Annotated in this window: 212 protein-coding genes, 1 tRNA gene and 1 riboswitch (1 of these 214 running past the window's edge); of the genes, 112 read left to right on the top strand and 101 right to left on the bottom strand. The window is 61.5% G+C overall.

Features of this window, described 5'->3' with window-relative positions; all coding sequences use genetic code 11:
• Positions 1–30: 30 nt before the first annotated feature.
• A complete protein-coding gene (locus CQ002_RS03445; RefSeq protein ID WP_010206940.1) occupies positions 31–369 on the top strand; it encodes a histidine triad nucleotide-binding protein in 339 nt (112 codons plus the stop codon).
• A 119-nt stretch (positions 370–488) separates the two neighbouring features.
• Positions 489–1,136 carry a 2-polyprenyl-3-methyl-6-methoxy-1,4-benzoquinone monooxygenase gene (coq7, locus tag CQ002_RS03440; RefSeq protein ID WP_034109609.1) on the top strand — a complete coding sequence of 216 codons (648 nt, stop codon included), beginning with the start codon at positions 489–491 and terminating at the stop codon, positions 1,134–1,136.
• 72 nt (positions 1,137–1,208) lie between these two features.
• Here the strand turns inward: coq7 and CQ002_RS03435 are convergent, their stop codons facing one another.
• Positions 1,209–1,631, bottom strand: coding sequence for an OsmC family protein (locus CQ002_RS03435; protein ID WP_005792019.1), 423 nt, complete (start codon positions 1,629–1,631; stop codon positions 1,209–1,211).
• Between the two features lie 245 nt (positions 1,632–1,876).
• Between CQ002_RS03435 and crp the strand changes: the two genes are divergently transcribed.
• Positions 1,877–2,521, top strand: a complete 645-nt coding sequence (gene crp / locus CQ002_RS03430; protein WP_034109612.1) for a cAMP-activated global transcriptional regulator CRP — start codon at positions 1,877–1,879, stop codon at positions 2,519–2,521.
• Here the strand turns inward: crp and CQ002_RS03425 are convergent.
• The 14 genes from CQ002_RS03425 to CQ002_RS03360 all read right to left on the bottom strand — a co-directional run bounded on the left by CQ002_RS03425 (position 2,518) and on the right by CQ002_RS03360 (position 17,618).
• The gene (locus tag CQ002_RS03425; protein WP_098467456.1) at positions 2,518–3,213 is read right to left on the bottom strand and encodes a lipoate--protein ligase family protein; all 696 of its coding nucleotides are present in this window, start codon (positions 3,211–3,213) and stop codon (positions 2,518–2,520) included. The two genes, crp and CQ002_RS03425, sit on opposite strands and share 4 nt — an antisense overlap.
• A 153-nt stretch (positions 3,214–3,366) precedes the next feature.
• A complete protein-coding gene (gene trpC, locus CQ002_RS03420; RefSeq protein ID WP_034109617.1) occupies positions 3,367–4,203 on the bottom strand; it encodes an indole-3-glycerol phosphate synthase TrpC in 837 nt (278 codons plus the stop codon).
• Entirely contained in the window at positions 4,200–5,249 is a 1,050-nt protein-coding gene (trpD, locus tag CQ002_RS03415) for an anthranilate phosphoribosyltransferase (RefSeq protein WP_010206948.1), read from the bottom strand. The genes trpC and trpD overlap by 4 nt, the downstream gene beginning before the upstream one ends.
• A 9-nt stretch (positions 5,250–5,258) precedes the next feature.
• Positions 5,259–5,852 (bottom strand): aminodeoxychorismate/anthranilate synthase component II, encoded by a 594-nt coding sequence (locus CQ002_RS03410; protein WP_034109621.1) that lies wholly within the window; start codon positions 5,850–5,852, stop codon positions 5,259–5,261.
• A 9-nt stretch (positions 5,853–5,861) separates the two neighbouring features.
• Positions 5,862–7,343 (bottom strand): anthranilate synthase component I, encoded by a 1,482-nt coding sequence (gene trpE, locus CQ002_RS03405; protein WP_069078400.1) that lies wholly within the window; start codon positions 7,341–7,343, stop codon positions 5,862–5,864.
• A gap of 70 nt (positions 7,344–7,413) precedes the next feature.
• Complete coding sequence (locus CQ002_RS03400) at positions 7,414–8,232, bottom strand: phosphoglycolate phosphatase (protein ID WP_034109625.1); 819 nt, start codon at positions 8,230–8,232, stop codon at positions 7,414–7,416.
• A complete protein-coding gene (gene rpe, locus CQ002_RS03395; protein ID WP_105162955.1) occupies positions 8,229–8,903 on the bottom strand; it encodes a ribulose-phosphate 3-epimerase in 675 nt (224 codons plus the stop codon). The genes CQ002_RS03400 and rpe overlap by 4 nt, the downstream gene beginning before the upstream one ends.
• An 84-nt stretch (positions 8,904–8,987) precedes the next feature.
• On the bottom strand, positions 8,988–10,136 hold the full coding sequence (locus CQ002_RS03390; protein WP_034109627.1) for an iron-containing alcohol dehydrogenase: 1,149 nt from the start codon (positions 10,134–10,136) through the stop codon (positions 8,988–8,990).
• A gap of 196 nt (positions 10,137–10,332) precedes the next feature.
• Positions 10,333–11,157, bottom strand: coding sequence for an ABC transporter permease (locus CQ002_RS03385; protein ID WP_017739612.1), 825 nt, complete (start codon positions 11,155–11,157; stop codon positions 10,333–10,335).
• 12 nt (positions 11,158–11,169) lie between these two features.
• The gene (locus tag CQ002_RS03380) at positions 11,170–12,402 is read right to left on the bottom strand and encodes an ABC transporter permease (RefSeq protein ID WP_034109630.1); all 1,233 of its coding nucleotides are present in this window, start codon (positions 12,400–12,402) and stop codon (positions 11,170–11,172) included.
• Between the two features lie 133 nt (positions 12,403–12,535).
• On the bottom strand, positions 12,536–13,576 hold the full coding sequence (locus tag CQ002_RS03375; protein WP_034109632.1) for an ABC transporter substrate-binding protein: 1,041 nt from the start codon (positions 13,574–13,576) through the stop codon (positions 12,536–12,538).
• Positions 13,577–13,619: 43 nt separating this feature from the next.
• Positions 13,620–14,732 (bottom strand): ABC transporter ATP-binding protein, encoded by a 1,113-nt coding sequence (locus CQ002_RS03370; RefSeq protein WP_034109634.1) that lies wholly within the window; start codon positions 14,730–14,732, stop codon positions 13,620–13,622.
• Between the two features lie 243 nt (positions 14,733–14,975).
• On the bottom strand, positions 14,976–15,605 hold the full coding sequence (locus CQ002_RS03365; protein WP_016977885.1) for a response regulator transcription factor: 630 nt from the start codon (positions 15,603–15,605) through the stop codon (positions 14,976–14,978).
• 18 nt (positions 15,606–15,623) lie between these two features.
• Complete coding sequence (locus CQ002_RS03360) at positions 15,624–17,618, bottom strand: histidine kinase (protein WP_105162956.1); 1,995 nt, start codon at positions 17,616–17,618, stop codon at positions 15,624–15,626.
• Between the two features lie 77 nt (positions 17,619–17,695).
• Between CQ002_RS03360 and CQ002_RS03355 the strand changes: the two genes are divergently transcribed.
• The gene (locus CQ002_RS03355; RefSeq protein WP_105162957.1) at positions 17,696–18,670 is read left to right on the top strand and encodes an alpha/beta hydrolase family protein; all 975 of its coding nucleotides are present in this window, start codon (positions 17,696–17,698) and stop codon (positions 18,668–18,670) included.
• 34 nt (positions 18,671–18,704) lie between these two features.
• Here the strand turns inward: CQ002_RS03355 and CQ002_RS03350 are convergent, their stop codons facing one another.
• From CQ002_RS03350 to CQ002_RS03340, 3 genes are read right to left on the bottom strand one after another with little or no spacing between them, the layout of a single operon-like run.
• The gene (locus tag CQ002_RS03350) at positions 18,705–19,472 is read right to left on the bottom strand and encodes a TerB family tellurite resistance protein (protein WP_034109640.1); all 768 of its coding nucleotides are present in this window, start codon (positions 19,470–19,472) and stop codon (positions 18,705–18,707) included.
• Position 19,473: 1 nt separating this feature from the next.
• Entirely contained in the window at positions 19,474–20,148 is a 675-nt protein-coding gene (murU, locus tag CQ002_RS03345) for an N-acetylmuramate alpha-1-phosphate uridylyltransferase MurU (protein ID WP_105162958.1), read from the bottom strand.
• Positions 20,145–21,170: an aminoglycoside phosphotransferase family protein gene (locus tag CQ002_RS03340; RefSeq protein ID WP_105162959.1), complete on the bottom strand. Its 1,026-nt coding sequence runs from the start codon at positions 21,168–21,170 to the stop codon at positions 20,145–20,147. The genes murU and CQ002_RS03340 overlap by 4 nt, the downstream gene beginning before the upstream one ends.
• A gap of 130 nt (positions 21,171–21,300) precedes the next feature.
• Between CQ002_RS03340 and CQ002_RS03335 the strand changes: the two genes are divergently transcribed.
• The 11 genes from CQ002_RS03335 (at position 21,301) to CQ002_RS03285 (ending at position 35,437) form a co-directional block, all read left to right on the top strand.
• Complete coding sequence (locus CQ002_RS03335) at positions 21,301–24,111, top strand: LPS-assembly protein LptD (RefSeq protein ID WP_105162960.1); 2,811 nt, start codon at positions 21,301–21,303, stop codon at positions 24,109–24,111.
• Positions 24,086–25,423 carry a peptidylprolyl isomerase gene (locus CQ002_RS03330; protein ID WP_069078408.1) on the top strand — a complete coding sequence of 446 codons (1,338 nt, stop codon included), beginning with the start codon at positions 24,086–24,088 and terminating at the stop codon, positions 25,421–25,423. Before CQ002_RS03335 ends, CQ002_RS03330 begins: the two co-directional genes overlap by 26 nt.
• Positions 25,420–26,409 (top strand): 4-hydroxythreonine-4-phosphate dehydrogenase PdxA, encoded by a 990-nt coding sequence (pdxA, locus tag CQ002_RS03325; RefSeq protein ID WP_105162961.1) that lies wholly within the window; start codon positions 25,420–25,422, stop codon positions 26,407–26,409. The genes CQ002_RS03330 and pdxA overlap by 4 nt, the downstream gene beginning before the upstream one ends.
• On the top strand, positions 26,406–27,218 hold the full coding sequence (rsmA, locus tag CQ002_RS03320; RefSeq protein ID WP_034109651.1) for a 16S rRNA (adenine(1518)-N(6)/adenine(1519)-N(6))-dimethyltransferase RsmA: 813 nt from the start codon (positions 26,406–26,408) through the stop codon (positions 27,216–27,218). The genes pdxA and rsmA overlap by 4 nt, the downstream gene beginning before the upstream one ends.
• A gap of 178 nt (positions 27,219–27,396) precedes the next feature.
• Entirely contained in the window at positions 27,397–27,777 is a 381-nt protein-coding gene (apaG, locus tag CQ002_RS03315; protein WP_034109652.1) for a Co2+/Mg2+ efflux protein ApaG, read from the top strand.
• Entirely contained in the window at positions 27,777–28,628 is an 852-nt protein-coding gene (locus tag CQ002_RS03310; RefSeq protein WP_105162962.1) for a symmetrical bis(5'-nucleosyl)-tetraphosphatase, read from the top strand. Before apaG ends, CQ002_RS03310 begins: the two co-directional genes overlap by 1 nt.
• Positions 28,629–28,660: 32 nt before the next feature.
• Positions 28,661–28,990: a thiosulfate sulfurtransferase GlpE gene (glpE, locus tag CQ002_RS03305; RefSeq protein ID WP_034109654.1), complete on the top strand. Its 330-nt coding sequence runs from the start codon at positions 28,661–28,663 to the stop codon at positions 28,988–28,990.
• Positions 28,991–29,274: 284 nt separating this feature from the next.
• Positions 29,275–31,197 (top strand): PrkA family serine protein kinase, encoded by a 1,923-nt coding sequence (locus CQ002_RS03300; RefSeq protein WP_034109656.1) that lies wholly within the window; start codon positions 29,275–29,277, stop codon positions 31,195–31,197.
• Between the two features lie 113 nt (positions 31,198–31,310).
• A complete protein-coding gene (locus CQ002_RS03295) occupies positions 31,311–32,582 on the top strand; it encodes a YeaH/YhbH family protein (RefSeq protein WP_034109658.1) in 1,272 nt (423 codons plus the stop codon).
• Positions 32,579–34,144 (top strand): SpoVR family protein, encoded by a 1,566-nt coding sequence (locus CQ002_RS03290; RefSeq protein ID WP_034109660.1) that lies wholly within the window; start codon positions 32,579–32,581, stop codon positions 34,142–34,144. The genes CQ002_RS03295 and CQ002_RS03290 overlap by 4 nt, the downstream gene beginning before the upstream one ends.
• A gap of 63 nt (positions 34,145–34,207) precedes the next feature.
• Positions 34,208–35,437: a multifunctional CCA addition/repair protein gene (locus CQ002_RS03285; protein ID WP_098467463.1), complete on the top strand. Its 1,230-nt coding sequence runs from the start codon at positions 34,208–34,210 to the stop codon at positions 35,435–35,437.
• A gap of 57 nt (positions 35,438–35,494) precedes the next feature.
• Here the strand turns inward: CQ002_RS03285 and folK are convergent, their stop codons facing one another.
• On the bottom strand, positions 35,495–36,013 hold the full coding sequence (folK, locus tag CQ002_RS03280) for a 2-amino-4-hydroxy-6-hydroxymethyldihydropteridine diphosphokinase (protein WP_034109664.1): 519 nt from the start codon (positions 36,011–36,013) through the stop codon (positions 35,495–35,497).
• On the bottom strand, positions 36,004–36,357 hold the full coding sequence (gene folB, locus CQ002_RS03275; RefSeq protein WP_015886183.1) for a dihydroneopterin aldolase: 354 nt from the start codon (positions 36,355–36,357) through the stop codon (positions 36,004–36,006). The genes folK and folB overlap by 10 nt, the downstream gene beginning before the upstream one ends.
• Before the next feature lie 74 nt (positions 36,358–36,431).
• Here folB and plsY point away from each other — a divergent pair, with 74 nt between their 5' ends.
• Positions 36,432–37,001, top strand: a complete 570-nt coding sequence (gene plsY, locus CQ002_RS03270; RefSeq protein ID WP_025857033.1) for a glycerol-3-phosphate 1-O-acyltransferase PlsY — start codon at positions 36,432–36,434, stop codon at positions 36,999–37,001.
• A 33-nt stretch (positions 37,002–37,034) separates the two neighbouring features.
• Here plsY and tsaD read toward each other — a convergent pair whose 3' ends face one another.
• Positions 37,035–38,060: a tRNA (adenosine(37)-N6)-threonylcarbamoyltransferase complex transferase subunit TsaD gene (gene tsaD / locus CQ002_RS03265; RefSeq protein WP_034109665.1), complete on the bottom strand. Its 1,026-nt coding sequence runs from the start codon at positions 38,058–38,060 to the stop codon at positions 37,035–37,037.
• A gap of 202 nt (positions 38,061–38,262) precedes the next feature.
• On the opposite strand from tsaD, the gene rpsU reads away from it, so the two are divergent.
• The 5 genes from rpsU to CQ002_RS03240 all read left to right on the top strand — a co-directional run bounded on the left by rpsU (position 38,263) and on the right by CQ002_RS03240 (position 46,772).
• Complete coding sequence (rpsU, locus tag CQ002_RS03260) at positions 38,263–38,478, top strand: 30S ribosomal protein S21 (RefSeq protein WP_002551877.1); 216 nt, start codon at positions 38,263–38,265, stop codon at positions 38,476–38,478.
• A 444-nt stretch (positions 38,479–38,922) separates the two neighbouring features.
• Entirely contained in the window at positions 38,923–40,896 is a 1,974-nt protein-coding gene (gene dnaG / locus CQ002_RS03255; RefSeq protein ID WP_034109667.1) for a DNA primase, read from the top strand.
• 67 nt (positions 40,897–40,963) lie between these two features.
• Positions 40,964–42,814 (top strand): RNA polymerase sigma factor RpoD, encoded by a 1,851-nt coding sequence (rpoD, locus tag CQ002_RS03250; protein WP_034109669.1) that lies wholly within the window; start codon positions 40,964–40,966, stop codon positions 42,812–42,814.
• A 121-nt stretch (positions 42,815–42,935) separates the two neighbouring features.
• The gene (locus tag CQ002_RS03245; protein WP_105162963.1) at positions 42,936–46,679 is read left to right on the top strand and encodes a bifunctional diguanylate cyclase/phosphodiesterase; all 3,744 of its coding nucleotides are present in this window, start codon (positions 42,936–42,938) and stop codon (positions 46,677–46,679) included.
• Between the two features lie 16 nt (positions 46,680–46,695).
• Positions 46,696–46,772, top strand: a tRNA-Ile gene (locus CQ002_RS03240).
• 45 nt (positions 46,773–46,817) lie between these two features.
• Here CQ002_RS03240 and CQ002_RS03235 read toward each other — a convergent pair.
• Positions 46,818–47,243: a VOC family protein gene (locus CQ002_RS03235; protein WP_034109673.1), complete on the bottom strand. Its 426-nt coding sequence runs from the start codon at positions 47,241–47,243 to the stop codon at positions 46,818–46,820.
• Positions 47,244–47,355: 112 nt separating this feature from the next.
• On the opposite strand from CQ002_RS03235, the gene CQ002_RS03230 reads away from it, so the two are divergent.
• From CQ002_RS03230 to pqqE, 10 genes are all read left to right on the top strand, one after another.
• On the top strand, positions 47,356–48,225 hold the full coding sequence (locus tag CQ002_RS03230) for a LysR family transcriptional regulator (RefSeq protein ID WP_098467467.1): 870 nt from the start codon (positions 47,356–47,358) through the stop codon (positions 48,223–48,225).
• Positions 48,226–48,262: 37 nt separating this feature from the next.
• Positions 48,263–48,709, top strand: coding sequence for an Lrp/AsnC family transcriptional regulator (locus tag CQ002_RS03225; RefSeq protein WP_034109677.1), 447 nt, complete (start codon positions 48,263–48,265; stop codon positions 48,707–48,709).
• 168 nt (positions 48,710–48,877) lie between these two features.
• A complete protein-coding gene (locus CQ002_RS03220; RefSeq protein WP_034110668.1) occupies positions 48,878–50,560 on the top strand; it encodes an NAD(P)/FAD-dependent oxidoreductase in 1,683 nt (560 codons plus the stop codon).
• A 10-nt stretch (positions 50,561–50,570) separates the two neighbouring features.
• Positions 50,571–51,365 (top strand): carbon-nitrogen hydrolase family protein, encoded by a 795-nt coding sequence (locus tag CQ002_RS03215; protein WP_034109679.1) that lies wholly within the window; start codon positions 50,571–50,573, stop codon positions 51,363–51,365.
• Between the two features lie 59 nt (positions 51,366–51,424).
• Positions 51,425–53,773 (top strand): pyrroloquinoline quinone biosynthesis protein PqqF, encoded by a 2,349-nt coding sequence (pqqF, locus tag CQ002_RS03210; RefSeq protein WP_105162964.1) that lies wholly within the window; start codon positions 51,425–51,427, stop codon positions 53,771–53,773.
• Between the two features lie 159 nt (positions 53,774–53,932).
• The gene (gene pqqA, locus CQ002_RS03205) at positions 53,933–54,007 is read left to right on the top strand and encodes a pyrroloquinoline quinone precursor peptide PqqA (protein ID WP_003194766.1); all 75 of its coding nucleotides are present in this window, start codon (positions 53,933–53,935) and stop codon (positions 54,005–54,007) included.
• Between the two features lie 66 nt (positions 54,008–54,073).
• Positions 54,074–54,985: a pyrroloquinoline quinone biosynthesis protein PqqB gene (pqqB, locus tag CQ002_RS03200; protein WP_034109682.1), complete on the top strand. Its 912-nt coding sequence runs from the start codon at positions 54,074–54,076 to the stop codon at positions 54,983–54,985.
• 11 nt (positions 54,986–54,996) lie between these two features.
• The gene (gene pqqC / locus CQ002_RS03195) at positions 54,997–55,749 is read left to right on the top strand and encodes a pyrroloquinoline-quinone synthase PqqC (protein ID WP_034109684.1); all 753 of its coding nucleotides are present in this window, start codon (positions 54,997–54,999) and stop codon (positions 55,747–55,749) included.
• Complete coding sequence (gene pqqD, locus CQ002_RS03190) at positions 55,746–56,021, top strand: pyrroloquinoline quinone biosynthesis peptide chaperone PqqD (protein WP_034109686.1); 276 nt, start codon at positions 55,746–55,748, stop codon at positions 56,019–56,021. The genes pqqC and pqqD overlap by 4 nt, the downstream gene beginning before the upstream one ends.
• On the top strand, positions 56,014–57,144 hold the full coding sequence (pqqE, locus tag CQ002_RS03185; RefSeq protein ID WP_052211157.1) for a pyrroloquinoline quinone biosynthesis protein PqqE: 1,131 nt from the start codon (positions 56,014–56,016) through the stop codon (positions 57,142–57,144). The genes pqqD and pqqE overlap by 8 nt, the downstream gene beginning before the upstream one ends.
• Before the next feature lie 5 nt (positions 57,145–57,149).
• Here the strand turns inward: pqqE and CQ002_RS03180 are convergent, their stop codons facing one another.
• Positions 57,150–57,308 carry a YqaE/Pmp3 family membrane protein gene (locus tag CQ002_RS03180; RefSeq protein WP_003194776.1) on the bottom strand — a complete coding sequence of 53 codons (159 nt, stop codon included), beginning with the start codon at positions 57,306–57,308 and terminating at the stop codon, positions 57,150–57,152.
• A 184-nt stretch (positions 57,309–57,492) separates the two neighbouring features.
• Positions 57,493–58,761, bottom strand: a complete 1,269-nt coding sequence (locus CQ002_RS03175; RefSeq protein WP_105162965.1) for an aspartate aminotransferase family protein — start codon at positions 58,759–58,761, stop codon at positions 57,493–57,495.
• 209 nt (positions 58,762–58,970) lie between these two features.
• Between CQ002_RS03175 and CQ002_RS03170 the strand changes: the two genes are divergently transcribed.
• Positions 58,971–59,870, top strand: a complete 900-nt coding sequence (locus tag CQ002_RS03170) for a LysR family transcriptional regulator (RefSeq protein ID WP_034109691.1) — start codon at positions 58,971–58,973, stop codon at positions 59,868–59,870.
• Between the two features lie 226 nt (positions 59,871–60,096).
• On the opposite strand, the gene CQ002_RS03165 is transcribed toward CQ002_RS03170, so the two are convergent.
• The 10 genes from CQ002_RS03165 to bioB form a co-directional block, all read right to left on the bottom strand.
• Positions 60,097–61,875 carry an acyl-CoA dehydrogenase C-terminal domain-containing protein gene (locus CQ002_RS03165; RefSeq protein WP_105162966.1) on the bottom strand — a complete coding sequence of 593 codons (1,779 nt, stop codon included), beginning with the start codon at positions 61,873–61,875 and terminating at the stop codon, positions 60,097–60,099.
• A 122-nt stretch (positions 61,876–61,997) separates the two neighbouring features.
• Positions 61,998–63,767, bottom strand: coding sequence for an acyl-CoA dehydrogenase C-terminal domain-containing protein (locus CQ002_RS03160; protein WP_105162967.1), 1,770 nt, complete (start codon positions 63,765–63,767; stop codon positions 61,998–62,000).
• A gap of 90 nt (positions 63,768–63,857) precedes the next feature.
• Positions 63,858–65,147: a diguanylate cyclase gene (locus CQ002_RS03155; protein ID WP_069078423.1), complete on the bottom strand. Its 1,290-nt coding sequence runs from the start codon at positions 65,145–65,147 to the stop codon at positions 63,858–63,860.
• 208 nt (positions 65,148–65,355) lie between these two features.
• Positions 65,356–67,161, bottom strand: coding sequence for a phenylacyl-CoA dehydrogenase (locus CQ002_RS03150; protein ID WP_034109700.1), 1,806 nt, complete (start codon positions 67,159–67,161; stop codon positions 65,356–65,358).
• 322 nt (positions 67,162–67,483) lie between these two features.
• Positions 67,484–67,765 (bottom strand): hypothetical protein, encoded by a 282-nt coding sequence (locus CQ002_RS03145; RefSeq protein WP_034109702.1) that lies wholly within the window; start codon positions 67,763–67,765, stop codon positions 67,484–67,486.
• Positions 67,766–67,871: 106 nt separating this feature from the next.
• Positions 67,872–68,552, bottom strand: a complete 681-nt coding sequence (gene bioD / locus CQ002_RS03140; protein WP_098467472.1) for a dethiobiotin synthase — start codon at positions 68,550–68,552, stop codon at positions 67,872–67,874.
• Positions 68,549–69,361 (bottom strand): malonyl-ACP O-methyltransferase BioC, encoded by an 813-nt coding sequence (gene bioC, locus CQ002_RS03135; protein WP_105162968.1) that lies wholly within the window; start codon positions 69,359–69,361, stop codon positions 68,549–68,551. Before bioC ends, bioD begins: the two co-directional genes overlap by 4 nt.
• Positions 69,354–70,085, bottom strand: coding sequence for an alpha/beta fold hydrolase (locus tag CQ002_RS03130; RefSeq protein ID WP_034109707.1), 732 nt, complete (start codon positions 70,083–70,085; stop codon positions 69,354–69,356). The genes bioC and CQ002_RS03130 overlap by 8 nt, the downstream gene beginning before the upstream one ends.
• Positions 70,078–71,259, bottom strand: a complete 1,182-nt coding sequence (gene bioF / locus CQ002_RS03125; protein WP_098467474.1) for an 8-amino-7-oxononanoate synthase — start codon at positions 71,257–71,259, stop codon at positions 70,078–70,080. The genes CQ002_RS03130 and bioF overlap by 8 nt, the downstream gene beginning before the upstream one ends.
• Before the next feature lie 159 nt (positions 71,260–71,418).
• Positions 71,419–72,474 (bottom strand): biotin synthase BioB, encoded by a 1,056-nt coding sequence (gene bioB / locus CQ002_RS03120; RefSeq protein WP_016977842.1) that lies wholly within the window; start codon positions 72,472–72,474, stop codon positions 71,419–71,421.
• Between the two features lie 92 nt (positions 72,475–72,566).
• Between bioB and CQ002_RS03115 the strand changes: the two genes are divergently transcribed.
• From CQ002_RS03115 to rarD, 5 genes are all read left to right on the top strand, one after another.
• A complete protein-coding gene (locus tag CQ002_RS03115; RefSeq protein ID WP_105162969.1) occupies positions 72,567–73,304 on the top strand; it encodes a ComF family protein in 738 nt (245 codons plus the stop codon).
• 58 nt (positions 73,305–73,362) lie between these two features.
• The gene (locus tag CQ002_RS03110; RefSeq protein WP_034109711.1) at positions 73,363–74,127 is read left to right on the top strand and encodes a TOBE domain-containing protein; all 765 of its coding nucleotides are present in this window, start codon (positions 73,363–73,365) and stop codon (positions 74,125–74,127) included.
• Between the two features lie 91 nt (positions 74,128–74,218).
• The gene (locus tag CQ002_RS03105) at positions 74,219–76,117 is read left to right on the top strand and encodes a PhoX family phosphatase (protein ID WP_105162970.1); all 1,899 of its coding nucleotides are present in this window, start codon (positions 74,219–74,221) and stop codon (positions 76,115–76,117) included.
• 171 nt (positions 76,118–76,288) lie between these two features.
• Positions 76,289–77,263, top strand: coding sequence for a serine/threonine protein kinase (locus tag CQ002_RS03100; protein WP_034109715.1), 975 nt, complete (start codon positions 76,289–76,291; stop codon positions 77,261–77,263).
• A 175-nt stretch (positions 77,264–77,438) separates the two neighbouring features.
• On the top strand, positions 77,439–78,323 hold the full coding sequence (gene rarD / locus CQ002_RS03095; RefSeq protein WP_105162971.1) for an EamA family transporter RarD: 885 nt from the start codon (positions 77,439–77,441) through the stop codon (positions 78,321–78,323).
• 223 nt (positions 78,324–78,546) lie between these two features.
• Here the strand turns inward: rarD and CQ002_RS03090 are convergent, their stop codons facing one another.
• A complete protein-coding gene (locus CQ002_RS03090) occupies positions 78,547–79,059 on the bottom strand; it encodes a glycine cleavage system protein R (RefSeq protein WP_105162972.1) in 513 nt (170 codons plus the stop codon).
• A 267-nt stretch (positions 79,060–79,326) separates the two neighbouring features.
• On the opposite strand from CQ002_RS03090, the gene CQ002_RS03085 reads away from it, so the two are divergent.
• A complete protein-coding gene (locus CQ002_RS03085) occupies positions 79,327–81,504 on the top strand; it encodes a malate synthase G (RefSeq protein ID WP_034109721.1) in 2,178 nt (725 codons plus the stop codon).
• Positions 81,505–81,591: 87 nt separating this feature from the next.
• Here CQ002_RS03085 and CQ002_RS03080 read toward each other — a convergent pair whose 3' ends face one another.
• Positions 81,592–82,038, bottom strand: coding sequence for a response regulator (locus CQ002_RS03080; protein ID WP_034109723.1), 447 nt, complete (start codon positions 82,036–82,038; stop codon positions 81,592–81,594).
• Positions 82,039–82,284: 246 nt separating this feature from the next.
• On the opposite strand from CQ002_RS03080, the gene CQ002_RS03075 reads away from it, so the two are divergent.
• The 8 genes from CQ002_RS03075 to CQ002_RS03045 all read left to right on the top strand — a co-directional run bounded on the left by CQ002_RS03075 (position 82,285) and on the right by CQ002_RS03045 (position 91,108).
• Complete coding sequence (locus CQ002_RS03075) at positions 82,285–84,207, top strand: putative nucleotidyltransferase substrate binding domain-containing protein (protein WP_177431148.1); 1,923 nt, start codon at positions 82,285–82,287, stop codon at positions 84,205–84,207.
• On the top strand, positions 84,204–84,911 hold the full coding sequence (locus tag CQ002_RS03070) for a PolC-type DNA polymerase III (protein ID WP_098467479.1): 708 nt from the start codon (positions 84,204–84,206) through the stop codon (positions 84,909–84,911). Before CQ002_RS03075 ends, CQ002_RS03070 begins: the two co-directional genes overlap by 4 nt.
• A 100-nt stretch (positions 84,912–85,011) precedes the next feature.
• Positions 85,012–85,530 (top strand): RNA polymerase sigma factor, encoded by a 519-nt coding sequence (locus CQ002_RS03065; RefSeq protein WP_098467480.1) that lies wholly within the window; start codon positions 85,012–85,014, stop codon positions 85,528–85,530.
• Positions 85,527–86,495 (top strand): FecR domain-containing protein, encoded by a 969-nt coding sequence (locus CQ002_RS03060; protein ID WP_034109730.1) that lies wholly within the window; start codon positions 85,527–85,529, stop codon positions 86,493–86,495. The genes CQ002_RS03065 and CQ002_RS03060 overlap by 4 nt, the downstream gene beginning before the upstream one ends.
• Before the next feature lie 199 nt (positions 86,496–86,694).
• Entirely contained in the window at positions 86,695–89,103 is a 2,409-nt protein-coding gene (locus CQ002_RS03055) for a TonB-dependent siderophore receptor (RefSeq protein WP_034109732.1), read from the top strand.
• 63 nt (positions 89,104–89,166) lie between these two features.
• Positions 89,167–90,270: a PepSY domain-containing protein gene (locus tag CQ002_RS03050; RefSeq protein ID WP_034109734.1), complete on the top strand. Its 1,104-nt coding sequence runs from the start codon at positions 89,167–89,169 to the stop codon at positions 90,268–90,270.
• The gene (locus CQ002_RS28275) at positions 90,267–90,443 is read left to right on the top strand and encodes a DUF4175 domain-containing protein (RefSeq protein WP_146117450.1); all 177 of its coding nucleotides are present in this window, start codon (positions 90,267–90,269) and stop codon (positions 90,441–90,443) included. The genes CQ002_RS03050 and CQ002_RS28275 overlap by 4 nt, the downstream gene beginning before the upstream one ends.
• Before the next feature lie 35 nt (positions 90,444–90,478).
• Complete coding sequence (locus CQ002_RS03045) at positions 90,479–91,108, top strand: glutathione S-transferase family protein (protein WP_034109736.1); 630 nt, start codon at positions 90,479–90,481, stop codon at positions 91,106–91,108.
• A 186-nt stretch (positions 91,109–91,294) separates the two neighbouring features.
• On the opposite strand, the gene creD is transcribed toward CQ002_RS03045, so the two are convergent.
• The 4 genes from creD to CQ002_RS03025 are packed head-to-tail and all read right to left on the bottom strand — an operon-like array spanning position 91,295 to position 95,337.
• Positions 91,295–92,668 carry a cell envelope integrity protein CreD gene (gene creD / locus CQ002_RS03040; protein WP_034109739.1) on the bottom strand — a complete coding sequence of 458 codons (1,374 nt, stop codon included), beginning with the start codon at positions 92,666–92,668 and terminating at the stop codon, positions 91,295–91,297.
• Positions 92,669–92,719: 51 nt separating this feature from the next.
• Positions 92,720–94,159: a two-component system sensor histidine kinase CreC gene (gene creC / locus CQ002_RS03035; protein WP_034109741.1), complete on the bottom strand. Its 1,440-nt coding sequence runs from the start codon at positions 94,157–94,159 to the stop codon at positions 92,720–92,722.
• A complete protein-coding gene (creB, locus tag CQ002_RS03030) occupies positions 94,159–94,827 on the bottom strand; it encodes a two-component system response regulator CreB (RefSeq protein ID WP_034109743.1) in 669 nt (222 codons plus the stop codon). The genes creC and creB overlap by 1 nt, the downstream gene beginning before the upstream one ends.
• A gap of 9 nt (positions 94,828–94,836) precedes the next feature.
• Positions 94,837–95,337 (bottom strand): ATP-dependent zinc protease, encoded by a 501-nt coding sequence (locus tag CQ002_RS03025; RefSeq protein WP_034109745.1) that lies wholly within the window; start codon positions 95,335–95,337, stop codon positions 94,837–94,839.
• Between the two features lie 173 nt (positions 95,338–95,510).
• On the opposite strand from CQ002_RS03025, the gene CQ002_RS03020 reads away from it, so the two are divergent.
• Entirely contained in the window at positions 95,511–96,398 is an 888-nt protein-coding gene (locus CQ002_RS03020; protein ID WP_034109747.1) for an acyltransferase, read from the top strand.
• On the opposite strand, the gene CQ002_RS03015 is transcribed toward CQ002_RS03020, so the two are convergent.
• Positions 96,395–96,967 carry a DUF2780 domain-containing protein gene (locus CQ002_RS03015; RefSeq protein ID WP_069078437.1) on the bottom strand — a complete coding sequence of 191 codons (573 nt, stop codon included), beginning with the start codon at positions 96,965–96,967 and terminating at the stop codon, positions 96,395–96,397. The two genes, CQ002_RS03020 and CQ002_RS03015, sit on opposite strands and share 4 nt — an antisense overlap.
• Before the next feature lie 126 nt (positions 96,968–97,093).
• Here CQ002_RS03015 and CQ002_RS03010 point away from each other — a divergent pair, with 126 nt between their 5' ends.
• The 3 genes from CQ002_RS03010 (at position 97,094) to CQ002_RS03000 (ending at position 98,947) form a co-directional block, all read left to right on the top strand.
• Positions 97,094–97,738 (top strand): sigma-70 family RNA polymerase sigma factor, encoded by a 645-nt coding sequence (locus tag CQ002_RS03010; protein WP_069078438.1) that lies wholly within the window; start codon positions 97,094–97,096, stop codon positions 97,736–97,738.
• Positions 97,735–98,412 (top strand): anti-sigma factor domain-containing protein, encoded by a 678-nt coding sequence (locus tag CQ002_RS03005; protein WP_098467486.1) that lies wholly within the window; start codon positions 97,735–97,737, stop codon positions 98,410–98,412. The genes CQ002_RS03010 and CQ002_RS03005 overlap by 4 nt, the downstream gene beginning before the upstream one ends.
• A 76-nt stretch (positions 98,413–98,488) precedes the next feature.
• Positions 98,489–98,947, top strand: a complete 459-nt coding sequence (locus tag CQ002_RS03000) for an anti-sigma factor domain-containing protein (protein ID WP_034109770.1) — start codon at positions 98,489–98,491, stop codon at positions 98,945–98,947.
• Between the two features lie 125 nt (positions 98,948–99,072).
• Here the strand turns inward: CQ002_RS03000 and fdhA are convergent, their stop codons facing one another.
• The 8 genes from fdhA to CQ002_RS02960 form a co-directional block, all read right to left on the bottom strand.
• A complete protein-coding gene (gene fdhA / locus CQ002_RS02995; RefSeq protein ID WP_025858777.1) occupies positions 99,073–100,272 on the bottom strand; it encodes a formaldehyde dehydrogenase, glutathione-independent in 1,200 nt (399 codons plus the stop codon).
• A 184-nt stretch (positions 100,273–100,456) separates the two neighbouring features.
• Positions 100,457–101,314, bottom strand: coding sequence for a formyltetrahydrofolate deformylase (gene purU, locus CQ002_RS02990; RefSeq protein ID WP_105162974.1), 858 nt, complete (start codon positions 101,312–101,314; stop codon positions 100,457–100,459).
• Between the two features lie 9 nt (positions 101,315–101,323).
• Positions 101,324–101,956, bottom strand: a complete 633-nt coding sequence (locus tag CQ002_RS02985) for a sarcosine oxidase subunit gamma (protein WP_034109775.1) — start codon at positions 101,954–101,956, stop codon at positions 101,324–101,326.
• A gap of 132 nt (positions 101,957–102,088) precedes the next feature.
• Positions 102,089–105,106, bottom strand: coding sequence for a sarcosine oxidase subunit alpha (locus tag CQ002_RS02980; protein WP_069078443.1), 3,018 nt, complete (start codon positions 105,104–105,106; stop codon positions 102,089–102,091).
• Entirely contained in the window at positions 105,103–105,405 is a 303-nt protein-coding gene (locus tag CQ002_RS02975; protein ID WP_034109779.1) for a sarcosine oxidase subunit delta, read from the bottom strand. The genes CQ002_RS02980 and CQ002_RS02975 overlap by 4 nt, the downstream gene beginning before the upstream one ends.
• A 15-nt stretch (positions 105,406–105,420) precedes the next feature.
• Positions 105,421–106,671: a sarcosine oxidase subunit beta gene (locus CQ002_RS02970; protein WP_010207084.1), complete on the bottom strand. Its 1,251-nt coding sequence runs from the start codon at positions 106,669–106,671 to the stop codon at positions 105,421–105,423.
• A 22-nt stretch (positions 106,672–106,693) separates the two neighbouring features.
• On the bottom strand, positions 106,694–107,947 hold the full coding sequence (gene glyA / locus CQ002_RS02965) for a serine hydroxymethyltransferase (protein WP_034109781.1): 1,254 nt from the start codon (positions 107,945–107,947) through the stop codon (positions 106,694–106,696).
• Positions 107,948–108,117: 170 nt separating this feature from the next.
• Positions 108,118–108,846, bottom strand: coding sequence for a TraX family protein (locus CQ002_RS02960; RefSeq protein ID WP_105162975.1), 729 nt, complete (start codon positions 108,844–108,846; stop codon positions 108,118–108,120).
• Between the two features lie 90 nt (positions 108,847–108,936).
• On the opposite strand from CQ002_RS02960, the gene CQ002_RS02955 reads away from it, so the two are divergent.
• Both CQ002_RS02955 and CQ002_RS02950 read left to right on the top strand, forming a co-directional pair.
• Complete coding sequence (locus CQ002_RS02955; protein ID WP_025858783.1) at positions 108,937–109,977, top strand: low specificity L-threonine aldolase; 1,041 nt, start codon at positions 108,937–108,939, stop codon at positions 109,975–109,977.
• A 176-nt stretch (positions 109,978–110,153) separates the two neighbouring features.
• Positions 110,154–110,354, top strand: a complete 201-nt coding sequence (locus tag CQ002_RS02950) for a hypothetical protein (protein ID WP_105162976.1) — start codon at positions 110,154–110,156, stop codon at positions 110,352–110,354.
• Positions 110,355–110,405: 51 nt separating this feature from the next.
• Here the strand turns inward: CQ002_RS02950 and gbcB are convergent, their stop codons facing one another.
• A complete protein-coding gene (gbcB, locus tag CQ002_RS02945) occupies positions 110,406–111,506 on the bottom strand; it encodes a glycine-betaine demethylase subunit GbcB (protein ID WP_034109786.1) in 1,101 nt (366 codons plus the stop codon).
• 281 nt (positions 111,507–111,787) lie between these two features.
• Between gbcB and gbcA the strand changes: the two genes are divergently transcribed.
• Positions 111,788–113,083 (top strand): glycine-betaine demethylase subunit GbcA, encoded by a 1,296-nt coding sequence (gene gbcA / locus CQ002_RS02935; protein WP_034109788.1) that lies wholly within the window; start codon positions 111,788–111,790, stop codon positions 113,081–113,083.
• 777 nt (positions 113,084–113,860) lie between these two features.
• Here the strand turns inward: gbcA and CQ002_RS02930 are convergent.
• The 6 genes from CQ002_RS02930 to CQ002_RS02905 form a co-directional block, all read right to left on the bottom strand.
• Complete coding sequence (locus tag CQ002_RS02930) at positions 113,861–114,631, bottom strand: electron transfer flavoprotein subunit beta (protein ID WP_105162977.1); 771 nt, start codon at positions 114,629–114,631, stop codon at positions 113,861–113,863.
• Positions 114,632–114,641: 10 nt separating this feature from the next.
• A complete protein-coding gene (locus CQ002_RS02925; RefSeq protein WP_105162978.1) occupies positions 114,642–115,862 on the bottom strand; it encodes an electron transfer flavoprotein subunit alpha/FixB family protein in 1,221 nt (406 codons plus the stop codon).
• Positions 115,862–117,817 carry a dimethylglycine demethylation protein DgcB gene (gene dgcB / locus CQ002_RS02920; RefSeq protein WP_105162979.1) on the bottom strand — a complete coding sequence of 652 codons (1,956 nt, stop codon included), beginning with the start codon at positions 117,815–117,817 and terminating at the stop codon, positions 115,862–115,864. Before dgcB ends, CQ002_RS02925 begins: the two co-directional genes overlap by 1 nt.
• Before the next feature lie 184 nt (positions 117,818–118,001).
• Complete coding sequence (dgcA, locus tag CQ002_RS02915; protein WP_105162980.1) at positions 118,002–120,062, bottom strand: dimethylglycine demethylation protein DgcA; 2,061 nt, start codon at positions 120,060–120,062, stop codon at positions 118,002–118,004.
• 15 nt (positions 120,063–120,077) lie between these two features.
• On the bottom strand, positions 120,078–120,608 hold the full coding sequence (locus tag CQ002_RS02910; protein WP_008033249.1) for a DUF5943 domain-containing protein: 531 nt from the start codon (positions 120,606–120,608) through the stop codon (positions 120,078–120,080).
• Between the two features lie 76 nt (positions 120,609–120,684).
• Positions 120,685–121,662 (bottom strand): dipeptidase, encoded by a 978-nt coding sequence (locus CQ002_RS02905; RefSeq protein ID WP_015886257.1) that lies wholly within the window; start codon positions 121,660–121,662, stop codon positions 120,685–120,687.
• Positions 121,663–121,881: 219 nt separating this feature from the next.
• Here CQ002_RS02905 and CQ002_RS02900 point away from each other — a divergent pair, with 219 nt between their 5' ends.
• Positions 121,882–122,283, top strand: a complete 402-nt coding sequence (locus CQ002_RS02900; protein ID WP_034109800.1) for a lysozyme inhibitor LprI family protein — start codon at positions 121,882–121,884, stop codon at positions 122,281–122,283.
• A 41-nt stretch (positions 122,284–122,324) separates the two neighbouring features.
• Complete coding sequence (locus CQ002_RS02895) at positions 122,325–122,741, top strand: DUF3010 family protein (RefSeq protein WP_098467490.1); 417 nt, start codon at positions 122,325–122,327, stop codon at positions 122,739–122,741.
• Between the two features lie 124 nt (positions 122,742–122,865).
• Here the strand turns inward: CQ002_RS02895 and CQ002_RS02890 are convergent, their stop codons facing one another.
• Together CQ002_RS02890 and CQ002_RS02885 are read right to left on the bottom strand one after the other, a co-directional pair.
• Positions 122,866–124,044: an AAA family ATPase gene (locus CQ002_RS02890; protein ID WP_034109804.1), complete on the bottom strand. Its 1,179-nt coding sequence runs from the start codon at positions 124,042–124,044 to the stop codon at positions 122,866–122,868.
• Between the two features lie 68 nt (positions 124,045–124,112).
• Positions 124,113–125,057 (bottom strand): GlxA family transcriptional regulator, encoded by a 945-nt coding sequence (locus CQ002_RS02885; protein WP_034109806.1) that lies wholly within the window; start codon positions 125,055–125,057, stop codon positions 124,113–124,115.
• Positions 125,058–125,264: 207 nt separating this feature from the next.
• Between CQ002_RS02885 and CQ002_RS02880 the strand changes: the two genes are divergently transcribed.
• From CQ002_RS02880 to CQ002_RS02855, 6 genes are all read left to right on the top strand, one after another.
• Positions 125,265–126,209: a choline ABC transporter substrate-binding protein gene (locus CQ002_RS02880; RefSeq protein WP_034109808.1), complete on the top strand. Its 945-nt coding sequence runs from the start codon at positions 125,265–125,267 to the stop codon at positions 126,207–126,209.
• An 88-nt stretch (positions 126,210–126,297) separates the two neighbouring features.
• Positions 126,298–127,185, top strand: a complete 888-nt coding sequence (locus tag CQ002_RS02875) for a 3-keto-5-aminohexanoate cleavage protein (RefSeq protein WP_105162981.1) — start codon at positions 126,298–126,300, stop codon at positions 127,183–127,185.
• Positions 127,186–127,328: 143 nt separating this feature from the next.
• Entirely contained in the window at positions 127,329–128,294 is a 966-nt protein-coding gene (locus tag CQ002_RS02870) for an L-carnitine dehydrogenase (RefSeq protein ID WP_034109811.1), read from the top strand.
• 117 nt (positions 128,295–128,411) lie between these two features.
• Positions 128,412–128,888 carry a thioesterase family protein gene (locus CQ002_RS02865; RefSeq protein ID WP_034109813.1) on the top strand — a complete coding sequence of 159 codons (477 nt, stop codon included), beginning with the start codon at positions 128,412–128,414 and terminating at the stop codon, positions 128,886–128,888.
• A 27-nt stretch (positions 128,889–128,915) separates the two neighbouring features.
• Entirely contained in the window at positions 128,916–130,076 is a 1,161-nt protein-coding gene (locus CQ002_RS02860) for a gamma-butyrobetaine dioxygenase (RefSeq protein ID WP_034109815.1), read from the top strand.
• Between the two features lie 258 nt (positions 130,077–130,334).
• A complete protein-coding gene (locus CQ002_RS02855) occupies positions 130,335–130,598 on the top strand; it encodes a hypothetical protein (protein WP_105162982.1) in 264 nt (87 codons plus the stop codon).
• A 95-nt stretch (positions 130,599–130,693) separates the two neighbouring features.
• On the opposite strand, the gene CQ002_RS02850 is transcribed toward CQ002_RS02855, so the two are convergent.
• Positions 130,694–131,797: a GlxA family transcriptional regulator gene (locus CQ002_RS02850; protein ID WP_005792167.1), complete on the bottom strand. Its 1,104-nt coding sequence runs from the start codon at positions 131,795–131,797 to the stop codon at positions 130,694–130,696.
• A 509-nt stretch (positions 131,798–132,306) separates the two neighbouring features.
• Positions 132,307–133,683 (bottom strand): L-serine ammonia-lyase, encoded by a 1,377-nt coding sequence (locus CQ002_RS02845; RefSeq protein ID WP_034109819.1) that lies wholly within the window; start codon positions 133,681–133,683, stop codon positions 132,307–132,309.
• Between the two features lie 417 nt (positions 133,684–134,100).
• Between CQ002_RS02845 and CQ002_RS02840 the strand changes: the two genes are divergently transcribed.
• The 3 genes from CQ002_RS02840 (at position 134,101) to choV (ending at position 137,139) form a co-directional block, all read left to right on the top strand.
• Positions 134,101–135,048, top strand: a complete 948-nt coding sequence (locus tag CQ002_RS02840) for a choline ABC transporter substrate-binding protein (protein WP_034109821.1) — start codon at positions 134,101–134,103, stop codon at positions 135,046–135,048.
• Between the two features lie 70 nt (positions 135,049–135,118).
• Positions 135,119–135,964: a choline ABC transporter permease subunit gene (gene choW, locus CQ002_RS02835; protein WP_015886271.1), complete on the top strand. Its 846-nt coding sequence runs from the start codon at positions 135,119–135,121 to the stop codon at positions 135,962–135,964.
• Positions 135,961–137,139, top strand: a complete 1,179-nt coding sequence (gene choV, locus CQ002_RS02830) for a choline ABC transporter ATP-binding protein (RefSeq protein ID WP_034109823.1) — start codon at positions 135,961–135,963, stop codon at positions 137,137–137,139. Before choW ends, choV begins: the two co-directional genes overlap by 4 nt.
• A 50-nt stretch (positions 137,140–137,189) precedes the next feature.
• Here the strand turns inward: choV and CQ002_RS02825 are convergent, their stop codons facing one another.
• On the bottom strand, positions 137,190–139,124 hold the full coding sequence (locus tag CQ002_RS02825; RefSeq protein WP_234010493.1) for a BCCT family transporter: 1,935 nt from the start codon (positions 139,122–139,124) through the stop codon (positions 137,190–137,192).
• Positions 139,125–139,515: 391 nt separating this feature from the next.
• Between CQ002_RS02825 and betI the strand changes: the two genes are divergently transcribed.
• The 10 genes from betI (at position 139,516) to yccS (ending at position 154,317) form a co-directional block, all read left to right on the top strand.
• On the top strand, positions 139,516–140,109 hold the full coding sequence (gene betI / locus CQ002_RS02820; RefSeq protein WP_010207128.1) for a transcriptional regulator BetI: 594 nt from the start codon (positions 139,516–139,518) through the stop codon (positions 140,107–140,109).
• 110 nt (positions 140,110–140,219) lie between these two features.
• Positions 140,220–141,692 (top strand): betaine-aldehyde dehydrogenase, encoded by a 1,473-nt coding sequence (gene betB, locus CQ002_RS02815; protein WP_034109827.1) that lies wholly within the window; start codon positions 140,220–140,222, stop codon positions 141,690–141,692.
• 154 nt (positions 141,693–141,846) lie between these two features.
• Positions 141,847–143,550, top strand: a complete 1,704-nt coding sequence (gene betA, locus CQ002_RS02810) for a choline dehydrogenase (RefSeq protein ID WP_034110672.1) — start codon at positions 141,847–141,849, stop codon at positions 143,548–143,550.
• 204 nt (positions 143,551–143,754) lie between these two features.
• Entirely contained in the window at positions 143,755–145,197 is a 1,443-nt protein-coding gene (locus CQ002_RS02805; protein WP_105162983.1) for a TldD/PmbA family protein, read from the top strand.
• On the top strand, positions 145,197–146,513 hold the full coding sequence (locus CQ002_RS02800; RefSeq protein ID WP_105162984.1) for a TldD/PmbA family protein: 1,317 nt from the start codon (positions 145,197–145,199) through the stop codon (positions 146,511–146,513). The genes CQ002_RS02805 and CQ002_RS02800 overlap by 1 nt, the downstream gene beginning before the upstream one ends.
• Positions 146,514–146,733: 220 nt before the next feature.
• Entirely contained in the window at positions 146,734–147,624 is an 891-nt protein-coding gene (locus tag CQ002_RS02795) for an alpha/beta fold hydrolase (RefSeq protein WP_105162985.1), read from the top strand.
• A 36-nt stretch (positions 147,625–147,660) separates the two neighbouring features.
• Positions 147,661–149,088 (top strand): multidrug transporter subunit MdtD, encoded by a 1,428-nt coding sequence (gene mdtD, locus CQ002_RS02790; RefSeq protein ID WP_034109835.1) that lies wholly within the window; start codon positions 147,661–147,663, stop codon positions 149,086–149,088.
• Between the two features lie 198 nt (positions 149,089–149,286).
• Positions 149,287–150,624: an ATP-dependent RNA helicase DbpA gene (gene dbpA, locus CQ002_RS02785; RefSeq protein ID WP_234010495.1), complete on the top strand. Its 1,338-nt coding sequence runs from the start codon at positions 149,287–149,289 to the stop codon at positions 150,622–150,624.
• 102 nt (positions 150,625–150,726) lie between these two features.
• On the top strand, positions 150,727–151,905 hold the full coding sequence (locus CQ002_RS02780) for an NAD(P)/FAD-dependent oxidoreductase (protein ID WP_034109839.1): 1,179 nt from the start codon (positions 150,727–150,729) through the stop codon (positions 151,903–151,905).
• A 228-nt stretch (positions 151,906–152,133) separates the two neighbouring features.
• Entirely contained in the window at positions 152,134–154,317 is a 2,184-nt protein-coding gene (gene yccS / locus CQ002_RS02775; protein WP_034109841.1) for a YccS family putative transporter, read from the top strand.
• A gap of 22 nt (positions 154,318–154,339) precedes the next feature.
• Here yccS and CQ002_RS02770 read toward each other — a convergent pair whose 3' ends face one another.
• Entirely contained in the window at positions 154,340–155,077 is a 738-nt protein-coding gene (locus CQ002_RS02770; RefSeq protein ID WP_034109843.1) for an ABC transporter substrate-binding protein, read from the bottom strand.
• A gap of 201 nt (positions 155,078–155,278) precedes the next feature.
• Between CQ002_RS02770 and CQ002_RS02765 the strand changes: the two genes are divergently transcribed.
• Complete coding sequence (locus tag CQ002_RS02765; protein WP_034109845.1) at positions 155,279–155,731, top strand: GNAT family N-acetyltransferase; 453 nt, start codon at positions 155,279–155,281, stop codon at positions 155,729–155,731.
• Positions 155,732–155,835: 104 nt separating this feature from the next.
• On the opposite strand, the gene CQ002_RS02760 is transcribed toward CQ002_RS02765, so the two are convergent.
• Genes CQ002_RS02760 through CQ002_RS02750 form a run of 3 tightly spaced genes read right to left on the bottom strand, consistent with a single transcriptional unit; the run spans position 155,836 to position 158,800 of the window.
• Positions 155,836–156,132, bottom strand: coding sequence for a helix-turn-helix domain-containing protein (locus CQ002_RS02760; RefSeq protein ID WP_105162986.1), 297 nt, complete (start codon positions 156,130–156,132; stop codon positions 155,836–155,838).
• Between the two features lie 19 nt (positions 156,133–156,151).
• Positions 156,152–156,652, bottom strand: coding sequence for a M48 family metallopeptidase (locus tag CQ002_RS02755; RefSeq protein ID WP_010207148.1), 501 nt, complete (start codon positions 156,650–156,652; stop codon positions 156,152–156,154).
• 42 nt (positions 156,653–156,694) lie between these two features.
• Positions 156,695–158,800, bottom strand: a complete 2,106-nt coding sequence (locus CQ002_RS02750) for a bifunctional diguanylate cyclase/phosphodiesterase (protein WP_105162987.1) — start codon at positions 158,798–158,800, stop codon at positions 156,695–156,697.
• Between the two features lie 311 nt (positions 158,801–159,111).
• On the opposite strand from CQ002_RS02750, the gene CQ002_RS02745 reads away from it, so the two are divergent.
• Positions 159,112–159,777 (top strand): polysaccharide lyase family 7 protein, encoded by a 666-nt coding sequence (locus CQ002_RS02745; RefSeq protein ID WP_034109850.1) that lies wholly within the window; start codon positions 159,112–159,114, stop codon positions 159,775–159,777.
• Positions 159,778–159,837: 60 nt separating this feature from the next.
• On the opposite strand, the gene fba is transcribed toward CQ002_RS02745, so the two are convergent.
• The 6 genes from fba to tkt all read right to left on the bottom strand — a co-directional run bounded on the left by fba (position 159,838) and on the right by tkt (position 166,192).
• Positions 159,838–160,902: a class II fructose-bisphosphate aldolase gene (fba, locus tag CQ002_RS02740; RefSeq protein WP_105162988.1), complete on the bottom strand. Its 1,065-nt coding sequence runs from the start codon at positions 160,900–160,902 to the stop codon at positions 159,838–159,840.
• A 266-nt stretch (positions 160,903–161,168) separates the two neighbouring features.
• The gene (locus tag CQ002_RS02735) at positions 161,169–161,501 is read right to left on the bottom strand and encodes an MliC family protein (RefSeq protein ID WP_034109852.1); all 333 of its coding nucleotides are present in this window, start codon (positions 161,499–161,501) and stop codon (positions 161,169–161,171) included.
• A 61-nt stretch (positions 161,502–161,562) separates the two neighbouring features.
• Positions 161,563–161,790, bottom strand: a complete 228-nt coding sequence (locus CQ002_RS02730; RefSeq protein WP_034109854.1) for a hypothetical protein — start codon at positions 161,788–161,790, stop codon at positions 161,563–161,565.
• A 29-nt stretch (positions 161,791–161,819) separates the two neighbouring features.
• Entirely contained in the window at positions 161,820–162,983 is a 1,164-nt protein-coding gene (locus tag CQ002_RS02725) for a phosphoglycerate kinase (protein WP_105162989.1), read from the bottom strand.
• A gap of 17 nt (positions 162,984–163,000) precedes the next feature.
• On the bottom strand, positions 163,001–164,056 hold the full coding sequence (epd, locus tag CQ002_RS02720) for an erythrose-4-phosphate dehydrogenase (RefSeq protein WP_069078459.1): 1,056 nt from the start codon (positions 164,054–164,056) through the stop codon (positions 163,001–163,003).
• Positions 164,057–164,194: 138 nt separating this feature from the next.
• Positions 164,195–166,192, bottom strand: a complete 1,998-nt coding sequence (gene tkt, locus CQ002_RS02715; RefSeq protein WP_028618256.1) for a transketolase — start codon at positions 166,190–166,192, stop codon at positions 164,195–164,197.
• A 272-nt stretch (positions 166,193–166,464) separates the two neighbouring features.
• Between tkt and CQ002_RS02710 the strand changes: the two genes are divergently transcribed.
• From CQ002_RS02710 to CQ002_RS02690, 5 genes are all read left to right on the top strand, one after another.
• Positions 166,465–167,460 carry a metalloregulator ArsR/SmtB family transcription factor gene (locus tag CQ002_RS02710; protein WP_105162990.1) on the top strand — a complete coding sequence of 332 codons (996 nt, stop codon included), beginning with the start codon at positions 166,465–166,467 and terminating at the stop codon, positions 167,458–167,460.
• A gap of 19 nt (positions 167,461–167,479) precedes the next feature.
• Positions 167,480–168,670 (top strand): methionine adenosyltransferase, encoded by a 1,191-nt coding sequence (metK, locus tag CQ002_RS02705; protein WP_025857661.1) that lies wholly within the window; start codon positions 167,480–167,482, stop codon positions 168,668–168,670.
• Positions 168,671–168,892: 222 nt separating this feature from the next.
• Positions 168,893–169,243 (top strand): hypothetical protein, encoded by a 351-nt coding sequence (locus CQ002_RS02700; protein ID WP_105162991.1) that lies wholly within the window; start codon positions 168,893–168,895, stop codon positions 169,241–169,243.
• Between the two features lie 95 nt (positions 169,244–169,338).
• A complete protein-coding gene (gene ligB / locus CQ002_RS02695) occupies positions 169,339–171,003 on the top strand; it encodes an NAD-dependent DNA ligase LigB (protein ID WP_105162992.1) in 1,665 nt (554 codons plus the stop codon).
• Positions 171,004–171,045: 42 nt separating this feature from the next.
• On the top strand, positions 171,046–171,441 hold the full coding sequence (locus CQ002_RS02690; RefSeq protein ID WP_034109867.1) for a DUF1090 domain-containing protein: 396 nt from the start codon (positions 171,046–171,048) through the stop codon (positions 171,439–171,441).
• Positions 171,442–171,447: 6 nt separating this feature from the next.
• On the opposite strand, the gene CQ002_RS02685 is transcribed toward CQ002_RS02690, so the two are convergent.
• Positions 171,448–171,897 carry a cytochrome c gene (locus CQ002_RS02685; RefSeq protein WP_034109869.1) on the bottom strand — a complete coding sequence of 150 codons (450 nt, stop codon included), beginning with the start codon at positions 171,895–171,897 and terminating at the stop codon, positions 171,448–171,450.
• A gap of 129 nt (positions 171,898–172,026) precedes the next feature.
• Here CQ002_RS02685 and CQ002_RS02680 point away from each other — a divergent pair, with 129 nt between their 5' ends.
• The gene (locus CQ002_RS02680) at positions 172,027–173,211 is read left to right on the top strand and encodes a murein transglycosylase A (protein WP_034109871.1); all 1,185 of its coding nucleotides are present in this window, start codon (positions 172,027–172,029) and stop codon (positions 173,209–173,211) included.
• Between the two features lie 127 nt (positions 173,212–173,338).
• Here CQ002_RS02680 and CQ002_RS02675 read toward each other — a convergent pair whose 3' ends face one another.
• Entirely contained in the window at positions 173,339–173,725 is a 387-nt protein-coding gene (locus CQ002_RS02675) for an MAPEG family protein (RefSeq protein ID WP_010207167.1), read from the bottom strand.
• 204 nt (positions 173,726–173,929) lie between these two features.
• Here CQ002_RS02675 and CQ002_RS02670 point away from each other — a divergent pair, with 204 nt between their 5' ends.
• On the top strand, positions 173,930–175,189 hold the full coding sequence (locus CQ002_RS02670; RefSeq protein ID WP_034109873.1) for a sodium:proton antiporter: 1,260 nt from the start codon (positions 173,930–173,932) through the stop codon (positions 175,187–175,189).
• Here CQ002_RS02670 and CQ002_RS02665 read toward each other — a convergent pair.
• From CQ002_RS02665 to CQ002_RS02655, 3 genes are all read right to left on the bottom strand, one after another.
• Entirely contained in the window at positions 175,183–176,070 is an 888-nt protein-coding gene (locus tag CQ002_RS02665; protein ID WP_069078775.1) for a formate/nitrite transporter family protein, read from the bottom strand. The genes CQ002_RS02670 and CQ002_RS02665 overlap by 7 nt on opposite strands.
• 71 nt (positions 176,071–176,141) lie before the next feature.
• Positions 176,142–178,073: a patatin-like phospholipase family protein gene (locus CQ002_RS02660; protein WP_105162993.1), complete on the bottom strand. Its 1,932-nt coding sequence runs from the start codon at positions 178,071–178,073 to the stop codon at positions 176,142–176,144.
• 99 nt (positions 178,074–178,172) lie between these two features.
• The gene (locus CQ002_RS02655; protein WP_105162994.1) at positions 178,173–178,577 is read right to left on the bottom strand and encodes an acyl-CoA thioesterase; all 405 of its coding nucleotides are present in this window, start codon (positions 178,575–178,577) and stop codon (positions 178,173–178,175) included.
• 191 nt (positions 178,578–178,768) lie between these two features.
• Positions 178,769–178,875, top strand: a riboswitch (S-adenosyl-L-homocysteine riboswitch).
• A 21-nt stretch (positions 178,876–178,896) separates the two neighbouring features.
• Between CQ002_RS02655 and ahcY the strand changes: the two genes are divergently transcribed.
• The 5 genes from ahcY to CQ002_RS02630 all read left to right on the top strand — a co-directional run bounded on the left by ahcY (position 178,897) and on the right by CQ002_RS02630 (position 185,447).
• Complete coding sequence (gene ahcY, locus CQ002_RS02650; protein ID WP_105162995.1) at positions 178,897–180,306, top strand: adenosylhomocysteinase; 1,410 nt, start codon at positions 178,897–178,899, stop codon at positions 180,304–180,306.
• A gap of 171 nt (positions 180,307–180,477) precedes the next feature.
• Complete coding sequence (gene metF, locus CQ002_RS02645; RefSeq protein WP_034109880.1) at positions 180,478–181,323, top strand: methylenetetrahydrofolate reductase [NAD(P)H]; 846 nt, start codon at positions 180,478–180,480, stop codon at positions 181,321–181,323.
• Positions 181,324–181,401: 78 nt separating this feature from the next.
• Positions 181,402–182,484 (top strand): hypothetical protein, encoded by a 1,083-nt coding sequence (locus tag CQ002_RS02640; RefSeq protein ID WP_034109881.1) that lies wholly within the window; start codon positions 181,402–181,404, stop codon positions 182,482–182,484.
• A 63-nt stretch (positions 182,485–182,547) separates the two neighbouring features.
• Positions 182,548–183,339 (top strand): ABC transporter substrate-binding protein, encoded by a 792-nt coding sequence (locus CQ002_RS02635; protein ID WP_105162996.1) that lies wholly within the window; start codon positions 182,548–182,550, stop codon positions 183,337–183,339.
• 221 nt (positions 183,340–183,560) lie between these two features.
• Complete coding sequence (locus tag CQ002_RS02630) at positions 183,561–185,447, top strand: DEAD/DEAH box helicase (RefSeq protein ID WP_034109883.1); 1,887 nt, start codon at positions 183,561–183,563, stop codon at positions 185,445–185,447.
• A gap of 224 nt (positions 185,448–185,671) precedes the next feature.
• Here CQ002_RS02630 and CQ002_RS02625 read toward each other — a convergent pair whose 3' ends face one another.
• Both CQ002_RS02625 and CQ002_RS02620 read right to left on the bottom strand, forming a co-directional pair.
• Positions 185,672–186,250: a YceI family protein gene (locus CQ002_RS02625; RefSeq protein ID WP_034109884.1), complete on the bottom strand. Its 579-nt coding sequence runs from the start codon at positions 186,248–186,250 to the stop codon at positions 185,672–185,674.
• Positions 186,251–186,282: 32 nt separating this feature from the next.
• Positions 186,283–186,834, bottom strand: coding sequence for a cytochrome b (locus CQ002_RS02620; RefSeq protein WP_034109885.1), 552 nt, complete (start codon positions 186,832–186,834; stop codon positions 186,283–186,285).
• A gap of 273 nt (positions 186,835–187,107) precedes the next feature.
• Here CQ002_RS02620 and CQ002_RS02615 point away from each other — a divergent pair, with 273 nt between their 5' ends.
• Both CQ002_RS02615 and CQ002_RS02610 read left to right on the top strand, forming a co-directional pair.
• Positions 187,108–188,514 (top strand): adenosylmethionine--8-amino-7-oxononanoate transaminase, encoded by a 1,407-nt coding sequence (locus CQ002_RS02615; protein WP_034109886.1) that lies wholly within the window; start codon positions 187,108–187,110, stop codon positions 188,512–188,514.
• A gap of 59 nt (positions 188,515–188,573) precedes the next feature.
• Positions 188,574–189,293: a 16S rRNA (uracil(1498)-N(3))-methyltransferase gene (locus CQ002_RS02610; RefSeq protein ID WP_034109887.1), complete on the top strand. Its 720-nt coding sequence runs from the start codon at positions 188,574–188,576 to the stop codon at positions 189,291–189,293.
• A 295-nt stretch (positions 189,294–189,588) separates the two neighbouring features.
• Here CQ002_RS02610 and CQ002_RS02605 read toward each other — a convergent pair whose 3' ends face one another.
• The 3 genes from CQ002_RS02605 to CQ002_RS02595 are packed head-to-tail and all read right to left on the bottom strand — an operon-like array spanning position 189,589 to position 192,117.
• Positions 189,589–190,491: a transporter substrate-binding domain-containing protein gene (locus CQ002_RS02605; RefSeq protein ID WP_034109889.1), complete on the bottom strand. Its 903-nt coding sequence runs from the start codon at positions 190,489–190,491 to the stop codon at positions 189,589–189,591.
• Positions 190,492–190,515: 24 nt separating this feature from the next.
• Entirely contained in the window at positions 190,516–190,866 is a 351-nt protein-coding gene (locus CQ002_RS02600) for a RidA family protein (RefSeq protein ID WP_105162997.1), read from the bottom strand.
• Between the two features lie 9 nt (positions 190,867–190,875).
• Positions 190,876–192,117, bottom strand: coding sequence for a D-amino acid dehydrogenase (locus CQ002_RS02595; protein WP_034109893.1), 1,242 nt, complete (start codon positions 192,115–192,117; stop codon positions 190,876–190,878).
• A 107-nt stretch (positions 192,118–192,224) separates the two neighbouring features.
• Here CQ002_RS02595 and CQ002_RS02590 point away from each other — a divergent pair, with 107 nt between their 5' ends.
• Positions 192,225–193,127: a LysR family transcriptional regulator gene (locus CQ002_RS02590; RefSeq protein ID WP_098467504.1), complete on the top strand. Its 903-nt coding sequence runs from the start codon at positions 192,225–192,227 to the stop codon at positions 193,125–193,127.
• A 52-nt stretch (positions 193,128–193,179) separates the two neighbouring features.
• Here the strand turns inward: CQ002_RS02590 and CQ002_RS02585 are convergent, their stop codons facing one another.
• Complete coding sequence (locus tag CQ002_RS02585) at positions 193,180–193,797, bottom strand: hemolysin III family protein (RefSeq protein ID WP_034109897.1); 618 nt, start codon at positions 193,795–193,797, stop codon at positions 193,180–193,182.
• A gap of 154 nt (positions 193,798–193,951) precedes the next feature.
• Between CQ002_RS02585 and CQ002_RS02580 the strand changes: the two genes are divergently transcribed.
• The 3 genes from CQ002_RS02580 to CQ002_RS02570 are packed head-to-tail and all read left to right on the top strand — an operon-like array spanning position 193,952 to position 196,018.
• Entirely contained in the window at positions 193,952–194,518 is a 567-nt protein-coding gene (locus CQ002_RS02580) for a chromate transporter (protein ID WP_105162998.1), read from the top strand.
• Entirely contained in the window at positions 194,518–195,060 is a 543-nt protein-coding gene (locus CQ002_RS02575; RefSeq protein WP_105162999.1) for a chromate transporter, read from the top strand. Before CQ002_RS02580 ends, CQ002_RS02575 begins: the two co-directional genes overlap by 1 nt.
• 37 nt (positions 195,061–195,097) lie before the next feature.
• The gene (locus CQ002_RS02570; protein ID WP_034109903.1) at positions 195,098–196,018 is read left to right on the top strand and encodes a LysR substrate-binding domain-containing protein; all 921 of its coding nucleotides are present in this window, start codon (positions 195,098–195,100) and stop codon (positions 196,016–196,018) included.
• Positions 196,019–196,063: 45 nt separating this feature from the next.
• Here CQ002_RS02570 and madM read toward each other — a convergent pair whose 3' ends face one another.
• The 11 genes from madM to CQ002_RS02510 form a co-directional block, all read right to left on the bottom strand.
• On the bottom strand, positions 196,064–196,828 hold the full coding sequence (gene madM, locus CQ002_RS02565; protein WP_034109906.1) for a malonate transporter subunit MadM: 765 nt from the start codon (positions 196,826–196,828) through the stop codon (positions 196,064–196,066).
• A gap of 1 nt (position 196,829) precedes the next feature.
• Positions 196,830–197,234, bottom strand: coding sequence for a malonate transporter subunit MadL (madL, locus tag CQ002_RS02560; RefSeq protein ID WP_034109908.1), 405 nt, complete (start codon positions 197,232–197,234; stop codon positions 196,830–196,832).
• A 67-nt stretch (positions 197,235–197,301) separates the two neighbouring features.
• Positions 197,302–198,201, bottom strand: a complete 900-nt coding sequence (mdcH, locus tag CQ002_RS02555; protein ID WP_105163000.1) for a malonate decarboxylase subunit epsilon — start codon at positions 198,199–198,201, stop codon at positions 197,302–197,304.
• Positions 198,198–198,794, bottom strand: a complete 597-nt coding sequence (locus CQ002_RS02550; protein WP_105163001.1) for a malonate decarboxylase holo-ACP synthase — start codon at positions 198,792–198,794, stop codon at positions 198,198–198,200. Before CQ002_RS02550 ends, mdcH begins: the two co-directional genes overlap by 4 nt.
• Positions 198,788–199,558, bottom strand: a complete 771-nt coding sequence (mdcE, locus tag CQ002_RS02545) for a biotin-independent malonate decarboxylase subunit gamma (protein ID WP_034109915.1) — start codon at positions 199,556–199,558, stop codon at positions 198,788–198,790. The genes CQ002_RS02550 and mdcE overlap by 7 nt, the downstream gene beginning before the upstream one ends.
• Entirely contained in the window at positions 199,555–200,397 is an 843-nt protein-coding gene (locus tag CQ002_RS02540) for a biotin-independent malonate decarboxylase subunit beta (RefSeq protein WP_034109918.1), read from the bottom strand. Before CQ002_RS02540 ends, mdcE begins: the two co-directional genes overlap by 4 nt.
• On the bottom strand, positions 200,390–200,689 hold the full coding sequence (locus tag CQ002_RS02535; protein ID WP_105163002.1) for a malonate decarboxylase subunit delta: 300 nt from the start codon (positions 200,687–200,689) through the stop codon (positions 200,390–200,392). Before CQ002_RS02535 ends, CQ002_RS02540 begins: the two co-directional genes overlap by 8 nt.
• A complete protein-coding gene (locus CQ002_RS02530; protein WP_105163003.1) occupies positions 200,689–201,522 on the bottom strand; it encodes a triphosphoribosyl-dephospho-CoA synthase in 834 nt (277 codons plus the stop codon). Before CQ002_RS02530 ends, CQ002_RS02535 begins: the two co-directional genes overlap by 1 nt.
• Entirely contained in the window at positions 201,523–203,193 is a 1,671-nt protein-coding gene (gene mdcA / locus CQ002_RS02525; protein WP_098467509.1) for a malonate decarboxylase subunit alpha, read from the bottom strand.
• Positions 203,194–203,491: 298 nt separating this feature from the next.
• Positions 203,492–203,731 carry a DUF6124 family protein gene (locus CQ002_RS02520; protein ID WP_025857698.1) on the bottom strand — a complete coding sequence of 80 codons (240 nt, stop codon included), beginning with the start codon at positions 203,729–203,731 and terminating at the stop codon, positions 203,492–203,494.
• 726 nt (positions 203,732–204,457) lie between these two features.
• Positions 204,458–204,841: a polymorphic toxin type 44 domain-containing protein gene (locus tag CQ002_RS02510; RefSeq protein WP_080758330.1), complete on the bottom strand. Its 384-nt coding sequence runs from the start codon at positions 204,839–204,841 to the stop codon at positions 204,458–204,460.
• A 295-nt stretch (positions 204,842–205,136) separates the two neighbouring features.
• Here CQ002_RS02510 and CQ002_RS02505 point away from each other — a divergent pair, with 295 nt between their 5' ends.
• Both CQ002_RS02505 and CQ002_RS02500 read left to right on the top strand, forming a co-directional pair.
• A complete protein-coding gene (locus CQ002_RS02505) occupies positions 205,137–205,415 on the top strand; it encodes a type II toxin-antitoxin system RelE/ParE family toxin (RefSeq protein ID WP_034109928.1) in 279 nt (92 codons plus the stop codon).
• Between the two features lie 14 nt (positions 205,416–205,429).
• The gene (locus CQ002_RS02500) at positions 205,430–205,717 is read left to right on the top strand and encodes a HigA family addiction module antitoxin (protein WP_105163004.1); all 288 of its coding nucleotides are present in this window, start codon (positions 205,430–205,432) and stop codon (positions 205,715–205,717) included.
• A 120-nt stretch (positions 205,718–205,837) separates the two neighbouring features.
• Here CQ002_RS02500 and CQ002_RS02495 read toward each other — a convergent pair whose 3' ends face one another.
• The 6 genes from CQ002_RS02495 to pilG all read right to left on the bottom strand — a co-directional run bounded on the left by CQ002_RS02495 (position 205,838) and on the right by pilG (position 215,687).
• The gene (locus CQ002_RS02495) at positions 205,838–206,293 is read right to left on the bottom strand and encodes a chemotaxis protein CheW (RefSeq protein WP_010207210.1); all 456 of its coding nucleotides are present in this window, start codon (positions 206,291–206,293) and stop codon (positions 205,838–205,840) included.
• Positions 206,286–212,105 (bottom strand): Hpt domain-containing protein, encoded by a 5,820-nt coding sequence (locus CQ002_RS02490; RefSeq protein WP_105163005.1) that lies wholly within the window; start codon positions 212,103–212,105, stop codon positions 206,286–206,288. Before CQ002_RS02490 ends, CQ002_RS02495 begins: the two co-directional genes overlap by 8 nt.
• A 177-nt stretch (positions 212,106–212,282) precedes the next feature.
• Complete coding sequence (locus CQ002_RS02485; RefSeq protein WP_105163006.1) at positions 212,283–214,334, bottom strand: methyl-accepting chemotaxis protein; 2,052 nt, start codon at positions 214,332–214,334, stop codon at positions 212,283–212,285.
• A complete protein-coding gene (locus CQ002_RS02480; RefSeq protein ID WP_034109936.1) occupies positions 214,331–214,855 on the bottom strand; it encodes a chemotaxis protein CheW in 525 nt (174 codons plus the stop codon). The genes CQ002_RS02485 and CQ002_RS02480 overlap by 4 nt, the downstream gene beginning before the upstream one ends.
• Before the next feature lie 12 nt (positions 214,856–214,867).
• The gene (pilH, locus tag CQ002_RS02475) at positions 214,868–215,233 is read right to left on the bottom strand and encodes a twitching motility response regulator PilH (RefSeq protein ID WP_014720320.1); all 366 of its coding nucleotides are present in this window, start codon (positions 215,231–215,233) and stop codon (positions 214,868–214,870) included.
• Positions 215,234–215,279: 46 nt separating this feature from the next.
• Positions 215,280–215,687 (bottom strand): twitching motility response regulator PilG, encoded by a 408-nt coding sequence (gene pilG, locus CQ002_RS02470; protein WP_034109939.1) that lies wholly within the window; start codon positions 215,685–215,687, stop codon positions 215,280–215,282.
• Positions 215,688–215,926: 239 nt separating this feature from the next.
• Between pilG and gshB the strand changes: the two genes are divergently transcribed.
• The 7 genes from gshB (at position 215,927) to CQ002_RS02435 (ending at position 221,906) form a co-directional block, all read left to right on the top strand.
• A complete protein-coding gene (gene gshB, locus CQ002_RS02465; RefSeq protein WP_105163007.1) occupies positions 215,927–216,898 on the top strand; it encodes a glutathione synthase in 972 nt (323 codons plus the stop codon).
• A gap of 107 nt (positions 216,899–217,005) precedes the next feature.
• The gene (locus CQ002_RS02460; protein ID WP_034110678.1) at positions 217,006–217,911 is read left to right on the top strand and encodes an energy transducer TonB; all 906 of its coding nucleotides are present in this window, start codon (positions 217,006–217,008) and stop codon (positions 217,909–217,911) included.
• A 112-nt stretch (positions 217,912–218,023) separates the two neighbouring features.
• A complete protein-coding gene (locus CQ002_RS02455; RefSeq protein ID WP_034110680.1) occupies positions 218,024–218,593 on the top strand; it encodes a YqgE/AlgH family protein in 570 nt (189 codons plus the stop codon).
• Entirely contained in the window at positions 218,593–219,030 is a 438-nt protein-coding gene (gene ruvX / locus CQ002_RS02450; RefSeq protein ID WP_005792259.1) for a Holliday junction resolvase RuvX, read from the top strand. Before CQ002_RS02455 ends, ruvX begins: the two co-directional genes overlap by 1 nt.
• A gap of 72 nt (positions 219,031–219,102) precedes the next feature.
• Positions 219,103–219,609, top strand: a complete 507-nt coding sequence (pyrR, locus tag CQ002_RS02445; RefSeq protein WP_069078480.1) for a bifunctional pyr operon transcriptional regulator/uracil phosphoribosyltransferase PyrR — start codon at positions 219,103–219,105, stop codon at positions 219,607–219,609.
• A gap of 24 nt (positions 219,610–219,633) precedes the next feature.
• On the top strand, positions 219,634–220,638 hold the full coding sequence (locus CQ002_RS02440; protein WP_025857712.1) for an aspartate carbamoyltransferase catalytic subunit: 1,005 nt from the start codon (positions 219,634–219,636) through the stop codon (positions 220,636–220,638).
• Positions 220,635–221,906 (top strand): dihydroorotase, encoded by a 1,272-nt coding sequence (locus CQ002_RS02435; RefSeq protein WP_034109942.1) that lies wholly within the window; start codon positions 220,635–220,637, stop codon positions 221,904–221,906. The genes CQ002_RS02440 and CQ002_RS02435 overlap by 4 nt, the downstream gene beginning before the upstream one ends.
• A gap of 90 nt (positions 221,907–221,996) precedes the next feature.
• Here the strand turns inward: CQ002_RS02435 and CQ002_RS02430 are convergent, their stop codons facing one another.
• Positions 221,997–222,407, bottom strand: a complete 411-nt coding sequence (locus CQ002_RS02430; protein WP_164403484.1) for a TM2 domain-containing protein — start codon at positions 222,405–222,407, stop codon at positions 221,997–221,999.
• A gap of 268 nt (positions 222,408–222,675) precedes the next feature.
• Here CQ002_RS02430 and CQ002_RS02425 point away from each other — a divergent pair, with 268 nt between their 5' ends.
• Positions 222,676–223,314 carry a C40 family peptidase gene (locus CQ002_RS02425; protein ID WP_034109945.1) on the top strand — a complete coding sequence of 213 codons (639 nt, stop codon included), beginning with the start codon at positions 222,676–222,678 and terminating at the stop codon, positions 223,312–223,314.
• Between the two features lie 146 nt (positions 223,315–223,460).
• Here CQ002_RS02425 and CQ002_RS02420 read toward each other — a convergent pair whose 3' ends face one another.
• Entirely contained in the window at positions 223,461–224,495 is a 1,035-nt protein-coding gene (locus CQ002_RS02420; protein ID WP_034109947.1) for a type IV pilus twitching motility protein PilT, read from the bottom strand.
• 57 nt (positions 224,496–224,552) lie between these two features.
• Between CQ002_RS02420 and CQ002_RS02415 the strand changes: the two genes are divergently transcribed.
• The 8 genes from CQ002_RS02415 to hemW all read left to right on the top strand — a co-directional run.
• Complete coding sequence (locus CQ002_RS02415) at positions 224,553–225,239, top strand: YggS family pyridoxal phosphate-dependent enzyme (RefSeq protein ID WP_034109949.1); 687 nt, start codon at positions 224,553–224,555, stop codon at positions 225,237–225,239.
• A 33-nt stretch (positions 225,240–225,272) separates the two neighbouring features.
• A complete protein-coding gene (gene proC / locus CQ002_RS02410; protein WP_034109950.1) occupies positions 225,273–226,091 on the top strand; it encodes a pyrroline-5-carboxylate reductase in 819 nt (272 codons plus the stop codon).
• Positions 226,092–226,100: 9 nt separating this feature from the next.
• Positions 226,101–226,691 (top strand): YggT family protein, encoded by a 591-nt coding sequence (locus CQ002_RS02405; RefSeq protein ID WP_034109951.1) that lies wholly within the window; start codon positions 226,101–226,103, stop codon positions 226,689–226,691.
• A 135-nt stretch (positions 226,692–226,826) separates the two neighbouring features.
• Positions 226,827–227,966, top strand: coding sequence for a homoserine O-acetyltransferase (locus tag CQ002_RS02400; protein WP_034109954.1), 1,140 nt, complete (start codon positions 226,827–226,829; stop codon positions 227,964–227,966).
• A gap of 7 nt (positions 227,967–227,973) precedes the next feature.
• Positions 227,974–228,594 (top strand): methionine biosynthesis protein MetW, encoded by a 621-nt coding sequence (gene metW / locus CQ002_RS02395; RefSeq protein ID WP_034109956.1) that lies wholly within the window; start codon positions 227,974–227,976, stop codon positions 228,592–228,594.
• Between the two features lie 21 nt (positions 228,595–228,615).
• Entirely contained in the window at positions 228,616–229,050 is a 435-nt protein-coding gene (locus tag CQ002_RS02390; RefSeq protein WP_015886348.1) for a DUF4426 domain-containing protein, read from the top strand.
• Positions 229,047–229,643, top strand: coding sequence for an RdgB/HAM1 family non-canonical purine NTP pyrophosphatase (gene rdgB / locus CQ002_RS02385; RefSeq protein ID WP_034109959.1), 597 nt, complete (start codon positions 229,047–229,049; stop codon positions 229,641–229,643). Before CQ002_RS02390 ends, rdgB begins: the two co-directional genes overlap by 4 nt.
• On the top strand, positions 229,640–230,177 hold the 5' end (the start) of the coding sequence (gene hemW, locus CQ002_RS02380) for a radical SAM family heme chaperone HemW (RefSeq protein ID WP_034109961.1). It continues 665 nt past the right edge of the window; 538 of the gene's 1,203 nt are visible here — the first part of the coding sequence; its start codon is at positions 229,640–229,642; its stop codon lies beyond the right edge, outside the window. The genes rdgB and hemW overlap by 4 nt, the downstream gene beginning before the upstream one ends.

Here is a 230,177-nt window from a genome sequence, read left to right as displayed (position 1 = left end):
ACCCTGCACATTCATAATGGAGAAACAGCTGTGGATACTCTGTTCACCAAGATCATCAACAGAGAAATACCCGCGGATATCATCTACGAAGATGACCAGGTCCTGGCCTTCAAGGACATCCATCCGGCGGCGCCTGTGCATTTCCTGGTCATTCCGAAGAAACATATCCCCACGCTCAATGACCTGACTGAAGAAGACAAAGCCCTGGCAGGTCATATTTTGTTCACCGCCCAGCGCCTGGCGGTGGAGCAAGGCTGCGAGGAAGGCTTCCGGGTGGTGATGAACTGCAACCCGAAGGGCGGGCAGACCGTTTATCACATCCATATGCATGTGCTGGGTCAGCGCCAGATGAACTGGCCGCCGGGCTGATCCCCCCCAAGGACAAGGGTCACCGCCTCAGGGCTGCGACCCCATGCCCCTGACTCAGTGCAAACGCTTCCCCCTCTCTTGCGGTAAACTGGCCGCCGAGATTCTTCCCGGAGGTCAGCATGACTACCCAACGTCACTACTCGCCGATTGACCGTCTGTTGCTGCAGGCCGACATGGCCATGCGCACACTCCTGCCCTTCAGCGGCCAACCGTATCGCCCCTCGCCTGCCATCGTGCAGCCCGACGCGCAGATGAGCGAGACCGATACTCGCCACGTCGCCGGCCTGATGCGCATCAACCATACCGGCGAAGTCTGTGCCCAGGCGCTGTACCAGGGGCAGGCGCTGACCGCCAAGCTGCCGCAGGTGCGCGCAGCCATGGAACATGCGGCCGAGGAAGAAATCGACCACCTGGCCTGGTGCGAGCAACGCATCCGCCAATTGGGCAGCCACCCCAGCGTACTGAACCCGCTGTTTTACGGTTTGTCGTTTGGAATCGGCGCTGCTGCCGGCTTGATCAGCGACAAAGTCAGCCTGGGGTTTGTCGCGGCGACCGAACACCAAGTGTGCAAGCACCTGGACGAGCATCTGGAGCAACTGCCGGCCGAAGACGAAAAATCCCGGGCCATCCTTGAACAGATGCGTGTTGATGAAGCGCATCACGCAGAAAGCGCACTGGATGCTGGCGGCTTCCGCTTCCCGGCGCCAGTCAGGTTTGGCATGAGTGTGTTGGCGAAGGTCATGACCAAAAGCACCTATAGAATCTAGCCGCATCGAATCCACAGGCAAAAAAAAGGGCGCTATCACAGCGCCCTTTCTTTTTGCCCGTCGATTGAGCGATCAACCCAACTCGATGATTTCGTAGTCGTGGGTGATGGCCACACCCGCCGCGCCGAGCATGATCGACGCCGAGCAGTACTTCTCAGCCGACAACTCAATCGCACGCTTGACCTGGGCTTCTTTGAGCGCCCGCCCCTTCACCACAAAATGCATGTGGATCTTGGTGAATACCTTGGGGTCTTCAGTGGCGCGCTCGGCTTCCAGGAAGGCTTCGCAGCTTTCCACGGCCTGGCGAGACTTTTTCAGGATACTGACCACGTCGAAATTGCTGCAACCGCCCACACCAAGCAGGAGCATTTCCATCGGGCGTACACCCAGGTTACGGCCACCGGCTTCCGGCGGACCGTCCATGACCACAACATGGCCACTGCCCGACTCACCGAGGAACATGGCTTCGCCCGCCCATTGGATGCGTGCCTTCATCGCCCAGACTCCACTGCTAAAAAAGGGTCGCCAGCTTAGCACAGGGCTCGCGTGGGTCAGCGTTTCCGACAAAAGCGATCAATAGCAGGGTTTACGCGGAAATTTGGCTAATCGAGACAGAATGTGTCTGTTAAGCTGGCGCCAAATCGATGGCGTATTGCCACCCTTTATCCATCGTGTATCAATGCCGATACCGATGCGTACAACAACTCCAACTACCTGCGCAGTCTTTTCGGGACACAACCATGGTTGCTCTTACTCCCATACCCAAGATCAAGAATCTCGACAAGCTGTTGATGCATTGCCAGCGCCGTCGCCACCCGGCCAAGCACAACATCATCTGCGCCGGTGAACGCTCCGAAACGCTGTTCTTCATCATCAAGGGCTCGGTCACTATCCTGATCGAGGACGAAGATGGCCGTGAAATGATCATCGCCTACCTGAACACCGGGGATTTCTTTGGGGAACTGGGGCTATTCGAACAAGCCGGCAAGGAACAGGAACGTAGCGCCTGGGTGCGGGCAAAGGTCGAATGTGAAGTGGCCGAGATCAGCTATGCCAAATTCCGCGAACTGGCCCAGCAGGATCCCGACATTCTCTACGCCCTGAGCGGCCAGATTGCCCAACGCCTACGGGACACCACCCGTAAGGTCGGCGACCTGGCATTCTTCGACGTCACCGGTCGCGTCGCCCGCTGCCTTCTGGAATTGTGCAAACAGCCCGATGCCATGACTCACCCCGATGGCATGCAGATCAAAGTCACACGCCAGGAAATCGGGCGCATTGTCGGCTGTTCACGGGAAATGGTCGGTCGTGTGTTAAAAGACCTGGAAGAGCGCAACCTGGTGCACGTCAAAGGCAAGACAATGGTGGTGTTCGGTACCCGTTAACCCGGCAGGAAGCTGGCTAACAGTTGACGATACAAGGTATCCAGCCGGCTGATCGCATCCGGCGCTGGGAATGCCTCGTGCAAGGCGATATGGCTGTCAGCGCGAACCCGCTGGTCGAGACCGCAGGCTTCGTTGAACCGATTGACCGCCGCGATCAACGCCACGCGGTCGTTCTCCAGCAACAAGGCACCGTGCACCAACCCCACCGGACGGCCACCACTTTGGCGCCAACGCTGGGCAGTGCCGACCATCTTGCGACCGTTGAGATTGACATTGTAACGGCCGTCGCAAAACGCCCCATCGATTTCACCGACGGAGGCGTCGCCCCCCAACTCGATCAGCAAATCGCAGATCGGCTGGCATAAACGCTGATAACCGGTTTCGATGCGGCCTTGGTCACCTTCGCTGCGCGGCGGTGCGTAGACCAAGGCGATGTTGACGGTAGCACTCGACTGCGGCACTGGCTCACCACCAGTTTCCCGCAGCAACACCGGCCAACCGGCGTCAGCCGAGACCTGGCTGGCGGCTTCGAACGCCGGCAGGCGGCTCAGGCGGCGCGGCATCACCAAGGCTTGGTCGTTGGGTTGCCAGAACAGCAGGCCGAATTCCTGATCACCGGCGCAGACGGCAGCGAGCAGTTCTTGCTCGGCAGCAAGACCTGCTTCGACAGTCATCGACATTGGCTGGATCATCGAGCACCTATTTATCTGGATAAACACAGAATCAACTGTGGGAGCTGGCTTGCCTGCGATGCAGGCACCTCGGTGTATCTAGGGCACCCAGGTGATGCTATCGCAGGCAAACCAGCTCCCACACACGCCAGCCCTGACATTACCGCGCTTGAGTCAGTCCAGGGTCGAACCGCTGACCGCCACGCCACGCTCCGGGAAGAACAGGCGCTGCAGCTCTGCTCCCGGGTTCTCGGCGCGCATGAAGGTCTCGCCCACCAGGAACGAATACACGCCGCTGATCTCCATCAGTTCCACATCGGCACGGTTGACGATGCCACTCTCGGTAATCACCAGGCGATCACGCGGGATGCGCGGCAGCAGGTCGAGGGTGTTTTCCAGGCTGACTTCGAAGGTGTGCAGGTTGCGGTTGTTCACCCCGACCAGCGGTGTGTCGAGGGTTTTCAGTGCGCGTTCCAGCTCATCACCGTCGTGCACTTCCACCAGCACATCCAGGCCGACGCTTTTGGCGACTGCTGCCAGCTCGGCCATCTTCACGTCGTCCAATGCGGAAACGATCAACAGCACGCAGTCGGCGCCCAAGGCGCGCGCTTCGACGATCTGGTACGGGTCGACCATGAAGTCCTTGCGGATCACAGGCAGCTTGCACGCGGCGCGGGCTTGCTGCAGGAACAGGTCGGAACCCTGGAAGTAGTCGATATCGGTCAGCACGGACAGGCAAGTCGCCCCACCCTTCTCGTAACTGACGGCAATGTCCGAAGGAACGAAGTGTTCGCGAATCACGCCCTTGCTCGGCGAGGCCTTCTTGACCTCGGCGATCACCGCCGGCTGTTTGAGCTTGGCCTGGGCAATCAAGGCATTGGCAAAACCGCGAGGCGCGTCGGCGATCTTGGCCTGGCTTTCCAGCTCCGCCAGGCTGACGCGGGCGCGGCGCTCAGCTACCTCTTCGGCCTTGCGAGCGAGGATCTTTTCCAGAACGGTCGGCACACTCATCCTTCATTCTCCATCTTGAATACCGCGGTGAATGCTCCAAGCTCTTCGAGCTTCTCACGAGCCAGACCGGTGTGCAGTGCATCGTGGGCCAAGGCAACACCTTCCTTAAGACTATAGGCATGGTCCGCCGCGTAAAGTGCCGCGCCCGCATTCAGAACAATCATCTCAGCCGCTTTTTGACCATTCTCGGTCTTGCGACGCCCCAAGGCATCGCGAATCAGTTCCAGTGATGCCGCCGGGCTTTCCACGGCCAGGCCGTGCAGGCTCTGGCTCTTCATGCCCAAGTCTTCCGGCTCGACCCAGTATTCGGTGACCTGGTCATTCTTGAGCTCCGCCACGAAGGTCGGTGCCGCCAGGCTGAATTCGTCCAGGCCATCCTTGGAGTGCACCACCAGCACATGCTTGCTGCCCAGGCGTTGCAGCACTTCGGCCAATGGCCGGCACAGGGCCTGGCTGAACACGCCCACCACTTGGTGTTTCACACCGGCCGGATTCGTAAGCGGGCCGAGCATATTGAACAGCGTGCGCAGGCCGAGGTCCTTGCGCGGGCCGGCGGCGTGCTTCATTGCACCATGATGGGATTGGGCAAACATAAAGCCGATGCCGACGCTGTCAATGCAGCGCGCCACTTGAACCGGCGTCAGGTTCAGGTAGATGCCGGCCGCTTCGAGCAGATCGGCACTGCCGCTTTTGCCAGATACCGCACGGTTACCGTGCTTGGCCACGGTGCAACCCGCCGCCGCGACGACAAAAGAAGAGGCGGTCGAGACGTTGAAAATGTTCGCACCGTCACCGCCGGTGCCGACCACGTCGACCACACCGTCGAGGGTCTTGAGCTCAACCTTGTCCGCCAGCTCGCGCATCACCGATACGGCGCCGACGATCTCGTCGATGCTCTCGCTCTTCATGCGCATGGCCATCATGAACGCGCCGATCTGCGCGTCAGTGCATTGACCGGTCATGATCTCGCGCATCACATCGCTCATTTCAGCGGTGCTCAGGTCCAGGTGGCCGACGATACGGCTCAGGGCAGTCTTGATATCCATGGAAAGTCCTTAGCGCGTGCCGCCGCTCTGCTTGAGAAAGTTGGCGAACAGCTCGTAGCCCTGCTCGGTCAGGATCGACTCGGGATGAAATTGCACCCCTTCGATATTCAGTGTCTTGTGGCGCAGCCCCATGATCTCGTCGACCGAGCCGTCTTCCAGCTGGGTCCAGGCGGTCAGTTCCAGGCATTCCGGCAGGGTTTCGCGCTTGACCACCAGCGAGTGGTAGCGGGTCACCGTCACCGGCAGGTTGAGGCCGTGAAACACGCCCACATCATTATGGAACACCGGGCTGGTCTTGCCGTGCATCACCTGGCGCGCACGCACCACGTCACCGCCAAAGGCCTGGCCGATGGACTGGTGGCCCAGGCACACACCCAGGATCGGCAGCTTGCCGGCGAAATACTGGATCGCTTCCAGGGAAATACCCGCCTCGGTCGGCGTGCACGGGCCTGGAGAAACCACGATGCGCTCCGGGTTCAGGGCAGCGATCTGGGCCACGGTCAGTTCGTCGTTGCGCACCACCTTGACCTCGGCACCGAGCTCTCCCAGGTATTGCACGACGTTGTAGGTAAAGGAATCGTAGTTATCAATCATCAGCAACATGGGGAAACCTCAAGAATTGGGGGTCTGTTCAGCCAGCGCCACGGCGCGAAACATCGCGCGGCGCTTGTTCAGGGTTTCTTCCCATTCGAGGGCCGGCACCGAGTCGGCGACAATCCCGCCACCGGCCTGCACGTGCAGCTCTCCGTCCTTGATCACGGCGGTGCGGATCGCAATGGCCGTGTCCATGTTGCCGTTCCAGGCGAAATAACCCACGGCGCCGCCGTAGACACCGCGCTTGACCGGCTCCAGCTCGTCGATGATTTCCATCGCGCGGATCTTCGGCGCACCCGACAAGGTGCCCGCCGGCAGAATCGCGCGCAGTGCGTCCATCGCGGTCAAGCCGGCTTTCAGCTCGCCGGTGACATTGGACACGATATGCATCACGTTGGAATAACGCTCGATCACCATTTTTTCGGTGAGCTTCACCGAACCGATTTCGGAGACACGCCCGGTGTCGTTACGGCCCAGGTCGATGAGCATCAGGTGCTCGGCGATTTCCTTGTCGTCGCTCAACAGGTCTTCTTCCAGCGCCAGGTCGGCCTCTTCGGTCGCACCCCGCGGGCGAGTACCGGCGATCGGGCGCACGGTGATCAGGTTGTCTTCGACGCGCACGAGTACTTCCGGCGAACTGCCTACCACGTGGAAGTCACCAAAGTTGAAGAAGTACATGTAGGGCGTCGGGTTGAAGCAGCGCAATGCGCGATACAGATCGATCGGCGCGGCCTTGAAGTCGATGGACATGCGTTGCGACGGCACCACCTGCATGCAGTCACCGGCAAGGATGTATTCCTTGATGGTATCGACCGCACGCTCATAGTCATCCTGGGTAAAGCTGGAGCGGAACACCGGGTCGGCCGCAGGCGGACGGCTGAGGTCCAGGCCGCGACGCGGGGTGATTGGCTGGCGCAATTTTTCCAGCAGTGCTTCGAGGTTGGCCCGGCCTTGCTCGAACGCATCGGACTGGGACGGGTCGGCAAGCACGATCGCGTGCATCTTGCCGGCGAGGTTGTCGAATACGACGACCGCATCGGAAACCATCAGCAGAATATCCGGCACACCCAGCGGATCCGGGTTCGGGCATTTGCCCAGGCGCTTTTCCACGTAACGCACGCAGTCGTAACCGAAGTAACCCACCAGGCCGCCGTTGAAGCGCGGCAACCCTGCAATGGTCGGCACGTTGTAGCGCGCCTTGAAGGCTTCGACGAACGCCAGTGGGTCTTCGACATCGTGGCTTTCGATCTCGACGCCATCATGGGTAATGCTCACATGGTGGTCATGTACACGCAGCACTGTGCGGCACGGCAGGCCGATGATCGAGTAACGGCCCCACTTCTCGCCACCCTGTACCGATTCGAGCAGGTAGGAGTTGGGCTCGTCGGCCAGTTTCAGGTAGATCGACAGCGGCGTGTCGAAGTCGGCCAGGGTTTCGCAGGCCAGGGGAATGCGGTTATAGCCGGCAGCGGCCAAACGCAGGAATTCTTCGCGGGTCATCATATGCCTCGTGGCTTGAGGGTCTAACAGTCAGGTATGCAAACGTGCCGCAGAGCGCGGCCAGGATCAGTCAGGCGCGCCAACGCCAGCGGGCCAGGGCCTTGATGACTTTCATCCAGAGTTTGCGGGTGACCACCACGATGGCATTTCCAGAAGGGGACGGATCGGTGTCGGGCAACGTTATCTCAGCGCCAGCTCCCAAGCAACCGGGGATTAACAGGCGCAGGTCATCAATCACCATTGCCGGCGACTCTTCGGCAATCGGCCGACCATGGTTATAACCGTAGCTGAGCGCCACACACTGCACGCCCGCGGCCTTCGCCGCCTGCACATCACTGCGCGAATCGCCGACAAACAACGACTGCGAAGCCGGGATATTGGCCATTTTCATCACGAAGAACAGTGCCGCCGGGTCGGGCTTTTTCTGCGGCAGGGTGTCGCCACCGATGATCCAGCGGAAATAACGGCCGATTTTCATCTGGTCCAACAGCGGCGCGACGAAGCGTTCCGGCTTGTTGGTGATCAGGGCCATTTCCACGCCCTGCTTGCTCAGCCACTTGAGGGTGTCACGCACGCCCGGGTACACCACGGTCAGTTCGTGGTCGCCCTCATAGGCGGCGTTGAACAGTTCCAGGGCGTGTTCGGCCTCGACCTCGTCCACGCCTTCAGCATCGATGTTGTTGGCCAAGGCCCGGCGCACCAGCATCTGCACACCGTTGCCGACCCATTCGCGCACCGAATCGATCCCGGCCGGCTTGCGCCCCAGCTTGAGCAACATTTCATCCACCGCCGCCGCCAGGTCAGGCACCGAGTCGATCAAGGTACCGTCCAGATCGAACATCACCAGCCGTGGCAATTTGCCGGGGAACAGCTGCTCAAAGCCGCTCATGGACGCGCCAGCGCCAGTTCGGCGCGCATCTTGTCGATGACCTCCTGGTAGTCCGGCGCATTGAAGATCGCCGAGCCAGCCACGAAGGTGTCGGCGCCCGCCGCGGCGATTTCGCGGATATTGTTGACGTTGACCCCGCCGTCGATTTCCAGACGGATGTCACGACCCGAGGCATCGATCAGCGCGCGGGCTTCGCGCAGCTTGTTCAGCGTGCCGGGGATGAACTTCTGCCCGCCGAAGCCCGGGTTTACGCTCATCAGCAGGATCATGTCGACCTTGTCCATCACGTACTCCAGCACGCTCAGCGGCGTGGCCGGGTTGAACACCAGGCCCGCCTTGCAGCCGCCTTCGCGGATCAGTTGCAGGGTGCGGTCGACGTGCAGCGAGGCTTCCGGGTGGAAGGTGATATAGGTCGCACCGGCTTCAACGAAGTCGCCGATGATGCGATCCACCGGGCTGACCATCAGGTGCGCATCGATCGGCGCAGTGACGCCGTACTTGCGCAGGGCGGCACAGACCATCGGGCCGATGGTCAGGTTGGGCACGTAGTGGTTGTCCATGACATCGAAGTGTACGAAGTCGGCACCGGCGGCCAACACCTTGTCCACTTCCTCACCCAGGCGGGCGAAGTCGGCGGAGAGAATCGATGGAGCAATGACGAAGGGCTGCATGACGCACCTTTTTTGAGCTAAATCACGATGGCGCGCATTGTATACCTCATGCTTTGTCGCGCGCACCGTGACCTAACTCAACGGTTAGTAAGCCGCCCGATAGATTTTCTCGATATCGGCCGCGCTGAGCTTGCGCGGATTGTTGCGCATCAACCGCTCAATGCCCGCCGCCTCCACCGCCATGCCGGGGATGGCGTCCTCGGGAACCCCAAAACTGTGCAGGCCAGCCGGGATCTCGACGGCGGCACACAGTCGCGTCATCGCCTCCACCGCCTGGTCGGCGGCATCGTTGACGCTCAAGCTGGCGACATTCACGCCCATGGCCTGCGCAATGTCCTGCATGCGCTCCACGCAGGCGAGCTTGTTCCAGTGCATCACATAAGGCAGCAACAGCGCATTGCTCACGCCATGGGCAATATTGAAACGCCCGCCCAGGGGATAGGCCAATGCATGCACCGCGCCGACCCCGGCATTGCCGAACGCCATCCCAGCCATGAGGCTGGCGGTGGCCATGTCGTCGCGGGCCTGCAGGTTGGCTGGGTTGGCGTAGGCCTTGGGCAACGCATTGGCGATCAACTTGATAGCGCCGATAGCCAAGGCGTCGGTGATCGGCGAAGCATTCAGCGACAGGTAGGATTCGATGGCATGCACCAATGCATCGACGCCACTGGCGGCGGTGACGCTGCGCGGGCAGGTCAGGGTCATTTGCGGGCTGATCAACGCCACATCCGGCAGCAGGAAGTCACTGACGATGCCTTTTTTCAGCTGCGCGGCCTTGTCGGAGAGAATCGCCACATTGGTCACCTCCGAACCGGTGCCGGCCGTGGTCGGGATGGCAATCAGCGGCGGCCCCTTGCGCGGCACCTGATCGACGCCGAACAAATCCGCCAGCGCACCGTGATACCCGGCATAGGCGGCAACACTTTTGGCGATATCGATGGCACTGCCGCCGCCCACGCCGATCAAGCCGTCATGCCCGCCCTCACGGTAGACGCGCATGCAGTCTTCGACGATGGCGATTTCCGGATCGGGCAATACGCGGTCGAAGATCTCGTAGGTGCGTTCGCCCAGGTGTTCGAGGGCCAGCGCCACGGTGCCGGACTTGACCAGCGCGGCATCGGTGACGATCAGCGGGTTATCCACATCCAGGCGCGTGAGCTCAGCGGCCAGTTGTTCGATGGCGCCAGCGCCGGTGAGCAGTTTGTGGGCGATCTTGAATGAGGAGGTACTCATGTGCGCGGCCTCTTATCAATGATGGGCTGGCACAAGAGTAGCTGGGGATTTTCGGTTGTGAACTATTCACCCTCTGAATGACACGATCAATGTGGGCGCTGGCTTGCCTGCGATGCGGGCGACTCGGTGTTACAGGCAAACCGAGGTGATGCTATCGCAGGCAAGCCAGCTGCCACAGTTGATCCGGTTCCGACCGTTACACTTGGGCGGTGCGCAGTTTCTCGCTACGGCCTCGCAGCCATTCAAGGGTCAGCAACAGCAACACCGAGAAGGCAATCAACAAGGTCGCTGCCGCCGCGATGGTCGGGCTGAGGTTTTCGCGGATGCCGCTGAACATCTGGCGCGGCAGGGTCGCTTGCTCAGGGCCGGCGAGGAACAGCGTCACCACCACTTCATCGAACGACGTGGCGAATGCAAACAGCGCCCCGGAGATCACCCCCGGTGCAATCAACGGCAAGGTCACCCGACGAAACGCCGTCAGGGGCGAGGCCCCGAGACTGGCAGCCGCGCGCACCAGGTTGTGGTTGAACCCCTGCAACGTGGCCGACACCGTGATGATCACAAAGGGTACGCCCAGCACCGCATGCACCACGATCAACGAGAAAAAACTGTTACCCAGGCCCAGTGGCGCAAAGAACAGGTAACTGGCCACGCCGATGATCACCACCGGCACCACCATCGGCGAGATCACCAATGCCATCACCAGGGCCTTGCCGGGGAAATTGCCGCGGGTCAGGCCGATCGCCGCCAGGGTGCCAAAGACCATGGCCAACACCGTGGCCGCCGGGGCGACGATGATGCTGTTCTTGAGCGCACGCATCCACTCGGCCGAGGCGAAGAAATCCTGGTACCAGTGCAGCGAGAAGCCTTGCAGCGGGTACACCAGGAAACTGCCACTGTTGAACGACAGCGGGATGATCACCAGCACCGGCAGTATCAGAAACAACAGGATCAAGCCGCAGAGGATCCGCAAACTGTAGAACCACACCCGCTCAACGGGCGACATATAAGGGCTCAGCATCGCAAGGTCTCCTCAGCTCAGGCGCAGGCGACTGGCGCCCACCAGCCGGTTGTAGATCAGGTACAGCACCACGGTCGCCAGCAGCAGCAAGCCGCCCAGTGCGGTCGCCATGCCCCAGTTGATGCTGGTGTTGGTGTAGAACGCCACGAAGTAGCTGACCATCTGGTCGTTCGGGCTGCCCAGCAGTGCCGGGGTGATGTAGTAACCAATCGCCAGGATGAACACCAACAGGCAGCCAGCGCCCACACCGGCATAGGTCTGCGGGAAGTACACGCGCCAGAAGCTGGCGAACGGATGGCAGCCCAGGGAAATGGCCGCACGCATATAGGTGGGCGAGATGCCCTTCATCACGCTGTAGATCGGCAGGATCATGAACGGCAGCAGAATGTGCACCATGGAGATGTAGACCCCGGTGCGGTTGAACACCAATTCAAGCGGTTTATCAATCAAGCCCATGCCCATCAGGGCACTGTTGATCAGTCCGCCCGATTGCAGCAACACGATCCACGCGGCCACTCGCACCAGGATTGAGGTCCAGAACGGCAGCAACACCAGGATCATCAGCAGGTTGCTCTTGCGCGCCGGCAGATTGGCCAATAGGTAGGCCAAGGGATAGGCCAGCAGCAGGCAGACAGCCGTGATCACCAGGCCCATCCAGAACGTGCGGGCAAAGATATCCAGGTAGATCGCCTGGTCGGGCGTGGCCGGCGCTACTTCGCCGAGGTCGTCGATACGGTGATCAACGGCCGCCAGCAGGTAGAAGGGTGTCAGGCTGCTGGTATTACGCCGGATCGCCTGCCAGTACGCCGGGTCGCCCCAGCGTTCGTCGAGGCTTTCCAGCGCTTCTTTATAAGAGCCAGGCGCTTCGCTGAACGGCAGCGCCCGCGCGGTTTTGGTCAGCAGGCTGCGGTAGCCGGCCAGTTCCATGTTCAAGCGTTTGGACAGATCGCCCAGCGTCTGGTTTTTGCGCGCCTCGCCCAGATCCTCACTGAGGGCCTGGTACACCGGCTCGCCCGGCAGGCCGCGGCCGTCCCAAGCCGTCACCGCGACCACGGTACGCGGTAACCCGCCCACCACTTCCGGGTTGCCGACGCTCTTGAACAGCAACGCCACGATGGGTACCAGGAACACCAGCAGCAAAAACAGCACCAGCGGTGCAATCAAGGCTTGGGCCTTCCAGCGATTGAGCCGCTCGGCACGCGCCAAGCGCTGCTTGAGGGTGGGGCCAGGAATGGCGATAGCCATGGCAAACTCCGAGTGTGAAAATGAATGCAATCTGCCCAACACAACAGATCCCATGTGGACCGGGCTTGTGTAGGAGCGAGCAAGCCCGCTCCCACACTTACCGGTTCCCACACGGATTTAGCGGTGTTGCTGGTTATTTAGCCGCCCAGGAGTTGAAGCGCTGCTCCAGTTGCTCACCGTTATCCGCCCAGAAGCTCACATCGATCTGCACTTGGTTGGCGATGTTTTCCGGGGTGGTCGGCATGTCCTTCAGCACGTCCTTGGCCAGCAACGGTACGGCTTGGGTGTTGGCCGGGCCGTAGGCGATGTTTTCCGAGTAGGTCTTCTGCTGCTGCGGCTGCACCGAGAAGGCAATGAATTTCTTCGCAGCCTCGGCACGGTCCTTGGCCAGGCCCTTGGGAATGGCCCAGGCGTCGAAGTCGTAGATGCCGCCGTTCCACACCACCTTCAGGTTGCTTTCTTTCTGCACGGCGGCAATGCGGCCGTTGTAGGCCGAGCTCATCACCACGTCACCCGAGGCCAGGTACTGCGGCGGTTGTGCGCCAGCTTCCCACCACTGGATCGACGGCTTGAGCTCGTCGAGTTTCTTGAACGCACGGTCCTGGCCATCTTTACCGGCCAGCACTTTGTAGACGTCCTTCGGCGCTACACCGTCGGCCATCAAGGCGAATTCCAGGGTGTACTTGGCACCTTTGCGCAGGCCACGCTTGCCGGGGAATTTCTTGGTGTCCCAGAAATCCGCCCAACTGGTTGGCGCAGAGGTCAGTTTGTCGGCGTTATAGGCCAGCACGGTCGACCACACGAAGAAGCCCACGCCGCATGGCTGGATCGCCCCCTTCACGTAGTCGGCGGTGTTGCCGAACAGTTTCGGGTCCAGAGGCTCGAACATGTCTTCATCGCAGCCACGGGACAGTTCTGGCGATTCCACTTCCACCAGGTCCCAGGACACGCTCTTGGTGTCGACCATGGCTTTGACCTTGGCCATTTCACCGTTGTACTCGCCGGCGACGATCTTGCCATTGCCCGCGCTTTCCCACGGTGCATAGAAGGCCTTGACCTGGGCCGCCTTGTTCGCGCCGCCGAAGGACACGACCGTCAGGTCCGGGCCTGCCATGGCCTGTGTCGCACCCATCAAGCTCAATGCCAAAACGGAATACTTCAAGGAACTCAACATTGTTGTTCTCTCCACGTGCAGGGTTGGTGAAGCCAGGGGGCGATCAATTCGCCTCTAGAAGTGGGTCGAGAGCGCGAACGTGCTCGACTTGCCAGCCAATCGGTACCACATCGCCGACCGCCAGGGCTGGGTCCAGCTCGGCAATCGGTTGTTTCACAAAAAAGTCGGCCTTGCCGCAGACTTCCAGGCGCACGCGCACGTGGTCGCCCAGGTAGATGAACTCCGCCACCCGCCCGGAGAAGCGGTTGACGCAGCTTTCGCTGGAGCCATTGAGGCTGACGCGCTCCGGACGCACCGACAGGGTCACGGGGCCGCCGACCTGACCCACATTCACGGCCAACGCCTCGACCTTCTCACCCCGCGCCAGCTCCACTACACAACGCTCGCCAGAGTGGCTGTGCAGGCGACCGTTGAGGCGGTTGTTCTCGCCGATGAAGTTGGCGACAAAGGTGTTCTTCGGTTCTTCGTACAACGTGCGCGGCGCAGCGATCTGCTGGATCTCGCCCTGGTGGAACACCGCCACCCGGTCAGACATGGTCAGCGCTTCGCCCTGGTCGTGGGTCACGTACACCACGGTCACGCCGAGGCGTTGGTGCAGGTGCTTGATCTCCATCTGCATGTGCTCGCGCAGTTGCTTGTCGAGGGCGCCGAGAGGTTCGTCCATCAGCACCAACTGCGGTTCGAACACCAATGCACGGGCCAAGGCCACACGCTGTTGCTGGCCGCCAGAGAGTTGCGCCGGGTAGCGCTGGGCGAAGGCGTCGAGCTGAACCATGCTCAGCACGCGTTTGACCCGCTCGCTGATATCGGTCTTGCTCAAGCCACGCACGGACAGCGGGAACGCGAGGTTCTCGGCGACGGTCATGTGCGGGAACAGTGCGTAGTTCTGGAACACCATGCCGATGTCGCGCTTGTGCGGCGGCACGTTGTTGATGGAGCGACCGGCCAACTGGATTTCGCCAGCCGTTGGGGTCTCAAAGCCGGCGAGCATCATCAGGCTGGTGGTCTTGCCGGAACCTGACGGCCCAAGCAGGGTGAGGAACTCGCCCTTGCGAATCTCCAGGTTGAGGTCTTTGACGATCAGGTTCTCGCCGTCGTAGCTCTTCTGCACGCCACGAAAGCTGACCAGCACATCATTTGTATCCACCTCGCTCATACCCGCACCTTTGTATTTTGGACTGCTGTGGAGCAAGCGTAGTCCAGGCGCGAAGCCCCGGAAATCGGGGGCCAGGAGAGAATTGCATCAGCCGGATGGAAGGTTTGGGGTAGGGATTGCCCTACACGGATGGCGGGGATGGAACAGTGCTGCGCCAAGGGGTGAGCGGCAAGCGGCAAGAATGGGCTTCAACCGCTTGAACACCTGTCGCAAACAGACACGCGCCCTGCAGGCGCCCGGTGCCTACAGGAGTTTATGTTCCATCGCATACTTCACCAGCTCAGCCAGGGAGGTGATGTTGAGCTTTTGCATCAGCCGCGCCTTGTGGGTGCTGATGGTCTTGCTGCTCAGCGCCAGCTGCTGGGCAATGTCATTGACATTGGCGCCCTGGGCCAGGCGCTCGAACACCGAGAACTCACGCTCCGAGAGCAATGAATGCAGCGGCCGCGTGTCGGTGAGGCCCACTTCGAAGACCATGCGGTCGGCCAGGTCCGGATCGATGTAACGGCCACCCGCTGCCACCTTGCGAATCGCCGTCAGCAACAGCGCCGGGTCGCTGTCCTTGGTGGCGTAACCCGCCGCGCCAACCTTCAAGGCACGGGCGGCCATTTGCGCTTCGTCATGCATCGACAACACCAGGATGGCCGGCGGATTGTTCAGCGCACGTATGCGCGCAATCGCTTCCAGGCCGTTGACGCCGGGCATTGAAATGTCCAGCAGCACCACCTCGCACGCCACATGGCGCAGGGTTTCCAGCAGTTGCTCGCCGTTGCTCGCTTCCCCGACCACCAGCAGGTCTTTGGCCAGGCCGATCAATTGCTTGATGCCCTCACGAACAATGGTGTGGTCTTCGGCTACCAGTACGCGGATCACAGGGACTTCCTCTTGGTGTTAGGCATCCAACGGCACCGTGACACTCAGGGTGGTGCCCTCCCCCAGCTCGCTGTCCAGGCTCAGTTGCCCGCCCATGATCAGCACGCGCTCGCGCATGCCCACCAGGCCGAATGATACCGGGCGGCCCTCGGCCTGGATGAAACCGACGCCATCATCGCTGATGGTCAGCCGCAAATCCGTGCCCTCGATGGCAAGGGTCAGTTCTACAGTATGCGCCTGGGCATGACGCATCACATTGGTCAGCGCCTCCTGCAGGATCCGGAACAGGCCAATGGCCTTGGCATCGCTCAGGGCCGGCAGGTTATCCGGCACTTGGACCAGGCAGGGGATGTGCGTGCGCGCTTCGAAGCGCCGGGCCTGCCATTCGATGGCGGAGGCAATGCCGGCATCCAGAATCGGCGGACGCAGCGCCGTCGCTACATCGCGCACCAACTGGAACAGTTGGGCGATCAGGCGCTTCATACTGTTCAAGCGTTCGTGCAAGCCCGGGTCGAGTTGCGCATAGGCCAGTTCGCACATCGAGGTTTCGAGCTTGAGCACCGTGAGCATTTGCCCGAGTTCGTCGTGCACCTCGCGAGCGATGCGCGCCTTCTCCTCTTCGCGCACGGTCTCCAGGTGGGCGGACAGTTCGCGCAACTGCGCTTCACTTTGCAGCAACGCGGCCAACGTCCGGCGCAGTTCGGTGACGTCGTTGAGATAGACCACCAGGTATTCAGCCTCGGCAAACCGCAGGAAGCTCAAGGACACATTGGTCGGCAGGATGCTGCCATCGGCGCGCCGGCAATCAGTGGCAAAATTCTGCGGGCCGTCTTCGCTGGCCCGCGCACGCTTCCACAGGTTGAGCCAGCGGTCCATGTCCAGGCTCGGATCAAGGTCGGCCAATGGCCGCTCGATCAGTGCACCGCAGGCATAGCCCAGCATGCTTTCGGCTGCACGATTGGCGTAGCGCACATGGCTGTCCCAATTGACCCAAAGGATGCCGACAGTGCTCTGGTCGATGGAAAACTGCGTCAGCTGCAAGGCCTCGGCACCGGCAGCGCGGGCCGCGCTTTCTTCGCGCGCGGCCAACAGGCCATGCTCCAGCACCCGTTGCTGGCGCCGCTGCCAGAACACCGTGGCCAGGCTGGCGAGCAGCAACAGGCCCAGCAACAGGCTGAGGTTTTGCCACAGCCCCGGGGATTCCGTCAGGCGCGGGTACTTGGGTTGCAGCCAGCGGCTGTGCAATTGGTCCAGGTCGCGGGCGGGGATGGCGCGAAGCGCGCTCTGCATGATGCCCGCCAGCTCCGGCCATTCGCGACGTGTGGCCACCCGCAGCAATTGCGGCAGGCCGATATCCCCCACCACTGCCAGCCCGGCAAACTCGGCCTCGCCGGACAAACGGCTCAACTGCGCCTCATCCACCACCGCGTAACGTGCCTGCTGGCTCACCAGTAACTGCAGGGCCTGGCGTTCCATCGGCACGCCTTGCAGGTTGAGGGTGGGATAGGTGCTGCGCAGGTAATCGGCCACGGCACTGGGCATGCGCACGGCAACGCGAGAGTGGTCGTCGAGTTTTTCCAGCTCCACGGCACCACCGCCTTCCCGGATGCCAACGATGTGTTGTGGCACGCGCATGTAGGGATCAGTGAACAGCCATAGGCGCAAACCGACCGGGGTTTGTTGCAGGCCGGGGGCAATATCCACCTCGCCCTCGCGCACGGCCGCTTCCAATTGTTCCTGGTTAGGGAAATTGCGCCAGGTCAGCTCGATATTCAGCGCCTTGGCCAACCACTGCATCAACTCGACGTTCGCCCCGGACAGCCGCTGCAGGCGCCGTTCGTATTGCGCGTAAGGCGCTTGCAACACCAGCCCCACTCGCAGTTCCGGGTGCTGCGCCAGCCATTCGCGTTGCTGCGCATTGAGCTGCGCCTGGGGTGCGGCGGGCGCAGGAGCGGCATTTGCCATCAAGGCAAGGCACAAACCGCCGATAACCAGCAGACAGCGAAAACCCATGATCCACGTCTCACATCACTGACAAATACTGACCAACCCATTAGGCTGCTGGAATCACTTCTGGCCGGGAATCAACGATGCCACATCGAAACCATTCGGCACTGCCAGCATTGTGCCTGTCGCTACTTATTACCAGTGCCTTTTCTGCACAGGCGGCTGACGCCCCTGAGGCCGCCGCCGAAAAACCGGTGGAGCGTCAATCCTTGCCCGAGCGCAGTCAGGAAGAAGCCAGCGCCCTGGAACGCAAGATCCCGCAACAGGAACAGCAACAATTGCAGGCCGGCAGCGATTCATTCCTCGCCCTGTGGAAGCCCGCCAACAGCGCCGACCCCGAAGGTGTGGTGATTATCGTACCGGGCGCCGGCGAAAATGCTGACTGGCCGCAAGCAATCAGCCCATTGCGGCACAAATTGCCGGATGCCAATTGGGGCAGCCTCAGCCTGTCATTGCCGGATGTGAGCGTAGACACCCTGCCTCCGCGCGTGATGGAGGCGCCCAAGGCCACCGTCGACACCAGCAGTAAAGAGGCGAGCACCGCCGACAAGCCCATCGAACAGGCCGCCAGCGCGGAGGCCGAGGGCACCGACCCGGCGGTGGTTCCCGGGGTCGACGAGCAAGACAAGACTGACGCCTCGCGCATCTTCGACCGCATCGACGCGGCCGTGGCCTTCGCCCAGACCCAGAGCGCGCGCAGTGTGGTGCTGCTCGGTCATGGCACTGGCGCCTGGTGGGCCGCACGGTATTTGAGCGAGAAGCAACCGTCCCAGGTGCAGAAGTTCGTCATGGTCGCGGCGCAGACACCCACCGGCCGTCATCCGGATGTCCAGCAATTGGCCCCCGGCCTGAAGGTGCCGACCGCTGATGTCTTCTACCAAGACACCGCCCTGTCACGCAAAAATGCCCTGGCACGCGCGCAGGCGGCCAAGCGGTTGAAGAATGAGGGTTACAAGCAGGTGTCATTGAAGGCCCTGCCCGGCAACAGTGCAGCCGAGCAGGAGCAGTTGTATCGCAGGGTTCGGGGCTGGCTGAGTCCGCAGGCAAACACTGACTGATCCTGGATGCAACCGGATCAAAATGTGGGAGCGGCTAACGGAAATCCCGGCGCTCGCGAATCAATGCATAGGCACTGTGCAATTCGCGCGTGCGCTCGGTGGCCTCACGTACTTGCGCAGGGCTGGCGCCGGTGCCGGCAATCTTGTCCGGATGGTGGCGACTGAGCAGGCGCCGGTAAGCACGCTTGATCACCGACGGCTCAGTGGTGGCCGTCACCCCCAGCAACCGTAGCGCGTCCTGGTAGGTCGCGCCCCGGTTGACCAATGGCTTGCGCTCCGGCGTGTAGTCGGCAGCCAATGCCTGGAGTTGTTGCGGCGTCCAGCCCAGCCATTTGCCCCACTGGTCGATCAGGTCACGCTCGTCGTCACCGGCCCTGCCATCCGCCCAGGCCATGCGCCAACACGCGCGCAACACGCCCTCCGCCGCATGGGGTTGAGCCTTGAGCACGCGCAGGTAGGTGCGCACCCGGTCGGAGCCCGACTTGCCGCGATTGAAGGCCGCAATCGCACGGCGCTGGGCCGAGTCAGTCATGTCCAGCGCGCGCATTTCCTGGCGGGCCTGCTGGATATGCCCATCCACCACGCGCCCATTGCTCTTGGCCAAGCGTCCCAGCAACACAAACAACAATTCGTCATTGCGCAATGCCGGGCGTCCGCCCAAGCGCTCGCGCAACTGCGCCCAACTCTGCAGTTGCAGGCGACGGTCCAACGCCTGCCCCAACAGCGCACCCAACAAGGCCCCCGGAATACTGGCAATGGCAAAGCCAGCCCCGGCGCCGATCAGCGTCCCTGGCCACAGCATGCTACTGCCCCGCTGTCAGCAGGATTTCTACTTGCGCGAGGCGCTCCAACGTGCCGACATCAATCCAGCGTCCCTTCATGTGTTCCCCCGTTACCTGACCTTTGGCCATGGCTGCCCGTAGCAGCGGCGCCAGCTTGAAGGCACCCGCGCTGCACCCCGCGAACAGTTTGGGGTCGAGCACTGAAATGCCACTGAAGGTCAGGTTATCGGCACCGGCCGCTGCATCATGAAGCAAACCTTGATCAAGGTAGAAATCACCGCCCGCCGGGTGATGCGCCGGGTTATCGACCATCACCAGGTGGGCCAGGCCTTTGAGTGGTTGCTTGAGCTGGGTGAAGTCGTAGTCGGTCCAGATATCGCCATTGACCACCAGGAAGGGCTCATCCCCCAATAGTGGCAGCGCCTGGAAAATCCCACCGCCCGTTTCCAGCGGTTCGCCCTCGGGGGAGTAACGGATGCGCAAGCCAAACTGCGCGCCATCCCCCAGATAGCTTTCGATCTGCTGGCCGAGCCATGCGTGGTTGATCACGATATCGGTGAAGCCGGCCTTGGCCAGCGCCTCCAGGTGATACTCGATCAAGCGCTTGCCACCGGCCTGCACCAGTGGCTTTGGCGTGTGCAGGGTGAGCGGGCGCATCCGCTCGCCCTTGCCGGCCGCCAGGATCATGGCCTTCATACGCTCGCCTCACCGGGCTGGCGCAGGCTGGCCAGCAGCTCGCCCAACTCGCTCAACTCAGGACGGTCCGCCAGCACTGCGTCTATATAAGCAAAGAAGCGCGGCACGTCGGCCAGGTAGCGTGGCTTGCCATCACGGTGGCAGATGCGCGCGAAAATCCCGATGACCTTCAGGTGGCGCTGCACGCCCATCAGGTCGCTGGCGCGCAGGAAGTCTTCGAACTCCGCCTGCACCGGAATGCCCGCTTGCCCCGCACGCTCCCAGTATCCGCGCTGCCAATCCCGCACGCGGGCCTTGGGCCAGCTGAGGAAAGCGTCCTTGAACAGGCAGGTGATGTCATAGGTAACAGGCCCGTAGACCGCGTCCTGGAAATCCAGAACGCCCGGGTTCGGTTCGCTGATCATCAGGTTGCGCGGCATATAGTCGCGGTGCACCAGTACTTTGGGTTGCGCCAGGGCGCTGTCGATCAGGTGGTCGCTGACGCGCTGCCAGCGTGCTTGCTGCTGCGTATCCAGTTCGATACCCAAGTGCCGACGTACGTACCACTCTGGAAACAATTCGAGCTCGCGGCGCAGCAAGGCGACGTCATAGCTAGGCAGTGGCGCGTCCATCGGCAACTGCTGGAAGGCCAGCAAGGCGTCGATGGCATCGGCAAACAATTGATCGGCGTTTTGGTCGTCGATCACGTCCAGGTAGGTTTTTCTGCCCAGGTCATTGAGCAAAAGAAAGCCTCGCGGCAAATCTTCTGCGTAAATTTTTGGAACATTTATTCCCGACTTCGCCAGCAAATGCGCGATATCGACGAAAGGTTTGCAGTTTTCCTGGGGGGGTGGAGCGTCCATTACCACGAATGTCCGCCCACCGCCTTCCCAACGGAAATAGCGCCTGAAACTCGCGTCGCTGCTGGCCGCGGTCAATGTGGCCGGGGGTACGGCACCCCAGCCTTGAGCGTTGAAAAGGATCGGCAACTGCTCATCCAGCCAGACTTCCAGCTGTTGTAAACGTAGATCGTGCTCGGGCATTACAAGGGTCTCCGACGGCGCTAGCCGTCAAGCGGGGCATGCTTTATTATCACGCATCTTTTTCAGACCATCGAGAGGCGTGCGGCCCAAACCGCGGGCAGATGGCACGCAGGAAGCCCGGACTAATAAGATGGCATTGAAATCCCCCGCGTTTCGTAGAAAATTTCCGTTGCTGGTAACCGGCAGTCTGCTGGCCATGCAACCCTTCGCCACCTCATTCGTGGTCGCCGCGGAACAGTATGACTGCTCAGTCTCTGCTTCGGGTGCCTGGGATTGCGCGCCGAAAACCGCCGCAACCCCGCTGCCACCGCGCCCGGTGCATGATGGCGCAGCCATCAGCTCCGCCAACAGCACGGCGCAAGCCGACGCTGGCGGCAAAGCCGAGGCCGAGCCCAAGACCGCACTGGTCACCGAATCCAAGGGCCGTGGCCTGCGTTCGCGCAGCGCCGACTATAGCCACCTGGACTGGGTACCGCGCGACAAGCTGACCGCAGCGCAGTTGGCCGAAACCGGTCCTTACTGCGGTGGTGCGTACATCGAGCCGATTCGTCCTGGCATGAACGACAAGACGAACAAGAGCGATGCGCCCACCTTCATCGGCGCCAAGGCCTCTCGTTATGAGCAGGAACAACAAGTGGCGACCCTGGCCGGTGACGTCGTCATGCGTCAGGGCAGCATGCAGCTGGAGTCGGAAGAAGCCAGCCTGTACCAGGCCGAGAACCGTGGTGAGCTGAACGGCAAGGTCCGTCTGCGCGACAACGGTGCACTGATCGTGGGTGACCATGCCGAAGTGCAACTCGACACGGGCGCCGCCCAGATCGATAACGCCGAGTACGTGCTGCACAAGTCGCGTATCCGCGGTAACGCGCTGTATGCCAAGCGTGCCGAGAACGCGATCATCCGCCTCAAGGACGGTACCTATACAACGTGCGAGCCAGACAGCAACGCCTGGCAGCTCAGGGGTAACAACATCACGTTGAACCCGGCCACCGGTTTCGGTACGGCCACCAACGCGACGTTGCGGGTCAAGAACATCCCGATCCTCTATACCCCCTACATCTACTTCCCGATCGACGACCGTCGTCAATCCGGCTTCCTGCCGCCAAGTTTCAGCACGGGCGGCGAAACCGGCTTCACCCTGGTTACGCCGTACTACTTCAACCTGGCGCCAAACTACGACGCCACGTTGTACCCGCAGTACATGACCAAGCGCGGTTTGTTGATGGAAGGCGAATTCCGCTACCTCACCAAATCCAGCGAAGGCCAGTTCGGCGGCGCGTACCTGAACGACGACAACGACGAGCGCAAGCGTCAGACCGATTACGAAAAAACCCGCTACATGCTCAACTGGCAACACAAGGGCGGGCTGGATTCGCGTGTACTGACCCAGGTCGACTACACCACGATCAGCGATCCCTACTACTTCCAGGACCTCAAGTCCTACGAAGAGGGTGTAGAGAGCCAGGACTACGTCAACCAGCAAGGCTCCGTGACCTATCGCGGCGACACCTTCCAGGCTCGACTGAACCTGCAGGCCTACCAGCTGGCGACGATTTCCCAGGTCACCCCGTATGACCGACTGCCACAGATCACCTTCAACGGCACCCTGCCGTACCATCCGGGTGGCTTGAACTTCAGCTACGAGACCGAGGCCGTGCGCTTCGATCGCGACCTGGAGAACGGCAACTTCACCAATGAAGACGGTCAAACCGAGGCACGCCTGGACACCTACGTCCGCGGCCTGACCCGTGCCAACGGTACGCGCCTGAACGTAGCCCCGGCCGTCGAATACCCGATGAACTGGACCTACGGCTTCGTCACACCGAAGCTCAAGTACGTGTACACCAAGTACGACCTGGACCTGGACAACATCGGCAAGAACCAGATCATTGCCGATCAAGCCGCAGCAACCGCAGCCAACCCTTACGCGGGTGGCACGTTCAAGAGCTCCCAGGACCGCGCGGTTCCGGTGGCCAGCGTCGACAGCGGCCTGTACTTCGATCGCAATACCAACTGGTTCGGCAAAGATTATCGCCAGACACTCGAGCCGCGTGCGTTCTACCTGTACGTACCGAACAAGGACCAGGCTGATATCCCGGTCTTCGACACCAGCGAATACTCGTTCAGCTACGCCTCGTTGTTCCGTGACAACCGCTTCAGCGGCACCGACCGGATCGGCGACGAGAACAAACTGTCCCTGGGCTTGACCAGCCGCTGGATCGAAGACAACGGCTTTGAGCGTCAACGCGTTTCCGTGGGCCAGGCGCTGTACTTCAAGGATCGTGAAGTTCAACTGCCGGGCATCCTGGCTTCTGACCGTGCCGACGCACGGTCGGATGTATCGCCAGTCGCCCTGGACTACGAGTTCCGCTTCAACCGTGACTGGCGCGCCACTGCCGACTACAACTGGGACACCGAGGAACACAGTCCTCGTTCCGGCAGCGCGATGCTTCACTACCAGCCGGAAGATAACCCGAACAAGATCATCAACGTCGGCTATCGCTATCGCAACGACCAGGTGGTGTACAACCAGCTGACCGGCAAATGGCAGTTTGGTGGTGACTACGGGCAGCCAGGCGACCCGAACTTCGTGAAGGATTACTACAAAATCCAGCAACACGACTTCTCGATGATGTGGCCGATCATTCCCCAGTGGAACCTGATCACCCGCTGGCAGTATGACTACGCTCGCAACCGTACCCTGGAAGCCTTCGGTGGTTTCGAGTACGACAACTGCTGCTGGAAACTGCGCGTCATCAACCGTTACTGGGTTTCCAACGACGAATACAGCCAGATCGCCCCGCTTAACGAAAAGGGTGACCACGGGCTCTTCTTCCAGATCGTCCTCAAAGGACTCGGCGGCCTGACCGGCGCCAAGGTAGAGAGCTTCCTCGACAAAGGCATTGAAGGTTATCGTGAACGTGAAGACCAAGCTTTCTGATTGTCTGCGCCCGCTAGTGCTGGGCGCACTGTTCCTGGGTACCGCATCGGCGCACGCTGCGGTTCAAGAACTGGATAAGGTAGTGGCCATCGTCGATAACGACGTGATCATGCAGAGCCAACTGGACCAGCGCGTCAAGGAAGTCCAGCAAACCATCGCCAAGCGTGGCGGTGGCGTGCCACCTACCAGCGTCCTGGACCAACAGGTTCTGGAACGCCTGATCGTCGAGAACCTGCAGCTGCAGATCGGTGATCGTTCCGGCATCCGTATTTCGGACGAAGAACTGAACCAGGCCGTGGGCACCATTGCCCAGCGCAACAACATGAGCATTGACCAGTTCCGAGCAGCCCTGGCCCATGACGGTTTGTCCTATGAGGACGCCCGTGACCAGATCCGTCGCGAAATGATCATCAGCCGTGTCCGTCAGCGCCGTGTCGCCGAGCGTGTTCAGGTGTCCGAGCAGGAAGTGAAGAACTTCCTGGCCTCCGACCTGGGCAAGATGCAGCTTTCCGAAGAACTGCACCTGGCCAACATCCTGATCCCGACACCGGACAGCGCCAACTCCGAGCAGCTCAATGCTGCCGCAGCCAAGACCCAGGCGATCTATGATCGCCTGAAAGCGGGTGCTGACTTCGCCCAAATGGCAATCGCCCAGTCCGGCAGCGACAACGCCCTCGAGGGCGGTGACATGGGCTGGCGTAAAGCCGCCCAGTTGCCTCCACCGTTTGACCGCGAGTTGAGCGCCATGGAAGTGGGGGGCATCACCCAGCCTGCACGCACACCGGGCGGTTTCATCATCCTCAAGCTGCTTGAAAAACGCGGCGGCGAGACTTCGTTGAAGGATGAGGTGCACGTTCGCCATATCCTGGTCAAACCAAGCGAAATCCGCACCGAAGCCCAAACCAAGGAACTGGCCCAGAAGATCTATGACCGCATTGAAAGCGGTGAAGACTTCGCCACCCTGGCCAAGAGCTTCTCGGAAGACCCGGGCTCGGCCCTCAACGGCGGCGACCTGAACTGGATCGATCCGAAAGCCCTGGTGCCCGAGTTCCAGCAGGTGATGGCCGATACCCCACAAGGCGTACTGTCCAAGCCGTTCAAGACTCAATATGGCTGGCATGTGCTGGAAGTCCTTGGCCGTCGCGCCACCGACAACACCAACCAAGCCCGCGAGCAGCAAGCGCTGAATGTACTGCGTAACCGCAAATACGACGAAGAACTGCAGACCTGGCTGCGCCAGATCCGCGACGAAGCCTACGTCGAGAACAAGCTGCCGGGCGCCCAGACAGGCACCGACCAGGCAGTTCAGTGAAACCCCAGCGTTTCGCGGTGACACCCGGCGAGCCGGCCGGCATTGGTCCAGACCTGTGCCTGCTGGTCGCCTCGCAACCCCAGCCACACCCCCTGATTGCCATTACCAGCCGCGACCTGCTCCTTGAGCGGGCCGCGCAGCTGGGTGTGGCCGTCAATCTGCTGGACGTGGCGCCAGGCAACTGGCCCGACGTGCCCGCGCCTGCTGGCAGCCTGTACGTGTGGGACACCCCGCTGCAAGCCAACGTGGTTGCCGGGCAACTGGACAAGGCCAACGCGGCGTTCGTGCTGGAAACCCTGACTCGCGCAGGGCAAGGCTGCATCGACGGTGACTTCGCCGGCATGATCACCGCCCCAGTGCACAAGGGCGTGATCAACGAATCCGGCATCGCCTTTTCCGGCCACACCGAATTCCTTGCCGAACTGACACACACCGAACAAGTGGTGATGATGCTGGCGACACGCGGGCTGCGGGTCGCCCTGGTGACCACGCACCTGCCGCTGCGCGACATTGCCGATGCCATCACGGCCGAGCGTGTAGAACGCGTGACGCGCATCCTGCACACCGACCTGCAACTGAAATTCGGCATTGCCCAACCGCGCATCCTGGTCTGTGGGCTCAACCCCCACGCCGGTGAAGGCGGTCATTTGGGCCATGAAGAAATCGACATCATCGAACCAACCCTGGAGCGTCTGCGCCAAGAAGGCATGGACCTGCGCGGCCCACTGCCGGCGGACACTCTGTTTACCCCCAAATATCTGGAGCACTGCGACGCAGTGCTGGCGATGTACCACGACCAGGGGCTGCCGGTGCTTAAATACAAAGGCTTCGGCGCCGCAGTCAACGTGACACTGGGCCTGCCGATCATCCGCACCTCCGTCGACCATGGCACTGCCCTGGACCTGGCAGGCAGCGGCAAAATCGATACCGGCAGCCTGCACGTGGCCCTGGAAACCGCCTATCAGATGGCCGAGACCCGTATATGACCGAGCATTACCAACACCGGGCGCGCAAGCGCTTCGGGCAAAACTTCCTGCACGACGCTGGCGTGATCGACCGTATCCTGCGCTCCATCCATGCCAAACCCGAAGACCGCCTGCTGGAAATCGGCCCGGGCCAGGGCGCATTGACCCAAGGCCTGCTGGCCAGCGGCGGCCAACTGGATGTGGTTGAGTTGGACAAGGACCTGATCCCGATCCTCAACCAGCAGTTCGCCGGCAAGCCCAACTTCAACCTGCATCAGGGTGATGCATTGAAGTTCGACTTCAACACACTCAACGCCGCGCCCAACAGCCTGCGCGTGGTGGGCAACCTGCCGTACAACATCTCCACGCCGCTGATTTTCCACCTGCTGAACAACGCCGGGATCATCCGCGACATGCACTTCATGCTGCAAAAGGAAGTGGTGGAACGCCTGGCTGCCGGGCCTGGCGGTGGCGATTGGGGCCGCCTGTCGATCATGGTTCAGTACCACTGCCGCGTCGAACACCTGTTCAACGTCGGCCCAGGCGCGTTCAACCCGCCGCCGAAGGTCGACTCGGCCATCGTGCGCCTGGTGCCCCACGCCGTACTGCCACACCCTGCCAAGGATCACAAACTGCTGGAGCGCGTCGTGCGCGAAGCGTTCAACCAGCGCCGCAAGACCCTGCGCAACACGCTCAAGGCGCTGTTGAGCAATGCCGAGATCGAAGCTGCCGGCGTCGATGGCAGCCTGCGTCCCGAGCAACTGGACCTGGCCGCATTCGTGCGCCTGGCCGACCAGCTTGCCATCCAGCCTGCGCCCGTTACCGACTGAAGCACAGTGGCAGCGGGCTTGCCCGCGATGCATGCGGCGCGAAGCATCAGTCAGCACGCGTTGATGCAATCGCAGGCAAGCACGCTCCCACAGACAGCATGTCTGGCCTAGTGCACACCTCTTGGCCTAGACTGATCCGCATCTGCTGTCCTCCGCTTTTGCTTTTAAGGCCTCTTGCATGTCCGATCCTCGCTACCAGATCGACGTCAGCGTCGTCACCCGCTTCCTGGCGGACCAATCGCAACCTGAACAGAACCGCTTTGCCTTTGCCTACACCATCACGGTGAAAAACAACGGGCTGGTGCCAGCCAAGCTGCTGTCGCGCCACTGGGTCATCACCGACGGTGACGGTCAGGTCGAAGAGGTGCGTGGTGCAGGCGTGGTTGGCCAGCAGCCGCTGATCGAAAGCGGCGCCAGCCACACCTACAGCAGCGGCACGGTGATGACCTCCAAGGTCGGCACCATGCAGGGCTCGTATCAGATGAAAGCCACCGATGGCCAACTGTTCGACGCCATTATCGCGCCCTTCCGCCTCGCGGTGCCTGGAGCCCTGCACTGATGGCGACCTACGCGGTCGGCGACCTGCAAGGGTGCCTGGAGCCTCTCAAGTGCCTGCTTGAGCGCGTGGCCTTCGACCCGGGCAACGATCGCCTGTGGCTGGTCGGTGACCTGGTCAATCGCGGCCCGGAGTCCCTTGAGACGCTGCGCTACTTATATAGCCTGCGCGAATCCCTGGTGTGCGTACTGGGCAACCACGACCTGCACCTGCTGGCGGCCGGCAATAACATCGAGCGCCTGAAAAAGGGCGATACGTTGCGCGAGATCCTCGAAGCGCCCGATCGCGTCGAGCTGCTGGGCTGGCTGCGCAGGCAAAAAATCATGCATTACGACGAGGGCCGCAACATGGCGCTGGTGCATGCGGGCATCCCGCCCCAGTGGACACTCAAGAAAGCCCTCAAGTGCGCTGCCGAAGTCGAAAGCGCCCTGGCCGATGACACCCTGTACACCGCCTACCTCGACGGCATGTACGGCAATGAGCCGGTCAAATGGGACAACGACCTTGCCGGCGTGACCCGTTTGCGCGTGATCACCAACTACTTCACGCGCATGCGCTTCTGCACCGCCGAGGGCAAGCTGGACCTCAAGAGCAAGGAAGGCGCCGACACCGCGCTGCCTGGCTACAAACCCTGGTTCGCCCACAAGGAGCGCAAAACCCGCGACGCGAAGATTGTCTTCGGTCACTGGGCTGCCCTCGAAGGCAAATGCGATGAGCCCGGCGTGTTCGCCCTCGACACCGGCTGTGTATGGGGCGGCGCCATGACCCTGATGAACATCGACACCGGCGAGCGCCACAGCTGCCAGTGCCAATCCCCCCTTCCCGTTACACTGCCGGCCGCCGCCAAGCGCTAGACGCAGGCGCTGCCAAGCCCAAGGAGCCCGCCATGAGCGAATTCAAACGTATCCCTCCCGAACAAGCCCAGGCCCTGCGCGAGCAAGGTGCGGTGGTGGTCGACATCCGCGACCAGCCAACGTATGCGGCTGGCCACATCACCGGTGCCCAGCACCTGGACAACGTCAACATTGCCGATTTCATCCGCGCCGCCGACCTCGACGCACCGGTGATCGTGGCGTGTTACCACGGTAACTCCAGCCAGAGCGCAGCAGCCTATCTGATCAGCCAGGGCTTCTCCGACGTCTACAGCCTGGACGGTGGCTTTGAGCTGTGGCGTGCGACCTATCCTGCGGAAATTTCCTCAGGCAATTCGCAATAATTTTTTTCACACCCCGCTACCCCGCGTGACGCTTGGGCTCGCGCCGTTTCTGACGAACGGCGCAGCCAAACTAATTGCGCATCGCGCCTTGACCTCTCCGATTCCGAACTATCCTTAAGCGCAGGCCATCCGAATCAGGGGAGAGCCGGTACACCGGCGTGCGGGTCATCGGTAGCGTTTCAGGGTGTTTGGGGGGAAAACGGCCATTGGCGTTCGCCAATGTCTGCCAGCATCGACTGATTGATCCGGCGTCGGCTCCACGTATCGAGCGAGGTGACGACGTCATGAGTATTTTTAGCCACTTCCAAAACCGCTTCGCATCCACACAGCAGGAAGAACTCACGCTGCAAGAGTATCTCGAGCTGTGCAAACAGGATCGCAGCACCTACGCGTCTGCCGCCGAACGTCTGCTGCTGGCGATTGGCGAGCCGGAGTTGATAGACACCTCGAACAATTCGCGGCTGTCGCGAATATTTTCCAACAAGGTGATCCGTCGCTATCCGGCCTTTGAAGACTTCCATGGCATGGAAGAATGCATTGACCAGATCGTCTCCTATTTCCGCCATGCCGCCCAAGGCCTGGAAGAGAAGAAACAGATCCTCTACCTGCTCGGCCCCGTCGGCGGCGGCAAATCGTCCCTGGCGGAAAAGCTCAAACAGCTGATCGAGAAGGTGCCCTTCTACGCCATCAAGGGTTCACCCGTCTTCGAGTCCCCCCTGGGATTGTTCAACGCCACGGAAGACGGCGCGATCCTCGAAGAAGACTTCGGCATCCCGCGCCGCTACCTCAACACCATCATGTCGCCGTGGGCCACCAAGCGCCTGGCCGAGTTCGGCGGTGACATCAGCCAGTTCCGCGTGGTGAAACTCTACCCGTCCATCCTCAACCAGATCGGTGTAGCCAAGACCGAACCGGGCGACGAGAACAACCAGGACATCTCGGCGCTGGTGGGCAAGGTCGATATCCGTAAACTCGAGGAATTCCCCCAGAACGACGCCGACGCCTACAGTTACTCGGGCGCACTGTGCCGGGCCAACCAGGGCCTGATGGAGTTCGTGGAGATGTTCAAGGCGCCGATCAAGGTGCTGCACCCACTGCTCACCGCGACCCAGGAAGGTAACTACAACAGCACAGAGGGCCTGGGTGCGATTCCGTTCACCGGGATCCTGCTGGCCCACTCCAACGAATCGGAATGGCACACCTTCCGCAACAACAAGAACAACGAAGCCTTCATCGACCGGATCTACATCGTCAAGGTGCCCTACTGCCTGCGGGTCAGCGATGAAATCAAGATCTACGACAAGCTGCTGTTCAACAGCTCCCTGTCCAAGGCTCATTGCGCACCCGACACCTTGAAGATGCTCGCGCAGTTCACCGTGCTGTCGCGCCTCAAGGAGCCGGAAAACTCGAATATCTACTCGAAGATGCGCGTGTACGACGGCGAAAACCTCAAGGACACCGATCCCAAGGCCAAGTCGATCCAGGAATACCGCGACACAGCCGGCGTGGATGAAGGCATGAACGGCCTGTCGACCCGCTTTGCGTTCAAGATCCTGTCCAAGGTCTTCAACTTCGACCCCCATGAGATCGCTGCGAACCCAGTGCATTTGCTCTATGTGCTGGAGCAGCAGATCGAACAGGAGCAATTCCAGGCGGAAACCCGCGAACGCTACCTGCGTTTCCTCAAGGAATACCTGGCGCCACGCTACATCGAATTCATCGGCAAGGAAATCCAGACCGCGTACCTGGAGTCCTACAGCGAGTACGGCCAGAACATCTTCGACCGCTACGTGTTGTACGCCGACTTCTGGATCCAGGACCAGGAATACCGCGATCCGGAAACCGGCGAGATCCTCAACCGCGTAGCCCTCAACGAGGAGCTGGAAAAAATCGAGAAACCGGCTGGCATCAGCAATCCGAAGGATTTCCGCAACGAAATCGTCAACTTCGTGCTGCGCGCCCGCGCCAACAACAACGGCAAGAACCCTACCTGGCTCAGCTACGAGAAGCTGCGGGTGGTCATCGAGAAGAAAATGTTCTCCAACACCGAGGATCTGCTGCCGGTCATCAGCTTCAACGCCAAGGCCAGCAAGGAGGACCAGCAAAAACACAACGACTTCGTCACACGAATGGTCGAGCGCGGCTACACAGACAAACAGGTACGGCTGCTCTCCGAGTGGTACCTGCGGGTTCGCAAATCGCAGTAAGGCAGCGACAGGCGTGCGCTGCCGGGCCCCTGGCCTGGCAGTCGACCGCTTGTCTCTAAGCTTCCAGCTCGCGGCTTGAAGCTTGTAACGTGAAGCTGCCCGGAGGGCTCCCCATGAGCTATGTGATCGACCGACGCCTCAATGGCAAGAACAAGAGCACGGTAAACCGCCAGCGTTTCCTGCGGCGTTACCGTGACCACATCAAAAAGGCCGTGGAAGAGGCCGTCAGCCGCCGTTCCATTACCGATATGGAGCATGGCGAACAAATCAGCATTCCCGGACGGGACATCGACGAACCGGTGCTGCACCACGGCCGGGGCGGCAAGCAGACCGTCGTGCACCCCGGCAACAAGGAGTTCACCACCGGCGAGCATATTCAGCGCCCCCAAGGCGGCGGCGGCGGAAAAGGCCCTGGGAAGGCGGGCAACTCCGGCGAAGGCATGGACGAGTTCGTGTTCCAGATCACCCAGGAAGAGTTCCTCGAATTCATGTTCGAAGACCTGGAGCTGCCCAACCTGGTCAAGCGTAACCTGACCGGCACAGACACCTTCAAGACCGTGCGCGCCGGGATCAGCAACGAGGGTAACCCGTCCCGCATCAACATCATTCGCACCCTGCGCTCGGCCCATGCCCGGCGTATTGCCCTGTCAGGCAGCAGTCGCGCCAAGCTGAAGGAAGCCAAGGACGAGTTGGCGCGCCTGAAGCGCGAAGAACCGGACAATTTCGGCGATATCCAGGAAATCGAGGCAGAAATCGAGAAACTCAGCGCACGTATTCACCGTGTGCCGTTCCTCGACACTTTTGACTTGAAATACAACCTGCTGGTCAAACAGCCCAACCCCAGTTCCAAGGCGGTGATGTTTTGCCTGATGGACGTGTCTGGCTCCATGACCCAGGCCACCAAGGACATCGCCAAACGCTTCTTTATCCTGCTTTACCTGTTCCTCAAGCGGAACTACGACAAGATCGATGTCGTGTTCATCCGCCATCACACCAGCGCCCGGGAAGTCGACGAGGAAGAGTTCTTTTATTCGCGGGAAACCGGCGGCACCATCGTCTCCAGCGCGTTGAAGCTGATGCAGGAGATCATGGCCGAGCGCTACCCGGCCAACGAGTGGAACATTTATGCCGCCCAAGCCTCGGACGGTGACAACTGGAACGACGACTCGCCCATCTGCCGCGACATCCTGATCAACCAGATCATGCCGTTCGTGCAGTACTACACTTACGTTGAAATCACCCCCCGTGAGCACCAGGCCCTGTGGTTCGAATATGAGCGCATCGGCGAAGCCTTTGCCGACACTTTCGCCCAGCAGCAACTGGTCTCGGCCGGCGATATCTACCCGGTCTTCCGTGAACTCTTCCAGCGCAGGTTAGTGACATGACCGCCAAAAAAGAGCAAAAGCGCCAACCCATTTCCACGGGGTCCGAGTGGACCTTTGAACTGATCCAGGCTTATGACCGGGAAATCAGCCGCATCGCGGCGGGTTACGCCCTGGACACTTACCCTAACCAGATCGAAGTGATCACCGCCGAACAGATGATGGATGCCTATGCGTCGGTGGGCATGCCCCTGGGCTATCACCACTGGTCCTATGGCAAACACTTCCTCAGCACTGAAAAGTCCTACACCCGAGGCCAGATGGGCCTGGCGTACGAGATCGTCATCAACTCCGACCCGTGCATCGCCTACCTGATGGAAGAAAACACCATCTGCATGCAGGCACTGGTGGTGGCGCATGCCTGTTATGGGCATAACAGCTTTTTCAAGGGCAATTACCTGTTCCGCACCTGGACGGACGCCAGTTCGATCATCGATTACCTGGTGTTCGCCAAGCAGTACATCATGCAATGCGAGGAACGCCATGGCATCGATGCGGTGGAAGACCTGCTCGATTCCTGCCATGCGCTGATGAACTACGGCGTGGACCGCTACAAACGCCCTTACCCGATCTCTGCCGAAGAAGAGCGTCTGCGCCAGAAGGAGCGCGAGGAACACCTGCAGAAACAGATCAACGACCTGTGGCGCACCATTCCCAAACGCGCCGGCAAGAACAGCGACAAGGACAATGCACGCTTCCCCGCCGAACCTCAGGAAAACATCCTGTATTTCCTGGAAAAGCACGCCCCGCTGCTGGAACCTTGGCAACGGGAAATCGTGCGCATCGTGCGCAAGATCGCGCAGTACTTTTATCCACAGCGCCAGACCCAGGTCATGAACGAAGGCTGGGCAACATTCTGGCACTACACGTTGATGAACGACCTGTACGACGAAGGCTTGGTCACAGACGGCTTCATGATGGAGTTCCTGACCTCCCACACCAGCGTGGTCTTCCAGCCTGGCTTCGACAGCCCTTACTACAACGGTATCAACCCTTATGCGCTGGGCTTTGCCATGTACCGCGACATCCGGCGCATGTGCGAGCACCCCACCGAGGAAGACCGCCGCTGGTTCCCGGAAATCGCCGGCAGCGACTGGCTGTCCACGATCAAGTTCGCCATGAGCAGCTTCAAGGATGAGAGCTTTATCCTGCAGTACCTGTCACCTCAAGTGATTCGGGACCTCAAGCTGTTCAGCATCCTCGACGACGATCTCAAGGATGACCTGGTGGTGCCCGCGATCCACGATGAACCCGGCTACCGCACCATCCGCGAAACCCTGGCCGCGCAGTACAACCTGGGCAATCGCGAACCCAATGTGCAGATCTACAGCATCGATGTACGCGGCGACCGCTCGCTGACCCTGCGTCACCAGCAGCACGACCGCAAGCCTTTGGGCGAGTCTACCGAGGAAGTGCTCAAGCACCTGCACCGGCTGTGGGGGTTCGACATCCACCTGGAAACCCTGCAAGGCGATCAGGTGATGAAGACCCATCACGTGCCACCGCGCAGCGACCATAACGACAACGACTACGGCCGCCTGGACCTGGCTGTCGTTCATCTCTGAAACAGCAAAGCCTCCACTGGCCAGGCACAGGCGGTATCCTGTGGCGCTAATGGAGGCTTTTTCATGAAAATCTACAAAGTCGGCGGTGCCGTGCGTGACCGCTTGCTGGGCATCAAGGTCACCGACATCGACCGCGTCGTCGTGGGCGCAACCGCTGAAGAGATGCAGGCCAAGGGTTTCAAGCCGGTCGGTGCAGACTTCCCGGTGTTCCTGGACCCGAAGAATGGCGACGAATACGCCCTGGCCCGCACCGAACGCAAGAGCGGCCGGGGTTATGGCGGCTTTGTGTTTCATGCCAGCCCCGAGGTTACGCTGGAAGAAGACCTGATCCGTCGCGACCTGACCATCAATGCGATGGCAGAAGACGACGACGGCAACTTGACCGACCCCTATCACGGCCAGCGCGATCTTGAAGCGCGCATTCTGCGCCACGTTTCCCCGGCGTTCGCCGAAGATCCCTTACGCGTACTTCGCGTTGCGCGCTTTGCTGCGCGTTACGCGCACCTGGGTTTCACCGTCGCGCCGCAAACGCTGGAACTGATGCGCCAGCTCAGCGAATCCGGTGAACTCGAGGCCCTGACGCCTGAGCGCAGCTGGAAGGAAATCTCACGCGCCCTGATGGAAGATCAGCCCCAGGTGTTTATCCAGGTACTGCGTGACTGCAATGCGTTGAAGACCTTGATGCCTGAAGTCGACGCACTGTTCGGCGTACCGCAACCCGAAGCCCATCACCCGGAAATCGACACCGGCATACATACCTTGAGCGTGCTGGAGCAAGCCGCCTTGCACCAGCAGCCGTTGACTGTGCGATGGGCGTGCCTGCTCCACGACTTGGGCAAGGGCACGACGCCTGTGGATAAGTTGCCGCAGCATATCGCTCACGAACATCGCGGCTTGAAGCTGATCAAGGCCGTGAACGAGCGCTTCAAGGTACCGAAAGACTGCCAGGAACTGGCATTGCTGGTGGGTCAATACCACACTCACGGCCATCGGGCGCTTGAACTGAAAGCCTCGACATTGCTGGAGTTGCTGCAGAGCTTTGATGTGTACCGTCGGCCGCAGCGCTTTGAAGAGTTTGTGGTCGCTTGCGAGATGGACGCCCGAGGCCGCAAGGGCCTGGAGCAACGAAGTTATCCACAAGCGGATTATTTGCGTGGGGCGGCGAAGGCTGCCCGCGAAGTGGCCGTTGCCCCCTTGCTGGAGAAGGGTTTCAAGGGCCCGGGGCTGGGCGAGGCGCTCAAGCGCGAACGGCTCAAGGCATTAAAAATCTACAAGGAACGCCACGCACTGTAGGAGCTGGCTTGCCGGCGATAGCGCCCCCAGGAACGCCATCGCCGTCAAACCGGATGCTTACAAGAGAGCGTTCGGCGTGAGCGGCTGGCCGTGCCACTCAAACGCGACAGGCGCCAGTACCTGGTCAATCTGCGCCTCGCGCCACAGCTCGGCCAAGGTCTTGCCCACTTCAGGGTGCACACGCTCAGGCGCCATCAACGACAACGGCCACAGCACAAACGCGTTCTTGAGGATCTCCGCGCGAGGCAGGACCAACCCATCGAAATTGCCTACCAGGTCGCCATACAGCAGCACATCGATATCCAGCGGCAGGCCCTTGCGGTCCGGCGCATAACGACCATTGTCGGCTTCGATGAATTTCAACCGACGATCCAGCTCCATCAACGGCAGGTCGGTGCAAGCCGACACCACCAGGTTGAAGAACGGCCCGCTCTTGATACCCACCGGCTGGCTTTCGAACACCGCCGAGCAACGCACATCCGTCAAGAAACTCTCCAACGCGTCCAGGCCAGCGCAGAGATGGCGCTCGCGCTCGATATTGCTGCCTAGGCCAAGGTAAACCTGAGTTAGCGACATCCGCGCTCGATCTCCACGCCCACGCCCTTGGCTGCCGGCACGGCGCCAGGCTTGGTCAACTTGAGGTGCAACCAGGGAATCTGGAATTCGCTCATCAGTACTTCGGCCAGGCGCTCGGCGAAGGTTTCCACCAATTGGTACTGGGACTGTTCGGCAAAGGCCTGGATACGGGCGGACACACTGGCATAGTCCAGCGCCAGGGTGAGGTCGTCACCGGCGGCGGCCGGGCGGTTGTCCCAGGCGAAGCTCAGGTCCAGGCGCAGGCATTGGCGGATTCCGCGCTCCCAGTCGTAGGCCCCGATCACGGTGTCGACTTCCAGGCCTTCGATAAACACTCTGTCCAAGCACTCTTCTCCGCAGCACGACAAGGGCGCAATGCCCCGTTAGAATCAGGGCGTCCTCGCCCGGAATAGTTAGCATGTTTTGGTCATTGGCGATTCTCGCCTACCTGCTCGGCTCGCTGTCCTTCGCCATTTTGCTCAGCCGCCTGACGGGAAATCCCGACCCGCGAATGAGTGGCTCAGGCAATGCCGGCGCCACCAATATGTTGCGCCTGGCCGGCAAAAAGCTCGCCGTACTGACGCTGCTGGGCGACGTGTGCAAGGGCTTGTTGCCCGTACTGATCGCCAGCCTCGCCGGCCTGACCCTGCAACAACAGGCCTGGATCGGCGTGTGCGCGGTCCTGGGCCATCTGTTTCCACTGTACTTCCGCTTTCGCGGTGGTAAAGGTGTCGCCACGGCAGCGGGCATGTTGCTGGGGATCTACCCACCGGCAGCATTGCTGGCCGTACTGGCCTGGCTACTGACGTTCTACCTGACCCGTACCAGCTCACTCGCCGCGCTGATTGCCACGCCGCTCACCCTGCCGCTATTGGCCTGGCAAGAACCGGCGGCGTTGCTGCCGATGAGCGTGCTGACCCTGTTGATCGTCTGGCGCCACCGGGGCAATTTACGCGACCTGTTTGCCGGGCGCGAACGGCATTTTTAAATACACTCGCCGAGCCCGGCTCACATTACGGCATTACAACGGCGACAACTGCTCCATCGGCCAGCGCGCCTGCACGCTGATCGCCAGGCTTTCATGCTGCCCGGCCTGCAAGCGCTGGCAACCGGCATAGGCGATCATCGCGCCATTGTCGGTGCAGAACTCCGGCCGTGCGTAGAACACATCGCCGTTCATGTCGCCGAGCATTTTTTCCAGCGAAGTGCGCAAGGCCTTGTTGGCGCTGACGCCGCCTGCGATCACCAGGCGCTTCATGCCCGCCTGTTTCAAGGCGCGCTTGCACTTGATGGTCAAAGTCTCCACCACGGCCTGCTGGAACGCCAGTGCGATGTCGCAACGGGCTTGCTCACTGTCGTCCCCGGCGCTGACGCTCTGCTGCCAGGTGTTCAGTGCAGAGGTCTTCAAGCCGCTGAAGCTGAACATCAGGCCCGGGCGATCACACATAGGGCGCGGGAAGGTGTAGCGGCCGGCAACACCCTTTTCGGCGAGACGGGCGATTTCCGGGCCACCCGGATAATTGAGGCCCATCATCTTCGCGGTCTTGTCGAAAGCTTCACCGGCGGCGTCATCCAGGGACTCACCCAAAAGAGTGTATTGACCGATGCCATCCACCTGAACCAACTGCGTATGGCCGCCCGAAACCAACAAAGCGACGAACGGGAACTGCGGCGGTGTTTTTTCCAGCATCGGCGCCAGTAAATGGCCTTCCATATGGTGCACACCAAGGGCTGGAATACCCCAGGCAAATGCCAGCGCCTGGGCGCAAGAGGCCCCCACCAGCAGGGCCCCGACCAATCCAGGCCCGGCAGTGTAGGCAATGGCGTCGATCTCGGTCGGCACGCAGCCGGCCTCATCCAGCACCTGGCGAATCAGGGGCAGCATGCGCTTGACGTGATCACGGCTGGCCAGCTCCGGCACCACGCCGCCATAGGCACGGTGCAGGTCGATCTGACTGAACAGCGCATCGGCCAGGAGCCCGCGTTCACTGTCGTAAAGTGCGACACCGGTTTCGTCGCAGGAGGTTTCAAGTCCCAGTACTAGCATGGGTTTGCGCCTTGTAGAGGCTGAATTCGAAGGCGCGCATAATAGTCGCCACTCCCCCTCCCGACTAGCGGTTTTCGATCAGAGGCTTTGCATTCCGGGCAATGAGGGGTTAACATCCGCAACCCTTAAAAACCGACGACCTCAGCCGCGAATTTTTTGCGACGAGAACGTTGATCCCGGTAATGAAAGAAGGTAGCTCTGGATGCCAGCCGTCAAAGTTAAAGAGAACGAACCCTTCGACGTAGCTCTGCGTCGTTTCAAGCGCTCCTGCGAAAAAGCCGGTGTACTGGCTGAAGTTCGTAGCCGCGAATTTTACGAGAAGCCTACTTCTGAGCGTAAGCGTAAAGCAGCAGCCGCTGTTAAGCGTCACGCCAAGAAAGTTCAGCGCGAACAGCGCCGCGCCGTTCGTCTGTACTAATACACAGACGTTCGTAGCAAGCTTCTGCCAAGCCCGGCCCTCAGCCGGGCTATTGGCATTTGCGGATATCGCTTGATGCTTCACTGTCGACGCCGCACACGCGACCAAGACAACTGCTTCACACGTCAGGACTGGCTCTTTTGCCAGCGGTGCACGTCTCTTCTGACGAGCCTATCAGGGCTACTGACGAGCACACTCATTCTGCAAACAGGCGACCCACTGTGTCGGCTGTGCCCACCGAGGCGTTTCCGAGGCCCATCACTGGCCAATACCGGACGCCGGGCAACATTTCAACACCGAAGGCTGATCAGAAACTAACGTCAGTGAATATTCGGCAGATACACTTCCGTACAACCCATGCAGTCGCTAGCTGTTCAAGCACTCGATACGCGCGCTTGAACACTTCACGGGCCCTCATTTACACGCAGTGATGACGAGAACGCCATGGCCGGGCTGATTCCCCAGAGCTTTATTGACGACCTTCTGAACCGCACCGACATCGTCGATGTTGTCAGCTCGCGCGTGCAAATGAAGAAGGCTGGCAAGAACTACACCGCCTGCTGCCCGTTTCACAAGGAAAAGACCCCGTCGTTCAGCGTCAGCCCCGACAAGCAGTTCTACTACTGCTTCGGCTGCGGCGCAGGCGGCAATGCCCTCGGCTTCATCATGGACCACGACAACCTGGACTTCCCCCAGGCTGTCGAGGAACTGGCTAAAGCCGCCGGTATGGAAATCCCCCGCGAAGAAAGTGGCCGCCCGCATAAACCTCGGCAACCCACGGATTCGCCGCTGTACCCGCTGCTGACTGCCGCTGCCGAGTTCTACCGCCAGGCACTTAAAAGCCATCCGCAGCGCAAGGCCGCCGTCGACTACCTCAAGGGCCGCGGCCTCACCGGTGAGATCGCCCGCGACTTCGGGCTGGGGTTCGCCCCGCCCGGCTGGGACAACCTGTACAAGCACCTGAGCAGCGACACCCTCCAGCAGAAAGCCATGATCGATGCCGGCCTGCTGGTGGAAAACGCCGAGACCGGCAAGCGCTACGACCGCTTCCGCGACCGCGTGATGTTCCCGATTCGCGACAGCCGGGGCCGCATCATCGCCTTCGGCGGCCGCGTGCTGGGGGACGACAAGCCCAAGTACCTGAACTCGCCGGAAACGCCAGTGTTCCACAAAGGCCAGGAACTCTATGGCCTGTTCGAGGCGCGCAAGAACAATCGCAACCTCGACGAGATCATCGTGGTTGAAGGCTATATGGACGTGATCGCACTTGCCCAGCAGGGCCTGCGCAACGCCGTGGCCACCCTCGGGACCGCCACCAGCGAAGAACACATGAAACGCCTGTTCCGCGTGGTGCCCAGCGTACTGTTCTGCTTCGACGGCGACCAGGCTGGCCGCAACGCCGCCTGGCGCGCACTTGAGGCCACGCTGTCGAGCCTGCAGGACGGGCGTCGCGCACGCTTCCTGTTCCTGCCCGAAGGCGAAGACCCGGACACCCTGGTGCGCTCCGAAGGCACCGACGCGTTTCGCGCGCGCATCAATCAACATGCACAGCCGCTGGCAGACTATTTTTTCCAGCAACTGACCGAAGAAGCCGACCCGCGCTCCCTCGAAGGCAAGGCCCACATGGCCACCCTCGCCGCACCGCTGATCGACAAAGTACCCGGCGCCAACCTGAAATCACTGATGCGCATGCGCCTGCTGGAAATCACCGGGCTAAGCGGTGAAGCCGTCAGCCAGCTGGTGCACAACGCACCCCATGATGCGGCGCCACCGGCCTACGACCCAGGCATGGATTACGACGCCATGCCGGACTACTCCGACTTCCACCAACCGCAGGAGGCCTACGCGCCCCAGCAGGCGTGGACACCGAAGAAGCCCGGCGCCGGCGGCAAGAAATGGGACAAGAAACCCTGGAGCAAGAACGGCAAGCGCGGTGACAGTGACGAGGCCTATGCCCCACGCACCCCGGTTGCCGTGGAAGCACCCACATTGATTGCGCTGCGCACGCTCATCCACCACCCGCAACTGGCGGAAAAGGTCGAGAGCGCCGATCACTTTGCCAACGAAAGCAATACCTACGCACAGGTGCTGATCGCCTTGATCGAGGCGGTACAGAAAAATCCTAAGCTAAACTCAATTCAGTTGATGGCGCGTTGGCATGGCACCGAACAAGGCCGGTTATTGAAAGCACTCGCAGAAAAGGAGTGGCTAATTGACGGCGATAACCTTGAACAACAGTTTTTAGACACCATTACTAGGTTATCCGCGGGTCAGCACACGCAGACCCTCGATGAACTTATCAAGAGAGCAAGGCAGCCGGGATTGACGGCTGAAGAGCAAATTCAGATAGCAAAACAGATGCGCGACCTCTTAAAACAGAATGTTTCCGCATCAAACCCGACCTCAGCTGGCGTGTGAGGTCATAGCTCGGGTATAATCCTCGGCTTGTTTTTTGCCCGCCAAGACCTTCAGTGGATAGGGTGTTATGTCCGGAAAAGCGCAACAGCAGTCTCGTATCAAAGAGTTGATCGTTCTCGGTCGTGAGCAGGGTTACCTGACTTACGCGGAGGTCAACGACCACCTGCCTGAGGATATTTCAGATCCAGAGCAGGTGGAAGACATCATCCGCATGATTAACGACATGGGGATCAACGTATTCGAAGCTGCGCCAGATAAGGATTCCCTTATGCTGGCGGACGCCGATACCGACGAGGCTGCCGCTGAAGAAGCTGCTGCCGCGCTGGCTGCTGTGGAGACCGATATCGGTCGTACCACCGACCCTGTGCGCATGTATATGCGTGAAATGGGTACCGTCGAGCTGCTGACACGCGAAGGCGAAATCGAAATCGCCAAGCGTATCGAAGAGGGCATCCGTGAAGTGATGGGCGCAATCGCGCACTTCCCTGGCACGGTTGACCATATTCTCTCCGAGTACACCCGCGTCACCACCGAAGGTGGTCGCCTGTCCGACGTCCTGAGTGGCTACATCGACCCGGACGACGGCATCGCGCCGCCTGCCGCCGAAGTGCCGCCGCCGGTCGATGCCAAGGCTGCGAAAGCGGACGACGACTCTGAAGACGACGATGCTGAAGCCAGCGGCGACGATGAAGATGAAGTCGAAAGCGGTCCAGACCCGATCATCGCTGCCCAGCGTTTCGGTGCGGTTTCCGATCAAATGGAAATCACCCGCAAGGCCCTGAAAAAGCACGGTCGCGGCAACAAGCAGGCGATTGCCGAGCTGTTGGCCCTGGCTGAGCTGTTCATGCCGATCAAGCTGGTACCGAAGCAATTCGAAGGCCTGGTCGAGCGTGTTCGCAGCGCCCTTGAGCGTCTGCGTGCACAAGAGCGTGCGATCATGCAGCTCTGTGTCCGTGATGCGCGCATGCCGCGTGCCGACTTCCTGCGCCAGTTCCCAGGCAACGAAGTAGACGAAAGCTGGACCGACGCACTGGCCAAGGGCAAGGCGAAATACGCCGAAGCCATTGGTCGCCTGCAGCCCGACATCATCCGCTGCCAGCAGAAGCTGACCGCGCTTGAGACCGAGACCGGTCTGACGATTGCCGAGATCAAGGACATCAACCGTCGCATGTCGATCGGTGAGGCCAAGGCCCGCCGCGCGAAGAAAGAGATGGTTGAAGCCAACTTGCGTCTGGTGATCTCCATCGCCAAGAAGTACACCAACCGTGGCCTGCAATTCCTCGATCTGATCCAGGAAGGCAACATCGGCTTGATGAAGGCTGTGGACAAGTTCGAATACCGTCGCGGTTACAAGTTCTCGACGTATGCCACCTGGTGGATCCGTCAGGCGATCACTCGCTCGATCGCCGACCAGGCCCGCACCATCCGTATTCCGGTGCACATGATCGAGACGATCAACAAGCTCAACCGTATTTCCCGGCAGATGTTGCAGGAAATGGGTCGTGAACCGACTCCGGAAGAGTTGGGCGAACGCATGGAAATGCCTGAGGATAAAATCCGCAAGGTATTGAAGATCGCTAAAGAGCCGATCTCCATGGAAACCCCGATCGGTGATGACGAAGACTCCCATCTGGGTGACTTCATCGAAGACTCGACCATGCAGTCGCCAATCGATGTCGCCACTGTTGAGAGCCTTAAAGAAGCGACTCGTGACGTACTGTCCGGCCTCACTGCCCGTGAAGCCAAGGTATTGCGCATGCGTTTCGGCATCGACATGAATACCGACCACACCCTTGAGGAAGTCGGTAAGCAGTTTGACGTAACCCGCGAGCGGATCCGTCAGATCGAAGCCAAGGCGCTGCGCAAGTTGCGCCACCCGACGCGAAGCGAGCATCTGCGCTCCTTCCTCGACGAGTGACACCAGAACCCCCGGCCCAGGCCGGGGGTTTTGTTTTGTATAGATAAAATCCCTCGCAACGCCCCTCCCCCGCAATGCCCGTCTACACTCGAACCATTCCCCGTGCCATAACGAGACCGTTATGCCCAGATTGCCGACTGTGTTACTGCTGTCGCTGCTGACCTGGACCGCAACGGCTGGCGCGTTGACTCTCAGCGATGATGAGCGTGGCTGGCTGGCGGACCATCAGGAGTTGCGCCTGGGGGTGGACGCGTCGTGGCCACCCTTTGAATACCGTGACGACGAGGGCCGCTACCAAGGCTTGGCGGCCGACTACGTGCGCCTGATCCAGGACCGCCTTGGCGTGCGCGTCAAGCTGATCGAGCCGCAGAACTGGAGCGCCGTACTCGAGCAGGCGCGGAACAACCAGCTCGACCTGCTGCCCGGCGTCATGTCCACGCCGGAGCGCCAGGGCTACATGTCGTTCACGCGCCCTTACCTCGACTTCCCCATCGTTATCCTGGCTCATGAAGGCGGCGCCAAACCGCGTAACCTGAAGGACCTCTACGGCTTGAAGATTGCCGTGGTCGAAAACTACGCCCCCCATGAACTGCTGCGCACTCATCATCCCGACCTCAACCTGGTGGCCATGCCGAATGTGAGTTCGACGCTGCAAGCCCTGGCCACGGATGAAGTCGATGCGGTGGTCGGCGATCTGGCCTCGAGCGTGTGGAGCCTGCGCCAACTCAAGCTCGACGGCTTGTACGTCAGCGGGGAAACCCCCTACCGCTATCAACTGGCGATGGGTGTACCGCGCGACAATAAAATGCTGGTGGGCATCCTCGACAAGGTATTGGCCGACCTGAGCCCACAGGAAACCGACGCGATCCAGCAACACTGGGTCGGCAGCTTTACCGACCACCGCACCTTCTGGACAGACCTGCTGATGTACGGCCTGCCCGCGGTGCTCTTGCTGAGCACCGTACTGGCCGTAGTGATTCGGATCAATCGCCGGCTCAGCTCGGAAATCTCCCGCCGCGTCGCCCTGGAACAGGAACTGCGCAGCAGCGAATACCACTATCGCGGCCTGGTGGAGAGCCTGTCCGCCATCGCCTGGGAAGCCAGTGTCAGTGATTTCACCTACAGCTACGTGTCGCCACATGCCGAGGAATTACTCGGCTATCCCCGCGCGCACTGGCTGATTCCAGGCTTCTGGCGCAACATCATTCACCCCGCAGACCTGACCCGCACCGAAGCCTATTGCTACCGCGAGACCCGCGCCAACCGTGATCACAGCATCGATTACCGCGTGATCACCGCCGATGGCCGCTGCCTGTGGGTGCGTGACATCGTCAGCCTCATCGAGCACGGGCATGAGCCGGTACTGCGCGGCTTGATGATCGATATCAGCGAGGCCAAGCGTACTGAAGAAGCCTTGCAGCTGTCCGAGCAGAAATTCGCCTCTGTGTTCCAGCAATGCCCGGACATGCTGGTGATCGCACGCCTGTCCGACGGCTGCCTGCTGGAGGTGAACAAAGCGTTCGAGGACCAGATTGGCTTGAAGGCCGAAGAGGTGGTGGGCAAGACCGCTACCGAACTCAACATCTGGGGCATTGAAGGCGTGGGTCCCGACCTGCTGCAACGGGTGCAGACCACCAGCATCCGCAACCTGGAAATGCCGTTTCTGCGCAGTAACGGCCAAGCGTTCACCGGGTTGATTTCCGCCGAGCCGTTTCAACTCGATACCACGGAAGCCATCGTCGTGGTGGTGCGTGACATCACCCAGCTCAAGGCAACCCAACAGCAACTGCAAACCTCCGAAGAGAAATTCGCCAAGGCCTTCCACGCCTCCCCTGACGGCTTGTTGCTGAGCCGACAGCGCGATGGCCTGTTGATTGAAGTGAACGATGGCTTCAGTCGGATCACCGGTTTCAACAGCGCGGCATCCCTCGACCAATCGACACTGGAGATGGGCATCTGGGTCGACCTCAATGAACGCAAACACATGCTGGAACTGATGCAGCGCGATGGTTTTGTGCGCGACTTCGTCTGCCATATACGCCGCAGTGATGGCCAGATCCGTCTGTGCGAACTGTCCAGCCGTCCACTGCCGATCGGCGACGACGACTGTATGCTGACCATCGCGCGGGACATCACCGAGCGCCAGCTGATGCAGGAGAAACTGCAACAGGCCGCTACCGTGTTCGAAAGCACGGCCGAAGGCGTATTGATTACCGACACCCAGCAGAACATCAGCGCGGTCAACCGTGCCTTCAGCGAGATCACCGGATACAGCGAGGCCGAAGCCCTCGGCCAGACCCCGCGCCTGCTTGCCTCCGGCCTGCATGACAGCGCCTTCTACGCCGCCATGTGGCACCAGTTGACCGCGCAAGGTCACTGGCAGGGCGAGATATCAAACCGGCGCAAGAACGGCGAGCTGTACCCCAGTTGGCTAACCATCAGCGCCGTGCGCAACCGCGACCAGTTGATCACGCACTTTGTCGCCGTGTTCGCCGACATCTCCAGCCTCAAGCTGGCCCAGGCTCGCCTCGACTACCAGGCACACCACGATCCATTGACCGGCCTGCCCAACCGCACGCTGTTCGAAAGCCGACTGCAAGCGGCCCTCAACGGGCACCAGGAAACCGGCAAGCAAGGCGCCGTGCTGTTTCTTGACCTCGACCGCTTCAAACACATCAATGACAGCCTCGGCCACCCGATCGGCGACCTGCTGCTCAAAGACATCGCCGTGCGCCTCAAGGAACAACTGCGTGACATCGACACCGTCGCGCGCTTGGGCGGCGATGAATTCATCATCCTGCTGCCCGGCCTGCAACACGCCAGCGACGCCCAGTACCTGGCCAATAAACTGCTGGCCTGCTTCACCCCGCCGTTCCAGGCGGGTGAGCACGAGTTCTTTATCAGCGCCAGCATCGGCACCAGCCTGTACCCCCAGGACGGCACCGACGTCGCCACCCTGGTCAAAAATGCCGACGCCGCGATGTACCGCTCTAAAGCCAAGGGGCGCAACCGGGTCGAAAGCTATACCCGCGACCTCACCGCCCAAGCCAACGAACGCGTGGCACTCGAACATGAACTGCGCCGCGCCATCGAGCGCAACGAACTGAGCCTGTATTACCAGCCAAAACTGAGCCTGGAAACCCAGGAACTGATCGGTGCCGAAGCGCTGATCCGCTGGCGCCACCCCACGTTCGGCGACGTGCCCCCCGAGCACTTCATTGCCTTGGCCGAAGAAAACGGCATGATCCTGCAGATTGGCGACTGGGTGCTGGAACACGCCTGCCGGCAACTGCACGCCTGGCAAGGCACCTTTGACGATTTCGGCCCACTGTCGGTCAACCTGGCCGGCGCCCAACTGCGCCATCCCGGTTTGCTGGGTCGCATCGAACAGCTACTGCGCGACTACCGGCTCGAACCAGGCCGCCTGCAACTGGAGATCACCGAAAACTTCATCATGAGCCAGGCCGAGGAAGCGCTCGAGGTCCTGCACCAACTCAAGGACCTGGGCGTACAACTGGCAATCGATGATTTCGGCACTGGCTACTCATCCCTCAGCTACCTCAAGCGCCTGCCGCTGGACTTCCTCAAGATCGACCAGTCCTTCGTCCGCGGCCTGCCCGACGACCCCCACGACGCCGCCATCGTGCGCGCCATCATTGCCCTGGGCCACAGCATGCAATTCACCATCATCGCCGAGGGTGTGGAAAACCCCGCACAGCAAGCCTTCCTGGCTGCCGAAGGCTGCGAACAGATGCAGGGCTACATTGTCAGCCTACCGTTACCACCGGAGCTTTTCGCCGCGACATTTCTTCGTATGCGCATTGAGGACTTTTCGGATAGCACAGCGAGGAAACCATCGTTATAATCCGCGACCTGTTACAGGGCCTATAGCTCAGTTGGTCAGAGCAGAGGACTCATAATCCTTTGGTCCACGGTTCAAGTCCGTGTGGGCCCACCAAACAAGAAAGCCGCGCATTGCGCGGCTTTTGCGTGTCTGGCAGCCTCATTTCGCAAACAACTGCCCAATATCCCTGAATGCCTTGAACTCCAGCGCGTTCCCGCACGGATCGAACAGAAACAACGTCGCCTGCTCCCCCACCTGCCCCTTGAAGCGAATGTGCGGCTCCAGCACAAAGCGGGTTTGCCTGGCCTGCAGGCGTTCCGCCAAGGCATGCCAATCTTCCCAGCCGAGCACCACGCCAAAATGCGGCACCGGTACATCGTGGCCGTCTACGGCATTGGTGTGGGCAGCCTCTTGGGAGGCGGTTTTCGGATGTTCGTGAATGACCAACTGGTGCCCGAAGAAATTGAAGTCGACCCAGTGCTCACTGGAACGCCCCTCCTCCAGGCCAAACACTTCACCGTAGAAATGCCGCGCAGCGGCCAGGTCGAATACCGGGATTGCCAGGTGAAAAGGTGCGAGTGTCATCAGGTCAAACCTTTATGGGCATTAAGTGACCCGAGTTTAGCCTTGCTCCTGACGATGAAAAGACGATAGTTTTTGCGCCGAGCTCAAATTATTTCGATCAATCGAGACGCCCATGTTGCGCGAACTGAAGACCTTTATCGCAGTAACCCGTCACGGCACGTTCGCGGCGGCGGGCATGCATATCGGGCTGACGCAGTCGGCAGTCAGTGCGCAGATTCGTCAATTGGAGCAGACGCTCGGCGTGCAGTTGTTCGACCGTACCGGACGGCAGGCCACGTTGAACGCCGCGGGGTTGCGAGCCTTGCCATTGGCCAGGGAGATTCTGGACACGTTCAATCGCATGGCGGTGCCGGTGGATGCCAACGAGTACCGGGGCGAACTGAAAGTGGGTGCCATTACCACCGCGCAAACCGGCCTGTTGCCCCAGGCGCTGGTGCGTTTGCGCCAGGCGGCCCCGACGGTGGAGTGCAAGCTCATACCCGGTGTATCCCTGGAGCTGTTGAGCCGGGTGGACGCCGGTGAACTGGATTCGGCGATCATTATTCGGCCGCCCTTTGACCTGCCCAAGGAGTTGCACGTACAGCTGCTGCGCAAGGAGCCGTTTGCGCTGATTGTGCCTCATGCAACGATGGGCGATGACCCTTTGCGCTTGCTCGCGACACAGCCCCATGTGCGCTATGACCGGGCTTCATTTGGCGGTCGGTTGGTCAGCCGATTCCTGCGCGAACAGAAGCTTGAGGTCCAGGTGGCGCTGGAACTGGATGAGCTGGAAGCCATCGTCAAGATGGTCGAGTGTGGCCTGGGCGTTTCGCTGATTCCCCAGGCGGGGTTGTGGCTGGAACGCTCGCCAAATGTGCGAATTATCCCTCTGGGCAATCAGACTTTTTACCGAGACATCATCCTGCTCAGTCGCTACAGCCAACGGCATCTCCCCGTACCGCAACTGTTTACCCGCTGCCTGCTCGCCGACGCCAGCCTGTAAGATGCGTGCACATTGCCGCCCTATCGGAGCCCTCGCCTTGCCCGCCCTCGACGAAATCGATCGCCAACTGATCGCCGCCCTGCAGATCAATGCCCGCGAAAGCGTGGCCATGCTTGCCCGACAGCTGGGCATCGCACGCACCACGGTGACATCACGCCTGGCGCGCCTGGAAAAAACCCAGGTGATTACCGGCTATGGCGTGCGCCTCGGCCAGCGCGTGGTGGAAGGTGGTTTGCAGGCGTATGTCGGCATCACCGTGCAGGCACGTTCGGGCAAGGAAGTGCTGCGCCGGCTCAGCGCCATGGCCCAGGTGCAGCAGTTGTGCGCGGTCAGCGGCGAGTTCGATTACGTCGCATGGCTACGCACGGACTCACCCGAACAGTTGGACCAATTGCTGGACCAGATCGGCAGCGTGGACGGCGTGGAGAAAACCACGACTTCGATCATCCTCAGTAACAAACTGGACCGCGGACAGCCAATTTGACCGCCATGTTCGTCACACTGACTAAAAACAGTTCAATCCGACGACATTTTGCGTCTTATTAACGAACGCTACGCTCCCTAAACTGGCTGCCATCTTTTCCTATACTCAGCGGGTCGCATCCCGCGGAGCCGTCAGCAAGGGTCAGCCATGAGCATTCCGTCCAGCACCATCAGCAAGACCAATCGCCACCCCGCCGACGGCAAGAAACCCATCACCATCTTTGGCCCGGACTTTCCGTTTGCCTTCGATGACTGGATCGAGCATCCAGCCGGGCTGGGCAGCATTCCCGCCGCCCAGCATGGTGCCGAAGTGGCGATCGTCGGTGCCGGGATTGCAGGGCTTGTTGCCGCTTACGAGCTGATGAAACTGGGCCTTAAGCCAGTGGTGTACGAGGCCTCGAAAATGGGCGGGCGCCTGCGCTCCCAGGCGTTTGAGGGCGCAGAAGGCATCATCGCCGAGCTGGGTGGCATGCGCTTCCCGGTGTCGTCCACAGCGTTCTACCACTACGTGGACAAGCTTGGCCTGGAAACCAAACCGTTCCCCAACCCGCTGACCCCAGCGTCCGGCAGCACGGTGATCGACCTCGAAGGCCAGACCCACTACGCACAAAAGCTCTCCGACTTGCCGGTACTGTTCCAGGAAGTGGCTGACGCCTGGGCGGATGCCCTGGAAGCCGGTTCACAGTTCGGGGATATCCAGCAGGCCATCCGCGACCGCGACGTGCCGCGCCTTAAAGCGCTGTGGAACACGCTGGTGCCGCTGTGGGACGACCGCACCTTCTATGACTTCGTCGCCACGTCCAAGGCGTTCGCGAAGTTGTCGTTTCATCATCGCGAAGTGTTCGGCCAGGTGGGGTTCGGCACCGGCGGCTGGGATTCGGACTTCCCCAACTCGATGCTGGAAATCTTCCGCGTGGTGATGACCAACTGCGACGACCACCAACACCTGGTAGTCGGCGGCGTTGCCCAGGTGCCGATGGGCATCTGGCGCCATGTACCGGAGCGATGCGCCCACTGGCCGGCCGGCACCAGCCTCAGTTCGCTGCACTGCGGCGCACCCCGCGCCGGGGTGAAACGCATTGCCCACGCGGCTGATGGCCGCTTTGCCGTTACCGACAACTATGGTGACACCCGCGAGTACGCGGCCGTGCTGACTACCTGTCAGAGCTGGCTGTTGACCACCCAGATCGAATGTGACGAAACCCTGTTCTCGCAAAAGATGTGGATGGCCCTGGACCGCACGCGCTACATGCAATCATCGAAAACCTTTGTAATGGTCGACCGCCCGTTCTGGAAGGACAAAGACCCGGAAACCGGCCGCGACCTGATGAGCATGACCCTCACCGATCGCCTGACCCGTGGCACCTACCTGTTCGATAACGGTGACGATAAGCCGGGGGTGATCTGCCTGTCTTACTCGTGGATGAGCGACGCCCTGAAAATGCTGCCGCAGCCCATCGACAAGCGTGTGAAGCTGGCCCTGGATGCGCTGAAGAAGATCTACCCGAAAGTCGATATCAAAGCGCGCATCATCGGTGACCCGATCACCGTATCCTGGGAAGCCGATCCGCACTTCCTCGGGGCGTTCAAGGGCGCGTTGCCGGGTCACTATCGCTACAACCAGCGGATGTATGCGCACTTCATGCAGAAGGACATGCCCGCCGAACAACGCGGGATCTTTATTGCCGGTGACGATGTGTCCTGGACCCCCGCCTGGGTGGAAGGCGCGGTACAAACCTCGCTGAACGCGGTGTGGGGCATCATGACTCACTTCGGTGGCAGCACTCACCCGGAGAACCCAGGGCCGGGCGATGTATTCGATGAAATCGGGCCGATCGCCCTGGCCGATTAAGGAGTTGAGCATGCGCGTTGCCCTGTACCAATGCCCACCGCTGCCGCTGGACGTGGCCGGCAACCTCAAGCGCCTGCACCCATTGGCGCATGAGGCGTCTGGCGCCGATGTGCTGGTGCTGCCGGAGATGTTCCTGAGCGGCTACAACATCGGCGCCGAGGCTGTTGGCGCGCTGGCCGAGGCACAGGACGGACCGTCGGCGCAGGCGATTGGCGAACTGGCCAAAAGTGCCGGGCTGGCGATTCTCTACGGCTACCCGGAACGGGCCGAGGATGGCCAGATCTACAACGCCGTGCAGTTGATCGACGCTCACGGCCGGCGCTTGTGCAACTACCGCAAGACTCACCTGTTTGGCGACCTGGACCACTCGATGTTCAGTGCCGGCGAGGATGATTTCCCGCTGGTGGAACTCAACGGCTGGAAGCTCGGTTTCCTGATCTGCTACGACCTGGAGTTTCCGGAAAACACCCGGCGCCTGGCCCTGGCCGGCGCCGAAGTGATCCTGGTGCCCACCGCCAACATGGTGCCGTTCGACTTTGTCGCCGATGTCACCGTGCGTGCACGGGCCTTCGAAAACCAGTGTTATGTGGCCTACGCCAATTACTGTGGGCACGAAGGCGAGATCCAGTACTGCGGGCAAAGCAGCATCGCCGCGCCGAATGGCCAGCGCATTGCACAGGCCGGCCTGGATGAAGCCCTGATCGTCGGGGAGCTGGATCGCCAGTCGATACTCGACGCCCGTGCTGCCAATCACTACCTGCAAGACCGTCGCCCCGAGTTGTACGGCGCGCTGCACAAGCCCTGATCCTGCCGGTGGGCGAGCGGTTTGATAACATGGCCACATCCTACGTTTCGGAAGTGCCCATGCCTGCGCCGGCCCACCCCCATCACCTTCATCTGACCCTGGCCAACGGCTTGCGGGTTTCCTTGCAGCACGCGCCGCGTTTGAAGCGGTGCGCAGCAGTGCTAAGGGTAGCGGCCGGCAGCCATGACGTGCCGCTGGCATGGCCGGGGCTGGCGCATTTCCTCGAGCATCTGCTGTTCCTCGGAACCGAGCGCTTTCCCAAGAATGACGGGTTGATGACATACGTGCAGCGTCATGGCGGCCAGGTCAATGCCAGCACCGGTGAGCGCACCACGGACTTCTTCTTTGAACTGCCAGTTGCGACGTTTGCCGGCGGGCTGGAGCGGTTGGTGGATATGCTCGCCCACCCGCGCCTGACGCTTGAGGATCAATTGCGCGAGCGCGAAGTGCTGCACGCCGAGTTTGTCGCCTGGTCCCAGGATGCGAAGGCGCAGCAGCAGGTCGCGTTGTTGGAAGGGCTGGCGGCTGATCACCCGCTGCGGGGGTTTCATGCAGGCAATCGCGACAGCCTGCCAGTGGAGCGTGAGGCATTTCAGCAGGCCTTGCGGGACTTCCACACGCAGTTTTATCAGAGTGGGCAGATGACCTTGAGCCTGACGGGCCCTCAACCGCTGCAAGCGCTGGAAGGCCTGGCGCAGCAGTTCAGCGAGCAACTGACCTCAGGGCCCCTGCGTCCACAGTCTGCACCACCGGCATTGATGCAGGGCCAAGCACCAAGCTATCAGCACATCGCCAATAATCACTTGCACCACGTCATCACGTGTAACGCGCCCCGTGAATCACTGGAATTCCTCTGCACCTGGCTCAATGCCTCGGCACCCGGCGGGCTGCTGGCCGAACTCAAGACGCGACAACTGGGCGGCGCACTGCAGGCGTCTGTGCTGTATCACTTTGCCGGCCAGGCGGTGCTGGACATCGACTTTACGCTCAGCAACCCCGTTGAGTCGGCGACGCAGATCGAGGCGTTGCTGCACGACTGGTTGAGCTTTTTCGCACACAGCGATTGGACCGCCTTGCGCGAAGAGTCTGCCTTGCTGGCGGCTCGCCAACAGCAGACCCTAGGCGCCCTGGCGCTGGCCCGGCATGACAGCGAGGCGCTGTCGGAACAGGCCGTCACCGACCTCAAGGCCATGCTCGACGCGCTGCGCCTGCCGCCCTCCGGGCACACGTGGCAACTGCCGCCGAGCAATCCGTTCCTGCGCCCGCCGGTCAACGCAGAACGCGCCGGCCTGATTCGCGGCCAGACCAGCGCGCACCGAGGGTTGCGCACCTTTGCCCAGGATCGCTCCCGAGGGCGTCGTGAGGTATCGGCGCTGGCTTTCAGCCAGGCATTGGCGGGTGACAGTGAAGAAGGTGCGCTGTACCTGCACTGGCAGTCCGCCCCGCCCGGCCTGGAAAGCGCAGTGCAGTCGTTGCGCGAAAATGCCCGTCAGGCGGGCGTCGACTTGTCGGTCGAACGCCTGGGCAATGACGGGCTGGTGAGGATGGTCGGGCTACAGGAGCCTATTCCAGCCGTGCTGGAGGTATTGGCGCAACGCCTGGCCCAACCGCAGGAAGCCCAGGCCGTCGCGCCCCCCATGATCGCCATCCGAACATTGCTCAAGGCACTGCCCGCTTGCTGCAGCGCTCGCACGCCCGAACCGGCATCCTGGGCCACCGCGCGCTGGCAAGGCCTGGGAATGGGTTTCTCTGCAGCGCAGGAAGCCGCGATCAAGACGGCGGCGGCCCGCCTGCCAGGGCAAACCACGAACCTCAATCAGGTGCAGCCATCCCTCAGCGGCCAACGCATCTGGCATGAGGTGGAAACCGACGCAAACGAAGCCGCCCTGCTGCTGTTTTGCCCGGCACCGAGCCAAGCCCTGGCGGACGAGGCCGCATGGCAACTGCTCGGCCATCTGCTTCAAGGCCCCTTCTACCAGCGCCTGCGGGTAGAGCTGCAAATCGGCTACGCCGTATTCAGCGGCATCCGACAGATAAACGGCCAGACCGGCCTGCTATTCGGCGTGCAATCCCCCAACGTGTCCCTTTCAGGCATCGTCGATCACCTGCAGACCTTCCTGAAGCAACTGCCGACGCTGATCGACAACAGTGAAGAACTGGGCAACCAGGCCCTGGCGCAGCAGTTCTCAACGCAGACGCTGCCCAACGCCCAGGCCGCCGAACTGCTGTGGCACGCCCATTTGGCGGGCCATTCGTCGGGTTACCTGGCTCACCTTCAAGCTCACATCCAAACCTGTACACGGGAAGCGTTGCAGCTTGCCGCCCAGCAAGTGGAAGCCGCCGCAGGCGGATGGCGCTGCGTGGCCAACGGCCCGCGCACGTCGGCTACCTGGCAAGCAGCCGGCTGATCATTGCCGGCCCTGCAAAAGGCTTTTTCCACCAAGACAGCGCTAACTTGAAAAGAATTGAGTAACATTCCTACGCACACATCTGAACATCTCCGACTGGAGGTGGACTATATGTATTACGTAGTAGTAAACGTCCCATCCCTTCGTAGGAGTAAGAATATGACCTGGTCCAAACCTGCTTACACTGATCTGCGTATTGGTTTCGAAGTCACCATGTACTTCGCCAGCCGTTAATCGGCTGGGTAATACAACGCCTCGGTTCGCCCGGGGCGTTTTTGTTTTGAGCTTGATGGAGCGACCATGTTTGTCCAGATTCTAGGTTCCGCCGCCGGCGGTGGTTTCCCGCAGTGGAACTGCAACTGCGTGAACTGCGCAGGTTTTCGTGATGGCAGCCTGCGGGCCCAGGCGCGTACCCAGTCGTCCATCGCGATCTCCGACGATGGCGTGAACTGGGTGCTGTGCAATGCCTCGCCGGATATCCGCGCGCAACTCCAGGGCTTCGCACCGATGCAACCCGGACGTGCACTGCGCGATACCGGCATCAGCGCGATCATCCTGATGGACAGCCAGATCGACCACACCACCGGCCTGTTGAGCCTGCGCGAGGGTTGCCCGCACCAGGTGTGGTGCACCGACATGGTCCATGAAGACCTCAGCACCGGCTTCCCGCTGTTCACCATGCTCACCCACTGGAACGGCGGCCTGGCCTGGAACCGTATCGAACTGGACGCCAGCTTCACCGTCCCGGCCTGCCCCAACCTGCGCTTTACCCCGCTGCCCTTGCGCAGCGCCGCGCCGCCCTACTCGCCGCACCGCTTCGACCCGCACCCTGGCGACAACATCGGCCTGATCGTCGAAGACCTGCGCACCGGCGGCAAGCTGTTCTACGCCCCAGGCCTGGGCAAAGTCGACGCGCCACTGCTGGACATCATGGCCGGCAGCGACTGCCTGCTGGTGGACGGCACGATGTGGGACGACGATGAAATGCAGCGCCGTGGCGTCGGCACCCGCACGGGGCGCGAGATGGGCCACCTGGCGCAAAACGGCCCCGGTGGCATGCTCGAAGTGCTCGCGCAGTTGCCCAAGCAGCGCAAGGTACTTATCCACATCAACAACACCAACCCGATCCTTGATGAAGACTCCCCCGAGCGAGCGGAACTGGTGCGGCGCAATGTCGAAGTGGCTTACGACGGCATGAGCATTGAACTGTAGGAGCGACCGAAATGACTGATACGCCGTTGACCCCCGCTGAATTCGAAGCAGCCCTTAAGGCCAAGGGCGCCTTCTACCATATTCATCACCCGTATCACGTGGCGATGTACGAAGGCCGCGCCACCCGCGAGCAAATCCAGGGCTGGGTCGCCAACCGTTTCTACTATCAGGTGAACATCCCGCTCAAAGACGCCGCGATCCTGGCCAACTGTCCAGACCGGGAGATCCGCCGTGAGTGGATCCAGCGCCTGCTCGATCACGATGGCGCCCCGGGTGAGGACGGCGGTATCGAAGCCTGGCTGCGCCTGGGCCAGGCGGTCGGCCTCGACCCCGAGCAACTGCGCTCCCAGGAACTGGTGTTGCCCGGCGTGCGTTTTGCGGTAGATGCGTACGTCAACTTCGCCCGTCGCGCCAGCTGGCAAGAAGCCGCCAGCAGCTCGCTGACCGAGCTGTTCGCACCACAGATCCACCAATCGCGCCTCGACAGCTGGCCGCAGCATTACCCGTGGATCGACCCAACCGGTTATGAATATTTCCGCACGCGCCTGGGCCAGGCTCGCCGCGATGTGGAACACGGGTTGGCGATCACCCTGCAGCACTACACTACGCGTGAGGGCCAGGAGCGCATGCTGGAAATTCTCCAGTTCAAACTGGACATCCTCTGGAGCATGCTCGATGCCATGAGCATGGCCTACGAACTCAAACGCCCGCCGTATCACAGCGTGACCGAGCAGCGGGTGTGGCATAAAGGGATCACCCTATGAGCTTTGATCGCAGCAGAATACCGGCCTGGCGCCAGGGCTACCGTTACCAGTATGAGCCCGCGCAAAAGGGTCACGTGCTGCTCTACCCCGAGGGCATGATCAAGCTCAACGACAGCGCCGCGCTGATCGGCGGGTTGATCGACGGCGAGCGCGACGTGGCAGCGATCATCGCCGAGCTGGATAAACAATTCCCTGGCGTGCCAGAGCTCGGCGAAGACATCGAGCAATTCATGGAGGTCGCCCGTGCTGAGCACTGGATCACCCTTGCCTGACAAGCCTGCCATCGGCCTGCCGCTGTGGTTGCTGGCCGAGCTGACCTACCGCTGTCCGTTGCAATGCCCGTACTGCTCCAACCCGCTGGACTTTGCCGAGCAGGGCAAAGAGCTGACTACCGAGCAGTGGTTCAAGGTATTTCGTGAAGCCCGCGAGATGGGGGCCGCGCAATTGGGCTTTTCCGGTGGAGAGCCGCTGGTGCGCCAAGACCTAGCCGAGCTGATCGCCGAGGCGCGCAAGCTGGGGTTCTATACCAATTTGATCACGTCGGGCATCGGCCTGACTGAACAGAAAATCAGCGACTTCAAGAAGGCCGGCCTCGACCATATCCAGATCAGCTTCCAGGCCAGCGACGAACAGGTCAACAACCTGCTGGCCGGCTCGAAAAAAGCCTTCGCGCAGAAGTTGGAAATGGCCCGCGCGGTGAAAGCCCATGGCTACCCGATGGTGCTGAACTTCGTCACCCATCGGCACAATATCGACAAGATCGACCGCATTATCGAACTGTGCATCGCGTTGGAAGCGGACTTTGTCGAACTCGCCACGTGCCAGTTCTATGGCTGGGCGCAGCTCAATCGTGTGGGGCTATTGCCGACCCAGGAACAACTGGTGCGCGCCGAACGCATCACCAACGAATACCGCGCCAAGCTCGAGGCCGAGGGCCACCCGTGCAAGCTGATCTTCGTTACACCGGATTACTACGAAGAGCGCCCGAAAGCCTGCATGAACGGCTGGGGCAGTATCTTTCTGACGGTGACACCCGACGGCACGGCCCTGCCCTGTCACGGCGCCCGACAGATGCCGGTGCAATTTCCGAACGTGCGCGACCACAGCATGCAGCACATCTGGTACGACTCGTTTGGTTTCAATCGCTTTCGCGGCTACGACTGGATGCCCGAGCCATGCCGTTCCTGCGATGAAAAAGAGAAGGACTTCGGCGGCTGCCGTTGCCAGGCCTTCATGCTCACGGGGGACGCGAGTAATGCCGACCCGGTGTGCAGCAAGTCCGAGCAGCACGGCATCATCCTGCAAGCGCGGGAAGACGCCGAACATGCCACCCAGACCATTGAGCAACTGGCCTTTCGCAATGAGCGCAACTCACGGCTCATCGCAAAAGGCTGACTGCCTCAGCGCTTGGCGATGATGTACACCGCGTGAATGATGCCGGGGAAGTAACCGCACAGGGTCAGCAGAATATTCAGCCAGAACGCGCCGCCGAAGCCCACTTGCAGGAACACACCCAGTGGCGGCAGCAGAATGGCGATGATGATACGAATGATGTCCATGGGTAAGCTCCAAAAAATCGGCTCGTGTGAGCCGTGTAGCTAATCGACATTGGCCGTTCGTAAGGGTTCACTGGGATCTGGCGTTGGGCCATCTATCGTTGTTGAACAGGCAAAAAAACGCCCCCAGCCGAAAGAATCAGGCCGGAGGCGCCGCGTATACCGCGAGACGGTTCAAGAATAGGGTTTAAACGGCGATGCCCTTGCGGCATTGCAGCTGTGCGGTGCGCACGCGCGCGAAGGCGCGGGCCAGGCGCAGGAGCATTTCGTCGATGTTGCTCTTGCTGATCGTCAGCGCCGGGGTGAAGCGCAGGCAGTTAGGTTGCGGGGCGTTGATGATCAGTCCTTCGTGCAAGGCCGCTTTCACGACAGCGTCCGCGGAATCATCCGATAACGTCAGGCCCCACATCAGGCCGTGCCCGCGCAATGGCCCGTGGTCGTAGCGACAGGCCAGGCGAGCGAGGCCTTCGCCAAGGTAAAGGCCAGACTCACGCACCTGCTCCAGGAAGCCGTGTTCCAACACGGCATCCAGCACGGCAACGCCGGCCGACGCCATCAGTGCATTGCCATGATGGGTGCCTTCCAGTTCGCCTACCTCAAAGCAACAGGCAGTGCCGCGCGCCAGCAGCGCTGCCAGGGGCACGCCGCCGCCCAAGCCTTTGCCGAGGGTGATGATGTCGGCACGTACGCCATAATGCTGTTCGGCGAGCAAGGTGCCGCAGCGGCCAATACCGGTTTGCACCTCGTCGAGAATCAGCAGGATCCCCAGTTCGCGGCACAAGCGCTCGACACCTTTGAGATAATGCTCCGTCGCGGGGATCACGCCGGCTTCGCCCTGGATCGGCTCCAGCATGATCGCGACGGTCTGCGCATCGACTGCGGCGTGCAAGGCCGGCAGATCGTTGAACGGCACATGGCTGAAGCCGGGTAGTTGCGGTTCGAAGCGATTGGCGCGGTCGCTCGCCGAGGCCGACATCGCCGCGAAGCTGCGGCCATGGCAACCATTGCTCGCGCTGATGATGCGGTAGGCGCCGCCGCGATGCAGTTGGCCCCACTTGCGTGCCAGCTTGATCGCGGCTTCGCAGGCTTCGGCACCGCTGTTGAGCAGGTAGGCCTGGTCACTGCCAGTGCGATGGCACAGCCGATCGACGAGGTTGAGTTGGGTGCGGTTATGCAGGCTGTTGCCCGGATTGATCAGCGCCTGGGTCTGGTCGGCCAACGCTTTGATCAACACCTGCGGGCTGTGGCCGAGGCTATTGGCGGCGGCGCCCTGGTTGAAGTCCAGGTAGGCACGGTCGTCGCTGTCCCATAGCCATGAGCCCTGGCCGCGCACAAATACCTGAGCCGGCCGCGCCACAGTCGGCATCAGCGACTCACTGGAATGACTGCCGCGCGGGGTATCCAGGATCAAGTCATCCAGGCTGGGCGCGGGGCGACGCATATTGAACAGGTTCACACCTTCACCCCGCTGGCAACCGGACCTTGGTCGGTACAGGCCATGTGTCGTGAGTAAAGATTGTATGCCTTGCCTATGTAAACGCTATCAACATAAACACTGTTCATTGCCCGATCCGGCCCTGTAAGCCCTGCGAATAGCCGCTAGACTAGGCGTCTCGGGGGCCAACAGCCATTTCGTTTTTCCAGCTTTTTCGATAAGTAAGTCTTATGGATTTCAAGCAACTGCGTTATTTCGTCGCGGTGTACGAGGAAGGCCACGTAGGCCGTGCGGCAGAGCGTCTGTCGATCTCGCAACCAGCACTGTCGCAACAGATTCGCCAGTTGGAACAGAACCTTGACGTAAGCCTGTTCGAACGCAGCAGCAAGCGTCTGCTGCCGACATTGGCGGCGCATACGCTGTACAACCATGCCCTGCCACTGATCGATGGCATGCAACAGGCGATCGAAGCGCTGCGCAACTTCAAGGGCCAGGCGATGCGCACCCTGGCCATCGGCGTGCTGCAAACCGTGCACACCAGCCTGGTCCCGCAGATGCTCGAGCGTGTGCGCAAGGCCCAGCCGCACTTGGTGGTACAGATCTACGAATTGACCGGGCTTGAAATTGAACGGCGGCTGCTCAACGGTTCGCTGGATATTGGCATCAGCTACTTGCCACCGCGCCAGCCGGGATTGCACGGCGTGTTGTTGTATGAAGACGAGCTGAAAGTGGTCATCCCCGAGGACCATCCTTTGCGGGAGTTCAAGAAAGTCTCGCTGAAACAGGCGGCTGAATTGCCGATGTTACTGCTGGGGGAAGAGTTTCAGGTCAGGCAGATCTGGCAGGGCCAACTGTCCAACCTCGGACGGCGCCCGCAGGTGCAGGCAGAACTCAATACCATGGTGGGGATTCTCGACAGCCTGCCTCACACAAAACTGGCGACTGTGCTGCCGGGGCGCTCCCAGGACGAACACAACAGCCAGTTGCTGCTGTGGAAACCCTTGAGCGAACCCAGGGTGCCGCTGAAAGTGGGCCTGGTGTGCCGAGATGTGCAGCGCCAGCAGGCGACGGTAGCGTTGCTGCGCACCTTGCTGGAAGACGTGATGAATGCCCCGCAGGCGCCTGCCTGACTTTTTCGCAGGCAAAAGAAAACCCCGCCGAAGCGGGGTTTTGCAGACTGTTTCCCTGACATCCATTTCACTCCGCCATCCTGGCAGAATCCTACGTGTCCGTGTTGTTGCTTTGCGCTTCCTGCGCGACGTCCATGTGAAGTAGATTATCCGTGGATCCAATGTGGCGATAGAGGACGAATAGCAGCACGTCATGTAAGAGAATGCTTACACGCCCTCCAAGTCCTTAAAACAGGGCTTCATCCAGCAAAAACAGTGATTCGCTACCGGCTTTTACCGACGCACTCAGCGAATGAATACGGGGCAACAGGCGGGCGAAGTAGAAGCGCGCCGTGCCCAGCTTGCTGGCATAGAAGTTGTCTTCAGCCTCCTTGCCCAACGCAGCCTTGGCCATGCGTGCCCACATGTAGGCATAGGCCATGTAGCCAAAGGCGTGCAGGTATTCCACCGACGCTGCGCCGATTTCATTCGGGTTGGTCTTGGCGCGGTCCAGCACCCAGGCGGTCAACTCATCCAAGTCATCCACCGCCGAACTCAGTGGTTTGGTGAATTCAGCCAGCTCGGCACCCGCCGAGGCAATGAACGCGCGGATCTCATCGGCGAACAAGCGGTAGAACGCTCCGTCGCTGCCGACGATCTTGCGCCCCATCAGGTCCAGCGCCTGGATACCGTTAGTGCCTTCGTAGATTTGGGTGATGCGCACGTCGCGCACCAGTTGCTCCTGGCCCCACTCGCGAATGTAACCGTGGCCGCCAAACACCTGCTGGCCCAGTACCGTGGTTTCCAGGCCCAGGTCGCTCAGGAAAGCCTTGGCCACCGGTGTCAGCAACGCCACCAGGTTATCCGCACGCTCGCGGGCAGCAGCGTCGTCGCTGAACTTGGCGATGTCCAGTTGCGTCGCCACGTAGGTGGAGAACGCCCGACCGCCTTCATTCGCGGCCTTCATGGTCAGCAGCATGCGACGCACATCCGGGTGCACGATGATCGGGTCGGCCACTTTGTCTTTGGCTTGGGCGCCAGTGGGTGCACGGCTTTGGACGCGGTCGCGCGCGTATTCAATCGCGTTCTGGTAGGAACGCTCGCCGGATGCCAGGCCCTGGATGCCCACACCAAGACGCTCGTAATTCATCATCGTGAACATCGCCGCCAACCCACGGTTCGGCTCGCCCACCAGGTAACCCACCGCTGCGTCGAAGTTCATCACACAGGTGGCCGACGCCTGGATACCCATCTTGTGCTCGATGGAACCACAGCTCACCGCGTTACGTGCACCCAGGCTGCCGTCGGCATTGACCATGAACTTCGGCACCAGGAACAGGGAAATACCCTTGGGACCCGCCGGCGCGTCCGGCAGCTTGGCCAGCACCAAGTGGATGATGTTTTCGGTGAGGTCGTGTTCACCACCGGTGATAAAGATCTTGGTGCCGCTGATGGTGTAGGAACCGTCCGCCTGTGGTTCAGCCTTGGTGCGGATAATCCCCAGGTCAGTACCGGCGTGAGCCTCGGTCAGGCACATGGAGCCGGCCCATTCACCTGAATACATCTTCGGCAGGTAGGCGGCCTTGAGGTCTTCGCTGGCGTGGGTATTGATCGACACGCAGGCGCCGGAGGTCAGCATCGGGTACAGGCCGAATGCCAGGCTCGATGAGTTGATCATCTCTTCGACCTGGGCCGACACGGCCTTGGGCATGCCCATGCCACCGAAGACCGGATCGCCACCGACCCCTACCCAGCCGCCTTCAGCGTAGGTTTTGTAGGCCTGTGGGTAACCGTCCGGGGTGAACACCGCAGTGTCATCCCAGCGGCAACCCTGTTCATCCCCACCGCGACTGAGCGGGGCGATGGACTTGGCGGTGACCTTGCCGGCCTCTTCGAGGATGGCTTCTACGGTTTGGGCGTCAACGGTGTCTGCCAATGCCGGCAATTGGGCCCAAGTCTTGGCGACCTCAAATACTTCGTTGAGGACGAAGCGCATATCACGCAACGGCGCTTTGTAATCAGCCATGGCAAACCTCGTGAGAACGTGAAAAGTGATTCGGTAGGATCGGTTTTACAGGCCCCGAGTGTACCCGAACAACTTTTAAGACACATAGGGTCTACTTGTGACTGATAGGTATTTTTAAGTCATCACAGCGAAAATGCCTCCGCGGGCAGACTCATCAGGCATTCGCTGCCCGCCTCCACCGCCGCGCGGTGGGTAGCGGTACGCGGGAGCAGGCGCTTGAAGTAGAAGTCACACGTGGCGAGCTTGGCCTTGGCGAAGTCGGCGTCCTGTTGCTCAAGGGCGGCGATCGCCATGCGCACCCACAGGTAGGCGAGAATGACGTAGCCGCTGTACATAAGGTAATCCACAGCCGCCGCGCCGACTTCATCGGGGTTTTTCATCGCCGCCAGGCCGACTTGAGTGGTCAGTTCGCCCCACTCCCCGTTGAGTTGGTTGAGCTGCGCCACATATCCCTTGAGCTGTGGGTGCTCGGCATTGGCCCCACAGAACTTATGCACGAGCTTGGTAAACCCGCGCAGCAACTTGCCCTGGCTGCCCAATACCTTGCGCCCAAGAAGGTCGAGGGCCTGGATGCCATTGGTGCCTTCATAGATCGGCGCAATCCGCGCATCCCGTGCCAGTTGCTCCATGCCCCATTCGCGGATGTAACCGTGGCCACCGAAGACCTGCATACCGTGGTTGGTCACCTCCAGCCCGGTATCGGTCATAAAGGCTTTGCAGATGGGCGTGAGAAACGCCAGCAGGTCTTCGGCGTCCTGGCGCTGGGTGGCGTCGCTGCTCAGGTGCGCGGTGTCGAGCAATTGCGCGGTGAAGTAGGCCAGTGCGCGGTTGCCTTCGTTGAAGGCTTTCATGGTCAGCAGCATGCGGCGCACATCGGGGTGCACGATGATCGGGTCGGCAGCTTTTTCCGGGGCCTTGGCGCCGGTCAGCGAGCGCATTTGCAGGCGATCGTTGGCGTACTTGATCGCCCCCTGGAAGCTTGTCTCGCCGTTGCACAGGCCCTGCATGCCGGTACCCAGGCGCGCATGGTTCATCATGGTGAACATGCAGTTGAGGCCTTTGTTTGCCTCGCCGATCAGGAAGCCCTTGGCGCCGTCGAAGTTCAGCACGCAGGTTGCCGAGCCCTTGATGCCCATCTTGTGTTCGATGGAACCGCAGTGCACCGCATTGCGCTCGCCGGAGTCGGCATGGAACTTGGGCACGATAAACAGCGAGATGCCCTTGGTGCCCGCCGGCGCATCCGGGAGCTTGGCCAGCACCAGGTGGATGATATTGGCGCTCATGTCGTGCTCGCCGGCCGAGATGAAGATTTTGCTGCCGGTGACCGCATAGCTGCCATCAGCCTGGGGCACGGCGCGGGTCTTGATCAGGCCCAGGTCGGTGCCGCAGTGCGCCTCGGTGAGGCACATGGTGCCGGTCCATTCGCCGGCCGTCAGCTTGCTCAAGAAAATGTCTTTCTGCTCAGCGGTGCCATGGGCGTGGATCGCCGACATCGCACCGTGGGTCAGCCCCGGGTACATGCCCCACGACGTGTTGCTGGAGCCGATCATCTCACTGAGCACCAGGCCCAGTGACTGCGGCAAGCCTTGGCCACCGTAAGCCGGATCCGCCGCCACACCGTGCCAGCCGCCTTCCACGTACTGGGCGAAGGCTTCCTTGAAGCCCTTGGGCGTGGTGACCACGCCATTGTCGAAATGGCAGCCCTCTTCGTCGCCACTGTGGTTGAGCGGTGCGAGCACGTTCTCGCAGAACTTCGCGCCTTCCTCGAGGATCGCGCCGACCATGTCCGGGCTGGCATCGGTCGCGCCCAATGCGGCGTAGTGACCGTGGAAATCAAACACGTTGTCGATCAGGAAGCGCATGTCGCGAAGGGGAGCTTTGTACTCAGGCATGGCAATGTCTCCGTCAGCAGATGGTTTCAACCTACTGCCAGCCACTGCCTCGGACAATCACTGTAGAACCGCTGAATACACCGCTATCACTCAACCGGCAGCGCTCTCCATGCGCACCGCGCCACGGCGGGTTTGCCCGGCTGCCACCACGCAGTTACGCCCGGCACCCTTGGCGGCGTACAGCGCCTGGTCGGCGGATTTGAGCACCTCTTCCGGCGTGCGCTGCTCGGCCTGGCGTTCGGCCACGCCAATGCTGATGGTCACCGACACGCTGGAGGCGCCGCTGCCCGAGCGACGCTGGCGCCCCTGCTGGTCATCCTGGGGGCGGTCCGAGTTGCGCAGCTTGATGTCGTAGTCGGCGATGATTTCGCGGATCTCCTCCAGGTGCGGCAGGCATTCCTCCACCGTCTTGCCGGCAAACACCACGGCGAACTCTTCACCGCCATAGCGGTAGGCCCGCCCGCCGCCGTTGACCTTGGACAACTTGCTCGCCACCAGGCGCAACACCTGGTCGCCGACGTCATGGCCATGGGTGTCGTTGAAGCGCTTGAAGTGGTCGACGTCGCTCATCGCCAGCACATAGTTGCGCCCCAGGCGCTGCATGCGCTCATTCAACGCACGACGCCCCGGCAAGCCGGTCAGCTCATCGCGGAAGGCCATTTGATAAGCCTCGTGGGCCACGCCGGCGGCGATCATCAACATCACCTGGCTGCACATGATGTTCAGGGTGAACGGGAGTATGAACGTCTGCGGCAACATCCAGAACATCCCCAGCAACCCCACCAATTGCGCCGCATGCAGCGGGCGCGGCTGGTACCAGTATTGGGCCGCCAGGGTCAGGAAACCAATCAGGAACATCGGGTACGACAGCTGGATCAGGCTCATCCAGCTGCCATGCAGCGCCGGCCAGCGAATCTCCGCCAGCCAGTTCAGCACCGCCTGGGGATAACTCTGCTCCAGTGCCAAGGCCACGCTGCCGACCGCCAGCAACACTGCGCCACGGGCGACGAAGTCACGGAACAGGTGAGTCTTCTCCTGCCACAGCGCGTAGATGCTGAACAATAACGGCAGCAGCAGGCAGCACAAGTGAAACACCACCGCCGCGTCGTCGCGCACGCGGCCGTGGTCGCGGTAGAAGTCGGTCTGGGTGTCGAGCAGGAAGTAGGCGATGTACACCGTGATCATCAGGAACAGTTCACGCTGACGGCGATACACCGCGCAGTACGAACCGCCGAGTAACAGCACCAGGGTCGGCAACACATTGAACAGTGAGGTGAAGAAGACGTTGAGGTCCTTGACGTACGCAGCCGAGAGCCCCGCCAGCAAGAGCAGCAAAGAAGGTAGAAAGTGACTGAACCGTACAGCGGACACGCGCGACAAGGGTAGAACTCCGACCCACAAAAAAATGATGGCACTGTGCCTTGATGCGGACAGTTAAGCACACCCTGCCGCACATGTATCACATTGCCATCACTGTAACGGCAGCCGGAAGCAATCCCTGAGCGCTGTACTGTGGTTTTTTATCGCTCACAAAAAAGCCGCCGCTCCCGTGAAGGAGCGGCGGCTCTGGCAGTGAACCCGGTTTGGCTTAGTAAGCCAGGCCGAAGTCTTCTTCTTTCATGTCCATCAGGTTGTTGGCGCCCGACAGCATGGTGGCCACGTGAGTGCGAGTACGCGGCAGGATGCGCTGGAAGTAGAAGCGCGCAGTCTGCAGCTTGGCGTTGTAGAACGCTTCTTCGGTGGTGCCGGCGGCCAGTTTCTCGGCCGCCAGGCGCGCCATGTCGGCCCAGAAATAGGCCAGGCAGGCGTAACCGGAGTACATCACGTAGTCCACCGAGGCAGCACCCACCTCTTCGCGGTCCTTCATCGCGGCCATGCCGACCTTCATGGTCAACTCGCCCCACTCTTTGTTCAGTGCAGCCAGCGGTGCAACGAACTCTTTGACGGCGTCGTTACCTTCGTTAGCCTGGCAGAACTTGTGCACGATCTTGGTGAAGCCCTTGAGCGCTTCGCCCTGGGTCATCAGCACTTTACGGCCGAGCAGGTCCAGGGCCTGGATGCCCGTGGTGCCTTCGTACAGCATCGAAATGCGGCTGTCGCGAACGTTCTGCTCCATGCCCCACTCGGCGATAAAACCGTGGCCGCCGTAGATCTGCACGCCGTGGTTGGCCGATTCAAAGCCGACTTCGGTCATGAACGCCTTGGCGATCGGGGTCATGAATGCCAGCAGGCCATCCGCCTGTTTCTTGGCTTCGTCGTCGGTACCGTATTTGACGATGTCCACTTGCTTGGCGGTGAAGTACACCATCGCACGGTTGCCTTCGGCGAAGGCTTTCATGGTCAGCAGCATGCGGCGCACGTCAGGGTGCACGATGATCGGGTCAGCGGCTTTTTCCGGTGCTTTCGGGCCGGTCAGCGAACGCATTTGCAGGCGGTCACGCGCATATTTCAGGCCACCCTGGAAGCCAGCCTCGGCGTGGGCCAGGCCTTGCAGCGCAGTGCCCAGGCGAGCAGTGTTCATAAAGGTGAACATGCAGTTCAGGCCTTTGTTCGCCGGGCCGATCAGGAAACCGGTGGCCGCGTCGAAGTTCATCACGCAGGTGGCGTTGCCGTGGATGCCCATCTTGTGTTCCAGGGAACCACAGGTCACCGCGTTGCGCTCACCGATCGAGCCATCGGCGTTTGGCAGGAACTTCGGCACGATGAACAGCGAGATGCCTTTGGTGCCCGCCGGTGCGTCCGGCAGGCGGGCCAGTACGATGTGGACGATGTTGTCGGCCATGTCGTGCTCGCCGGCCGAGATGAAGATCTTGGTGCCGGAGATTTTGTAGGAGCCATCGGCCTGAGGTTCGGCCTTGGTGCGCAGCATGCCCAGGTCGGTGCCACAGTGTGGCTCGGTCAGACACATGGTGCCGGTCCATTCACCCGACACCAGTTTGGTCAGGTAAGCCTCTTGCTGCTCAGGGGTGCCGTGCTCGGAAATGGTGTTCATCGCACCATGGGACAGGCCGGGGTACATGCCCCACGACCAGTTGGCGGTACCAACCATTTCGCTGACCGCCAGGCCCAGGGATTCCGGCAGGCCTTGGCCACCGTGCGCTACGTCGTGGGCCAGGCTTGGCCAGCCGCCTTCGACGAATTGTTTGTAGGCTTCCTTGAACCCTGTCGGGGTCTTAACGCCTGACTCACTCCAGGTGCACCCTTCGATGTCGCCCACGCGGTTCAGCGGTGCCAGCACTTGCTCACAGAACTTGGCGCCTTCTTCGAGAATGGCGTCAACCATGTCCGGAGTAGCGTCCTGGCAAGCCGGCAGACTCTGATAGTGCGCTTCATAGCCAAGCAGTTCGTCACGAACGAAGCGAATATCACGCAAGGGGGCCTTGTAGTCAGGCATAGCGATAAACCTCTGCTGATGTATCTGGAATGAACAACCGCGTGGATTTGTGTTATAGCGGTCAAACAGGTGTTTGAAACATACGTTTACGACCTGGGGATGTCAAGCGTCGTCCAGCCGCCGTTTGTCATGACGTGGGTCAATGGCGCGCACGGCAAAGCCCGCGGCGAGATGCCACCAGTAAGATTAGGAGAGAAACAGGGCTGTAGCCGCTGGCTTGCCCGCGATACAGGCGTCGCGGTCGAGGAGTAGAACCGAATTGATGCTATCGCAAGCGAACCAGCTCCCACATGAAGCGAGAGCCGGTCGGCGTGTAGAGGGTTTAAGCGTAGGTGTCGATCAGGGTGCCAAGCATTTCATCCGAAGCCTTGGCCACTTTTACGCCCAGTTCCACCTGGAACTTGCCTTGGGCCATTTCGACCATGTTGCTGGCCGAGTTCGATGGCTGGGCGCGGTCGTTGGCTTGCAGACGGTCGCTTTGCGCATCCGATGGCTGGGTCGTCGCGGCGCTGGCAATCTTGCCCGCAGCCTGGTCGACACGGTTCTGCCCAGTCTGAATGCTGCTCAGGCCCGAGTAAAACGCGCTGCTTCCAGAGATTTCCATGGCGTAAGCCTGCCTTTAGAGAATCGTGAAGTTGAATTGAAGCAGATATCCCAGCAAAGGGCTCGTCAAAAACACTAATGGCATAATGCCTTGTTGATAGCCAAAATCAGTCAAGCAAGTCCAACTGCAAGTATTCAGCAACGGCTTGGGCCCCGGCGTGCTTGAGTTTGGGCACGCGCCCCAGGCACGGTGCAGGCAACCGCTCCGCCAGCGTCGCGAGGTTTTCTTCCAGACGAGAGGTCTTGGGGTCGATGATATTCGCCACCCAACCCGCCAGCGGCAAACCGTCTCGGGCGATGGCCTCGGCGGTCAGCAACGCATGACTGATACAGCCCAGGCGCACGCCAACCACCAGGATCACCGGCAGCTTGAGCGCCATGGCCAAATCCGACAGGTTGTCCTGGTCGGCCAACGGCACGCGCCAGCCGCCCGCACCTTCGATCAACGTGAAATCCGCTTGCTGCGCCAGGATGTGCTGCATGGGTTTCAACAGCGATTGCACCGTCAACGCAACGCCCGCCTCCCGTGCTGCCAAATGCGGGGCGATAGCGGGCTCGAAGGCTACGGGGTTGACCTCGGCATACGTCAGCGGCAACGAACACTCGGCCAGCAACGCCAGGGCATCGGCGTTGCGCAAGCCTTTGGCCGTGACCTGGCAGCCGGACGCCACGGGCTTACCGGCCGCAGTGCTCCTGCCGGCCTGGCGCGCCGCGTGCAGCAGGCCGGCGGCGATGGTGGTCTTGCCGACATCGGTGTCGGTGCCGGTGATGAAATAAGCGGCGCTCATAGAGGTTTCTCCAGTACGGCATACACCACTTGGTAAGTCGCCGGCAGGCCTTGGGCCTGGCGGAACTGCTCATACGCTTGTACCAGTGCAACAATCCGCGCGCGCCCCGTCAACCCTCCCCGCCGTCCCGGGTTGAGATTGTGCGCACCCAACGCCTTCAACTCATGGGTCAGGCTGCGTACATCGGGGTAATGCAGCACATGGGGCCGGCGCTCCAGGCTCACCACGCGCAGACCACTGGCCGCGCATAGCTGTTGATACGCCTCGAAGGTGCGAAAGCGATTGACGTGCACCATGCCATCCGCCGCGCGCCAGCTTTCGCGCAACTCATCCAGTGTTCCCACGCATAGACTCGCAAACGCCAGCACACCACCCGGTTGCAACACGCGATGCGCCTCGCTGAGCACCGCCGTGAAATCCGCACACCATTGCACCGCCAGGCTGGAGAAGATCAGCCCGAAGCTGGCGTCCCGCAACGGCAGGCGTTCGGCATCGCCGGCGATGAAATGCCCGGCGCCGCCCAATGGCCGCGCGTGGTTGAGCATGCCTTCGGCAATATCCAGTGCCACACCCTGGCTGGCTGGCAACGCCGGAGCCAACACCCGGCTGAAATACCCGGTGCCGCACCCCATATCGAGCCAGCGTTGCGGCGCACACGTCGACGGCAGGCGCCCCAGCAGTTCATGCCCCACCGCGCGCTGCAACTCGGCAACACTGTCGTAACTGGCCGCCGCGCGGGAAAACGACGCAGCGACCTGGCGCTTGTCCGGCAAGGCACCGGGCAGCGGGGCGTGGGATAAATCAGTCATCGAGGCACTCATGCAAAAAAGCCTGGATAGCCCCCGCGACGCCGTGGGGGTCTTCCAGAAGAAAAGCGTGACCGGCCTGTTCAATCAGGCCGATTTCAACATCCGGAAGCAGAGCCAGCAGGTCGCTGGCGGCTTGCGCAGGCACCAACCCGTCCAGGCCGGCGAACAGGTGCAACTGCGGGCCGCGATACGCCAGCAAGGCTTCGCGGGTGTCGAGTTGGGCGAGCAGTTCAAGGCCGGGCATCAATACACTTGACGGCGAATTCGGCGCCCCGCTGACCAGCAGCCGCGACAGCCCGCGTGGGTCTTCAGCGCCCTTGGCGCACAGCAGGCCGAAGCGCTTGAGGGTGACCTGAGAGTCGGCATGGCAGCCGGCGAGAAACGCGTCGAACGTCTCGGCAGGCATCGCGTTCGGCCAACCGTCGTGGGCGACAAAACACGGGTTGCTGGCCAGTGTCAGCAGGCCGCAACAGCGTTCGCCGCGCCGCGCGGCCAGTTCCGATGCGAGCATGCCACCCAGGGACCAACCGCCCAGCCAGGCATTGTCCGGCAGCGTGGCGTCGAGTTCCTCGAGCCATTCACCCAAGTCGCTGGAACCCAACACCGGCAACGGCTCGATCTGCACCCGCAGGTGTTCGTCCAGCCCTTGCAACGCGGCGGCCAATGGCTCCAGCGGCGATACGCCGAGGCCCCAGCCGGGGAGCAATATCAGTCGATCACGCATGGTCGGGCTCCGTGGCGCCTAACGAGCGGAAACACACTTCCAATCCGTCTAACAATAGCTGCACCTGCGCCGCGCTGTGGGCCGCCGTCAGTGTCACGCGCAAACGTGCGCTGCCGGCCGGCACGGTGGGTGGGCGAATCGCTGTCACCATCAGGCCGCGCTGGCGCAGCATCTGCGACAGACGCACGGCCTTGGCGCTGTCACCGATCAGGATCGGCTGGATCGGCGTGAAGCTCTCCATCAGGTCCAGGCCAAGCTGCTCGGCGCCCTGGCGGAACTGGCGGACCAGGCTGTTGAGGTGCTCGCGCCGCCAGTGCTCGGTGCGCAGCAACTCCAGGCTCTTCAAGGTGGCGCAGGCCAGGGCGGGCGGTTGGCTGGTGGTGTAGATGTACGGGCGGGCGAACTGGATCAGGCTTTCGATCAGGTCTTCACTGCCGGCCACAAAGGCGCCGGCCGTGCCGAACGCTTTGCCAAGGGTGCCGACCAGTACCGGTACGTCGTCCTGGCTCAGGCCGAAATGCTCGACAATCCCGCCGCCGTTGGCACCCAATGGGCCGAAGCCATGGGCGTCGTCCACCATCAACCAGGCGCCCCTGGCCTTGGTTTCCCGGGCCAGCGCCGGCAGGTCTGCCAGGTCGCCATCCATGCTGAACACGCCGTCGGTGACCACCAGCGTATTGCCGGTAGCCTTCTCCAGGCGCTTGGCCAGGCTCGCCGCGTCGTTGTGCAGATAGCGGTTGAAGCGCGCCCCGGACAACAAGCCCGCATCCAGTAGCGATGCATGGTTGAGGCGGTCCTGCAGCACCGTATCGCCCTGCCCCACCAACGCCGTGACGGCGCCGAGGTTGGCCATGTAGCCGGTGGTAAACAGCAGCGCGCGCGGGCGGCCGGTGAGGTGCGCCAGGGCTTCTTCCAGCTCATGGTGCGGCGTGGCATGCCCGATCACCAGGTGCGAAGCGCCACCGCCCACGCCCCAACGCGACGCGCCGGCACGCCAGGCTTCGATCACTTGCGGGTGATTGGCCAGGCCCAGGTAATCGTTGTTGCAGAACGCCAGCAGCGGCTGGCCGTCCACCACCACTTCCGGGCCTTGGGGGCTTCCCAGTAGCGGGCGTTGACGATAGAGGTGCTGGGCACGGCGGGCAGCGAGGCGCGCGGCGAGATCGAAAGACATGCTGGCCTCGATACATCAGGTGAACTCGATCCAATGTGAGAGCAGGCAAGCCTGCGATAGCGGTGATTCAGACACATTGATGTTGAATGTGCCGCCGTCATCGCAGGCAAGCCGGCCCCCACATTTGAATCGCATGCTAATAGGGAGATCAGTGGGGTTTTAAACCACAGCGTTATAGAACTGCTCGCTGCTCTTCTGCTCCACCAGCGCCTGTTCGATCGCCGCCTGATGCACCTCATCCGCGTGTTCTTCACGCGCTTCCGGCAGGATGCCCAGGCGCGAGAACAGTTGCATGTCCTTGTCGGCCTGCGGGTTGGCGGTGGTCAGCAGCTTGTCACCGTAGAAGATCGAGTTGGCGCCGGCGAAGAACGCCAGGGCCTGCATCTGCTCGTTCATCGCTTCCCGGCCGGCCGACAGGCGCACATGGGACTGCGGCATCAGGATGCGCGCCACGGCGAGCATGCGGATGAAGTCGAACGGGTCGATGTCTTCGGCGTTTTCCAGCGGCGTACCGGCGACCTTCACCAACATGTTGATCGGCACCGATTCCGGGTGCTCAGGCAGGTTGGCCAGTTGGATCAGCAGGTTGGCGCGGTCGTCGAGGGACTCACCCATGCCGAGGATGCCACCGGAGCAGATCTTCATTCCCGAATCACGTACGTAGGCCAGGGTTTGCAGGCGCTCGCTGTAGGTGCGGGTGGTGATGATGCTGCCGTAGAACTCCGGCGAGGTATCGAGGTTGTGGTTGTAGTAGTCGAGCCCAGCCTGGGCCAGGGCTTCGGTCTGGTCCTGGTCGAGACGACCGAGGGTCATGCAGGTTTCCAGGCCCATGGCCTTCACGCCCTTGACCATCTGCAGCACGTAGGGCATGTCTTTGGCCGACGGGTGCTTCCAGGCGGCGCCCATGCAGAAGCGGGTCGAGCCAATGGCTTTGGCGCGAGCAGCCTCTTCCAGGACCTTCTGTACTTCCATCAGCTTTTCTTTTTCCAGGCCGGTGTTGTAGTGGCCCGACTGCGGACAATATTTGCAATCTTCCGGGCAGGCACCGGTTTTGATCGAGAGCAGCGTCGACACTTGCACACGGTTGGCGTCGAAATGCGCGCGGTGCACGGTCTGCGCTTGGAACAGCAGGTCGTTGAATGGCTGCACGAACAGCGCTTTGACTTCGGCGAGGGACCAATCGTGACGCAAGGTGGCGGTGGTGCTGGCGCTCATGGGCGATTCCTTGATTATGCTTTGGCAAGCGCTGCGGGAAGGGCAATACCCACAGGCACGACACGGATGCTCGGCATATTTAAGGAAGATTCATGCACTGTCAACCCAACCACAAACACCAGGTTTACATCTGGCTAAAAAACACACAAATCTGTTTAATCTGCGATGATGCGACGGAATCGGCCGATTGTGTGTGCAACGTCTGCGAAACCGAGCTGCCCTGGCTGATGGAGCACTGCGATGTGTGCGCATTGCCCCTGCCGATGGAGGGTCTGATTTGCGGCCAATGCCTGAAACAACCACCGGCGTTTAAACAGGTGATCGCACCCTGGACCTACGGCTTTCCCATCGACAGCCTGGTCAGCCGCTTCAAGCACCAGGCGCGCTGGCCACTTGGGCAGATGCTTGCAAGGCTCCTGGCGCAGTACCTGCAGGACCGCCTCGATAACAACGAACTCACGCGCCCCGATTGCCTGCTGCCGGTGCCAATGGCCCGCAAGCGCCTGCGCGAACGCGGCTATAACCAGGCCTTGATGCTGGCGCGCTGGCTCAGCAGCGAGCTGAACATCGCCTACGATGAACACCTGTTGTTACGCCCCCATGAAACCGTCGCCCAGCAAGCCCTCGATGCAAAGACACGCAAGCGCAACCTGCTCGATGCCTTCGCCCTGGCGCCCGACGCCCAGGTGCAAGGCCGTCACTTGGCCCTGGTAGACGACGTGCTGACCACCGGCGCCACTGCCCACAGTCTGGCACGGCTGCTGATGAACGCCGGGGCGCGCCAGGTCGATGTGTACTGCCTGGCGCGCACGCCCAAACCCGGCAGCTGACTTGACTCCCGTCAACCTTGGCCGCAACGTTCCACTCACCTTATCGAAGCGTATCCACATGTCACTGCCAGCGTCCCTCAGCCAACACATCATCCGTCGCCCCCAGCGCATTGCCTTGCTGGCGCATATCGCCGAGCAGGGCTCCATTACCCGCGCGGCAAAAAGCGCAGGCTTGAGCTACAAGGCGGCGTGGGATGCCATCGACGAGCTGAACAACCTCGCGCAGAACCCCCTGGTGGAGCGCAGCGTCGGCGGCAAGGGCGGTGGCGGCGCCAAGCTGACGGCCGAGGGCGAGCGCGTGTTGCGTCTCTACCAGCGCCTGCAAGCGTTGCAGGCCGAAGTGCTGGGCTCCGATGAAGCGGCCAGCGACTTCAACCTGCTCGGCCGCTTGATGCTACGCACCAGCGCGCGCAACCAACTGCACGGCCAGGTCATCGCCATTGAACAGCATGGCCGTAACGATCGGGTCCGGCTGCAGCTTGCCGGCGGCCTGAGCCTGCTGGCGCAGATCACCCACGACAGCACGCAGCGGCTGGAACTGGAAACCGGCGTGGAAGTGGTCGCGCTGATCAAGGCCGGCTGGCTGGAATTGCTGGCGCCCGAGCATCCTGCAACAACTGGACACAATTGCATGAGCGGTATTGTCGACGCCATTCTCGACGCCGATGACGGCCCCAGCGAAGTCCGCATCGCACTGCCCAACGGCCAGGTTTTATGCGCCCTGGCGCAGCCCGACGCACTCAATGCCTTGGGTGCCGCCGAGGGCAAGCCGATCCAAGTGCAATTTGCGCCGAGCAATGTGCTGCTCGGTACGCCGGTGTAGCCGCGGCCCAACACTGCACACGCCTTCAAACTGCAACAATTTCGTCACGCGCGCTCCTTATGGTGTCTGCAAAAACCGCAGGGAGCCTGAGATGAGCCTATTAGAAGAAAACCAAGCCACCGACCTGGAACAGATGGTTGGCCTCACCCGCCGCCGCTTCATCGGCGCCGGTGCCTTGTGCGGTGCCGCGATGTTCCTCGGTGGCAACCTGCTGACCCGCAGTGCGCTGGCCGTCAACGCCACCAGCGCCAGCCCGCTGCTGGGCTTTACCAGCATCGCCGCCGCCACCAGCGACGCTATCACCTTGCCGCCGGGGTACAGCGCCTCCGTGCTGATCAGTTGGGGCCAGCCGCTGAGCAAGAGCGCCCCGGCCTTCGACCCATCCGGCAACGGCACGGCCAAGGCCCAGGAACAGCAGTTCGGCGACAATAACGACGGCATGAGCCTGTTCGCTTTCCCTGGCGACGACAACCGCGCACTGATGGCGATCAACAACGAGTACACCAACTACCGCTACCTCTTCGCCCATGGCGGCGCGCCGCAATCGGCTGAAGACGTGCACAATGCCCAGGCCAGCGAAGGGGTGTCAGTGATCGAAGTGCAGCGCAAGGGCGACACGTGGCAGTTCGTCCAGGACTCACGCTACAACCGCCGCATCCACGGCAACTCGCCGATCCGCCTCAGCGGTCCCGCCGCCGGCCACGCCTGGCTGAAAACCAGCGCCGACAAAACCGGCAAGAAAGTGCTCGGCACCTTCCAGAACTGCGCCAACGGCAAGACGCCATGGGGCACCTACCTGACGTGTGAAGAGAACTTCACTGACTGCTTCGGCAGCAGCAACCCACAGCAAACCTTCGACGCCGGGCAGAAACGCTATGGCGTGGTCGCGGCCAGCAAAGACATCAACTGGCACCCACACGACCCGCGCTTTGACCTGGCCAAAAACCCCAACGAACTCAACCGCCATGGCTGGGTAGTGGAAATCGACCCGTTCGACCCGCACTCCACGCCGGTCAAGCGCACCGCCCTGGGCCGCTTCAAGCACGAAAACGCCGCCCTGGCCGAAACCCGTGACGGCCGCGCCGTGGTGTACATGGGCGACGACGAGCGCGGCGAATTCATCTACAAATTCATCAGCCGCGACAAGATCAATCACAAGAACCCCAAGGCCAACAAGGACCTGCTCGACCACGGCACCTTGTACGTGGCGATCTTCGACGCAGGTGACGGCAACGCCGACCAACCCAAGGGCAAGGGCCAGTGGGTCGAACTGACGCACGGCAAGAATGGCATCGACGCCAGCACCGGCTTCGCCAGCCAGGCCGAAGTGCTGATCCATGCGCGCCTCGCCGCCAGCGTGGTGAAAGCCACTCGTATGGACCGCCCGGAATGGATCGTGGTCAGCCCGACCGATGGCCAGGTCTATTGCACCCTCACCAACAACGCCAAGCGCGGTGAAGACGGCCAGCCGGTGGGCGGCCCCAACCCGCGCGAGAAAAACGTCTACGGCCAGATCCTGCGCTGGAAGGCCGACGCCGATAATCACGGAGCCAGTGATTTCAGCTGGGACCTGTTCGTGGTGGCCGGCAATCCTGGTGTACACGCAGGTTTGCCAAAGGGCGGCTCGTCGAACATCAACCCGCAGAACATGTTCAACAGCCCCGATGGCCTGGGTTTCGACAAGGCCGGGCGCTTGTGGATTCTCACCGACGGCGACTACAGCAACGCCGGTGACTTCGCGGGGATGGGCAATAACCAGATGCTCTGTGCCGACCCTGCCACTGGGGAAATCCGTCGTTTCATGGTCGGACCGGTGGCCTGTGAAGTGACGGGCATCAGCTTCTCGCCCGATCAGAAGACACTGTTCGTGGGGATTCAGCACCCTGGCGAAACCGGCGGGTCCACCTGGCCGGAGCATCTGCCGAACGGCAAGCCGCGTTCGTCGGTGATGGCGATTCGGCGCGATGATGGCGGCATCGTCGGCGCCTGATAGCCCCTGTTCGCGAGCAAGCCCGCTCCCACCATTGACCGAGTTCCAACATAAAAAAGCGGTCGACTGTGGGAGCGCGCCTGCTCGCGAAGGCGTCCGAACAGCCACCACCTATCGATGCTGTTACCATAGCCGGCCGGACGCGGCGCCCTGCTGCGCGCAGGAGTTCGCATGGCCCATCCGTTTGAAACACTCACCCCCGACCTGGTGCTCGACGCTGTCGAAAGCATCGGTTTCCTCAGCGATGCTCGCGTCCTGGCGCTCAACAGCTACGAAAACCGCGTGTATCAAGTGGGCATCGAGGATTCGGAGCCACTGATCGCCAAGTTCTACCGCCCGCAACGCTGGACCAACGAGGCGATCCTTGAAGAACACCGATTCACCTTCGAACTGGCGGAATGCGAAGTGCCGGTGGTCGCGCCCCTCATCCACGACGGCGAAAGCCTGTTCGAGCATGCCGGGTTCCGTTTCACCTTGTTCCCACGCCGTGGTGGCCGTGCGCCGGAGCCGGGCAATCTCGACCAGCTTTACCGTCTTGGGCAACTGCTCGGTCGTTTGCATGCAGTGGGTTCCACGCGTCCGTTCGAACACCGTGAAGCCCTGGGCGTGAAGAACTTCGGTCACGACTCCCTCACCACCTTGCTGGAAGGCAACTTCATTCCCAAGAGCCTGTTGCCCGCCTACGAGTCCGTGGCCCGCGACCTGCTCAAGCGTGTGGAAGAGGTGTACAAGGCCACGCCGCACAAGAACATCCGCATGCATGGCGATTGCCACCCCGGCAACATGATGTGCCGCGACGAGATGTTCCATATCGTCGACCTGGATGACTGCCGCATGGGCCCGGCGGTGCAAGACCTGTGGATGATGCTCGCCGGCGATCGCCAGGAATGCCTGGGCCAGTTGTCGGAGCTGATGGACGGTTACCAGGAATTCCACGACTTCGATCCGCGTGAATTGGCGCTGATCGAACCCCTGCGCGCCCTGCGCCTGATGCATTACAGCGCCTGGCTGGCACGGCGCTGGGATGACCCGGCGTTCCCCCACAGCTTTCCGTGGTTCGGCAGCGAGCGCTATTGGGGTGACCAGGTGCTGGCGTTGCGCGAACAGCTCTCGGCCCTGAATGAAGAGCCCCTCAAGCTCTTCTGACCCTACCCTCTCCTTGTGGGCGCTGGCTTGCCTGCGATGCAGGCAACTCGGTGTCCCTGTGGCACCCGGGTGTCGCCATCGCAGGCAAGCCAGCGCCCACAGAAAAGCGCCGCCCATTGCCTGACAAAAATCCTTACAATCGCGCTTTGTTAGCTGCCTAAGCAAGGATTCTGCAATGCAAGCCGCCAACCCCCGCAAGGGGTACATACTGGGCCTGAGCGCCTACGTCATCTGGGGTCTGTTCCCGCTCTACTTCAAAGCCATCGCCAGCGTCCCGGCCGCCGAGATTATCGTGCACCGCGTGCTGTGGTCGGCGCTGTTCGGCGCGTTGTTGCTGATGGTATGGAAGCACCCTGGCTGGTTCCGCGAACTGCGCGACAACCCCAAGCGCCTGGCGATCCTGGCACTCAGTGGTTCGTTGATCGCGGGTAACTGGCTGACCTACGTGTGGTCGGTGAACAGCGGGCGCATGCTGGAAGCGAGCCTGGGTTACTACATCAACCCGCTGGTGAATGTGGTGTTGGGCATGCTGATCCTGGGCGAGCGCCTGCGCCGCTTGCAGTGGGTCGCGGTCGGGTTGGCTGCGGTGGGTGTGGCACAACAGGTGTGGCAGGTGGGCAGCTTGCCGTGGGTGTCGCTGGTGCTGGCGTTGACCTTTGGCTTCTACGGGCTGATCCGCAAACAGGCGCCGGTCAAGGCGCTACCGGGGCTGGTGGTGGAAACCTGGATGCTGGTGCCGATTGCCGTGGCGTGGTTGCTCTTCAACCCATCGGCCCACAGCGCACAGATGGCGTTCTGGAGTACGTCCGAAGCCTGGTGGCTGGTGGCCGCGGGCCCGGTGACGCTGATCCCGCTGGTCTGTTTCAACGCCGCCGCACGGCACTTGCCCTACACCGCCCTGGGCTTCTTGCAATACGTGGCGCCGACGCTGGTACTGCTGGAAGCCGTGCTGCTGTTCGGCGAACACCTGGCGCCGAGCACGTTGGCCGCCTTCGCCTTCATCTGGGCGGGCCTGGTGGTATACAGCGTGGATATCTGGCTGAGCGTGCGAAAAAGCTGATCAAATAACGTACAAACCTCTGCAAGCCAATACACACGTGGCTTGCAGACATCCACCCCAAGGTTATCCACAACCTGATCCCCGCCATTTGTGCACAAGCCCTTGAAACTGCTCGTTTTTTGCTCAGACAGCGGAGAACCCCGGCCGGCGTGGGCTGGCGCCGGGTCTCTACAGGTTATCCACAGGCCCATGCAAGATTTCGATGCATAACCCTGTGGGCAGATCATTCCTCGTTATGCAGTTCCACCATCAGGTCGTCCGCCAGGGTTTCCAGGGACTGCTGCAAGTCATCCAGGGATAACGTCGCCGGCACCTGCAACAGCGCCTCGGCGGTAAACAACGGGTCACCGCTCATGGGCGCTGGGCGCACATCCGTGCTGAGACTCCCCAAGTTCACACCCTGCTTGCTCAACAACGCCGTGATCTCGCGCAAGATGCCCGAGCGGTCATTGCCCACCAGCGTCATCACAATCGACTTGGATGCCACTGCCTGGCCGGTGCTGCCCTCACCCACCAGCACACGAATGCCATGTGTGGACAAATCCTCCAGCGCGCCCACCAGGGCTTGACGGTTTTCCGCCGGCACGCTGACCCGCAGAATCCCGGCGAACTGCCCGGCCATGTGAGCCATGCGGCTTTCCAGCCAGTTACCGCCGTGGGCAGCGATGTTCTGCGCAATGCGTTCAACCACGCCGGGTTTGTCGGCGGCGATAATTGTGAGTACAAGATGGTCCATGGTGAAGCCCTCTGGAATTCAATCTACAAGGTGGACCCGGAAGCCCCCGATCACAAATCGTGTACCATTTTTATATTTATCTGGAACAATCCAATAGTTTTTTGAGAACATCCGGTTCTCCGCTGTGACCGTACGACCAAAGTGGGTCGCTAAACGACGTATTTAGTCTAATTTTCACAACCGCAAGTCATCATGTAGTATGCCCAACCGTGCACTACATAATGAAAATCTGAAAAAGCGCATAAGCTCCGCAGAGTGAGGCAAGCAATGACTGAACACGTTCAAGTCGGTGGCCTGCAGGTCGCCAAAGTCCTGTTCGACTTCGTGAATAACGAAGCCATTCCCGGTACCGGCATCACTGCCGACCAGTTCTGGGCCGGTGCCGACAAGGTCATCCACGACCTGGCACCGAAGAACAAAGCCCTACTCGCCAAACGCGACGATTTCCAAGCGCGGATCGATACCTGGCACCAAACCCACGCTGGCCAGGCGCACGACCCGGTGGCCTACAAGGCCTTCCTGCAAGACATCGGATACCTGCTGCCAGAAGCCGCAGACTTCCAGGCCACGACCCAAAATGTCGATGACGAAATCGCACGCATGGCCGGCCCTCAGCTGGTAGTGCCGGTGATGAACGCCCGCTTCGCCCTCAACGCCTCGAACGCGCGCTGGGGTTCGCTGTACGACGCACTGTATGGCACCGATGCCATTAGCGAAGCCGACGGCGCCGAGAAAGGCCAGGGCTACAACAAGGTGCGGGGCGACAAGGTTATTGCCTTCGCACGCGCCTTCCTCGACGAAGCCGCACCGCTCAGCGCCGGCAGCCATGTGGATTCCACCGGCTACAAGATCGTCGATGGCACGCTGATCGTCAGCCTCAAGGGCGGCAGCAACAGCGGCCTGCGTGACGACGCGCAACTGATCGGCTTCCAGGGCGACACTGCCCAACCCATCGCGATCCTGTTGAAACACAACGGCCTGCACTTCGAGATCCAGATCGACGCCAGCACCCCGGTCGGCCAGACCGACGCCGCCGGCGTCAAAGATGTGCTGGTGGAAGCCGCGCTGACCACCATCATGGACTGCGAAGACTCGGTCGCTGCCGTGGATGCCGACGACAAAGTGGTGATCTACCGTAACTGGCTCGGCCTGATGAAGGGCGACCTGGCCGAAGAAGTGGCCAAGGGCGGCAAGACGTTCACCCGCACCATGAACGCCGACCGCGTCTACACCGGCGTGGATGGCAAGGACGTGACGCTGCACGGTCGTTCGCTGCTGTTCGTGCGTAACGTTGGCCACCTGATGACCATCGACGCGATCCTCGACAAAGACGGCAACGAGGTCCCTGAAGGCATCCTCGACGGCCTGCTCACCAGCCTGGCGGCCATCCATAGCCTCAACGGCAACAGCAGCCGCAAGAACAGCCGCACCGGTTCCGTGTACATCGTTAAACCGAAGATGCACGGCCCGGAAGAAGTGGCGTTCACCAACGAGTTGTTCGGTCGCATCGAAGACGTGCTGAACCTGCCGCGCAACACGCTGAAGGTCGGCATCATGGACGAGGAGCGCCGCACCACGGTCAACCTCAAGGCCTGCATCAAGGCCGCCAGCGAGCGCGTGGTGTTTATCAACACCGGCTTCCTCGACCGCACCGGCGACGAGATCCATACGTCCATGGAAGCCGGCGCGATGGTGCGCAAGGCGGCCATGAAGGCGGAAAAATGGATCGGCGCCTACGAGAACTGGAACGTCGATATCGGCTTGAGCACCGGCCTGCAAGGTCGCGCGCAGATCGGCAAAGGCATGTGGGCCATGCCCGACCTGATGGCGGCGATGCTCGAACAGAAAATCGCTCACCCACTGGCCGGCGCCAACACCGCCTGGGTGCCGTCGCCAACCGCAGCGGCGCTGCACGCGTTGCACTACCACAAGGTCGATGTGTTCGCCCGCCAGGCCGAACTGGCCAAGCGCGAGCGCGCCTCGGTGGACGACATCCTGACTATTCCCCTGGCGCAGAACACCGATTGGTCCGAGGAAGAAATCCGCAACGAGCTGGACAACAACGCCCAGGGCATCCTCGGCTATGTCGTGCGCTGGATCGACCAGGGCGTCGGCTGTTCGAAAGTGCCGGACATCAACGATGTAGGCCTGATGGAGGACCGCGCCACCCTGCGTATCTCCAGCCAGCACATCGCCAACTGGCTGCGCCACGGCATCGTCACCGAAGCCCAGGTGCTGGAAAGCCTCAAGCGCATGGCGCCGGTGGTGGACCGCCAGAATGCCGGGGACAAACTGTATCGCCCACTGGCGCCGGATTTCGACAGCAATATCGCGTTCCAGGCAGCGGTGGAGTTGGTGATTGAAGGCACCAAGCAGCCTAACGGCTACACCGAGCCGGTACTGCACCGTCGGCGTCGGGAGTTCAAGGCCAAGAACGGCCTGTAAATAAAAAGCCCTGATCGCGAGATCAGGGCTTTTTTATGGGGTCAGGGAGAGCGAGCCGGCCGCATCGCTGGCAAGCCCGTAAGAAAGTCAGGAGGCCATGCCCAACTCTCGCTTGACCATCTTCGCCAACTTCACGCTATCAATCGGCTTGAGCAGGAAGTCCACCACGCTCAAATGCATCGCATCAATCACGTCCGGCGCTTCCGCGTCCCCCGACATAATGATGATCGGCAATGCCGCACGCGTGGACTCGCGCACCTGGCGGATCAGTTCCAGGCCATTGCTGGGCGCCATGCGCAGGTCAGTGATCAACAAACCGATAGAGCTGCTGGACTTCAACAAATCCCACGCCGCCTCACCACTTTCGGCGGTCATGCAACGAATACCGTCCAGCCCCAGGATCTCCGCCAGCAATTCACGTGCGTCCTTGTCGTCGTCAACAATCAACACACGTTGTGGCGGTAAATCAGGCTCCAGCATCACGGCGCTCAGCGCCTCGCGCTCGGCATCACTCAAAATATCGTGGTCGGACATACGGTTCTCAGCAGTTCTAATCAATCTCCCAGCACACTCGTCAGACATCTGCGGAAGGGCGAACAATGTGCACTTCGTCGGAAAGTTTGCCTAGTGGGCGTTCTACGGGTTTTGGACGATAGTCATGTAAGGTTTTTCCCTAGGTGTGTGCCGTTTGTATCGACCTAGACTTACGTCCAATGGGCACCCGCTGCGCAGGAGTCGACCATGAGGGACGATAACGACAAAAAAACCGCGGTCACTGTTATGAGTAAAGCTGATGCCTTCGCCCAGGCGGGGAAAACTGCTGTGTTGCAAAACATTCACGGCACCCTGCAGTTCCTGCAACGCTTCCCGCCGTTCAACCAAATGGAAAATGCCCACCTGGCGTTTCTGGTGGAACAGTGCCAGTTACGCTTTTATGGCCCCGGCGACAGCATCCTCAAACCGTCGGGCGGGCCGGTTGAGCACTTTTACATCGTCAAGCAGGGCCGCGTGGTGGGAGAGCGGCCGGACAGCGCCGAAACCACCTTTGAAATCACCACCGGCGAATGCTTCCCCCTGGCAGCGCTATTGGGCGAACGGGCGACCCGCACCGAGCACAAGGCCGCCGAAGACACTTTCTGCCTGCAACTGAACAAGCCAGCCTTTATCAAGCTGTTCGCGCTTTCCAGCCCGTTTCGAGACTTTGCCTTGCGCGGCGTCAGCAGCCTGTTGGACCAGGTCAACCAGCAAGTGCAGCAGAAGGCGGTGGAAACCCTCGGCACTCAGTACTCGCTGAACACTCGCCTCGGCGAATTGGCCATGCGCCACCCGGTAACGTGCAGCCCAACCACACCCCTGCGTGAAGCCGTCACGCTGATGCATGAGCAACAGGTGGGCAGCATTGTGATTGTCGACGAGCTCAAGGCGCCCTTGGGGATTTTCACCCTGCGCGACTTGCGCCAGGTCGTGGCGGACGGCACCAGTGACTTCAGCCAGGGCATCGAAGGCCATATGACCCAGGCGCCCTTCTTCCTCACCCCGGACCACAGCGCTTTCGATGCGGCGATTGCCATGACCGAACGGCACATTGCCCATGTGTGCCTGGTCAAGGATCAGCGCCTGTGCGGCGTGGTGTCCGAGCGCGACCTGTTTTCCCTGCAACGGGTGGACCTGGTGCACCTGGCGCGCACTATCCGCAACGCACTGCGAGTGGAAAACCTGGTGGCGATTCGCGGCGAGATCGGCCAGTTGGTCGAGCGCATGCTGGCCCATGGCGCGTCGTCCACCCAGATCACCCACATTATTACGCTGCTCAACGATCACACCGTGTGCCGGGTGATCGAGCTGACCCTCGCCGAAAAAGGCGACCCTGGCGTGCCATTCAGTTGGTTGTGCTTTGGCAGCGAAGGTCGCCGCGAGCAGACGCTGTACACCGATCAGGACAACGGCATCCTGTTCGACGCCCGGGACGCCGCTGAAGCGGCCGAGATTCGTGGCCGCCTGTTACCGCTCGCGCAGCAGATCAACCAGAGCCTGGCGCTGTGCGGGTTCAGCCTGTGCAAGGGCAACATCATGGCCGGCAACCCGGAGTTGTGCTTGTCGCGTGCCGAATGGGCGCGGCGGTTTGCGGCGTTTATCCGCGAGGCAACACCGGAGAACCTGCTGGGCTCCAGCATCTATTTCGACCTGCGTGTGGTGTGGGGCGATGAGCGTGGTTGCGAACAATTGCGCCAGGGCATCCTCGATCAGGTCGCTGACAACCGCTTGTTCCAACGCATGCTCGCCGAAAACGCGTTGCGCCAGCGGCCGCCCGTCGGCCGTTTTCGCGAGTTTGTGCTGACGCGTAAAGGCAGCGAGAAGGCCACTCTCGACCTCAAGGTGCAGGGCCTTACGCCCTTTGTCGACGGCGCCCGCCTGCTGGCCCTGGCCAATGGCATCCACACCAACAACACCCTGGAGCGCCTGCGCCAACTGGTGGTCAAGGAAGTGATCGAGCCCCTGGACGGCGCGGCGTATGAAGAGGCCTACCACTTTATCCAGCAAACCCGCATGCAGCAGCACCAGTTGCAGACCCGCGAGAACCAGCCGTATTCCAACCGCGTCGACCCTGAAAGCCTCAACCACCTGGACCGGCGCATCCTGCGTGAATCCCTGCGCCAGGCCCAGCGCCTGCAAAGCAGCCTGACGTTGCGGTATCAGCTGTGAGTCTGTTCAGTTGGCTGCGCACGAAAAAACCGGGGCTCGACAGCGCACAACAACAGCGTGTGGAGCAACTGCGCAAGCCGACGCCGCTGGGCAGCGAACCCTTGCGCAGCCAACGCTGGGTCGTGCTGGACCTGGAAACCAGCGGCCTGAACCTCAACCGTGACCTGGTGCTGTCCATCGGCGCGGTGGTGATCGAGGACGGCGCGGTGGATTTCTCGCAGATGTTCGAGCGCACGTTGCAACGCGCCGAAACGAAACTCAGCCCCAGCGTCTTGATCCACGGCCTGGGCCCGAGTGCGATCGCCGCCGGCAGCGATCCAGTGGACGCCCTGCTGGACTTCATGGAGTTCGTCGGCGACAGCCCATTGCTGGCCTTCCATGCGCCGTTCGATCAACACATGCTGTGCCGGGCGCTCAAGGACAGCCTGGGTTATCGCCTGGCCCACCCGTTCCTGGATGTGGCCGACATCGCCCCCCTGCTGTGCCCCGACGCACCTATCCGCGAAGCGGGGCTGGACGACTGGATCAACCACTTCAACCTGCACGTGGGCGAACGCCATCACGCCAGCGCCGATGCCCTGGCCACGGCGGAGCTGATGCTCATCCTGTTCAGCCGCGCGCGCCAGCAGCACATCGACACACCACAGGCATTGCAAGAGCGTTTAAGCCAATGGAAACGGCGTAAACACGCGCCATCGTTTTAATGCCATCTCCCGACAGACGCTAATTGCGCCCACCCCACGGCTCTGACACAATCGCGAATAATTCTCGTTAGTTTAAACATCTCGTTTACTAGGTGATGCCTTGTCGTCGATCCAGAACCCACACAGTGAGCTTGTTGGCGCGTTGTATCGCGACCATCGTGGCTGGCTGTTGGCCTGGCTTCGGCGCAATGTGGCCTGCCCGAGCCGCGCCGAAGACCTGAGCCAGGACACCTTCATCCGCCTGCTCGGCCGTGAGGAGTTGCGCGAACCCCGCGAACCCCGTGCGTTTCTGATCGCGATCGCCAAGGGCCTGCTGTTCGACTACTTCCGTCGCGCTGCCCTGGAACAGGCTTATCTGACCGAACTGATGCTGATCCCGGAAAGCGAACACCCTTCGCCGGAAGAACAGCAACTGATCCTCGAAGACCTCAAGGCCATCGACCGCCTGCTCGGCAAATTGTCGAGCAAGGCCCGTGCGGCCTTCCTCTACAACCGCCTCGACGGCATGGGCCACGCAGAAATCGCCCAGCGCCTGGGCGTGTCGGTGCCCCGGGTGCGCCAGTACCTGGCCCAGGGCATTCGCCAGTGCTACATCGCTCTGTATGGCGAGCCACAGTGACGGTGATCAGTTCCAAACCGGTTTCGGCCCGTGTACTGGATGCAGCCATCGCGTGGCAACTGTCCCTCGATTCGGGCGATGGCAGCGCGGTTGAGCGCGAAGAATTCGATAAGTGGCTGGCCAGCGATGAAGAGCATGCCCGCGCCTGGCGCCAGCTGGGCATGCTTGACCAGCGTTTCAGCGTGGCCTCGGGCCCGGCGCGGGCCGCGTTATTGCAATCACGTGAAGGTATTCGCCAGCGCGTGCGCAAGCTGGGCAGTGGCCTGGCGAGCATTGCACTGGTCATTGGCCTGGCGCTGTTTGCCGGTGAGCGTTATGTGCCGATCCACTATTGGCTGGCTGATCAACGCACCGCCACGGGTGAGCAGCGCACGCTGAAGCTGGCGGACGGCACGCTGATCAATCTCAATACCCACAGTGCTATCGACGTGCGCTTTGATGAAAAACGCCGGCTGATTGTGTTGCAGGAAGGCGAGATCCTGGTGGAGACCGGCCACAACGACGCACGCCCCTTCTATGTACAAACCCGCGATGGCAGCCTGCGGGCGCTGGGCACACGGTTTATCGTCAAGCGCGAAGACGACGCCACGCGCTTGAGCGTGCTGCAATCGGCGGTGGCCGCCCAGCCCGAGGCGCTGCGCCAGGAGCAGATCTTCAAGGAAGGCCAGCAAGTGCTGATGCGCAGCGACGGCCTCGGCCCTGCGCTTGCCGTCACCCCCGCCACCGACGCCTGGACCCGCGGCATGCTGGTGGTGGACAACGCCCGCCTGGGCGAGGTGGTCGCGGAGCTCAGCCGTTACCGCACCGGTTACCTGGGCGTGGATAAAAACGTGGCTGACCTGCGCATCACCGGCAGCTTCCCACTGCATGACACCACCCTGGCACTGAACGCGCTGCTGCCCACCCTGCCGGTGCAGATCGAGCAGCACACGCCGTGGTGGGTGATGGTCAAGGGCAAGCCTTAGGTGTTGCGGTGCCTGGCCGACTGCCTTCGCGGGCAAGCCCGCTCCCACACTTGAAATGCATCCCAGGGTGGGAGCGGGCTTGCCCGCTATTGCGCCCTGAAACACGCCTCAAATAAATATTTTCGTCTCGCCCTATCACTTTTCGATTCTCGTTCGGCACCTAGGCAATTGCGAAATATTTCCATTCAGGAGCCGCCCCATGTCCCGCACGCTAGACACTCTGTTGCGCCCCAGCCTGTTAGCCGTGGCCATTGCCCTCAGCGCCCCGCTGGCCAGCACCTCGCTGATCGCCGCCGAACAAGCGTCCAGCGTGCGCGCCTACAACCTGCCGGCGGCGCCACTGGCCAGCACCCTGAACCAAATTGCCAGCCAGGGCGGCCTGGCACTGACCCTCAGCCCGGCACTCGCCGCAGGCAAGACCTCGGCGCCCGTCCAAGGCCAGTTCGATGCACCGGGTGCGCTGCGTGAGGCATTGCGTGGGACGGGTTTGCAGTTGGAGCAGAGCAGTGCGGGGACTTATACCTTGGTGGCGGTTCCTGAGGGTGTCGTGGCGTTGCCTACCACCAGCATCACGGGCCAGGACAGCTATGAAAGCGCCTGGGGTCCGGTAGACGGTTACGTCGCGACGCGCACCGCTGCGGGCACCAAGACGGATACACCGATCATTGAGGCGCCCCGCTCGATGTCCGTAGTCACCCGAGCACAGATGGAAGACCGTGGCGTGCAGAACCTCGACGACGCCGTACGCTACATGCCTGGCGTGATCGCCAGTAGCTACGGCAGCGACTCCCGCGCCGACTGGCTGCGAGTTCGTGGTTTCGAGCCGACGCAGTTCCTCGACGGCCTGCCGTTGCCAAAGGGCTCCTACGCCAACCCTAAACAGGAAACGTGGAATCTGGACCGCATCACGCTGCTGCGCGGTCCAGCCTCATCTGTCTACGGCCAGACTCCGCCGGGCGGGATGCTCGACATGGTAAGCCGCCGCCCACAAGCAGAAAGCAGCAATGCTGTACGCGCCGAGGTCGGCAGCAATAACCGCAAGCAAATCAGCTTCGACAGCACCGGGAAAATCGATGACGAGGGTCAATTCCTCTACCGGGTCGATGGCGTGGTACGTGACAGCGGCACACCTATCGACCATATCGAAGACAAACGCTACAACATCGCCCCCAGCCTGACCTGGAACATCAACGACGACACCCACCTGACACTGCTCTCGCAGTTCACCCGTGACGATACCGGTATCAGCGGGCAGTTCCTGCCGCTGCAAGGCACAAAGCTGGCGTCGCCAGCGGGCAAGATCTCTCATCATAAAAATCTTGGCGAGCCCGATCAGGACTACTACGACCGTACCTACTACGCCCTCGGTTACGCATTTGACCATCGTTTGAACGATGTCTGGCAGTTCAAACAAAACCTGCGCTACACCAAGAGTGAACTGGCCTTCAACACCACCTACTCCAGCTACGGTGATACCGCTGTCGGGGCAGACGGAATGCTCAAGCGCATTTATGACAAAGTGGACGAAGACATTTCGCAACTGGCTGTGGATAACAACTTCCAGGCCGACTTCCAAACGGGCGTCCTGAACCACACGCTATTGCTCGGTTTGGATCACCAACGCACCAACACCGACTACCACTGGATCGAAGGCAATGCAGCGAGTATCGACCCCAACCGGCCGATCTACAACCAGCCGCGCCCGGCTGGCGCGCCCTTCACCTTCTACGACTACAACCAGAAAACCGTGCAGACCGGTCTCTACATCCAGGACCAGATCGCTCTGGATAACTGGCGCCTGACCCTCGGCGGTCGTGAGGATTGGATTCACACCGGAACTACCTTCTTCAACCTGAACGACGCCACAAACACCCAACGCGACAAGGCTTTCAGCGGCAACGCAGGCCTGAGCTATGTATTCGATTCGGGCATCACTCCCTACATTTCCTACACCGAGTCGTTCCAGCCAACCGCTGGCGCCAGCGCGAGCGCCACAGAGTCGTTCAAACCCACAGAAGGCAAACAGACAGAAGTTGGTGTGAAGTATCAGCCGGTGGGCAGCAAAACCCTGCTGACGGCTGCTGTGTTCGACCTACGCCAGCAAAACGTGTCGGTCACACAGAACAACGTCACCAGCCAGATCGGCGAAATCAGCGTGCGTGGACTGGAGCTGGAAGCGACTTCGGAAGTCACCGACAACCTGAAACTGGTGGGTTCCTACACTTACACCGACACCGAAATCCTCAAGGGTGACGACAAGGGCAACCGCATGAAGCTGGTGCCTCGTAACCAGGCGTCGCTGTGGTCTGATTACACATGGCATTCGGGCGTGCTGGATGGCTTCGGCGTAGGCGCTGGCGTGCGTTATGTGGGCGATACCTACGGCAACACCGCCAATACTGCCAACGGTCACGTAGGCTCGTACACTGTGTATGACGCTGCCGTGCATTACGACCTGAGCCGTCTGAACCCGGTGTTCGCCGGTGTGTCAGTGGACGTGACCGCCAAAAACATCTTCAACAAGGACTACCTGTCCACCTGCGACGGTGCTTGGTGCTATTACGGCGATGAACGTAATGTCGTCGCGGCGGTGAACTACAAATGGTAAACCGCTGACGCGGTCCCCCAAGGGTCACGGTAACGTCGTGGCCCTTTTGCATTTGGATGAACAATGAAAAGCAAAACCATCCGCCGCTGGTCCTTTATCCACACGTGGACCAGCCTGATCTGCACGGTATTCCTGCTGCTGCTCGCCCTCACCGGCCTGCCGCTGGTGTTCCACCACGAGATCGATCATCTGCTGGGCAACGAGCCGCAATTGGCGCAGATGCCCGCCGACACCCCACAGCTCAACCTGGAACAGCTGGTGGCGAAGGCTCAGGCCCATCGCCCCGGCGAGGCCATGCAGTACCTGGCCTGGGACGAAGACGACAAAAACGGCGTGATCGCGATCATGGCCGCCACCGCCGGCACCGAACCCAATGCGTCCCACACCTTCATGCTGGATGCGCGCACCGGCGAAGCGGTCGAGATGCCGTCTGCCAATGGCGGGTTCACCCTGTTCCTGCTGCGGCTGCATGTGGATATGTTCGCCGGCCTGCCGGGCAAGTTGTTGCTGGCCTTCATGGGGGTTCTGTTTGTATTGGCGATTATCTCGGGCACGGTGCTGTACCTGCCGTTCATGCGCCGCTTGAAATTCGCCACCGTGCGCCAGGACAAATCCACCCGCCTGCGCTGGCTCGACCTGCATAACCTGATCGGCGTGGTCACCCTGACCTGGGCATTGGTAGTGGGCGTGACCGGCGTGATCAGCGCCTGCGCCGACCTGATCATCGCGGCTTGGCGCCAGGACAGCCTCAGCGCAATGATCGAGCCGTATAAAAACGCTCCGCCCCTGACCCAGCGCGCGCCAGCCACCGAGCTGCTGGCAATTGCCGCCAAGGCCGCACCGGGCATGGCGCCAGACTTTATTGCCTTCCCCGGCACGCGCTTTTCCAGCGAACACCATTACGCCGTGTTCATGAAGGGCAGTACCCACCTGACCTCGCACCTGCTCACGCCGGTATTGATCGACGCCAGTACCCTGGCTGTCACCGCCATCGCCGAACGGCCGTGGTACATGGACGCCATGGGCATGTCCCAACCGCTGCACTTCGGTGACTACGGCGGCATGCCGATGAAGATCCTCTGGGCGGTGTTGGATGTGTTGACCATCATCGTGCTGGTGAGCGGGATCTACCTGTGGATCGTGCGACGCAAGGCAGGCAAGGCATGAAGCCAAGGCAATCGAATTTCTGGAAGGTGTTTGGCATTCCGCTGGGGATTGGCCTGCTCAGTGCCGCCGGGTTGTTTGCAGCCTTGCTCGGCGATGGGCTGTGGGATTCACTCAGTTGGGTCGGGTTAGGCATTCGCGCTGCAATTGGCACTTGGGCCTTGCTCAAACGGTGAGATAGATTAGCGCAGCCCTTTCTTGAGGAATGCCCATGTCCGCTCCCAGCATGACCTTGTTCCACAACCCCGCTTCACCGTTCGTTCGCAAGGTGCGCGTGTTGCTGGCTGAAACCGGCCAGCAGGACCGCGTCGCCCTGCACGGCTGCATGCCGACCCCGGTCAACCCGGATGCACACGTGGTGCAAGGCAACCCCGTGGGCAAGATCCCGGCCTTGCGCCTGGCCGACGGCAGCGTGCTGCACGACAGCCGGGTGATCCTCGATTACTTCGACCACCAGCACGTCGGTAACCCGCTGATCCCTCGCGACGGCTCGGCCCGCTGGCGCCGCCTGACCCTGGCCTCGATGGCCGACGGCATCATGGACGCCGCCGTACTGGTGCGTTACGAGACAGCCCTGCGCCCAGCGCAAAAGCACTGGGACCAATGGCTGGACGAGCAGCGCAACAAGATCCGTCGAAGCCTCGCTGAATTGGAAGCCGACGCCATTGCCGAACTGGCCAGCCACTTCGACATCGCCGCCATCAGCGTGGCCTGCGCCCTGGGCTACCTCGACTTCCGCCATCCGGATATGCAATGGCGCTCGGATAACCCGCAGCTTGCCGCCTGGTACGCCGAGGTCAGCCAGCGACCTTCGATGCTGGAAACCCAGCCGCCCGTGTGACGCTCACACCGACCCAATGTGGGAGCGGGCTTGCCCGCGATCGCGGTATGTCATTCAGCACATCTGTTTCTGAACCACCGCTATCGCGGGCAAGCCCACTCCCACATTGGTCGGTGGTGGTATTGAGGAACGTAACGATCCTTGAGGCTAAATGCGCCCCCACTTGCTGATCCTCACGCAACCCGATCATTGCACCGCCTCCAGGTCAAACACCAACGGTTCGGTGGCCTTGCGCTTGCCCACGCCATACCAGTCCAGTTTGCGCGTCAGCACCATCACCGTGCCCAGCAGGCCGAACAACAGCAGCGAGCCCATCAACAACGCGTAATCCTCGGCACTCAGCAGCCCGTACAACAAGCCATACAACGCCGCCAACCCCACCGAGAAACCCAGGCCGTGGGCCACACTGCGCAGCACGTGACACACATAGAAGCCAATCAACGACACGCAGGCACTGGCAGAGAGGAGATAGGCCATGGCGAAGCCGATGTGCTCGGACAACGACAACAACAGCAGGTAGAAAAACGCCAGCGCAAAGCCCACCAAGGCGTACTGGACCGGGTGCACCGCCAGGCTCTTGAGTACTTCGAACAGGAAGAAGCCGGCAAAGGTCAGGGCGATGAACAGCAGCGCATATTTGATCGCGCGGTCGCTCTTGAGGTACTGGTCCACCGGGTCGATGAAGTTCACGCCAAAGCTGCGGTTGTTGAAGTCGTCACAGCCCTGCTTGTCCAGGCAGGTTTGCAGGGCCTGCTCAAGGTTGGTGGAAAAGAAGGAGGTCTGCCAGCGGGCGGTAAAGCCCTTGTCGGTCACCTCCCGTTGGGCCGGCAGGTAGTTGCCGACAAAGCTTGGGTGCGGCCAGTTGGAGGCCAGTGACACCTGGCTGGTCTTGCCCACCGGCACCACCTGCAGTTGCTCGGTGCCTTGCAGGCGCAGGTCAAAGGCAAAGTCCACGACGTAGGGCTTTTTGCTGTCCTGTTCCGGCAGCGCCACATGCACGCCCTCCCCCAACCAGTCCACCTGGGAGCCCGGTTCGAACTCCAGGCGCTGGCTGCCCAGCTCCAGCGTCAACGCGTTTTCGATGCCGCGAATATCGCTGATACCCACCGCCAGAAACGCCGGCTCAAAGCGGTAGTCGGAAAAGTCTTCGGTGATGCCCAACTGCGCCGGCAATTCGAAACGCCCGCTGATGCGGTTGTCGGCATGGAACAGCCGCGCCTGGTAGATGCCCCGCGCGCGCAGTTCGGTCTGTACCTGGCCGTCGAGCTCAAATCGGTCCGGCAGGAAATACAGGCGACCGCGCTCTTCACGGGTGACTTCGTAGCGCTTGTTGAGCTTTTCATTGAGCTTCCACTCGCGGACGGTCTTGCGATACGGCACCACCATCACCGGGCCGGTGAGGCGCTGGCTATAACTGGAACTGCGGGCAATGTCTTCCAATACAGTGTCGCGAGTGAGCTGGCGGTCGGCGATGATGCCGTTGATCATCAGCAACGGAATCAGCAACAGCAGGATCAGCAGCGCAATGGCGCCAAGTTTGAAAAGCAGGCTGCGGTTCATGGGGCTCTCCCTGTTTTGATGGGAAGAGTCTGGGCAGCCCGTGTGGGGGATTTATGTGGGTAATGTGGAGACTGTGTGGAGATGCAGTACCACTTGCACGCCGCCTTCGACATTGCCGATCTGCAACGCGCCGCCATGCAGCTTCATCACTTCCTCGACAAAATTGAGGCCCAGGCCAGTACTTTTGCGCCCACTGGCCGGGCGTGGCAGCGAATAGAAACGCTCGCTCAGGCGTGGCAGGGCGTAGTCGGGTATCGGCGCGGCCTGGTTGAACAGGCTCACCTGCACGTCGTTGTGCCGTGTCTGTGCGCTGAACCTCAACAGGCCACCGGGCGCCGTGAAGTCCAACGCATTGTCCAGCAGGTTGCCCAGTGCCTGGCGTAGCAGGAAGGGTTCGCCATACACCTTCACCCCCGGCGCAATCGTCTGTTCGACGTGCAACCCGGCGCCTTCGATGCGCGCACATTGGGCCTTGAGCACGTCATCGACCATGGCTGCCAAGCCAATACTGGCCTGCTCTTCAAGGCCCTGGCGTTGCTCGACTTGTGCCAGGTTCAGCAGGCGCTCGATCAACTGTTGCAGGCGCGCGCTTTCGCTGTCGATATTACCGACGAAGCGCTGCTGCTGTTCGCGGGTCATATCGCCCTGCAACAGTTCTGCCGCGCCGCGGATCGCGGCCAGCGGGCTCTTCAATTCGTGGGTCAGGGTGTGCACGTAGTGTTCGACGTAGGCCTTGCCTTCCAGCTGCGTGCGCATGTGCTCCACGGCGGTGGAGAGCTGCTTGAGCTCACCGCCGCGGTAATGGGGCAACTCGGCGCGCCGGCCCTCGCTGACCGCTTCGGCATAGGCCGTCAGCCGTCTCAAGGCAACACTCAACCACCACGACAGCAGCGCGCCCAGCAGCAAGCCCAGAATCACCAGCCCGGCGCCGTACCAGAGCAGGCGGCGCTCCGTGCGGTCGACGTAGGGCTGCAACGAGCTGTTCGGCTTGGCCACGGTGACCACGCCGATGATCTGGCCGTTGTCACGGATCGGCGCACCGACGTGCATCACCGACGAAGTGGGGTCATCCAGCTCGCTGCGGGTGGAGCGCGCGCCGTACTCTCCGCGCAGGGTCAGGTACACATCGTTCCACTGGGAGTAATCCTGCCCCACCGCTTCGCCCATGGAGTCGAGAAGCACCGTGCCCTTGGCGTCGGTCACGTAGATACGGTGGTTGACCTGGTTCTTCGGCAGCCCCCAGATGGTCGCACCCGGCTGGCGATTGCCGTAGGCCTTGAGCAGTTCCGGCCAGTGGCTTTGGCCGAGGGTGCCGTTCTTCACGTCATCGCGCAGGATCTCGGCCAGCAGGTTCGCCGTGTCCACCAGGGTTTCTTCGGTGGACTGGCGCACTCCGGGACGGATTTCCTTCATCACGGTGCTGAGCACAAAGTAGCCAGTCAGGCCGATAAACAGCGCATACACCAGGAAAATCCGCAGCCCGAGGCGCATCAGCTGTTGCTCGGGCTGTAGCTGTAGCCGAGGCCACGATGAGTCTGGATCGGCTCGGCATCTGCGGCCACGCTGCGCAATTTGCTGCGCAGGCTTTTGATATGGCTGTCGATATTGCGCTCGTAGCCGGCATCCGCCGCCACGCCTACCGCGTCCAGGAGTTGCTCGCGGCTGAACACGCGCTCGGGTTGTTCCAGCAGGCTTTGCAGCAAACGGAACTCATGGCGCGTGAGGCTCAAAGGCTGGCCGCGATACGTAATCTGCATGCGCTCCAGATCAACCTGGAACACCGCGGGCGCAGCACCGGGGCCAATCCGCTTGAGGATCGCCCGGACCCGCGCCGTCACTTCCCGTGGGCTGAAGGGCTTGACCACATAATCGTCGGCGCCGATCTCCAGCCCCACCACGCGGTCGATCTCGCCATCCCGGGCACTGAGGAACATCACGGGCACTTCGCTGAACCGGCGCAGTTGCTTGCAGGTTTCAAAGCCTGTGATGTCCGGCAGGCCGATGTCGAGGATGATCAGGTCGGCCGGGGTTTGGCGCTGATGGGCCAGCGCCTCCTGGCCGAGGCTCAGCCAGGTGGTGGTAAAGCCCTCGCCTTGCAGGGCGAATATCAGCGTGTCGGCTATCGCCGCTTCATCTTCGACAATCAGGATATGCGGCATGAGGGTCCGTCAGCAGTCCGGTTTGTCAGCAGTGTAGCGACGGGCCGGGTTTACCGCAGCGCCGAATTCACGCAGGGCCTTGGCGCCAATCAGCAAGGGGTAGTTGAAGCTGCTGCGGTCGGTCAGGTTGACCTCGACGGTGCGCTTGACGTTGCCCAGGCACATTTCCAGGTCGACTACCGGACGCTTGGCCACGGAAGGTTCGTCCTTGTCGTCGTCTTCGTCGGCGCGGCTTTTGATTTTGCTGATGCGCGACACTTTGTGCTCATAGACTTTGTTGGACGCCTCCTTGCCGCCGAGGCGAAAGCGCACCCAATCGTCGCCGTCACGGGTGAAGGTCTCGATGTCACGGGCCGACAGCGAGGCGGTCAGCGCGCCAGTGTCCATCTTGGCCTTGAAGGTTTCGCCGATCTCCGGCAACTGGATGTATTCGTAGCGACCGTAGAGGGTCGGTTCGGCGGCCATGACAGGCAGGGCGGCCAGGGCGAGCGAGGCAAATAGCAGTTTCACGAAGTGATGTCCTCGGAAAGAAGTAGGCGGATTCTAGACCGCAAAAGCGGTGGTTAGTTAGCTCACTCAACCATACCCGGCACATTGTGAAACATTCGTACCGTGATTTGCGATTTGGCCTCTGGACTCGCCTTGCTTATCATGACCCGCCCACACGATTCCAAGAGTTACTTATGCGCCGACTGCTCACCGGCTGTTTTGTCACCCTGCTGCTATTGCTCAACACCTTGGTGCTGTTCGGCCCATTGATGGTGTTTGCCCTGCTCAAGCTGGTGGCCCCCGGTCGCTTGCGTGACTACATGTCATGGGCGGTGATGTGGATCGCCGAAACCTGGGCCGAGATCGACAAGCTGATTTTCTCGCTGTGCATCCCCACCCAATGGGATATTCGCGGCGGCGCCGATTTGCGCAGTGACACGTCTTACCTCGTCATCAGCAACCACCAATCCTGGGTAGACATCCCGGCGCTGATCCAGGCCCTCAACCGGCGCACGCCATTCTTCAAATTCTTCCTGAAGAAAGAGCTGATCTGGGTGCCCTTCCTGGGCCTGGCCTGGTGGGCGCTGGATTACCCGTTCATGAAGCGCTACACCAAGGCTTTCCTGGCCAAGCACCCGGAACTCGCGGGGCAGGACTTGAAGATCACCAAAGAGGCCTGCGAGCTGTTCAAGCGCCAGCCGGTGACGGTGGTCAACTATCTGGAAGGTACGCGCTTCAGCGAGGCCAAGCGGGCGCAGCAGGGTTCACCGTTCAGCCGCTTGCTCAAGCCCAAGGCGGGCGGCGTGGCGTTTGTGCTGGCGGCGCTGGGTGAACAACTGGACGCCGTGCTCGACGTGACCGTGGTCTATCCACAGCAGAAAATACCGGGGTTCTGGGATTTGATCAGCGGCGCGGTGCCAGAGGTGATCATTGATATCCGTACCCGCGAGCTGGATCCGGCGTTGTGGCAAGGGGATTACGAGAATGACCCGGTGTTTCGCCAAACCGTCCAGAACTGGGTCAACCAGCTCTGGACGGAGAAGGACGCGCGCATCGAGCAACTGCGCGCGGAGCGTCTTTAACTGCCGGTGCCCCATGCCTGGGCCAGCTTGCCCAGCACCGAGCTGCTGGCACCCTGGCCACCCAGGTATTGCAGGATCACCGGGGCAAACTGGCCGACCATGCCACTGTCCATGCCCAAGGCACTGAACGCGGTGTTCAGGTCGTTGGTGTTCTTCACGTTACCCAACAGGCCGTCGAGGCCGCTGGTCTTGCTGCCGCCGGCCTGGCCGAGCATCCCGCTCAAGGCCCCGAGGCTACCCAACGCATTGTTGCCCGACAGTTGGTCAAGGCCCGGCACGCTATTACCCAGCTGCGAATAGTCGTTGCCGCTCAGTTTGTTCTTGGCCAGGCCCAGCATGGCGCCCGTACCGCCCACCGCTTGTTCGGGGGTGATGTTCAGTTGCGAGGTCAGGGCGCTCAGCAACCCGGCCGTCTCGGACGACGGTGCGGCAGCAGCGGCCTTGTTGTTACCACCCTGCATGCCGGCAATCGCATTGGCCGCGTCCCCAAGGCTGAACCCTGCGGCGAACACCGGGCCGGCTGCCAGGGTCATCAGGCAGGAAAGGGCGAAACCGCGTGAAATCTTCATCGAAACAACCTCTGGGCGTAGGGGTGAAAGCAGGCGTTTGACTGGGCAGCCCGGGGGATTGTTCCCAGTGCATCCAAACCCGTCGCTGCTGCGTATATGCACCACACCCCCTCGAGGAAGACGGCCGTGAATGGAACGCGCGCGCAACCTGAACTAACCTCTGCCTGCCACCGCTTGCGCGCGCAGTCCCATCGCCCTGTATCCAGAGCCTGGAGAAGCCCTATTTCCACGTCCGACGCTGATCCGCTGCAGCCCTTGCTGGCCCAATGTGCGCTGGGCAATCGCCAGGCGTTCGAAACCCTCTACCGGAGCGTCTCACCGCGCTTGCACGGTGTAGCGCTGCGTTTCATGGGCCGCCAGGACCTGGCCGAAGAGGTCTTGCAGGAAGCCTTCGTGCGCATCTGGTACAACGCTTCGCGCTACCAGGCGCACCTGTCTGCGCCGATGACCTGGATGGTCAACATCACCCGCAACCTGGCCATCGACCAACTGCGCAAGCACCGTGAACAGCCGCTGGCGGACGGTCAGCAGGACACGCTGGTCGATGACACACCCAGCGCCCACGACCAACTCGACAACGAACGCGAGGCCCGCGCCTTGAACCGCTGCCTGGACACCCTGGAGGGCATGCAGCGCCAATCGATTACCGTGGCTTACTTCCAGGGCCTGTCGTGCGCGGAGTTGGCCCAACAGCTGGCAGCCCCCCTGGGCTCGGTCAAATCCTGGATTCGTCGCGGCATGGAACGCCTGCGCAGGTGCCTTGAATCATGAACTACCAGACCACCGCCCTGCGCCGTGCCCTAGCCGCCGACTACGCCATCGGACTGATGCCTGCCACTGCGCGTCGGCGTTTCGAGGCCTTGTTGCTGGAGGATGCGGCGCTGCGCGTGGAACTCGGCCATTGGCAGGACGCCCTGGCCAGCCTGACCGGCGCCTTGCCCGAACGACCGGTGCCCGAGCATGTATGGGACAGCATCAAGGCGCGGATCGAGCCGCAGGTGCTGCATTTGCCGGCAAAAAAACCCTTGTGGATGAACCTGCGCCTGCTGGCAGCGGCGTGCGTGGTAGTCGTGGCCGTGCTGGCGGGCGTGCTGTATCAACGAGACATCGGTGCGCAGTACAACGCCACGCTCGTCGCGGCCAACCAGCAACCGGCGCTGCAGATCAAGGCGTATGGCGACCACCTGCAAGTGGAACCCGTGGCACTGGCTGCGGTGGAACCGACGCACAGCCTCGAGTTGTGGGCGATTGCACCGGGCGGTAAACCAATCTCCCTGGGTCTGCTCCCCGCTGCGGGCAACGGCCGAATAACGCTGAGCAAGGCGCAACGAGCCTTGCTCTCCGCGCCGCTGACGTTGGCCGTGAGCCTGGAGCCACGCGGTGGTTCAGTGACCGGGCAACCCACCGGACCGGTGCTGTATCAGGGCCAATTGGCATCACTTTGAGCTGAACGGCAGTCAGGAACCCATCGCGCGAACCAGGGTCCATGACAGGACTTAAAGCCTTGCCAGGAAAAGCCCGATGAGCGCGACCCGTCCCCAAGTGATTGAGCAAAAGCCGCCTTTCTGGAGCCGCCCGCGCGTATTCATGGGCGTCTGCGTGGCCATTGTCGCCGGCCTCGGCAGCGCGCTCTACACCCAAGACAACGTCAAGTCTGCTGCCACACTGGTGACCACTGCCCAGCAACCCGCGGCGCAGATCATGGCGCACAAGGATTACCTCGAAGTCGAGCCGATCGCCACGACGGCACCCGAGCCGGATCGCAGCCTGGAACTGTGGGCGTTGCCCGAAGGCGGCGCACCGGTGTCGCTTGGACTGTTGCCGGAAGATGGCAAAGGCATTATCGGACTCAACCCACGCCAACAGAAAAGCATCCGCAAGCCGGTGGAGTTGATGGTGAGTTCGGAAACCAAAGGTGGGTCGTTGAGCAAGCAGCCCACGGGGCCGACCGTCTACCAAGGCGCCCTCGCCAACCGCTGACACCCCAAAAAACCAAGTGGGAGCGGGCGTGCTCGCGAATGCGGCAGGTCAGTCAAACGTGCTTCGACTTAACCAGCGCTTTCGCGAGCAAGCCCGCTCCCACCGTTGGATCGTGTGCCTGAGAGTTATGCCGCGCTGAAGAGTTTGTGCGGATCGATCACAAATTTCTTCGGCACACCCGCGTCAAACTCGCCATACCCACGCGGCGCGTCATCCAGGCTGATCACCTGCACGCCAACAATCTCGGCAATGTTGATACGGTCCCACATGATCGCCTGCATCAGCTGGCGGTTGTACTTCATGACCGGTGTCTGGCCGGTATGGAAGCTGTGGGATTTGGCCCAGCCCAGGCCGAAGCGGATGCTCAGGCTGCCCATTTTTGCAGCGGCATCCACCGCACCCGGATCTTCGGTGACGTACAGGCCCGGAATACCGATCTTGCCCGCCACGCGCACCACGCCCATCAGCGAGTTGAGCACTGTGGCCGGGGCCTCCGCCTTGACGCCTTCATGGCCATGGCCACGGGCTTCGAAGCCCACGGCGTCGACGGCGCAGTCCACTTCCGGTTCGCCCAGCAGTGCGGCGATCTGCTCGTGCAGCGGCGTGTCTTGGGACAGGTCGGCAATCTCGAAACCCTGGGCCTTGGCGTGAGCCAGGCGGATCGGGTTGACGTCGCCGATGATCACCACCGCAGCGCCCAGCAGGCGCGCCGAAGCGGCAGCCGCCAGGCCCACAGGGCCGGCACCCGCAATGTAGACAGTGCTGCCCGGGCCAACACCGGCAGTGACGGCACCGTGATAACCGGTCGGGAGAATGTCGGACAGGCAGGTCAGGTCGCGGATTTTCTCCATGGCCTTGTCGCGGTCAGGCAGTTTCAGCAGGTTGAAGTCAGCGTACGGCACCAGCACGTACTCGGCCTGGCCGCCGGTCCAGTCGCCCATGTCGACATAGCCATAGGCGCCACCGGCACGCGCCGGGTTGACGGTCAGGCACACGCCAGTATGTTGCTCCTTGCAGGAGCGGCAGCGGCCGCACGCGACGTTGAAGGGCACCGATACCAGGTCGCCGATCTTCAGGTTCTCGACGTCACTGCCCTTCTCGATCACTTCACCGGTAATTTCATGACCGAGCACCAGGCCGGTCTGGGCCGTGGTGCGGCCGCGCACCATGTGTTGATCGGAGCCGCAGATGTTGGTGGAGACCACGCGCAGGATGACGCCGTGCTCAATCTTCCTGCCACGGGGGTCCTGCATTTTGGGATAGTCGATTTTCTGTACTTCGACCTTGCCGTTGCCGAGATACACGACACCACGATTACCAGACATGCTTTCACCTCGCTGTTGTTTTTATGAAACCGCGCTGCCCAGGCAGGCAACGCGTTAAGTGCTCGGGTACAGATGCTGTTTTTGCGTTGTTGCTGACGCCCCCATCGCGGGCAAGCCCGGCTCCCACATTTGATCGGGTTCACACCTTCAGATTTGGGAGCGGGCTTGCCGGCGAAGGCGTCAGTCAGAGCACCACCGTTCTATTGGCGTTCAGGAATACCCGCCGCTCGATGTGATACCCCACCGCCCGGGCCAGGGTCAGCCCCTCGATATCCCGCCCCTTGGCAATCAGGTCCTCGGGGTAGTGACTGTGGTCCACCACCTCCACCCCCTGGGCAATGATCGGGCCTTCATCCAGGTCGTTGTTGATGTAATGCGCCGTGGCCCCTACCAACTTCACCCCCTTGTTGTACGCCTGGTGATACGGCTTGGCGCCCTTGAAACCCGGCAGCAACGAGTGGTGAATGTTGATGGCCTTGCCATCCAGCTTGCGGCACAGCTCCGGCGACAGCACTTGCATGTAGCGTGCAAGGATCACCAATTCGGCGCCGGTGTCTTCCACCACTTGCCACACTTGATGCTCCTGGGACGGTTTGTCGTTGGGGTCGAGGGGGAAATGGTAGTAGGGAATCTGGTGCCAGTCGGCCAACGGCTGCAAATCGGGGTGGTTGGACACCACCGCGACCACGTCCATCGACAGCTGGCCGATACGCTGGCGGTACAGCAGGTCGTTCAAGCAGTGATCGGCCTTGGAGACCATGATCACCACTTTTGGCCGGTAGTTCGGCGCCGTCAGCTCGAAGATCATGCCGAAAGCCTGGCCGCGGGTGGCGAGGCCATCGCGAAATGCCTGCTCGTCGAAGCCGTCGGGCTGACGGAACTCCACGCGGATAAAAAACCGACCCGAGAGGCGGTCATCGAACGAGTGGTGCTCGGTGACGTAGCAGCCCTGCTCGAACAGATAGCGGGTGACCGCGTCCACCGTGCCGAGCACGCTGGGGCAGTCGGCGGTCAAAATCCATGTATCGGGTGCGCGGCTCATGGGTATTCCTCAGGCTTGAACGCTCAGGCCGAATTCGGCAGATGCATCCTGCAGCCACAACCACCAGTAATCCGAGAAGCTGCGACGAATCACCAGCTCCCAGGTGTCTGGCGCCGTGTGGCGGATCACCAGTTGCGACTTGGCGAACACGGTGCCCACCGCCTTGCCCACCGGGAAGTTGTTGGGATGCACGTCATAGCTGGTGGACTTCATCAGCACGTCGCGCACATTCGGGCCGCTGAGTTCGAGGATCTGCTGGCCGCCGCTGACGTTGACGATCTGGATATGCAAGTCACCCAGGGCGGCACGCAGGTTTTGTTCGGCGGCGAATTCATCACCGCTGGGCACGATCAGCAGCCACTCGTCCGGGCCGAGCCATTGCAGGCTGGTTTCGCCCTGCACGATCACGGTCAGGGCACCGGGCAGTTCGATGCCGAGGGCTTTGTGCACCCCAGCGGCGAAGGCGGCGTCGTGGCCGTCGCCACGAATGGTCAGGTGGCCCAGGAGTTTCTTTTCACGCACGGTCACGCCGGCGTTCTTGCGGCCCTTGCCAACCAAGCTGGCGAGGTCGGCATGGTGCAGCGAGGACTCGGCCTTGGCGCCGGTGGTGGGGCGTTGTTGGTAAACATTGGCTGCTGTCATAAAGCACCTGTTTGAATTCTGTAGGTCTTGCAGTGACTGTTCTGGCCTTCTCGCGGGCAAGCCCGGCTCCCACAGGGAAACGCATTCCAACGGTGGGAGCTGGCTTGCCTGCGATGCAGGCACCTCGGTCTGTCAGATGTTCTGGCGATCACCCTTAGGATCGAAGAACACCGAAGACACAATCTCCGCCTCGATCACGCTGCCGTCCGCCTGGGGTGAGAACACCCGCTCGCCCATGCGCTTCAAGCCGCCTTTCACCACCGCCATCGCAAACGAATAGCCCAGGGAGTTGTGCGCATAGCTTGAGGTGACGTGGCCGACCATCTTCATCGGGATCGACTGCTTCGGATCAAGCACCAACTGCGCGCCTTCCGGCAGCCACACTGTCGGATCGATCGGCTTGAGGCCCACCAGTTGCTTACGCTCTTCCCGGACGCAGTCTTCACGGTTCATGCCACGCCAGCCGATCCATGAGAACGGCTTGGTACGGCCGACGCACCAGCCCATGTTCAGGTCGTCCGGGGTCATCGAGCCGTCGGTGTCCTGGCCGACGATGATGAAGCCCTTCTCGGCCCGCAGTACGTGCATGGTTTCGGTGCCGTACGGGGTCAGGTTGTACTGCTTGCCGGCCTCGACGATCTTTTCCAGCACGCCCATGGCGTAGTCGGCCTGCACGTTGACTTCATACGACAGCTCACCGGTGAACGAGATGCGGAACACCCGCGCCGGCACACCGCCGACCAGGCCTTCTTTCCAGGTCATGAACGGGAAGCCGTCCTTGTCCAGGTCGATATCGGTCACTTCCGCCAGCAGCTTGCGGCTGTTGGGGCCGGACAAGGTCATGGTCGCCCAGTGGTCGGTGACCGAGGTGAAGTACACCTTGAGGTCTGGCCACTCGGTCTGTTGATAGATTTCCAGCCACTGCAGCACGCGGGCGGCGCCGCCGGTGGTGGTGGTCATCAGGAAATGGTTGTCGGCGAGGCAGGCAGTCACGCCATCGTCGAAGACCATGCCATCTTCCTTGCACATCAGGCCGTAGCGCGCCTTGCCCACATCGAGCTTGGTCCAGGCGTTGCTGTAGATGCGGTTGAGGAATTCGCGGGCATCAGGGCCCTGGATGTCGATCTTGCCGAGGGTGGACGCGTCCAACAGGCCGACGCTGTCGCGCACGGCCAGGCATTCGCGTTTCACCGCGGCGTGCAGGTCTTCACCGTTGCGTGGGAAATACCAAGGCCGTTTCCACTGGCCGACGTCTTCAAACTCGGCGCCGTTCTTCACGTGCCAGGCCTGCAGTGCGGTGTAGCGCACCGGCTCGAAGATATGCCCACAGTGACGCCCCGCTACCGCGCCAAAGGTGACTGGCGTGTAGTTGGGGCGGAACATGGTGGTGCCCATCTGCGGGATGGTCACGTTCAGGGAGCGCGCGGCAATGGCCAGGCCGTTGACGTTGCCCAGTTTGCCCTGGTCGGTGCCGAAGCCCAGCGCGGTATAGCGTTTGACATGCTCGACCGACTCGAACCCTTCGCGGGTCGCCAGTTCGATGGCGGCGGCGGTCACGTCGTTTTGCAGGTCGACGAATTGCTTCGGTGCCCGTGCAGTCGGTTTGTCATGCGGTACTTGATAGATGCCAAGTGTCGGCTCTTCCAAGCGGCTCAAGGCTTTTGGCAACGTGCCTTCCACCGGGGTAAAACCGGCTTCGCTGGCCGCGCGCACGCCGCCTTCAAAACCATCGGCCAGGGAATCAGCGAGGCCGTAGACACCGTTGATACCACCGACGCACACGCGCTTCTGCGGGGCCTCACCCGGTACGAATCCGAGGATGTCTTCACGCCAGGTCGGCTTGCCGCCCAGGTGCGAGGCCAGGTGAACCACCGGGCTGTAGCCACCGGAACTGGCCACCAGGTCGCACTCCAGCCACTCGCCAGGGCTGGTGACTTTGTGCGCTTTCACATCGATCGCGGCCACCCGGGCGGCAGTGACATGCTTGCTGCCACGGGCCTCGATCACGGCGCTGCCGGTGAGGATGCGAATGCCTTTGGCGCGCGCTTCTTCAACCAGGGCCCCGCGTGGGTTGTGGCGCACATCGGCCACCGCCACCACTGAAAGGCCGGCGTCGAGCCAGTCCAGCGCAACGCGGTAGGCATGGTCGTTGTTGGTCGACAGCACCAGCTTCTTGCCCGGCGCCACGCCGTAGCGGCGCACGTAAGTCGAGACAGCGCCGGCGAGCATGTTGCCCGGCACGTCGTTGTTGCCGTACACCAGCGGCCGCTCGCACGCACCGGTCGCCAGCACCACGCGCTTGGCGCGTACACGGTGGATACGCTGGCGCACTACACCCACCGGCGCACGGTCACCGAGGTGGTCGGTGAGGCGTTCGTGAATGGTCAGGAAGTTATGGTCATGGTAGCCGTTGACGGTGGCGCGAGGCAGCAGCACCACATCCGGCAGGGCTTTGAGTTCTGCGATGACGCTGGCGACCCAATCAGCAGCCGGCTTGCCGTCAAGGCTTTCGCGCGAGTCCAGCAGCGAACCACCGAACTCTTCCTGTTCATCGGCGAGGATCACGCGGGCACCGCTGCGCGCAGCAGCCAGTGCGGCGGCCAGGCCAGCAGGGCCGGCGCCAACCACCAACACGTCGCAGTGACGGTTGAAGTTGTCGTAGGTGTCCGGGTCGTTCTCGGTCGGCGAGCGGCCGAGGCCGGCAGCTTTACGGATGTACTTCTCGTAGGTCATCCAGAACGATTGGGGGTACATGAAGGTTTTGTAGTAGAAACCCGGCGGCATCAGCTTGCCGCCGACCTTGCCGAGGATGCCCATCATGTCGTTGTTGACGCTCGGCCAGCCGTTGGTGCTAGTGGCGACCAACCCTTGGTACAGCGCCTGTTGCGTGGCGCGCACGTTAGGGATTTGCGTGGCTTCGGTAGCGCCGATCTGCAGCACTGCGTTCGGCTCTTCGGCGCCGGCAGCGAAGATGCCGCGTGGGCGCGAATACTTGAAGCTGCGGCCGATGATATCGACGCCGTTGGCCAGCAGCGCGGCGGCCAGGGTGTCGCCTTCAAAGCCTTTGTAGGTCTGGCCGTTGAAGCTGAAGGTCAGCACCTTGTTGCGGTCGATGCGGCCACCGTTGGACAGGCGATTGATCTGGCTCATACCTTCTCTCCAGCGGCCTTGGCGGTGAATTGCGGCTTCTCGCCGATCTTGTAGGTTTCAAGAATTTCGTAGGTCAGGGTGTCGCGGGTCGCGTTGAAGTACTGGCGGCAACCGGCGGCGTGAATCCACAGTTCGTGGTGCAGGCCACGGGGGTTGTCGCGGAAGAACATGTAGTCGCCCCACTCTTCATCGGTGCAGGCGTTCGGGTCCAGCGGGCGCGGGATGTGCGCTTGGCCGGACGCGTGGAATTCCTCTTCGGAGCGCAGTTCGCCACAGTGAGGACAGAAGATATGCAACATAGGGAATTTCTCCTGTTAGTGGGCGACGGCCGCAGCGCCGTGTTCGTCGATCAACGCACCGTTGTGGAAACGGTCGATGGAAAAAGGCGCGGCCAGCGGGTGCATTTCACCCTTGGCGAGGCTGGCGGCAAACACGTTGCCTGAGCCCGGCGTGGCCTTGAAGCCACCGGTGCCCCAACCGCAGTTGAAGAACATGTTTGGCACGGGCGTCTTGGAGATGATCGGGCAGGCGTCGGGGGTGGTGTCGACGATGCCGCCCCACTGGCGGTTCATGCGCACGCGAGACAGCACCGGGAACATCTCGACGATGGCCTGGATGGTGTGTTCGATCACCGGGTAAGAGCCGCGCTGGCCGTAGCCGTTGTAGCCGTCGATACCGGCACCGATCACCAGGTCACCCTTGTCGGACTGGCTGATGTAACCGTGCACGGCGTTGGACATGATCACGCTGTCGATGATCGGCTTGATCGGCTCCGACACCAGCGCTTGCAGCGGATGGGATTCGATCGGCAGGCGGAACCCGGCGAGCGAAGCCATGTGCCCGGAGTTACCGGCGGTCACCACGCCGACGCGCTTGGCGCCGATAAAGCCCTTGTTGGTTTCCACGCCGATGCACACGCCGTTTTCCTTGCGAAAGCCGATCACTTCGGTCTGCTGGATCAAGTCCACGCCGAGTGCGTCGGCGGCACGCGCGAAGCCCCAGGCCACGGCATCGTGACGGGCCACGCCGCCGCGGCGTTGCACGGTGGCGCCGAGTACCGGGTAACGGGTGTTTTTCGAGCAGTCGAGGTACGGGATCTCGTCGGCCACTTGTTTGGCATTGAGCAGTTCGCCGTCCACACCGTTGAGGCGGTTGGCACTCACGCGGCGCTCGGAATCACGGATGTCCTGCAGGGTGTGGCACAGGTTGTAGACGCCGCGCTGGGAGAACATCACGTTGTAGTTCAGGTCCTGGGACAGGCCTTCCCACAGTTTCATCGCGTGTTCGTACAGGTGCGCCGACTCGTCCCACAGGTAGTTGGAACGCACGATGGTGGTGTTGCGCGCGGTGTTACCGCCGCCCAGCCAGCCTTTCTCGACCACGGCCACGTTGGTGATGCCGTGTTCCTTGGCCAGGTAGTAAGCGGTCGCCAGACCATGCCCGCCGCCGCCGACGATGACCACGTCGTAGACCTTTTTAGGGGTCGGCGTGCGCCACATCTTCTGCCAGTTTTCGTGGTGGCTGAGTGAGTGCTTGAAGAGGCCGAAGCCCGAGTAGCGTTGCATAGTCATTACTCCAAAACCGCGCTCAGCGATAAACCGGGAAATCAGCGCACAGGGCAGACACGTGCTTGGCCACGTTGGCCTCGACATCGGCGTCGCCGAGGTTGTCGAGGATGTCGCAGATCCAGCCGGCCAGTTCGATGCACTGCGGCACTTTGAAACCCCGCGTGGTCACCGCCGGGGTGCCGATGCGCAGGCCCGAGGTCACGAACGGCGACTGCGGGTCATTCGGCACGGCGTTCTTGTTGACCGTGATGTGGGCGCGGCCGAGAGCTGCGTCCGCTTCCTTGCCGGTGAGGCCCTGACGGATCAGGCTGACCAGGAACAGGTGGTTATCAGTACCGCCGGACACGACATCGTAGCCCCGCTGGATAAACACGCTGGCCATGGCCTGTGCGTTGTCGATCACTTGCTGCTGGTAGACCTTGAAGCCAGGCTCCTGGGCTTCCTTGAAGCACACGGCCTTGCCGGCGATCACGTGCATCAGCGGGCCGCCCTGGGCACCCGGGAACACGGCAGCGTTGAGTTTCTTCTCGATTTCTTCGTTGGCCTTGGCCAGGATCAGGCCGCCACGTGGGCCGCGCAGGGTCTTGTGGGTGGTGGTGGTGACCACATCGGCGTACGGCAGCGGGTTCGGGTACAGGCCGGCGGCAACCAGGCCTGCGACGTGGGCCATGTCGACGAACAGCAGCGCTCCGACCTTGTCGGCGATGGCGCGAAAGCGTGGGAAATCCAGGGTCTTGGAGTAGGCGGAGAAACCAGCCACGACCATCTTAGGCTTGTGCTCGACGGCCAGGCGCTCGACTTCGTCGTAGTCGATCAGGCCGGTATCGGTGTTGATGCCGTACTGCACTGCGTTGTACAGCTTGCCCGAGGACGACACCTTGGCGCCGTGGGTCAAGTGGCCGCCGTGGGCCAGGCTCATGCCGAGGATGGTGTCGCCGGCTTGCAGCAGGGCCAGGTACACGGCGCTGTTGGCGGAGGAACCGGAGTGCGGCTGAACGTTGGCGTAATCGGCGCCGAACAGTTGCTTGGCGCGTTCGATGGCCAGGGCTTCGACCTTGTCCACGTGCTCGCAGCCACCGTAGTAACGCTTGCCTGGGTAGCCTTCGGCGTATTTGTTGGTGAGGCCACTGCCCTGGGCTTCCATCACGCGCTTGCTGGTGTAGTTCTCTGACGCGATCAGCTCGATATGATCTTCCTGACGCTGCTCCTCGGCATTCATGGCCGCCAGCAAGGCGTCGTCATATCCCTGGATCTGGTCTTTTTTGCTGAACATCGCGTCTCTCCCAGCCTTTCGTATTGTTGAGGCCCGTGCAGGGCCCTTTGATGCGATGGTAGGGCTGGCGCAGACAGGTCAAATGCCTACGGACGCCACGCAAAGGTGCGTTTACGACATTAGGTGAGCGACACAAAACAAATGTGGGAGCTAGCTTGTGTGGGAGCTGGCTAGCTGATGATCTTGCGAAGGAGCAGAAGCAGCAGAAAATGCAGCGGATAGAGGGCATACGCCCAGCGGCGCATGGCCGGCGGCGAGACATTTTGCCCATGTCGCAACAAGACCAACCCAGCCAATGGCGCAATCAGGCACGCCGCCAACCCCACTGTCGCCACGAGCGTATCGCTGTTGAGCAGAATCTGCCATTGGTTGGCGGCAACACACACCACTCCAGGCAACACGCTGAAATACCATGGACGACTGAACACCAATAGCATGGCCAACGGCAGCAACACGCCAAAGAAACCGAACATCAGGTGCGTGGCAAACACCGCCGCCGTCACAACGGCGATCAGCGCCAATCCTCGATCAAAAAGCGCCTTCTGCTGCCATCCTCGGGCAACGAGCAGGCCCAGCGCGAGGGTCGGCAATACGTTCAACGTATCGGCATCGTCGATGAACATTCGATAAGGCACTTCGCTGATCACGCTGAACAGCAACAGCCAACCCAAGTAGCGCCATTGGCCCGTCACCGGCGCACTTCGAACCCGATGCAGATTCGCCGCAATCGCCAGGCAAAACCAAGGAAACGCCAGGCGCCCAGGCACATACAGGCCGTCCAGGCTCAAACCGACATACCGCAGGTGGTCCAGCACCATGCTCACCAGCGCCAACCACTTGAGCAGATCCAGGGCGCCATCACGGACGCGTCCGACAGGCATCGTTTCAGTACCGTGCATAATTCCCCAGTGACTTTGCATTTACAGTGCGTGCGCACCCGCGACAATCTTGGTTACAGTGCGCACCAACATCGACCACAGGAATGGGCCATGACCGACAAGAGCCAACAATTCGCCAGTGACAACTATTCCGGCATCTGCCCGGAAGCCTGGGCCGCCATGGAACAAGCCAACCAGGGCCATCAGCGCGCCTACGGCGATGATGAATGGACCCACCGCGCCGCCGACGGTTTCCGCAACCTGTTCGAAACCGACTGCGAAGTGTTCTTCGCCTTCAACGGCACTGCCGCCAACTCCCTGGCGCTGTCCTCGCTGTGCCAGAGCTACCATAGCGTGATTTGCTCGGAAACCGCCCACGTCGAAACCGACGAATGTGGTGCGCCGGAGTTTTTCTCCAACGGCTCCAAGCTGCTCACCGCCCGCACCGAAAACGGCAAGCTGACCCCGGAGTCGATCCGCGAGATCGCACTCAAGCGCCAGGACATCCACTACCCCAAGCCGCGCGTGGTCACCCTGACCCAAGCCACTGAAGTCGGCAGCGTGTACACCCCGGAAGAAATCCGCGCCATCAGCGTGACCTGCAAGGAGCTGGGGCTGAACCTGCACATGGACGGCGCACGCTTCTCCAACGCGTGCGCGTTCCTGGGTTGCTCGCCCGCGGACCTGACCTGGAAAGCCGGCGTGGACGTGCTGTGCTTTGGCGGCACCAAGAACGGCATGGCCGTGGGCGAAGCGATCCTGTTCTTCAACCACAAGTTAGCCGAAGACTTCGACTACCGCTGCAAACAGGCGGGCCAGCTGGCGTCGAAAATGCGCTTCCTGTCTGCGCCATGGGTGGGCCTGCTGGAAAACGATGCCTGGCTCAAGCACGCACGCCACGCCAACCACTGCGCGCAGCTGCTGAGCAGCCTGGTGGCGGATATTCCCGGCGTGGAGTTGATGTTCCCGGTGCAAGCCAACGGCGTGTTCCTGCAACTCTCGGAACCGGCCATCGCAGCGCTGACCGACAAGGGGTGGCGTTTCTACACCTTCATCGGCAAAGGCGGCGCGCGCTTCATGTGTGCGTGGGATACCGAGGAAGAGCGTGTAAGAGAACTGGCAGCGGATATTCGGAAAGTGATGGAGGCCTGAAACGACGGGCCTTTCAGCGACTCTGCAGAGACTGTTTGTACGTATTTCTGACAGTATCTATCTACCCCTTGCGTTGGATAGGATCTCGTCACCCCGAACAAACGGACGCGTTCTTTCGGGGCTGAATGCCTGCCGAACATTCGGTCGGAAATGGAAATCCTGCAGAGGGCTACATCATGGAATATCAAAGCAACGGCGACACCCTTCAGAGCGACGGGACCGTCAACACCACCGTCATTGATTGGGATGAATTCAGGAAATACGCAAAAATCGGCGACACTATCAAAGAGCCATCGAGGACGTTGAGGATCTACGACAAACTCTACGAACTGACAGTATCAGGTCAACATTTCGTCGTCCATATCTACGCCCAGTAACTGTTAAGGCCCGCGCCGGCGACTCATGGCCTCCGGCGCGGATCATGACAGTCAGAACTCGATGCGCACGTCGCCCTTTGGCACACTGCAGCACGACAGGATGTAGCCTTCGGCTTCGTCCTCTTCCGTAATCCCGCCGTTGTGGTCCATCTCGACCTCGCCCCCCAGCTTCATCACCTTGCACGTACCGCAGATGCCCATGCCGCAGGCTTTCGGGATCAACAAGCCGAGCTTGGCAGCCGCAGCATGCACGGTTTCGCCTGGGGCCACGCGAATGCTCTTGCCCGAGGCAATGAATTCCACCTGATGCAGGTCAGCCAGGTCGATTTCTGGCGCGTCGGCAGCTTGTTCAGCCTGCTCCACGGCATCCGCACGGGCTTCCGGCGGCGTGGCGCCGAAGGATTCCTCGTGATACCGGGTCATGTCGAAACCCGCCACTTCGAGCAGACGCTTCACTGCATTCATGTAAGGCGTAGGGCCGCAGCAGAAAACTTCGCGCTCGAGGAAGTCCGGCACCATCAGTTCGAGCATCTTGTGGTTCAGGTAACCGCGATACCCCGCCCATGGCTCACCCAAGCCGTGTTTCTCGCAGATCAGGTGCAGGCTGAAGTTGTCGATCCGCGATGCCATGTGCTCCAGCTCGCGGTGGTAGATGATGTCCTTGGGCGAGCGCGCGCTGTGGATAAACGTCATGTCGACGTTGGCGTTGGTGTCGTAGAACCAGCGTGCCATGGACATGACGGGCGTGATGCCGACGCCGCCGCTGAGGTACAACACTTTCGGGCTGGGGAAATCGATGGCATTGAACAAACCTACCGGGCCGTGCACCGCCAGCTCCTGGCCTTCGTGCAAGGTGTCGTGCAGCCAGTTGGAGACCTTGCCGCCGGGTACGCGCTTGATGGTCACCGAGAAGCTGTAAGGCACCGACGGCGAACTGGAAATGGTGTAGGAGCGCATGATCGGCTGGCCGTCGATTTCCAGCTCCAGGGTAACGAACTGCCCCGGCTTGAAAAAGAACAGGATCGGCTGGTCGGCCATGAAACAGAACGTGCGCACGTCCCAGGTTTCCTGGATGACTTTGACACAACGGACGATGTGCCGACCATTGGCCCAGGTCTGGGTAGTTACCGGATTCAGGAAATTGCTGGACATGTTGTTCTCCACCGCCGACGTCGGCCTTATGGTGGCGATTCTGCGTAACGCAAGAACCACCCATTTACCTATCTGCGACATTCACATACTTATCGCGACCAGCCCCCAACGACCTAGGGTTGCGCGTCGGGATCAGATTGGGCCATGTCGCCCATGGATAAGGTTCGCCGCATCGGCGGCCCCACACTCGCTCCCAACACAGACGCTTTCTTTACGCCTTGCTGCAAACCTGATCAGCCACTATTCGCCGGCCACACCGAATGGCCCTGAGGACACACACGATGGACGTCACCGCAACCTTAAGCTTGGGCGATCCGCTGGAACCCGCACGCAAGGCCACCGCGCAAATGCTGCAAGAGCGCGAGCGTACTTTCTCGCTGCCACAGCCGTTTTACTCTGATGAGCGGCTGTTCGATATCGACATGCAGGAGATCTTCCAAAAAGAGTGGCTGATCGCCGGCATGACCTGCGAGATCCCCACCAAGGGCAACTACCTGACCCTGCAAGTGGGCAAGAACCCCATCATCGTGATCCGTGGCGCCGAAGGCGTGGTACATGCCTTCCATAACGTGTGCCGTCACCGTGGCTCGCGCTTGTGCACCAGTGACAAGGGCAAGGTCGCCAAACTCGTTTGCCACTACCACCAGTGGACTTACGAACTGGACGGCCGCCTGCTGTTCGCCGGCACCGAGATGGGCGCCGACTTCGACATGAAGCAGTACGGTCTCAAGCCAGTGAACGTGAAGACCGCCGGCGGCTACATTTTCATCAGCCTGTCGGAGAACCCACCGGCCATCGATGACTTCCTGTCGACGCTTAACCACTACATGGAACCCTACGACATGGAAAACACCAAGGTGGCGGTGCAAACCACCTTGATGGAAAAGGCCAACTGGAAGCTGGTGCTGGAAAACAACCGCGAGTGCTACCACTGCAACGCGTCACACCCGGAGCTGTTGAAAACCCTGCTGGAATGGGATGACGTCACCGACCCGCGCGCCGACCAGGCGTTCAAGGACCATGTTGCCGCCTCGGCCGCCGCCTGGGATGCCGAGAAAATCCCTTACGCCCATGCCAGCTTTGGCCTGCGTAACCGCATCGTGCGCATGCCGCTGCTCAAGGGCACCGTGTCGATGACCCTGGACGGCAAGCAGGGCTGCGCCAAGCTCATGGGCCGCATCAAGAACCCGGACCTGGGCTCGATGCGCATCCTGCACCTGCCTCACTCCTGGAACCACTGCATGGGCGACCACATCATCGTGTTCACCGTATGGCCGATCAGCGCCCAGGAGACCATGGTCACCACCAAGTGGTTGGTGCACAAGGACGCCGTGGAAGGTGTGGACTACGACCCGGCGCGCATGCGCGAGGTGTGGGACGCCACCAACGACCAGGACCGTCGCCTGGCCGAAGAAAACCAGCGCGGCATCAACTCCACCGCCTACCAGCCCGGCCCGTACTCCAAGACCTATGAGTTTGGCGTGGTGAACTTCGTCGACTGGTACAGCGAGCGCATGTTGAGCAACCTGGGGGCCGCACCGGCGCCTTACCTCAAGGGCGTTGCGGTTCACGAGTAACCCTCCCCTCCGTGGGAGCCGGCAAGCCGGCTCCCACGCACTGTTCAAATTTTAATCAAAACCGTTGAACCCCTCTCCTGTCGTGCCCTCCAGCCTTTACCCAACAACTTATCCACAAAGCCACCCACAGCAATTGTGGGCAAGTGCGCCTTACGCCCTAAATTAAATCAAGAAAATCCGTGACTTATTTGCGTACCGGGTTTTTAGCCATGGTTGATCACTTATTGATCAAACCATTGGAAGCCTTGTATTACGTGACGTGCAGAGGTACGCAAACACCTTATCCACAGAAGCACCAACAGACTTTGGGGGCAACTTGAACGACGCTGTGGAAAACCCCTTCAAAGCTTCATAAATCGCGGTTTCCAGAGATCCAGGTGAATAAATAACCCAAATTGATCATATTTTGATCAGTCAAATGAAAGCCTTGATTTATATGGGCTGCAGCCGATAGCGAACACCTTATCCACAGAAGCGCCAACAGAGTATGGGGGCAACTCTGTGCGTAAAAATGCTCGGACAGCGCGAAAAAACCGAGTAAAAACCGTCAGTTACCCTGGTTGTTTTTCGTACAGCGGGCTGGAGGGCTTGATTCTAAGGGGCTGTGGACAGCCGCGAACAGGTTATCCACAGACGGGTCAACAGGGATTGTGGGTAATCTCACGGACAGTGCAAAAACCAATATGGGAGCGGGCTTGCTCGCGAAGGCGCAGAGTCAGCCAACATAGGCACTGACGGGTCCACTGCATTCGCGAGCAAGCCCGCTGTCACATTCGATCAGCGTACGACGCCTTCCTCAACCAACAGTTTGAGAATGGCCTCGGCGCCCGCTTCCGGGCTGAGCCCCTTGAGCACCTGCCCGCCGCCGCCACTGGCCTTGGCCGTGGCGGCTTTCATGCGGTCAGCACCGCTCTTGGCCTTGATCACCTTGAGGCGCTTGGGGCGGGGCTTGGCCGGTTGCAGCACGGCGCCTGTGAATAACGCGTCCTGCTCGACCTCGACGTCATGGGCGGCCAGCTCACCGCGCTGCGCCGGGCCATAGGCGCTCTGCCGGGGCTTGGGCGCCGCGTTATCCACCGTCGCCAGGAACGGCAGGCGCACCTTCAAGCGCCGCCGCTGGCCACGTGGCAAGGCTTGCAGCACATGGGCCACGCCGCCATCGATGGACTCCACCTGCGCCAGCCCGACAATCAACGGCCAGCCCAATTGCTCGGCGAGCAAAAACGGCAACATACCCGAACCTTCACCGGTTTCGGCCTGGCTGCCAGCAAGCACCACCTGGGCACCGGCATCGCGCAGATACTCACTGAGGACCGGCAAGGCGTCGCTGCCGGCCGGTTGTTCCAGCACGTGCAACTGCGGCAAGCCCATGCCCAGGTAGCTGCGCAGCGCCGGTTCGGCGATGTCGCCGGCATGCAGCACCTGCAACTTATCCCCAGCCATTTGCAGGCCCAGTTCAACCGCTCGCGCGTCCTGCTCTGCACGGCGCGGGCGCCCGGAGGTCGGGTGGGCACCGATGGAAACCAGGCTGATTACATTCGTCGTCATGGCCATATCCTTAAGCTGCATCGCGCTTGGCGCCGTTGCGGTAGGCCTCGACCGCAGCGATCAAGGCTTGCAGTATTGCGGCGCTCTCGCCGATGACCGAGAGGTCGGCACGCTTGATCATGTCGCAACCGGGGTCGAGGTTGATCGCCACCACCTTGTCACAGGCACCGATGCCCTGCAGGTGCTGGATCGCCCCGGAAATGCCCACGGCCACATACACCCGCGCCGTGACCCAGGTGCCGCTGGCGCCGACCTGACGATCACGCGCCATGAAGCCATCGTCCACCGCTACCCGCGAAGCGCCCTCGGTGGCGCCCAACGCAGCGGCGGCCTGGTGGAACAGCGCCCAGTCCTTCACGCCATTGCCACCGGAGAAAATAAACTCCGCCTCGGCCATGGGAATCGCACCCGGGTCCACCGCTACCGCACCCAGGTCCTCAATGCGCGGCAGGCTGCGCGCCAGGGCTGTGGATAACTCCACCGGCAATACTTCGTGCCGGGTCTCGCTGACCGGTTCGGCGCATTCCGCGGCAGCCAGGATCAGGCGCGGCAGGGGCCGGGCCAAGTCTTCCTGGCCTGCGCCGGCGCGGCCGATGCATTCGTCGCCCTTGATCTGCCAGACCCGTGTGGCCGGGCGCTCCTTGAGGCTGGCGGCAAAGCGCCGCCCCAGTTCGCCGCCACCGCTGCGGCTGTCCGGCAGCAACCAGTGACGCGGGTTGAACTGGTTATCCACAGCACGCAAACCTTGCACGCGCTGCTCCGGTGAATAACCGTCGAATTCGTGGCCTTCCAGCACCAGCAGGCGGTCGACGCCCGCAGTAGCAAATGCGTTCTCCTTGTGTTCGCCAAACACCACCGCCAACACCGCACCGTCGCTGCCCGCGAGCTGCCGCGCCAGGCCCAGCACATCGCGGTCATGGCTGCTCAGGCGGCCACCGACCATGTCCGGCACCACGTTGATGTAGAACGCAGGCGCAGGCACCTGATGCAGCGGCAACTGCACGTCCACCGCCGCCGTGCGCTTGGCCGCACCGCCCTGCTGGGCGCCACTGCGGTCGATGCGCTTGATGCCGTTGGGGCCGATAAAACCGACGCCGTGCACGTTCTTGCGGATGACGCCGTTAGGCCCCATCCAACTGTGTTGGGCCGGCTGCATCGCCGCGTGCAGCGGGTGCAGGCGGTTGCGGGCGATCCATTCGGCCCGTGGGTCGCGGCGGATAATGTCGCTCATCAGTGCACCTGCGCAGACGTTTGTTGGATAGGACGCTTGATAGGGGCTTTGGCCGGTGCAGCGTCTTCAAGCAACGCGTCGGCCACCAATTCGGCAATGTCCTTGATCAGCGGGCGCGGCTCGACCACACCTTCCAGCATCGCGGTGCATTGCGGGCAACCCACGGCCACCAGCTCGGCGCCGGTTTCGCGGATGTCGTCCATGCGCATGTCCGGGATCCGTTGCTTGCCGGGAATGTCGGTAATCGGCGCACCGCCACCACCGCCGCAGCAGCGTGAACGGAAGCCTGAGCGTTGCATTTCCCTGACCTCGATGCCCAGCGCCCGCAGCACTTGGCGCGGCGCCTCGTATTCACCGTTGTAGCGACCCAGGTAGCACGGGTCGTGATAGGTCACGCTATTACCCTTGTGCTGGCCCAGGTTCAGCGCGCCCTCGCCGATCAGCTCGGCCATGAACGTACTGTGGTGCTGCACGAGGTAATTTCCGTTGAAGGCACCGTACTCGTTCTTGAGCACATGGAAACTGTGCGGATCGCAGGTCACGATGCGCTTGAAGCTGTATCTGGCCAGGGTCTGGATATTGCGCGAAGCCAATAACTGGAAGGTCGCTTCATCGCCGAGACGACGGGCCACGTCGCCGCTGTCGCGTTCCTCCAGGCCGAGCACGGCGAAGTCGACCTTGGCCGCCTTGAGTACTTTGACGAACGCACGCAAGGTACGTTGGTTGCGCATGTCGAAGGCGCCGTCGCCGACCCAGAACAGCACCTCGCAGCTGCCCTTGTCGCTGAGCAGAGGCAGGTTCAGATCCGCCGCCCAGTTCAGGCGACCGCCGGGTGCGAAACCACCGGGGTTGTCAGTGGCGATCAGGTTCTCGAGGACTTCGGCGCCCTTGTTCGGGGTGGCACCTTTTTCCAGGGTGAGGTGGCGGCGCATGTCGACGATGGCGTCCACGTGCTCGATCATCATCGGGCACTCTTCCACGCAGGCACGGCAGGTGGTGCACGACCACAGGGTCTCGGCGTCCACCAGGCCATTGACGATCGGTTGGTGCGGGTTGCCACCGTGTTCGCCCACCGGTTTGCCCGGGTACGGGCTGCCGGCGAATTTCGCATCGGTGCCGCCGGCGAGGCCGACGACCATGTCCTGGATCAGCTTTTTCGGGTTCAGCGGCTGGCCAGCGGCGAACGCCGGGCACGCGGCTTCGCACTTGCCGCACTGCACGCAGGCGTCGAAGCCGAGCAGTTGGTTCCAGGTGAAATCCTTGGGCTTTTCCACGCCCAGTGGTGCGGTTTTATCGCTGAGGTCCAAGGGCTTCAAACCGGTGGAACGGCCACCGCCAAAGCGTTCGGCGCGGCGGTGCCAGGCCAGGTGCAGGGCACCAGCGAAGGCGTGCTTCATGGGGCCGCCCCAGGTCATGCCGAAGAACATCTCGGACACGCCCCACAGCACACCGACACCCAGTAACGCGGCCAGCAGCCAGCCGCCAAAATCAGCCGGCAGGATGCCCGCCACCGGCAGCGTCACCAGGAAGAAACTCACCGAGAATGCCATCAGGCTTTTCGGCAGGCGCATCCACGGGCCTTTGGACAAGCGCGACGGCGGGTTGCGCCGACGCAGGTAGACGAACGTGGCGCCGACAAACATCAGCACCGACGCCAGCAGCAAGGCGTAGCCGAGGATGCGGTTCTGCAGGCCGAAGCCGTGCACCAGGATCGCCAGCAGTGCCGACAATACAAAGCCGAGCGCCGTGGCGACGTGGGTGTTGGCGATGTATTTGTCGCGGGCAACCACGTGGTGCAGGTCAACCATGTAGCGCTTGGGCATGGCCAGCAGGCCGCCCAGCAGATCGACCTTGGAAGCACGGCCACGGCGCCACATGTTTACCCGGCGCAAGGCGCCGAGGACGGCAAGGCCCAGGGCCGCGAACAAGAGGATAGGAAGCAAGGTGTTCAACATGGTGAAGCTCCCAAAGACCACGCGGGTCTTGCATGGGAGCCGGATCACTGTGGGAGCTGGCGTGCCTGCGATGGCATCGCCTCGGTTTCACTCAAGACCGAGTCGCCTGCATCGCGGGCAAGCCCGGCTCCCACATTGTTCAGCTCCCACATGTAGATCGAGTACACAGTGGCTCGGTGGTTTGCTAGAAGTCCTTGCACAAGCGCAGGGCGTCATAGATCGCAGCGTGGGTATTACGCTGCGCCACACAGTCGCCAATGCGGAACAGCAAGTACCCGTCACCCGCCTCGCTCAAGCACGGCTGCGGCTTGATCGCGAACAGGGCTTCGACGTCGATCTGGCCCTTGTTGCGCGAGCCTTCCTTGAGCGCGTAGTAGATGGCTTCATCCGGACGCACGCCGTTCTCCACCACCACCTGGTCGACCACTCGTTCCTCCTTGGCACCGGTGTATTCGTTCTCCAGCACCGCCACCAGCTTGTCGCCCTCGCGGTAGACCTTTTCCAGCATCATGTCGCCGGTCATGATCACTTCCTTGGGGTACATGCTGCGGTAGTAGGTCGGGAACGACGTACCGCCGATGGCCACGCCGGGCTTGATGTCATCGGTGACGATCTCGACCTGGCTGCCTTTGTCGGCCAGGAAGTCGGCGACCGACATGCCGGTGAATTCACAGATGGTGTCGTACACCAGCACGTTCTTGCCCGGCGCCACCTTGCCGTCGAGCACATCCCAACTGCTGACGACCAAGCCTTCGGCCGCGCCCCAGTGCTCGTTCTGCTCGACGTTCGGGTGCCCGCCCACCGCCAGCACCACCACATCCGGACGCAGGTCCAGGATGGTGGCGGCATCGGCGGCCACGCCCAGGCGCAGGTCGACTTTCAAGCGCGCCAGCTCCAACTGGAACCAGCGGGTGATGCCGGCAATCTGGTCACGCTGCGGCGCCTTGGAGGCTGTGGTGATCTGCCCGCCGATAAACTCTTTCTTCTCGAGCAGGGTCACGTCGTGGCCACGCTCGGCGGCCACGCGTGCTGCTTCCATCCCGGCCGGGCCGGCACCGACCACCACGACTTTGCGCTTGGGCCCGGTGGATTTCTCGATGATGTGCGGCACGCCCATGTATTCACGCGACGTCGCGGCGTTCTGGATGCACAGCACATCCAGCCCTTGGTACTGGCGGTCGATGCAGTAGTTGGCGCCCACGCACTGCTTGATCTGGTCGATCTGGCCCATCTTGATCTTGGCGATCAGGTGCGGGTCGGCGATGTGCGCACGGGTCATGCCGACCATGTCCACGTAGCCGCCTTCCAGAATTCGGGTGGCCTGGTTCGGGTCCTTGATGTTCTGCGCGTGCAGCACCGGGACCTTGACCACTTCCTTGATACCGGCGGCCAGGTGCAGGAACGGCTCCGGTGGATAACTCATGTTGGGAATCACGTTGGCCAGGGTGTTGTGCGTATCGCAACCCGAGCCCACCACGCCGATGAAATCGAGCATGCCGGTGTCGTCGTAATACTTGGCGATCTGCTTCATGTCCTCGTGGGACAGGCCGTCCGGGTGGAATTCGTCACCGCACAGGCGCATGCCCACGCAGAAGTCGTCACCGACCTCGGCACGCACGGCTTTGAGCACTTCCAGGCCAAACTTCATGCGGCCTTCAAAGGTGCCGCCCCATTCGTCGGTACGCTTGTTGACCCGTGGGCTCCAGAACTGGTCGATCATGTGCTGGTGCACTGCCGACAGTTCCACACCGTCCAGGCCACCGGCCTTGGCGCGCCGCGCGGCCTGGGCGTAGTTGCCGATCACGCGCCAGATTTCTTCCGGCTCGATGGTCTTGCAGGTGGCACGGTGCACTGGCTCACGCACGCCGGACGGCGACATCAGGGTGGGCCAGTTGAAGCCGTCCCAGCGCGAGCGACGGCCCATGTGGGTAATCTGGATCATGATCTTGGCGCCATGCTTGTGCATGGCGTCGGCCAGGTTCTGGAAGTGCGGGATGATGCGGTCGGTGGACAAGTTCACCGAACTCCACCACTCCTGCGGGCTGTCGATAGCCACTACCGAGGAACCGCCGCAGATCGCCAGGCCGATGCCGCCCTTGGCTTTCTCTTCGTAGTACTTCACATAGCGGTCAGTGGTCATCCCGCCGTCGGTGGCATACACCTCGGCGTGAGCGGTACTGAGCACGCGGTTGCGGATGGTCAGTTTGCCGATCTGGATCGGCGCAAACATTGCTTCGAAAGCCATGGCACGGTCCTCGGCTTACAACGGCTTGACGGTGAACAGGCCGTCATCGTGGCCCTCTTCGGAGCCTCCGTAGACTTGTTCGGCGACGGTGCGGATCTTGCTGCCACGCGCTTGAAGAATCTGGTCCATGGCACCGGCAAACCAGCCGGTGAACATGTAGTCCACTTTGCGCCCGACCTTGCCGTACACGTAGACGAAGGCCGAGTGTTCAAGCTTGACGCTGGCAGTGCCTTTGTCGAGGTCGATGTCCTGGATCTTGAACAGGCCCCAGCCGCGTTGCGACAGGCGCTTCATGTAATGCTCGAACACCGCGACGCCTTCCAGGCCGTGGCACTCGGCTTCTTTTTCACACCAGTGCCAGGCGGATTTGTAGCCGGCCTTGTAGAGGATCTCGGCATAGGCGTCGGCGCCCAGCACTTCCTCGATACCCATGTGGTTGTTGACGAAGAAATGGCGTGGCACGTACAGCATCGGCAGGGCATCGGAGGTCCAGACACCGGTTTCGCTGTCGACTTCGATAGGCAATTGCGGGGCGATCTTGGCCATGGAAACTTAACTCCAGAAAATTCGTTTTGATGCCCCCGGCGCGGATGGCCGGGGGAAAAGAAGTGTCAGCGGTGGCTTATTCGCCCCAGACGTCCTTGAGCACGTTGACCCAGTTTTCGCCCATGATCTTGCGCACCACGCGCTCAGGATGGCCGCGCTTGAGCAGGGTCTCGGTGAGGTTGGGGAACTCGCCCACGGTGCGGATGCCCAGCGGGTTGATGATCTTGCCGAAGCTGGTCAGGCGGCGGGCATAGCCCTTGTCATGGGTCAGCATCTCGAAGAAATCCTGGCCATGGCCCTGGGTGAAGTCGGTACCGATACCGATCGCGTCTTCGCCGACGATGTTCATGGTGTATTCGATGGCTTCGGCGTAATCGTCGATGGTCGAATCGATGCCCTTGGCCAGGAACGGCGCGAACATGGTCACGCCGACGAAGCCGCCGTGATCGGCAATGAACTTCAGCTCTTCATCGGACTTGTTGCGCGGATGCTCTTTAAGCCCGGAAGGCAGGCAGTGGGAATAGCACACCGGTTTCTTCGATTCGAGGATGACCTCTTCGGACGTCTTGGAGCCCACGTGGGACAGGTCACACATGATGCCGACGCGGTTCATTTCGCCGACGACCTCGCGACCGAAGCCCGACAAGCCGCCATCGCGCTCGTAGCAACCGGTGCCGACCAGGTTCTGGGTGTTGTAGCACATCTGCACCACACCCACGCCGAGCTGCTTGAAGATCTCGACATAGCCGAGCTGGTCTTCGAAGGCATGCGCGTTCTGGAAGCCGAAGATGATGCCGGTCTTGCCCTGCTCCTTGGCTTTGCGGATATCCGCGGTGGTTTTCACCGGGATCACCAGGTCGCTGTTTTCACGGATCAGGGTCTGGCTGGCCACGATATTGTTGATGGTGGCCTGGAACCCTTCCCACACCGACACCGTGCAGTTGGCAGCGGTGAGGCCACCTTTGCGCATGTCCTCGAACAGGTCGCGGTTCCACTTGGCAATAATCAGCCCGTCGATAACGATGCTGTCGGCGTGCAATTCGGCTGGGCTCATCAGGCGTCCCCTTATTGGCGATTCATGCGCCGAATCGTCTGCCGGCGCTTTGGGGCCAGCATATGCCCAGGGGACGACAGAGCCGGGTGCAAAAACGACAGGGGAATTGCCGAAAGCGTCAATCCGCGACAAAGGCTGTTAAGAGAGGTCTGACTGGCGGCTGTTCTTTGTCTTACGCTTGAGCCAGAATTCCCGCATCACCTGATATGAGACGGCGCAATGAAATCGATTTTCCTGGCTTTGGCACTCATCGCAACCGGCGTCCACGCGGCCGAAGACACCGACAGCACGCCGTGCGATGGCATCGAAAACGACAAGCAAACCCTGGAATGCGCCACCTACAACAAAACCACCGCCGAGCAACTGCTCAAGGATAACTATCAGGGCCTGCTGGAACGCATGGGTTCGACCTATGGCAGTGACAAGACCAAGCTGGCGGACATTACCGCTCGTCTGAAGGATGCCCAGCAGAAGTGGGAAAAACTGCGCGACGCCGATTGCGCCGTGGACACCTTCCCGGCGGTGAACGGCACCAAGGCCTATGCGATTGCGCAGAACGACTGCCTGGCGCGGATGAGTGATGAGCGGTCGGAGTTTCTGGAGTCGATCGGGCAGGAATAAGCGACAATCCCCGCCACTTTCTCTCTGGACAAAGGCTATTCATGAAGACTTGCGGCATCGAAATCAAAGGCAGCGAAGCCATCATCGCCGTCGCCTCCCTGGACAACCAGGCGCTGAGCCATGTCGCCCTGGCGACCAAGAAAATCGCTTTGGAAGACGACGATGAGGCCGCTAACGTCAAAGCCTTCGCGGCCCACGTGAAGGCTTTCGTGCAGGAAAACGCCATCGAGCGTATCGCGATCAAGAAGCGCAGCAAGAAAGGCGAATTCGCCGGTGGCCCGACCACGTTCAAGATTGAAGGGGTGTTTCAGTTGCTGGACGGGGTTGAGGTGACACTGCTGTCGCCACAGACCCTTAATGCACAGAACAAGAAGCACACCTTTGAGCTGCCGGCGACGCTGAACAAGTACCAGCATGAGGCCTACAAGGCGGCGTGTTCGGCCTTGGTAAAAAAATAAGCAACGCCACTTGTCCCCTGCGGGAGCTGGCTTGCCTGCGATGGCGGTACATCAGTCGACACCCATCGTGCTGACCCACCGCTATCGCAGGCAAGCGAGCTCCCACATTTGATTGAGCTGTTCCCTAGTCAGGTGCACGGCTCTTGTGTTGCAGCCAGTCCCCGAAGGTTTTGTCCTCCAGCGCATAACCGCCCCGGCTCGACTTCCACACCAGTTCCTTGTCGCGCAGGGCATCTATACAGGCCTGAATTGTCTGGGTGCCCGGCACCACGTCGCTGCCCATGTCCTTCAGTGCTTTGCTGACTGCAGTAAGGGTGCTGTCGGTGAACGGCGCGAAGGGTTCGTTGTTTTTCGAGCGCTCCACCATCACTTCCAGTACGGCACGCTGGGGAATGGTGAGGTTGTTCCAGGCGCTTTCGAATTCGGTCCACACGCCTGCGCGCAGCAGTTCGGCGCGACTGTGCAGCAGTTGGCCCAGGTTGCTGGCCTCACCCAACTCCAGTGCCACTTCACCAATGATCGTGCGCAGCATCTCGGGACGCCGACCTACCAACTCGAACGCCTCATCAATGTCTGCAGCGTTGAATTGATTGGTCTGGGCCAGGTGCGCGTTGAGGTGCGCGGTGTACGCCTGGGTGAACTCTTTGCCCAGCAAGGGGAACGGGGTGATGCTGGAGCCGAAGAACGGCTGGCTTTTGCCCAATACCAAATGCGCCAGCTTGTCGCGGTTGGAGCCGGTAAACACCAGCCGCAAACCACTGCCCTCCTCGTCACGCCCTTGGTTGAGCTGATCGCGGGCGGCCTTCAACGCGAACATCGCGTTGATACCCGACTCGGTGGTCAAGGCGTGCTGCGCTTCGTCAATCACCAGCACGACGGGCTTTTCCGCCACGCTGTGGAGCAGTTCCAAGGCTTGGGTCAGCGTTGCGCCGACAGGCAATTGTGGTTTGGTAAAGTCCCAGGAGAGCGTGCGCAGAAAGCTTAGTTTCTCGATACCGATGTTCTTGGCCAGCTTGCGAATGCCCTTTTCATAGGGCACCAGCGCAGAGGCAATCGCGCTGGAGATCAGCTCCGCCGGATCTTTCTCTTTATCGGCCCAGAGATCCACATACACCGCCAGCCAACCCCGCAGCTGACACTCCGGGATCAGGTCTTCACGCAAAAAAGTACTTTTGCCCGTGCGACGCGGCGCCGCGAGAAACAGCCCAGAGGTGAAATCCTGGATACCAGCCCCCACCAGGCCGTCGGCAATACTGCTCGCCAGGGCGGGACGCCGGAATACAAAGCCGCTGTGCTTGGACATGGTTTTATACTCAATTATTTGGAGAACTATAAATTATAGTCGTGAGTATAATTGACTATAATTGATCGTCAAACCACCTCCCGTCGCCGGTCCTCCCTCGGGCACTTGGCAAACCTCGCCCGATAACTTCGGGTGAAATAAGACGGCGATTCAAACCCGCACGCAATACTCACCTCCAGCACGCTCATGTCGCTCTGGCGCAGCAGTTGCCGGGCTTTCTCCAGGCGCAGGCCGAGGTAGAAGTTGCTCGGGGTATCGTTCAGGTGCAGGCGAAACAGGCGCTCCAACTGGCGCCGGGTGACTTTGATCGCTTCGGCCAGGGCCAATGTGCTCAGCGGCGGCTCGGTGTGCTGCTCCATTTCGCCGATCACCTGCACCAGTTTCTTGTTGTTGATGCCATAGCGCGTGGCGATCTGCATGCGCTGGTGGTCTTTGCGTGGGCGGATGCGGCCGAGTACGAATTGTTCGGAGACCTGGATCGCCAGGTCGGGGCCATGAGCCTGGGCGATCAGGTCGAGCATCAGGTCGATGGACGCAGTGCCGCCGGCGCAGGTGATGCGACGGCGATCGATCTCGAACAGTTCCTGGGTCACGGCCAAGTGTGGATACGACTCCTTGAACGCGTCGATGGCCTCCCAGTGCAGGGTCAGGCGGTGGCCGTCGAGCAGGCCGGCTTCAGCCAGCACACAGGCACCGGTGTCGATGGCGCCGAGGGTCACCCCATCGTGATCAAGGCGGCGTAGCCAGTGCTCCAGCGCAGGGGTGGCGAACTGCAGGGGTTCGAAGCCCGCCACCACCAACAACGTCGCGCCCTTTTTCAAGGGTTCCAGCGCGGCGTCGGCGTTCACCGACATGCCATTGCTCGCCAATACCGCGCCGCCATCGGCGCTCAACACGTGCCAGCGGTACAGCTCGCCACGGAAGCGGTTGGCCACCCGCAGCGGCTCCAGCGCAGAGATAAAGCCGATCGCCGAGAAGCCCGGCATCAGCAGAAAGTAGAAATCCTGGGACATGGTGGCGCTCTCGTCGGACGGGCAGCGTGGCACTGTGATACTCCCGTTCTCGGGTGGATTCAAGGGGGCAGGTCGCTGCAGTGCAAGAGCTGGTCGCCGCCGTGCGTTTTGTCGCCTCCAAAGCTACGTAACTTAAACCCGCAACATCAGCCTCACGGCGCATAAAGACGCCGGCCCCCACAATAATGACCTGCCGAGGGATCCACCATGAACCGACTGATCAGCCGCTGTGTACTCGCACTCAGCGCCAGCGCCATCTTGAGCACGAACGTACTGGCTGCCGACGCGGCATCTTGCCAGAACGTGCGCATGGGCGTGGTGAACTGGACCGACGTAATCGCCACCAGCGCCATGACCCAAGTGTTGCTCGACGGCCTCGGCTACAAGACCAAGCAAACCAGTGCCTCCCAGCAAATCATCTTTGCCGGTATCCGCGACCAGCGCCTGGACTTGTTCCTCGGCTACTGGAACCCGCTGATGACCCAGACCATCACGCCGTTCGTCGACGCCAAGCAAGTCAAGGTCCTCGACAAACCCAGCCTGGAAGACGCGCGCGCCACCCTCGCCGTGCCCACCTATCTGGCGGACAAAGGCCTGAAAACCTTCGCCGACATCGCCAAGTTCGAGAAAGAACTGGGCGGCAAGATCTACGGCATCGAGCCAGGCTCGGGTGCCAATACCCAGATCAAGGCGATGATCGCCAAGAACCAGTTCGGCCTGGGCAAGTTCCAACTGGTGGAATCCAGTGAAGCCGGCATGCTCGCCGCCGTCGACCGTGCGGTTCGTCGCAAGGAAGCCGTGGTGTTCTTCGGCTGGGCGCCGCACCCGATGAACGTCAACGTCGCCATGACGTACCTCACCGGCAGCGACGATGCCCTGGGCCCGAATGAAGGCATGGCCACCGTGTGGAGCGTCACCGCGCCGAACTACGCCGAGCAGTGCCCCAACGTGCACAAGCTGCTGACCAACCTGACCTTCACCGCCGCCGACGAGAGCCGGATGATGCAGCCGTTGCTGGATCACAAGGACGCCCTCGAGTCCGCCAAGCAGTGGCTCAAGGACCACCCCCAGGACCAGGCCCGCTGGTTGGAAGGTGTGACCACCTTCGACGGCAAGCCGGCAGCGGCCAACCTGCAATTAACCAGCAAATAACCTTTTTGCGAATCACCGCTTCGCGGTCACTACCGACCGCGAACGGCGCCCTACGCCTTGAAATCACACGCCTGTAAGGAACCGCCTCATGAACCACGACGTCATCATCACCTGCGCACTCACCGGTGCTGGCGACACGACCAGCAGAAGCCCACACGTGCCGGTCACCCCCAAGCAAATCGCCGCTGCGGCCGTGGAGGCCGCCAAGGCCGGCGCGACTGTCGTGCATTGCCACGTGCGTGACCCCGAAACCGGCAAGTTCAGCCGCGACGTCGCCCTGTACCGCGAAGTAATGGAGCGCATCCGTGAGGCCGACATCGACATCATCGTCAACCTCACCGCCGGCATGGGCGGCGACCTGGAGATCGGCGGTGGCGAGAACCCGATGGCGTTCGGCCCCAACACCGACCTGGTGGGCCCACTGACCCGCCTGGCCCACGTCGAAGAGCTGCTACCGGAGATCTGCACCCTCGACTGCGGCACCCTGAACTTCGGCGATGGCGACACCATTTACGTGTCTACCCCGGCGCAACTGCGGGCGGGCGCCAAACGCATCCAGGAAGTGGGTGTAAAAGCCGAGCTGGAGATCTTCGACACCGGCCACCTGTGGTTCGCCAAACAGATGATCAAGGAAGGCCTGCTGGACGACCCGCTGTTCCAACTGTGCCTGGGCATCCCATGGGGCGCGCCGGCCGACACTACCACCATGAAAGCCATGGTCGACAACCTGCCCGCCGACGCCGTGTGGGCAGGCTTCGGCATCGGCCGCATGCAAATGCCGATGGCCGCGCAGGCCGTGCTGCTGGGTGGCAACGTGCGGGTCGGCCTGGAAGACAACCTGTGGCTGGACAAAGGCGTACTCGCCACCAACGGCCAACTGGTGGAACGCGCCAGTGAAATCCTCAGCCGCCTCGGTGCACGGGTCATGACCCCGGCCGAAGGCCGCGTGAAGATGGGCCTGACCAAGCGCGGGTAATACAGACACCACAACACGTTGTGGGAGCCGGGCTTGCCCGCGAGCGCGGTAAGCCAGCCACCGACTGCGTCAGTTGGCACACCGCTATCGCAGCCAAGCCAGCTCCCACATTGAATCAGCGAACCGCCTTAGGAATGTCGCCCATGAGCTTTATCACAGAAATCAAAACCTTCGCCGCCCTCGGCAGCGGCGTCATCGGCAGCGGCTGGGTCTCCCGTGCCCTGGCCCATGGCCTGGATGTGGTGGCCTGGGACCCGGCGCCCGGTGCCGAGGCTGCGCTGCGCAAACGTGTCGCCAACGCCTGGGGCGCCCTGGAAAAACAAGGCCTGGCGCCGGGTGCATCCCAGGACCGCCTACGCTTCGTGGCAACCATCGAAGCGTGCGTGAAAGACGCCGATTTCATCCAGGAAAGCGCCCCTGAACGGTTGGAACTCAAACTGGACCTGCACAGCAAGATCAGTGCGGCGGCCAAGCCGAATGCGCTGATTGGTTCGAGCACCTCGGGCCTGTTGCCGAGTGAGTTCTACGAGGGTTCGACCCACCCCGAACGTTGTGTGGTCGGCCACCCGTTCAACCCGGTTTACCTGCTGCCGCTGGTGGAAGTGGTCGGCGGCAAGAACACTGCGCCAGAGGCGATCCAGGCCGCGATCAAGGTGTATGAATCACTCGGCATGCGCCCACTGCATGTACGCAAGGAAGTGCCCGGCTTTATCGCCGACCGCCTGCTTGAAGCGCTATGGCGTGAAGCGCTGCACCTGGTCAACGATGGCGTGGCCACCACCGGCGAAATCGATGACGCCATCCGGTTTGGCGCCGGCCTGCGCTGGTCGTTCATGGGCACCTTCCTGACCTACACCTTGGCGGGCGGCGACGCTGGCATGCGGCATTTCATGGCGCAGTTCGGCCCGGCACTGCAGTTGCCGTGGACCTACCTGCCGGCACCGGAACTGACCGACAAACTGATTGACGATGTCGTCGACGGCACCAGCGATCAACTGGGCAAACACAGCATTTCGGCGCTGGAACGCTATCGTGATGATTGCCTGCTGGCGGTGCTGGAGGCAGTGAAAACCACCAAGGCCAAGCACGGCATGACCTTCGCTGAATAACCGCCTTTGATTGCTGTGGGAGCGGGATTGCCTGCGAGGGCGATGCAAGATTCACCAGCGCTACCGAAGGCAAGCCCGCTCCCACGGTTCACGGAGTCATCATCCGGAGTTTGTTCTATGCCCGCACTCACCACCTACTCCACCCAGGTCCTCCCCGATTGGGTGGACTACAACGGCCACCTGCGCGACGCGTTCTACCTGCTGATCTTCAGCTACGCCACCGACGCACTGATGGACAAGCTGGGCCTGGACAGCGAAAACCGCGAAGCCAGCGGCCATTCACTGTTCACCCTGGAACTGCACCTGAACTACCTGCACGAAGTGAAACTCGGCGCCGAAGTGCAGGTGCGCACGCAACTGATCGCCTTTGATGCCAAACGCCTGCACCTCTATCACAGCCTGCACTTAGCGGGCGACGAAAAGGAACTGGCGGGCAACGAACAGATGCTCTTGCACGTCGACCTCGCCGGCCCGCACTCGGCGCCGTTCACCGAGGCGACGTCGGCAACACTCGCGGCCATCAGCGCAGAGCAGGCTGACTTGGCGCGCCCCGCCCTCCTTGGCCGAGTGATTGGACTGCCGCCAAAAAAATAGCCTTCTAAAAAACACTGAGGAGCCACCATGCAAACCGCCGCTGCTGTTGCCGATTTCCGTACCTACCCGAAGATCTGCGACCTCGCCGGGGCGCAGGTGCTGGATGACCAGATCCGTGTGCAGTGGGCCGATGGGCGGGTCAGCCCGTTTCATCATCAGTGGCTGCGGGACAACTGCCCGTGCGCGGAATGCGTGTACAGCGTGACCCGCGAGCAAGTGCTGGAGATTGCCGATGTGGCTGACGATCTCACGGCCATTGGTGCGTATATCGACCAGGGTTGCCTCAGCGTGGAATGGCACGGCGGCCATCGCAGCCAGTACGATCCCGGATGGCTGCGGGCACACGCCTACGACGATCAATCACGCGCCGAACGCCGGGCGGCGAAACCAGAACCCCGGCTGTGGGACACCACCTTCGAGCTGCCCGTATTCGACTATGGAGCGGTCATGGAAGACCCCAAGGCGCTGCTGCAATGGCTGCTGGCCCTGCGTGACTGCGGACTGACGCAAGTACGCGACGTACCCACCGAACCGGGCTCCCTGGCGCTGATTGCCACGCGCATTTCGTTTATCCGCGAGAGCAACTTCGGCGTGCTGTTCAACGTGCAATCCAAGGCCGATGCCGACAGCAATGCCTACACCGCATTCAACCTGCCGCTGCACAGTGACCTGCCGACCCGTGAGCTGCAACCGGGCCTGCAATTCCTGCATTGCCTGGTGAACGATGCCGACGGCGGCGAGAGCATTTTTGTCGATGGGTTTGCCATCGCCAGCGCGTTGCGCAGGGAAGACCCCGACGCGTTTCGCGCGCTGTGTGAAATCCCCGTGGAGTTTCGCAACAAGGACCGGCACAGCGACTATCGCCGCCTGGCGCCGATCATTGCGCTGGATGCCGTGGGAGAGGTGGTGGAGATTCGCATGGCCAATTTTCTGCGCGGGCCATTCGAGGCCAGTGTGGAGCAGATGCCGTTGCTGTATCGGGCGTATCGACGGTTTATCACGATGACACGCGAGGATCGCTTTCGGCTGGTCAAGCGCCTGAACCCGGGCGAGTTGTGGTGCTTCGATAACCGTCGCACCTTGCATGCGCGCAATGCGTTCGACCCCACCTCCGGCGCCCGGCACTTCCAGGGCTGCTATATCGACAGGGATGAATTGCTGTCGCGCATCCGGGTGTTGCAGCGCTAGACCCCAGGCAAAAAAAGCCCCGATCAAGCCGTGACAGGATCGGGGCAGAGTGCTTTGTGTGACGTGACATCCCGAGGGTGACCAAACCTTCAAGTTGCTTGCCTGGCGTTCAGTGTGCCTATTACTTCTGTCGGTAAATGGCCCGAAAACGACCTGTTCATAGCCATCTGAGGCATCCGCGCAATCTGCCCTTGCCGACCGGTTGAGCGGCTACCAGAATCCAAGTCAAACCCCGCTCCCTTCACCAGGATAAACGTCATGATGCATGCGGATTTGATTGACCAGGATGACCTGCTGGGCCAACTGCGCTCGCGGGGCTTCGAGGTGTCCAGCGGTGCCACCGCCGAACAGGCCTGCGAGTGCGCGGTACGCGGTTTGAGCGAAGCCAGGGCCAAGGCGCTCAAGGGCATGGTCGAGCAGATGTACACCGGCAAGGCGACGATCTTGCCGGCGGTGCGGCAGGCGATCGACAAGCAGTTGTTGCCGGCGTTGGTGCAGTTCAAACAGAACTCGGGCGCCTGATTAATCGCTATCGCAGGCAAGCCAGATTCCCCATTTGACTGTATTCACAAATCAAACTGTGGGGGCTGGCTTGCCTGCGATGAAGCCCCTTCGGTTTAGAGCCTTACACTGGCGAAAGTCGACTCATTGCGCGCCTGGCTCAACGCCGACATCGGCCCCGACAACGGTGACAACACCAGCGCCTGCGGAATCGGCATCATCGCCACTTGCTGGGTGGTGTTCGACCCTACACGTTCATCGCGCGGTGGAATGCCGAAGTACTCGCGATAGCACTTGGAGAAGTGCGGTGTGGACACAAAGCCGCACACCGAGGCGACTTCGATAATCGACATCGGCGTTTGCTTGAGCAATTGCCGTGCACGAATCAGGCGCAGCTTGAGGTAGTAGCGCGACGGCGAGCAGTGCAGGTATTTCTGGAACAACCGCTCCAGTTGGCGACGTGAAACGGCGACGTACACCGCCAGTTCATCCAGGTCGATCGGCTCTTCCAGGTTGGCTTCCATCAGCGCGACGATTTCCTGCAGCTTGGGCTGGTTGGTGCCGAGCATGTGCTTGAGCGGCACACGCTGGTGATCCTGCTCGTTGCGAATACGCTCGTACACGAACATCTCGGAGATCGCCGCGGACAATTCACGGCCGTGGTCGCGGCTGATCAGGTGCAGCATCATGTCCAGTGGCGCAGTGCCGCCGGAGCTGGTGAAACGGTTGCGGTCAAGGGTGAACAGACGTGTGCTCATGGCCACGCGCGGGAAAGCTTCCTGCATCGACGCCAGGCATTCCCAGTGCACGCTGCAGTCAAAACCATCGAGCAAACCGGCACAAGCCAGGGCCCAACTGCCGGTGCATACCGCACCCAGGCGGCGCGATTGGCGCGCCTGGCTTTGCAGCCACGACACATGCTCACGGGTCACAGTGCGCTGGATACCCACGCCACCGCACACGATCACGGTGTCCAGGGCTGGAGCTTTGTGCATGGACGCATCCGGGGTGATCTGCAGACCGTCGCTGGCCCACACCTGGTTTCCATCGACGCTCAAGGTCGTCCAGCGATACAGCTCGCGGCCGGAGAGCTGGTTGGCCATGCGCAGGGGTTCGACTGCGGAGGCCAGGGAAATCAGCGTGAAATTGTCCAGCAGCAAAAAGCCGATGGATTGAGGCGCACGGTTCTGGGGTTGAGCCCCGGAGTTGAACGACGTCATCGCGGTATCTCCTCACACAAAGCGGGTGATGGCCTCAGGCGAGGCTCTTGTTATTGCGCACGTCTGCGATACAGAACGAGGCTTTGAATTGATAGAGCAAATGCCATGCCTAAATTTGAATGGCCATTCAATAACTCCTGAAAACGACCTGATGACGCGTCTATATAAGCCCGCGCGGGAAGTACGGGATATGCCCCGAAAAGGACGTCAGAGTGAGGCTACTCAAGGTGTGTGAGCAGATCGGTAGCACTTGTGGGAAGGCGCTTTGAGGCCGTGGGAAAAGTCTGTCACCCCACGCACGGGTGACGGGTGGTCAGGAGGTAAATCGTTCGGGAGCTACTTATCTGTTTGCGACGCGCTAAAAGGTGGCGCGCTTGGGTCCGGGTGTTCACTTTATGAGCAATGTCGCCAGGGCTACCCCTGACGCGGGCAAGCCCGCTCCCACCTTTTGATTTGCGCCTACATCCAAAGGTGGGCACGGGCTTGCCTGCGATGGCGGTGTCACTGACTCAACATTCCACCGCACTCACCGCCAACCCACCCCGCGATGTCTCTTTATACTTGTCATGCATGTCCGCGCCGGTATCGCGCATGGTGCGGATCACCCGATCCAGGGAGATAAAGTGCTGGCCATCGCCACGCAGCGCCATTTGCGCCGCGTTGATCGCCTTCACCGCAGCAATCGCATTGCGCTCGATGCACGGCACTTGCACCAGCCCGCCCACCGGGTCGCAGGTCAGGCCGAGGTTGTGTTCCAGGCCGATTTCGGCGGCGTTGCACAGTTGCTCCGGCGTGGCACCAAGAATCTCGGCCAACCCTGCGGCGGCCATGGCACAGGCCGAGCCCACCTCCCCTTGGCAGCCGACTTCGGCACCGGAGATCGAGGCGTTCTTCTTGCACAGAATACCCACCGCCGCTGCGCCGAGCAGGTAGTCGACCACGTTGGCTTCCGTGACTTCTTCACTGAATTTCATGAAGTAGTGCAGCACCGCTGGAATGATGCCTGCCGCGCCATTGGTAGGTGCCGTGACCATGCGCCCACCGGCGGCGTTTTCCTCGTTCACCGCCAGGGCGAACAGGTTGACCCACTCCATCGCGCTCAAGGTCGAGCCGATCACGTTGGGTTTGTTCAACTCCTGCAGGCTGCGGTGCAACTTGGCGGCGCGGCGACGCACGTTCAGGCCGCCGGGCAGGATGCCTTCATGCTTGAGGCCTTGTTCCACGCAGTCCTGCATGGCACGCCAGAGCTTCATCAAGCCACTGCGAATCTCGTCTTCGGAGCGCCAGGTCTTTTCGTTGGCCATCATCAGTTCGGCGACGCGCAGGTTGTGGGTCTTGCACAGCTGCAACAACTCCACCGCGCTGGAAAAGTCATAAGGCAGCTCGGTGCGGTCCATATCGGCCACGCCGCTCTGTGCCTGGGCCTCATCCACGACAAAACCGCCGCCCACCGAATAGTAGGTGTCGCGGTGCAACTCGCCGTCATCGCCTGTCACCACCAGGGTCATGGCGTTGGGGTGGAAGGGCAGGTTTTCGTCGAGCAGACGCATATCCCGCGCCCATACGAACGGCACCGGCAAACGTCCATCCAGCAGCAGCGTGTCGGTTTCGCGCAGGGTGTGAATACGCAGGCCGATTTGCGACGGATCGATTGCGTCAGGCCACTCGCCCATCAAGCCCATGATGGTCGCGGTGTCGCTGCCGTGACCGATGCCGGTGGCCGACAAGGAGCCATAGAGCTGAACTTCGACGCGCCTGACCTGTTCCAACAGTTCACGTTCACGCAGAGCCTGGACGAACAACGCCGCGGCACGCATGGGGCCGACGGTGTGAGAACTAGAAGGCCCGATGCCGATCTTGAACAGGTCGAAAACGCTGATAGCCATTGCCGTGAAACTCCTCGTGGGTACAGGCCAGGCACCAAGGAGCTGCTACGCTCAGATCGCCCAGATGGCGGCATCATCAAGCTTTTATACGTCCTCCCGGCGTCTCACACCGACGTAACCATGCTCACCAGCGTCGCCCGTGCGCAATCGCCTGTTTTGGCCGTTTTTAGCGGTGCAGATGGGTAAAACGTGCAGTTTTGCCTTTGGAAAAACCTGTAAGCGACGTCACCGACACTGGATACGACCATCCCTGTACTGGATACGACGCCCCCTGTAGGCGTCAGATTTTCACTGGTACATGATCAGTCACGACTCGTTTGCAAGGCACCGTGCCAGAGCTGTCGTCGCACGCCCCAACCGCAACACTTATAAAGCGCGGCGAATGCCGCCAGAAAAAAGACACAGGAGTCTACCCAGATGAAAGGTTCACCCTCGTTGTTGTTGGCCGCCATGCTGAGTCTGCCAGTCCTGGCACACGCTGCAGAACCGGAACAGTGCAAGACCGTCAACTTCTCCGATGTCGGCTGGACCGACATCACCGTCACTACCGCGACCACCAGCGAAATCCTCAAGGGCCTGGGCTACAAGCCGCGCACCACGATGATTTCGGTACCGGTGACCTACAAGTCACTGGCCGACGGCAAGAACATGGACATCTTCCTCGGCAACTGGATGCCGACCATGGAAAACGACATCAAGCAGTACCGTGATGCCGGCACCGTGGAGACGGTGCGCGCCAACCTGGAGAACGCCAAGTACACCCTGGCAGTCCCGGAAGCGCTGTACAACAAAGGCCTGAAAGACTTCTCCGATATCGCCAAATTCAAGGATGAGCTAGGCGGCAAGATCTACGGCATCGAGCCGGGTAACGACGGCAACCGCACCATCCAGACGCTGATCGACAAAGACGCCTTCGGCCTGAAAACCGCCGGTTTCAAAGTCGTCGAATCCAGCGAAGCCGGCATGCTCTCCCAGGTCGAACGCGCCACCAAACGTGACCAGGCCATCGTGTTCCTCGGCTGGGAACCGCACCCGATGAACACTCGCTTCAAGATGAAGTACCTGACCGGGGGTGACGACTCGTTCGGCCCCAACTATGGCCAGGCCACTATCTACACCAACACCCGCAAGGGCTACACACAGGAATGCAGCAACGTGGGCCAGTTGCTGAAGAACCTGGTGTTCACCCTGGACATGGAAAGCACCCTGATGGGTAAAGTCCTGGACGAAAAACAGAAACCCGATGCAGCAGCCAAGGCCTGGCTGAAAGCCAACCCGCAAGTACTCGACACCTGGCTCGCCGGCGTGACCACGGTCGATGGCAAACCCGGTCTGGAGGCCGTCAAAGCTTATCTCGCCAAATAACACCCGCTGACCCCAGGCCGGTGCGCTGGCCTGGGATGTTTTCCCCCCTCGCATGTGGACATTCACTACCATGCTGACTGAACAGAAAATCCCACTAGGCCAGTACATCGCTGCCTTCGTCGAATGGTTGACCCAACACGGCGCCAACTACTTCGACGCAATCGCATCGACACTGGAAACGATGATCCACGGCGTGACGTTCGCGCTGACCTGGTTCAATCCGCTGGCATTGATCGGTCTGATTGCGCTGCTGGCCCACTTTATCCAACGTAAATGGGGACTGACTGTTTTTGTCATCGCCTCTTTCCTGCTGATCCTCAACCTGGGGTATTGGCAGGAAACCATGGAAACCCTCGCGCAGGTGTTGTTCGCCACCCTGGTCTGCGTGGTCATTGGTGTGCCGCTGGGCATTGTTGCCGCGCACAAGCCGATGTTCTACACCCTGATGCGGCCGGTACTCGATCTGATGCAGACCGTACCGACCTTCGTCTACCTCATCCCTACCCTGACCCTCTTCGGGCTGGGTGTGGTGCCTGGACTGATTTCCACGGTGGTGTTCGCGATTGCCGCGCCGATCCGCCTGACCTACCTGGGTATCCGCGATGTACCGCAAGAGTTGATGGACGCCGGCAAGGCCTTTGGCTGCTCGCGCCGTCAGTTACTCTCGCGCATTGAACTGCCCCACGCCATGCCGAGCATTGCCGCCGGCATTACCCAATGCATCATGCTGTCGTTGTCGATGGTGGTGATCGCGGCCCTGGTGGGCGCCGATGGCCTCGGTAAACCCGTGGTCAACGCGCTCAACACCGCCGACATCGCCCTGGGCTTTGAAGCCGGCCTGGCGATCGTGCTGCTGGCCATCATGCTCGACCGCATCTGCAAACAACCCGACGCTAAAGTAGGGGGTGATGCATGAGCATTATCCGATTCGACAATGTCGATGTGATCTTCTCCAAAGACCCACGCGAAGCGCTCAAGCTGCTGGACCAGGGCATGAGCCGTAACGAGATCCTGAAAAAGACCGGACAGATCGTTGGCGTTGAAAAAGCCAGCCTGGATGTCGAGAAAGGCGAAATCTGCGTGCTGATGGGCCTGTCGGGCTCCGGTAAATCCAGCTTGCTGCGCTGCATCAACGGCCTCAATACCGTGAGTCGCGGGCAGTTGTTCGTGGAGCATGAAGGTCGCCAGATCGACATCGCCTCGTGCACGCCGGCCGAGCTGAAAATGATGCGTACCAAGCGTATCGCCATGGTGTTCCAGAAGTTTGCCCTGATGCCTTGGCTGACCGTGCGCGAGAACATCAGCTTTGGCCTGGAGATGCAGGGTCGTGCGGAGAAAGACCGGCGCAAACTGGTAGATGAGAAACTCGAGCTGGTGGGCCTGACCCAATGGCGCAACAAGAAGCCTGATGAACTCTCCGGCGGCATGCAACAGCGCGTCGGCCTCGCCCGTGCGTTGGCGATGGACGCCGATATCCTGCTGATGGACGAACCCTTCTCCGCCCTCGACCCGCTGATCCGCCAGGGCCTGCAGGATGAATTGCTGGAGCTGCAACGCAAGCTGAGCAAGACCATCGTTTTCGTGAGCCACGACCTCGATGAGGCGCTCAAACTGGGCAGCCGTATCGCGATCATGAAAGACGGCAAGATCATCCAGTACAGCGTGCCGGAAGAGATCGTGCTGAACCCGGCGGACGACTATGTGCGCACCTTCGTCGCCCACACCAACCCGTTGAACGTGCTGTGCGGTCGCAGCCTGATGCGCACCCTGGACAACTGCAAGCGCGTGAACGGTTCGGTGTGCCTGGACCCGGGTGGCGACTCATGGCTGGACCTGGCCGAAGGCAACACGATCCAGGGCGCCCGCCAGAATGGCGCAGTGATGAACCTGCAAAACTGGGCACCGGGGCAACCGGTAGAAGGTTTGGGTCGGGTTCCGACGCTGGTGGACTCGAATATCGGCATGCGCGATGCATTGCAGATTCGCTATCACACCGGGAACAAGCTGGTGTTGCACGACAACAACCAGGTGGTGGGGATTCTGGGGGACAGTGAGCTCTACCATGCCCTGCTGGGTAAAAACCTGGGGTAAGCCACACCGCAACAAAGCGGCGCCAGGGAAGGCGCCGCTCGTTTCACCTATCAGCTATAGACACGGCCTAGGAGCTGCCGATGGCTTTCAAACTGATCGAGCACATCCCGGGTGATCTGTTCCTGGGTGAAGCCCATCAGGTCGTATTCCTGAGGCCCGTTGTGCAGGTACACCTCGGCCCGGTAGTAGCGGGTGCGCTCTTCCTCGGGCAGGTCGCTCGGCGCCGACGAGTAAGCATCCAGGCTGACTTCATAGACAAACGGGTTGCCCTCTTCCATCTCGATGCGCACACCGATGCAGCGCTTGGATTTACCCAGCAGGGTCTGCACTTGCAGCCCCTGTTCACGCAGCGCAGTCGCCGCTTCTTCCAGTGCCGGTGTGACGTGTTTGTCCATAAAGCGCTGCACGGTGCCTTGGCTGGGTTGCAGGTCCAGCGCGGTCAGGCGCTCGCTGAAACCACGACGGCCACGCTCGGCCAACTGCGCCTGTTCCAGCTCGATTGCCACGTCCTGGCGCATGGCCTTGTGCAAACCGAACATGAAGAAGATCAGCACCACCGAGAACGGCAGCCCCGCCAGCACCACCATGGTTTGCATGGCTTCGAAGTTACCGGCGAACAGCAAGCCGATGGTCACCAGGGTGATCACCGCCGACCAGAAGATCCGCAGCCAGTGCGGCGCATCTTCATCCACATTGCCGCCTTTGCAGGAAAGGTTGGCCATCATCACCGCGCCGGAATCCGCCGGGGTCAGGAACAGCACAAAACCCACGAAGATCGACACGCCGATGACGATTTTCGATGCCGGGTAATGCTCAAGCAACTGGTAGATGGCCATGGACGGCTGTTCCAGCGCGGTCTTGCCCAGCTCCACCGCGCCGTGGTTCAGCACCAGGTCCAGGGCCGAGTTACCGAAGATCGACAGCCACGCCAAGGTGAAGCCCAGCGGGATCAGCAGCACACCGGCCACCAGTTCACGTACGGTACGACCACGGGAAATACGCGCGATGAACATGCCCACGAATGGCGCCCAGGAAATCCACCAGGCCCAGTAGAACAGAGTCCACAGGCCCATCCAGCGCTCGGTCTTGTCAGCATCGCCTTCGTAGACGTAGAGGTCGAAGGTTTTCAGGATGATGCCGTTGAGGTAGTCACCGGTGTTTTGCACCAGGCCGTTGAGCAGGTGCAGGGTGGGGCCGAACAGCAGCACGAAGATCAGCAAGCCGCTGAACAGCACGATGTTGAGGTTGGACAGGCGGCGAATGCCGTTCTCCACGCCCGACACGGCAGCGATGGTCGCCACGGTGCTCATCACGATGATCACGATCAGCAAATTGGTATTGCTGTGCTGCATGCCGAACAGGTTTTCCAACCCGGACGACACCTGCATCGAGCCAATCCCCAGGTTGGTCACCAGCCCGAGCAGGGTCACGAACATGCCGAAACCGTCCACCGCATGGCCGGCCGCGCCTTTCACCCAGCGCTCGCCCACCAGCGGGTACAGCGCAGAGCGCAAGGCCAGCGGCTGGTTATGGCGATACGCGAAGTACGCCACCGCCAGGCCGACCAGCGCATAGATCGCCCAGCCGTGCAGGCCCCAGTGCAGGAAGGTCAGTTGCAACGCCTGGCGTGCGGCGCTATTGCTGGCGGCCGCGCCTTCGGGCGGGTTGAAGTAGTGGTCCAGCGGCTCCGAGGCGCCGAAGTACAACAGCGAGATGCCGATACCCGACGAGAACAACATGCCGGCCCAGGCGCCGTAGCTGAAGTCCGGGGTGTCGTCCTTGCTGCCCAGTTTCAACTTGCCGTAGGACGAAAACGCCAGGCCCACCACGAACACGAGGTAGGCGGCGATGACCACCATGTAGTACCAGCCGAAGCTTTTGGAAAGCCACGCCTGCGCTACGCCGAGCATGCGCCCGGCCTCCTGCGGGGCGATGATCAGGATGGCAGTCAACAACAGAATCAGCGCGGTGGAGGTGTAGAACACCCAACCGTTGACCCGTACCTTTTCTGGCGGGGTCTTTATAAGAGAGGCAGAACTCATGGCGCAGATGCTCCAGGCAGTGCGAGAGAGAAACACAAGGCAACGGTTATCCCGGGACATCGATTTTTCGGCAGTCGACGGACGGGTGTTATAAAGACACCCCGAAAATTCTTGAGCCTCGCCTAAGCGACGCCCAGGCCCTGATACGGCCTGTTTCAAGGGTTTTTGCAGGTGTCAGATGCCGCGGCTTGCACGTAGGAAATACCTGTAGGCAGCGACCATTTGTCGCAGATCTTATTCTTTGTTGATTGAACGTTCAATCAAAACAAAATAGACTGGCCATCAAGCCGACAGACGTTCATCACCTGTCGGCAGGCCTAAGGAGAGGTGCTACATGCCCAAGGTCGGTATGCAACCCATACGCCGCCAGCAGTTGATCGAGGCCACGCTAACGGCCATCGATCAGGTCGGAATGGGAGATGCCAGCATTGCGCTGATCGCCCGTTTGGCCGGTGTCTCGAACGGCATCATCAGTCACTACTTTCAGGACAAGAACGGCCTGATCGCCGCGACGATGCGGTACCTGATGAATGTGCTGATCGAGAACGTCCACGAACGCAGGCTTGCGCTGAAGGACGACAGCCCACGGGCGCACCTTCGGGTGATCATCGAAGGCAACTTCGACGCCAGCCAGGTCAACGGACCGGCAATGAAAACCTGGCTGGCCTTCTGGGCCACCAGCATGCACCACCCGTCATTGCACAGGTTGCAGCGGATCAACGATCAACGTCTGTATTCCAACCTGTGCTGCCAGTTTCGCCGAGTGCTGCCGCTGCCGCACGCACGCAAAGCAGCCAGAGGCCTGGCGGCCCTGATCGACGGTTTGTGGTTGCGCGGCGCCCTGTCGGGAGACGCTTTCGACACGGAGCAGGCGCAACGGATCGCTTACGAATACATGGATTTCCAATTGGCCAAGCAGGTGAGTTAGAGCACACATAACCGCTCAACCCCTGAACTGCTGCCGCTCAGTGTTGCCACACCCTTATGGCTCACTTTTCGGCGGTTAACGCCAACCACTTATGCACTTGCGAGGACTTTATGGCCCGTTTCGAACTGCAAAAACTCTACATTGACGGCGGCTACAGCGACGCTGGCAGCGATGCCACCTTCGAAGCCATCAACCCGGCTAACGGTGAAGTTCTCGCCCAAGTGCAACGTGCTACGAAAGAAGACGTTGAACGTGCCGTGGTCAGCGCCGAAAAAGGCCAGAAGGTCTGGGCCGCAATGACTGCCATGGAGCGTTCGCGCATCCTGCGCCGCGCCGTTGACATCCTGCGCGAGCGCAACGACGAGCTGGCCGCCCTGGAAACCCTGGACACCGGTAAAGCCTTCTCCGAAACCAAATACGTCGACATCGTCACCGGCGCCGACGTGCTGGAATACTACGCAGGCCTGGTGCCGGCCATCGAAGGCGAGCAGATCCCGCTGCGCGACACGTCGTTCGTCTACACCCGCCGCGAGCCGCTGGGCGTGGTTGCCGGTATCGGCGCGTGGAACTACCCGATCCAGATCGCCCTGTGGAAATCCGCACCGGCCCTGGCCGCCGGTAACGCGATGATCTTCAAGCCAAGCGAAGTCACCTCGCTGACCACCCTGAAACTGGCCGAGATCTACACCGAGGCCGGCGTCCCGGCAGGCGTGTTCAACGTCCTGACCGGCAGCGGCCGTGAAGTCGGCACCTGGCTGACCGAGCATCCGCGCATCGAGAAAGTCTCGTTCACCGGCGGCACCGACACCGGCAAGAAAGTCATGGCCAGCGCTTCGAGCTCCTCGCTCAAGGAAGTGACCATGGAACTGGGCGGCAAGTCGCCGCTGATCGTGTTCGAAGATGCCGACCTCGATCGCGCCGCCGACATCGCGATGATGGCCAACTTCTACAGCTCCGGCCAGGTCTGCACCAACGGCACGCGTGTGTTCGTACCCAAGCACCTGCAAGCGGCCTTCGAAGCCAAGATCGTTGAGCGTGTTGCGCGCATCCGCGTGGGCAGCCCGCAAGACGACAACACCAACTTCGGCCCGCTGGTCAGCTTCGCCCACATGGAAAGCGTGTTGGGCTACATCGCCAAGGGCAAGGAAGAAGGCGCACGCGTGCTGTGCGGCGGCGACCGCCTGACCGACGGCGAATTCGCCAAAGGCGCATTCGTGGCCCCGACCGTGTTCACTGACTGCACTGACGAAATGACCATCGTCCGTGAAGAAATCTTCGGCCCGGTGATGAGCATCCTCACCTACGAAACCGAAGAAGAAGTGATCCGCCGCGCCAACGACACCGACTTCGGCCTGGCTGCCGGCCTGGTAACCAAGGACCTGAACCGCGCGCACCGCGTGATTCATCAGTTGGAAGCGGGCATTTGCTGGATCAACGCCTGGGGCGAGTCCGACGCGAAGATGCCGGTCGGTGGCTACAAGCAGTCGGGTGTTGGCCGTGAGAACGGCATCAGCTCGCTGAACAACTTCACCCGCATCAAATCGGTACAGGTTGAGCTGGGCGACTACGCCTCGGTGTTCTAAACCCGAGTGTTGTATTGCCTGCGAGGCCGCCATCGCGGGCAAACCCGCTCCCACATTTTGATCGTTGTAAACCCAATCAACTGTGGGCGCTGGCTTGCCTGCGATGAGTGCGAAGCACTCGCCTGACCTGACCATCTCCAAAGAGGGTGCATTTATGTCCCAAGAATACGATTACATCATTGTGGGTGCCGGCTCCGCCGGTAACACCCTGGCGACCCGTCTGACCGAAGACGAAGGCGTCACCGTCCTGCTGCTGGAAGCCGGCGGCCCGGACTACCGTCTGGATTTCCGTACCCAGATGCCCGCCGCCCTGGCCTTCCCACTGCAGGGTCGCCGCTACAACTGGGCCTACGAGACCGACCCGGAGCCGCACATGGACGGCCGCCGGATGGAATGCGGTCGCGGCAAGGGCCTGGGTGGCTCCTCGCTGATCAACGGCATGTGCTACATCCGTGGCAACGCCATGGACTACGACAACTGGGCAAAGCTGCCAGGCCTGGAGAACTGGACCTACCTGGACTGCCTGCCGTATTTCCGCAAGGCCGAAACCCGCGACATCGGCCCGAACGATTGGCACGGCGGCGATGGCCCGGTCAGCGTCACCACGCCTAAAGCCGGCAACAACCCACTGTTCCACGCCATGGTCGAAGCCGGCGTGCAAGCCGGCTACCCACGCACCGAAGACTTGAACGGCTACCAGCAGGAAGGCTTCGGCCCGATGGACCGTACCGTCACGCCGAATGGCCGTCGCGCCAGTACCGCGCGCGGTTACCTGGACATCGCCAAGAAGCGCTCCACGCTGACCATCGTCACCCACGCCCTCACCGACAAAGTCTTGTTTGAAGGCAAGCGTGCCGTTGGTGTGCGTTACCTGATCGGCGCTGCCGAAGAACGCGTTGAAGCCCGCGCCCGTAAAGAAGTGCTGGTGTGCAGCGGCGCAATCGCTTCGCCGCAACTGCTGCAACGCTCCGGTGTTGGCCCGGCCAAGCTGCTGGAAAGCCTCGACATCCCGGTGGTCCACGACCTGCCAGGCGTCGGCGAAAACCTGCAGGACCACCTTGAGCTCTACCTGCAATATGCGTGCACGCAGCCCGTGTCGCTGTACCCGTCGCTGCTCTGGTACAACCAGCCGGCGATCGGTGCCGAATGGCTGTTCAACGGCACCGGCATCGGCGCCAGCAACCAGTTCGAAGCGGGCGGTTTTATCCGTACCCGTGAAGAATTCGAATGGCCGAACATCCAGTACCACTTCCTGCCGGTAGCGATTAACTACAACGGCAGCAACGGTGTGAAAGAGCATGGCTTCCAGGCGCACATGGGCTCCATGCGTTCGCCAAGCCGTGGCCGCGTGCAACTGAAGTCGAAGAACCCACGGGACTACCCGAGCATCCTCTTCAACTACATGGCCACCGAGCAGGACTGGCAGGAATTTCGCGATGGCATCCGCCTGACCCGTGAAATCATGCAGCAGCCAGCACTGGACCCATACCGTGGCCGCGAAATCAGCCCAGGTATCGACGTACAAACCGATGAACAGTTGGACAAGTTCATCCGCGAGCACGCCGAAACGGCATTCCACCCGTCCTGTTCGTGCAAGATGGGCACCGACGAGATGGCCGTCGTCGATGGTGAAGGCCGCGTGCATGGCATGCAGGGTCTGCGTGTGGTCGATGCGTCGATCATGCCGATCATCACCACCGGCAACCTGAACGCGCCGACGATCATGATCGCCGAGAAAATCGCCGACAAGATCCGTGGCCGCCAGCCACTGCCGCGCAGCACCGCCGACTACTACGTGGCAGGCGATGCGCCAGTGCGTGGCAAGCCGTTGCGTGAAGTGGGCCCCACCGCGCAGTAACTGAAAGACCGAGGTGCCTGCATCGCAGGCAAGCCAGCCCCCACAGTTGATCGGGTTCACAACGATCAACCTGTGGGCGCCAGGCTTGCCTGCGATCAAGCCCGACCTGACACCGCAGACCCTCTACACTTTCCTTGATCAGCTCACCAGCCCAGGCCTACCCTGTTTGCCTGACCGCGCCGAGCCGCCCACAAGGAAGGCCCCATGTTCGACCACCACGCCACACTTAAACAGCATTTCAGTGCCCTGCGCACCACCGCCGACTTCTTCTCGCTGCGCTACGTACGCGAGTCCGGCCAATACTTGGCCGTACGCAAAAACGTTGCCGAGCCCCCGCACCTGAACCACGACGAAGGCGTCATGCTCACCGTGCGTTTCAATGGGGTGGAAGCCTACGCCGCGACCAACGACATTTCCCTGCCAGGCTTGCAGGCCGCCCTTGAGCGTGCCGAGCAGCAAGCCCGCCTGATCAAGCCCCATGCCCTGCTCGACCTGCGTGACCAGCACGTGTCCAGTGACATTGCCGACTACCTCTCGCCCAACCTCGCGCAAGCGTTCCCCTCCTTGAGCGATTGCTACCAGTTGCTCGGCGACGAATCCGCTGCGGTGCCCCAGGACGAGCGCTTGGTAAACTGGGAAGTCAGCCTCGGCCTGACCCACGTCGAGCAGATCTACCTCAACTCTGCCGGTGCCCAATTGCGCCAGGCCCAGCGTTTTGTATTCCCCGGCGTCAACGTCACCGCCTATGACGGCAATGACAGCCAGTCGCGCACCTTCGGCGGCACCAACTTCGGGCAGCAAGGTGGCTTCGATGTGATCGACCGCTTCGGCCTGGTCGGCGCCGCGCCGCGCATTGCCGACGAAGCCCTGCAACTGCTGCTGGCACCAAACACGCCCCAGGGCCCACGCGACCTGTTGCTGATGCCCGACCAGATGATCCTGCAGATCCACGAGTCCATCGGCCATCCGCTGGAGCTCGACCGCATCCTCGGCGACGAGCGCAATTATGCCGGCACCAGCTTCGTCAAGGCCGAGGACTTCGGCCACCTGCAATACGGCTCGACCTTGCTCAACGTGACCTTCGACCCCGACATTCCCGAACAACTGGCCAGCTACAGCCATGACGACGACGGTACTGCCGCCAGCAAGCAATTCCTGATCCGCGAAGGGTTGCTGCTCAAGCCACTGGGCGGCGCGCTGTCGCAATTCCGTACCGGCATGGGCGGCGTGGCCAACAGCCGTGCCTGCAGCTGGAACCGTCCGCCGATCGACCGCATGGCCAACTTGAATATCGAAGCCGGCGACAAGAGCCTGGCGCAGCTGATTGGCGGCATCGAAAACGGCATCCTGATGTCGACCAACCGCTCCTGGTCTATCGACGACGCGCGTAACAAATTCCAGTTCGGCTGCGAGTGGGGCCAGTTGATTGAAAACGGCGAACTCAAGGGCGTGGTGAAAAACCCCAACTACCGGGCCATTTCCGCGCACTTCTGGCGCGACCTCAGCGCCGTGGGCGACGCCAGCACCTTCAAGGTCCTGGGCACGCCGAACTGCGGCAAGGGCGAGCCTAACCAGGTCATCCGCGTCGGCCATGCATCGCCGGCCTGTGTGTTCAGTAATGTTGACGTATTCGGGGGAGATGCCTGATGAATAACTTCAAGGCATTGGTGGAGTGGCTCAAGCAGGCCATCACCGACAAGGAACAGTTTCACCTGGGCTATGCCGCCGAAGCGTCCGAATTCGTGCGTTTCAACCACGCCAAGGTGCGCCAGGCCGGGCAAGTGCAACAAGCCAGCCTCAACCTCAAGCTGATCAACGACGGCCGCCATGCCGACCTTGGCATCACCCTGGCCGGTGAGCCGGAACTGGATCGCCAGCGCCTCGCCGATGGGCTGCAACAACTGCGTGAAACCCTGCCGTTGCTGCCCCAGGATCCGTACCTGCTGCTCAACCACAACGCCTGGCAAAGCCGCAACGAACAGGCCCGCCCGCTGCCGGCCCTGGCCCAGGTGCTGGAAGACATCAAGCAGGCGGCCGAAGGTGTCGACCTGGTCGGCTTCTACGCCGCCGGCCCCATCAGCCGTGGCTTTGCCAGTTCGGATGGGGCATTCGGCTGGCACCAGACAAACAGTTTCAACTTCGACTTCAGCCTGTTCCACGCCAATGGCGAAGCGGTGAAAGCCAGCTACGCCGGCGATGCGTGGGACAGCGCCGAGTTTGCCCGCCGCTTCAAGCAGGCCCGTGAACAGCTTGAATTCCTGGGTCGCCCGCTGCACCCGCTCGCGCCCGGCGAGTACCGGGCCTACCTGGCCCCGGCGGCGCTGGAAGAGATCATCAGCATCATCACCTGGGGAGGTTTTTCCGCCCAGGCCATCGCCAGCAAAGGCAGCTCGCTACAGCGCTTGTATGCCGGCGAGCAGTCGTTGAGCCCGCTGGTGACGGTGACCGAACAGATCAGCGGCTCCCTGAGCCAGGCCTTCTCCACTGAAGGCTATCCACGCAACGATGTGACACTGATCGATGCAGGCCAGGCCCACGGCCAACTGGTGAATTCGCGCAGCGCCGCCGAATACGGCTTGAGCACCAACGGCGCCAGCAGCGACGAGTCCCCGAGCGCCCTGCAGGTCGCGTCGGGCAGCCTGGCCCAGGCCGATATCCTCAAGCAGTTGGGCACTGGGCTGTACATCAGCAACCTGTGGTACCTGAACTATTCCGACCTGCCGGCGGCGCGCCTGACCGGCATGACGCGCTTCGCCACGTTCTGGGTGGAAGACGGTGAGATCAAGGCGCCGGTCAGCACCATGCGTTTTGATGACAGTGTCTACAACCTGCTCGGTTCGCAGCTGGAAGCACTGACCGCTGATCGGGAACTGCTGCTCTCGGCCAGCACCTACAGCCAGCGCAACACCGCCTCCAACCTGCTGCCGGGAGCGCTGGTCAAACGCCTGACCTTAACCCTCTGATTCCGCCCATTGCCTGTGGGAGCAAGCCTGCTCCCACATTGTCCTGCGCTTATTCCGACACCTAGCGTCAACCCTTCCTACCGTCAAATCCCATCTCACGCCTGTTCCACCCTGCTCTGTTGTCGCCTGTAAAAAACCTCGTTATAAGGGTTAGTGGCATCCCGCCACCCTACCAACGAGAGCACGACCTTGCCCGGGAAGGGCAAGCTGGAGCGTTGACATGAACCATGGAAGTTTTGTCATTGAAAAGCTGTTCAAGCACTACAACGTTCATGTTGAGCAACTGGGAAACAATCCGCAAAGAAAGACGGTGCTGATGGTCAACGGCGCGCTGTCCACCACCCGCTCTTTTGCCCGTACCAGCAAATGCCTGGCGGAGCATTTCAATGTGTTGCTGTTCGACTTGCCGTTCTCCGGCTATTCCCGCGAACACAACACCGACCTGGACCTGGTCACCAAGGACGACGAGGTGCAGATACTGCGCGCCCTGGTCGAGCGCTTCCAGGTCAACCATCTGGTGTCGGCCTCCTGGGGCGGTATCTCGACGCTGCTGACCCTGGCGCACAACCCGCCGTCGATCGAAAGCTCGGTGGTGATGGCCCTGGCGCCCAACCTCAACCAAGCCATGCTCGACTATGTGGAGCGCGTGCGCGTGTTGATCGAGGCGGATGACAAGTCCGCCGTTGGCCACTTGCTCAATGAGACCGTGGGCAAGTACCTGTCACCCCGGCTCAAGCGCAACAACCACCGGCACTTGTCGACCATGGCCACCACCGAATACCGCCAGGCGCGCTTTCATATCCACCAGGTGCTGGCCTTGGGCGATGGCAACTACCTGCCGGCACTCAGGCAGATTGAAACGCCGGTGCACTTTCTCAACGGCGCGCTGGACGAATACACCCCCGCCGCCGAGGCAAAGGCGTTCAGGCAGTACGTGGGACGCAGCAGCTTTGCCGTGGCCGAACATACTGGCCACTTGCTCGACCTGGAGTCCCGAGAAGCCGCGTTGGCAGTACACCGCGCGCTGCTGGATTTCCTGGTGGGCGAGCACGCTGCGTTGTCGGACTTAGACGAACCGCCAGTGGGAAAAGGCGCAACGGATAGCGCATAATCATCAACACATAGCCTGCTAACAAAAAGGTTTTCCATGCCGAACCGCGTCCCGCTCGATGCCAAGACCGCCCGCTGGCTCCCCTGGGTGGTCGCGATTGCCTTCTTCATGCAGTCGCTGGACGGGACGATTCTGAACACGGCATTGCCGGCCATGGCGCGGGACCTCGCGGAAAACCCGCTGCGCATGCAAGGGGTGGTGATCGCCTACATGCTCACCGTCGCCTTGCTGATCCCGGCCTCGGGCTGGATCGCCGACCGCTTCGGCACCAAGAAAATCTTCTTTGGCGCAATCATGCTGTTCAGCATTGGTTCGCTGCTGTGCGCCTTGTCCAGCAGCCTGACCATGCTGGTGGGCGCGCGGGTCATCCAGGGCCTGGGCGGCGCACTGATGCTGCCGGTAGGACGGCTGGTGGTGTTACGCGCCTATCCGCGGTCAGACTTGGTGCGCATCATGGGCTTCATCACCATCCCCGGCCTGCTCGGCCCGTTACTGGGCCCGACCATGGGCGGCTGGATGGTGCAATACCTGACCTGGCACTGGATCTTCCTGATCAACCTGCCGGTGGGCATGGTCGGCTGTTATGCCGTGTGGAAACTGATCCCCGACCTGCGCGGCAGCGAACGCACGCGCTTTGATGGCATCGGCTTTCTATTGTTTGGTGCGGCGATGGTGCTGATCACCATCGCCATGGAAGGCCTGGGCGAATTGCACCTGCCGCACCTGCGGGTGATGTTGCTGTTGTTCGGCGGGCTGGCGTGCCTGGCGGCGTATTGGCTGCGCGCCGGGCATATCGACAACCCGCTGTTTTCGCCGGTGCTGTTCAAGACGCGCACCTTTGCCGTGGGCATCCTCGGCAACCTGTTCGCTCGGCTGGGCAGCGGCGCCCTACCCTTCCTGGTGCCGCTGCTGTTGCAGGTGGCGCTGGGTTACTCGCCGTCCGAAGCCGGCATGAGCATGTTGCCGCTGGCGGCGGCGGCGATGTTTGCCAAATCCATCGCCCGCACGCTGATCGAACGCCTTGGCTACCGCATCGTGCTGACCGGCAATACGCTGGCGCTGGGCATCATGCTGGCCAGCATGGGCCTGGTCAGCGAGCACACGCCCTATCCACTGCTGTTGTGCATGCTGGCGGTGCTGGGGGCGATCAACTCCCTGCAATTCACGGCGATGAACACCGTGACCCTGATCGACCTGGACGACGCCCAGGCCAGCAGCGGCAACAGTTTGCTGTCGGTGGTGGCGCAGTTGTCCCTCAGCCTGGGCGTGGCCTGCGCCGGTGCACTGCTCGGCGGCTTTACGGCCGAAACCGGCAATGACGGCGTGGAAAGTGTGCTCGGCGCGTTCCAGCTGACCTTTCTCACCGTGGGCATCATGGCGATGCTGGCGGCGGCGATCTTCCTGCAACTGTCGCCCACTGACGGCAAACGGGTGGTCAGCCGCGAGCACGACATCGAGCATTGAAGCCGCTGCAAGCTTCGAGCTGCGGGCTTCAAGCCTGGCGCTTACAGCTCGTGACTTGCCGCTGCTCCCCATCCCCTTGTCTGGAACATGCGAAAAAACCTACGGGGGGCTGCTACACTGCGCGACATTTTGTTTTGCAGAGCCAGTCCCGTGACTACCATCGCCACCGCTTTTAATACTTTGCCCCTGTCCGCCGCCATGCTGGCTAACCTCGACTCGCTGGGTTATGTCGAGATGACGCAGATCCAGGCGCAGAGCTTGCCGGTGATCCTCAAAGGGCTGGACCTGATTGCCCAGGCCAAGACCGGCAGCGGCAAGACCGCTGCATTCGGCATCGGCCTGTTGAACCCGATCAACCCGCGCTACTTCGGCTGCCAGGCCCTGGTGATGTGCCCGACCCGTGAGCTGGCCGACCAGGTCGCCAAGGAAATCCGCCGCCTGGCCCGTGCCGAAGACAACATCAAGGTGCTGACCCTGTGCGGTGGCGTGTCCCTCGGCCCGCAGATCGCCTCCCTGGAACACGGCGCCCACGTCATCGTCGGTACGCCGGGCCGCATCCAGCAGCACCTGCGCAAAGGTTCGCTGGTGCTGGACGGCCTGAACACGCTGATCCTCGACGAAGCCGACCGCATGCTCGACATGGGCTTCTACGATGCCATCGAAGACATCATCAGCAAGACCCCGCCACGCCGCCAGACCCTGCTGTTCTCGGCCACCTACCCGGTGAGCATCAAGCAGCTGGCCTCGAAATTCATGCGCGCGCCGCAACAAGTGAAGGCCGAGGCGTTCCACTCCGATGACCAGATCGAGCAGCGTTTCTACGAGATCTCCCCAGAAGAGCGCATGGAGGCCGTGACCAAAGTCCTGGCGCATTTCCGCCCGGCGTCGTGCGTAGCGTTCTGCTTCACCAAGCAGCAAGTGCAGGAAACCGTGGATCACCTGACGTCCAAGGGTATCTCCGCCGTCGGCCTGCATGGCGACCTGGAGCAGCGCGACCGTGACCAGGTGCTGGCAATGTTCGCCAACCGCAGTACGTCGGTGCTGGTAGCGACCGACGTGGCCGCCCGTGGCTTGGACATTGACTCGCTGGACATGGTCATCAACGTCGAACTGGCCCGCGATTCGGAAATCCACATCCACCGCGTCGGCCGCACCGGTCGCGCGGGTGAGACCGGGATTGCGATCAGCCTGGTCGCCCCGTCCGAAGCGCACCGCGCCCAGGCCATCGAGCAATTGCAGAAGTCGCCGCTGAACTGGGACCAACTGGACAACCTCAAGCCGCAAAGCGGCGGTCCGCTGCTGCCGCAGATGAGCACCCTGTGCATCGCTGCCGGTCGTAAAGACAAGGTTCGCCCGGGCGATATCCTCGGCGCACTGACCGGTGAAGCCGGCATCCCCGGTGCCCAGGTCGGCAAGATCGCGATCTTTGACTTCCAGGCCTTCGTGGCGGTGGAACGCGGGATCGCCAAACAGGCGCTGCAGCGCTTGAATGACGGCAAGATCAAGGGCCGTTCGTTGCGCGTTCGAATCCTTTAAGAACGCCGCCTATCGACTGTAGGAACAGAATCAATGTGAGAGCTGGCTTGCCTGCTCCCACATCTGATTGCATTCCATGGCTTTTTTTGTGAGGACACCGTTTTGCGCTCGACCGAAGTTGTGATCATTGGCGCCGGCGCCGCAGGCTTGATGTGCGCGCTGACCGCCGCCGGGCGCGGGCGCAAGGTGATGTTGATCGACCATGCCAACAAGGCCGGCAAGAAGATCCTGATGTCCGGCGGTGGCCGTTGCAACTTCACCAATATGTACACCGAGCCGGCCAACTTCCTCTCGCACAATGCACACTTCTGCAAATCCGCCCTGGCGCGCTACACCCAGTGGGACTTTATCGGGTTGGTGGCCAAGCACGGCGTGCCGTACCACGAGAAGAAACTCGGCCAGTTGTTCTGCGATAACAAATCCAGTGACATCCTCGGCATGTTGCTCGACGAGTGCATCCAGACGGGCGTCAGCCTGCACCTGGACACCTCGATTGAGACGATTGCCAAACTCGACAGTGGCTACCAGTTGCAGACCACGTTGGGTGAGCTGCGCTGTGAGTCGCTGGTGATCGCCACCGGCGGTTTGTCGATCCCGACCCTGGGCGCCACCGGTTTTGGTTACCAGGTGGCCAAGCAATTCGGCCACGAACTGCTGCCGACCCGCGCCGGGCTGGTGCCATTCACCATCACTGACCAACTCAAGGAGTTGTGCGGCGAGCTGTCCGGCACGTCGGTGGATTGTCTGGTCAGCTGCAATGGCCAGAGCTTTCGCGAGAACATCCTGTTTACCCATCGCGGCCTGAGCGGGCCGGCAATCTTGCAGATCTCTTCGTACTGGGAAACCGGTGACACCGTGGAGATCAACCTGCTGCCCGACCACGACGCCCCTACCTGGCTGCAACAGCAACAGGCCGAACGCCCCAACAGCGAGCTGAAAACCCTGCTGGGCGAGATCTTCACCAAGAAGATGGCCAACCTGTTGGCAGAGACCTGGTTCGTGTCCAAACCGATGAAGCAGTACACCCACGCCGAAATTGCCGACATCGCGCAAAAACTCGGCAGCTGGCAACTGGTGCCGGCGGGCACCGAGGGCTATCGCACGGCCGAGGTGACCCTGGGTGGAGTGGACACGCGGGAAGTGTCGTCCAAGACCATGGAATCGCTGAAAAGTCCGGGCCTGTACTTCATCGGTGAAGTGCTGGATGTGACCGGTCACCTGGGTGGGTTCAACTTCCAGTGGGCGTGGGCGTCCGGCTATGCGGCCGCGCAGTACGCCTGACACCACTTCAAGCTTGAAACGCCATCCCCTGTGGGAGCGGGCTTGCCCGCGACAGCGGTGTCGAATTCACCGCCGTCATCGCAAGCAAGCCCGCGCCCTCATTTGGTTGTGTGGTGTTCTTGGGAGAGAGGCTGGAATAAATTTTGCGGTTTGATGTGATCGCCACGCTTGCCGTGGCGTCCTTGATAGCTCAATTTAACGGCATCGTCCCGGAAGACTCCAGACTTCATGTCATCGACCTCGTTCAAGCAGTCCATGCGGCGCCTGTGGGCGCTGGATAAATTCAGCTACAGCATCCGGGTGTTCATCGCCCTCACCGGCAGCATGGCGCTGTGCTGGTATCAGGATGAAATGACGTTGTTGATCCCGTTGTTCCTGGGGATTATCGCCAGCGCCCTGGCCGAGACCGATGACAGCTGGCAGGGTCGCCTCAACGCCCTGGCGGTCACGCTGGTGTGTTTCAGCATCGCCGCGCTGTCGGTGGAGTTGCTCTTCCCCTATCCCTGGATCTTCGCGATCTCCCTGGCCCTGGCCACCTTCTGCCTGACCATGCTCGGCGCCTTGGGCGAACGCTATGGCGCGATTGCGTCAGCGACGCTGATCCTGTCGGTGTACACCATGATCGGCGTGGACCAGCGCGGTGGTGCCGTCTCCAATTTCTGGCATGAACCCCTGCTGCTGGTGGCCGGTGCCGCCTGGTACGGCGCCCTGTCGGTGCTCTGGCAGGTGCTGTTTTCCAACCAGCCGGTGCAGCAGAGCCTGGCGCGGTTGTTTCGCGAACTGGGGCGTTACCTCAAGCTCAAGTCGTCGTTGTTCGAACCGATCCGCCAACTGGATGTGGAAGCGCGACGCCTGGAACTGGCCCAGCAAAACGGTCGCGTGGTAGCAGCGCTCAACGCGGCGAAGGAAATCATCCTGCACCGCGTGGGCAATGGTCGCCCCGGCTCGAAAGTCAGCCGCTACCTGAAGCTGTACTTCCTGGCCCAGGACATCCACGAACGCGCCAGTTCGTCGCACTACCCCTACAACGCCCTGGCCGAAGCTTTCTTCCACAGCGACGTGCTGTTCCGCTGCCAGCGCTTGCTGCGCCAACAGGGCAAGGCCTGCCAGACCCTGGCCGAATCGATCCAGATGCGCCAGCCATTCATCTACGACGACAGTTTCGCCGAAGCCCTGGGTGACCTGAACGCGTCCCTGGAACACCTGCGCATCCAGAGCAACCCGGCCTGGCGCGGCCTGCTGCGCTCGTTGCGCGCCCTGGCGGCCAACCTGTCCACCCTGGACCGCCTGCTGGGCGACGCCAGCAACCCTGACAGCCTGGCAGATGCCACCGACAGCAACCTGCTGGACCGCGCCCCGCGCAACCTCAAGGAAATGTGGACGCGCCTGCGCACCCAGATGACGCCGACGTCGCTGCTGTTCCGTCACGCACTGCGCCTGTCCCTGGCGCTGACCGTCGGCTACGGCATGCTGCATGCGATCCACGCGTCCCAGGGCTACTGGATCATCCTCACCACGCTGTTTGTTTGCCAACCGAACTATGGGGCGACCCGGCGCAAGCTCGGCCAGCGGATCATCGGCACCGCCATCGGCCTCACCGTGGCGTGGGCGCTGTTCGACCTGTTCCCGAGCCCCCTGGTGCAGTCCATGTTCGCCATTGCCGCCGGCCTGGTGTTCTTTATCAACCGTACCACCCGCTACACCCTGGCCACCGCTGCCATTACCCTGATGGTGCTGTTCTGCTTCAACCAGGTTGGCGATGGCTACGGGCTATTCCTGCCACGCCTGTTCGACACCTTGCTCGGCAGCCTGATCGCCGGCCTGGCGGTTTTCCTGTTCCTGCCGGACTGGCAAGGTCGCCGCTTGAACAAAGTGCTGGCCAACACCCTGAGCTGCAACAGCATCTACCTGCGCCAGATCATGCAGCAATACGCCGCGGGCAAGAGCGACGACCTGGCCTATCGCCTGGCCCGACGCAATGCGCACAACGCCGATGCGGCGCTGTCCACCACCCTGGCGAACATGCTGATGGAACCGGGCCACTTCCGTAAGGAGGCGGACGTGGGCTTCCGCTTCCTGGTGCTGTCGCACACCTTGCTCAGTTATTTGTCCGGGCTGGGCGCGCACCGCGAGACCCCATTACCAGCCGAAGTGCGTGAGCATCTGATCGATGGCGCCGGAAATACCTTGGCGGCGAGCATCGATGAAATCGCCACGGGGCTGGCCAACAAGCAGCCGATTGCGATCCAGAGCGATGCCGAGGAGGCGCTGGCGGCGGACCTGGAGCAGATGCCGGATGAGATTGATGAAGGGCAGCGCTTGGTGCAGACGCAGTTGGCGTTGATCTGCCGGCAGTTGGGACCGCTGCGTACGCTGGCGGCGCATTTGATCAAGGACACGAGCGCGGTGTAGACCGACAGGGCCCGCAAGCCGCCTACATCCCATGCTGCTTCATCAACCGCGCATAACTTCCATCCGCCTTCATCTTGGCAATCTCACGGTCAAAGCTGGCAACAATCTGTGCGTGCTCGGGATTCTTCAGGCTGACCAGGATGTGCAGGCTGTTTTCACTCAGCGGCTTGGGCAAAAACTCCACTGCATTACGCACCCGCCCCGACTCGCGCGACAGGTAATAGCGCGCCACATATTCATCCTCCACCGTCAGCCGCACGCGCTGCGCCGCGAGCATGCGCACGGCCATGGCGAAGTTATGCACAGGGACTTTCTGTAGCTGCGCATCCCCGTCGAAGGCCGCCGAATAGGCATAGCCACGTACCACGGCGACAGGGTAGTCGTGCAGTTGTTCGAGGTTCTGGAACTCAATGGGATCGTCGCGGCGCTTGATGAAACGCACGCGGTTGAGCAGGTATTCGCCGGAAAACTGTCCCAACTGCGTACGGGCATCGTCGTACCAGGCGTTGACCAGCACGTCATAGCGCCCGTCGCCCACGCCCATCAACGCCCGGGCCCAGGGCACCTGTTCAAAATCGCTGGCGTAACCCGCACGGGCCAGGGCAGTACTGACGATATCGGTTGCCAGCCCACCGTTGATCAGCGTGGCATCGGTAAAAGGTGGCCAGGCATCCGCTACCAGCCGCAGACGCTGCGCGAAGGCCGGCTGGGCCAGCAACAACACTCCAATCAAAGCAACGGCACGAGAGAATCGCGGCATGCTCAAAGTCCTTGGCAGGCAGGCGGTGGCCTTAACTCAGGCGAAGCCCGAGGTTCTAACAGTAGCTCAGATTACACAAACAAACCGATACCGAACGGACTCGATGATGGCAATTTGACGCCACTCACAAAAATAGCTGATTTAGACAGCGTTGCCCGCTGCGCCTACTATCTGCAACAGACATTGATAAGAGAACACGCCATGACAGTTGAATGGGTCTGCAAGCATCACGATGACCTGGGTAAAGAGCAGCTTTACGCCATCCTGCGACTGCGCAACGAGGTCTTCGTTGTCGAGCAGAAATGTGTTTACCAGGACCTCGACGGGCAGGACCTGGAGGGCGACACTCACCATCTGATGGCCTGGGAGGATGACCAACTGGTTGCATACCTGCGCCTGCTGGACCCGGAGGCCCAGGGCGGTGACGTGGTGATCGGCCGGGTGATCGTGGCGCCAGTGGCGCGCGGCACCGGGCTGGGGCATCGGATGATGGAGGAGACACTCAAGCAAATTGCCGATATCTGGCCGCAGACACCGATATTCCTGTCAGCCCAGGCGCATCTGCAGGGGTATTACGGGCGGTATGGGTTTGTGGTGGCGGGCGAGGAATACCTTGAGGATGATATTCCCCACATCGGCATGCGCCGCGACTGAGGGCCTCTTCGCAGGCAAGCCAGCGCCCACATTCGAGAGTATTCACAGATCAAATGTGGGAGCGGGTTTGCCCGCGAAAGCGTCAGACGATTCACCACCTACCTTCAGGGATACCCCAGCACCTGCTTCACCGAAGCCAGATTCGCCTCGATCCAACGCCGATCAATCGCTCCCCAACTGCGAACCCGATAGCGCCCGGCATGGTTGCGGGCGCCGTCTTCCTGTTCGAACTCACACACGATGTCCAGGTCGGCCAATGCCGCAATCGTGTCCTGGGCCGTGCGCCGGGGCATGCCCGTCACCTCGGTCAATGCCGGCACACTGCTAGCCTGGCCGCTGTCGATCAGGTAGGCCACGTAAAGGCGGCGGTAAAAGCTGCTCTTGGTCTTGCTCACATTCATGGTCGTTCGCCTTGTGCGGTCAGGGTTTGCCCTGCAGGTCGCGGTACGTGAGGTATACCCGCAGGTCGAATTCCACCTGATGGTAGCCCGGCATCATGTACTCACAGAGTTTATAGAACGCCTTGTTGTGGTCCGATTCCTTGAAGTGCGCCAGTTCATGTACCACGATCATGCGCAGAAACTCGGGCGCGGCTTCCTTGAACAGCGCGGCAATACGGATCTCTTTCTTCGATTTCAGGTTGCCACCTTGCACCCGCGAGATCGTGGTGTGCAGGCCGAGGGCGCGGTGGGTCAGGTCCAGGCGGTTATCGAACAGCACCTTGTCGATCGCCGGCGCGTTGCGCAGGTGTTCCTGCTTCAAGGCCAGGGCATAGGCATACAACGCCTTGTCGCTCTGCACGGCGTGCCGTTCGGGGTAACGTTGCTCCAGGTAGGCACCCAACTGGTCCTTGGCGATCAGCTGGCGCACTTGCTCTTGGAGGGCGGCGGGATAGGCCTGGAGGTATTTCAGCGCGGTCATGGGTTCTGCAACAGGGTTCGGATGAGCGCCAGTGTAGCGAATTCAGCGCACGCGGGCGCGGCACCAGCGCGCCACTTCCTCAGCCACCAACGGCTGCGCGGCCAACGGGCCCTGAATGAACGGGCAACCGTTGGCCTTGAGCCACTGGGCTTGCTCCTGGGTTTCCACACCCTCGGCAACCACGACCACATCAAAATGGCCGCAGAGCTCGATAATGCTGCGCGCCATCACTGCATCCCGCGCGGAGCCCGGCAAGCGCGCGACCAGTTGCGGGTCGAGCTTGAGGGTGTCGAACGCCAGGTCGCGCAGATGCGCCAGGGAACAATTGCCCAGGCCAAAGTCATCCAGGGCGGTGCGCACGCCCATCTGACGCAATAACGTGAGTTGCTTGGTCGACTCTTCCAGGTTGTTCATCAGGCTGTCTTCGCTGATTTCAACCTCCAACTGGTGCCCCTGCAACCCATGTCGGTCGAGCACCTGCTGCAGTTGGATCGCGAGGTTAGGCATATTGAACTGGTTGCTGCTCAGGCTCACGCTCAGCACCAGGTCATCATCGAAGGTGGCCTGCCACGCCTGGCGTTGCGCGGCGACCTGTTGATAAATCCACGTGCTCAGTTGGCTGATCAACCGCGCCTCTTCCAACAACGGCAAGAACAGCCCCGGCGGTACATCGCCGACACTCGGGTGCTGCCAGCGCAACAATGCTTCGACGCCGCGCAGACGCCCGTCCGCCAGGGAAACCTGAGGCTGGTAGACGAGGGTGAAATCCTTGTTGTGAATCGCCGTGCGCACGCTGTCTTCGAGCATCAGTCGCGAACGGGCACGGCCGTTCATTTCCTGGTCGTAGTAGCGATATTGCTGACGGCCCGCGCGCTTGGCTTCGTACATGGCGATGTCAGCCGCGCGCAGCAGGCCATTCAAGTCCGAGCCGCAATCCGGGAACGTGGCGATGCCGATGCTGACGCCAAGCATCACATCCAGGCCATCCACCTGCTGGCAGACCGACACGCGTTCGATCAGTTTTTCCGCAATCTTCGCCGCCTGCTCCGGGAACTCCAACTCCAGCAGCGCGGTGAATTCATCGCCGCCCATGCGCCCCAGAGTGTCGTAGGAACGCAGGCAGCCCTGTAACTGCTCCGAGACCCAGCGCAGTACCCGGTCGCCGGCGTCATGGCCCAGGGAATCGTTGACCCGCTTGAAACCGTCGAGGTCCAGGTAGAGCAATACCAACGATTGCTCCACGCGCTCGCTGCGCAACAGGATGTTCTCTACCGCCTGATAAAAACCGCGGCGGTTCAGCAACCCGGTCAATGGGTCGGTGACCGCCTGAAACTCCAGTTGCTGATGCAGATGGCGCACTTCGGACATATCCAGCACCGTCACCACCATCGCCTTCTGTTCGGCAGGTAACGGCGCACAGGACAAGGCCACCGGCACCTGTTGGCCGCGGCCGGTGCGCAAGATCGCATCGTGCAGGCGCCAGGTGTTGCTCTGGCGGTAAGCGCTGTACATCTGCGAATCAAACCATGCGGGCACATGGGGTTTCTGCAGGAAACTCAAGAATTCCTGCCCCTGCAGCTCATCTATCTTGGCATTGAGCAGGCGGGATATCGCCGGGTTGGCGTACTCGATCATGCCCTCCTCGCTCACCACCAGGATGCCTTCGGCCGCGTTGTCCAACACCGACGCATTGAAGGCGCGTGCGGACTCCAGGTCATGGCTCAGGCGATGCAAGGCCCGGCGATTGCGCTGGTGCTCCAGCAACGCCTGGACCTTGGGCTTGAGAATATGTGGATCGAAAGGTTTGAACAGGTAATCGATGGCGCCGCTGGCGTAGCCTTCCAGCACGGCGGCAGGTGATTGGGCGTTGGCGCTGAGAAAGATGATCGGGGTCATCCGCGTGCGCTGGTTGCCGCGCATCAGGCGGGCCACTTCAAAGCCGTCCATGCCGGGCATCTTTACGTCCAGCAGCACCAGGTCGACTTCGTGCGCCAGCAGCAATTCGAGCGCTTCCAGGCCAGAACCGGCGGTGATGACCTGCCAGTCTTCGCGCTGCAAAAGCGCGCGCATGCTGAGCAGGTTTTCCGCGTAGTCATCGACCACCAAAAGAACCGAACGACCATCGCCGTGGTGTGGAGCGCATTCCATGCTACGTCTCTTCCTTAGGAGCCACTCCGGTCACTTCTGGGAGAAAACCCGGACAAACACTGAGGCCTCACTCTATCTCCGGTTCCATAAAATCAGAAGTAATCGCAGTGCCATCATTGCGCCAATTCTCAGGAAGCCGACTAACGGTCAAGGCCTGAAGCCCACGGAGCATGGGCGACATGGCTTTTTGACACTCTGTTGACGCCAATAAATTGCCAGCAACCGTTTAACAAGAGGCTTAACACCACCTATAAAGAACCTGTCTGGCCCAAGGGCCATAGCCTACACCCCTCTGTAAAAAGGCCTACGCCATGATCGACCTATCTACCTGGAACCTCAGTATCCCGGTCGGCTCCCCGCCCGCCACCATCGACACCCCGAAGCTGATGAACGGCTTCAAAGACCAGTATTTCCAGGCCGAAGGCAGCAACGTCCAATTCTGGACCCCCGTGACCGGCACCCGTACCGAAAATGCCGTTTATCCCCGCAGCGAATTGCGCGAAACCTACGCCGATGGTCGCCTGCGCAACTGGACCTATCCGGATGCGGACAACTTCCTACGCGCCACCCTGGCCGTTAATCAAGTGCCCTCCACCGGCAAGATCGTGATCGGCCAGATCCATGCCTATGACAGCCAGAAGCCGCTGATCAAGCTCGAGTACCAGTTCAAGGAAAAGACCCAGACCGGCAATATCGTCGCCAAGGTGCGCATGCGTCCGGACGAAGATGAAGGACGGGTGATCATCGTCGCGTCGAATGTGCCGCTGGAGAAAACGTTTACCTACGTCATCAACCTCAACAAAGCCGGGCTGCTCAGCGTCTATGCCGCAGACGGTGAGTGGAACGAGCGCATTGGCGCGGCGTGGGGCGCCAAACCGTTGTACTTCAAGGCCGGGGCGTATGTGCAGGACAACAGTGGGGACAGCAAGGAAGGCGCGCGCGTGACGTTTGCGAAGTTGGATATCGACCACGATTGATCCAATCGCAGCCAAAAAAAAGCCCGCATCGCTGCGGGCTTCTGTTTAAACGCCTCAGGCTCAGTTCACCTTGGCGTTCAACTCACCTTTCAGGTAACGCTGATACATCGCTTCCAGGGGGATCGGCTTGATCTTCGAAGCATTACCGGCAGTACCGAACGCTTCATAACGTGCGATACACACATCGCGCATCGCGGTCACGGTCGCGCCGAAGAACTTACGCGGGTCGAATTCGCTCGGGTTGGTAGCCATCAGGCGACGCATCGCACCGGTGGACGCCAGGCGCAGGTCGGTATCGATGTTGACCTTGCGCACGCCGTACTTGATGCCTTCGACGATTTCTTCAACCGGTACGCCGTAGGTTTCCTTGATGTCGCCGCCGTACTGGTTAATGATCGCCAGCCACTCTTGCGGGACCGAGGAAGAACCGTGCATCACCAGGTGGGTATTGGGGATGCGCTTGTGGATTTCCTTGATGCGGTCGATAGCCAGCACGTCGCCGGTAGGCGGCTTGGTGAACTTGTAGGCGCCGTGGCTGGTGCCGATGGCAATGGCCAGGGCATCCACTTGGGTCTTCTTCACGAAGTCAGCGGCTTCTTCCGGGTCGGTCAGCATCTGGCTGTGATCCAGCACGCCTTCGGCACCGATGCCGTCTTCTTCGCCGGCCATGCCGGTTTCCAGGGAACCCAGGCAGCCTAGCTCGCCTTCAACCGAAACGCCGCAGGCGTGAGCCATGGCCACGGTCTGTTGGGTCACACGGACGTTGTATTCGTAGTCGGTCGGGGTCTTGCCGTCTTCGCCGAGGGAACCGTCCATCATCACCGAGCTGAAGCCCAGTTGGATGGAGCGCTGGCACACGTCAGGGCTGGTGCCGTGATCCTGGTGCATGCACACCGGGATGTGCGGGAATTCTTCGATCGCGGCGAGGATCAGGTGACGCAGGAACGGGGCACCGGCGTATTTGCGCGCACCGGCCGAGGCCTGGACGATCACGGGGGAGTCGGTCTTGTCAGCGGCTTCCATGATGGCGCGCATCTGCTCAAGGTTGTTGACGTTAAAGGCTGGGACGCCGTAGCCGAACTCGGCTGCGTGGTCCAGCATTTGACGCATGCTGATAAGTGCCATTGTGTTGTCTCTCCCGGTCGAGGGTCGTTAATCGTGCAAGCCTGCCGTAGCGGCGGCTGCTATTCAAGTTATTGCCGGTCAGGGTGTGTACATCTGACCTGCTGAATCGTTATTGCTGATGAGCTCGACTCACATTCCACTGTGGAACCGAACTCATGTGGGAGCTGGCTTGCCTGCGATGGCGGTGTTGCCGTCACCGAATTCGCCTACTGCCCCACCGCTTTCGCGGACAAGCTCGCTCCCACCGTTGATCTTCAGTGAGCTCACTATTGGGCTTTGCAGCCGCGCCCGATCAAATCATCGGTGGCTACCCAGTAAACCAGGCCTTCCTCACCTTTTGTGTGAAACGCCAACTGGTCGTTGCTGTACAGCACGCCTGAGGCGGCAACGTCCTGTTTGAGGCGGTAGACCTGGTCGGAACCGCCGAGGCGAACATCGACCTCGGTGCGGGCCGGGTTGGCAAAGCGCCAGTTGACCTCGGCCTTGCTGTCGCAGGTCCAGGTGGTCCACTTATCGGCAGGCTCTGCCTTGTTGAACATGTTCATGCTGCTGCAGCCGGCCAACAGGGCCAGGGCTGCCAGGGCGAAAACGCCTTTCATTGCCAATCCTCACAGGGCGACCAGGGGGCCGCCGCTGCTGTCGGTTAGTTGATCAGACCCGTCAAGGGCAACCCTGTTCCTGACCGTTGGGCGCGGAGTCGTATTTCTCCAGCCGTTCGTTGCCGATGCGCTTGTTGATCACCGGCATGGTCTCGGCTTGCCAGTCAGCCTGGTAGCAGCTTTTTTTCTGCTCGGCGCCAGGCTTGCCCGCCTCCGGCGCCGCGCTTGGCGTGCTGCCGCAGCCAGCCAAAAGGCCTGCTGCGATCACCAATGCCAACGACTTGATCATGGGAATACTCCTTTTCCGGATCACGAGCCTCAGCCTTTGGCTCGGGTTTCCAGCACTTCAACGGCCGGCAGCACTTTGCCCTCGACGAACTCGAGGAACGCGCCACCACCGGTAGAAATGTAGGAGATCTGGTCAGCCACGCCATATTTATCGATGGCAGCCAGGGTGTCGCCGCCGCCAGCGATGGAGAATGCCGAGCTTTCGGCGATGGCCTTGGCCAGCACCTTGGTGCCGTTGCCGAACTGGTCGAATTCGAACACGCCAACCGGGCCGTTCCACAGGATCGTCTGGGACGCTTTCAACAGTTCGGCGAAGTTGGCTGCGGTTTGCGGGCCAATATCCAGGATCATGTCGTCGGCGGCCACGTCAGCGATCGGCTTGACGGTGGCTTCGGCGCTTTCGGCGAATTCCTTGGCCACCACCACGTCCACCGGCAACGGCACGCTGACCTTGGCTGCGATAGCGCGGGCGGTGTCCAGCAGGTCCGGCTCGTACAGGGACTTGCCCACCGGATGGCCGGCTGCGGCCAGGAAAGTGTTGGCAATGCCGCCGCCGACGATCAGTTGGTTGCAGATCTGGCTCAGGCTGTTAAGCACGTCCAGCTTGGTGGACACCTTGGAACCGGCGACGATGGCAGCCATCGGTTGCGCCGGCGCGCCCAGGGCCTTGCCCAGTGCGTCCAGTTCAGCAGCCAGCAGTGGGCCAGCCGCAGCAACCTTGGCGAACTTGGCCACGCCGTGGGTGGAGCCTTCAGCGCGGTGGGCGGTGCCAAAGGCATCCATCACGAACACGTCGCACAGCGCGGCGTATTGCTGGGCCAGTTCGTCGCTGTTCTTTTTCTCGCCTTTGTTGAAGCGCACGTTTTCGAACAGCACGATGTCGCCGGCCTTCACGTCAACGCCGCCCAGGTAGTCGGCCACCAGCGGCACGTCGCGACCCAGGGCCTTGCTCAGGTACTCGGCGACAGGCTTGAGGCTGTTTTCGGCGGAGAACTCACCTTCGGTCGGGCGACCCAGGTGGGAGCAGACCATCACGGCCGCGCCTTTTTCCAGGGCCAGCTTGATGGTCGGCAGCGAAGCCAGGATTCGCGCATCGCTGGTGACAACACCGTCCTTGACTGGGACGTTGAGGTCTTCGCGGATCAGTACGCGCTTACCTTGCAGATCGAGGTCGGTCATCTTCAACACGGTCATGGGTCGCAGTTCCTGAATTACTGTTGAGGTTGTTTGGATGCGATGTGCAGATAATGTTCCGCAACATCCAGCATTCGGTTGGCAAAGCCCCATTCGTTGTCGAACCACGCCAGGATGTTCACCAGCCTCGGGCCGGAAACGCGGGTCTGGCTGGCATCGACAATCGCCGAATGCGGGTCATGGTTGAAATCGCAACTGGCGTGCGGCAACTCGGTGTACGCCAGCAAGCCTTTGAGCGGGCCGCTGGTGGCGGCGTCGCGCAGGATCCGGTTGACCTCCGTCGCGTCAGTGTCGCTGACGGTTTGCATGGTGATGTCCAGGCAGGACACGTTCACCGTCGGCACCCGTACGGCTTTGGCCTGGATTCGCCCGGCAAGTTCCGGCAACAGTCGCTCGATACCGCGCGCCAGGCCGGTGGACACCGGAATCACTGACTGGAACGCCGAGCGCGTACGGCGCAGGTCTTCGTGGTGGTAGGCGTCGATCACCGGCTGGTCGTTCATCGCCGAGTGAATGGTGGTGATCGACACGTAGTCCAGGCCGATCGCCTGATCCAGCAGGCGCAACAACGGCACGCTGCAGTTGGTGGTGCAGGACGCGTTGGACACCAGCAGCTCATTGCCGGTCAGGCAATCCTGGTTGATACCGTAGACGATGGTGGCGTCCACGTCCGCCTCGCTGGCCATCGGCTGGGAAAACAGCACACGCGGTGCGCCGGCGTCGAGGAAACGCTGGCCATCGGCCCGGGTGTGGTAGACACCGGAACATTCCAGCACCAGGTCGACGCCCAGTGCGTTCCAGTCGATGCCTTCGGGGGTGGCACTGCGCAAGACTTGCACGCAGTTGCCATTGATATGCAGACAATCGCCTTCGACCCGTACTTCGCCGGGGAAGCGGCCGTGGGTGGAGTCGAAGCGTGTCAGGTATTCGATGCTGGCCATGTCGGCCAGATCGTTGATTGCAACAATTTCAAACCCCGCCGCCGCCCCTCGCTCGAACAGAGCACGCAAGACGCAACGACCAATGCGGCCGTAGCCGTTGAGTGCAACTTTGTAGGGACGCGGTTGGGGCATGGGGTTCTCGATCAAGGTAAGTTCGGTGTTGAATGCAGTATCGCCATCGCGGGCAAGCCCGCTCCTACATTAGACCGAGAGCCAAATGTGGGAGCGGGCTTGCCCGCGGTGTCGCCAGTACAGACAACGCAGACTGACTTAGTCTTCCAGCAGCTCTTCAGCCTGGCCCAGGATGTTTTCCAGGGTGAAGCCGAACTCTTCGAACAACGCTGGCGCTGGCGCCGACTCACCGTAGGTGGTCATGCCGATCACGCGGCCTTCCAGGCCCACGTACTTGTACCAGTAGTCGGCGTGAGCCGCTTCGATAGCGATACGCGCGCTGACCTGCAACGGCAACACCGATTGCTTGTAGCCGGCGTCCTGGGCTTCGAACACGCTGGTGCACGGCATGGACACAACACGTACGTTGCGGCCTTGCGCGGTCAGCTTGTCGTACGCCTGCACGGTCAGGCCCACTTCGGAACCGGTGGAGATCAGGATCAGCTCCGGCTCGCCGATGCAGTCCTTGAGCACGTAGCCGCCACGGCTGATGTCGGCGATCTGCGCGTCGGTACGCACTTGGTGCTGCAGGTTCTGACGCGAGAAGATCAGCGCCGAAGGGCCGTCCTTGCGCTCGATGGCGTGCTTCCAGGCCACGGCGGATTCCACCGCGTCGGCTGGGCGCCAGCAATCCAGGTTCGGCGTGGTGCGCAGGCTGGTCAGTTGCTCGACCGGTTGGTGCGTCGGGCCATCTTCGCCCAGGCCGATGGAATCGTGGGTGTACACGTGGATGACGCGCTTCTTCATCAACGCAGCCATGCGTACGGCGTTGCGGGCGTATTCCATGAACATCAGGAAGGTCGCGCCGTAAGGCACCAGGCCGCCGTGCAGGGACACGCCGTTCATGATGGCGCTCATGCCGAACTCACGCACGCCGTAGTACATGTAGTTGCCGCTGGCGTCTTCAGCCGACACACCTTTGCAGCCTTTCCACAGGGTCAGGTTGGAACCGGCCAGGTCAGCCGAACCACCGAGGATCTCAGGCAGCAGCGGCCCGAAGGCGTTCAGGGTGTTCTGGCTGGCTTTACGGCTGGCGATGGTCTCGCCCTTGGCCGCGACTTCGGCGATGTAGGCCGAGGCCTTTTCCGAGAAGTCGGCAGGCAGGTCGCCAGCCAGGCGGCGTACCAGCTCATTGGCCAGTTCAGGGAATTCGGCGGAATAGGCAGCAAAACGCTGGTCCCACTCGGCTTCGGTCGCCAGGCCTTTTTCCTTGGCATCCCATTCGGCGTAGATGTCGGCCGGGATTTCGAACGGGCCGTGGTTCCACTTCAGGGCTTCACGGGTCAGGGCGATTTCCGCGTCACCCAGTGGGGCGCCGTGGCAGTCTTCCTTGCCCTGTTTGTTCGGCGAACCGAAACCGATGGTGGTCTTGCAGCAGATCAGGGTCGGCTGCGCGCTCTTGCGGGCGGTATCGATGGCGGTCTTGATCTCTTCCGGATCGTGGCCGTCGACGTTGCGGATCACCTGCCAGTTGTAGGCTTCGAAACGCTTCGGGGTGTCATCGGTGAACCAGCCTTCGACTTCGCCGTCGATGGAAATACCGTTGTCATCGTAGAAGGCGATCAGCTTGCCCAGGCCCAGGGTACCGGCCAGGGAAGCGACTTCGTGGGAAATGCCTTCCATCATGCAGCCATCACCCAGGAACACGTAGGTGTGGTGATCGACGATGTCGTGGCCAGGACGGTTGAACTGCGCGCCCAGGACTTTTTCAGCCAGCGCGAAGCCAACGGCATTGGCCAGGCCTTGGCCCAGGGGACCGGTGGTGGTCTCGACGCCTGGGGTGTAGCCAAATTCCGGGTGGCCCGGGGTGCGGCTGTGCAGCTGGCGGAAGCTCTTGAGGTCATCGATGGTGACGTCGTAGCCGGTCAGGTGCAGCAGCGAGTAGATCAGCATCGAGCCGTGCCCGTTGGACAGCACGAAGCGGTCACGGTCGGCGAACGACGGGTTGCTCGGGTTGTGTTTCAGGTAGTCACGCCAAAGTACCTCGGCGATATCCGCCATGCCCATCGGGGCACCGGGATGGCCGCTGTTGGCTTTTTGCACGGCATCCATGCTGAGGGCACGAATGGCGTTGGCACGCTCACGACGGCTGGGCATCGCTGTTCTCCTGAGGATTTTGAATAGTGATTGATTAAAAGAAACGCAAAAAAGGACCGGCATTTTCCCTCAGCCACCGCCTGCGGGCAATGACAGATAGTCACTTGTGGGCGTTTTTCCTGTGCTTTGCCCGGCAATCGCCTGCAGAAACCTTTAACCAGTTCGTCTAAAGGTCATGGCGGCGGCTTATAACCGCCACTTATCGATCAATATCAAAACTTTTTGATATTGGCCTTGCGGGTATTTCCACCCATCACTAGACTGCTGGCCTTATGAACCTACCCGTGCCCTCACTGCGCCCCGACGACGGCGATGAACTGGCAGCCTTGTGCAAGGCCGCTGGCGACCCGTTGCGTCTGAACGTATTGCGCGCACTGGCCAACGATTCGTTTGGCGTACTCGAACTGGCGCAGATCTTCGCCATCGGCCAGTCCGGCATGAGCCACCACTTGAAGGTCCTGGCCCAGGCCGACCTGGTAGCGACCCGCCGTGAAGGCAATGCGATTTTCTACCGCCGTGCCCTGCCCCATACCGAATTGCTTGGCGGCAAGCTGCACGCAGCCCTGCTCGAAGAAGTGGATAACCTGAGCCTTCCGGGCGACGTACAGTCGCGCATCGGCCAGGTGCATGGACAGCGCGCCGCCGCGAGCCAGGACTTTTTCGCACGGGTTGCAGAGAAGTTTCGCGCCCAACAGGACTTGATCGCAGGCTTGCCTCAGTACCGCGACAGCGTGCTGGCGCTGCTGGACAAGTTGAGCTTCAGTCATGAGGCCACGGCACTGGAAGTCGGCCCGGGCGATGGCGGTTTCCTGCCGGACCTGGCGCGACGGTTCCAGCAGGTCACGGCGCTGGACAACAGCCCGGCGATGCTCGAACTGGCGCGCCAGCTCTGCGAGCGTGAAGCATTGGGCAACGTTCGCCTGCAGTTGGCGGACGCGCTGAACCACAACAGCCTGCAGGCCGACTGCGTGGTGTTGAATATGGTGCTGCACCATTTCGCCGCCCCCGCCGACGCCCTCAAGCAAATGGCCGGGCTGCTGCACCCCGGCGGTAGCCTGCTGGTCACGGATTTATGCAGCCACAACCAGAATTGGGCCAGGGAGGCCTGCGGTGATCTCTGGTTGGGTTTTGAACAGGACGATCTGGCCCGTTGGGCCACCGCTGCGGGACTCGTTCCCGGGGAAAGCCTCTATGTAGGTTTACGTAATGGTTTCCAGATCCAGGTCCGCCATTTTCAGCGGCCGACTGGCGACACTCACCATCGGTAAATATCAGGAAAACATCGAGATGAGCGAATACTCCCTTTTCACCTCCGAGTCCGTGTCTGAAGGGCATCCGGACAAAATCGCCGACCAGATTTCTGATGCGGTGCTGGACGCCATCATTGCTGAAGACAAGTTCGCCCGTGTGGCGTGCGAGACTCTGGTGAAAACCGGTGTAGCGATCATCGCTGGCGAAGTGACCACCACCGCCTGGGTCGACCTGGAGCAGATCGTCCGTGACGTGATCACCGACATCGGCTACACCAGCTCCGACGTCGGCTTTGACGGCGCGACCTGTGGCGTGATGAACATCATCGGCAAGCAGTCTCCCGACATCAACCAGGGTGTCGACCGTGCCAAGCCTGAAGATCAAGGCGCCGGCGACCAGGGCCTGATGTTCGGCTACGCCAGCAACGAAACCGACGTGCTGATGCCGGCACCGATCACGTTCTCGCACCAACTGGTGCAGCGTCAGGCCGAAGCCCGCAAATCCGGGCAATTGCCTTGGTTGCGCCCCGACGCCAAGTCCCAGGTGACCTGCCGCTACGAAGGCGGCAAAGTCGTTGGTATCGACGCTGTCGTGCTGTCGACCCAGCACAACCCGGACGTGTCCTACGCCGACCTGCGCGAAGGCGTGATGGAGCTGATCGTCAAGCACGTGCTGCCTGCCGAACTGCTGAGCAAGGACACCCAGTTCCACATCAACCCGACTGGCCAGTTCATCATCGGCGGCCCGGTGGGCGACTGTGGCCTGACCGGTCGCAAGATCATCGTCGACAGCTACGGCGGCATGGCCCGCCACGGCGGTGGCGCGTTCTCGGGCAAGGACCCATCCAAGGTGGACCGCTCGGCCGCGTACGCCGGTCGCTACGTGGCCAAGAACATCGTCGCCGCCGGCCTGGCGGAGCGTTGCGAGATCCAAGTGTCCTACGCCATCGGTGTCGCCCAGCCTACGTCGATCTCGCTGAATACCTTCGGCACCGGCAAGATCAGCGATGACAAGATCGTGAAGCTGGTGCGTGAGATCTTCGACCTGCGTCCTTACGCGATCACCACCATGCTCGACCTGCTGCACCCGATGTATCAGGAAACCGCGGCCTACGGTCACTTCGGTCGCACCCCTGCGCAGAAGACGGTCGGCGACGACACCTTCACCACCTTCACCTGGGAAAAAACCGACCGCGCCAACGACCTGCGCACTGCCGCCGGCCTGTAATCGCTGTTGGTGCTCAAAAGCCCCGCCGGGTTCGCCCGGCGGGGCTTTTTATTGCCGTGCGAATCACGCGACGACATTCACATTTTTTGGATCCAAACCTTGCAGGCCCAATGATGGCCCTCTAGAATCCGCGCCCTCTCGGGCCCTTCACCTTATTTGGATATTGCCCTGCGCCAGCCCGGGATTCACACGCGTGCAGGCAATCGAACATTGAGGTTTTTCATGCGCATTTCCACGCTCGCCCCTGCAGCCCTTCTGCTCAGCCTGTTCGCCCTGCCGGCAAACGCCGCCGACCTGAGCGCACTGAGTGGCGCCCTGAGCGCCCAATTGGGTGGCAGCAACGCCGGCGACTGCCAGAAGCAAGCCAACGACCTGCAAGCCAAGATCGATGCTGCCGAGGCCCAGAAGGACACCATGAAGGTGAAGGCTTTCAAAGCGGCGCAGGACCAGATCAACAAAGGTTGCAACAAACTTTCTGAAGCTCAGGCCAAAGCCGACGCCAAGCAACAGACCCAAGAAGCCAAGGCCGATAAGCCTGATGCAGTGAAAGCCCTGGGCGGTCTGTTCAAGTAAGTAGAAATACCCGGTAAAAAGCCCCGCACTGTCGGGGCTTTTTTGTGGCCGTCTGGATCATTTAGGCTGGGCGTCCTTTCCGAGCAAGGATGCTCATGATGCGTTTACTGTATGCCCTGTTACTCATCGCCTTGCCCTATGGGGTATGGGCCGAAGGTTGCCCGGATGAAGCCCGCTCACAGGTCGGCATCCTCGCCGAACAGATCAACCAGTGGGATGACGGTTACCACCGGCTCGGCCAATCGCCTGTCAGCGATGAACTCTACGACCAGGCGCGCCAGCGCTTGACCCATTGGCGCCAGTGCTTCCCCGAATCTACCGTGGCGTCCGACACCCCCTTGGCGAGTTCACGCGGGACCCTGCCTCACCCCGTGGCCCATACCGGCCTGGAAAAACTCCTGGATGAACAGGCCGTTGGCACCTGGCTGGGCACACGCCAGGATGTCTGGATTCAACCCAAGGTGGATGGTGTCGCGGTGAGCCTGGTGTATCGCCACGGGCGTTTGAGCCAGGTCATCAGCCGAGGCGATGGGGCCGTGGGCCACGACTGGTCTGCCTCTGCGCGCAAGATTCCCGGCATTGTCCAGCAACTGCCCGCCCCCCTCGACCTCGTGCTGCAAGGCGAACTCTATTGGCGTCTGGACGACCACGTGCAATCCGTAAGCGGGGGGATCAATGCGCGCAGCAAGGTGGCCGGGCTGATGAACCGCAAGCAATTGAGCGACACCGATGCCGCTGGCATTGGCCTGTTCGTCTGGGCCTGGCCGGAAGGGCCGGCCGGGTTTAGCGAGCGCCTGGCCACATTGGCACGCTGGGGTTTCAGTGATAGCCGTCGCTACAGCCAGCCCATCCAGAACATCACCGAAGCCACGCACTGGCGCGCCTATTGGTACAACCACCCACTGCCATTCGCCAGCGATGGCGTGGTGTTGCACCAGGCGCAGCGCGCCCCCGCCGGGCGTTGGCAGGTCAGTGCACCCTACTGGGCGGTGGCGTGGAAGTACCCGCTCGGCAAGGCCTTGGCGCTGGTGCGCGACGTGCAATTCAACATCGGCCGCACCGGGCGCATCACGCCCATGCTCGAGCTGGAACCGGTGCGCCTGGATGACCGCCAGATCAGCCGGGTGAGTGCCGGTTCATTGAAGCGTTGGCAATCGCTGGATATCCGCCCTGGCGACCAGGTATCCATCAGCCTGGCGGGCCAAGTGATTCCCCGGTTGGACGAGGTCATCCTGCGCAGTACCACCCGGGCGGAGCTGCCAGTGCCCAACCCTGGAAAATTCCACGCATTGAGCTGCTGGCAACTGGACCCAGGCTGTGAGGAGCAGTTGCTGGCACGCCTTACCTGGCTGAGCGGCAACCAGGGCCTTGCCTTGCCACACATAGGCCGCGAGACCTGGAACGTATTGATCCAGGCCGGTCTAATCGCAGGCTTTCTCGATTGGTTAACCCTGGATGCGGCAGAGCTTGCTAACATTGATGGCTTCGGTGATCGCAGCCGTGCGCGAGTGCTAGAGAGCCTTCACAGCGCGCGACAACGGCCCTTTGCACAATGGCTCAAGGCCTTGGGTGTACCGCCTGCGGCACGTAACAACCTGGAAGGCGACTGGCAGACGCTGGTCGCCAGAGACACCCAGGCCTGGCTGGCCATCGATGGCATCGGCCCGGGCCGCGCAGCGCAACTGAGCGCTTTTTTTCGCGACCCGCACGTACAGGCCATGGCTGAAACATTACGCGTGGCGGGGATAGACGGGTTTTGAACCCGCTGCCCGCGCCATCAGACTGCGACTTTGGAGCCCCACATGAAATTCCTAGCCCCCCTTGCCTTGCTGACCATCGCAAGCTTCATGACCACACCGCTGCTGGCCGCTGAAGACGCGCCTCAGCTCACCGGCTGCGCGGCCAAGCGCCAAGCCATCAGCACCCAGATCGAACAGGCCAAGGCGCATGGCAACAGTGCGCAACAAGCCGGCCTGGAAAAAGCCCTGGGCGAAGTCACTGCCAATTGCACCGACGCGGCCCTGAAGAAGGAGCGTGAAAACAAGGTGCTCGACGCCAAGCATGAAGTCAGCCGCCGCCAGGCCGACCTCGACAAAGCCATGAAAAAAGGCGACGCGGACAAGATCAACAAGCGTAAGGACAAGCTCGCCGAGTCACGCAAGGAACTGCAGGACGCCGTGGAAGAACTCGACCAGTAAAACCGGTCAGTGGTCCCGGAACTGTTTATGGCAGGCGCTGCAGGCATCTTCGACTTTTTGCACCGCCGGCCCCAGGTTGCTGGCCTTGTAGGGCTGCACCTGGCTGGCGATCACCAATTCACCGGTGGCCGCTTCAAGGTTGCGGGCCAGTTGCTGGAATTGCGCCTGTTTCTGCCAGACATCGTCCTTGGCGCTGGTGTGATCTTCTTCACGCACGCTCGGGAAATGCTTCCACGGTTCATGGGACAACGCATCCAGCTTGACGGCCCCTTCGGCGAATTTTGCGCCGTCGAACGGAATGCGCCCGCGCAGCATGCCGCCCAGGTCCTCACCGGTCTTGAGCATCTGCTTGAAGATTGCCTTGCGCTGGCCCAGCGGCGAATTAGGATCAACGCCGCCACAGGCAGACAGCGTCAGGCAGGCCAGCAGTACAACGGTCAGTCGTTTAAAAGTCATGGTGGCTTCGAGGTCACGGGAAACGGCGGCCAGTATCCTCGCCCTGCTCGCAAAGACCAATAGCCCTATTATTAATAAGGGTTGCCCACCCGCGTTGCGACGCGGGCAATCGCTTCAGGAAGTATGTGTATGAATTTCAACTTGAAACCCTGGAGCCGCCGCCTGGCGTGGGCTCTGCCGATGATCGCGCTGTTGGCCGGCTGCGACGCGGGCAAGGAAACAGCCAAAGATGAAACATCCAAACCTCATGCCGTCGCCACCTATGTGAGTGCACCTTGGGAAGCCTTGCCGGCGGTGTCCGACAGCGACCTGCTGGCCGGTTTTGAGTCCTGGCGCAGCGCCTGCCAGCGCCTCAAGGCAGACCCGGTCTGGGGCCCGACCTGTGCGGCGGCCGCCACGGTGCCGAGCAATGCACTCGCAGTGCGTGGGTTTCTCAAGGAACGCCTGGATGTGTTCGGCCTGCGCTCGGCCGACAACACCCCGAACGGCTTGATCACTGGCTACTACGAACCGGTCTACCCCGGCAGCCTGACCAAGACCGCCACCGCCAATGTGCCGGTGTACGGTGTGCCGGACGACCTGATCATCGTCAACCTGGAAAGCATCTACCCCGAACTCAAGGGCAAGCGCCTGCGCGGTCGCCTGGAAGGTCGCGTGCTCAAGCCCTACGACGATGCCAGCGCCATCAACGGCCAGGGCTCCACGGCCAAACCGATTGCCTGGTTGACTAACCCGATGGACCTGCAATTCCTGCAGATCCAGGGCTCGGGCCGCATTCAACTGGCCGGTGGACGCCAACTGCGCGTGGGTTATGGCGACCAGAACGGTTACCCCTACCGCCCGATCGGGCGCTGGCTGGTAGAGCAAGGCGAATTGAAGAAAGAAGACGTGACCATGGGCGCCATCAGCGCCTGGGCCAAGGCGCATCCGCAGCGTATTCCGGAACTGCTGGCGAGCAACCCCAGCTATGTGTTCTTCAGCGCCCGGCCTGACAGCAACGAAGGCCCACGCGGCTCCTTGAACGTACCGTTGACCGCAGGCTACAGCGTAGCGGTGGACCGCAAGGTGATTCCCCTGGGCAGCCTGTTATGGCTCTCGACCACCAAGCCGGATGGTTCGCCGATCGCCCGGCCGGTGGCCGCACAGGACACCGGCGGTGCAATCACCGGTGAAGTGCGTGCGGACCTGTTCTGGGGCACCGGCGATGCAGCGGGTGAATTGGCTGGCAACATGAAGCAGCAGGGGCAGATCTGGATGCTGTGGCCCAAGGGCGCAGCATTGCCGCAGGTGCCGGATGCACCGGCCGGGACTTAATACACGCTGAGGATCCATAGGTGGGAGCGGGCTTGCTCGCGAACGCGGTGTATCAGTCACAGATGTGCTGACGGATACACCCCATTCGTGAGCAAGCCCGCTCCCACAAGGGGATTTGCGTTAAACGTCAGATCGAGACGAAGAAGAAACTCGCAATCAGCGCCATCCCCACAAACCACACCAGCGAACGCAACATCGCCCAATCTGCCAGGTAGCAGATGATGTACAGCAGGCGGCTGGTAATAAAGAGCACGGCCAGCACATTGATGGTCACCAATTCGGCCGTACCGGCCAGGTGCGCGATAATCACGGCTGCCGCAAATGCTGGCGTGACCTCAAAGCTATTGAGCTGCGCACTGTGAGCGCGCTTGGCAAACCCTTCGAGGGTGTCCAGGAACGCACGAGGGTCGTGGTTCTGCCGCGGCCCGAACTTGCCACCGCTGAACTTGGCCACCCCCGTGCACAGGTAGGGCAGGAAAATTGCGATCAACACACACCAGAAGGCCACCGTCATCACTGATTCCTTTTTTAGTTTGCTTTTTAGTTTGAAACGGAAATTAGAGTTTTAGCACTAAACATGAAAAGCCGCACCCATCGCTATGAGCCGCCAGACCCACAAAGGTTCTATCGGTGATTTGGCCCGAGCCCTGCAACATCGCGCCGCTGTTGCGGTCCATCCCCCGTTAATGCTCCCCCACCCAACTTCCAAGGACCCCGGATGCTTGAACTTGTCGCCGCCTTCATTTGCCTTACCACTCTGCTCACCTATGTGAACTTCCGTTTTATCGGCCTGCCACCCACCATCGGAGTGATGGTCACGGCCTTGGTGTTTTCGCTGATCCTGCAAGGCTTGAGCGTTCTCGGCTACCCGGGCCTGGAAGAACGCATCCAGCAACTGATCGGCCAAATCGACTTCGGCGACTTGCTGATGAACTGGATGCTCTCGTTCCTGCTGTTCGCCGGTGCTTTGCACGTGAACCTGAACGATCTGCGCAGCTACCGCTGGCCCATCGGCTTGCTGGCGACCTTCGGCGTATTGATCGCGACCCTCGTGATCGGCAGCTTGGCGTATTACATCTTTGCCCTGTTTGGCTGGCAGGTGAGCTTCCTGTACTGCCTGCTGTTCGGCGCGTTGATTTCCCCCACCGACCCGATTGCGGTACTGGGCGTGCTGCGTACCGCCAACGCCTCCAAGCCACTCAAGACCACGATTGTCGGCGAGTCGCTGTTCAACGACGGTACGGCAGTGGTGGTGTTCACCGTTCTGCTGGGTATCGCACAGTTGGGCGATACGCCCACCGTGGGCGCGACTGCCATGCTGTTTGCCCATGAGGCGATTGGTGGCGTGGTGTTCGGAGGCCTGATCGGCTACCTGGTCTACCTGATGATCAAGAGCATCGAGCAGCACCAGATCGAAGTGATGCTGACGCTCGCCCTGGTCATCGGCGGTTCGGCAATGGCCACCGAACTGCACGTCTCCGCACCGATTGCGATGGTGGTCGCCGGCCTGATCATCGGCAACCTGGGACGCAAGTTGGCGATGAACGACATGACCCGTCGCTACCTGGACGGTTTCTGGGAACTGCTCGACGACATGCTCAACGCGCTGCTGTTTGCGCTGATCGGCATGGAACTGCTGCTGTTGCCGTTCAACTGGCTACACGCGTTCGCCGCCAGCCTGCTGGCCGTAGCGATCCTGCTGTCGCGCCTGCTGACCGTAGCACCCGCCATCCTGTTGCTGCGGCGCTGGCGCAGCGTGCCACGCGGCACCATCCGCATCCTCACCTGGGGTGGCTTGCGCGGCGGGGTTTCCGTGGCACTGGCATTGGCCCTGCCGCTGGGACCGGAGCGCGACCTGTTGCTGAGCATCACCTACATCGTGGTGCTGTCGTCGATCCTGTTGCAGGGTCTGAGCATTGGCAAGCTGGTCAAGCGCGTGACCCGGGACGAGCCCCAGGCCGCGCCTGAGGCTCACTGATCCTTGTTGATCTGCTGCGGATGCCTAGGGTCCGCAGCTTTCTTGCCCGGCAAGCTGCTTTCGCTACGAATCTGCGCATGGCTGATCAGCGCAAAGATAAAGCTGCCGCCAATGATGTTGCCCGCCAGGGTCGGCCCGGCGAACACCAGCCAGAAGTCCTTCCACGGCAACTCGCCCGCAAACACCAGGTACGACACCTCGGCCGAACCGACGACGATATGGGTGAAATCGCCCAAGGCCATCAAGTAGGTGATCAGGATGATGATCCACATCTTGGCGCTTTCCATGGAGGGAATCATCCACACCATGGTGGCGATCATCCAGCCAGAGACAATGCCCTTGGCAAACATCTGGCCGGCATCGTTCTCCATAATCTTGCGGCCGATTTCGAGGAAGGCCAGGTCGGTCTTGGTATCGAAGATCGGCAGGTGCAACATGACATACGCCACCAGCAGGGTGCCGCACAGGTTGCCCACCAGCACCACCGTCCATAGCCGCAACAGTCGCCCGGCGTTGCCGAGCGTCGGCTTGCTCATCACTGGCAGCACGGCCGTCAGGGTGTTTTCGGTGAACAATTGCTGTCGGGCGAGGATTACCGCAAGGAAGCCTGCGCAGTAACCGAAGCTGGCGATCACTTTGAAGGCTTCGCCATCCGGCAGGCGGGAGTTGAGCAACCCCATCGCCATGAGCGAAAGGCCCATGGTCAGCCCGGCCGCCAGTGCCGACCACCATAAGGCGGCGACGCTGCGTTCCAGTTCCTGATCGCCCTGGGTGCGAATGATTTCGTGCAGCACTGCCGCGCGAGGCGGCTGGTTCTTGTCGACGTCCTGCTGCTCTTCCTGCGAGAGATTGGGGGTTTTGCCTGCTTCGTCGGTGGCCATGATCATCCAGAGTCCAAGGGGTGCCTGTAGCTACGACACGCTGCCACAGTGGCTGTTCAGTGGCCATGCAACTAAACCTGCAGCCGCCAGGCCCGGGCCATGTCCACAGTGGTGGAACGGTGTGGCTTGTCCCAGGGTTTGTTACGCGCCTGGTAGTGCTCGCCGAGGGTGTCGAGTACCCGGTTGAACTCGCTGGGTGTCCTCGCCCACGCCAGGTCTTGCGCTGCCCGGTGCAACAATTCGACGTTGGACTCGGGCTGGCCTGGCCTGAACAGCGAGGGGTAGATCACCTCCCGGGTGAAGTTTTCCGCCTTCATCGCAATATCACGCACGTGCATCTCGGCGACAGCGCTGCCGATGACGCTGTACATCGGCAAGGCATCGCCTGCGAACTGCCTGGCGGCCACTTGCAGCAATTGCTGGAAGTTGCGCTGGCTTTCGACATTGAGGCGCCGCCCCAGCCAATCGATGTGCTCAGGCCGACGGGCCAGGGCATCCAGGTTACGCAACGCCGATGAAATTTTCGGCGTGAACACCAGCATGTCCTGCGACGTATTCGCCTCGATAATTGCGCCATCAAGGGTGTGCAACGCCTGTCTCGCGCTCTCTCGAAACATCAGCACATCCGCGGCGGCCGGGTCTTTTTGCAGCATCGGTTGCACGCTGGCGAGCATTTCATCGTCCATGGCCAGCACCGCCTCATCCAGGGAGTGGAACGCGTGATGCTCAAGTGCCAGGGTGCGGCGTTCCAGATGCGCCTCTACCGCCTGGCGTGCTTTTGCCTGCAAGTGTTGCTTCTGCTCATCCTGCATCGTGAAGTTGACCGTGCCGGTGAGCAGGCCTCGAAAGTCACCTTTCTCGGTCTTGAGGGGCAACGTCACCGTCTGTTCGGCAAACGCTTCAAGCCTCTTATCTTGAAAGGCCCCCGCGGCGGAATGCGCAACGCCCGTGATGCGATTGGCCACACTACTGAAAAAACTACCGCTGCGAGCCGATGGATCAGTGGCGTTCGACTCGAACGTGACAATCAACGATTCGGACTTGTTCAGGGGGCTATCGGCAAATGCCCTCTGCACCACGCCTGGCACTGGGGTATTGAGCAACAAGCCACCGTCCTTGAATACGGTGGTTTCAGTTGATGCCTGGAAGCCATGACCCTGCTCCAAAGGGCTCTTGAACACCACCGGCAATGAACCCGAAATATGCGCCGCCCGGGCGATGTCCATATCCGGGGTCAAACTGGCGTTGAACACCACCAATTGCGGGCGACCATCAAACAGGCCGGTCCCGGTGATACTGAGTTGCTTGATCGCAGGAATATGCCGTTGCAACACCTCAAGATCGCCGAAGGTCGGTGCGCCACCGGCGCTCAGCCTGTCAGCAATATTCATGACTTCGGCCGGACGGGTTTCTCGTGGGGTTTGCGCGATGTGCGCAAGAATCGACTGACGTGACTCGTTGCGGATCATTTCTTCAAGGGGGAAGGCTTCGGTCTGCAGGCGCGGCAGCAGCGTCATCAACAACTGGGAAATGTTGCCGACGGGGCTGGGCAAGTAGCTGATGAGTTTGCCAAGTGTCGTACTGGCATCCTGCAGCCAAGCCGTCACGGCGTCTTTGCTGTTCAGCAGGCTTGGCAAGTCTATGTTGTCCGACAACGTGTCGAACGCCGCCGCCCCCATGCCACTGGCAAGCAGCGCCGCCGAAATGGCTCCGGCGGATGAACCGCAAGCCTGTTGGATACCCTCCAGCTTTCGGGCGTCCTCCAGGGCCTGCACCACCCCCGAAAAGGCAATGCCCTTGGCCCCGCCGCCACTCAGCACCAGGCTCGTGACGGGTGGCGCCGATAAAATCACCTCCACCCGTCCCTGATGATCGCGCAGAAGCGTCACATTGCGCTTGCCCACCCCCTCTACCAGAGGCGTCTTCTCGCTGTGATGGGTGGCAGAGTGAGCCTTGTCACTCAATGGGGGTTGAATCTGGGCGATCGAGTTGAACACTTTCATACGCGGGCTCTCCAGAGGGTGTAACCCCTGAGTGAGGAGAGAGCCGGGCAACGATCCATGCGGAATGATTTGGTAAAGCAAATCACACCGCAGGCTTACTTACTCAGGAAGACTGTCATCCTTGAATTGGTCCTTAACGTACCTGATCTCCGTGCGGCCATGAGGCGCCGGCAGGCCATCCTCGCCGAGGTTGACGAAGACCATTTTTTCGACAGTGAGGATGCTCTTGCGGGTGATCTTGTTGCGCACTTCACAGGTCAGGGTGATGGAGGTGCGGCCGAACTCGGTGGCGGTGATGCCCAGTTCGATGATATCGCCCTGGCGCGAGGCGCTGACGAAGTTGATTTCGGAGATGTACTTGGTCACTACACGCTGGTTGTCCAATTGCACAATGGCGTAGATGGCCGCTTCTTCGTCGATCCAGCGCAGCAGGCTGCCGCCGAACAGGGTGCCGTTGGGGTTGAGGTCTTCGGGTTTTACCCATTTGCGGGTGTGGAAGTTCATGGGGCGGGGCTCCGAGGTGTTTGAGCAGTAGATTTGGCCCCTCCAGCTTCAAGTTTCAAGCGACAAGGTGCAAGTTAAAAGCCGAACCGCGCTCACTTGCCGCTTTCGGCTTGCCACTTGCCGCTCAAAGAAAGCTATAATCGCCACCGCTTCAAAACGGTCATCTTCAGTTGATACCGTTCTCCCGCCACCTGTCCGAGGGGCGCTGCAGCAGGTTCAACCTGTCAGGCTCGGATGGGGCGTTGTCCGGCCTGGTCCATCTGGCCTGATACTAAACGCACAACGGCGCCCATTCGCACACTACGAATGGAGGCTCTTCATGAGCGCTGTAATTACGCCTGCAGATTTCAACGACTACAAAGTCGCCGACATATCCCTCGCCGCCTGGGGCCGTCGCGAAACCTTTATCGCCGAATCCGAAATGCCTGCCCTGATGGGTCTGCGCCGCAAGTACGCCGCAGAGCAACCGCTCAAGGGCGCGAAGATTCTCGGCTGCATCCACATGACCATCCAGACTGCCGTGCTGATCGAAACCCTGGTTGCCCTGGGTGCCGAAGTACGTTGGTCGTCCTGCAACATTTTCTCGACTCAAGACCAGGCCGCTGCGGCCATCGCTGCTGCCGGCATCGCGGTATTCGCCTGGAAAGGCGAGACCGAGGAAGAGTACGAGTGGTGCCTGGAGCAAACCATCCTGAAAGATGACAAGCCATGGGACGCCAACATGATCCTTGACGACGGCGGCGACCTGACCGAGCTGCTGCACAAGAAATACCCGCAGATCCTCGACCGCGTCCACGGCGTGACCGAAGAAACCACCACGGGCGTGCACCGCCTGCTGGACATGCTGGCCAAGGGCGAGCTGAAAATCCCGGCCATCAACGTCAACGACTCGGTGACCAAGAGCAAGAACGACAACAAGTACGGCTGCCGTCACAGCCTGAACGATGCGATCAAGCGCGGCACCGACCACCTGCTGTCGGGCAAGCAAGCCCTGGTGATCGGCTACGGTGACGTGGGCAAGGGTTCGTCCCAGTCCCTGCGCCAGGAAGGCATGATCGTCAAGGTTTCCGAAGTCGACCCGATCTGCGCCATGCAAGCCTGCATGGATGGTTTCGAAGTGGTTTCGCCGTTCATCGACGGCCAGAACGACGGCACCGAAGCGAGCATCGACAAAGCCCTGCTGGGCAAGATCGACCTGATCGTGACCACCACCGGTAACGTGAATGTTTGCGACGCGAACATGCTCAAAGCCCTGAAGAAGCGCGCCGTGGTGTGCAACATCGGTCACTTCGACAACGAAATCGACACCGCTTTCATGCGCAAGAACTGGGCATGGGAAGAAGTGAAGCCACAGGTACACAAGGTTCACCGTACCGGTGCTGGTGATTTCGACCCGCAGAACGATGACTACCTGATCCTGCTGGCTGAAGGCCGCCTGGTTAACCTGGGCAACGCCACCGGCCACCCAAGCCGCATCATGGACGGCTCGTTCGCCAACCAGGTACTGGCCCAGATCTTCCTGTTCGGCCAGAAGTACGCCGACCTGTCGCCAGCCCAGAAAGCCGAGCGCCTGACCGTGGAAGTACTGCCGAAGAAACTCGACGAAGAAGTGGCCCTGGAAATGGTCCGCGGTTTCGGCGGCGTAGTGACTCAACTGACCAAGACCCAGGCCGACTACATCGGCGTGACCGTCGAAGGCCCGTTCAAGCCGCACGCTTACCGTTACTGATCGGCCTGGCAGCCCACCCCCAGGGGTGGGCTATTGCACCGAGTCGCCTGCTTCGCTGGCAAGCCAGCGCCTATAAGTACCATGTAGGAGCTGGCCTGCCAGCGAACGCGGTGCAACAGGCATACGAACAACCCGGCCCCATCCGGTTTTCGAGTTTCCAAGGGTATTACCATGTCCCAAGACCGTCGCTACAGCTTCGAGTTCTTCCCGACCAAGACCGATGCTGGGCATGAAAAACTGATGGCGACTGCCAAGCAGTTGGCCAGCTACAACCCCGACTTCTTTTCCTGCACCTACGGCGCGGGCGGTTCGACCCGTGACCGCACGATCAACACCGTGTTGCAGCTGGAAAGCGAAGTCAAAGTTCCCGCCGCCCCGCACTTGTCGTGCGTGGGCGACAGCAAGGCCGACCTGCGCAGCCTGCTGACCCAATACAAGGCCGCCGGCATCAAGCGCATTGTCGCCCTGCGCGGTGACCTGCCCTCCGGCATGGGCATGGCCAGCGGTGAGCTGCGCTACGCCAATGACCTGGTGAGTTTCATCCGCGAAGAGAGCGGCGACCACTTCCATATCGAAGTGGCGGCTTATCCGGAGATGCACCCCCAGGCCCGCAATTTCGAAGACGATCTGCAGAATTTCGTGCGCAAGGCCAACGCCGGTGCCGACAGCGCGATCACCCAGTACTTCTTCAACGCCGACAGCTACTTTTACTTCGTCGAGCGTGTACAGGCCATGGGCGTGCATATCCCGATCGTGCCGGGCATCATGCCGATCACCAACTACAGCAAGCTGGCGCGCTTCTCCGACGCCTGCGGTGCAGAGATCCCACGTTGGGTGCGTAAACAACTGGAAGCCTATGGCGACGACGTCAAAAGCATCCAGGCATTTGGCGAACAGGTCATCAGCACAATGTGTGAAGATCTGTTGCAGGGTGGCGCGCCAGGGTTGCACTTCTATACCCTGAACCAGGCTGAACCCAGCCTTGCCATTTGGAACAACCTCAAGCTGCCACGCTGACGCTTGTCCGGCTGTGCCAAGGCCCTCGTCTCGACGAGGGCCTTCGTCGTTTTACATGCCTACGGAACCCAGCAGTCCATGAATACAGTGCCCACGACTTCCCGCCCACAACTGGTCTACCTGGTCTTCGGCTCCGAGACCTACCACCAAGAGGCGGTGTTCAGTATCGCCAGTGCGCTGGCCTTCCTGCAGGACACCCCGGACGCCGCCGTGGACATCCAGGTATTCAGCGACAACCCCGAACCCTATCGCCTTTTGCCAGTGCGCGTGCGCCCTCTGGACGACGCCACCCGCCAGCGCTGGAGTGAGCCCCACGGCTATCACTTCCGCACCAAGCATGTGGTATTGCGCCAAGTGCTGGAAGAGTCGCCGGTGGCCATGCTGATCGACACCGACACCTTCTTCCATCATTCACCGATGGACCTGTTCGAGCGCGTGCAGCCTGGCACCCTGTTGTGCAACGCGTTCTACACCCGCTACGGCGACAACCACGAAAGCATTCTCTACACCGCCCTGCGCCAACGCCTGCTGGACATGGGTGTGGCCGACGATGACATGATGACGCTCAACTCCGGGGTCATGGGCCTGACGCAACAGGACGCGCACATCCTCGACCGCTCCATCGCCTTGATGGACGAACTGTTCCCCTATGCCCAGGGGGCCTATACCCTCGAAGAATTCTGCCTGTCGATCGCTGCCTATCGCACGGTCAACGTGCGCGAATGCCCGGACCTGATCCACCATTACTGGAGTCGCAAGCAACTGTTCCGCGCCAAGGTCAAGGCCTGGATCGCCAAGCATGCGGCCGCCCCTACCAGCGCATTGGCCTTGGCCGACACCCGCCAGGTGTCCTCGCACCTGCCGCGCCCTCCCCGCCTGCAGCGCCTGCTGTACAAACTGATCACCCTGCTGCTGCCCAAGCACCAGCAGCAGTTCATCCGCGAAATCCTCTACGGCTGCTACGAGCATGAGAACGAGTTCGACCAGGCGTGTGGCCCGGTTTGGTGGGACAAGGCCCGACAGAACCAGGAAGAACGCCAGAAACATCCGATCGATGCCCATCAGTTGGAACACTGGTTTGCCAACCCCGTGGTGCGCCTGATTCTCGGCGAGCGACGCGCCGCGATCTACGAACACTTGATGACCTCACCGGCCAAATAGCCCCATCCGAGGAGGCGCGTGCCAGAGCTTCTCTTTAAGGCAGGAGCGTCGTAACCTCAGGGCATGCCCGTCATTCTCAAGTTGTTCACTGCTGCCCTCTTTACTTGCCTGAGCCTGGCTGCTTATGGCGAGAAACTGCGCATTGTGACGGAGCCATGGGCGCCCTATGTGTACGACGACAACGGCACCATGCGCGGGTTGGACTATGAAACCACGGTGATCGTATTCCAGCGCCTGGGCGTCGAGGTGCAATGGCAATTCCTGCCGTGGAAGCGCTGCCTGGCCATGCTCGACCAAGGCAATGCCGACGGAGCATTGGACATTTTCCACAGCCACGAGCGCGACGGTTTGCTTCTGTACCCCAGCGAACCGCTGTCGGAAGTGGAGTTCGTACTCTTCTACGCCAATGAGCGCCCCCACCCCGTCGAAGGCCTCGAAGAACTGCGCGGCCTTACGGTCGGCACGTCGCCAGGCTACCTGTACGGCGGCGAGTTCAGCGATTCAACCCTGTTCAACCGCGAACCGGCGCCCAGCCATGAGGCCAACTTCGGTAAATTGATGCTGGGGCGAATCGACCTGCTGGTCACCGACCGCCGGGTAGGCCAGCATGTGATCAAGGCATTGGGCCTGGAAGGCAAGGTCAGCCAGGCACCCGCGGTGGTCAGCCGCCAGTCGCAGTTCCTCGCGGTGCGCCGTGGCGCGGGCATGGACCTGCTGGTACAACGTTTTGCCGCCGAGCTCAAACGCTTCAAGCAAGAACCGGCGTATAGCGCCTTGAGCGCCAAATATGGTGGGATCCAAGCCATTACGGGGCCGGGACGCACCGTTGAGCAGCAGGAAAGCAGCGCACAGTGATTGCTCTGTTATACTCCGGCCTTTCCGCCAGGCTTACGCCCGGCCGCTGAGGTCTTGAAAAAGGCACCCAACCCCGCTACAGCGCAGCTTTCAGCCCGCGCGAGCCGGTGGAGTGCCCGCCAGACGCAGCAGGACCGGACGGGGTTGCGCTCCCCTAAGCGCCATTCACGCCCGGCAAGATTATCCCTTTGGGCCAAGCCCTAACTAAAACAGGATTACTCATGTCCTTTGCTTCCCTCGGTCTCTCCGAGGCTTTAGTCCGCGCCATCGAGGCAGCGGGCTATACCGAGCCTACTCCGGTGCAACAGCGGGCCATTCCCGCCGTGTTGCAAGGTCGCGACCTGATGGTTGCGGCTCAGACAGGTACTGGTAAAACCGGCGGCTTCGCCCTCCCGATTCTGGAGCGGTTGTTCCCCAACGGTCACCCGGACAAATCCCAGCGTCACGGCCCGCGCCAACCGCGCGTACTGGTCCTGACCCCAACCCGCGAACTCGCGGCGCAAGTGCATGACAGCTTCAAGCTGTATGCCCGCGACCTGAAGTTCGTCAGTGCCTGCATCTTCGGCGGCGTCGGCATGAACCCACAGGTTCAGGCCATGTCCCGTGGCGTAGACGTGCTGGTGGCGTGCCCTGGTCGTTTGCTCGACCTGTGCGGCCAAGGCAGCGTCGACCTGTCCCACGTGGAAATCCTCGTGCTGGACGAAGCCGACCGCATGCTCGACATGGGCTTTGTCCATGACGTGAAAAAGGTCCTCGCCCGCCTGCCGGCCAAACGTCAGAACCTGCTGTTCTCGGCGACGTTCTCCCAGGACATCACCGCCCTGGCCGGCAAGCTGCTGCACAACCCGGAACGCATCGAAGTCACGCCGCCGAACACCACGGTCGAGCGTATCGAGCAACGCGTCTTCCGCCTGGCCGCCAGCCACAAGCGTGCGCTGCTGGCCCACCTGATCACCGCCGGCGCGTGGGAACAAGTACTGGTGTTCACCCGCACCAAGCACGGCGCCAACCGCCTGGCCGAGTACCTGGACAAGCACGGCCTCACCGCCGTCGCCATCCACGGCAACAAGAGCCAGAACGCGCGCACCAAGGCCCTGGCCGACTTCAAGGCCGGCTCCGTGCGCATTTTGGTCGCCACCGATATCGCCGCCCGCGGCCTGGATATCGACCAACTGCCACACGTGGTCAACTTCGAGCTGCCAAACGTCGATGAAGACTACGTGCACCGTATCGGCCGTACCGGCCGTGCCGGTCGTTCGGGTGAAGCCATCTCCCTGGTTGCACCGGACGAAGAAAAACTGCTGAAAAGCATCGAACGCATGACCAAGCAGAAAATCGCCGACGGCGACCTGATGGGCTTCGATGCCAGCGCCGTGGAGGCCGAGAAGCCAGAAGCGCGCGAGCGTCCGGATGTGCGCAACCCGCGTAACCCACGCGGGCCGAAGGGCGACGGCCCGAACGGCGGCGGTGGCGGCGGTGGTCGTCGCGACAAGGGCAAGGACAAGGGCGGCAAGGAAAAAGCGCCTACCAACGGCCGTGGCGAACGCCCGGCCCGCGAGCAGAAACCCCGTGAAGGCACCCCGGCCCGCGAACAGCGCCAGCCGAGCCAGCCGCCACGCGCTGCCGCTGACCGCGCCCCGGACGAGTTCCTCGACGACGATGTGGATAACTTCGGCAACCGCGTTGACTACGTGCCCCAGGCCAAGCCGGCCCAGGGCCGTGGTCGCCGTCCAGGTGCCCCGGCACAAGGTGCGGGCGCAGGCGCGCCACGTGGCGGCCAGCCTCAGGGCGGTCGTCAGAATGGTCCGCGCAACAGCAGCGGCGGCACCACCGGTACGCCGCCTGCCAAGCGCAACGGCCCGCGTAACGGTGCCCCCCGTGACGGCCAGGCTCGTCGCGATGACTCGCGCAGCAATAACCGCCGCCCGGCCCGTGACGATCAGCCTCGCTTGTCCGAACCGGCCGTGCAGAACCCGCGCGGCGGCCCGGCGCCGAAGATCATCCACAAGGAGTCGAAAGCTGATCGCTTCCCGACACCAGAGCAGTTGGATCAACTGCCAGGCCGTCCTCGTGGTGAAAAACCGGCATTGCTGACCCGCAATCGCTGAGTTTCAACGCCCATGAAAATGCCCCGCCTCGAAAGAGGCGGGGCATTTTTTTTGACTCGACCCCGATCAACTATGGGAGCTGGCGTGCCTGCGGCTGCATCGACTCGGTGTGCCTGGTGCTCCAAATTGCCCGCATCACAGGCACCCCGACGCCCACACTGGTTGCATTCCAGGCATAAAAAAACCGGATCTCAGGATCCGGTTTTTTCGTGTAAAAACAGAAATTACTTCTGCTTGACGCCTTCCAGCGAGATGTCCAGGTCTACAGTCTGCGAGGACGGGCCTGGGCCTTTGATGCCGAAGTCGTTCAGGTTGACGGTAGTGGTAGCGTTGAAGCCAGCACGTTCGCCGCCCCATGGATCCTTGCCTTCACCGTTGAAGGTCGCCTTGAAGGTCACAGGCTTGGTCACGCCGTGGAAGGTCAGGTCGCCAGTCACGTCTGCGGTTTTTTCACCGGTAGGCTTGACCGCAGTGGACACGAACTTGGCGTCGGCAAACTTGGCAACGTCCAGGAAGTCTTTGCTGGCGATGTGCTTGTCACGCTCTGCGTGGTTGGACCACAGGCTGGCGGTCTTCACGTCGACCGCGATTTTGCTGGCCTCAGGCTTGGCGGCATCCCAGCTGAACGTGCCATCCCAATCCTTGAAGGTACCGTGGATGAAGCTGTAGCCCAGGTGGCTGATTTTCCAGTCGATGAAGGCGTGCTGGCCTTCCTTGTCGATCTTGTAGTCAGCAGCCATCACCTGACCTGCAGACAGCAGGGCAGTACCGATTGCCAGAGCGGCGAGGGTCTTTTTCAACATGCTTTCTATTCCTTGTGAGTCGAGGTTGAACATCAGGCTTTGCGCCCCAGCATACGAACCAGGGTCGCATCACGGTCAATAAAATGGTGTTTCAAGGCGGCCACGCCATGCAAACCGGCGAAGACCACCAACACCCAGGCGAGGTACAGGTGCACCAGGCCGGCGTTATCTGCCTGGTCCGGTAGTCCGGATACCACGGCAGGAATCTCGAACAGGCCAAATACCGGGATACCGACACCGTCTGCGGTGGAAATCAGGTAGCCGGCGATCATCACGGCAAACAAACCGAGATACAGGAACGCATGGCCAAATGCGGCACCGATGCGGGTCATGCGACTGTAACTGGCCAACGGCGGTGGCGGCGGGCTGATCAGGCGCCAGACAATACGCACCAGCATGATGGCAAACAGCGTGATGCCAATGCTCTTGTGCAGGTCCGGGGCGTCTTTGCGCCAGGCGCTGTAGTAGTCGAGGCCGACCATCCACAAGCCCAGGGCGAACAAGCCAAACACCACCAGGGCTACACCCCAGTGCAAAACAATGCTGACCCAACCATAGCGGGCCGATGAATTACGTAGCTGCATGTCCCAAATCCCGTAAGAGCTGCGCCCAAGACTAGCGATTTACCTATCGAATTAAAGCGGAAAATTTCGCTTTGAAATATCGAGAAATACGATCAAGAGCGTATGTACAGTAAGTTAACGACGGATTAAGGACTATTCCTAAGAAACGTGACAGACCGTCCTGTGTTTACCGCGAATTCATCCGTAATGGGTTGTGACACAGTCGCCCATTGCATAGGCTTGCGCGATTGTTTTACCTGCGCCCGCCGCAGGACCGCTTCGAGGAGATAACCGATGGGCTTGAATAACCAGTGGATGCAACGCGACCTGGCCGTGCTGTGGCATCCCTGCACCCAGATGAAAGATCACCAGCAATTGCCGCTGATCCCGATCAAGCGCGGCGAAGGCGTCTGGCTGGAAGATTTCGAAGGCAAGCGTTACCTCGATGCCGTCAGCTCCTGGTGGGTCAACGTGTTTGGCCATGCCAACCCGCGCATCAACCAGCGCATCAAGGACCAGGTCGACCAACTGGAACACGTGATCCTCGCCGGCTTCAGCCACCAGCCGGTGATCGAGCTGTCCGAACGCCTGGTGCAAATGACGCCCGAAGGCCTGACCCGCTGCTTCTACGCGGACAACGGCTCGTCGTGCATCGAAGTCGCGCTGAAGATGAGCTTTCACTATTGGCTCAACCGCGGCCTGCCGAATAAAAAACGCTTCGTCACCCTGACCAACAGCTACCACGGCGAAACCATCGCCGCGATGTCAGTGGGCGACGTGCCGCTGTTTACCGAGACCTACAAGGCGCTGCTGCTGGACACCATCAAGGTGCCGAGCCCGGATTGCTACCTGCGTCCGGAGGGCATGAGCTGGGAAGAACATTCGCGCACCCTGTTCCTCGCCATGGAACAGACCCTGGCGGACAACCACGACACCGTGGCCGCCGTGATCGTGGAACCGCTGATCCAGGGCGCCGGTGGCATGCGCATGTACCACCCCGTGTACCTCAAGCTGCTGCGCGAGGCCTGCGACCGTTACGGCGTGCACTTGATCCACGACGAAATCGCCGTAGGCTTCGGCCGCACCGGCAGCATGTTCGCCTGTGAACAGGCCGGCATCCGTCCAGACTTCCTGTGCCTGTCCAAGGCCCTCACCGGCGGCTATCTGCCATTGGCGGCCGTGGTCACCACCGAAGACGTGTACAGCGCGTTCTATGACGACTACCCGACGCTGCGCGCGTTCCTGCACTCCCACAGCTACACCGGCAACCCGCTGGCGTGTGCGGCAGCGCTGGCGACCCTGGATATCTTCGAAGAAGACAACGTCATCGAGAACAACAAGGCCCTGGCCCGGCGCATGGCCACGGCCACTGCGCATCTGGTGGACCACCCTCACGTCTCGGAAGTACGCCAGACCGGCATGGTGCTGGCCATCGAGATGGTCCAGGACAAAGCCACCAAGACCGCCTACCCGTGGCAGGAGCGCCGTGGCCTGAAGGTATTCGAGCATGCCCTGGAACGTGGCGCGCTGTTGCGACCACTGGGCAGCGTGGTGTATTTCCTGCCGCCCTACGTGATCACGCCGGAACAGATCGACTTCCTCGCCGAAGTGGCCAGCGAAGGCATTGATATCGCCACCAACAGCACCGTCAGTGTTGCAGTGCCGAAGGACTTCCACCCTGGCTTCCGTGACCCTGGCTGATCATCCCCCACATCCTTTGTAGAAGCCGGCTCCTACACAACATTGTCCAGAGAACAGAAATGAGACTGTCCCGCTTTTTCACCGACACCCCGCTGAGCCTCGGCGACCATGAATTGCCCGAAGCCCAGGCGCATTACATCAGCCGTGTGCTGCGCATGGGCGAAGGCGATGCCGTGCAATTGTTCGATGGCTCCGGCCAGGAATTCCTGGGCAGCTTGCTGGACGTCGGCAAGAAACGCGTTACGGTGCAACTCACGGAAAGCTTTGCGGGCCAGACCGAATCGCCGCTGCACATTCACCTCGGCCAAGGCCTGTCCCGTGGCGAGCGCATGGATTGGGCGATTCAAAAGGCCACCGAGCTGGGCGTCAATGCAATCACGCCGATCTTCAGCGAGCGTTGCGAAGTGCGCCTCAAGGACGAACGCGCCGACAAACGCCTGCTGCACTGGCGCCAGGTGGCGATCAGCGCGTGCGAGCAATGCGGGCGTTCAACGGTGCCGGTGATTCATCCACCGCTGCTATTGGCGGACTGGTTGAAGCAGACCGAGGCAGACCTGAAGCTGGTGCTGCATCCGGTGGCCGAGCCGATGGTCAGCCACGCCAAGCCGTCGAGCCTGGCGTTTCTGATCGGACCTGAGGGTGGGCTGACCGACCCTGAAGTCGAAACCGCCCAGGCCGCCGGCTACCACGCTGCCCGCCTCGGTCCGCGGGTGTTGCGTACCGAGACCGCGCCGGTGGTGGCACTGGCCGTCGCCCAACAATTGTGGGGCGATTTCTAACCCGGCCTTGCCAACCCAATCCACGGTGGGGGCTGCCAAGCGTTGGCGAGGCTGCAAAAGCGGAGTGTCAGGCGCTTAAAATGCAGGCAGTCGCGCAGCCTCGCTGGGGCTCGACAGCTCCCACAGTTGATCTCTGCTGCTGGAATTGCGCTCGCCGGTACTGCCGCTATCCAACCAGCAAAACAGTTCCTTTGTGGGAGCTGGCTCGCCTGCGATGGCGTCGGCCCATTCAACATCACTGTTACCTGGCGCACCGCTATCGCCGGCAAGCCGGCGCCTACAGGTAGGCGGGTCATTACTCCACGGGATCACTCACCGGCTTGGCAATGATCGCCTTCAACTCGCTGGTCATCGGGAACTCCAGGTTCAAGCCCTTCGGCGGAATCGGCTGTTCAAACCAGCGCTGGTAAATCCCATTGATTTCGCCACTGCGGTACAGGTCACCGAGTGTCTCATTGACCACCGCGAGAAACTGCGGGTCGTCCTTGCGCACCATGCAGCTGTAGATCTCCCGCGACTGCTCCTCGCCCACCACCCCCCACTTATGCGGGTCCTTGGCCTTGGCGCGCTCGCCGTAGAGCAACGCATCGTCCATGTAGAACGCCGCCGCGCGACCGGTCTCGAGCATCTTGAACGCCTCACCATGATCCTTGGCGCTGATCACGAACATATTGGCCTTGTGCTCGGCGTTGTAGCTCTTCAGGAACCGCTCGTTGGTGGTGCCGGCGGTGGTCACCACGTTCTTGCCCGCAAGGTCGGCGAACCCTTTGATGCCGCTGTCCTTGGCCGTCAACAACTGGCCCTTCACGTAGATAAACCCGTAGGAGAACGCCACCTGCTTCTGTCGCTCCGCGGTGACCCCGGTAGAGCCGCACTCCAGGTCGACGGTGCCGTTCTGCACCAGCGGGATGCGGGTCTGCGAAGTCACCAGGTTGTACTTCACAGTAAGGTTGGCCAGCCCGGTTTTCTGCTGGACACGCTCGACAATCTTGCTCGCCAGGTCCACCGAATAACCCATGGGCTTGCCGCTGTTGTCACCCACATACGAAAACGGCACCGATGCATCGCGATAGCCCAGGGTGATGGACTTGGCGGTGGTGATCTTTTCCAGCGTAGCGCCCAGCGAGGCGTCATTCGCCTGGACCTGTGCGCCAAACAAAAGCCCCAGGGTACAGCCGGTCAACAGGATTCTTTTCATTGTTATGCTCCGTTGGTCTTTGAGTTATTTACGTACCGCTATCACGCTGATTTCCACCAGCACACTCGGCCGCGCCAGCTCGGCTTGCAGGGTGGTGCGCGTTGGCGCCATGCCCGGCGACAGCCACGCGGACCACACCGCGTTCATCGGTGCAAACCCGCTGCCGATGTCCTTAAGGTAAATGGTGGCGTTGAGCAGGTGATCCTTGTCACTGCCGGCCTGGGCCAGCAACGCATCGATCCTGGCCAGCACTTCGCGGGTCTGGCTCGCCACGTCCTGGCCGTCACCCGGCACCTGGCCCGAGAGAAACACCAGGTCCTTGAAGGTCACGGCACCCGAGAGACGTTCGTTGCTGCTGATACGGTTGGTCGTCATGGGGCATCCTCAGGCGGCGCGGGGCGACAGGCCCTGCATATCAATGGAAGGAACGTGTTGGCCGATCAGTTCGGCCAACACTTGGCCGCTGCCACACGCCAGGGTAAACCCAAGGGCACCGTGGCCCAGGTTCAGCCACAGGTTGCGATAGGCGCTGGCACCAATCAGCGGCACGCCGGTTGGCGTGGCGGGGCGCATGCCGGCCCATTCCACCGCATGGGCGTAGTCGCCGGCTGCAGGAAATGTCTCGATAGCCTGGCGTTTCATCAGCCCCAGGCGCTTGGGTTCAAGGTTGGCATCAAAGCCGACAATATCCACCATCGCCGCTACCCGCAGTTGTTCACCGATGCGCGCATAGACGATCTTGCGGTCATAGTCAGTGATGCTGATCTCGGGCGCCCGATGCTGCTCGCCAATGGGCACACTCAGGCTGTAGCCCTTCAGCGGATACAGTGGCAGTGACAACCCCGGCAAGGCCAGCTCGGCACTGCGATGCCCGGCCGCCAACACCAGGTGGTCCACCGGCATCACCTCAGCGCCGATCTCGATGGCCTGCACTGCACCGTCCGCGTGGCGGATCCCGGTCACTTTGCGCCCCAGCCAAAACGTGCAGCGCCCGGAAGCTTCGAGCCGGGCGGCCAAGCGCTGGCAAAAGCCATGGCAATCTGCAACTTCCTCATTCGGCGTGTAGATCCCCCCGACAAACCCACCCCCCGCCAGCGACGGCTCCAGGCGTGCGCAGTCGGCTGCCGACAGGACCTGTTGCTGCAGGATATTGGTGACCTTGCTGCGCGCATGCTCGAAGGTGCCGGCAGTGCGAAAGGTGACCAGCTTGCCGTTGCGCCGCCAGTCGAAGCCGTCCAGGTGATCGTCGTGACGCCATTGCTGCAAGGTGTCCTGGCTCAGGGAAGCCAGGCGCAGCAGGTGAGCGGTATTGCTCTGGTTCACCGAGCCACGGCAGGCGCCGAGGAAGGCCGCCATCCAGCGCCATTGCTGCGGGTCGAGACGCGGGCGCAGCTTCAATGGGGAATCGCCGCGCAACAGCCAGCCAATCGCTTGCAACGGCACGCCGGCATCCGCCAATGGCGCCACATAGCGGTAGGACAATTGCCCGCCATTGGCGAAACTGGTTTCGCTGCCCAGGCTGTCGCGCGCGTCGATCACCGTGACCTCATGGCCTGCGCGTACCAACGCGTAGGCACTGGCCAAGCCGATAACCCCACCGCCAATGATGCAAACCTGCCTGGCCATCCCAGCCTCCAGCCGTTGATTAAGAGAACTCAAGCCTAGGGGCAGGTGACAGGCCACCGACAATGAATAAAGATGGGCCACCTATAAACAAAGGTTATGGACTTGCCATGCGCTTGCGTCATATCGAGATCTTCCAGGCCATCCGCCAGACCGGCTCCGTCAGCGCCGCCGCGCAGTTGCTGCATGTGTCGCAACCGGCAGTCACCAAGGTGTTGCAGCACGCCGAATTGCAGCTGGGCTTCCCCCTGTTTCTACGCGTGCGCGGCAAGTTGCAGCCCACGCCGGAAGCCCTGGCGCTGGAAAGCGAAGTCGAGAAAGTCACCGAAAGCCTGCAAGGCGTACGACGCCTGGCCAAGAGCCTGCGCCGCGCCCCGGGCCAGAGTGTGCGCATCGGCGCGATCCCGGCGCTGGCCCTGTCGCTGTTGCCACCGGCGGTGCTGGAGTGGAAGCGCGACTACCCGGACATGGCCTGCGAACTGTCCAGCGACCACAGCCGCGAACTGGTGCAGAAGCTGCTGATGCGTGAGATCGACCTGGCGCTGACCCTCAACTTCTCCGGTCATCCGGGGTTGACCACCCAGGTGTTGGCCAACGGTGTGTTGGTGGCGTTGGCGTCCAAAGGCTATTGGTCGGACGCCGAATCGAGCAAACCCTTGCCCTTGGTGGACCTGGCGGGAGCGCCGCTGATCGGCCTTTCCAGCGCCGATCCGCTGGCGGCGAAACTCGACAGCTACCTGGAAAACGTCGACCCGCCACCCAGGGTGACAATCTCGGTACAAACCTATTCACTGGCCCGTGCAATGGTGGAGTCCGGTGCGGGCCTTACAGTGATCGACCCCTTCACCGCCCTCGGTGCGTCGACCGCCACCACCTGCATCCGCCCCCTCACCCCGCCGCTGCCGATCACCCTGTACGCCTTGACCCGCGCCGATGAGCCGCCACCGCATATGCTGGCCAACTTGCTGGAGATCTTCGGCAACCGCGCCCGCGAACTGCTGGAGCGCTTGTAGTAATACGCGCCCAAAACCACTGGAGATCCACACGTTCCAAACGCATTGTCCGTTACAGGACGTAGTGCATGATCGCCACAAAGTGCAGCAGGCTGCCGCCAATCACGAACAAGTGCCAGATCCCATGGGAATGGCGCAGGCGGTCCTCCAGGGCAAAAAAGATGATGCCGACGGTGTACAGCACCCCGCCTGCGGCCAACCACACAAACCCTGCCGTGCCCAGCGCGGCGATCAGCGGCTTGACCGCCACCAGCACGATCCAGCCCATCACCGCGTAGATCACGATCGACAGGATTCGCGCCTCGGAGCGCGGCTTGATCTCCTGCAGGATGCCGATCACCGCCAGCCCCCAGACGATGCCGAACAAGGTCCAGCCCCACGGCCCTCTCAAGGTCACCAGGCAAAACGGCGTGTAGCTGCCCGCGATCAACAGGTAGATCGAAAAGTGATCAACCTTTTGCATGATCTCTTTTCTGCGCCCCTGCACGCTGTGGTACACGGTGGACGCGCTGTACAGCACCATCAGCGTAAAGCCATAAATCGCCACGCTGACAATCTTCCAGGGGCTGCCGTCCAGGCTCGCCACCACCAACATCCACACTGCGCCAATACAGGCCGCAACCGCCCCGAGCAAATGGCTCCAGGCATTGAATCGTTCCCCGTGATACATGTGTCACTCACCTCGAATAACCGTTATCACCTTGAGCATTCTGACGCCACTCGCTCACTATCAGGTAACAACCTTTCTTCATTTGCCCAACGACCACTGCCCATTGGATGATTCACGCTATCCCTGCACCTGCCTCAATCCACCGGTATCGACCATGCCCGAGCCTGAACCCGACACGCCGCAACCCAGTCTCTGGCAGTTGTTTTACAACTTTGCCATGGTCGGCGTGTTCGGCTTTGGCGGCGTGATGCCCTGGGCGCGGCAAATGATGGTCGACCGCAGGCGTTGGGTCAGCGAACAGGCGTTCAACGAACTGCTGACCACCGGCCAGTTCTTCCCCGGGCCCAACATTGCCAACGTCGGCATCATCTACGGCCGACGCCTGCATGGCTTGCCAGGTGCGATTGTGACCGTTTGCGGGCTGTACCTGTTCCCCTCGCTGATCACCGTGCTCGCCGGTTTTGCCTATACCACGTGGTGGCGCCATGAGGTGGTGCAGCAGATTTTCGGCGCGGTCATGCCGATTGCCACCGGCCTGATTCTCGGCACCACCCTGCGCCTGCTCAAGGCCATGCCCAGGACTGTCGCCAACTACGTCGCGTTCCTGATGACTTTCGTGTTGATGGCGATCCTGGTGCTGCCGCTGTGGATGGTGCTGTTGATCTGCATCCCCAGCTCACTGGCGCTGGGTTTCATCGACACCCGCCAGGCGGCCCGCTGATGCAAGCCACCCTCCTGCACCTGATGCTCCAGTGCGCGCTGTGGTCGCTGATGTCGATTGGCGGCAACATGGTTGCCGTCGGCGATATCCACCGCTACTCCGTCAACGACATGCACTGGCTGACCGACGCACAATTCGTCGCGTTCTTCGCCCTGTCCCAGGCCCTGCCCGGTCCCAACGGCATGCTGCTGGTGTTCATCGGCCAGCAAGCCGCCGGGCTGCCCGGCGCGCTGGTCGCACTGCTGGCCAAGCTGGTGCCGTGCTCGGTGCTCACTTACGTCGGCGCGGGCTGGCTGGAGCGCCATACCGAGACGCCGTGGGTGCAGCGCGTCAAACGTAGCCTGCTGCCGATTTCCATCGGCCTGATCCTCGCCGCCAGCTACATCCTCGTGAACAGCCTGCAAAGCAATGTCACCAGCCTGGTGCTGACCCTGGGCAGCGCCGCCGTGGTGTATTACACGCGAGTGAATGCGATCTGGCTGATCGTCCTCGGCGTGCTGCTGGGACTGTGCAGTGCATGGCTGGGAGTGAACGGGTTTTAGGGGCACAATCGACGGCATTCGAACAAGAGCCACCGCCATGCTGATCGACGAAGAGTTCACCCTCAAGAAACTGGAAGTCTTCCTGGCGTTCATGCGCACCGGCAACCTGGCCCGCGCCGCCGCCGAGCTGCAAACCAGCAACGTCAGCGTGCATCGCGCCATCCACTCGTTGGAAAACGCCCTGCGCTGCCCGCTGTTCAAACATGAAGGGCGCAACCTCACCCCTTTGGAAAGCGCCTACGTATTGGAAGAGCGCGCCCAGAAGCTGATTGCCGATGTGGTCGACAGCGTACGCCTCACCCGCGAAGCGGCCGGGTTCTCCGCCGAACGCTTCAAGCTGGGCTCGCTGTATTCGCTGACCGTGAAGACCGTGCCGCAACTGATCATGGGCCTGAAGATCCGCCGCAGCGAGCTCAATATCGACCTGATCATGGGCTCCAACTTCGACTTGATCTACAAGCTCAAGAACATGGAAGTGGACGCCATCCTCATCTCCCTCGATGAGCACGCCAACGACCCCGACTGCGAACAGATCGCGCTGTTCTCCGACGATATCTTCCTCGCCACCCCGGCCGACTCCCCCTTCGACCGCGAGCGTGAGATCGACCTTGCCGACGTGCGCGACGCGACCTTCATCACCCTCACCCAAGGCTTCGCCACGCACCAGGACGGCAATCGCGTATTCAAGCAGGCGGGGTTCGAGCCGAAGGTGGCGATGCAGGTCAATGACATCTTCACGCTGCTGAGCATGGTCAGTTCAGGCGTAGGTTATGCGTTGCTGCCGGGGCGGATTGCGGCGGTGTATGAGAACCGCGTGAAGCTGATACCGCTGCAACCCAGGTACCGGTTGCAGCAGCATATTGGCGTGGTGTTCCTGAAGGCCAAGGAGCGTGACCCGAACTTGCTGGCGTTGTTGGCGGAGTGCCGGATGTATGCCAATCGCCAAGCGACAGCCTGACACACCACGTTCGCGAGCCAGGCCAGACAACCCTGTATCGGCGGGTTAACCGACCAACCCGCGCACGATGAAATAGAGCAACGAAGGCCCGAGCAAGCAACCCAACCCGGTGTGGAACGTCGCCGTCAGCGCGCCATACGGCACCAACCGCCGATCTGTCGCAGCCAAGCCAGCGGTCACGCCGCTCACCGTGCCGGCCAACCCGCCAAACACCATCGCCGAACGCGGGTTATCCAAGCCCATCCAACGCGCCGCCACAGGCGTACCCACCATCACCAGAATCGCCTTGATCAACCCGGTGGCAATCGACAGCGCCATCACGTCCGAGGTCGCGCCAATCGCCGCGCCGGTCACCGGGCCGACGATGTAGGTCACGGCTCCCGCGCCAATGGTGGTCATGCTGATCGCATCGCGATAACCAAAAGCCCAGGCCATGCTGGCACCGACGATAAACGGCAGGATCGTGCCCAGCAGCAACGCGATCACACCGATCATCCCGGCCTTGCGCGCCTCGGTGGCTTGCACTTCGAACGCCGTGGCAACGATGGCAAAGTCGCGCAGCATCGCACCGCCCATCAGGCCGATGCCGGAGAACAACGCCAGGTCCGCCAGGCCTTTCTGGCCGCCCGTGATCGTGCCGCCGACCCAGGCCAGGACCAGGCCGATGACGATGGCAATCGCCGAGCCATGGATGCGCCCGAAGGTCAGGCGCTTGGACAGCACCACGGAAATCCACATGACCACGCCAACGAAGGCAAACGCGGTGACCAGGCCGTTATGTTCCAATCCTTTTTCAATGAGATCCCACATATCAGCGACCTCCCGCTGGCGCGATCAACGGCTCTTCATCGGGCAGTGGTTCACCCTTGTGAGTGCGGCTGATCAGGGCGATGGTGCAACCACACACCACCACCGAACCAATCGCCGCGAGCACCGCTACCGGGCCGCCATGCAGGGCCGTGACCACGTTCTGTTGCGCGGCCATCGCCACCACCACGGGGATGTACATGGCGCCCCAGAAGCCGACGCCCATTTCGCAATCCTTGGTCATGCCACCGCGTTTTTGCATCCACAGACGGGCGCAGATCAGCAGGATCATCGCGATCCCCACCCCGCCCACGTTGGATTTGACGCCGAGCAACACACCGAGCATGTCGCCCATGATCACGCCCGCGAGCGTGCAGATCGCCAGCAATGCCACACCGTAGATAATCATTGTTGTTGTCCTCAAAGTGCTCGATCGAAATTGTTGTTTTTGTGCTTCGAAAGCCTTGGGTGATGCTTTATCGGTGGCGGCGTTCCTCCTCTTGCAGCAGGGCCTGCAGGGTGTCCAGGCGTGCGCCTTCGCAGGCGATCACGGTGCCTTGTTCGAACACCCGGCGTGACAGTCCGGTGAGCACGGCGCCCGGTGGCAGTTCGATCTGCAGGCGCACCCCGCGCTCGTAGGCGCTCTGCACGGTGCCGCGCCAGTCGACGACACGGCACATGTTGAAGGCCAGGTCGTCGCGCAATTGCTCGGGGTTGTGGATCGGCCGCGCACGGGTGCTGCTCAGGTAGGTGATGCGCGGCGCCTTGAGCGGCACGAAGGCTTGCGCCAGGGCCTGGGCCGGTTGCGCCAGCAGTGCGCAATGGGACGGCACGCTGACGGCCAGGCGCTTGGCGACGCCGCTGCCTTTCACACCGTTGGCGACACGTTTCATGGCCTCGTCGCTGCCGGCAATGACGGTCTGGTTGTCGGCGTTGATATTGGCCAGGTAGACCGGGGTGTCAGGGCTGTGGATTTGCGCCAGTAACCGTTCGACGGTGGATAACTCCGGGCCGATGATCGCGGTCATGCCGTAGCCCTGTGGATAAGCGTTTTGCATCAGCTCGCCGCGTAGGCTGACGAGCCTGAGGGCGTCCTCAAAGCTCAGCGCGCCCGCGATCACCGCCGCCGGGTAGGCACCGATGGACAGCCCCGCGACGTAATCCGGGGCGTGTTGCAGCAGGCGAGCGTGGGCCACACCGGCGATCAACAGGCACAGTTGTACCGCGCGGGTATTCGCCAGGGCCTCAGCCGAGTCCAATGCACGAACATCTTCACCCAGCGCAGCGCTGGCCTGGTCCAAGACGTCGGCTGGCAATGCCTGGAGCATGCCCGGCCGTTGGGCGCCCTGCCCCGGGAACACCAGGAGGCTGCTCATGCCACGGCCTGCCAGGGGTCAATCACGAGGTGTGCGCCGCGGGCGGTCTTGAGCAGCACGCGGCGTGATCCACTCGCCCATTCGCGCAAGGCCACAGCGCCAAACGGGGTTTGCAACTGCAGGTCTACGGCGCACGGTGCGGTGTTCACTAGCGCCAGCAAGTCTTCGGCCTCACCACGCTCCAGGCGCTCGGGCGTGCGCAGGATCAGATCCAGATCGCTCTGGGCGTGCAGTGCTTGAATCCCACTCGCCAACTCGAAGCCCGCACTGCCTGTGACGCCCCAGGTCTGCGGCGCCAACATCGGCCGCAGCAGGTTGAGTGCCCGTAACGCCAGTAAATCGCGCGGCGAGACAACGTCGCGCAAGGCTTCCGGGGTGACACGTCGCTGGACCGCCGAAACGGGCATCTGCGCCGCCAACCGCTGTTCCCGCAAGCGCCCGCGCACGCCGACCGCCACATAGCCCGGCTCGGTGATAGCGCGACGCACCACAACCGGATGGCCGGCGCCAATCGCCTCCACCGCCCAGGCCGGAGCCTCGGCGGGCAGATGCGCCGGGGTCATGCCCCAGAGCAAGTCGTGGGCGTTCACCATTGCTCCCGCAGCAACTGGCGCACGTGGCTGGAGGCTGCTCGATTGGTCGCGCCCAGGCGGCCATTCAAATCGGTGCTGCCGATATCCTTGATCGCGTGCACCAGGCAATCGCCGACCCGTACCACGTCCTCTGCCGTGGGCTGTTCAATCTGGCTGACCGACAAGGTCTCCCAAAGCAGGCCGAGGCTGGCATAACTGTCGATGTCATAGGCCATGGGTGGCACGCTGGCGGCCAGGGCTTCCAGCTCTTCGACACTGCGCAGGGTCACCCGCGCGGCCGAGGCCTTGCCCATCGCATGCACCATCACGCCGGGGTCGCGCAGGGCGATCAGGCGGTTGGCCTGGTAACCGTGGGCGAGGAACGCACCGGACATGGCCTTGCCGACCAGCAACGCGATCACCGGGTGCCCGGCCAGTCGGGCGCGGGCATAGCTGTCGGCGGCGGCGGCCAGTGCCTGGTGGATACCGAGGGCCTCTTCGCGACGGCCGTAGGCTTGGCTCGGCACATCGACGATGGCGATGATAGGGCGTTTGTCACCTCGGGCGATGGCTTCATCGACGGCCTTGGCCAGGCCCCAGCCTTCAAGCAAGCCGACTTCGCCAGTGCGCGCACGCGGGAACCGATTGTGCGCGTCGGTGACCACGGCGATGAAACGCACGGCCTGCTCGCCCAACAGGCCGTCAGCCACTTTCAGGGAGTTCGGCAAACCCTCGACGAGCGTCGCGCCGGCGCTCAACGCGTTGAACCACTGCAAACCTCTCATGGTTGTTCTCCTTGATACAGCTCGCGCACCGTCGCCGGGTCGATCTGTGCCGTGGCATCCAGTTCGGCCAGGCGCGCCAGGTAGTACTCGGCCCGACGGCTGCGTTGTTGGGCAGGCAAGCCTTGTTGCAACAATGCGCTGACGGTCTGTTGTATCTCGGCCACGTCGTCCGCCACATAACGGTCGGCCAAGCCGCTGTTGAAGCGTTGCTCACCGCCCGTGAGGCTCCAGATAAAAGGCCGGTCGCGGGAGTCGTATTCTTCCAGGCCGGCCTCCTGTTCGATCACCTGCGGGCCATTCAGGCCCAGGCGTGCTTCGCGAGTGACCACCAGGTAACTGCACAGCCCGGCCGCAATGGACATGCCGCCAAAGCAACCGACACTGCCGGCCACCACGCCGATCACCGGCTGGTACTGGCGCAGGTCGACGATCGCCGCGTGGATATCAGCGATGGCCGCCAGACCGAGGTTGGCTTCCTGCAGGCGCACGCCACCGGTTTCCAGCAGCAATACCGCACGCGTGGGAATGCCTTTGCGATTGTCTTCGGCGGCCAGTTCCAGTGCGCCAGCGATCTTGGCGCCGCCCACTTCACCGAGGCTACCGCCTTGGAAATTGCCTTCGATGGCGGCAATGACCACCGGTTTTCCACCGATGCTGCCCTTGGCGATCACCACGCCGTCATCGGCCTGCGGCACCACGCCTTGGCGGCTGAGCCACGGCGACATGACGCGCTGGAACGGGTCGATCAATTCGCGGTAGGTGCCTGCCTCCAATAAGGCCTTGGCGCGCTGCCGAGCGCCCAGTTCAACGAAGCTGTGTTTGGCGAGCAAGTCAGTCATGGCCGATCTCCTCGAAACCCTGCTCCAGGCGCAAGCGCACCACGCCAGGGGTGGCGCCGAAGTCATGGATCTCAATCTTCAATGCCGGTGGGGTGTGCTCCTGGAAGATCCGCTCGAACAGATGCTGCCAACGTTGCTCGGCGCCATTCACCGAGGTCTGCACCTGGATGGTCAGGGTACCCGGCGTGCCGGGTTCCAGCAGTACTTCCAAGTCGCCAGAGCCCACGCAACCCACCAACGCACGGCCTTTTGGTGGCTGCCCGGCGGGGAATTCAAAAGATAAGGTTTGCATCAAAACGCTCCATCGAGGCGGTCGATAAACAGGCAGGCGGCCAACAGGTCGGCGGCGCCACCGGGGGAGGCATTCAGGGCCAGCAGTTGGAGGTCCAGTTCGTGCAGTTGGCGGCGACCGGCCAAGGTTGCGCTGCCGCCAGCGTCCAGTACCGCTTGGGCGCCTGTTTGCATGGCGTGAAGGCCTTCGGGACCAGCGCGGTAGAGCACGCAGGTGTCGCCAAGGTCCGTCATGATCGCGAGCAAGGCATCCAGGCGCGCGTTCTGTTCGCCGGCATTTTGCTGGCGGCTTCGGTGCAGCTGCGGCAAGCCGCGTTGCACCACGGACGGGAAGCCCAACTGCGCTTCTTCACGAGCGCCGCGTGCGCCGTAACGTTGGGCGACTTGAGCACCGTGGCTCATGGGCTGGGGGGCATAGCGGTCGTTGAGCAGGGCCAGTTTGGCCGCCGTCAGCGTGACAGCACGTGGCGCCAGGACGGCAGCGGCGGTGAGCAAACCAAGGGCCCAGATCGCGCCGCGATGGGTATTCACGCCGTGGGTAGTGGTGAGCATCGCTTGTTCACCCTCGCGGCCAATACGCCCGAGGGCTTCGCGCAGGGGCAAGCCGACTTCGCCGAATTCAATCGCCGCCTCGGCCATTTCCTTGAACATCGGCCACAGCGACAGCGCCGAGGCATGCATCAGGCCCAGGTGCAAATCGCTGTGGGCGCCGTTGCCACGCCGGTCCACCAAGGCAGGTTTGGGCGACAGGTCCGCCTCATCGATCAGCGCATCGACGGCGCTATCGGCCAGGCGATCCGCAAGGCTGAGTTCGTGCAGTTTAAGAGCGCGCATTTACCAACTCCTGAACTTGGCGGGCGGGTTGTACAAGCCACCGGACCACTCCACCAGGTCGGCGACGCTCTTGGCGGCCAACAGCTCGCGGGTGGCGTCAGTGCGGCGGATGCCCAAGTCTTCGGGCAAGGCGATCAAGCCTTCGCGGCGCATGCGCGCGGTGTCCTTGGGGTTGTGGCGCATGCCAATGGCCGTGACGCCCGCGACAGCCGCGATCATCGCCTGGCGCTCTTCGAGGGAGCGCGCCTTGTACAGGTAGGCGATACCTTCTTCGGTGAGCAGGTGGGTAACGTCATCGCCGTAGATCATGATCGGCGCCAGGGGCATGCCGCTTTTGCGCGCGACTTCCACGGCGTCGAGGGTGTCGACAAACGTGGGTTTGCCGCCTTCCTGGAAGGTTTCGACCATTTGCACCACCAGTTTTTTGCCGCGCTCCAGCAACGCTTGCGGGGCATCGTCGTGGCGCATATCCAACCACGCAGGCGTGCCATGCCGGCGACCGCGCGGGTCATGCCCCATGTTCGGGGCGCCACCAAAACCGGCGAGGCGGCCACGGGTCACCGTGGAGGAATGCCCGTCGCCGTCGACTTGCAGGGTCGCGCCGATAAACAGGTCCACCGCGTACTGGCCGGCGAGTTGGCAGAACATCCGGTTGGAGCGCATCGAGCCGTCGCGGCCGGTGAAGAACACATCCGGCCGTGCGGCGATGTAGTGCTCCATGCCCAGTTCGGTGCCAAAGCAATGCACGCTTTCGACCCAGCCGCTTTCAATCGCGGGGATCAGCGTGGGGTGCGGGTTGAGGGTCCAGTTGCGGCAGATCTTGCCCTTGAGGCCCAGCGATTCGCCGTAGGTGGGCAGGATCAGCTCGATGGCGGCGGTGTTGAAGCCGATGCCGTGGTTGAGCGACTGCACATTGTGTTTTTCGTAGATGCCACGGATCGCCATCATCGCCATCAGCACGTGCACCGGCTTGATGTGGCGCGGGTCGCGGGTGAACAGCGGCTCGATGTAGAACGGCTTGTCGGCCACCACCACGAAATCCACCCAACTGGCGGGGATGTCGACGCGGGGCAAATCGGTGACGTCGTCCACCAACTGGTTGACCTGCACGATCACGATGCCATCGCTGAACGCGGCAGGCTCGATCAGCGCCGGAGTGTCTTCTGTACTGGCGCCGGTGTAGATATTGCCCGCACGGTCGGCCATGAACCCGGCGGAGAGCACCACGCTGGGGATCAGGTCCACCACCAGCCGGGCATAGAGTTCGATATAGGTGTGGATCGCGCCGATTTCCAGCAGGCCATCTTCGAGCAACTGGCTGATGCGCAGGGATTGGGTGCCGGCGAACGAGAAGTCCAGCTTGCGTGCGATGCCTTTTTCAAACAGGTCCAGGTGCTCGGAACGGCCGACACTGGGCATGATCATGTGCAAATCGTGAAGCTTGGCCGGGTCGGCCTTGGCCAGGGAGCGCGAGAGGAAATCCGCCTGCTTCTGGTTATTGCCCTCCAGCACCACGCGGTCGCCAGGGAGGATCAGCGCCTCCAGTGCCTCGACAATCCTGTCGCTGGGCAACACCGCTCCGTCTGCGTATTTTTTGACCAGCTCGAGGCGCCGCTGCTTCTCGTCGCGCCGCCGCGTCCAGCGCGAGTCGGGGGTGATGGTGGTTGTCATGGTCGCTCCACGGGTTTGCTGTCGTGGGGCTTACCTTAGGAGTGAATGAGAGGGCCATCAATCAAGCTGGGCGGTGGATCGTTACGGCTGGAGTAACGAAGCCCCTGTGAATGCTGAACGTGAGCCTGATGCACATCAAAATGTGGGAGCTGGCTTGCCTGCGATAGCGGTGGGTCATCTGGCGATAAGTCGACTGGTACTCCGCCATCGCAGGCAAGCCAGCTCCCACATTTGATCGATGGTGCTTGTTAAATAGCGGTCCCAATCAGGGAACGATCAGTCCCTGTTTGGGACCGTTTCAAGAGGCTGGCGATGGGCTGACTTGCTCCAATGCTCTATCGACCAACAACTGACCCAACTCTGCCATTTGCTGAATCCCGAGCATGATCGCGCGCTGGGAGGTGTCCAGGTCGAAGGCGAGATTGCAGGTGAGTGCGTTAAGGGAAGACAGGGTTTCGCTGGCGTTGACCAGCAGGGTTTCGGTGTTTTCGTGCGGGTTTACGGTGAAGAGCGGCGGATTGGGGGTAGGTTTGACCATGATGAAGCTCCTAAACAGTGAGTAAGGAGCGCCACCGTTCGCTTGCACGCGAATGAGGGTGGCGACCGTGCGCAGGTGTGCAAGACCGGGCCTGTTTAGGACACCCAGCAGGTCCGAAGACCTCCTGCGCGCAGCCGCCATAAAGCAGCGAGCACAAAAAACGCCCGTTGGATGGCTGGGCGTTTGTACGCCTAAACAGTTTCGTCGGACTTGCACGTCCGTGTCACCGTTTTTTGCGATGACAGAACGAAGACTAGGCGCGCTGACGGCACGCGACAAGTTCATGCACAGCCCAAAATCTTGCAGGAAAAATCCGAGAGCCTGCCGACCTATAACCTCATGTCTAGTCTCACAGCCCCTAAACCTTCGAGCGGGTAACTACGGTACTCATAAACCTCACCTCGAACAGTGAGGCGGATAAGGCCCCCCTGCCGGGTAACTTGAACATCCGGCTCTTTGGTTTTCAGAAAAGGGTGTGCCGACACCAATGTCGTGAGTATTTCCCGATCATTCCCCAGATCCTTGTGGACGTAGTACAGGTAGGAAAAGCCCACCGTAGCGCCACCCTGATTGTTTCGCGCACCGTAAATGGAGCTCCCGTTATTCAGGGAATACTTGAGCACAACCTCATCCAATTCCGGTGGACCTGGGCTCATCAACCAACCAACACCCAAGTACCCAAGACACACCACCAGCAGCCCATTAAACAAGCCCTGGACCGGCCACTTAATACCCTTGAGCTCTGGCATATTCGATACCCTCCTTGATCCAATGCTGGTCACTGTGATCATCACCATACGGCGCATCGCCCCACCAGTCTCCGAACTCCGCCCGAGAAGTCCCTGCTGCCTTTTGCGCCGCACCAGCCGCTCTCAACAGCACACTCTCCGGAATACCCAGCACAATGCCGGTAACGCCGTAGTTGAAGTTACCGAACGCCTCGTACTCACGGCTTTTCTGTTTGTAATCCCAAGGGCCACGCCCCCGAACCTGTGAGTAAAACCACGAATAGGCGAAGGCCGAACCAGGCTTCAAATGCATCCTGCGGTTGTTGGCCAAGGCGATATTGTCTTGCAGCGAAACGCCCGAAGGTATGGGAGGGGCGGCCATTTGCGAATCCTTGCTGATGGGGTTGAGCGATGAAAACTAGCACTCAAAAATCAGTAAAAATACGAAGGTGAGACTTACAGAAATTTCAGACACGCTATCAGTCCGAGCCCTACCTACGATTGTCGTCCCGACAAGCAACAAGGAATGTTCTGACAGCGTTTTCAGGTCGTTGCTCGGAACCTGTGTCTCTAGCCTTTCCGCTCCGAATCGTTCCGCGGACAGACATCATGAAGCCGACCGTTAAAACCGATGCAAGGCCATTACAGAGCGTGATGTATCACATCACAATCGCGCCATGATCGTCAGCCGGAAACACAAAGGTCTCAGGGTCTTCTATGAGACAGGCTCGACCAGTGGAATCAACGCAAATCATGCAAAGCGCTTACGCCGCGTTCTGTTCATTCTGGACAAAGCCGAACGTCCAGATGCACTGAACTTGCCTGGTTGGCGTTTCCATCGGTTGAATGGCGACCTGATCGACTATTGGCCTGTCAGCATTAGTGGTAACTGGCGCATCATTTTTCGGATGTTCGACGACCAAGTCGAACTGGTTGATTATCTTGATTACCACTGAGTAGAGGTATCGATATGGGCATGCACAACCCCCCTCACCCAGGTGAAATCCTGCTTGAAGATGTAATCCCTGCCCTGAACATCACCATCACCGAAATGGCCCGGCGCCTGGGTTTCGCCCGTGAGACATTTTCGAGGATTTTGCATGGGCGTGCGCCTGTCAGTCCTGACTTGGCGGTGCGGCTTGAGCGGGCAGTTGTGAGCACTGGGCAGTTATGGCTGTCGATGCAGAGCGCCTACGACTTGTGGCAGGCCGAGCATCGGGAGCAGCCGGTGATTGAGCGGTTTGCGCGGATTGATTGAGCCTGTTCCTGTAGGAGCGAGCTTGCTCGCGAAGAACCGTCAGGCACCGATGGTTAAAAGTAGCGCTGCGTTATCGTTGGCGCTTTTCGCGAGCAAGCTCGCTCCTACAGTGGGTCACTGTCAGGCCAGGCCGGACTCTACCAGCAGTGCCTCAAGCCCCATCAAATCCGGCACCTTCGCCACATGCTCGCCCACCTGCACCGCCGCCAGCTCCAGCGGGCACAGCGGCACGTCCACATAGCTCAACTCACTGTCGAGCTTGTACGACCGTGGAATGCCCTGGATCACCAGCGCAATAAACTTCAACGTCGGCCGCCCACCCAATGCATTCAACACCACGATCCGCGAGCGTTCGCCGGTCACACTCGCTTCGCCGCACACCGCTTCGAAGCTGATCAGCGGTATTTGTCGATCGCGCCAGGTCACTTGCCGCAGATACCACGGCGGCGCATCGCTGGCCGGTTCGCCGCGCTGGAAGTCGATCAGCTCGGCGATGGCGACGTTGGGCAGCACCAGGTGGCGGTCGGCCAAGGGCAGGAGCAGGCCGGTGAGTTGACTGGTGCGGTGGTCAAGCATGGGACTTGCTCCAGTAGGCGATGCTTTCCAGCAGCACCGACTCTTGGTACGGCTTGCCGAGGTAGTCGTTGACGCCGATGGCCATGGCGCGGTCGCGGTGTTTCTGGCCGGTGCGCGAGGTGATCATGATGATCGGCAGGCGCATCAGCCGCGGGTCGTTGCGCACTTGGGTGGCGACTTCGAAGCCGTCCATGCGCGGCATTTCGATGTCGAGCAGCATCAGGTCCGGGGTGTGCTCTTCAAGCACGGCGAGCGCATCGATGCCGTCTTTAGCGGTGAGCACGTTCATGCCGTTGCGCTCCAACAGGCGGCTGGTGACTTTGCGCACGGTGACCGAATCGTCCACCACCAGCACCAGCAACGGGCGCTTTTTGAGCGGGTCGTTGAGGACCAGCGGCGCGTCAACGAACTGGGCCGGCAAGGCCGGCTGGCGCGCACGGATATGCGCCAGCAAGTCGATGATCAGCACCACGCGGCCGTCGCCCAGGATGGTCGCGCCCGACAAGCCTTGCACGCCTGCAAACTGCGGCCCCAGGCCCTTGACCACGATTTCTCGGGTACCGGCCATCGCGTCCACATGGACGGCCACGCGCCGCTCGTTGCACTGCACCAACAGCACTGGCACCGGCTGGTACTGGCCCAGCAGTTTCGGGCGGCTGACGGTGTGCAGCAGGTCACCCAGGTAGAACAGTTCGTAACGCTGGCCAGCGTATTCATAACACGGCGGGTCTTGCTGGTAATGCCCCGCCAGCTCGTGGGGCAGCACCCGCACCAGGCCTTCGATGGTATTGAGCGGGATCGCGTATTGGTCGTCCGCGCACTGCACCATCAGCGCCCGGTTGACCGACACGGTAAACGGCAAACGAATACGGAAATGCACCCCCTCACCCGGCGTCGAGTCAATGACCATCGAGCCACCGAGCTGACGCACTTCCTCGTGCACCACGTCCATGCCCACGCCGCGCCCGGAAATCTGCGTGATTTTCTCCGCCGTGGAGAACCCCGGCTGCAGGATGAACTGCAACACGTCGCGGTCGCTGATCTCTTGATTCGGGTCGAGCAGGCCGCGCTTGATCGCCTTGCGCCGCACAGCCTCCAGGGGTACGCCAGCACCGTCGTCGCGCATGTCGAAGACGATATCGCCGCCCTCGTGGGTCAGGTCCAGGGTGATACGGCCTTTCTCGGGCTTGCCGGCCAGCAGCCGCGCATCACGCGACTCCAGGCCATGGTCGACGGCATTGCGCAGCATGTGCTCCAGCGGCGCGGCCATGCGCTCCAGCACGTTGCGGTCCATCTCACCCTCGGCATTGCCAACGATGAACTCCACGTCCTTGCCCAACTCACCGGCCACCTGGCGCACGATGCGCTTGAGGCGCGGCAGCATGCGCTCGAACGGCACCATGCGCGTGCGCATCAGGCCTTCCTGCAACTCGGTGTTGATGCGCGCCTGTTGCTGCAACAGGCCGTGCGCGTCCTCGTTGCGGCGCTCAAGGGTGTCCTTGAGGTCGAGCAAGTCAGAGGCGGATTCGGACAACGCACGGGACAATTGCTGCAACTGCGAGTGGCGGTCCATTTCCAGCGGATCGAATTCTTCGTAGCCCAGGCGCTCGGCCTCGGCTTGCTGGCGGCTGAGGATGCGGCCCTGGGTTTCGGTGTCGAGACGCCGCAGTTGGTCGCGCATGCGTTCGATCGTGGTTTCCACTTCGGTGAGGGCAATGCGGGCGTCGTTGACTTGCTGCTCGATGCGGCCGCGAAAGATCGAGGTTTCACCGGCCAGGTTGACCAGGTCGTCGAGCAGCTCGGCAGAGATCTTCACCATGTCGGCAGCCGGGTCGACGACAGCGTCCGTCTTGCCGGCTGGCAACGCCACTGGCGTCACTGGCTCGGCGCCTGGGTGCACCAGGCTTTTGATGCGCTCGATGAGCTTGTCCACCGAGCCGACCGGCAAGCCGTCCGTCACCGCGTCGATCATCTGCGCCAGGCGGTCGTGGCAGCCCTGCAGCAACGCGAACAGTTCTGGCGACGGCGCGAGCAAGCCGGCAGACAGGCCTTCGTAGAGAAATTCCAGTTCATGGGCCAGGTCGCCAATGGGCGCGATCTCGACCATGCGCGCACCGCCCTTCAGGGTATGCAGGTCGCGCAGCAGGGTTTCCACCTCCTGCCGATTGCCAGGCTCGGCCTGCCAGCGCGACAACGCGGCACTGGAGCTGTCGAGAATGTCGGCCGCTTCTTCGAGGAAGATATCCAGCAGCTCGGGATCGGCGCCGGACGCTGGCGGCGCTTCGGTCGGGGTAGCAGGCGCGTTGCCCTGGCGCAACGCCCGCACCTTGGCAATCAGCTCGGCGCTGTCGCTCAAGGGTTGGTGATGCTGCAGCTCTTCAAGTTGCAAGGCGAGCAGCTCGTGGCTGGCCATCAGCACGTGGGACAGCTCGGTGGAATAGCTGAAGCGACGGTCCACCAGCCCCTCGTACACGCATTCCAGCTCATGGGCCAGGTCGCCAATGGGGCCGATTTCGGCCATGCGTGCTCCGCCCTTGAGGGTGTGCAAGTCACGCTGCAACGACGACAACGGCGCCGCGTTGTCGGGCTCCAGCAACCAGCGCTTGAGCGACTGCCCGGCGCTGTCGAGGATGTCTACCGCCTCTTCGAGGAAGATCTCGACGATCTCGTCGTCCATCGCGGTGTCGTGATCCAACTGCTGTGTGGCGGCGCCCAGTTCGGAAATGCTCAGGACCCGGCTGCCGTCACTTTTGATCAGGCCGGTGGCGGACGGGTCGAGGGCTTCATCCAGCAGCTCGCGCAGGGCCTCGACCCGTGCCGGCGCCGGGCTGATTTCCTGGCCGGCCGCCAGTTGGTCGAGCATGCTGATGAGCGCCTCATGGGCCTGCTCGGCCTCGTGGAAAAACCGCTCGCTCACGGCCAGGCTACTCTCTTCCACCGCGCCATAGAGGTCGAGCAGGGCTTCGCAGAGTTCGTCGATGGCGTGCAGGTCGGCGACGTGCGCGCCCTCCCCCAGTGTGGTCAGTTCGTCCAGCAGTGCAGTGAGTTCCTGGCGTTCGCCGGGGTGCTGTTGCCAGCGCCGCAGCAGGCTTTCGGCGTCGAGCAGAATGTCCATGCCCTGGGCCAGGAAGTTGGCAATCAGTTGCGGGTCGCGCTTGATACGCAGGCCGGTATGCGGTGCGTCGAGCAACGCTTCAAGCTGGTGGTCCAGCAGGCGTTGAGTGCGGCTGATCAGGGCCTCTGCGCCTCTGATCGGCGCCAGGGGGTCGTTGTCCAGATCACGCAGCCCGCGCTGGAACAGGCCCTCGGCTTCGAGCAGCAACTCCACTTCGTCCAGGTCCAGCGGCAGGCGGTGAGCCTTGTATTCGCGGGTGAGGTGGTCCAGCGGGCGCGCCAGCTCGGCGATGGGCAAAACGCCGGCCATGTAGGCGCTGCCCTTGAGCGTGTGCAGGGCACGTTGCAGTTCATCGCTGACTTGCAGCGGCACATGCTCGGCGGCCTGTTGCAGGAAATGGTTGAGGCTGTCCAGGTGGCTCTGGGCTTCGTTGCGGAAGATCTCCAGCAGCATTGGGTCATAGGGTTCGGCGGCTGGCACTGGGGTACCGCTGGCCAAGGCATGGGCACGGGCGGCCAGGGCGTCGACTTCATCGCGCTGACGTTGGTCGCCAATGGCAAAGTCCGCGATCAACTCCGGCAGCAAGGCGACCGCCTCGTCCAGCACCTGCTGCACCTCGGGGCCCAGGGCCACGCTGCGTTCCAGTACACGATTGAGCAGGTTTTCCACAGCCCAGGCCAGCTCGGCCAGGACCAGGGCACGCACCATGCGGCCGCTGCCCTTGAGGGTGTGGAAGGCACGGCGCATTTCACCCTGGGCGGTCTTGTCAGCGCTGTTGGGCAAGTAACGGTGCAGCACGTCGAGGACTTCGTCGGTTTCCTCAAGGAAGACTTCGCGCAGTTCATCGTCGATGGGCTCTTCGCCGGCCGGTGGCGGCAGCAGGCTGCCGGGGCGTTGCAGGGCAGGCGGGTTCAGGCGCGAGGTGGGGCTGGCCAGCGCGTCGAACTGGGACTGGCTCGGCGTGACCTCTGCCGAAAGCGCACCCTCCGGCGCAACCAAGGCTTGGCGCCAGGGCTTCTCGGCGGGCAGGTAACCCAGGGCAGCCAAGCCTTGGCTCGCCAGTTCCAGCACGCGCTCACCGGTGGCATCGGGGTCTTGGAGCATGCGCTCGAGGTAGTACTCGACGCTGCTGACCACATCGGCGAAATGCGCCAGCTGCATCTCTGAAGGCGGCGCATCGTTGCCGATCAACTGTTCGTCGACGTAATCCGTGCAGCCACGCATCAGGCTTGCCGCGCGGGGCAACGGGATCATCGCCAGGGCGCCGCGCACCTGGCTCAGCAGTTCAGGCAGGGACTCCAGGCGCTGGCGGTCCCAATCGGCTTCGATGCAGTCGATCACCAGTTCCTTGGCTTGCTTGAGGCACTGGCAGGACTCGCGGATCACCAGTTGGTGGATCTGGGTCAGGTCAGTGGTGGGCAGGCGGCTTTCTTCGCGGCTTTCCGGTTCGACGGTGCCGACCATGCCGGCCAGCGTGGCTTCGACGTAGAGCAAGGCACCGGCGACGTCCATCAGCACTGCATCGTTCGGCTCGCGTTGGCCCTGGGTCAAACTCAGCACCACGGCAAGCTGGTCGATGATGACCTTACGCGGCTGGCCGAACCCCAGCACCGCCAGGGTATCGGCGATTTGCCGCAGCGGAGCCAGCAATGCATCCAGGTCATTGGTGTGCTGCCGGTCGCTGCGCACGAACAAGTCGAGGCGTTCCTTGACCCGCACCAGCTCTTCACACAAGGCCCCCAGCACCGAGCCCATGGCATTGCGGTCCGGCCCGGCCAGGCGTGCGCGTTCGGCATCGACCACCGCGCTGTCGGGCAAGGCTTCATCCAGGCCGTAGCGTTCCTTGAGGCTTTGCATGCGTGGCGTCGGCCGGGTGACCTTGGCCACATAGAACAGCAGGCTCTTGAGCAATTCGTCCGGCGCCGGCTGGTTGATCCCGCCGATACCTTGCGCCAGCAGGCGCTTGAGCTGTTTGTCACTGGCCTTGAGCAGGCTGCGCAGCGCCGGGCTGTTGGCGATCACGCCGGTGAGCATGCCTTCGACCAGCGCCGAGGTGACTTGCCACAACGGCAACAATGGTGCGCCCTGGCACAAGGCTTCGAGGCGCGCGAACACTCGGGCCATGTCTTCCAGGTTGCTGGGCCCATGGTCCTCACGCAGCAGCCCGGCCAGGGCTTGTTGCAGCAGTTGGTGCCATTGGCGCAGTTGTTCCTTCAGGTCGGGCACCGCGCGTTGGGCCAGGGCTTCATCGGGCAGCGGCGCTATCGTCAGCAGTTGCGGGCTGAACAGGCTGGTCTCCGACAGCAGGCTTTCACCGCGGGCGCTGCGCAGGTCATTGAGCAGCGGCAACACCACCAGGGGCAGGTCACGGCGGGCGCTGTGCACACGGTCCAGGTACAGCGGCAATTGGTTGAGGGCCTGTTGCAGCAGGCGGATGCTTTCGTCGCGCTGGCTCACGCCTGCGGCTTGCAGGGCCAGGGCCAGTTCTTCGATTTCCTCGGCCAGCAGGGCCGCGCCGTAGAACTCGACCATCTGCAGCGCACCATGCACTTGGTGGATGCACCCCAGGCACTCACTGATGGCGTCGCTGTCGTGGGCTTCGACATACGCGTCGAGCGCCGAACGGGCCTGCTTCAGGGTTTCGGCAATGTCGCCCTTGACCCATTCGAGGGCCACGTAGTCGTGCCGATCAACCATAACTGCTCCGCTTAGAATTCATGGGTTGCTGGTGTTGCCAAGAACAATGGCGCTCAACCGTGGGAATTGGCTTGCTTGCGATAGCGACCTACCAGCTGATACGCCCGCAACTGAACTACCGCCATCGCAGGCAAGCCAGCTCCCACATTGGGACTGTGGTGTTCTTTAGATAGCATTTCAATCATCGACTTGTTTGGGGGGTGGCAGGGTAAACCCCGACACCGACCGGCGCAGCTGGCTGGCCATTTTCGCCAGGTTGCCGATGCTTTCGGCGGTCGCGGTGGAGCCCGACGAGGTCTGCGTGGTGATCTGCTGGATCACGTTCATGGTCAGGGAAATCTGCCCCGCCGAACTCGTCTGCTGCTGTGCCGCGTTGGAGATGCTCTGGATCAGCGCCGCCAGGGTTTTCGATACGCCTTCGATTTCCTCCAGCGCTACCCCGGCGTCCTGGGCCAGCCGCGCGCCGCGCACCACTTCGGTGGTGGTCTGCTCCATGGAAATCACCGCCTCATTGGTGTCAGCCTGGATCGCTCGCACCAGGGTTTCGATCTGCCGCGTCGCCGCCGACGAGCGCTCGGCCAGCCGCTGTACTTCATCGGCTACCACGGCAAAACCACGCCCGGCATCCCCAGCCATGCTCGCCTGGATCGCGGCGTTGAGGGCGAGGATATTGGTCTGGTCGGCAATGTCGTCGATCAGGCTGACGATGTCGCCAATCTCCTGGGAAGACTCGCCCAATCGCTTGATGCGCTTGGCGGTGTCCTGGATCTGCTCGCGGATGTTGTCCATGCCGTGGATGGTGTTGTGCACCACTTCGTTGCCCTTGTTGGCGATCTCCACCGAGCGCTCCGCCACGGCCGAGGACTCTGCGGCGTTGGCCGACACCTGGTCGATGGACTGGGCCATCTGGTTGATCGCCGTGGACGCTTCGGCGATCTGCTGGGCCTGGTGCTCCGACGCCTGGGCCAGGTGCATGGCGGTGGCCTGGGTGTCCTGCACCGCCCCGGCGACCTGCCCGGCCGTGAGGTTGATGGTGGCGACCAGGTCGCGCAGTTGGTCGACGGAATAGTTGATGGAGTCGGCGATGGTGCCGGTGAAGTCTTCGGTCACCGAGGCCGTCACCGTCAGGTCACCGTCGGCCAGGTCTTCGATTTCATCCAGCAGGCGCATGATCGCATTCTGGTTGCGTTCGTTCTTCTCGGCGGTTTCGTGCAATTGGCGGTTGGTCTCGCGCACCATCACCAGGCCGATCAGGATGATCGAGGTCAGCGCCAACAAGCCCAGTACATAGCCGCCAATGGTGTCGAAGCTGCGCCCGCTGGCCAGGTTTTCGAACCCGGTGGCCAGGTGCGAGGCCTCATCGAGCAAGGTTTGCGACAGGTTGAAGATATTGCTCGCCGATGCCCGCACCTGGAACAGTTGCGGCGAGGTTTCAAGGATTTCATCCACGGAGCCGGAGACAAACTCGAACAGCTCGGCGATTTCTGCCAGCCGCGCACGGGCGTCGCGGTCTTCGACCTGGGTGATGCGCAAGCCGGGGTTGCCCTGGAGCATACCGTTGAGCACCTGGCCAAAACGGTTGGCATCGCGGCCGAAGGCGTCGGCGGCCTGCACGGCGGTTTCGTCGCCGGCCAGTACGGTGTTAACCGCGCCGAGGATGCGTTCGGCCAGCAGTGACTGGCGCTGGGCCAACGCCACCTGACTGGCCGGGGCACCCCGTTGCAGGAGGATGTCGACGACCTTTTCCGACTCCACCTGCAGTTGCGGCACGGTTTCGGCCAGTGTCGCGGCAACCTGGTGCAGCGACAGCACCGTCTGTTCGCTGGCGAGGATGGCGTCGGTATTTTTCAGCAGCGCTTCCCAGTCGGTCTGCACTGCGCGCATTTCGGCACGTACCGCACTGGGCGCGGCAGGCAGGCCGGTTTCCTGGTCACCTTTTTTCAGGTAACCCCAGCGCTGGGCAAAGTCGTTGCGCGCATCGCCCAACAGCTTGAACGCAGCCGCCTTGCCAGCGGCGGCCTCGGTGGCGTTCTTGGCGATGCGCTGGGACAGCACGCGCAGCTCACCGGCGTGGCCAATGTATTGTTTGTCATAGGTGGACTGGGTGTTGAGGTACGCAAAGTTGGCGAACAACAACATGATGAACACGATCAACGCAATGAACAGCACGATGATCTGCGAGCGGCTGCGCGAGCCGGCCTGAGGTTTTGGCGTGGTTGCGGTGGTCATGCGGCAACATCCATGAAGCCTGGGGCCTGGGCCAGGGCGAAGGGGCTGAAGACCTGCCATTGCTGGTCGCCATCGAACTGGCCCTGGATGAACGGGGCACCGGGAGCGGGGCTCGCCAGCAGTGCGTCTTGTTCAAAATGCTGCATCCCCACCACCTCGTCGACCAGCAGCCCGAAAAACAAGTCGTTGAATTCCACCACCAATACGCGCCGCTGTTTGCGCGCCTTCGACAGTTCAAGGCCGAGGAACCCACCCAGGTCCATCACCGGCAACAAGCGCCCACGCAAGTTGGCCACACCCTTGACCCAGGCCTTGACCCCTGGCATCAAGGTGCAGCGCGGTTCATGCAGGACTTCGGCGACTTCGCCCATGGGCGCCACGTACCAGTGCTGGCCCAGGCGAAAGCCGATCCCGCTCCAGCGTTGCAGGCGGGTTTCCTGGGATGGCAGGTCGGCAGCCAGCAGGCGGCAACGCCGGTCGATGTCCAGCAGCAGCTCGAAGGCGGTTTGCGACTCGGTCATGATGGCGAACCGTCAGCCAGCCAGCACCTTGTTGAGGGTGGCGATCAGGGTTTCTTCATCCACCGGCTTGGTCAGGTAATCCTTGGCGCCTTGGCGCGCACCCCAGATCTTGTCGGTTTCCTGATCCTTGGTGGTGATGATGATGATCGGGATGCCGTTGGTTTCCGGCTCCTTGGACAGCTGGCGGGTGGCCTGGAAGCCATTGAGGCCCGGCATCACGATGTCCATCAGCACGGCATCGGGTTTTTCCTGGCGGGCCAGGGCCACGCCGTCTGCGCCGTTTTCGGCCTTGAGGACCTGATGGCCATGCTTTTCCAGCATGCCGGTCAGTTTGTACATTTCGGTCGGCGAATCGTCGACGATCAGAACACGTGCCATGGTTTTCCCCACTACATAGGTGGACGCCGGCCCTTGTGAGGCGGTGTCAGTGTGCTTGTTCTACTGCGGCGAAAGCAGGCACGTAGGCCTTGATCGCACCCAGCAGTTCTTCCTTGCTGAAAGGCTTGGTCAAAAACTGATCGACACCCACGATGCGCCCCTTGGCCTTGTCGAACAGGCCGTCCTTGGAGGACAACATGATCACCGGGATCGACTTGAACGCCGGGTTGTTCTTCACCAGCGCGCAGGTCTGATAGCCATCCAGGCGCGGCATCATGATGTCGACAAAAATAATGTGCGGGTGATGATCAACAATCCGGGCCAGGGCATCGAAACCGTCGATGGCCGTGATGACATCGCACCCCACATTCTTCAACAAGGTTTCAGCGGTACGGCGGATCGTCTTCGAATCGTCGATCACCATCACTCTCAAGGCGTTGGAATGCTGTTCCATATCTGCTCTGCCATCGCCACAGCGAATCGGTTTTCGGTGTGTACTGCCTGATGTTGCACAGGATGAGCGCCGCAAGCCTTGGAATTCAAGGGCTGCTGCGCCGTGGCAGTCTTTTTAGCACAGTCTCTGGGCGCAATCTATCGAGCAACCGGCCAGGTGGTTTTTCCTTGACCCACAACAGCCACAGCGCCACTCTGACGCCACTTTTATGCGCCCTAATTTGCTAGAGGAAATCCCCCATGAGCGTTCGCGTCGGCATTGTCATGGACCCTATCGCCAGCATCTCCTATAAAAAGGACAGCTCGCTGGCCATGCTCCTGGCCGCCCAGGCCCGCGGCTGGACGTTGTTCTATATGGAGCAGCGCGATCTTTACCAGGGTGACGGCGAGGCCCGCGCACGCATGCGTCCGCTGCAGGTGTTTGCCAACCCTGAGAAGTGGTTCGAGCTGTCGGACGAAATCGACAGCCCGCTGAGCGACCTGGATGTGATCCTGATGCGCAAGGACCCGCCGTTCGACATGGAGTTCGTCTACTCCACTTACCTGCTGGAGCAGGCCGAGCGCGCGGGCGTACTGATCGTCAACAAGCCGCAGAGCCTTCGCGATTGCAATGAAAAGCTGTTCGCCACCCTCTTCCCGCAGTGCACACCGCCGACCGTGGTCAGCCGCCGCGCCGACGTGCTGCGTGAGTTCGCCGCCAAGCACGGTGATGTGATCCTCAAGCCGCTGGACGGCATGGGCGGCACGTCGATCTTCCGTCACCGCGCCGGCGACCCGAACCTGTCGGTGATCCTGGAGACCCTGACCGCCCTGGGCACCCAGCAGATCATGGGGCAGGCCTACCTGCCGGCCATCAAGGACGGCGACAAGCGCATCTTGATGATCGACGGCGAGCCGGTGGATTACTGCCTGGCACGCATCCCGGCGGCCGGCGAAACCCGCGGCAACCTGGCGGCCGGTGGCCGTGGTGAAGCGCGCCCCCTCTCGGACAAGGATCGCCGGATCGCCGCCCAGGTGGGCCCGACCCTGCGTGAAAAAGGCTTGCTGTTTGTCGGCCTGGACGTGATCGGTGAACACCTGACCGAAATCAACGTCACCAGCCCGACCTGCATTCGCGAGATCGACAATGCTTTCGGCACCAATATCGGCGAAATGCTGATGGCCGTGATTGCCGAAAAACTGCAAGTTGCACGCTCCAAGCCGCAAGTTTAAGGCGAGCCGCTTTCAGGCTTGCAGCTTGTAACTTGTCGCTTGAAGCTAAAAACCAACATTGCGCTATCATGCCGAACCCTGAAACGCGCGATGTTGGTTTTTTTGTCATGACACTCCCGTCCGATCTGCCCCCCGAACTCTCCCACAGCGGCGTGCGCCCGGCTGATCGGCTCGGATTTACCCTGTTCCTGGCAGCACTGATTCACCTGGCCCTGATCCTCGGCGTGGGATTCACCCTGGTCGAACCCAAGCAGATCAGCAAAACCCTGGAAATCACCCTCGCCACCTTCAAAAGCGAAAAGAAACCCGAGAAGGCTGACTTCCTCGCCCAGGACAATCAGCAAGGCAGCGGCACCCTCGACAAGAAGGCCGTGCCCAAGACCACCGAAGTGGCGCCGTTCCAGGACAACAAAGTCAACAAAGTCACCCCGCCGCCGGCCCCCAAGCCCGAGATCAAGCAGGCCGCGCCCAAGGCTGCGGTGACCACCGTCGCGCCCAAGCCGCAAAAAGCCCCGACCCAGCGCGAAAAAACCAAGACCGAACCTAGGCCTGAGCCCGTGAAGCCGGCGCCGACCTTCGACAGTTCGACGCTGACCGATGAAATTTCCAGCCTGGAAGCCGAGCTGGCCAACGAACAGCAGCTGTACGCCAAGCGCCCGCGCATCTACCGGCTGAACGCCGCGTCGACCATGCGTGACAAAGGCGCCTGGTATAAGGACGAATGGCGCAAGAAGGTCGAGCGTATCGGCAACCTCAACTACCCGGATGAGGCGCGACGCCAGCAGATTTATGGCAATTTGCGCTTACTGGTGTCGATCAACCGCGACGGTACGTTATATGAAGTACAGGTACTGGAGTCGTCCGGCCAGCCGCTGCTGGACCAGGCCGCGCAGCGCATCGTGCGCCTGGCTGCGCCCTTTGCCCCGTTCAGCGGTGACTTGAATGACGTCGACCGCCTGGAAATCATCCGCACCTGGAAGTTCGCCAAGGGCGACCGCCTGTCCAGCAACTGACACACCTCTCCTGCAGGAGCCAGCGCCCACAGGTGATGTGTTCGACATCAAAGGTGGGCTTGTCTGCATCACCAGCTTGTCAGTTCGCCCCTCCACCGCCACACTAGCGGACATGAAAAATGTCAGCCCGACCTACCTCAAGCACCAATTCCTGATCGCCATGCCCCATATGGCCGACCCGAACTTTGCGCAGACCTTGACCTACATCGTCGAGCACACCGCCAATGGTGCCATGGGGTTGGTCATCAATCGCCCACAAGAGCTGAACCTGGCCGATATCCTGGAGCAACTGCGCCCCGAGATCGATCCACCGGCCCGCTGCCAGAGCGTGCCGATCTACATCGGCGGCCCGGTGCAGACCGATCGCGGCTTCGTGCTGCACCCCACCGGGCCGAAATTCCAGGCCACGGTCGACCTGGAAGGCGTGTCACTGTCCACCTCCCAGGACGTGTTGTTCGCCATCGCGGACGGCGTTGGCCCTGAGCAGAGTGTGATCACCCTGGGCTATGCGGGCTGGGAAGCAGGCCAATTGGAAGCCGAACTGGCCAGCAACGCCTGGCTGACCTGCCCCTTCGACGCGCAGATCCTGTTCAACACTCCCAGCGAACTGCGCCTGGAAGCGGCCGCGGCCAAGTTGCGCGTCAACCTCAGCCTGCTGACCAGCCAGGCGGGGCACGCCTGATGGCTCTGCGTCTGATCCTAGGTTTTGACTACGGCACCAAACAGATCGGCGTAGCGGTCGGCCAGGTGATCACCGGCCAGGCCCGAGAGCTGTGCACACTGAAGGCCCAGAACGGCATACCGGACTGGAACCAGGTCGAAGCCCTCATTAAAGAATGGAAGCCCGATGCCGTGGTGGTCGGCCTGCCCCTGAACATGGACGGCACCCCCAGCGACATGTGCCTGCGCGCCGAAAAGTTCGCCCGCCGCCTCAATGGCCGCTACAACCTGCCCTTCTATACCCACGACGAGCGCCTGACCACCTTTGAAGCCAAGGGTGAGCGTCGCGACCGTGGCGGCCAGAAAGGCAGCTACCGCGACAACCCCGTGGACGCCATCGCCGCCGCACTGCTGTTGCAGGGTTGGCTGGATGAAAACACCGCTTTATTTGAATCCTGACTGACGCGGCTTGCCGCGTCTTTTTACGTTTGAGCCCGGACCTTGCCTACGCGAGGCCTAGAAGGAGCACCCATGAGCCTGCCCAATCCCGCCGAACTGATCAGCCAGATGGCGACGAGCCTCACCGCCCATCTGCAACACCGTGCCATCAGCGAGCCACGCTTTATCGGCATTCGTACCGGCGGTGTATGGGTAGCCCAGGCGCTGCTGGAAGCACTGGGCAGTGATTCGCCCCTGGGCACGCTGGACGTGTCGTTCTACCGCGACGACTTCAGCCAGAACGGCCTGCACCCGCAAGTACGCCCATCGGCCCTGCCGTTCGAAATCGAAGGTCAGCACCTGGTGCTGATCGACGACGTGCTGATGAGCGGCCGCACGATCCGCGCCGCCATGAACGAGCTGTTCGACTACGGCCGCCCCGCCAGCGTGACCCTGGTGTGCCTGCTGGACCTGGACGCCGGCGAATTGCCGATCAGCCCGGATGTGGTCGGCGCCACACTGTCGCTGGAAGCCCACCAGCGGGTAAAATTGTCCGGTCCCACGCCGCTCGAACTCGAACTGCAAGACCTCGCCCTTTAAACCGCCTTGTAAAGAGTCCCCGCGATGACGCCTCTAGATGCCAAGCGCCCGCTGCAGCTCAATGCTCAGGGTCAGTTGCAACACTTCTTGTCCCTCGACGGTTTGCCCCGCGAACTGCTGACCGAAATCCTCGACACCGCCGATTCGTTCCTCGAAGTCGGTGGCCGGGCTGTGAAGAAGGTCCCGCTGCTGCGCGGCAAGACCATCTGCAATGTGTTCTTCGAGAACTCCACCCGCACCCGCACCACCTTTGAACTGGCGGCCCAGCGACTGTCGGCCGACGTGATCACGCTGAACGTGTCCACCTCGTCGGCCAGCAAGGGCGAAACCCTGCTCGACACCCTGCGCAACCTGGAAGCCATGGCCGCCGACATGTTCGTGGTACGCCACGGCGACTCCGGTGCTGCGCACTTCATCGCCGAACACGTGTGCCCGCAAGTCGCAATCATCAACGGCGGCGACGGCCGTCATGCCCACCCGACCCAGGGCATGCTCGACATGCTCACCATCCGTCGGCACAAGGGCAGCTTTGAAAACCTCTCGGTGGCCATCGTCGGCGACATCCTGCACTCGCGGGTCGCACGCTCGAACATGCTGGCCCTGAAAACCCTGGGCTGCCCGGACATCCGCGTGATTGCACCGAAAACCCTGCTGCCGATCGGTATCGAGCAGTATGGCGTGAAGGTCTACACCGACATGACCGAGGGCCTCAAGGATGTGGACGTGGTGATCATGCTGCGCCTGCAACGCGAGCGCATGGCCGGCGGCCTGCTGCCGAGCGAAGGCGAGTTCTACCGCCTGTTCGGCCTGACAACCGCACGCCTGGCGGGTGCCAAGCCGGATGCCATCGTGATGCACCCGGGCCCGATCAACCGCGGCGTGGAGATTGAGTCGGCGGTGGCCGACGGCAACCAGTCGGTGATCCTCAACCAGGTGACCTACGGCATCGCCGTGCGCATGGCGGTGTTGTCCATGGCCATGAGCGGACAAACCGCGCAACGTCAATTCGAGCAGGAGAACGCCCAGTGAAGCTCAGCATTCTCGGCGCCCGAGTCATCGATCCAGCCAGCGGCCTGGATCACGTCACCGACCTTCATATGGAAGCCGGCAAGATCATCGCCATCGGCGCCGCGCCGGCAGGCTTCAGCGCGAGCGAGACGATCGACGCCAAAGGCCTGGTGGCCGCGCCTGGCCTGGTGGACCTTAACGTCGCCCTGCGCGAGCCGGGCTACAGCCGCAAGGGCAATATCATCAGCGAAACCCGCGCCGCTGCGGCCGGCGGCGTCACTAGCCTGTGCTGCCCTCCCCATACCAAACCGGTGCTGGACACCTCGGCCGTGACCGAGCTGATCCTCGACCGCGCCCGTGAAGCCGGCAACTGCAAAGTGTTCCCCATCGGCGCCCTGAGCAAAGGCCTGGAAGGCGAACAACTCGCCGAACTGATCGCCTTGCGTGACGCCGGTTGCGTGGCCTTCGGCAACGGCCTGGAGAGTTTCCGCAGCACCCGTACGCTGTTGCGCGCCCTGGAATATGCAGCCACCTTCGACCTGACAGTGATCTTCCACTCCCAGGACCGCGACCTGGCCGAAGGCGGCCTGGCCCACGAAGGCGCCGTGGCCAGCTTCCTCGGTTTGCCGGGTATTCCGGAAACCGCCGAAACCGTGGCCCTGGCCCGTGACCTGCTGCTGGTGGAACAAAGCGGCGTGCGTGCGCACTTCAGCCAGCTGACCAGCGCCCGGGGCGTGGCCTTGATCGCCCAGGCCCAGGCACGTGGCTTGCGGGTAACGGCGGACGTGGCGCTGTATCAATTGATCCTGACGGATGAAGCGCTGATCGACTTCTCCAGCCTGTATCACGTGCAACCGCCACTGCGCACCCTGGCCGACCGTGAAGGTTTGCGTGCGGCGGTCAAGTCTGGGGTGGTCTCGGCGATCTCCAGCCATCACCAGCCCCATGAGCGGGATGCCAAGCTGGCACCGTTTGGTGCGACAGAGCCGGGTATCAGCAGTGTCGAACTGTTGCTGCCGCTGGCGATGACGTTGGTGGAAGACGGGCTGTTAGACCTGCCGACGCTGCTGGCACGCCTGGGCGCCGGCCCGGCAGAGGCATTGCGCCTGCCTGCGGGCAAGCTGGCGGTGGGTTCGGCGGCGGACCTGGTGCTGTTCGACCCAGCCAGCTCCACGGTTGCCGGGGAGCGGTGGTTGTCCAAGGGTGAAAACTGCCCGTTCATCGGCCATAGCCTGCCGGCGACGGTGCGCTACACCTTGGTGGACGGACGCATCAGCTACCAGGCCTGATAGAACACATCCAATGTGGGCACGGCCCATGTGGGAGCTGGCTTGCCTGCTCCCACACAAGCCAGCTCCCACATTTGATTGTGTGCAGACTTACCGTCCGGCGTTGCGCTCGGCATTGCGGATCGATATCTGCGTGTTCAACGTCCAGAAGTCATACAGCACCCCCACCAGGAACAAGCCGCCGGTCAGCAGGTAGATCAGTCCGGAGATCCATTTGCCCTGGTACATGCGGTGCACGCCGAACACACCGAGAAACGCCAACAGAATCCAGGCCACGTTGTATTCGATGGGCCCCGCGGTAAAACGCAGGTCCGCTTCACGGTCCATGGCCGGGATCAGGAACAGGTCGATCAACCAGCCGATGCCCAGCAAGCCCAAGGTAAAAAACCAGATCGTACCGGTCACCGGCTTGCCGTAATAGAAGCGGTGCGCCCCGGTAAAACCGAAAATCCACAACAGGTAACCGATCACCTTGCTGTGGGTATCTTGCTGCGAACCAATCTGTTGATAGGTGTTCATCGCGTACCTCTTTTGCCTCGATAGATAAATTTTTTCACTTTCTTTGTGACTTTTTTACAGGCGCCCGACGTACGGCAAATGGTATCTTCCCTCCCCTGAAAGCCTTATGCCACCTGACTTGTGTAGGACAATTGCGGCGAATAGTCGCGTTTTTCCTGATTTTGACGTCAAGGTTCAGTCGACAAACGGCCTGAGAACGACACAAAAAGCTGTTATAAAGTTGCGCGCAAACCCATAAGAGCCACGCCTAATGCGACCATTTTTCAAGACATGGCTAACCATTTGCCTATTAATGCCACTGGCCGCCCACGCCACCAATCGTGAGCAACGACTTCCTAACGTTAACGGTTTCACCCCTAAAGTCCACAGCACGCCAAGCACGGCCAAATCGGTAAAGCTGACCGTCAACCGCCCGACTCAACTGAGCAAGGCCCACGGCAAAGCCAACCCGGCCCTGATGGCCGTCAACACCAAGCAGAGCAGCACCGTCCTCAGCCGCGCCGTCAACGTGCTGGGTACGCCTTATCGTTGGGGCGGCAGTAGCCCAAGTAAAGGGTTCGACTGCAGTGGCCTGGTGAAATATGCGTTCAACGACGTAGCCGCCGTGGATTTGCCGCGCACCTCCAACGCCATGGCCGCCGGCCATGGGCAGAAGGTTGATCGCAAGGACCTGAAACCAGGTGACCTGCTGTTCTTCAAACTGAAGAGCCGCCAGGTAAACCACGTTGCCATCTACCTGGGCAACGATCGGTTCATCCACGCGCCGCGTCGTGGCAAGTCGGTGAGCATCGACACGCTGAAAAAGCCGTTCTGGGACAAGAACTACGTGATTGCCAAGCGCGTTCTGCCGAAAGAGCAGAACAGCAACCTGCGGGTCGTACAGCGCTAGAACCCACAGGCACCAGCCTCCCTGTTTGAAATGCAATCAAATGAGGGAGCTGGCTCGCCTGCGATGACGCTGTGTCAGTGGCAGGCATGTAGCCCGGCAGTGCGCTATTGCAGGCAAGCCCGCTCCCACATTGATATCAGCGTTCGCTAGATATCCACAGGCACCCTCGCCTTCTCCCGCGCCGCTTCCAGGCTGATCACTCCTGCCCCGACCAGCGCCTTCAAGCTCATGTCCAGCGTCTTCATCCCCAGCGCCCCGCCCGTCTGGATCGCCGAAACCATCTGCGCCACCTTGTCCTCGCGAATCAGATTGCGAATGGCCGGTGTGCCCAACATGATTTCATGGGCCGCCACGCGCCCGCCGCCGACCTTCTTCACCAGAACCTGAGACACCACCGCCTGCAGCGTCTCGGACAGCATCGAGCGGACCATGGCCTTTTCTCCGGCCGGGAACACGTCCACCAGTCGGTCTACGGTCTTTGCCGCCGACGTGGTGTGCAGGGTGCCAAATACCAGGTGCCCGGTCTCGGCCGCCGTCAGCGCCAGGCGGATGGTTTCCAGGTCGCGCAACTCACCCACCAGGATCACGTCCGGGTCTTCCCGGAGCGCGGAACGCAGCGCTGTGGAAAAGTCATGCGTGTCGCGGTGCACCTGGCGCTGGTTGATCAGGGCGATTTTGGGCGTGTGGATAAATTCGATGGGGTCTTCGAGGGTCAGGATGTGCTGACGCCGATGCTGATTGAGAAAGTCGATCATCGCCGCCAGGGTGGTGGACTTGCCCGAGCCGGTAGGACCGGTCACCAAGACCAGGCCACGGGGTAGCTGGGCGATACGCTGGAACACTTCGCCAAGGCCAAGGCTTTCCAGGCTCCGGACTTCGCACGGGATGGTGCGAAACACCGCGCCCATGCCACGCGCCTGCTGGAATACATTTGCCCGGAACCGCGCAACGCCGGGCAACTCGAAGGCAAAATCCGTTTCAAGAGATGTTTCGAAATCCTTTTGTTGGTGCTGATTGAGCAAGGGGCTCAATAGGTCCGCCACTTGCAGCGCTGAAAGCACCGGCCAATCCAAAGGCCACACCTCGCCATCCACCCGCAGCATCGGCACCAGGCCCGCCGACAAATGCAGGTCGGAGGCGCCACGGCGCACGCTGGCCGTCAGTAATTCTGTGATATCCATAGGGCTTTCCATTTCCAGTAGAATGCCGCGGACTCCATATCCACGGGCGCATCTTGAATGTCGACGATAGCAGACAACATCGGCCAGGTTAGCCAGCGCATCCGCGCCGCAGCCGACGCCGTGCAACGTGACGCAAGCAGCATCCACCTGCTGGCCGTGAGCAAGACCAAGCCCGCACAGGCCGTGCGCGAAGCCTACGCCGCCGGAATGCGCGACTTTGGCGAGAACTATCTGCAGGAAGCCCTGGGCAAACAGGCCGAATTAACCGACCTGCCCTTGAGTTGGCACTTCATCGGCCCCATTCAATCGAACAAGACGCGCGCTATCGCCGAGAACTTCGCTTGGGTGCATTCCGTGGACCGCCTCAAAATTGCACAACGCCTGTCCGAACAACGCCCGGCCGACCTGCCACCGCTGAACATCTGCATCCAGGTCAACGTCAGTGGCGAAGCCAGCAAGTCCGGCTGTACGCCCGCCGACCTGCCGGCCCTGGCCAACGCCATCAGCGCCCTGCCGCGCCTGAAGTTGCGTGGCCTGATGGCAATCCCCGAGCCGACCGAAGATCGTGCCGCGCAAGACGCAGCGTTCGCCACCGTGCGCGAGCTGCAAGCCCGTTTGAACCTGCCGCTGGACACACTTTCCATGGGCATGAGCCACGACCTGGAGTCGGCCATCGCCCAAGGCGCTACCTGGGTGCGGATTGGTACCGCCCTGTTTGGCGCCCGCGACTACGGCCAGCCATGAAATGGCTGACTTCCATCTGAGTAAGGACCTGTCATGAGCAACACGCGTATTGCCTTTATCGGCGCCGGTAACATGGCGGCCAGCCTGATCGGAGGCCTGCGGGCCAAGGGCCTGGACGCCGCGCAGATCCGCGCCAGCGACCCCGGCGCCGACACCCGTGCGCGCGTCAGCGCCGAGCACGGCATTGAAACCTTTGCCGACAACGCCGAGGCCATCCGTGGCGTCGATGTGATTGTGCTGGCAGTGAAGCCACAGGCCATGAAGGCTGTGTGCGAAAACCTGCGTGCGAGCCTGCAGCCGCAGCAGTTGGTGGTGTCCATCGCCGCCGGCATCACCTGCGCCAGCATGAACAACTGGCTCGGCGCCCAGCCGATCGTGCGCTGCATGCCCAACACCCCAGCCCTGGTCAGCCAAGGCGTGAGCGGGTTGTACGCCACCGCCGAAGTGACCGCCGAACAACGCGGCCAGGCGCAGGAGTTGCTGTCAGCCGTGGGCATTGCCCTGTGGCTGGAACAGGAGCAGCAACTGGACGCGGTCACCGCGGTGTCCGGTAGCGGCCCGGCCTATTTCTTCCTGCTGATCGAAGCCATGACCGCCGCCGGGGTGAAGCTGGGGCTGTCCAAGGACGTTGCCGAGCAACTGGCCGAGCAGACCGCCCTGGGCGCCGCGCATATGGCGGTCGCCAGCGATGTGGACGCCGCTGAGTTGCGCCGCCGCGTGACCTCTCCCGGCGGCACCACACAGGCGGCCATCGAGTCGTTCCAGGCCGGGGGCTTTGAAGCCCTGGTAGAAAAAGCATTGGGTGCCGCTGCGCACCGCTCGGCGGAACTCGCCGAACAACTGGGCAAATAAGGAGCCAACATGATTGGTCTGAACACCGCAGCCGTCTACGTGCTGCAAACCCTCGGCAGCCTGTACCTGCTGATCGTACTGATGCGCTTCGTGCTGCAACTGGTGCGCGCCAACTTCTACAACCCGCTCTGCCAGTTCATCGTCAAGGCCACCCAGCCGCTGCTCAAGCCTTTGCGCCGGATCATCCCGAGCCTGTTCGGCCTGGACATGTCGTCGCTGGTGCTGGCGATCCTGGTGCAGTTGGCCTTGATGGCCCTGACCCTGCTGCTGACCTACGGCACTACCGGCAATTTCGTACAGTTGCTGATCTGGTCGATCATCGGCGTCACCGCGCTGTTCCTGAAGATCTTCTTCTTCGCCCTGATCATCAGCGTGATCCTGTCGTGGGTCGCTCCAGGTAGCCACAACCCGGGTGCCGAGTTGGTGAACCAGATCTGCGAACCAGCCCTGGCACCGTTCCGCCGCCTGCTGCCGAACCTGGGCGGCCTGGATATCTCGCCGATCCTGGCGTTCATGGTGCTCAAGTTGCTGGACATGCTGGTGATCAACAACCTGGCCGCCATGACCGGGATGCCAGAAATCCTGCGTTTGCTGATCTGACGCCCCTTGTAGGAGCCGGCCTGCCGGCTCCTGCATTTCGTATCGGTGTGTTGAATTCAATCCGCGCAGGCCTTTGCTTGCCGCTGGGGTTCCCGCTCTTTAGACTTACGCCTCATTTGAACGAGAGCAGGGTCGATGCCAGCTGCCTTTCCCCCCGATTCTGTTGGACTGGTCGTGCCCCAAGTGGCGCACTTCAGCGAACCGCTGGCCCTGGCCTGCGGCCGTTCGCTGCCTGCCTACGACCTGATCTACGAAACCTATGGCCAACTGAATGCCACGGCGACCAACGCCGTGCTGATCTGCCACGCCTTGTCCGGCCATCATCACGCGGCCGGTTTCCACTCGGTCGACGAGCGCAAGCCCGGCTGGTGGGACAGCTGCATCGGCCCCGGCAAGCCCATCGACACCAACCGGTTCTTTGTGGTCAGCCTGAACAACCTCGGTGGTTGCAACGGCTCCACCGGCCCCAGCAGCCTCAACCCTGAGACAGGCAAGCCTTTCGGCGCCGACTTCCCGGTGCTCACCGTGGAAGACTGGGTGCACAGCCAGGCGCGCCTGGCCGACTTGTTGGGCATCAGCCAATGGGCCGCCGTCATCGGCGGCAGCCTGGGTGGCATGCAGGCGCTGCAGTGGACCATCACTTACCCGGATCGGGTACGCCATTGCCTGGCCATTGCCTCGGCCCCCAAGTTATCGGCGCAGAACATCGCTTTCAACGAAGTGGCGCGCCAGGCGATCCTGACCGACCCGGAGTTCCATGGCGGTTCGTTCCAGGAAGCCGGTGTGATCCCCAAGCGCGGCCTGATGCTGGCGCGCATGGTCGGGCACATCACCTACCTGTCCGATGACTCCATGGGCGAGAAATTTGGCCGTGGCCTCAAGAGCGAGAAGCTCAACTACGATTTCCACAGCGTCGAATTCCAGGTAGAAAGCTACCTGCGTTACCAGGGCGAAGAGTTCTCGGGGCGTTTCGACGCCAACACCTATTTGCTGATGACCAAGGCCCTGGACTATTTCGACCCGGCGGCCAACTTTGACGACGACCTGGCAAAAACCTTCGAAGGCGCCACGGCCAAGTTCTGCGTGATGTCGTTCACCACCGACTGGCGCTTTTCGCCGGCGCGCTCCCGCGAGCTGGTGGACGCCCTGATGGCCGCGCGCAAAGACGTCTGCTACCTGGAGATCGATGCTCCGCAAGGCCACGACGCCTTCCTGATCCCGATCCCGCGCTACCTGCAAGCGTTCAGCAACTACATGAACCGAATTACTGTGTGAGAACGCCATGAGAGCCGACCTGGAAATCATCCAAGACTGGATCCCCGCCGGCAGCCGCGTGCTCGACCTTGGCTGCGGCGATGGCGAACTGCTGAGCTGGCTGCGCGACAACAAGCAAGTCACCGGCTATGGCCTGGAAAACGACCCGGACAACATCGCCCAGTGCGTGGCCAAGGGCATCAACGTGATCGAGCAGGACCTGGACAAGGGCCTGGGCAACTTTGCCAGCAACAGCTTTGACATCGTGGTGATGACCCAGGCCCTGCAGGCGGTGCATTACCCAGACCGCATCCTCGACGAAATGCTGCGCGTAGGCCGCCAGTGCATCATCACCTTCCCCAACTTCGGCCACTGGCGCTGCCGCTGGTACCTGGCCACCAAGGGCCGCATGCCGGTGTCGGACTTCCTGCCGTACACGTGGTACAACACGCCGAACATCCACTTCTGCACCTTCGAAGACTTCGAAGCCCTGTGCAGTGAGCGTGAAGCCAAGGTGATCAACCGCCTTGCCGTCGATCAACAGCATCGCCACGGCTGGGCGAGTAAGCTATGGCCCAATCTGTTGGGCGAAATCGGAATTTACCGGGTCAGCAGCCCTGGCCTGACAGACCACAAGATTGCCGTCTAATCATTTTCAAGAGGGACGATCATGAGTCGTTTGGCTGTTTTTCTATTGACCGCATGCCTGGGCGCCAGCGCCATGGCTGCGGACGCTATCGACGCTAATCGCAAGAAAGACTTCGGCGATATCACTGTTCACTACAACACGTTCACCTCCAGCTTCCTGCAACCGGAAACCGCCCAGAAGGTCGGCGTGGTACGCAGCAAGGAGAAGGGCTTGATCAACGTGACCGTGATCAAGGGCGTGACGCCCGTGGCCGCGCAAGTGACGGGCACCATCAAGGATTTGGGCGGCAAGAGCGAGATTCTCACCTTCAAGCAAATCAATGAAAAAGGTGGCATCAATTATCTCGCGCCCTACGCCGTGACCCAGCGCGAATACAAGACGTTTACCATCAACGTTGAAACCGGGGGCAAAGCCCATAGTTTCCAATTCAACCAGGAACTGTTTCCGGCCGAATGATGAACCTTACCCAACTCGTACTGGCCAGCCATAACGCCGGCAAACTCAAAGAACTGCAGGCCATGCTCGGCGACGCCGTGCAACTGCGCTCGATTGGCGAGTTCAGCCAGGTGGAGCCGGAAGAGACCGGGCTGTCGTTCGTCGAGAACGCTATCCTCAAGGCGCGTAATGCCGCACGCCTCTCCGGCCTGCCGGCGCTGGCGGATGACTCGGGCCTGGCGGTCGACTTCCTCGGTGGTGCACCGGGCATTTATTCGGCACGCTACGCCGACGGCAAGGGCGACGCCGCCAACAACGCCAAGCTGCTGGATGCGCTCAAGGACGTGCCGGACGCTGAACGCGGTGCGCAGTTCGTCTGCGTGCTGGCACTGGTTCGGCATGCCGACGACCCGCTGCCGATCCTGTGCGAAGGCTTGTGGCACGGGCGCATCCTGCATGCGGCCAGCGGTGAGCATGGGTTTGGCTATGACCCGCTGTTCTGGGTACCGGAGCGTAACGTTTCCAGCGCCGAACTGAGCCCGGCCGACAAGAACCAGATCAGCCACCGCGCCCGCGCAATGGATTTGCTGCGCCAACGCCTGAGCCTGAAATGACCCAGAACACCTCTGCGCAGCCACTGATCCACGGTGGCGCGCAAACACCTCGGGCGGCCTTGCCTGTGCTGCCGCCCCTGGCGCTGTATATCCATATCCCTTGGTGCGTGCGCAAATGCCCCTATTGCGACTTCAACTCCCACACCGCCAGTAAAGTACTGCCGGAAGAAGAGTACGTGGACGCGCTACTGGCCGACCTCGATCAGGACCTGCACGCGGTCTACGGCCGCGAGCTGAGTTCGATCTTCTTTGGCGGCGGCACGCCGAGCCTGTTCAGCGCCGCTGCGCTGGGCCGCCTGCTCAAGGGCGTGGAAGCACGCATCCCGTTTGCCCGCGATATCGAGATCACCCTGGAAGCCAACCCCGGGACGTTCGAGCAAGAAAAATTCGTCGCGTATCGCAAGCTGGGAATCAATCGCCTGTCCATCGGCATCCAGAGCTTCCAGCAGGAAAAGCTCGAGGCCCTGGGCCGCATCCACAACGGCGACGAAGCCGTGCGCGCCGCCGGCATGGCGCGCCAGGCCGGGTTTGATA

The sequence above is a fragment of the Pseudomonas sp. MYb13 genome (assembly GCF_002980075.1).
Lineage (GTDB): Bacteria > Pseudomonadota > Gammaproteobacteria > Pseudomonadales > Pseudomonadaceae > Aquipseudomonas > Aquipseudomonas lurida.
The sequence above is the reverse complement of the archived record's forward strand: the minus strand, read 5'-3'. Positions and strand labels throughout refer to the sequence as shown.

Coding starts and splice junctions, on each gene's coding strand:
- coq7 (WP_034109609.1), top strand. CDS start 489: ATGACTACCCAACGTCACTACTCGCCGATTGACCGTCTGTTGCTGCAG.
- CQ002_RS03435 (WP_005792019.1), bottom strand. CDS start 1,631: ATGAAGGCACGCATCCAATGGGCGGGCGAAGCCATGTTCCTCGGTGAG.
- crp (WP_034109612.1), top strand. CDS start 1,877: ATGGTTGCTCTTACTCCCATACCCAAGATCAAGAATCTCGACAAGCTG.
- CQ002_RS03425 (WP_098467456.1), bottom strand. CDS start 3,213: ATGATCCAGCCAATGTCGATGACTGTCGAAGCAGGTCTTGCTGCCGAG.
- trpC (WP_034109617.1), bottom strand. CDS start 4,203: ATGAGTGTGCCGACCGTTCTGGAAAAGATCCTCGCTCGCAAGGCCGAA.
- trpD (WP_010206948.1), bottom strand. CDS start 5,249: ATGGATATCAAGACTGCCCTGAGCCGTATCGTCGGCCACCTGGACCTG.
- CQ002_RS03410 (WP_034109621.1), bottom strand. CDS start 5,852: ATGTTGCTGATGATTGATAACTACGATTCCTTTACCTACAACGTCGTG.
- trpE (WP_069078400.1), bottom strand. CDS start 7,343: ATGACCCGCGAAGAATTCCTGCGTTTGGCCGCTGCCGGCTATAACCGC.
- CQ002_RS03400 (WP_034109625.1), bottom strand. CDS start 8,232: ATGAGCGGCTTTGAGCAGCTGTTCCCCGGCAAATTGCCACGGCTGGTG.
- rpe (WP_105162955.1), bottom strand. CDS start 8,903: ATGCAGCCCTTCGTCATTGCTCCATCGATTCTCTCCGCCGACTTCGCC.
- CQ002_RS03390 (WP_034109627.1), bottom strand. CDS start 10,136: ATGAGTACCTCCTCATTCAAGATCGCCCACAAACTGCTCACCGGCGCT.
- CQ002_RS03385 (WP_017739612.1), bottom strand. CDS start 11,157: ATGCTGAGCCCTTATATGTCGCCCGTTGAGCGGGTGTGGTTCTACAGT.
- CQ002_RS03380 (WP_034109630.1), bottom strand. CDS start 12,402: ATGGCTATCGCCATTCCTGGCCCCACCCTCAAGCAGCGCTTGGCGCGT.
- CQ002_RS03375 (WP_034109632.1), bottom strand. CDS start 13,576: ATGTTGAGTTCCTTGAAGTATTCCGTTTTGGCATTGAGCTTGATGGGT.
- CQ002_RS03370 (WP_034109634.1), bottom strand. CDS start 14,732: ATGAGCGAGGTGGATACAAATGATGTGCTGGTCAGCTTTCGTGGCGTG.
- CQ002_RS03360 (WP_105162956.1), bottom strand. CDS start 17,618: ATGGGTTTTCGCTGTCTGCTGGTTATCGGCGGTTTGTGCCTTGCCTTG.
- CQ002_RS03355 (WP_105162957.1), top strand. CDS start 17,696: ATGCCACATCGAAACCATTCGGCACTGCCAGCATTGTGCCTGTCGCTA.
- CQ002_RS03350 (WP_034109640.1), bottom strand. CDS start 19,472: ATGCTGTGGCCAGGGACGCTGATCGGCGCCGGGGCTGGCTTTGCCATT.
- murU (WP_105162958.1), bottom strand. CDS start 20,148: ATGAAGGCCATGATCCTGGCGGCCGGCAAGGGCGAGCGGATGCGCCCG.
- CQ002_RS03340 (WP_105162959.1), bottom strand. CDS start 21,170: ATGCCCGAGCACGATCTACGTTTACAACAGCTGGAAGTCTGGCTGGAT.
- CQ002_RS03335 (WP_105162960.1), top strand. CDS start 21,301: ATGGCATTGAAATCCCCCGCGTTTCGTAGAAAATTTCCGTTGCTGGTA.
- rsmA (WP_034109651.1), top strand. CDS start 26,406: ATGACCGAGCATTACCAACACCGGGCGCGCAAGCGCTTCGGGCAAAAC.
- apaG (WP_034109652.1), top strand. CDS start 27,397: ATGTCCGATCCTCGCTACCAGATCGACGTCAGCGTCGTCACCCGCTTC.
- CQ002_RS03310 (WP_105162962.1), top strand. CDS start 27,777: ATGGCGACCTACGCGGTCGGCGACCTGCAAGGGTGCCTGGAGCCTCTC.
- glpE (WP_034109654.1), top strand. CDS start 28,661: ATGAGCGAATTCAAACGTATCCCTCCCGAACAAGCCCAGGCCCTGCGC.
- CQ002_RS03300 (WP_034109656.1), top strand. CDS start 29,275: ATGAGTATTTTTAGCCACTTCCAAAACCGCTTCGCATCCACACAGCAG.
- CQ002_RS03295 (WP_034109658.1), top strand. CDS start 31,311: ATGAGCTATGTGATCGACCGACGCCTCAATGGCAAGAACAAGAGCACG.
- CQ002_RS03290 (WP_034109660.1), top strand. CDS start 32,579: ATGACCGCCAAAAAAGAGCAAAAGCGCCAACCCATTTCCACGGGGTCC.
- CQ002_RS03285 (WP_098467463.1), top strand. CDS start 34,208: ATGAAAATCTACAAAGTCGGCGGTGCCGTGCGTGACCGCTTGCTGGGC.
- folK (WP_034109664.1), bottom strand. CDS start 36,013: ATGTCGCTAACTCAGGTTTACCTTGGCCTAGGCAGCAATATCGAGCGC.
- plsY (WP_025857033.1), top strand. CDS start 36,432: ATGTTTTGGTCATTGGCGATTCTCGCCTACCTGCTCGGCTCGCTGTCC.
- tsaD (WP_034109665.1), bottom strand. CDS start 38,060: ATGCTAGTACTGGGACTTGAAACCTCCTGCGACGAAACCGGTGTCGCA.
- rpsU (WP_002551877.1), top strand. CDS start 38,263: ATGCCAGCCGTCAAAGTTAAAGAGAACGAACCCTTCGACGTAGCTCTG.
- dnaG (WP_034109667.1), top strand. CDS start 38,923: ATGGCCGGGCTGATTCCCCAGAGCTTTATTGACGACCTTCTGAACCGC.
- rpoD (WP_034109669.1), top strand. CDS start 40,964: ATGTCCGGAAAAGCGCAACAGCAGTCTCGTATCAAAGAGTTGATCGTT.
- CQ002_RS03245 (WP_105162963.1), top strand. CDS start 42,936: ATGCCCAGATTGCCGACTGTGTTACTGCTGTCGCTGCTGACCTGGACC.
- CQ002_RS03235 (WP_034109673.1), bottom strand. CDS start 47,243: ATGACACTCGCACCTTTTCACCTGGCAATCCCGGTATTCGACCTGGCC.
- CQ002_RS03230 (WP_098467467.1), top strand. CDS start 47,356: ATGTTGCGCGAACTGAAGACCTTTATCGCAGTAACCCGTCACGGCACG.
- CQ002_RS03215 (WP_034109679.1), top strand. CDS start 50,571: ATGCGCGTTGCCCTGTACCAATGCCCACCGCTGCCGCTGGACGTGGCC.
- pqqF (WP_105162964.1), top strand. CDS start 51,425: ATGCCTGCGCCGGCCCACCCCCATCACCTTCATCTGACCCTGGCCAAC.
- pqqB (WP_034109682.1), top strand. CDS start 54,074: ATGTTTGTCCAGATTCTAGGTTCCGCCGCCGGCGGTGGTTTCCCGCAG.
- pqqC (WP_034109684.1), top strand. CDS start 54,997: ATGACTGATACGCCGTTGACCCCCGCTGAATTCGAAGCAGCCCTTAAG.
- pqqD (WP_034109686.1), top strand. CDS start 55,746: ATGAGCTTTGATCGCAGCAGAATACCGGCCTGGCGCCAGGGCTACCGT.
- CQ002_RS03180 (WP_003194776.1), bottom strand. CDS start 57,308: ATGGACATCATTCGTATCATCATCGCCATTCTGCTGCCGCCACTGGGT.
- CQ002_RS03170 (WP_034109691.1), top strand. CDS start 58,971: ATGGATTTCAAGCAACTGCGTTATTTCGTCGCGGTGTACGAGGAAGGC.
- CQ002_RS03165 (WP_105162966.1), bottom strand. CDS start 61,875: ATGGCTGATTACAAAGCGCCGTTGCGTGATATGCGCTTCGTCCTCAAC.
- CQ002_RS03160 (WP_105162967.1), bottom strand. CDS start 63,767: ATGCCTGAGTACAAAGCTCCCCTTCGCGACATGCGCTTCCTGATCGAC.
- CQ002_RS03150 (WP_034109700.1), bottom strand. CDS start 67,161: ATGCCTGACTACAAGGCCCCCTTGCGTGATATTCGCTTCGTTCGTGAC.
- CQ002_RS03145 (WP_034109702.1), bottom strand. CDS start 67,765: ATGGAAATCTCTGGAAGCAGCGCGTTTTACTCGGGCCTGAGCAGCATT.
- bioD (WP_098467472.1), bottom strand. CDS start 68,552: ATGAGCGCCGCTTATTTCATCACCGGCACCGACACCGATGTCGGCAAG.
- bioC (WP_105162968.1), bottom strand. CDS start 69,361: ATGACTGATTTATCCCACGCCCCGCTGCCCGGTGCCTTGCCGGACAAG.
- CQ002_RS03130 (WP_034109707.1), bottom strand. CDS start 70,085: ATGCGTGATCGACTGATATTGCTCCCCGGCTGGGGCCTCGGCGTATCG.
- bioF (WP_098467474.1), bottom strand. CDS start 71,259: ATGTCTTTCGATCTCGCCGCGCGCCTCGCTGCCCGCCGTGCCCAGCAC.
- bioB (WP_016977842.1), bottom strand. CDS start 72,474: ATGAGCGCCAGCACCACCGCCACCTTGCGTCACGATTGGTCCCTCGCC.
- CQ002_RS03115 (WP_105162969.1), top strand. CDS start 72,567: ATGCACTGTCAACCCAACCACAAACACCAGGTTTACATCTGGCTAAAA.
- CQ002_RS03110 (WP_034109711.1), top strand. CDS start 73,363: ATGTCACTGCCAGCGTCCCTCAGCCAACACATCATCCGTCGCCCCCAG.
- CQ002_RS03105 (WP_105162970.1), top strand. CDS start 74,219: ATGAGCCTATTAGAAGAAAACCAAGCCACCGACCTGGAACAGATGGTT.
- CQ002_RS03100 (WP_034109715.1), top strand. CDS start 76,289: ATGGCCCATCCGTTTGAAACACTCACCCCCGACCTGGTGCTCGACGCT.
- rarD (WP_105162971.1), top strand. CDS start 77,439: ATGCAAGCCGCCAACCCCCGCAAGGGGTACATACTGGGCCTGAGCGCC.
- CQ002_RS03090 (WP_105162972.1), bottom strand. CDS start 79,059: ATGGACCATCTTGTACTCACAATTATCGCCGCCGACAAACCCGGCGTG.
- CQ002_RS03085 (WP_034109721.1), top strand. CDS start 79,327: ATGACTGAACACGTTCAAGTCGGTGGCCTGCAGGTCGCCAAAGTCCTG.
- CQ002_RS03080 (WP_034109723.1), bottom strand. CDS start 82,038: ATGTCCGACCACGATATTTTGAGTGATGCCGAGCGCGAGGCGCTGAGC.
- CQ002_RS03075 (WP_177431148.1), top strand. CDS start 82,285: ATGAGTAAAGCTGATGCCTTCGCCCAGGCGGGGAAAACTGCTGTGTTG.
- CQ002_RS03055 (WP_034109732.1), top strand. CDS start 86,695: ATGTCCCGCACGCTAGACACTCTGTTGCGCCCCAGCCTGTTAGCCGTG.
- CQ002_RS03050 (WP_034109734.1), top strand. CDS start 89,167: ATGAAAAGCAAAACCATCCGCCGCTGGTCCTTTATCCACACGTGGACC.
- CQ002_RS28275 (WP_146117450.1), top strand. CDS start 90,267: ATGAAGCCAAGGCAATCGAATTTCTGGAAGGTGTTTGGCATTCCGCTG.
- CQ002_RS03045 (WP_034109736.1), top strand. CDS start 90,479: ATGTCCGCTCCCAGCATGACCTTGTTCCACAACCCCGCTTCACCGTTC.
- creD (WP_034109739.1), bottom strand. CDS start 92,668: ATGAACCGCAGCCTGCTTTTCAAACTTGGCGCCATTGCGCTGCTGATC.
- creC (WP_034109741.1), bottom strand. CDS start 94,159: ATGCGCCTCGGGCTGCGGATTTTCCTGGTGTATGCGCTGTTTATCGGC.
- creB (WP_034109743.1), bottom strand. CDS start 94,827: ATGCCGCATATCCTGATTGTCGAAGATGAAGCGGCGATAGCCGACACG.
- CQ002_RS03020 (WP_034109747.1), top strand. CDS start 95,511: ATGCGCCGACTGCTCACCGGCTGTTTTGTCACCCTGCTGCTATTGCTC.
- CQ002_RS03015 (WP_069078437.1), bottom strand. CDS start 96,967: ATGAAGATTTCACGCGGTTTCGCCCTTTCCTGCCTGATGACCCTGGCA.
- CQ002_RS03005 (WP_098467486.1), top strand. CDS start 97,735: ATGAACTACCAGACCACCGCCCTGCGCCGTGCCCTAGCCGCCGACTAC.
- CQ002_RS03000 (WP_034109770.1), top strand. CDS start 98,489: ATGAGCGCGACCCGTCCCCAAGTGATTGAGCAAAAGCCGCCTTTCTGG.
- fdhA (WP_025858777.1), bottom strand. CDS start 100,272: ATGTCTGGTAATCGTGGTGTCGTGTATCTCGGCAACGGCAAGGTCGAA.
- purU (WP_105162974.1), bottom strand. CDS start 101,314: ATGAGCCGCGCACCCGATACATGGATTTTGACCGCCGACTGCCCCAGC.
- CQ002_RS02985 (WP_034109775.1), bottom strand. CDS start 101,956: ATGACAGCAGCCAATGTTTACCAACAACGCCCCACCACCGGCGCCAAG.
- CQ002_RS02980 (WP_069078443.1), bottom strand. CDS start 105,106: ATGAGCCAGATCAATCGCCTGTCCAACGGTGGCCGCATCGACCGCAAC.
- CQ002_RS02975 (WP_034109779.1), bottom strand. CDS start 105,405: ATGTTGCATATCTTCTGTCCTCACTGTGGCGAACTGCGCTCCGAAGAG.
- CQ002_RS02970 (WP_010207084.1), bottom strand. CDS start 106,671: ATGCAACGCTACTCGGGCTTCGGCCTCTTCAAGCACTCACTCAGCCAC.
- glyA (WP_034109781.1), bottom strand. CDS start 107,947: ATGTTCAGCAAAAAAGACCAGATCCAGGGATATGACGACGCCTTGCTG.
- CQ002_RS02960 (WP_105162975.1), bottom strand. CDS start 108,846: ATGCACGGTACTGAAACGATGCCTGTCGGACGCGTCCGTGATGGCGCC.
- CQ002_RS02955 (WP_025858783.1), top strand. CDS start 108,937: ATGACCGACAAGAGCCAACAATTCGCCAGTGACAACTATTCCGGCATC.
- CQ002_RS02950 (WP_105162976.1), top strand. CDS start 110,154: ATGGAATATCAAAGCAACGGCGACACCCTTCAGAGCGACGGGACCGTC.
- gbcB (WP_034109786.1), bottom strand. CDS start 111,506: ATGTCCAGCAATTTCCTGAATCCGGTAACTACCCAGACCTGGGCCAAT.
- gbcA (WP_034109788.1), top strand. CDS start 111,788: ATGGACGTCACCGCAACCTTAAGCTTGGGCGATCCGCTGGAACCCGCA.
- CQ002_RS02930 (WP_105162977.1), bottom strand. CDS start 114,631: ATGACGACGAATGTAATCAGCCTGGTTTCCATCGGTGCCCACCCGACC.
- CQ002_RS02925 (WP_105162978.1), bottom strand. CDS start 115,862: ATGAGCGACATTATCCGCCGCGACCCACGGGCCGAATGGATCGCCCGC.
- dgcB (WP_105162979.1), bottom strand. CDS start 117,817: ATGTTGAACACCTTGCTTCCTATCCTCTTGTTCGCGGCCCTGGGCCTT.
- dgcA (WP_105162980.1), bottom strand. CDS start 120,062: ATGGCTTTCGAAGCAATGTTTGCGCCGATCCAGATCGGCAAACTGACC.
- CQ002_RS02910 (WP_008033249.1), bottom strand. CDS start 120,608: ATGGCCAAGATCGCCCCGCAATTGCCTATCGAAGTCGACAGCGAAACC.
- CQ002_RS02905 (WP_015886257.1), bottom strand. CDS start 121,662: ATGAGCCCAGCCGAATTGCACGCCGACAGCATCGTTATCGACGGGCTG.
- CQ002_RS02900 (WP_034109800.1), top strand. CDS start 121,882: ATGAAATCGATTTTCCTGGCTTTGGCACTCATCGCAACCGGCGTCCAC.
- CQ002_RS02895 (WP_098467490.1), top strand. CDS start 122,325: ATGAAGACTTGCGGCATCGAAATCAAAGGCAGCGAAGCCATCATCGCC.
- CQ002_RS02890 (WP_034109804.1), bottom strand. CDS start 124,044: ATGTCCAAGCACAGCGGCTTTGTATTCCGGCGTCCCGCCCTGGCGAGC.
- CQ002_RS02885 (WP_034109806.1), bottom strand. CDS start 125,057: ATGTCCCAGGATTTCTACTTTCTGCTGATGCCGGGCTTCTCGGCGATC.
- CQ002_RS02880 (WP_034109808.1), top strand. CDS start 125,265: ATGAACCGACTGATCAGCCGCTGTGTACTCGCACTCAGCGCCAGCGCC.
- CQ002_RS02875 (WP_105162981.1), top strand. CDS start 126,298: ATGAACCACGACGTCATCATCACCTGCGCACTCACCGGTGCTGGCGAC.
- CQ002_RS02870 (WP_034109811.1), top strand. CDS start 127,329: ATGAGCTTTATCACAGAAATCAAAACCTTCGCCGCCCTCGGCAGCGGC.
- CQ002_RS02865 (WP_034109813.1), top strand. CDS start 128,412: ATGCCCGCACTCACCACCTACTCCACCCAGGTCCTCCCCGATTGGGTG.
- CQ002_RS02860 (WP_034109815.1), top strand. CDS start 128,916: ATGCAAACCGCCGCTGCTGTTGCCGATTTCCGTACCTACCCGAAGATC.
- CQ002_RS02855 (WP_105162982.1), top strand. CDS start 130,335: ATGATGCATGCGGATTTGATTGACCAGGATGACCTGCTGGGCCAACTG.
- CQ002_RS02850 (WP_005792167.1), bottom strand. CDS start 131,797: ATGACGTCGTTCAACTCCGGGGCTCAACCCCAGAACCGTGCGCCTCAA.
- CQ002_RS02845 (WP_034109819.1), bottom strand. CDS start 133,683: ATGGCTATCAGCGTTTTCGACCTGTTCAAGATCGGCATCGGGCCTTCT.
- CQ002_RS02840 (WP_034109821.1), top strand. CDS start 134,101: ATGAAAGGTTCACCCTCGTTGTTGTTGGCCGCCATGCTGAGTCTGCCA.
- choW (WP_015886271.1), top strand. CDS start 135,119: ATGCTGACTGAACAGAAAATCCCACTAGGCCAGTACATCGCTGCCTTC.
- choV (WP_034109823.1), top strand. CDS start 135,961: ATGAGCATTATCCGATTCGACAATGTCGATGTGATCTTCTCCAAAGAC.
- betI (WP_010207128.1), top strand. CDS start 139,516: ATGCCCAAGGTCGGTATGCAACCCATACGCCGCCAGCAGTTGATCGAG.
- betB (WP_034109827.1), top strand. CDS start 140,220: ATGGCCCGTTTCGAACTGCAAAAACTCTACATTGACGGCGGCTACAGC.
- betA (WP_034110672.1), top strand. CDS start 141,847: ATGTCCCAAGAATACGATTACATCATTGTGGGTGCCGGCTCCGCCGGT.
- CQ002_RS02805 (WP_105162983.1), top strand. CDS start 143,755: ATGTTCGACCACCACGCCACACTTAAACAGCATTTCAGTGCCCTGCGC.
- CQ002_RS02800 (WP_105162984.1), top strand. CDS start 145,197: ATGAATAACTTCAAGGCATTGGTGGAGTGGCTCAAGCAGGCCATCACC.
- CQ002_RS02795 (WP_105162985.1), top strand. CDS start 146,734: ATGAACCATGGAAGTTTTGTCATTGAAAAGCTGTTCAAGCACTACAAC.
- mdtD (WP_034109835.1), top strand. CDS start 147,661: ATGCCGAACCGCGTCCCGCTCGATGCCAAGACCGCCCGCTGGCTCCCC.
- dbpA (WP_234010495.1), top strand. CDS start 149,287: ATGCTGGCTAACCTCGACTCGCTGGGTTATGTCGAGATGACGCAGATC.
- yccS (WP_034109841.1), top strand. CDS start 152,134: ATGTCATCGACCTCGTTCAAGCAGTCCATGCGGCGCCTGTGGGCGCTG.
- CQ002_RS02770 (WP_034109843.1), bottom strand. CDS start 155,077: ATGCCGCGATTCTCTCGTGCCGTTGCTTTGATTGGAGTGTTGTTGCTG.
- CQ002_RS02765 (WP_034109845.1), top strand. CDS start 155,279: ATGACAGTTGAATGGGTCTGCAAGCATCACGATGACCTGGGTAAAGAG.
- CQ002_RS02760 (WP_105162986.1), bottom strand. CDS start 156,132: ATGAATGTGAGCAAGACCAAGAGCAGCTTTTACCGCCGCCTTTACGTG.
- CQ002_RS02755 (WP_010207148.1), bottom strand. CDS start 156,652: ATGACCGCGCTGAAATACCTCCAGGCCTATCCCGCCGCCCTCCAAGAG.
- CQ002_RS02750 (WP_105162987.1), bottom strand. CDS start 158,800: ATGGAATGCGCTCCACACCACGGCGATGGTCGTTCGGTTCTTTTGGTG.
- CQ002_RS02745 (WP_034109850.1), top strand. CDS start 159,112: ATGATCGACCTATCTACCTGGAACCTCAGTATCCCGGTCGGCTCCCCG.
- fba (WP_105162988.1), bottom strand. CDS start 160,902: ATGGCACTTATCAGCATGCGTCAAATGCTGGACCACGCAGCCGAGTTC.
- CQ002_RS02735 (WP_034109852.1), bottom strand. CDS start 161,501: ATGAAAGGCGTTTTCGCCCTGGCAGCCCTGGCCCTGTTGGCCGGCTGC.
- CQ002_RS02730 (WP_034109854.1), bottom strand. CDS start 161,790: ATGATCAAGTCGTTGGCATTGGTGATCGCAGCAGGCCTTTTGGCTGGC.
- CQ002_RS02725 (WP_105162989.1), bottom strand. CDS start 162,983: ATGACCGTGTTGAAGATGACCGACCTCGATCTGCAAGGTAAGCGCGTA.
- epd (WP_069078459.1), bottom strand. CDS start 164,056: ATGCCCCAACCGCGTCCCTACAAAGTTGCACTCAACGGCTACGGCCGC.
- tkt (WP_028618256.1), bottom strand. CDS start 166,192: ATGCCCAGCCGTCGTGAGCGTGCCAACGCCATTCGTGCCCTCAGCATG.
- CQ002_RS02710 (WP_105162990.1), top strand. CDS start 166,465: ATGAACCTACCCGTGCCCTCACTGCGCCCCGACGACGGCGATGAACTG.
- metK (WP_025857661.1), top strand. CDS start 167,480: ATGAGCGAATACTCCCTTTTCACCTCCGAGTCCGTGTCTGAAGGGCAT.
- CQ002_RS02700 (WP_105162991.1), top strand. CDS start 168,893: ATGCGCATTTCCACGCTCGCCCCTGCAGCCCTTCTGCTCAGCCTGTTC.
- ligB (WP_105162992.1), top strand. CDS start 169,339: ATGATGCGTTTACTGTATGCCCTGTTACTCATCGCCTTGCCCTATGGG.
- CQ002_RS02690 (WP_034109867.1), top strand. CDS start 171,046: ATGAAATTCCTAGCCCCCCTTGCCTTGCTGACCATCGCAAGCTTCATG.
- CQ002_RS02685 (WP_034109869.1), bottom strand. CDS start 171,897: ATGACTTTTAAACGACTGACCGTTGTACTGCTGGCCTGCCTGACGCTG.
- CQ002_RS02680 (WP_034109871.1), top strand. CDS start 172,027: ATGAATTTCAACTTGAAACCCTGGAGCCGCCGCCTGGCGTGGGCTCTG.
- CQ002_RS02675 (WP_010207167.1), bottom strand. CDS start 173,725: ATGACGGTGGCCTTCTGGTGTGTGTTGATCGCAATTTTCCTGCCCTAC.
- CQ002_RS02670 (WP_034109873.1), top strand. CDS start 173,930: ATGCTTGAACTTGTCGCCGCCTTCATTTGCCTTACCACTCTGCTCACC.
- CQ002_RS02665 (WP_069078775.1), bottom strand. CDS start 176,070: ATGGCCACCGACGAAGCAGGCAAAACCCCCAATCTCTCGCAGGAAGAG.
- CQ002_RS02660 (WP_105162993.1), bottom strand. CDS start 178,073: ATGAAAGTGTTCAACTCGATCGCCCAGATTCAACCCCCATTGAGTGAC.
- CQ002_RS02655 (WP_105162994.1), bottom strand. CDS start 178,577: ATGAACTTCCACACCCGCAAATGGGTAAAACCCGAAGACCTCAACCCC.
- ahcY (WP_105162995.1), top strand. CDS start 178,897: ATGAGCGCTGTAATTACGCCTGCAGATTTCAACGACTACAAAGTCGCC.
- metF (WP_034109880.1), top strand. CDS start 180,478: ATGTCCCAAGACCGTCGCTACAGCTTCGAGTTCTTCCCGACCAAGACC.
- CQ002_RS02640 (WP_034109881.1), top strand. CDS start 181,402: ATGAATACAGTGCCCACGACTTCCCGCCCACAACTGGTCTACCTGGTC.
- CQ002_RS02635 (WP_105162996.1), top strand. CDS start 182,548: ATGCCCGTCATTCTCAAGTTGTTCACTGCTGCCCTCTTTACTTGCCTG.
- CQ002_RS02630 (WP_034109883.1), top strand. CDS start 183,561: ATGTCCTTTGCTTCCCTCGGTCTCTCCGAGGCTTTAGTCCGCGCCATC.
- CQ002_RS02625 (WP_034109884.1), bottom strand. CDS start 186,250: ATGTTGAAAAAGACCCTCGCCGCTCTGGCAATCGGTACTGCCCTGCTG.
- CQ002_RS02620 (WP_034109885.1), bottom strand. CDS start 186,834: ATGCAGCTACGTAATTCATCGGCCCGCTATGGTTGGGTCAGCATTGTT.
- CQ002_RS02615 (WP_034109886.1), top strand. CDS start 187,108: ATGGGCTTGAATAACCAGTGGATGCAACGCGACCTGGCCGTGCTGTGG.
- CQ002_RS02610 (WP_034109887.1), top strand. CDS start 188,574: ATGAGACTGTCCCGCTTTTTCACCGACACCCCGCTGAGCCTCGGCGAC.
- CQ002_RS02605 (WP_034109889.1), bottom strand. CDS start 190,491: ATGAAAAGAATCCTGTTGACCGGCTGTACCCTGGGGCTTTTGTTTGGC.
- CQ002_RS02600 (WP_105162997.1), bottom strand. CDS start 190,866: ATGACGACCAACCGTATCAGCAGCAACGAACGTCTCTCGGGTGCCGTG.
- CQ002_RS02595 (WP_034109893.1), bottom strand. CDS start 192,117: ATGGCCAGGCAGGTTTGCATCATTGGCGGTGGGGTTATCGGCTTGGCC.
- CQ002_RS02590 (WP_098467504.1), top strand. CDS start 192,225: ATGCGCTTGCGTCATATCGAGATCTTCCAGGCCATCCGCCAGACCGGC.
- CQ002_RS02585 (WP_034109897.1), bottom strand. CDS start 193,797: ATGTATCACGGGGAACGATTCAATGCCTGGAGCCATTTGCTCGGGGCG.
- CQ002_RS02580 (WP_105162998.1), top strand. CDS start 193,952: ATGCCCGAGCCTGAACCCGACACGCCGCAACCCAGTCTCTGGCAGTTG.
- CQ002_RS02575 (WP_105162999.1), top strand. CDS start 194,518: ATGCAAGCCACCCTCCTGCACCTGATGCTCCAGTGCGCGCTGTGGTCG.
- CQ002_RS02570 (WP_034109903.1), top strand. CDS start 195,098: ATGCTGATCGACGAAGAGTTCACCCTCAAGAAACTGGAAGTCTTCCTG.
- madM (WP_034109906.1), bottom strand. CDS start 196,828: ATGTGGGATCTCATTGAAAAAGGATTGGAACATAACGGCCTGGTCACC.
- madL (WP_034109908.1), bottom strand. CDS start 197,234: ATGATTATCTACGGTGTGGCATTGCTGGCGATCTGCACGCTCGCGGGC.
- mdcH (WP_105163000.1), bottom strand. CDS start 198,201: ATGAGCAGCCTCCTGGTGTTCCCGGGGCAGGGCGCCCAACGGCCGGGC.
- CQ002_RS02550 (WP_105163001.1), bottom strand. CDS start 198,794: ATGGTGAACGCCCACGACTTGCTCTGGGGCATGACCCCGGCGCATCTG.
- mdcE (WP_034109915.1), bottom strand. CDS start 199,558: ATGAGAGGTTTGCAGTGGTTCAACGCGTTGAGCGCCGGCGCGACGCTC.
- CQ002_RS02540 (WP_034109918.1), bottom strand. CDS start 200,397: ATGACTGACTTGCTCGCCAAACACAGCTTCGTTGAACTGGGCGCTCGG.
- CQ002_RS02535 (WP_105163002.1), bottom strand. CDS start 200,689: ATGCAAACCTTATCTTTTGAATTCCCCGCCGGGCAGCCACCAAAAGGC.
- CQ002_RS02530 (WP_105163003.1), bottom strand. CDS start 201,522: ATGCGCGCTCTTAAACTGCACGAACTCAGCCTTGCGGATCGCCTGGCC.
- mdcA (WP_098467509.1), bottom strand. CDS start 203,193: ATGACAACCACCATCACCCCCGACTCGCGCTGGACGCGGCGGCGCGAC.
- CQ002_RS02520 (WP_025857698.1), bottom strand. CDS start 203,731: ATGGTCAAACCTACCCCCAATCCGCCGCTCTTCACCGTAAACCCGCAC.
- CQ002_RS02510 (WP_080758330.1), bottom strand. CDS start 204,841: ATGGCCGCCCCTCCCATACCTTCGGGCGTTTCGCTGCAAGACAATATC.
- CQ002_RS02505 (WP_034109928.1), top strand. CDS start 205,137: ATGATCGTCAGCCGGAAACACAAAGGTCTCAGGGTCTTCTATGAGACA.
- CQ002_RS02500 (WP_105163004.1), top strand. CDS start 205,430: ATGGGCATGCACAACCCCCCTCACCCAGGTGAAATCCTGCTTGAAGAT.
- CQ002_RS02495 (WP_010207210.1), bottom strand. CDS start 206,293: ATGCTTGACCACCGCACCAGTCAACTCACCGGCCTGCTCCTGCCCTTG.
- CQ002_RS02490 (WP_105163005.1), bottom strand. CDS start 212,105: ATGGTTGATCGGCACGACTACGTGGCCCTCGAATGGGTCAAGGGCGAC.
- CQ002_RS02485 (WP_105163006.1), bottom strand. CDS start 214,334: ATGACCACCGCAACCACGCCAAAACCTCAGGCCGGCTCGCGCAGCCGC.
- CQ002_RS02480 (WP_034109936.1), bottom strand. CDS start 214,855: ATGACCGAGTCGCAAACCGCCTTCGAGCTGCTGCTGGACATCGACCGG.
- pilH (WP_014720320.1), bottom strand. CDS start 215,233: ATGGCACGTGTTCTGATCGTCGACGATTCGCCGACCGAAATGTACAAA.
- pilG (WP_034109939.1), bottom strand. CDS start 215,687: ATGGAACAGCATTCCAACGCCTTGAGAGTGATGGTGATCGACGATTCG.
- gshB (WP_105163007.1), top strand. CDS start 215,927: ATGAGCGTTCGCGTCGGCATTGTCATGGACCCTATCGCCAGCATCTCC.
- CQ002_RS02460 (WP_034110678.1), top strand. CDS start 217,006: ATGACACTCCCGTCCGATCTGCCCCCCGAACTCTCCCACAGCGGCGTG.
- CQ002_RS02455 (WP_034110680.1), top strand. CDS start 218,024: ATGAAAAATGTCAGCCCGACCTACCTCAAGCACCAATTCCTGATCGCC.
- ruvX (WP_005792259.1), top strand. CDS start 218,593: ATGGCTCTGCGTCTGATCCTAGGTTTTGACTACGGCACCAAACAGATC.
- pyrR (WP_069078480.1), top strand. CDS start 219,103: ATGAGCCTGCCCAATCCCGCCGAACTGATCAGCCAGATGGCGACGAGC.
- CQ002_RS02440 (WP_025857712.1), top strand. CDS start 219,634: ATGACGCCTCTAGATGCCAAGCGCCCGCTGCAGCTCAATGCTCAGGGT.
- CQ002_RS02425 (WP_034109945.1), top strand. CDS start 222,676: ATGCGACCATTTTTCAAGACATGGCTAACCATTTGCCTATTAATGCCA.
- CQ002_RS02420 (WP_034109947.1), bottom strand. CDS start 224,495: ATGGATATCACAGAATTACTGACGGCCAGCGTGCGCCGTGGCGCCTCC.
- CQ002_RS02415 (WP_034109949.1), top strand. CDS start 224,553: ATGTCGACGATAGCAGACAACATCGGCCAGGTTAGCCAGCGCATCCGC.
- proC (WP_034109950.1), top strand. CDS start 225,273: ATGAGCAACACGCGTATTGCCTTTATCGGCGCCGGTAACATGGCGGCC.
- CQ002_RS02405 (WP_034109951.1), top strand. CDS start 226,101: ATGATTGGTCTGAACACCGCAGCCGTCTACGTGCTGCAAACCCTCGGC.
- CQ002_RS02400 (WP_034109954.1), top strand. CDS start 226,827: ATGCCAGCTGCCTTTCCCCCCGATTCTGTTGGACTGGTCGTGCCCCAA.
- metW (WP_034109956.1), top strand. CDS start 227,974: ATGAGAGCCGACCTGGAAATCATCCAAGACTGGATCCCCGCCGGCAGC.
- CQ002_RS02390 (WP_015886348.1), top strand. CDS start 228,616: ATGAGTCGTTTGGCTGTTTTTCTATTGACCGCATGCCTGGGCGCCAGC.
- rdgB (WP_034109959.1), top strand. CDS start 229,047: ATGATGAACCTTACCCAACTCGTACTGGCCAGCCATAACGCCGGCAAA.